Source organism: Micromonospora sp. NPDC047793 (genome assembly GCF_040642635.1).
In the GTDB taxonomy this organism is placed as follows: domain Bacteria; phylum Actinomycetota; class Actinomycetes; order Mycobacteriales; family Micromonosporaceae; genus Micromonospora.
In genome coordinates this window covers 113,927-342,679 of the sequence record NZ_JBEYSG010000007.1, presented here as the reverse complement: position 1 = coordinate 342,679, position 228,753 = coordinate 113,927, and the positions used below count along the sequence as shown (strand labels likewise).

Here is a 228,753-nt window from a genome sequence, read left to right as displayed (position 1 = left end):
CCGGGCCCTCCCGGCCCTCCCGGCCCTCCCGCCGCTCCCACGGCATCGCCTCGTCGATCATGGAGTGGTGGCTGCCGGATTGCACCGGTAGATGGCTTTCCTGCACGCCACGACTCCATGATCGACGGGACTGACGCCGAGCAACGGCGCGCGGACGGCGCGGCCTGGTCCGTGCCGGTGGCGTGGGAGCGGCGGGACGGCACGTACGGTGCGGGGATGCGAGTCGTACCGGGATGGGCGCTGGTCTCCGCCGTGGCGGCACCGATCCTCCTGATCGGTGGGTGGACGCTGGGCGCGGCCCGCCAACCGGGCGGGTTCGACCAGATCACCGGCACGATCAGCGCACTCGCCGCCGTCGGCGCCACCGACCGGTGGATCATGACGGTGGCGCTGGCCGGTCTCGGGCTCTGCCACTGTGTGACCGCCGCCGGGCTGCGTACCCTCGCACCCGCCGGGCGGGCCCTGCTCGCCCTCGGCGGGGTGGCGACGCTGGCGGTGGCGGTGTTCCCGCTACCGGCCGACGGTGGCGGGTCGGTGCCCCACACGCTCGCCGCCGCCGTGGCCTTCGGCGCGCTGGCACTCTGGCCGGCCGCAGCACGGGCCGCAGGACAACGGGCGGCGGGACAACGGGCGCCGTGGGTTGCGCTGGCGGTCGGGCTGCTGCTGGCCGTGGCCTGGTTCGTGGCCGAGATGGCGGCCGACGGCGGGCGCGTCGGTCTGGCCGAGCGGGTGGCGGCCGGCGCGGAGGCGTTCGCACCCCTGCTCGTGGTCACCGCCCTGCGCCGCACGGGCCGGTCAGGTCGGACGGGCCGCACCACGCCGGACGGGTGACGGCGGGGTCGACGTCACGGCTCGTCGGCCGTGACGTCGAACCGGTCCGCCTACTCGCTCAGGCAGGAGAGCAGGGCCGCGGCGAGCAGATTGGCCCGCTCGTCGACCACGCCACCCATCTGGTTGACCACGTAGCCGAAACCGACCCGGTGCTGGTCGTCGCCGAAGGCGAGGTGTCCGCCCGCACCGTCGTGGCCGAAGCTGCGCTCGCCGAGCATCGGGCGCGGCGTCGAGTGGACGAGGAAGCCGGTCCCCCAGCGGTGTCCGACGTCGGGGAGTCCGTACACCTGCTGGCCGGCGACGCGGACGGTGACGGCGTCGTCGACGGACGCGGTGGTGAGCAGCGGTCCGCCGCCGACCTCGGAGACGCAGGCGGCGTAGAGGCGGGCCAGCGACTCGGCGGTGCTGATCCCGCCCGCACCGGGGATCTGGGCGGCCTGGATCGCCGGGTCGTTGAAGCTGACCAGGCCGGCGGCGTCGGCGGGGAAGGCGAACGCGCCGCCCATGGTGATCCCACGGTCGGCGACCGGGTCGCCGGCCGGGAAGGGCTCGCCGAGCGGTGCCAGCATCCAGGCGACCGCGTCGCGCTCGGCGGGCGGCAGGCCGACCCAGGTACGCAGACCGAGCGGCTCGGCGAGGGTCCGGGCGAGGTAGGTGCCGGGCATCTCCCCGGTGATCCGGCGGATCACCTCGCCGATCAGCCAGCCGTAGGTGATCGGGTGATAGCTGTGGGCCGTACCCGGCTGCCACAGCGGCGTCTGCTCCTCGATCGCCTCGATCACCGGGTCCCAGGCGAGCACCTCCGCCCGGGTGAAGGCGCGGTCCAGCGTGGGCAGTCCGGACTGGTGGGTGAGCAGCCAGCGGACCGGGATCTCGGCCTTGCCGTGCCGACCGAACTCGGGCCAGTACCGGATGACCGGGGCGTCGAGGTCGAGCCGGCCCTGCTGGACCAGGAGGTAGGCGCAGATCGCCATGATCCCCTTGGTCACCGAGAAGACGACGGCCGGGGTGTCGGCGGTCCACGGCCGGCCGGAGCGCTGGTCGGCCAGCCCTCCGTACAGGTCCACGACCTTGGTGCCCCGCAGGTAGACGGCGACTGCGGCGCCGACCTCCCCACGGTGGACGAAGTTGTCCCGGAACACGTCGGCGACGGGCCCGAAGCCCTCGTCGGCGTGGCCGTGGATCGGGGTGTCGTTCAACCCGTCATCCCTTCACGGAGCCCTGCAGGAGCGCCTTGATGAACTGGCGCTGGAAGATCAGGAACACGATGAGCGTCGGAGTGAGGATGAGCAACGATCCGGCGCAGAGCAAGACCAGATCGGTTCCCCACTGTCCCTGGAACGCGCCGAGGGCACCGGCCATGGTCCGTTTGGTGGCGTCGTCGACCATGACGATGGCGAGCAGGAACTGGTTCCAGGTCCAGAGGAACAGCAGGATGGTCAGCGAGGCGATGGCCGGTCGGGCCAGCGGCACGTGCACCCGCCAGAACAGCTGCCAGGTGTTGCTGCCGTCGACGCGCGCGGCCTCGGACAGCTCACGCGGCACGTTGGTGAAGTGGGCGCGCATCCAGAAGACCGCGAACGGCATGTAGAGGCCGACCAGCGGCAGGATGATGGCCCACCGGGTGTTCAGCAGACCGAGGTCCCGCATCTGGTAGTACAGCGGGGTCACCACCGCCTCGAAGGGCAGCGTGAGACCGAGCAGCAGCAACCCGAAGGCGATGTGACCGCCGGCCACCCGCAGGTGCCCGAGGCCGAAGCCGGCCATGGTCGCGATGATCACGCCGAACGGCACCACCCCGGCCACGATCAGCATGCTGGACCCCAGCAGGGCGCCCATGTTCGCGGCGGTGAAGGCGTCGGCGAAGTTTCCCCACTGTGGATCGGAGGGCCAGGCCAGGCCGGTGGGTACGGTGCCACGTGGTTGCAGGGCCGCCGAGAGCATGCTCAGGAACGGCAGCAGGGTGACGACGACCAGGGCGATCAGGAAGATCCGCCCGGTCAGCCGCTCGCTGCGGGTGGTCATGTTCATGGCTTCTCCCCCCGGGTCAGCCGCTGGATGGGCAGCACGCAGATCAGCACCAGCAGCATCAGCACCACGCCCAGGGCCGAGGCGAGCCCGACCTGGCGCTGGGAGAAGGCCAGCCGGTAGATCTCCAGCCCCGGCACGGTGGTCTGGATGCCCGGGCCGCCGCTGGTCGAGATGTAGACGATGTCGAAGCTGGCCAGCGCCGCGATGATGGTCACGGTGAGGCAGACGCCGATCTCCTGGCGCAGGCTGGGCAGGGTCACCGCGAAGAACTCGCGGATCGGGCCGGCACCGTCCATCCGGGCCGCCTCGTACAGCGACGGGTCGATCTTGCTCATGCCGGTGACCAGCAGGATCGTGCAGAGTCCGAGCATGATCCAGGTGCCGATCACGCCCACCGACGGCAGCGCGGTGCTGAACTCGCCGAGCCAGGCCCGGGTGATGCCGTCCAGCCCGACGGCCCGCAGGGCCTGGTTGACCAGACCGTTGCTGGACAGCACCCAGCTCCACGCGATACCGGCCGCCACCAGCGGGATCACCTGCGGCAGGAAGAGCACGGTCCGGACCAGCGTGCCGCCGGGGCCGGTGGTGATGCGCCGGACCAGGCTGGCCACCACCAGGCCGAGGACGACCGGGATGAAACTGAAGAAGATGATCAGGACGAAGGCGTTACCGATGATCTTCAGCAGGTCGCGGTCGGTGAAGACGGTGACGTAGTTGTCCAGGCCGACCCAGGTGGCCGCCCCGATGCCGTTCCAGCGGTAGAGCGAGTACTGCACGGTCATCACGAGCGGACGCAGGACGAAGAAGCCGTACATGGCCAGGGCGGGCAGGACCCAGAGCCAGCCGCTCCACCGCACCACGCGGCCCCACCGCTTCCGGTGGGGCCGCGTGGCGGGACGGGGGTCCGCACCGCCGGGTCGGGCAGGGGTGCCCGACCCGGCGGGAACGCTGCCGAGGGCAGACGTCATCGGGAGAGTTCCTTCTCGTACTCGGCCTGGACCGCCTTGACGTAGCCCTCCGGGTTCTGCTGGCCGGCGATCAGCTTCTGCATCTCCGGGGTGATGGCGGCGGCGAAGATGCCACCGGTGGCGTTGGCGGTGAAGTCCACCGCGCCGTTGTCGGCGCCGAGCTGCTGGGACGCCTTCAGCGTCTCGGCCAGGACGGTGCCCTCGGTCACCGGCGGCAGCGCCAGCTCGGCCGGGCCACCCGGGTGCGAGCCGCCGACGTTCACCGAGATCTCACGGGCCTTGTCGTTGGTGTGCACCCAGTTCAGGAAGAAGGCCGCGGCGTCGGCGTTCTTGGCCCGGGCACCGACACCGAAGGTGTTCGGCGCGGACATCGCCACGTTCTTGGCCTCGGCGGTCTCACCGGGGAAGAGGAAGAACCCGACGTCGCCGGCCATGTTCTTGTCCAGGTTCGCCGACTCCCAGTCGCCGTTGAACATGAACAGGCCGTTGCCCTTCTGGAACTCGCCCATCATCGCGGTGTAGTCGATGGCGTTGGCGTCCTTCGGGAAGTAGCCGGCCTTGGCCCACTTCTCGATGGTCTGGGCGGCCTTCAGCGACGCGGGGGTGTCGAAGGTGGCACCCGGCTTCTGGAAGATCCAGTCCGCGATCGGGCCCGGGTCGCCGAACTGGTTCTGCAACGCCTGGTACGGGAAGTTGATGCCGGCGGTGTTCTTGTTGAACTGCATGATCGGCTGGAGGTCGGCGGACTTGGCCTTGGCCAACAGGTCCTCGAACTCGGCGATGGTGGCCGGCGGCTGGGTCATGCCCACCTGCTCGGCCTGCTTCTTGTTGTAGAACACGCCGGTCACGCTGTAGCCGAGCCCCATGCCGTACAGCGAGCCGGTGCCGCGCTCCGCGCCGCCGTCGGTGAGCCGGAGCTGGACGAGCTGGGAGGCGGGGAACTTGTCCCAGCCGTGCGCGTCGAAGTACGGGTCGAGGTTCTTCAGCAGGCCGTCCTTCACCAGGTCGACCATGGTGGGCAGCCGGATGATGTCGGGCGCGTTGTCCGAGGCGAGCACCCGGGGCGCGTTTTCCACGATGACCGTGAACTGGTCCTCGCGGATGTTGAACGTGACGTTGGGGTGCTGCTTGGTGAACTCGTCGGCGAGCGCCTTGGCCAGCGGGAAGCCGGTCTCCGCGTACATCTCCAGGGTGATCGGGTCGGTCCCGAGCTCGGTGCTGACCGGGGCGCCGGAGTCCTCCGGCGCGGTCTGTTCCGAACCGGGTGCGCTACAGGCGGTGGCCGTCAGACCGACGGCGAGTAGTGGCACCATCAGTGCCAGCCGGCGACGGGTGAATCTGGTGGACAACTCCCGCACGTCAATGGCTCCCTTGACTCATCCGCACGTCCCCACCGGTCGTCGACCGGGGGTACGCTCGCCACCACGGTCGGTGAACGCCACGCCTGCGCGTCGCGCACCCAACCTCGGCTCGCGGTATCCGATATGACCTCGGAGGTCGCTGCGACAGCGGCCCCCGCAGTGGCGAAACAACGTCGCTAAACTGATTTAGCAGAGCATGCGCGCGGCACCCCGGCCTGTCAAGGACGAGTTGGCAACGGTCCGGAAACAAGGGGTTCACCAGGGGGCTTCGCCGACACCCGGCCGGTCACCGGTGAGCCGGAACGCGACTCGACCCATCATGATGGGCAACGGCGGCGTCGTACGGACGACCGCGAACGGAGGACTGATGGGCCGCAACAGGGCAACACTGGCCGATGTCGCGCGACGGGCTGGGCTGTCCAAGACCGCAGCCTCGATGGTGCTCAACGGGCGCGAGGGCACCCGACTCTCCGCCGAGGCGCACCAGCGCGTCTTCGCGGCGGCGGAGGAACTCGGCTACCGGCCGAACGTGGCCGCCCGCAGTCTGCGTACCCGCAAGACGGCGACCATCGCCTTCGTCTCGGACATCGTCGCCACCACCCGCTTCGCCGGCGGCCTGATCCGGGGCGCGCTGGACGCCGCCCGCGAGCGCGACCACGTCCTGCTGATCACCGAGACCCAGGGTGACGCGTCGTTCGAGCAGTACGCCATCGAGGCGATCCTCGACCGCCAGGTCGACGGCGTGATCTACGCGGCGATGGCCACCCGCCGGCTGACCGTGCCGAAGGCCATCCTGAACGGCCCGGTGGTGCTGCTCAACGCCACCAGCTCGGAGGAGCTGCCGAGCGTGCTGCCCGACGACGAGTTGGCCGGCGCCACGATCGCCGAGGCCCTGCTCGCCCGGGGCCACCGGGACCGGATCGCCCTGATCGGCCGCAACCGACCCAAGGAACGCGACCCGGAGATCTCCCTCGCCGCCGAGGCGCGGCTGCGCGGCATCCGGAGCACGCTCGCCGCCGACGGTGTCGCGCTGTTCGCCGAGGGCTTCTGCACCGAGTGGCTGCCGGAGCACGGCTACACCGCGACGCAGGCCCTGCTCGCCCGCCCGGACCGGCCGAGCGCGATCATCTGCATGAACGACCGGCTGGCCTTCGGCGCGTACCAGGCGCTCGGGGAGGCCGGCCTGACCATCCCCGACGACATCTCGGTGATCTCCTTCGACGACGATCCGATCGCCTCCTGGCTGCGCCCGGGACTCTCCACGGCCGCCATCCCGCACGAGCAGATGGGCCGCCGGGCGGTGGAGCTGCTGCTCGACAAGGACGACTCCGGCCCCGCGGCCCTGGTGCCGATGCCACTGCGCCGTCGGCGTTCGGTCGCGACTCCGGCCGGGCGGACCCCGATGCCGCGAACGGAGAGCGACTCCGCCCCGAGGTCGCGGGCTAAACCGATTTAGTGATACCTTCCCCGCCATGCTTCGTCTGCCCGACCACTGGGTGTGGGACAGCTGGTACGCCCAGGACGACGACGGCCGGTGGCACGCGTTCTTCCTGCGCGCCTCCCGGGCCCTCCTCGACCCGGACCGTCGCCACCGCCGCGCCACGATCGGCCACGCCGTCTCCACCGACCTGCGCGACTGGCGGCTGCTCCCGGACGCGCTGGTCCCCGCCGACTCACCGGGCTGGGACGATCTGGCCACCTGGACCGGCAGCACCGTACGCGGGCCGGACGGGCGGTGGTATCTCTTCTACACCGGTGTCGGCCGCGCCGAGGACGGCCTGGTCCAACGCATCGGGCTGGCCGTCTCCGACGACCTGGTGACCTGGCACCGGCACGGCGACACCCCGCTGCTCGAGGCCGACCCGACCTGGTACGAACTGCTCGACCTGGACGCGTGGTACGAGCAGGCCTGGCGTGACCCGTGGGTCTTCGCCGACCCGGACGGCGACGGCTGGCACATGCTGATCACCGCCCGCGGCAACCAGGGCCCGGCCGCCGAACGCGGCGTCATCGGTCACGCCACCTCGCCCGACCTGCTGAACTGGACCGTCCGACCGCCGCTGTCGACACCGGCCGGATTCGGCCACCTCGAAGTGCCGCAGGTCGCCGTGGTGGAGGGGCAGCCGCTGCTGCTGTTCTGCACCAACCCGGCCACCGCACCCGGCGACTCCCGGGAACGGCTCTGGATGGCCACCGCCCCGACCGTACGCGGACCGTGGGACATCGCCGCCGCCCGACCGATCGCCCAGCCGCACCTGTACGCGCCCCGGCTGTTGTCGACCGACGACGGCTGGGTACTGCTGGGCTTCGTCGAGCACGGTGACGGGACGTTCGTCGGCGAGATCAGCGACCCGGTGCCGGTGCGCTACGAACCCGAGGCCGGCCTGGTGGCACGCGAACCACTGCCGGCCACCGGTGGTGCCTGAGGTGACGGCCCCGGGCGACCCGGAGCCGTCGTCCGCCGCCCCGGCGGTGACCGTGGTCGGTGAGGCTGTCGTCGATCTGGTGCAGGAGCCGGACGGCCGGTTCGTCGCCCATCCCGGTGGCAGCCCGCTCAACGTGGCCGTGGGCCTGGCCCGGCTAGGGGTACCCACCGCGTTGCTCGCCCGCTTCTCCACCAACCGCTTCGGTCGGCGGCTGCGCGCACACGCCGAGACCAACGGCGTCGACCTGCGGCACGCCGTCGACGCCGACGAGCCGGCCACCCTGGGGATCGCCACGCTGACCGGGACCGGTGTGGCCACGTACGACTTCTACGTCGACGGCACCGCCGACTGGCAGTGGCGCGCCGAGGAACTGGCCCCGGCGGTCGCCGGACGGGGCATCGTGCACACCGGCTCGCTGGCCGCGTTCCTGCACCCGGGCGCCGACCGGTTGGCCGCCGCCCTGCGGACGGCGCGCGAGCGCGGCGCGCTCGTCAGCGTCGACCCGAACATCCGGCCCGGCCTGATCGGCGGTGTCGACGCGGCCCGGAGCCGCGTCGACGCGCTGGCCCGGATCGCGCACGTGCTCAAGGCCAGCGAGGAGGACGTCGCCTGGCTCTATCCGGGCCGGACGAACGAGGACGTCCTGCGGCACTGGCGCGACCTCGGCGTGACGCTCGCCGTGATCACCCTCGGCGTCGGGGGCGCGGCTGCCGCCTCCGGCACGGGCGGATTCCGGCAGCCGGCGCCGGTCGTCGCGGTGGCCGACACCATCGGCGCCGGTGACGCCTTCACCGCCGGGCTGCTCGCCGCCCTCTCCACCGCCGGGCCCGGATGGTCCGACGACGACGTCCGGGCCGCGCTGCGGTACGGCGTCGAGGTGGCCGCCGTGACCTGCACCCGGGCCGGTGCCGATCCGCCGTACCGGCACGAGCTGGCGAGTCGCTTCCCGACGGGGTCCTGAGCCCGGCGGGCGGTGCCTCAGCGCGGCAGGTCGGTGTGCATCCGGCGCCACTGTCCCGGGGTGAGCCCGTACGCCGCGCGGAAGCGCCGGGCGAAGTGGGTGGGGTCGCCGAACCCCCAGCGGCGGGCCACCACCGCGATGGTCAGGTTCCGGCTCTGCGGCCGGAACAGCTCCTCGGCGGCGCCCTTCAACCGCTCCCCGATGATCCACTGTTCCAGGCTGAAGTCGGCCTGGGCGCAGACCTTGTACAGGTGGCGCAGGGAGACGTTGTGTGCCATCGCGATGGTGGACGGCCGCAGGTCGGGGTCGGCCAGGTGCTGCCGGACGTATGCCCGGACGAGGGTCAGCAGCGTCCCGGCCCGGTCCACGTGGGTGTGCCGCGCGGTGGCGTACGCCGCCGAGGTGAGCAGCGCCCGGGCCAGCTCGACACTGGCCGCGCCCAGCACCGGTGCCGCCGGGTCGGCGCCGAGTCGGTCCGCTCGCCCGACCACGTCGACGACGTGCCGGGTGACCAGCGGATAGAGCGGGCTGGCCGGCAGGTTGCCCAGGGCCCGCCGGATCACGTCCACCGGTAACGCGAGCCGGTCGATGGGGATCTGGAGACATCCGGCCGCACCGTCGCCGGACCAGGAGAAGTCGTACGGGGCGGAGAGGTCCATCCCCATCAGCCCGCCCGGTGCGACCAGCGCGTGACGTCCGCCCTGCTCCTGCCGACCGTCGGCGCGCCGCTGCACGGAGAGCGCCACCACCGGCGTCACGTCCTGCCGCGTCTGCCGGGGAGTGCGCAGCAGCCGGATGCCGGACGCCTCGGTGGTGAAGACCGAGACGTCACCGAGGTCCCAGACCGCCATCCGGGCGTACACGTCGCCGCTCGGATTCTCGTGGATCACGTGGCACGGCGCGGAGGCGTACGCCATCGTGGCGTGCACCGCCTCGACCCGGTCGCGGACCGGTAGCTGCGCGGTGTCCAGGACGACGGCCATCAGCTCACCTCGTCGGCTCGACCGGGCCGGCTGCCGCGACGTCGCGGGGTCGGGCGACGGTGCCCGTGCGGGCCCCGGCGCCGGCACACCGGGTGGTCCCAGGATCCCATGCCCGCGTTACGAAGGAGAGAATCCCCGACGCCCTCGGACGGCGCGGGCGCGGGGTCCGGCGCCGATGGTCAGGCCGCGACCGGCCCGGCCCAGCCGTCGTTGCCGGGCACCAGACCGGTGTAGCGGCCCCGGTGGTAGAGCAGCGGCGATCCGGCGGCCGGGCTGTGCACCAGTTCCGGTTCGGCCAGCACGATGGCGTGGCTGCCGACCGTCACCCGGTCGATCACCCGGCACAGCAGCCAGGCGAGGGTGTCGTCGAGGATCGGTACGCCCTCGGGGCCGGCCTGCCACCGGGTCGGCGCGGCGAACCGGTCGATGCCGCTGGTGGCGAACGTGCGGGCGAGGTCCTGCTGGTGGTGGGCGAGCAGGTGGACGCCGACGTGCCGGGCGGCGGCGACCGTGGGCCAACTGGACGAGCCGAGGTGGAGGCAGAACGACACGACCGGCGGCGACAACGACACCGACGTGAAGGAGGTGGCGGTGAACCCGACCGCCGGTGTCCCCGGGGCGGTCACCACCGTGACCGTGCTGGCCTGGTGCCGCAGCAGGGTCCGGATCTCATCGGTCTCGGCGTCGAGGGGCGGCTGGTCGTCGGTGGGGGGTGTCACGAGTTCCTCCCGGGGGTGCTGTGCTGCGGTGGGGGCACGCCGTCCGCCCGCCGCTCGTACGGGATCTGCTCGCCGGCCTCGACGGCGACCGGCAGCCGGTTCTCCGCCGGCGGCAGGGGGCAGGTGGCGAAGTCGGTGTACGCGCAGGGCAGGTTGGTGGCGCGGTTGAAGTCCACGGTGACCCGGCCCTGCTCGTCGGGCGGGTCGACGCTCAGGGCCCGGTTGGCGGCGTACGTGGTCACGCCGGAGGTCTCGTCGGTGAACAGCACCGACAGGCTTCCCGGCGACCAGCCGTTGAAGGCGGTCAGACGCAGCGGCACACCGTCCACGGTGAACTCGATCGTGCCGGGGGCGTCGTAGACGTGCTGGAGTCCTTCGACGGCGGCGCCGACGGTGGTCGGCCGGGGGCTGTCGAAGGGGACGAACCGTCCGGACAGGACCCAGCGGGTCGTCGGCGGGTACGTCGGGGTGCCCCGGAAGGCGGTCCGCAGTGGGTGGTCGGGGCGGCGTGGACGCAGGATGTCGTACCCACCCCGACGGGCGATCTCCAGCACGCCGCCGTCGAATCCGACGGTGACGCCGCCGCGCTCCGGGATCGGGCCGAACTCGTGGCGACCGGTCACCGGCTCTCCGTCGACGAGGAGTTCCTCACCGTCGGAGAGGTCGACCACCACGCCGTCCGCACCGGTGTGCCACCGTCCGGGCAGGTCCGCGACGCGCTCGGGGCGGTCGGTGAGCCAGTGCAGCCCGGTCACGGCGAGGAAGCCGTGCGGGGCGGCCAGGGTCTCCTCGTGGCGGCGGTGCCACTCGCGCCATTCGAGGGTGAAGGCGTCGACCTGCGCCTCGGCGGCCTCGGGCACGTCGGGGGTCGCCGCCGGAAGCGGGTGGGGACGGGTCATGTCGGGTTCCCTCCGTCGGGGATGGATTCGGCCGGCATCGGCCCGACCGCCTCGGGCGACCGGGTACGCGGGAGGTGCCGGGTCGCCGGGTGCGGCTGCCCGATCGGCGCCAGGACGGTAGCGCGGGGTGTCCACACCGTCACCCTGCCAGTGACCGCGTTCACAGGCCACTCCCCTCACGTCGATCCTCCGTCGGCAACCACCCGAGACCCGGCGGAGGCCCAGGTGGACGGCGTCCCACCCGGGCGCGACGCCTGCCTTCGGGAGCCACCCTCCCGGCCCGCCCGAGATATACCCTACTCATCCGGTTGGTTATATGGGTATTGTGAGCCGACCCACCGGACGAGGCAAGGAGGTGGCATGTCGACGAGCGCCGCGCGACTCGCGCCGGGGCTGCACACGGCACCCGCACCCGTCTCGATGCGCCAGGTGGGGCGCGCCTTCACCGGCCGTCGCGGCACGCACCGGGTGCTGGACGACGTCACCCTGCGGATCGAGGCCGGTGAGGTGGTCGCGCTGCTCGGCGCCTCCGGGTGCGGCAAGTCGACACTGCTGCGCCTCGTCGGCGGACTGGACCGGCCGAGTGCCGGGGAGATCACCGTGGACGGTCGAGCGGTGCGCGGGGTGGCGGCCCGCACCGCGATGGTCTTCCAGGATCCGCGCCTGCTGCCGTGGCGGACGCTGGCCGGCAACGTGGCCTTCGGTCTCGCACCCGGCCATGACCGGACGACCGCCCGCGCCGACGTCCGGGCCTGGCTGGAACTGGTGGGGCTGGGCGACTTCACCGAACACCGCCCCCGGCAGGTCTCCGGCGGGATGGCCCAGCGCACCGCGCTCGCCCGGGCACTCGCCCGGCGACCCGGCGTCCTGCTGCTCGACGAGCCGTTCGCCGCCCTCGACGCGCTCACCCGGATGCGCATGCAGGACCTGGTCGGCCAGGTGCAACGCGCCGCCGGCAGCACGGTGCTGCTGGTCACCCACGACGTCGACGAGGCGCTGCGGCTGGCCGACCGGATCGTCGTGCTCGGCCCCGCCGGTCCGGCCGGACGGGGATCGACCGTCCAGCACGTCACCGCCGTACCCGGGGTGCGGCCCCGCGACCTCGGCTCGCCGGCCTCGGCCGCCCTGCGCACCGACCTACTCGACCGTCTCGGCGTCGCCCCCGAAGGAAGCAGGAGTTCATGAGGAAGACAGTCGCCGTCGTGCTGGCCGCCGCCCTGCTGCTCACCGGCTGTGTCGCCGGGGAGGACAGCGGCGGCTCGGCGGCCGACGGCACGACCCGGTTGCGTCTGGACTACGCGTACTGGAACCCGGCGAGCCTGGTGCTGCGCGAGCAGCGCTGGTTGGAGGAGGAGTTGGCCGACGAGGGCGTGTCGGTGAGCTGGTTGCAGTCCGCCGGCAGCAACAAGGCCAACGAGAACCTGCGCGCCGGCGCGCTCGACGTCGGCTCGACCGCCGGTGTCGCCGCCCTGGTGGCCCGGGCCAACGGTTCGCCGATCAAGACCGTCGGCGTGTTCAGCCAGCCCGAATGGGCCGCGGTCGTGGTCGCCAAGGGTTCCCCGATCACCTCGGTCGCACAGCTCAAGGGACGCAGGGTCGCCGCGACGAAGGGCACCGACCCGTACTTCTTCCTGTTGCAGGCGCTCGACGAGGCCGGGCTGACGCCGGGCGACGTCACCGTGGTCAACCTCCAGCACGCCGACGGCAAGACCGCGCTGGAGCGCGGCGACGTGGACGCCTGGGCCGGCCTCGACCCGCACATGGCGCAGACCCAGGTCGACGCCGGTTCCACCCTGCTCTACCGCAACGTCGCCTTCAACACCTACGGCGTGCTCAACGCCCGCGAGGAGTTCGTCTCCACCCACCCCGAGCTGGTGCAGCGGGTGGTGAACGCCTACGAGCGGGCTCGCCAGTGGATCGTCGCGCACCCGGACCAGGCGGTGGAGCTGCTGGCCCGCGAGTCGCAGGTCTCCCCCGCCGTCGCCCGGGTGGTGCTCGCCGAACGGACCCGGTTCGACGTCGACCCGGTGCCGGGGGCGGCGCAACGGCAGGTCTTCGAACGGGTGCTGCCCATCCTGGTCGCCGACGGCAACGTCCGCACCGACGCCGAGGCCCGCGCGGCACTGGACAGCATCTTCGAGCCCCGCTTCGCCCAGGCGCGGGCGCAGCCGTGAGCGCGGGCAGTCCGGTGGCGGTGCAGCCGCCACCGGCCCGCCCGGCCGAGCCGCCGGCTCCGGCCACCGCCGGTCCCGGCCAGAGCTGGACCGCCCGGGTGGGGTACGCCGCCGCCGGCCTGCTGCTCCCGGTGGCGCTGCTCGTCGGCTGGCACCTGCTGGCCACCTCCGGCGGCTACTCGCGGGCGCAACTGCCGCCGCCGTACGACGTGCTGCTGGCACTGCGGGAACTCCTCGTCCGGGGTGAGCTGTGGCAGCACCTGGCGATCAGCGTGCAGCGGGTCCTCCTCGGGTTCACCGCCGGATCCGTCGCGGGACTGGTGCTGGGCGCCCTGGTGGGGCTCTCCCGGGCGGCCCGCTCGCTGGTCGGCCCGACCATCCAGGCGGTCCGCGCCATCCCGTCACTGGCCTGGGTGCCGCTGCTGCTGCTCTGGTTCGGCATCGGTGAGACCCCGAAGATCACCCTGGTCGCGATCGGGGCGTTCTTCCCGGTCTTCACCACCGTGGCCGCCGCGCTCCGGCACGTCGACCCGCACCTGGTCGAGGTGGGCCGGGCGTACGGCCGCTCCGGCGTACGGCTGCTCGGCACGGTGCTGCTGCCCGCCGCCACGCCGCCGGTGCTGGCCGGGCTGCGCCTGGCCATGGCGCAGTCCTGGCTCTTCCTGGTCGCGGCCGAGCTGATCGCTTCCTCGATGGGGCTGGGCTTCCTGCTCATCGACAGCCAGAACACGGGCCGCACCGACGTGATCCTGCTCGCCATCGTGTTGCTGGCGGTGCTGGGCAAGCTCGCCGACACCCTGCTCGGGCTCGTGGAACGACGCTTCCTCGCGGCCTGGACGTGACCGGGTGACCCACCGTCCCGCCGACGACGCGCCGCTCCGGTCAGAGCTGGCCGTGACGCGGCGGCGGGGTGCCGTCGAGCAGCCAGCGACCGACGTGCTGGACCTTCCACCGGGCCGGATCGTGCAGCGTGTGGGTGCGCGCGTCGCGCCAGTACCGGGACAGGTTCAGCGCATCGGCGGCGGAGCGGGTGCCACCGAGATCGAACATGGCCGAGGAGACCTCCACCGAGGCGCGGGCACCGGCCACCTTCGCCACGGCGGTCGCCACCGAGGCGCGCGCCGTACTGTCGTCGGTCAGGTCCGCCTCGGCCGCGTCGATCGCGGTCGCCGCCTCCCGCAGCAGCGCCTCCGCGCCGCGTACCAGGATCTCCAGCTCGCCGGCCTGCTGGATGAGCAGCGGCTCGTCGGCGGCCCGGTCGACACCGGACTCGAACCACGGCCGGGCCCGGGCCACCTGCGCCACCGCGGCGTCCAGCGCGCCCCGGGCGATCCCGGTGTCCAGCGCGGCGTGCAGCACCTGGGCGCGCGCGCCGTAGGTGGTCGCCGCACCGAAGATCGGCGTGTACGGCACCACCTGCGTCTCGTCCACCGCCACCTGCGCCAGCAGCACCGTCCCGCTGGCGGTGGTGCGCTGCCCCATACCGTCCCAGTCGTCGCGCACGGTCACCCCCGAAGTGTCCCGGGGCAGGTAGGCCAGCATCTTCAACGGTGGGCCGCCGGACGCACCCGGGCCGCCGGACGCAGCGGGACCGTCGGGAGCCGCGGGACCGCCGGGCTCGGCCGGGTCGGCCAGTACGGCGCGGACCACGATCCAGTCGGCGAACAGCGCACCGGTGCAGTAGAACTTCTCGCCGTCCAGCACGTACCCGCCGTCGGCCCGGCGGCGCAGCGTGGTGGCGTCGTCGGCGACGGTCCGCCCGCCGCGCTCGGACTGGGCGTTGGCGAAGCGCTGCCCGGCCAGCGCGGCGGCGAAGTAGCGCCGTTGCTGCTCCTCGGTGCCCTGCAGGCGCAGCGCCTGGAGGAAGACGACGTGGCTGTGCGGGATCTGGGCGAGGCTGGCATCGGCCGCCGCCAGCGTCCGGAACACCTCGGTCAGCGTGGCGACCGAGACCTCGGCACCACCGAACTCGGCAGGCACCGTGATGCCCAGCAGACCGGAGGCGGAGAGCTCGGCCACCTCGGCCTCGGGCAGTCGACGCTCCCGGTCTCGGACTCCGGCCTCGTCGGCGAGGACGGCCGCCAGTTTCCGGGCGACCTCGACGGCCTCCTCGTCCGTCCGGATCACACGCGTCATCCCGTCGACCACCTTCCCACCGAAGACCGCGAATCCTATCGGTTGAATAGGGTTAGTCTCGCCCTCACCGGCGCCCGACGTCAATCTCGCCGTCCGACCGGACCACGCCGCCGTTCCGGGACACCGCCGGCCCGGACAGCACTCGATCCCGGATCGAGTGGCCTCATGGTCGCGGGAAGGCCACTCGATCCGGGATCGAGCATGATCTTGCGCGCGCGTCGTGCGCGGTGCGCGTCGGTCGCGTCGGGCACGATCGTGCGCGGTGTGCGTCGGGGCCGACGAGGCGCTTGCTAGTGCGAGGGTGCGAGGGTCGGTTCCTCCGAGCGCTGGGTGGGCGCGGTGACCGTGGTGGTGGGGCTGCCCGGGGTGATGCGGATCCGCACCGGCGAGTCGACCTGGATCCCGAGCGCGTGGAACTCGTTGCGGGTGAGGGTCACGATCACCGGCTGGCCGCCGGAGGTCGTGACCTCGACCCGGATCTCGAAGCCGATCCGGGTGACCCGGGTGACCCGGCCGACCACGCCGGCGCTGTCCGCGCCGTCGGCGGAGAGCTGGAGGTCGTGCGGGCGCACCAGTTCGTCGCCGAGCTGGGTGACCGGGCCGAGGAAGCGCATCACGAACTCGTTGGCCGGGCGGTCGTACAGGTCGTCGGGCGAGCCGATCTGCTCCACCCGGCCCTCGTTGATCACCACGATCTCGTCGGCGACCTCCAGGGCCTCCTCCTGGTCGTGGGTGACGAAGACGGTGGTGACGTGCACCTCGTCGTGCAGGCGACGCAGCCAGTCACGCAGTTCCTTGCGGACCTTCGCGTCCAGTGCACCGAACGGCTCGTCGAGCAGCAGCACCGTGGGCTCGACGGCCAGCGCGCGGGCCAGCGCCATCCGCTGACGCTGGCCGCCGGAGAGCTGCGACGGCAGCCGTTCGGCGAACTGTCCGAGATGGACGAGTGCCAACAGCTCGTCGACCCGGCGGGTGATCTCGTCCTTGGCACGCTTGCGGATCTCCAGCCCGAAGGCCACGTTGCGTCGGACGGTCAGGTGCTTGAACGCCGCGTAGTGCTGGAACACGAACCCGACGTTGCGCTTCTGCGGCGGCAGGTGGGTGGCGTCCACACCGTCGATCTCGACCCGCCCGGTGTCGGCGCGTTCCAGTCCCGCGACGATCCGCAGCAGCGTGGACTTTCCGCCGCCGGAGGGACCGAGCAGCGCCGTGAGCCGACCGGCGGGGATGCTGACCGACACGTCGTCGAGCGCGACGAAGTCTCCGAAACGCTTACCGACCTGGGAAATCTCGATGCTCAACGGTCTTCCTTCGGCCTGAGGACGGATACGACGATGATGCAGGCCACGGCGACGAGGGCGAGGAGGAAGGCGGTGGCGTACGAGCCGCCCTTGTCGAAGTTCAGGTACTTCTCCTCGACCACGAGGGTGGCCGTCCGGGTCGCGCCGAGCACGTTGCCGGAGACGATCTTGACCGCGCCGAACTCACCGAGCGAGCGGGCCAGGCTGAGCACGACGCCGTAGATCACGCCCCACTTGATCGCCGGCAGCGTGATCCGGCGGAACGTCTGCACGGCGTTCGCGCCGAGACTGCGGGCGGCCTGTTCCTGCTCGTCGCCGACCTCCTGGAGGACCGGGACGACCTCCCGGATGACCAGCGGGAGCGCCACGAACACGGTGGCCATCACCATGCCCGGCACGGCGAAGATGATCTGGAATCCGGCTGCTTCGAGTGTCGGGCCGAACCAGCCCTCCCGGCCGCCGTAGACCAGGATCAACGCGAGGCCGACGACGATCGGCGACACCGACAACGGCATGTCGAGCAGGGCGTTCAGCGTCCGTTTGCCGGGGAAGTCGTAGCGGACCAGCAGGAGCGAGATGCCGACGCCGAAGACGGTGTTGATGACCACCGCGACGACCGCGACCAGCACGGTGAGTTGCAACGCGTGGGTCACGTCGGGGTCGGTCAGGATGTCGTTGAGGTTGACGAAGCCGTCGGCGAACGCGTTCCGTCCGACCAGGTACAACGGCCAGGCCACCAGGAAGAAGAGGTACGCCGTCACGACGAACCGCAGGACGTACCGGCCGGGACGGCGGCCGACGCGGTTCCGCGCGACGGTGCGGTGTTCAGCCACGGCGCATCACCCTCCGCTGAATGACGTCGAGTACGACGATGACGGCCAACGACACGGCCAGCAGCACCACGGCGACCGCTGCCGCGCTGTCGGGATTGTCGTTCTCGATGCTGCTGAGGATGCGGACCGAGGCCACCTCGGTCCGCATCGGCAGGTTGCCGGAGAGCAGGACCAGTGAGCCGTACTCGCCGACGGCCCGGGCGAACGACAGGGTGGCGCCCGCCGCGATGGCCGGCGTGAGACTGGGCAGGATGATCCGCCGGAAGGTGGTGAACCGGCTCGCGCCCAGCGACGCCGCCGCCTCCTCCGCGTCCGGGTCCAGTTCGGAGAGCACCGGTTGCACGGTGCGCACGATGAACGGCAGCGTGACGAAGAGGAAGGCGAGGAAGACCGCGATCCGGGTGTTGGCGATGTTGACGCCGAGCGGGCTGTCCGGCCCGTACAGCGACAGCAGCACCAGGCCCGCGACGATCGTCGGCAGGGCGAACGGGACGTCGATGAGGATCTCCAGCGCCCGCTTGCCGAAGAACCGGTCACGCACCAGCACCCAGGCGATCAGCGTGCCCATCACGACGTTGACCAGTGTGACGAGCAGCGCGGTGCCGATGGTCAACCGGAGGGTGGCGGCGGTCTGCTCGTTGGTCACCGTCCGCCAGAACCCGCCCCAGCCGCCCTCGCTGGCGGTCACCACGACGGCGGCGAGCGGGATGAGGACCAGCAGGCTGAACCAGACCATCGCCACGCCGAGCCCGAGGCCGGAGACCCAGGTGAGCGGGAGGCCGGCCCGGGCCGACCGGCGGTTGCCCGCCGGCCGGTCCGGAACCAGGGTCGCCGAGGTCACTTGGCCTTCCCGGAGGCCGCGATGATCTTGGTCACGATGCCGTCACTCTCGTCGAAGAACTTCTCCGACAGCGCCGACCAGCTCTCGAAGTCCTTCTCCACGGTCAGCAGCTTCTGCGGGGCCGGGAACGGGTTGTTCGGGTCGATCGCGCCCTCGACGCCGCTGGTGTCGACGCCGTCGATGATCGGCCGGAAGCCGGTCAGCGCGAACTGCCGCTGCCCCTGCGGACCGAGCACGAAGTCCAGCCACTCCTTCGCCTTGGGGTCGGCGTCCTTGAGGATCGCGCCCGGGTTCTCGATCAGCATGGTGGTCTCCGGCAGGACCCAGTCCAGCTTCTCGCCGTTCTGCCGGGCGAGGATCGTCTCGTTCTCGTACGCGAGCAGGACGTCACCGGTGCCACCGAGGAACGTGGTGGTGGCGTCCCGTCCGCTGTTCGGCAGCGACACGACGTTGCCGAAGAGCTTGGTCACGTACTCCTGCGCCTGGGCGTCCGTGCCGCCGTTCGCGGCGATGTGGCCCCAGGCGGCCAGGGCGTTCCACCGGGCGGCACCCGAGGACGCCGGGTTCGGGGTGACGATGCCGATGCCGGGCTTGATCAGGTCGTCCCAGCCCTGGATGTTCTTCGGGTTGCCCTCACGGACCGCGAGCACCACCACCGACGACGAGACGATGCCCTTGGTCGGGCCGTCGTCCCAGGTTTCCTCGACCAGTCCGGCGTCGACCAGACGGGTCACGTCACTGCTCACCGAGAAGTGCACGTAGTCGGTCTTCAGGCCGGCCACCACGGCGCGGCTCTGGTCGCCGGAGGCGCCGTACGAGGTCCGGAACCGGACCCCCTCGCCCGCCTCGGTCTTGTTCCACTCGGCGGCGATGGCCTTGTTGGCCGCCTCGGGTACCGCGAAGCCGACGATGCTCAACGTGGCGGAGCTGCCGCCGGCCGCGTCACCGCCGCCGCAGCCCGACAGCGCCACGCCGGTGACCATGGCGAGAGCGATGGCCGCTCTGATCCGGTGCCTCATCGGAACCCGTCCTCCTCCAGTGCGTGACCGCACTATATAAATCCGACCGATTAGATAGGGAATATGCCCGTTTTGAGCTGTCGTGTACCGAAACAGTGGTGGAGGCGGTCACGGACCGGGCGCCGATGCCCGGCCGGCACGGCGACGATCCCCCGTCGCGCCCGACTCCACATCGGACGCGGCAGGCCTGATCGCCTGCGCCGACCGCGCACCGAATATCCCACTAACTCGACAGGTTTTCAAGCCTTGCCCAGAGGGGCTGTCCGACCGGCTCGACGCACCGATCCGTCACGCCACCCGGGGCGGCCGATCAACGACGTCGCGCGCCAGCCCGACCGCCGGCGCGAGCAGGTCGGCCAGCGTGGTGTGGTCGACCACGTCCTCGATCGCCCGATGCACCGACAACCACACCTCCCCCAGCCCGGCGGCCACGCCGTGATAGGTGGCGACGTCGGCGGGCGCGCCACGGACCGTCGTCAACGCCCCGCCGGTGGCGCGCAGCACGTCACCCACGGTGATCCCCTCCGGCGCGCGGGTCAACGCGTACCCGCCGTCCGCGCCGCGCAGACTGTGCAGCAGGCCGGCCCGGCGCAGGTCCAGCAGGATGCCCTGGAGGAACGAGTACGGGATGTCCTGATTCGCGGCCAGCACCGCCGCCTTCACCACCGCCGGGTGGCGCTCGGCCACCGCCAGCATCGCCCGTACGGCGTAGTCCGATCGCGCTGAGACGTACACGTCACCCCACCAGCGCCCTACATAATCCATCAAACATATAGGAATGGTGGACAGTTAGGGGCGGCGCGTCAAGGTGTCGGGCCCGACGGGCTACTCGCCGCGCATCGCGCGTACCGCCTCCCCGGCGAAGAGACAGGCGGCCCGGTGCCCCGGGACGACCTCGACCGGCGGCGGATCGGTCCGGGCGCAGTCCGACCTGGCCTGCGGGCACCGGGTCCGGAAGCGGCAACCCGTCGGCGGGTCCACCGGGCTGGGGATGTCGCCGCTGAGGATGATCCGCCGACGGGCCCGCTCGACCTGCGGATCCGCCACCGGGATCGCCGACAGCAGCGCCGCAGTGTACGGATGGGCGGGCTGCTGCCAGATCCGGGCCGGCGTACCGGACTCCACGATCCGCCCCAGGTACATCACCGCCATCCGGTCGCTCATGTGCTCCACGGCGGCCAGGTCGTGCGCGATGAACAGATAGGTCAACCCCAGATCCCGTTGCAGCCCCCGCAGCAGGTTCATGATCTGCGCCTGCACGCTGAGGTCGAGCGAGGCGATCGGCTCGTCCAACACGATCAGGTCGGGCTCGCCGGCCAGGGCGCGGGCGATGCCGACCCGCTGCCGCTGGCCGCCGGAGAGCTCGTGCGGATGCCGGTCGGCGAGGTCCCGACGCAACCCGACCATGTCGAGCAGTTCCGCCACCCGCTGCCGCCGCGCGGCACCCCGATCGGTGAGCCGATGCACCACCAGCGGTTCGGCGATGCTCGCGCCCACCGTACGACGAGGATCGAGAGACGCCTGCGGATCCTGGAAGACCATGGCCACCCGGCGACGCAGCGCCCGCAACCGCCGCCGCGACCAGTGGGTCACGTCCTGCCCGGCCACCCGCACCGTGCCCGAGGTCGGGTCGACCAACCGCAGCAACGCCAACCCGGTGGTCGACTTGCCGCTGCCCGACTCGCCCACCAGCCCCAATGTCTCGCCTCGGCGTACCCGCAGCGACACCCCGTCCACCGCGCGGACCACACCCGCCGGGGTGGGGAACCACACCGTCAGGTCGTCGAGGGCGGCGACCACGTCGGCCGGCTCGCCGGGCTGGTCGCCGGTCAGGTGCGGCTCGGTCCGCTCGGCGGTCATCGGGCCTCCCCGTCGTGCCGGTGCGGATAGAACGTACGGACGTCGTGCCCCGCCGACACCGGCACCAACGGCGGCGGCTCGTGCTCGCAGCGGGCCTCACCCCGCACCGGACAGCGGGGCCAGAAGGCACACCCGGGCGGCAGGTCCAGCGGACTCGGCGGGGCACCCCGGATGGTGACCAGTTCGCCGCCGCCCGCCGCCGGGTCCGGCCGCGCCGCCAGCAGGGCGCTGGTGTACGGGTGCGCCGGCCGGCCGAAGACCGCCTCGACCGGCCCCTGCTCCACGATGCGACCGGCGTACATGACCGCCACCCTGTCCGCGATGCCGGCGACCACGCCCAGGTCATGGGTGATCCAGACGACCGCCGTACCGAGTCGTCGCCGCAGGTCCGCCACCAGCTCGACGATCTGCGCCTGCGTGGTGACGTCCAACGCGGTGGTCGGCTCGTCGGCGATCAGCAGGTCCGGCTCGCAGGACAACGCCATCGCGATCACCACCCGCTGCCGCATACCGCCGGAGAACTGGTGCGGGTACGCGTCCACCCGCCGCGCCGCCGACGGGATCCCGACCAGGTCGAGCAGCTCGACGGCGCGCGTGCGGGCGGCCCGCCGACTCAGGCCGAGATGCTCCTCGCTCGCCTCGGCGACCTGCCGACCCACCGTCAACACCGGGTTGAGCGACGTCATCGGATCCTGGAACACGAAGCCCACGTGCCGCCCACGCAACCGACGGCGCTCCGACTCCCGCAGCCCGGTGAGTTCCGTACCCAGCAGGTGCACGCGCCCGGTCACCCGGGCAGAGCGCGGCGCGAGCCCGGTCGCGGCCAACACGCTCATGCTCTTGCCGGAACCCGACTCACCCACCAGGGCCAGGGTCTCCCCCGCCCGAACCGACCAGTCCACCCCGACGACCGCCCGCGCGGGCCCCCGGCGGGTCCCGATCGTCACGGTGAGATCCTCGATCCGCAGCACCACCCGCTCGCTCATGTCACCTTCCTTCGGGCTTCGGCGACGGTGAGCTGGCGGGGGTCCAGCACGTCCCGCAGCGCGTCGCCGACCAGGTTGAACGCCAGGACGGTGAGGAAGATGGCGGCACCGGGGAAGACACCGAGCCACCACGCGTCGGTGACGAACTCCCGGCCGTCGTCGAGCATCCGCCCCCAGGCCGGTTCCGGCGGCTGCACGCCGAGACCGAGGAAGGAGAGCGCCGCCTCGGAGAGGATCGCGAACGCCAACGACAGCGAGGTCTGCACGATCAACGGCGCCGCGATGTTGGGCAGGACGTGCTGACCCATGATGCGCAGGTCCGACGCCCCGATGGAGACCGCCGCCCGGACGAAGACCTGCTCACGCACCGAGAGCACCCCGGCTCTGGTCACCCGGGCGAAGATCGGCGTGTAGACCACCCCGATCGCGATCATCGCGGTGAGCAGGCCGGGGCCGAGCACGGCCACGATCGCCACCGCGAGCAGCAGCACCGGGAACGCGAACACCACGTCCATGCACCGCATCAGGACGTTGTCCAGCCAGCCGCCGTAGTAGCCGGCGAGCAGCCCGAGGGTCACCCCGACCGCCAGGGCGATGCCGACGCTGACCAGCCCCACCTGGAGCGACACCCGGGCCGCGACCATCACCCGGCTGAGCACGTCCCGGCCCAACTCGTCGGTGCCGAACGGATGCGACCAACTCGGCGCCTGGAGCATCCGGTCGGTGTCCACGTCGTTGATGCCCGACGGTGCCAGCCAGGGACCGGCCACCCCCACCACGACCAGCACGACGAGCACCGCGCTGCCGCTCAGAGCCAGCGGATCACGCCACAGCGCGGACAGCGCGCGGCGTACCTGCCCGTCGCCGCCGGATCCCCGCGAACGGACGCCGGCCCAGGGCGGGACGAGGCGTCCGAGCCGCCCGCTCATCGGACCCTGATCCTCGGGTCGAGGCGGGCGTAGAGGACGTCCACCAGCAGGTTCACCAACAGGAACAGGGCCGCGACCAGCAGCACCGCGCCCTGCAACACCGGGTAGTCACGGGCCCGGACCGCGTCGAAGGTGAGCCGGCCGATGCCGGGCCAGGCGAACAGCACCTCGATCACGATCACCCCGCCGAGCAGACTGGCCAGTTGCACCGCCACCACGGTCACCACCGGGATGAGCGCGTTGCGCAGGACGTGCCGCAGCACCACCACCCGGGCCCGCAGCCCCTTCGCCTCGGCGGTGCGGACGTAGTCCTCGGAGAGCACCTCCAGCATCGACGAGCGGATGAAGCGGGTCAGGATCGAGGCGGTGACCAGGCCGATCGTGGCGGCCGGCAGGACCACGTGCGAGGCCCACCGCGCCGGGTCCTCGGTCAGCGCCACGTACCCCGACGGTGGGAACCATCCCAGCACCCCGGCGAAGAGCAGGATGCCCATGATGCCCATCCAGAAGTCCGGCACCGAGACACCGAACTGGCTGAACACGCGGACCGCGTGGTCGACCAGCGAGCCGCTGCGGATGGCCGAGACGATCCCGAGCGGGAACGCCACGAGCACCGCGAACAGCACCGCGGTGAGCGCCAGCGACAGTGTCGCCGGCAGCCGTTCCAGCAGGATCGCGGTGACCGGCCGGCCACTGCGGAAACTGACGCCGAGGTCGCCGGTCAGCGCCCGGAAGAGGTAGTCGAAGTACTGCGGGACCAGCGGCTGGTCCAGCCCGGAACGGGCCCGCAGCGCGTCGTACGTCTCCTGGTCGAAACGGGTGCCGAGCGCGACGCGTACCGGGTCACCCGGCACCAGTTGGATCAGCAGGAACACCACGAGGGTCACGCCGATCAGCACGACGCCGGACTGCACCAGCCGGCGGATCACGAAGCGGGCCACCTGCGGTCCCCGCCCCGGTCACTTCGCCAGCGCCGCGTCGCGGAACCGGATCGCCCGGTCGGTGCGTACCTCGTAGCCGGTCAGACCGCTGGACCAGCCCTGTGCCACGTCCGGGTTGTAGAGGTAGATGTAGCTGGCGTCGTCGACGATCTGCTTGGCCACCTGCTCGTACCGCTGCTTGCGGGCGCCCTGGTCGGTCTCGGTGCGGGCCTGGTCGAGAAGCCGGTCCACGGTGGGGTTGGCGTACTTGTGGAAGTTGAAGGTGCCGCCACTGTGGTGCTGGGCGTAGTAGAACTCGTCCGGGTCGATGTTGCCCAGCCAGCCGAGCATGAACGCGTCGAAGTTGCCGTTGCCCTGCTCGTCGAGCCACTGCGCGAAGTCCAGCGTACGGATCTTGACGGTGACGCCGACTCCCGCCAACTGGGAGGCGATCACCTGTGCGGCGGTGACGGTTTCCGGGTACTCGGTGGTGACCATCAGGTCCAGGGTCAACCCGCTGACACCGGCCTGGTCGAGCAGTTGCCGGGCCTGGTTCACATCGTGCGTGTACGGCGCGTACTCGTAGTGGTAGGCACTGTTCTGCGGGATGGCGGTCTGGTTGACCGTGGCCAGCCCGAACTTGGCGGCCTTGGTGATCGCCTCCCGGTCCAGGGCGAAGGCGATCGCCCGGCGCACGGCGACGTTGTCGAACGGCTTACGGGCCTGGTTGAGGGCGAGGTACCAGTAGTCGGTGGACGGCACCGAGCGCACCGTCAGGTCGTCGGCGTCGAGCAGCGCGGGCACCTGCTGCGGCGGCAGGTTGTCGGTCCAGTGGACCTCGCCGCCACGCAGGTTCTGCAGGGCCACGGTGGGGTCGCTGACGAAGGTGAAGTTCACCCCGTCCACCTTGGGCTTCTCGCCCCAGTAGTTGTCGTTGCGGACCAGCCGGATGCTGTCGCCACTGGTGTAGGAGCCGATCGCGAAGGGACCGCTGCCGACCGGCTTGGTGGTCACCTCACCGGACTCGATGTTGGCCTTCTGCACGATCGCCACACCCTTGAAGCCGCCCAGGTTGGCGAGCAGGTTCGGGGTGGGCGCGGTCAGCGCGATGACCACCGTGGTGGGATCGGGCGCGGTCACCGACGTCACGGTGGAGAATTTGTACGCGGTGTTCAGCTTCTCGTCGATGATCCGGGTGTACGAGTAGACGACGTCCTCGGCGGTCAGTGGCGACCCGTCGGAGAACGTGACTCCCTCGCGGAGCGTGAACGTCCAGGTGAGCTGGTCGTCGCTGGTGGTCCACTCAGTGGCCAGCGCGGGTTGCATCTCCAGGTTCGCGTCCGGCTCGACCAGGGTGTCGTAGACGTTCTCCAGGACCTGGAAGCTGTAGTAGGCGGAGGTCTTGTGCGGGTCGAGCTGGTCGGGTTCGCCACCGATGGCAGCGTTGAGGACACCGCCCGCGCTCGCCCCGTCGGCCCCGTCGACGTCGACCCCCTCGCCCGTGGTGCAGCCCGCGACTGCGACGAGCATCAGGGTGAAGGTGGCGCCGGCCAACCGGAATCTGGTGCTGGACATGGTCCTCCCCTGGATTCTTTCCCGGCTACTACTGAAAGATTTTGGCGAGTCTGGCCTGCTCTCCGGCGATTGTCAACATAAATCGGGGTATATCTGGCAGGACGTGGTTCCGCCGGCTCCCTCCTGGACCTCACGCTAACCGCAAACGGCCGTGACGGCAGGACGCGTACGGCGGCAGGGTCAGAGGCAGGACCAGCAGTAGAGGTGTTCGTCGGCGTCCCGGGCCCGTCGGGCGAGCGCGCTGACCTCCTCGATCACCGGCTGCATCTGGTCGTCGGGAAGCGGCCCGTCCCAGGCGAGTTCCTCGCTGCGTCCCCATCGCGCGGACAACTCGGGCGTCTGGTCGGCGGTGATCGACGCCAGCGTGTCCCGGGTCGCGTCGTCGAGCGCGGTCAACCAGGGGCCGTCCTCGGCCCCGCTCCACACCAGCCGGTCCTTCACCGGGTCGTCGACGTCCGCCTCATTGCGCACGAGAGCCACCAACTCGCCCAGCGTCACCGACGGGTCGATGCCCTTGCAGTCGATCGCGTCGACACCGGGCCGCCCGCCGGCGAGAGCCACCGGCCCGCCGGCGATCTCCGCCATCAGCCGCACCGCCGCGGCGTCGTCGGCCGCGCGAAAGTAGTCGTACAGAACACCCATGCCGGTATCCCAGCAGAGGGGTCCGACACTGTCGTCCTCGCCGCTGACTCAGGGCTGCCCGTCGGGGCAGTTGTTGCTGGTCAGCTTCATCGTGAACTCGGCGTCGTCGCTGGTGATGCCGGACGGCACACCGTCGAACCAGGTCTCCACCTTCTGCCAGCCCACCCGCTGCTCGTAGTGCAGGTGCGGAGCGCCCGAGTTGCCGGTGCTGCCGATCCGCCCGATCTGCTCACCCTGCGCGACCCGCTGCCCCTCCTCCACCAGCGGCGGTTCGAGCAGGTGCAGATACTGCGTCTCCCACCGACCGCCGTGGTCGATCTTCACCCAGTAGCCGCCGCCCCGGCCCCGGGGACCCTCCGGATTCTCCGGTGTACGCCCACCCAGCGACCCGTTGATGCCGGACACCGTGACGGTGCCCGCGTACGAGGCGAGCACCGGCTGCCCCCACTGCTCGCCCTGGAGCGGGAAGAAGTCGACGTCGTACTCGCCGTGGCCGGGGTAGGTGCCCACCTGCCACGTCTCGCCGCAGCCCACCGGCATCTGGAACAACGGGCGCGGTCCCGGCGGCAGCAGTTGCGGCACCACCACGTAGGCGGCCGCGCCCAGGGCCGCGACGGCACCGAGCGCGAGCAGGAGTCGCCAGGGACGGCGGGTACGACGATGGGTGCGGGGATGGCCGGTCGTCACCCTGCCAAGCATGGCAGAGGCCGGCGAGTCGCCCCGCCGCCGCCGAGGCCCGACCCCGACGGCCACGTTCACCAGGGCCGCGTTCGGGTAACGACCCGGCATGGCGCGGTACACGAAACCGGAACTCCGGGAGCAGATCAAGGCCGAGATCATGGCCTCCGACCGGGGCGGCCGGCCCGGTCAGTGGTCGGCCCGCAAGTCGCAACTGCTCACCAAGGAGTACGAGCGGCGCGGCGGCGGCTTCCTGGGGCCGAAGGACTCACGGCAACGGTCGTTGGAGCGCTGGGGTGCGGAGAAGTGGCAGACCAGCACCGGCTCCACCCGGGCCCGCAAGGGTGACGAAACGGCGCGATACCTGCCGAAGAAGGCGTGGGAAAAGCTCTCGGACGAGCAGAAGCGCGACACCGAGACCAAGAAGCGACAGGCGTCGCGAACCGGTCGCCAGTTCGTCGCCAACACCGGACCCGCCAAACGTGCCCGCAAGGAGGCGACCTCGCCCCGAGGCCGGTCCGCCACCTCGGCCGAGCGGCTCACCGAACTGACGGTTCCCGAAGCCAGTCGACTCGTACCTGGGCTGGACAAGAACCAGCTCCGGGCGGCGCTGCGACGCGAACGCGGCGGCAAGGCCCGCAAGACCCTCCTGCAACGCCTCCAGTCGGAACTAGACCGCCGCTGACTCGCGCTGGTACCTCCGGCGCGCATTCGTGCAAGGAAGGGTCCCCTGCTAACGCCTGGTGCATAGCAGGGGACCCTTCCTAACATCTCGCCGGCGCAGAGTGTGGGCGTGGGCGCGCGAGGCGGGGCGAGCCCGCGAAGGTGGGTAGATTTGTTGCTGCTGGAGCGACAAACAGATCTACCCACCCGCCACATCAGGCGCTTCATCCGACAGACCGGCAAGACGGATGGAAGCGTCAACGGCGATCGCGAAGCCAGCCATCTCAGGTGTGGGCTCTTTCGAGCTGAGCGGCGTGGACGGATCGTCAGCAGCCGCCGTCGGCCGACTGGCAGGAGTTCACCGGCAGGTGCGCTACGGCGCGACCCGATCAACGCTGAGGTACGTGACCGGCCCGCATCTCGGGACATTCTCGCCGACACGATCCGCCATCCCGACGCGCCCGCGACGGTCGTCTCGCTGGCCGTCACCCTCGGGGTGGCCCGAGCCGCGAACCTCAGGTCAGCTACGGCACAGCAGGGCGTCGGGTTCCTTGCCGGGTGACCAGATCCAGGCGCGGTAGGCGACGCCGACGAGGTGTTCACCGACGGCGCACTGTCCCTTGTGGTGGCCGTTGGCGAAGTCGCCGCCGGGATTGCCGGGTGGGCGGTTGTCGCCACGGTCGAACCAGACCGTCCGGCGGGTGCCACCGACGGCGGTGCCCGCGTCGCGGCAGAGCACGGACGACAGGTTGGCGCCACGGACGGCGTACCCGACGACGGTCTTGTGCGGCGGGCATTGCAGCTTGGTGAAGCCGGAGGCCCAGTCGACGTCGACGTGCGACTCGTCGCGGACCACCACGTGGCCGCCGGTGTCCGGGGCGTCGGTGCACAGGCCCCGGTTGCCGGTGCGGCTCAGGCCGATGAGCCGCTGGTCGTCGGGGCAGACCGCCTTGCGGGCGCCGGAGTCCCAGTCCGGGGCGGCACGCATCCGCACTGATTGGTTCAGGTCGGTGTGGTCGAGGGTCAGCATCGACCACTCCCGTACCGGGGTGACCGGACCGGTCCGGCCACCGGTGACCAGGCGACGCCACGCGTCGGCCCGCCAGTCGTCGCCGTCGTAGAGGCCCATCCGGTGACCGGCGGCGTCCCAGTGCAGCAGCGCCCAACCGTTGCCCCGCCGGTTGTCGTGCCAGCCGACCAGGGGCCAGTACGCGAAGTCGGCGTCGGTGGCGATCAGGTGGTCGACGAAGTGGTGGAACCAGTCCCGGGATCGCTGGTTGGTATTGTCCCGGCCGCCGACGCCGAACTCGCTGATCCAGACCGGTGCGGTGAAGTGCCGGTCGGCGTCGAGCGCCACGTACGTCGCCTGCCGCCGTACGGTCTCCACGAGCTGGTCGCGGGTGAGGTCCTGGTAGCGGGGGTCGCTGGTCTCGCCGATGCCGGTGGCACCGCTGTGGTTCGGGCCGGTGTAGCCGTAGAAGTGCGCCGAGTAGACCAGTTTGTGGGAGCGCACCAGGGTGTGCGAGAGCCGGCCGACCGGTTCGAGGGTGGGGCGCCCGTGCGGGAATCCGTCCACCGGCAGGCCGTACCAGTTGATGCCCTCGATGATGATCAGCAGGTGGGGGTTGGCCTCGGTGAGGATCCGGTCACCGACCCGCTGGGCGGCGGCGTGCCAGTCGTGCCGGTCGCCGAGTCCCCAGTTCGGGTCGTCGAGGACGGTGCGGCGTACCTCGTTGTAGAGGTCGGCGCCGACGACCCGGGGGTTGCCGGCGTACCGGCGGGCCATCAGGAGCCAGTCCTGCTCCCACTGGGCGGTGCTCTGGCTGGCGTTCCAGCGTTCGTTGCCGTCGACGCCACAGCACCAGCGCGAGGTGTTGGTGTGGTTGTTGAGGATGACCGCGAATCCCTCGGCGGTCAGCGTCCGGACCGTCTCGTCGTACACCTGGATCGGGGTCCGGCCGCGCAGGTGCGGGTTGGCGCGGACGGCGGCGTCCGGCACCGGGCGGGTGTCGCGGATCATCTCGTTGGAGAACGGCAGGCGGATGCTGTTGAGGCCGAGTTCGTGGAAGCCGGCGACGATCTCGGCCATCGGGGCGCGGTCCAGACCGATCGGGATCTGGTCGGCCATCTCCCCGGCGTGGTGGGTGGCCGGGTCGGCGCGGTCGCCGCTGCCGGTCCAGGTGCCGCTGGCGCCGTGCCAGTTGCCGGACCTGAGCTTGAAGCGGTTGCCGTGGGCGTCGACCACGTACCGGCCGCGGGTGCTCAACGGGCCGGTCCAGGAGGCCGCCAGATCGTCGGCGGCCGTCACGCTGCCGGCAGCCGTCGAAGGACGGGCGCTGTCCGGCACGACCGCCAGAGCCAGCCCGGCCAGCAGGCCGGAGACGGCGACGAGGCACGGCATCGACCTGCGCATGGCGACCTCCCGGCACCGGCTGATCACCGTCGATAGTAGACGGTCGATGGCAGTCGCGCACCGGCCGCGAGCCCCGTCCTCCAGACCGGGGTCGGAGGAGGGGCTCGCGGATGCCGGTCGGTCAGGCCGCGTCGAGGCGGGCCAGTTCCTCGGTCGAGAGTTCCAGGTCGGCCGCGCCGACCGAGTCCCGGATCGTCTCCGGGCGCGACGAACCGGGGATCGGGATCACCGTGGGCGCCTTCGCCAGCATCCAGGCCAGGCAGACCTGTTGCGGACTGACGCCGCGCTCCCCGGCGACCTCGGCGAAGACCGCGAACCGGGAACCCAGTTCGGCGGCGTTGGAGATGCCGCCGAGAGGACTCCAGGGCAGGAACGCGATGCCGAGCTCGGCGCAGAGCGCCAGCTCCGGTTCGCTGGACCGGAAGGCGGGCGAGAACTGGTTCTGCACGCTGACCAGTCGGCCGCCGAGGATCTCGTTGGCCTGCCTGATCTGGTCGGGGTCGGCGTTGGAGATGCCGGCCATCCGGATCTTGCCGGCGTCGAGCAGGTCCCGCAGGGCGCCAATGGAGTCCGCGTACGGGGTGTTCGGGTCGGGGCGGTGGAACTGGTAGAGGCCGATCGCCTCGACCCCGAGCCGCTTGAGCGACGACTCGACGGCGTCCCGGAGGTGCTCGGGCCTGCCGTTCAGCGTCCAGAGGCCGTCGCCGGGGCGTACGTGGCCGCCCTTCGTGGCGATCAGCACGTCGGACGTGTCGCCGCCGTAGCTCGCCACGGCGTTGGCGATCAACGACTCGTTGTGACCGGCGTCGGCGGGGCCCAGGTGATAGGCGTCCGCGGTGTCGATCAGCGTGACCCCGGCGTCCAGCGCGGCATGGATGGTGGCGATCGAACGCTGTTCGTCGGGGCGGCCCTCGATCGACATCGGCATGGCGCCGAGGCCGATCGCGCCGACGGCGACGTCACCGATACGGCGGGTCTGCATACAGGCTCCTCCTCGAAGCAGTGCGGTTGGCGGGCGGGCGGGTGGCCCGCAACGCCCGGATTCCACCTTCTACCCCGATAGCTAAGCTGTCCAACAGAAGAATCTGATTCCGGCAATCGGTGACGGTGATGAATCGTGGAGTTGCGCCAGCTCGAGTACTTCGTGGCGGTCGCCGAGGAACGGCACTTCACCCGCGCCGCCGAGCGTCTGCACGTGGCGCAGTCCGGCCTCTCCACGTCCATCCGCTCGCTGGAACGTGAGCTGGGTGCCAGCCTCTTCGTCCGCAACACCCGCAGCGTGGAGCTGACCGACGAGGGGCGGGCGCTGCTCACCCAGGCCCGGCACGCCCTGGCCAACGTGGCCGCCGCCAAGGACGCGGTCGCCGCCGTACGCGGACTGCTGCGCGGCACGCTCGCCATCGGCACCCTCCAGTGCCTCGGCGCGGTCGACCTCGCGGCGACGTTGGCCCGGTTCCACGCCGCCCACCCCGGTGTCGAGATCCGGTTGCGCCAGGGTGGCTCACCCGACCTGATCGAACGGGTCCGCACCGGCGACCTCGACCTGGCGTTCGTCTCCGCGCCCGCGAGCGCGGTGCCCGGCGTCGCGTTGGCTCCGTTCCGGGCCGAGCCGCTGGTGCTGACCTGCGGGCCGACCCATCCGCTGCGCGACCGCACCGCAGTCGACCTGCGGGAGTTGCCGGGCGAGACGTTCGTCGACTTCTCCCCAGGCTGGATCAGCCGCGATGCCGTCGACCAGGCGATGGCCGCCGCCGGGGTGGAGCGGCGCGTCGCGTTCGAGGTCAACGACGTGCACTGGTTGCTCGACCTGGTCGGTCACGGGCTCGGCGTCGCCGTCGTTCCCCAGGTCTTCCGGGGCAAGCGGACCGCCGCGCGCTTCGTGCCGCTCACCGACCCGCCGCACTGGCAGCTCGCCGTGGCGACCGCGGGTGGCCGGCATCCCAGCACCGCCGCCACCGCGCTGCTCGGCCTCGACGGCATCCGGGCCGCCGCGACGAGCCGGCCGGCCTGACCGACGCCGGGTCGGCGCTGCGGTACGTCCGTGCGCCGACCCGACGCACGGCACCGAAGCGGTCCGTACACACTGGATGGTCATGCCTGACGACACCAGGACGACCGGATGCCGCACGCCGCTTCGTTTGTACGCGGAATAAATAATCTCCGCCTTCTCGATGCGGCAACACGCGCTTCTTTGCACCCTCACATCGCCCCACGAATCGGACATCTGACCAGCTCAGAGCGGTGTCGTCGGAGGCCCGAGACCAACTCGTTACTTGACGCAATAGTTCGTTCGCCGTAGGAAGGAAGTGTGACTGACGTGGTGACGCCACCAACGAGCCCGGTGAGCCGGGAGCGGTCGAAGGAGATCAAGCGCCTCTCGGTGATCTCCACCGCCCGCCAGGTGCGGCTGCTCTCCCGCGCCGAGCTGACCGAGCTGACCGGGTTGAGCCCCGCCACGCTCACGCCCCTCGTCCGCGAGCTGATCGCCGAGGGCTACCTGCTCGAACGCGGCCCGGGCACCTCCCGGGCCGGTCGCCCCCGGGCCATGCTGGAATTCAACCCGCGCGCCGAACTGGTCGCCGCGGTGTCGTTGGAGCCCACCCGGATCAGCTGCGAGATCGCCGACAGCGACGGCACCGTCATCGCCCACCGGGCGGTCCGACTCGCCGGCGACATCGTCGAGAGCATCTGCCGCTCCGTACCCGAACTGGCCGGCGACGGGCTGCCCGCGCTGCGCGGGGTGGCGATCGCCGCGCCGGGCGTCTCCTCGGGCGGCACGGTCCGGCTCGCCCCCTCGGTGGGGCTGGTCGAGGGCCGCGAGATAGGCGAATCGGTGCAACGCCACCTCGGCGTGCCGGTCGTGGTGGACAACGACGTCAACCTGATGGCGGCCGGTGAGCACGCGGCCGGGGCCGGCATCGACGTGGCCGACCTGCTGCTGCTGCACGTCGCCGACGGCATCGGCGCCGGACTGGTCCTGGACGGGCAGGTCCGTCGGGGCGCCGGTGGCGCGGCCGGCGAGGTGGGCTTCCTGCCGCTGGACCCGAGCGACCGGGGACACGACGGGATCGGCCCGTTCGAGGCCCGGTGGTCGGAGAACGCCGTCGCCGAACGAGTCGTCGCACTGGCTCCCGGGCGGCGGCCGGACGCACCGGTGGCCGCCCTGGTCGAGCTCGCCCGCACCGACGCGCGGGCGGCGGCGTACCTGGACGAGGTCCTGGCCGCCTGGACCCGGTTGATCGTCTCCTGCGTCTGCGTGATCGACCCGGGCCGGGTCCTGCTCAGCGGCGCCGCCACCCAGCTCGACGACGACGCCGTGGCGCGGCTCCAGACGCTCGTCGACGCCTCCGCGCCCGCCACCACCGAGGTACGCCGGGCGGTCCTCGGCGACCGCGCGGTGCTGCACGGCGCGGTCAGTTACGCCCTCGCCGCCGCGGCGGCCGGCACACCCCAACTCCTACCCACCCCTTGATCCCTTCCCTCGGAGGTACCTCATGAAACGACGACTTCTCCTGGCCGGGGCGCTCGCCTCCGTGCTCGCCGTCGGCACCGCCTGCGGCGGTGGCGGCTCGGACGACGCGGCCGGTGACGTCCAGCAGCTCACCATCTACACCGCCCGGGACAAGAAGGTCACGGACTTCGTGGTGGAGAAGTTCACCGAGAAGTACCCCGAGTACCAGGGCAAGGTCGAGATCCTCAACATCGGCGCCCAGGAGATCCTGGAGCGGGTCCGGGCCGAGAAGGCCAACCCGCAGGCCGACGTCTGGTGGGGCGGCACCCAGCAGGGTCTGTCGGCGGGTGCGGCCGAGGACCTGCTGGCCCCCTGGCAGCCGTCGTTCGCCGGGGACATGGACGCGCAGTACAAGGACGCCGAGGGCCGCTGGTTCGGGGAGATCCTGCTGCCCGAGGTCATCATGTACAACAACGCGGCGCTCACCCCGGAGCAGGCCCCGAAGGACTGGGACGACCTGCTCGACCCGCAGTGGAAAGACAAGATCATCATTCGGGACGTGGCCGCGTCCGGCACCATGCGGTCGATCTACGCCTCGATGATCCAGCGTCTCTCCCCCGACGGCAGCAACCCGCAGCCCGGGTACGACTGGCTCAAGCGCCTCGACGCCAACACCGGCTCGTACGCGGCCAACCCGGCCGACCTGTACCTGAAGCTCTCCCGCCAGCAGGGCACACTGAGTGCCTGGAACCTGCAGGACGTGCTGTTGCAGGCCAACCAGTCGAACATGCCCTTCGGCTACGTGATGCCCACCTCCGGTGCGCCGGTGCTGGTCGACGGCCTCGCCGCGGTCAAGGGCGGCAACTCCGAGGGCGCGCAGAAGTTCATCGAGTTCCTCTTCGACGACGGGCTCCGCGCCGACCTGGCCAAGGACTTCTTCCAGATCCCCGCCATCGAGATCGCCGACCAGCCGGAGTGGCTGGCCCAGCTCGACCTGCGCCCGATGAACGTCGACTGGAACGTGATCGCCGAGCACGAGACCGAGTGGATCAACCACTGGAACAGCCAGATCAAGAACAAGGGCTGACCGCGTCGGCACCGGGTCGGCGTACGCGTACCCCGACCCGGCCGCCGTCCGGCCGACCGCTGTTAGGAAGGGACCCTTCCTATACCGCAGGCGTTAGGAAGGGTCCCTTCCTTTCATCGCGGCCGGCAGCACCCCTCTTACCTACGACCGGCAGCACGAGAAGGAGGACATCATGATCGATGTCACGCTGGAGTCGGTGAGCAAGCGATTCGCCCGCGCCGGTGACACCGCGGCCGTCGACGATGTCGACATCAGCATCGCCGCCGGTGAGTTCTTCACCCTGCTCGGCCCGAGCGGCTGCGGCAAGACCACCACCCTGCGCATGGTGGCCGGGTTCTACTTCCCCACCTCCGGCCGGATCCGCTTCGGCACCGAGGACGTCACCCGCCGCCCACCGAACAAGCGTGACACCGGCATGGTGTTCCAGAACTACGCGCTGTTCCCGCACATGTCGGTGGCGCAGAACGTCGCGTACGGGCTGAAGATCCGCAAGGTGGGGCGGGCCGAGTCCCGGCGACGCGTCGAGGAGGCGCTGGGCGAGGTGCACCTCGGCGGGTACGGCGAGCGGCGCATCGATCAGCTCTCCGGCGGTCAGCAGCAGCGTGTGGCGCTGGCCCGAGCCCTGGTCATCCGCCCGCGTACGCTGCTGCTCGACGAGCCGCTCTCCAACCTCGACGCGAAGCTGCGCGAGGAGACCCGGACCGAGATCCGCCGCATCCAGAAGGAGAGCGGCACCACCGCCATCTACGTCACCCACGACCAGGCCGAGGCGATGGCGATGTCGGACCGGATCGCGGTGATGGAGTCCGGCCGGGTGCAGCAGATCGGTGCTCCGCAGGAGATCTACCACCGGCCGACCAACGCCTTCGTGGCCCGCTTCATCGGCCGCAGCAACGTGTTGTCGCTGCCGGTCACGGCCGTCACCGACGAGACGGTCACCGTCGGCCGTCCGGACGGCACCGAGATCGTCGTGGCCGCGCCGGTCGGGCACGGCCTGCGTTCCGGCGAGACCGCGCTGGTGTCGGTACGCCCGGAGCACATCGGGCTCACCTCGGCCACCGAGGCGGGCGCGCTGCCCGGCCGGGTGACCGAGCTGGAGTTCACCGGCATGGCCACCAACCTGGTGGTCGAGGTGGCCGGCGAGTCGGTGCAGGTGGCCGCCATCGACGTGCCGTCCGGCGTCGCCGTCGGCGACCAGATCGGGCTGCGACTCAACCGGGAGCGCATGTGGGTGGTGCACCCGTGACGGCCGCACCCAGCGCCGCCACCGTCCCGCCGATCACCGAGGACCCGACCCCGCCCGGACGGGGTCGCCGTCCCCGGCTGGGCGGACGCTTCGCCGGTGGCGCCAGCTCCCGCTGGTTCCCGTACGCGCTGGTGTTCCCGCTGGCGCTGATCCTGTTCGGGTACGTGGTCCAGCCGATGTTCGCCACCTTCGCGGAGAGCGTCGGGGTGGACGGGGTGGCCAACTACACCGAGTTCCTGCGCGGCGGGGGCGTGGCGCGGTCCGCGCTGCTCACCTCGCTGGGCATCTCGGCCGCCAGCGTGCTGCTCTGCGGGATCGTCGGCGTGGCGATGGCGTTCCTGCTCAAGCGCTTCCAGTTCCCCGGCCGCCGGCTGATCGAGGCGATCATCCTGGTGCCGGCCGCGCTGCCGCCGCTGATCGGCGCCATCTCGTTCCAGTTGCTCTACAGCGAGACCGGCATCCTGCCGCGCGGGCTCCAGCAACTGTTCGGCACCGAGAGCCCGGTACTGCCGTTCACCGGCATCGCCGGGGTGCTGGTGGTGCACACCTTCACCATGTACCCGTTCTTCTACCTCGCCGCCTCGGCCGCCCTCGCCGGGATGGACCCGTCGGTGGAGGAGGCCGCGTACAACCTCGGCGCCGGTCGGGTCCGGGTGTGGCGGACCGTGCTGCTGCCGATGCTCACCCCGGCGCTGGTCTCGGCCTCGCTGCTGGTGTTCATGACCTCGCTGGCGTCGTACACCGCTCCGCTGCTGTTCGGGGTGGACCGCACGATGACCATGCAGATCTACATCAACCGCACCAACGGCGACCTGCCGATGGCCTCCACGTACGCCTCGGTGCTGGCGGTGGTGTCGATCCTGTTCCTGCTCGGCATGCGCTGGTACGAGGGGCGGCGCAGCTACCGCTCGCAGTCCAAGGGCGTCGCCGCGCACCGGCGGGAGATCACCAACCCGTTCGGCAAGTGGGCCGCGCTCGCCGCCTCGATCCTGGCCACGGTGGTGCTGCTGGCACCAGTGGTCACGATCGGCCTGGTGGCGTTCTCCGAGGACGGGTCGTGGACGACCGAGGTGATCCCGTCGGCGTACACCTGGCAGAACTTCGTCACCATCTTCTCCGACCCGAGGGCGTTCCAGCCGATCCTCAACTCGTTGCAGATGAGCCTGATCGCCACGGTCGCCTGTGTGGTGGTCGGCGTGCTCATCGCGTACGCGGTGCGGCGGTTGGACTTCCGGGGTCGGGCGCTGCTGGACGTGGCGGTCATGCTGGCGTGGGCGCTGCCCGGCACGGTGGTGGCGATCAACCTGATCTCGGCGTTCAGCACCGGCAACGCGTTCAGCTTCGGGCAGGTGCTGATCGGCACCTTCTGGATCATGCCGTTGGCGTACTTCGTGCGGTTCCTGCCGCTGGTGTTCCGGTCCAGTTCGGCCACGCTGGCGCAGATCGACCCCTCGCTGGAGGAGGCGGCCCGCAACCTGGGCGCCTCGTGGTGGCGGGCGTTCGGCACGGTCACCCTGCGGCTGATGATCCCCGGGGTGGCGGCCGGCGCGCTGCTGGCCTTCGTCAACGGCGTCGGTGAGTTCGTCGCCTCGGTGCTGATCTACACGTCGCAGACGGCACCGATCTCCGTCGAGATCAACAATCGGATGTACTCGTTCGAGGTCGGCACCGCCGCCGCCTACGGCATGCTCCAGGTGGCGCTGATCTTCGTGGTGATGGTGGTCTCCGGTCGGCTCCAGAGTGGCCGGTCGGCGTCCCGGGAGGCGGCGAAGTGGACGACGTGACGCGTACCGAGGTGACCGTGGGCTGGCCGGAGTCGGGCCTGCTGCCGATCGGCCGGGTGCCCGGTGGCGAACTGGCGGCGGTGGCCGCCGCCGCGGACTTCGCGGTGCTGCCGGTGGGCGCGGTGGAGTGGCACGGCCCGCACCTGCCGCTGGGCACCGACCTGATCCTGGCCGAGGGGTTCGCCGCCGAGAGCGGCGCGACCGGCGACGGCCCGCGCGGGGTGCTCTTTCCCGCCGTGCCGTATGCGGCCTGCCCGGGGCAGACCCGCCCGTGGCCGGGGACGGTGGCGATCCGTCCGGAGATCGCGGTCGGCTACCTGGCCGACGTGATCGAGGGGATCGTCGCCGCCGGTTTCCCCCGCCTGCTGATCGTCAACGGGCACGACGCCAACATGTCCACCGCGCGGGCCGCGATGGAGTGGGTCTCCGGCCGCCGGCAGGCCAGCCTGCTGTTGGTCAACTGGTTCCAGTTGGTCACCCCGGCGGAGACCACGCAGATCTACGGCGAGCTGCCCGCGCGGGGGCACGGCGGGGCCTACGAGACCTCCGGCGTGCTCGGCTTCGACCCCGACGCGGTACGCCTCGACGCGGTCGAGGACCTACCGCCGAAGCCGAAGCTGCCGGTGGCCCACCCGTACGTGCTGGTGGAGTCCCGGCCCGACCCGTGGCAGGGCTGGTCCGGACACATCTCGCTGGCCGACGTGGCCAGCGGCGAGCGGGTCCGGCACATCGCCGGTGCCCGGTTGCGGGAGATCGTGGCCGCCTGGGTCGCCGCCCCGGCACCCGCTGCGCCCACGGCCGATCCCCTGCCCACCGATCCACCGCTGTCCGCCGATCCGTCCGGTGATCCGCCGCTGTCCGGGGAGGAGGGGTGACCGTGCACCGGGGACTGGACGTCGTCGACTTCCACCTGCACTTCCGCATCGGCGCCGACGAGACGATCCACGCCTGCGAGGAGGCCGCCGGGATGCACCCCGGCGGGGCACCCGGGCGGGCCGCCCGCGCCGCCGCCTCCGCCCCGTACGCGCGGGCGTGGCGGCAGGCGTGGTCGTTCCCGGAACCGGAGCCGCCCGCCGCGCACTGGTCGGACGAGGCCGACCGGTGGGCCGACGAGTTGCGCCGGGTGGGCGTACGCCGGGCGGTGTTCGTCACCGGCGGCGGCAACGACGCGGTGGCCGACGTGGTCGACCGGCACCCGGACCTGCTGCTCGGCTTCGCCCACCACGACCCGTACGCACCGGACGCCGCGGCCGAGCTGGAACGGGCGGTCACCGAACGCGGCCTGCGCGGGTTGAAGCTGTTCGCGCCGTTGCTGCGCGGCCCGCTCGACGGGCCGGACCTCGATCCGCTCTGGGGCACCGCGCAGCGGCTCGGTGTGCCGGTGCTGATCCACATCGGGCACTACGGCAGCGCCGGCGGCCTCACCTTCGGCCGGCACGGTGGTCCGGAGGAGCTGGCCCGGATGGCCCGTCGGTTCCCGGAGCTGCCGGTGGTGGTGCCGCACTTCGGCGTGCAGTACGTACAGGAGCTGCTCTTCACCGCCTGGGGCTGCCCGAACGTGCACGTCGACACCTCCGGCTCCAACCAGTGGGTGCGGTGGATGCCGTACAAGCTGACGCTGGAGGACCTGTTCCGGCGCTGCTACGAGACCATCGGCCCGGAGCGGATCGTGTTCGGCAGCGACTCGTCGTGGTTCCCGCGCGGGTACGTCACCCGCTACCTCGACGACCAGCTCCGCATCTGCCGGGAACTGGGCCTGCCCGACGAGCACCTGCGCGCGATCTTCGCCGGTAACGCCGAGCGCCTGCTCGGGCTGGACGACTGACCGGCCGACCGTCCGGGACGGCCCCCGCGCCGACCCGGCCCGCAGAGGAAGTAAGGAACTCCGTCATGAGCACACCCGCGCTGACCACCTACCAGCGGCACCACCTGCGTCCCACCTACGACCACCACGTCGGGCACCTGTTCCCGGCGATGGTGCGGGCCAGCCAGGCGCACGTGGTGATGCTGACCGAGCAGGGGTTGATCCCCGCCGATCGGGGCGCCCGGTTGCTGCGCGGACTGGCCGAGCTGCGCGCCGACCAGGCCGACGCGCCGCCCTTCGACGGCACCTTCGAGGACACGTACTACCTGGTGGAGAAGCGCCTCGCGGCGGCCTGCGGGATACCCACCTCGGAGCTGGACGTGCAGATGGCGCGCAGCCGCAACGACCTCGACGCCGGGGTGTTCCGGATGCTGCTGCGCGACCAGCTGACCGGCGTGCTCGACCGGGTACTGGCCACCGGCGCGGTCGCGCTGGACGCCGCGGACCGGTACGCGGACGTGGTGATCACCGGCTACACCCACCGGCGTCCGGCCCAGCCGACCACCATCGGGCACGCCCTGGCCGGGTACGCCGAGGCGCTGGCCGGGGAGGCGCTCGCCTACGCCGACGTGATCGAGGCGCTCAACGTCTCGCCGCTGGGGTCCTGCGCCTTCGCCGGCACCGACCTGGACATCTCCCCCGCCCGGGTGGCCGAGTTGCTCGGCTTCGCGGGTCTGGTGACCAATTCGTACGAGGCGGTGGCCGGCGCCGACCATCTGGTGCGGGTCGGCACCCTCAACGCCCAGGCGCTGGCCACCGGGGCGCGGCTGGCGCGCACCCTGATGGACTGGCTGAGCTGGCAGTGGGTGACCACGCCCGGTGACTTCACCCAGGGCAGCAGCATCATGCCGCAGAAGCGCAACCCGGTGGTGCTGGAGCACCTGGTCTCGTACGCCGGGCAGGCCGCCGCCGACGCCGCCTCGGTGCTGAACAACGTGGGCGCGGCCTGGTGGGAGGACTCGAACAACGCCACCACCGACGTGCAGGTGCGGCTCTGGGAGAGCAACGACCGGGCGGACCGGTTCTTCGCCCTGCTCGGCGGCTTCCTCGCCGAGATCGCGCCGTTGACGCCGCCGTCGGCGGCCGAGATCGTCGCCTCCGGGGCCACCACGACCGCCGCCGCCGACGCCCTGACCCGGCACGGTGTGCCGTTCCGGGCCGCGCACTCGGTGGTGGGTCGGCTGGTGCGCGGCGGTGCCCCGCAGGGCTGGACCGCCGACGATGTGCGGGCCGCCGCCGAGGGGCTGGTTCCCGGCGGGCTCGACGACGCCGCCGTGGACGACCTGATCGCCGCCGCCGTCCGGCCGGAGCTGGTGCTCGGCCGCGCCCAGGCCGACGGGCCGGGCAGCGACGCGGTACGCGCCCAGGTGGCGACGCTGCGAGGCAGCTTCGACGCGGCGCGGGCACGGCTGGCGGCGGTACGCGACCGTCTCGACCGGGCCGACACCGCACTGGACGCGGTCGCCACCGAGATGGCGGCCCGATGAGCGTGCAGCTGGCGCGACCCGAGTCGGGCGCGTACACCGACGGGCTGCTGCTCGGCATCGACTTCGGCGGGACGAAGATGGCCGTCGGGGTCGCCGACCGGCAGGGCCGGCTGATGGCCCGTGAGCGGGTTCCGACGTACGCCGAGCGCGGTGCGCCGCAGGCGCTGGACCGGGCGCTGCGGCTCGCCGCCCGGCTGCTGGCCGAGGTGGGCGGCCCGCTGCTCGCCGCCGGGGTGGCCTCCCCCGGGGTGATCCGGGCCGACGGCATCGAGCTGGCGCCGAACGTTCCCGGCTGGGAGAGCCTGCGGCTGGCCGACGCGGTGCGGGAGACGCTCGACGTCACCGAGGTGGCGGTGGACAACGACCTCAACGCCGCCGCCCTGGCCGAACTTCGGCTCGGCGCGCTGCGCGACGCCGACCCGGGCCTCGTGCTGGGGCTGGGCACCGGAGTGGCCGCGGCGATCACCGTCGGCGGCACGGTGGTCTCCGGCCACCGGGGTGCCGCCGGTGAGATCGGGTACGCGGTCTCCGGCGGCCCGTGGCCGGGCACCATGCTGGAGTTGGACTTCTCCGGTCGGGCCCTGGACGTGGTCGCCGCCGAACTGGGTCTCTCCGGCGGCGCGGCGGCCCTCGCCGGTGCGGCCGAACGACCGGGGTCGGAGCGGCAGGCGTTGATCGCCCGGCTCGACGAGTTGGCCCGGCACCTGGTCACGTGTTGTCTGCTGCTGGACCCGCAGCGGGTGGTGCTGGTCGGTGGGGTGGCCGGCAGCGCCCTGATCCGGGAGCTGCTGGTCGACCGGCTCACCGAGGTGCTGCCGCATCGGCCGGAGGTGGTACTGTCCCGGTTCGCCGACGACGCCGCCCTGCTGGGCGCGGTCACGCTCGCCCGGGAGGCGGTCGTGGTCACCGGCTGACCGCCGGGACGATACCCGCTACCGGATGGCGCCGCGCCACGACCACAGGTTAGCCTCACCTAACTTGTGGAGAGTGAGGCGAGATGGCAGAGCCGACGGCGGGGGTCCGCCGCACCGACCGACGGCGGGTGAGGTGACCGTGCGAGTCAGCCCGACCGGCCGGTTGTTCGGCGAGATGTTCTGGCGGCAGCGCCGGGACACCGCGCTCTGCACCGCCTTCTGGTCGCTGCACCAGGTGTGCGAGGCACTGGTCCCGGTGGCCATCGGCCTTGTCATCGACCAGGCGGTGAGCACCGGGTCGACCTCGGCGATGCTCTGGTCCGTCCTGGGGATCTTCGCGTTGTTCACCGCGTTGACCATGGGGTGGCGGTCCGGCTTCTGGTTCCTGTCGAAGGCGGTGACCGAGGAGTCACACGTGCTGCGGATGCGCGTGGTCCGGCGGCTGCTGGGCGGGCAGGGCATCCGCACCGGCCGGCAGAGCGGAGAGCTGCTCTCCATCGCCACCACCGACACCCAGGCCGCCGCCGACTCACTGGAGCTGGGCAGCCGGGTGATCTCCGCGCTGCTCGGGCTGGTCGTCTCCACGATCGTCCTGCTGCGGATCGACTGGACCCTCGGCCTCGGGCTGGTGATCGGCATCCCGGTGCTGGTGCTCGCCCTGCATGCGCTCGGGCCGCTCGTGGAACGCCACACCTCGGCGCAGCAGCAGGCCATCGGCCGGGCCGCCGCGACCGCGTCGGACCTGCTGCGGGGGCTCCGCCCGCTGCGCGGGTTCGGCGGCGTCGACGAGGCGTCACGGCGTTACCGCACCGCCAGCCGCACCTCGCTGCGCGCCAACGTCGGCGCGGTCAAGGCCGGTGCCGCGTTCGTCGGGGTGTCGACGTTCACCACCGGCCTGCTGATCACCATCGTGGCCGCCCTGGCCGGCTGGTTCGCCCTGGAGGGGCGGATCACGGTCGGGCAGCTCATCACCATCGTGGGCCTGGCCGCGTTCATCACCGACCCGGTGCTCAACCTGGCCGACTGCGTCTTCCGGCTGGCCACCGCGCGGGCCAGCGCGGCCCGGGTGGCCGAGGTGCTGGCCGCGCCCGAGCGCGCCACCTCCGGCGTACGGGCGGCGCAGCCCGGTCCGCTGGTCCTCGCCGAGGTGCACACCTCGGGCCTGGACGGTGCCAGTCTCGAGGTGCGCCCCGGGGAGGTGCTCGGGGTCGTCACCGGGCAGACCACCACCGCCGACGACGTCACCGACCTGTTGGCCGGGGCACGGGCACCGGAGCGGGGCGAGGTGACCCTGGCCGGGTCACCGGTCGGCGACCTCGACGTCGCCTCGCTGCGGCAGGTCGTGCTCGTCGAGCCGCACGCGGTCGACCTGTTCGGCGGCACCCTGCGCGAGGTGCTGCAGAGCGGGGACGACCGGGACGACGCGGCGCTGCGGCAGAGCATGGCGGCGGCCTCCGTCGACGACCTGCTCGCCGAGGGCGGCACCGGGCTGGACCGCGAACTGCTCGACCACGGACTGAACCTCTCCGGCGGGCAACGGCAGCGGATCGCCCTGGCCCGGGCGCTGCTCGCCGACCGGCCGGTCACCGTGTTCCGCGACCCGACGACGGCAGTCGACGCGGTCACCGAGCACGCCATCGCCGAGGGCATTCGCTCCCGTCGGGCCGGGGACGACCGGGCCACCGTGCTGGTCACCACCAGCGCTCCCCTGCTCGACCGGTGCGACCGTGTCGTCTTCCTCGACGCCGGGCGGGTGGCCGCCGTCGGATCGCACCGGGACCTGCTCACCCAGTCCGCGTACGCCGAGGTGGTCCTGCGATGAGCGCGACGACGATGCTGCCGGTCGCCTCCGGCCGGGAGACCCTGGCCACGTTCTGGCGCAACCTGCGCCGCTATCCGCTGCTGGCCTGGACGTCGGTCCTGACGTCCGTGGCGGCCAGCGCCGCGGCCGTGGTGGTGCCGATCCTGCTCGGTCGGCTGGTCGACCTGGTCGTCGCGGGCGGCACCGGCGAGGCGCTGCTGGTGCTCTCGGCCTGGATCCTCGGCGTCGGTCTGCTGGCCGCCGTGCTGACCGGCGTGTCCCGGTGGCTGGTCACCGAGTGGGGCATGCGGGCCTGCGCCGACCTGCGGGAGGAGGTGCTCGACCGGGCCCTGCGGATGGACTCGGCCCGGTTGGAGAGCGCCGGCTCCGGCGACGTCGCCGCCCGGGTCACCGACGACGTGGAACAGGTCACCGACTCGGTCCGGCTGGCCGCCGGGATCTTCACCGCCCTGGTCACCGTCGTCATCACCTTCGCCGGTTTCGCCACCCTGGACTGGCGGATCGCGCTCGCGTTCCTGGTCGTCCTCCCGGTGCACGTGCTGAGCCTGCGCCGGTTCGTGCCCCAGGCGAAGCGGCTCTACGCCGCCGAGCGCGAGGCGGCGGCGGAACGGACGCAGAGCCTGCTGACCACCTTCACCGGCGCCCGGACGGTGCACGCCTACGGCATGGCGCAGCGGCAGGGCCAGCGGGTGGACGGGGCGTCGCGCAAGGCGGTCACCGCGCGCCTGCGGGCGGTACGCGGGTTCCTGTGGTTCGCGAACATGATGAACTACGCGGAGGCGATCGGCCTCACCGCCGTCCTGCTGACCGGCTTCCTGCTGGTCCGCGCAGGCGAGAGCAGCGTGGGTGACGTCACCGCCGCCGCGCTGCTGTTCCACCGGCTCTTCGGCCCGCTCGGCATGCTCCTGATCTCGTTCAACGACGTCCAGTCGGCCGGTGCCGCGCTCGCCCGGCTGGTCGGCATCACCGGACTCGACGTGCCGGAGTCGCGCCCGCGTGCCGGTGACCGGCCGGCGGGCGGGATCGGCGCCAAGTCGATCGGGCACCGCTACCCCGGCGGCCCCACCGTGGTGCACGACGTCTCGGTGGAGATCGCGGAGGGCGAGTCGCTGGCGGTGGTCGGCGAGAGCGGTGCCGGCAAGACGACGCTGGCGGCCATCCTCGGCGGGGTGTTCCCGGCCGCCGAGGGCGAGGTGCTGCTCGGCGGGCGACCGATCGCCGACCTGGATCCGGTGGAGCTGCGCCGCACCGTCGGCGTCGTCACCCAGGAGGTGCACGTCTTCGCCGGCACCCTCGCCGACGACCTGCGACTGGCGGTGCCGCACGCCGACGAGGAGCAGATGTGGGACGCGCTGCGGCTGGTCGGTGCCGACCAGTGGGTCGCCGCGCTGCCGGAGGGGCTGCACACCCGGGTCGGCGAGGGCGAGCACCCGGTCACCCCGGGGCAGGCGCAACAGGTGGCGCTGGCCCGGGTCGCCCTGCTCGACCCGCCTATCGTGGTGCTCGACGAGGCGAGTGCCGAGGCCGGCAGTGCCGGTGCCCGGCAACTGGAGCTGGCCAGTGCCGCGCTGGTGCGCGGACGCACCGCCGTGGTGGTCGCGCACCGCCTGACGCAGGCGCAGAGCTGCGACCGGATCGCGGTGATGGCGCACGGACGGATCGTCGAGCTGGGCACCCCGGCGGAACTCGTCGCCGCGGGCGGCCGGTACGCCGAACTCTGGGCCGCCTGGCAGCGCTGACCGTACGCCGGGCGGCGGGCAGGCAGCGCCGTCCGGACCGCCTGCCGCCGGTCAGGGCCGTCCGGCGGGGGTCAGTCGGCGGTCGGCTCCGCCCGGCCGGCCCAGCGGCCGCGTACGTGACCGATGTGCACGCGCATCAGCCGTTCCAGTCCGGCCCGGTCGCCCGCCTCGATCAGGTCGAGCATCTCGACGTGCTCGCGGGCGGAGGGCACCAGTTCCCCGGTCTCGGCGAGCCGGGTCAGCCCGAACAGCCGCGACCTCGCCCGCAGCTCACCGACGAGCGAGACCAGGTGACTGTTGCCGGCCAGCGCGAGCAGTTCCAGGTGGAAGCGGCGGTCGTGCTCGATGTACGCGATCAGGTCCCTGCGTTCGGCCACCTCGACGATCCGGTGGGCGATCGGCCGCAGGCGCGCGACGTCCTCGGCGGTGGCCACACCGATCACCCGGACGGTGGTCGGCACCTCGATCAGCTGGCGGATCTCGGTCAGGTTGTCGAGCTCCCGATCGGACAGTTCGGTGACCCGGAAGCCCTTGTTCCGCACGGTCTCGACCAGGCCCTCCTTGACCAGGTCGAGCATCGCCTCGCGGACCGGGGTGGCGGAGACGCCGAGTCGGGCGGCGAGCGTCGGCGCCGAGTAGACCTCGCCGGGGCGCATCTGGCCGGCCACCAGCGCGGCCCGCAGGGCGTGCGCGACCTGTCCCCGCAGGCTCGGTCGCGCCCCCAGGGACGGCAGTTCCAAGGCGTCAGTCACCACCACGTCTCCTTCCCGCCGCATGGTAGGCGACGCCACGGCGGCGGGTCCCGGGACACCCGGCGCGGCTCAGCCTCCGGCGGGTGCGACGGTCACCGTGTGCAGGGCGGTGTAGAAGTCCTGCGCCGCCTTGCCCTGTTCGCGGGGTCCGTAGCTGGAGGCGCGCTCGCCGCCGAAGGGCAGGTGGAAGTCCACTCCGGCGGTCGGCGCGTTGACCTTGATCTGTCCGGCCGCCAGCCCGCCGGCGAAGCGCAGCGCCGCGTCCAGGTCGGCGGTGAAGACCGAGGCGGCGAGCCCGTACCGGACGTCGTTGGCGGCGGCCAGCGCCGCGTCGACGTCGTCCACCCGGCTCAGTGTGCAGATCGGACCGAACACCTCCGCGCGCTGGAGCAGGTGGTCGGCGGGGACGTCGGCCAGCAGCGTGGGGGCGGCGAACCAGCCCGCTTCCCGGGGCGTACGGGCACCGGTGAGCAGCCGCGCACCGGCGGCGACGGCACTCTGTGCGGCCTCCCGCACCCGGGCCCGGGCGGCCTCGTCGATCACCGGCCCCACCACGGTCTCCGGTGCGGCGGGATCGCCGCAGGCCAACGCCGCCACGGCGGTCACCAGCGCGTCGGTGAACGCGGTCGGGTCACCCACCACGATGACGCGCTTGGTGGCGGTGCACTTCTGGCCGGCGTACCCGAACGCGGCGTAGGCGACCTGCCGGGCGGCGGACTCGACGTCGGCGTCCGGCAGGATCACCGCCGGGCTGAGCCCGCCCATTTCGCACTGCACCGGCACGCCCCGCGCCACGGCGGTCGCGCCGACGCCGGCGCCCACCTCGGCGGAGCCGGTGAACGACACGACGTCACCGGCGTCCACCACCGCCCGGCCCGTCTCGGCGTCACCCGGCAGCACCGTCAGCAGCCCGTCGGGCAGGTACGGCGTGACCAGCTCCGCCAGGCGCACCGCGCAGGCCGTCGCCTGCGGTGCCGGCTTGAGCAGGACGGCGTTACCGAAGGCCAGCGCCGGGGCCGCCTTCCACATCGGGATGGCCAGCGGGAAGTTCCACGGCGTGACCAGGCTGGCGACGCCACGCGGTCGGCGACGGGTGTACGCCAGGCCCCGACCGCCGCTGGGTTCGTGCACCGCACCGGTCGGGTCGTAGACCTGCTGGGCGTAGTACCGCAGCAGCGCGACCGTCCGGGCCGCCTCACCGCGCGCCTCCGTGATCGGCTTGCCCACCTCCCGCACGACCAGGTCGACCAGTTCGGCGGTGGCGTCGGCGACCGCGTCGGCGGCGGCGTGCAGCGCCCCGGACCGCTCGGCGGGTGGTGCCGCCGCCCACCCGGGCTGCGCGGCGCGGGCCGCCCCGGCGGCCGTGCCGACGTCCTCGATGGTCGCGGCGGGCACCGAGACGACGACATCCTCCGGACGCTGGGGGGAGGCGGACACGACGACGGACATGAGAACTCCAGTGCTGGTCAGAGCAGGAAACCGGCGGGGAACGGATCGGTGGGGTCGAGGAGGTACTGGGCGGTGCCGGTGATCCAGGCGCGGCCGGTGACCGTCGGGATCACGGCCGGTCGGCCCGCCACGGTGGCGCGGTCGAGCAGCCGGCCGACGAAGCGGCTGCCGATCAGCGACTCGTTGACGAAGTCGGCGCCGAGCGCCAACTCGCCCCGGGCGTGCAGTTGGGCCATCCGGGCCGAGGTGCCGGTGCCGCAGGGCGATCGGTCGAACCACCCGGGGTGGATGGCCATCGCGTGCCGCGAGTGCCGGGCGTCGGACCCGGGGGCAGCGAGGTAGACGTGGTGGCAGCCGGCGATCGTCGGGTCCTCGGGGTGCGCCGGCCGGAGTTGGTCGGTGACGGCGTCCATGATGGCCAGCCCGGCGTCGAGCATCCGCTGCCGGGTCTGTGGGTCGGTCGGCGTGAAGGCGATCCCGAGCCGGTCGAGGTCGACGACGGCGTAGAAGTTGCCGCCGAAGGCGAGGTCCAGGGTGACCGGGCCGTACCCGGGCACGTCGACCGTGGCGTCCAGGTCCGACACGAAGGCGGGCACGTTGCGCAGGGTCACCGACTCGGCGTGCCCGTCGCGGACCGCCACGTCGACCGTCACCAGCCCGGCCGGGGTGTCCAGCCGGATCACGGTGGTCGGCTCGGTGACGGTGACCATGCCGGTCTCCACCAGCACGGTGGCCACCCCGATGGTGCCGTGCCCGCACATCGGCAGGCAGCCGCTGACCTCGATGAAGAGGACGCCCCAGTCGGCGTCGGGCCGGGTGGGCGGTTGCAGGATCGCCCCGCTCATCGCGGCGTGCCCGCGTGGCTCGCACATGAGCAGGGTGCGGAGGTGGTCGAGATGGGCGACGAAGTGCCGGCGCCGTTGTGCCATCGAGTCGCCGGGGATCACACCGATGCCGCCGGTGACCACCCGGGTCGGCATGCCCTCGGTGTGCGAGTCGACCGCGTGGAACACCCGCGTGCTGCGCATCGTCCTACCGCCCTTCCCGTCACCGGCCGCCGGCCGCCACCGCCTTCTCGGTGGCCTCCCGGACAAGGCGCTCGTGGTCCGCCGTGAGGGGCACCCGGGGCGGGCGGCAGGGCCCACCGTAGCGTCCGACGACGTCCATCGAGAGCTTGATCGCCTGCACGAACTCGGTCCGCGAGTCCCAGCGCAGCAGCGGGTGCAGCGCGCGGTAGAGCGGCAGCGCGGTGGCCAGGTCGCCGTCGGCCGCCGCGTCGAAGAGCCGGACGCAGGCCCGGGGCAGCGCGTTGACGTACCCGGCGATCCAGCCGGGCGCGCCGGCCACCGCGAGCTCCAGGGTGACGTCGTCGGCCCCGGCGATGAGGTCGAGACCGGGTGCCGCCTCGGCGATCCGGTAGGCGCGGCGGACGTCGCCGGTGAACTCCTTGACGCCGACGATCAGGCCCTCGCCGTGCAGGCGGGCGAGCAACTCCGGGGTGAGGTCGACCTTGGTGTCGATGGGGTTGTTGTACGCCACCACCGGCACGCCGACCTTGGCGACCTCGCGGTAGTGCGCGACCACGGCCCGCTCGTCGGCCCGGTAGGCGTTCGGCGGCAGCAGCATCACCGCCGCGCAGCCGGCCTCGGCGGCGTCCTCGGCCCACCGCCGCGCCTCGATCGCGCCGTACGCGGAGATGCCGGGCATCACGGTGAAGCCGTCGGGTGCGGCGTCGACCGCGACCCGGACCAGCGTGCTGCGCTCCTCGGGGGTGAGGGTCTGGTACTCGCCGAGCGAGCCGTTCGGCACGACCCCGTCGCAGCCCTCGTCGGCGAGCCAACGGACATGCTCGGCGTACCGGTCGACGTCGACCGCGAGTCGGTCGTCGAGCGGCACCGTGGTGGCCACCAGTACGCCGTGCCATGGTCTCGACCGAGGGGGCATCGGGTGCTCCTTATTCCGTGGCGGCCAGTACAATGTCACACACTACAACGGCGTCCCGCCGCCCTCCAGCCCCCGACGTCGGAGGTGCCATGCCTGCGCCCCGCCACCCCGCCGCCCCGCCACCCCACTGCCCCGCCGGGCCCTGTGGCACCGCTGCGCCCGGCCGACCGGGCCGGTGCTCGCGTGCGTAGCGGGGCGGTGGACCTGGTCGTGGTGGGGGCGGGCATCGTCGGCGCGGCCTGCGCCCACGAGGCGAGCCGGGCGGGCCTGTCGGTGACCGTCGTCGACAGTGGACCGATCGTCGGCGGCACCACCGGGGCGGGCGAGGGGAACATCCTCGTCTCCGACAAGGAACCCGGCCCGGAACTCGACCTCGCGCTGCACTCGCACCGGCAGTGGCGCGCCCTGGCCGACCTGCCGGTGCGCGACACGACCTTCGGTGACCTGGTGGAGATGGAGGCCAAGGGCGGACTGGTGGTCGCCACCGACGGGGCGTCGCTGGACGGCCTGGCCCGGCTCGCCGCGCGGCAACGTGACCTCGGCGTCGAGGCGGTCGCGGTCGACCGGGACCGGCTGCACGCACACGAACCGCACCTGGGCGACGACCTCACCGGCGGCTACCGGTACCCGCAGGACATGCAGGTGCAGCCGATGCTCGCCGCCGCCCACCTGCTGCGACTGGCCCGCCGGGGCGGCGCCACCGTGCTGCCGCACGAGCCGGTCACCGACCTGCTCCGGGACGGACCACGGGTGGTCGGCGTACGGACTCCGCGACGCGACATCCCCGCCGCCGCCGTCCTCAACGCCGCCGGCACCTGGGCCGGTCAGGTCGCCGCACTGGCCGGTGTCGTGCTGCCGATCGCGCCCCGACGCGGCTACATCCTGGTGACCGAGCCGCTCCCGGCGCTCATCCGGCACAAGGTGTACCTCGCCGACTACGTCGCCGACGTGGCCAGCGACTCGGCCGCGCTGCGGACCTCCACGGTGGTGGAGGGCACCCGGGCGGGCACCGTGCTCATCGGCGCCAGCCGGGAACGCGTCGGCTTCGACCGGAGCCTCTCCGTCCCGGCCCTGCGGCAGCTCGCCGCCGGTGCGGTACGCCTCTTCCCGGTGCTGCGCGACGTGGCGGTGATCCGCGCGTACCGGGGATTCCGGCCGTACTGCCCCGACCACCTGCCGGTGATCGGCCCGGACCCCCGGGCCCCCGGGCTGCACCACGCGTGCGGCCACGAGGGCGCCGGCATCGGCCTGGCACCGGGCACCGCGCGTCTCGTCACGCAGAGCCTGCTCGGCACGCCGCCCGAGATGGACCTGACCCCGTTCCGCCCGGACCGGTTCGACCCGGAGGTGCCCCGGTGATCCACCCCGACGAGTTCGAGATCCTCCTCGACGGCACGCCGGTGCCCTGTCGCGACGGCTGGACCATCGGCGCCGCCCTCACCGCCGCCGGGGTGCTGTCCTGGCGGGACACCCGCGTCGGCGGGCGACCCCGGGGGCTGTTCTGCGGCATCGGAATCTGTTTCGACTGCCTGGTGACCGTCAACGGACAGCCGTCGCTGCGGGCCTGCCTGGTGCCCGCCACACCCGGCGACGACGTCCGCACCCAGCAGGGCACCGGGCGATGACCGGCGTACGCGTGGACGTGGCGGTCGTCGGTGCCGGGCCGGCGGGACTGGCCGCCGCGCTCGCCTCGGCGGAGGCCGGCGCCCGGGTCGCGATCGTCGACGCGGGCGTACGCCCCGGCGGGCAGTACTGGCGCTCCCCCGCTCCCGGCGCCGGCCGCTTCCGGCCGGCCACCCTGCACCACGGCTGGCGGCGGTTCACCTCCACGGTGGACCGTCTCGCCGCGCTGGCCGACGCCGGTCGGGTCGTCCGGCTGGCCGGGCACCACGTCTGGTCCGTCACGCCGGACGGCGACGGTTGGGCGCTCCGCTGCCTGGTCGGCGCCGAGCCTCGGCAGCACGGCACACCCGACCCGGTCACCGTCGCCGCCCGCCGGCTCGTCCTCGCCACCGGCGCGTACGACCGGCAGGTGCCCTTCCCTGGCTGGGACCTGCCCGGCGTGATCACCGCAGGCGGGGCGCAGGCCCTGCTCAAGGGTCATCTGGTCGTACCCGGACGGCGGGTGGTGGTGGCCGGCACCGGGCCCTTCCTGCTGCCGGTCGCCGACGGTCTGGCCCGGTACGGCGCACGGGTGGCGGCGGTGGTGGAGGCGAACGGTCCGCTCGCCCTGGCCCGGCACCCCCGCGCGCTGCTCGGCGCGGCCGGCAAGTTCGGTGAGGCGGCCGGGTACGCGGCCCGGCTGGCGCGGCACCGGGTGCCGGTCCGGCATCGGCACGTCGTGCTGCGGGCCACCGGCACGGACCGGCTGACCGGGGTGGTCGTCGCCCGGCGAGGTCGGGACGGCCGGGTACGCACCGGCACCGAGCGGCGGATCGACTGCGACGTGCTGGCCGTCGGGTGGGGGTTCACGCCGCAACTCGACCTGGCGCTCCAACTCGGGTGCGCGACCCGGGTCGACGCCGACCAGAGCCTGGTGGTGTCCGTCGACGAGCAGCAGGCGTCGAGCGTCGCCGGGGTGTGGGCGGCCGGTGAGGCCACCGGCGTCGGCGGCGCCGACCTGGCGACGGTGGAGGGTCGGATCGCCGGTGCCGCGGCGGCGGCTTCGCTCGGCGCCGGACCGCTGCCCGGGGATCGGGCGGCACGTCGTCGACGCCGTGCCCTGCGCCGGTTCGCCGCCGCCCTGCACCGGGCCTACCCGATCCCCGACGACATGCTCGCGCGGTGTGCCGACGAGACCGTGGTCTGCCGGTGCGAGGAGGTCGACGCGGGCGGGATCCGGCAGGCCGTGGAGTTGCTGGGCGCTACCGAGGCCCGCACCGTCAAGCTGCTGGCCCGGCCGGGGATGGGCTGGTGCCAGGGCCGGGTGTGCGGCTTCGCCACCGCCTGCCTGACCGCCCACCACGCCGGTCGGGCGGTCACCGGGGCGGACCTGCGGGCCTTCGCGGAACGACCGATCGCCGCCCCGCTGTCGCTGGGACGACTGGCCGCGTCCGAGAAGGACGGATCCGGGGTGGATCACCGCTAGGCGGACGCCTCCACGGGCGCCCGAGAACCCCAGGTAATCGCGTCTGTGAGCGTTAACATCGCGACGTTACCTACCGGTTTCGCATTCCGCACATCACCGGGTCACGGGATTGACGAGCGGAAAGTTAACGCTCACACTCGCTGACAATCCACCCCGCGCCGCCGCACCGGTCGAGCCGTACCCCACCTGGAAGGACGATCCTAAGTGGCTGAATCCGTTGAGATCCCCGTGAGTCGACGTCAGGTCCTGCAGGTGTCCGCCGCCGGAGTAGCCGCGGTCGCCACCGCGAGTGCCTTCCCGACCGCCGCACAGGCGGCACCGACCCCGGGTTCGGGCCCCGGTACGCCCGCGCCACGCCTCGCCGATCCCGGTCCGGGCGGCACCGCACCGGTCCGGCCGTTCCCGCTCCGTGACGTCCGGCTCGGCGACGGCCTGCTCCAGGAGAAGCGGGACCGGATGAAGAACTACCTGCGGCAACTCGACGAGCGGCGCTTCCTGGTGCTGTTCAACAACCAGGCGGGCCGACCCAACCCGCCCGGGGTCACCACACCCGGCGGCTGGGAGGACGGCGGCCTGCTCAGCGGCCACTGGGCCGGGCACGTCATGACCGCCCTCGCGCAGGGATACGCCGACCTCGGTGAACCGATCTTCAAGAACAAGCTCGACTGGATGGTCGGCGAACTCGCCGCCTGCCAGGCGGCCATCACGGCCCGGATGGGCACCGGCGATCCGGGCGGCGATCCGCAGGAGCCGGCGGAGCCGGAGATCGACCGGGTGCCCGGCCGGTTCGGCAGCGGCCTGCGACTGGGCGGTCCCAGCCGGGCCGAGCACGTGACGCTGCCGCAGGAGGCGATCAGCCAGCTCACCGACTTCACCATCGCGACCTGGGTCAACCTGGCGGCCACGCAGAACTGGAGCCGGTTGTTCGACTTCGGTCAGAACAGCACGGTGAACATGTTCCTCGCCCCGCGTGCCGGATCGACCGGTAACGCACCCCGGTTCGCGATCACCGTCGGCGGCAGCGCCGGCGAACAGCAGATCAACGGCACTACCGCGTTGCCCGTCAACCAGTGGGTGCACCTGGCCGTCACCCTCACCCAGAACACCGGCACGTTGTACGTCAACGGCGTCCAGGTCGGCCAGAACACGAGCATGACGTTGAGTCCGGCGAACCTGGGGAACCCCGGCAACCGGTGGATCGGACGGTCGCAGTACGGCGACCCGATGCTCAACGCCACCGTCGACGAGTTCCACATCTTCGACCGGGCGCTCAGCGCACAGGAGGTGGCGTCCCTGCAGAACTCCCCCGCCGGCAGCACCGGAGGCGGCTCGATCGCCTGGTACCGGTTCGAGGAGGAGGGCGGCTCGACGATCCTGGACTCGTCACCGAACGGCCGCGACGGCGGGATCGTCGCCACGCAGAGCGGCGGGACCGAGCTGTGGGTGCCGACCCACCCCGGCTACCTCGGTGCCATCCCCGAGGACGCGGTGCTGCGACTCGGGCCGCCCCGGTGGGCGGTGTACGGCAGCAACGCGGCCACGAACACCTGGGCCCCCTGGTACACCCAGCACAAGATCATGCGTGGTCTGCTCGACGCGTACTACCACACCGACAACGCCACGGCGCTCGACGTGGTGACCAGGATGGCCGACTGGGCGCACCTGGCGTTGACGGTCGGCGACAAGAACCACCCCGGCTATCCGGGACCGATCACCCGGGACAACCTGAACTACATGTGGGACCTCTACATCGCGGGCGAGACCGGCGGCGTGAACGAGGTGTTCCCGGAGATCTCCGCGCTCACCGGCGACAGTCGGCACCTGGAGACCGCCAGGCTTTTCGACAACCGCGAGTCGCTCTTCGACGCCTGCGTGGAGAACCGGGACATCCTCGTGACCACCCCGGCCACCAACCCGGGCCGACGCCGCCCCGACCGCTTGCACGCCAACTCGCACGTGCCGCAGTTCGTCGGCTACCTGCGCGTCTACGAACACAGCGGCGACACCGAGTACTTCCAGGCCGCGAAGAACTTCTTCGGCATGGTGGTCCCGCACCGCGCGTACGCCAACGGCGGCACCGGCGGCAACTACCCCGGCTCGAACAACAACATCGAGCTGTTCCAGAACCGGGACAACATCGCCAACTCGATCGCCCAGGGCGGTGCCGAGACGTGCACCACGTACAACCTGATCAAACTCGCCCGCAACCTGTTCCTGCACGAGCAGAACCCGGCGTACCTGGACTACTACGAGCGGGGCCTGATCAACCAGATCGCCGGGTCACGCGCCGACACCACCACCGTCAGCAACCCGCAGGTCACCTACTTCCAGCCGTTGACCCCGGGGGCCGCCCGTGGCTACGGCAACACCGGCACCTGCTGCGGCGGCACCGGGGTGGAGAACCACACCAAGTACCAGGAGACGATCTACTTCAAGTCCGCCGACGACTCCACCCTCTGGGTCAACCTGTACGTGCCGTCGACCCTGACCTGGTCGGAGAAGGACCTCACCGTCGTCCAGGAGACGGACTACCCCCGCCGGGACCACACCCGGCTGACCGTCAACGGCAGCGGTCCACTGGAGATCAAGCTTCGTGTACCGGCCTGGGTGCGCAAGGGCTTCCAGGTCAGCGTCAACGGTGTCGCACACCAGCACACCGCCACCCCGGGCAGCTACCTGACACTGAGCCGCACCTGGCGCTCCGGCGACACGGTCGACATCCGGATGCCGTTCAGCATCCGCATCGAACGCGCCATCGACCGCCCCGACACCCAGGCCCTGTTCTGGGGACCGGTGCTGCTGCAGATCCTCGGCAACCCCGGTGGGGGCGCCTTCCGGGAGCTGTCGTTGTACCGCCACCTCCGGCGCGACGGCGACTACAGCCGGGCCGCCATCACCCCGAGCAGCACCACGGCCGCCGGTGACCAGCTCTTCGCCACGCACGGGTTCACCCTGCGGCCGTACTACGTCGCCGACACCCAGGCCGTCTCGTCGTACTTCCGGCGGGTCGAACCGACGGTCGTGTTCGGCGGCATCGACACCGGCGTACCCAACCACAAGCGCAACGACGGCCTGCCCGCGTACGACATCCCGGTCACCGGAGTGCCGTCACCCGGCACCGACGGTCCGACCTTCCTCGACCTGCTCTGGGACGAGGCGCCGTTCGCCGGCCACGGCCAGTTCGTCACGGCCGTCACCCGCATCGCCGACGCCTTCGTCGACGCGGACGTCTTCACCGCCGCGCAACGCGACCGGATCGTCGCCGACGCCACCCGGGCCAGGGCCGAACTCGACCCCGGGTCCTCGTTCGATGTCGAGGTGACCGCGAAGACGCACCGCATCGGCGGCACGGCGTACGTCTCCGTCTCCGCCCGCAACGACGACCAGGTGCCGCTCACCATCGAGCTGGTCACCGCGTTCGGCTCGCGGACGGTGACCGGCGTCGCCCCGGGCAGGAGCGCCTTCCAGCAGTTCACCACGCGCGCCGCGGCGGTACCGGCCGGCACCGCCACCGTCCGGATCACCGGCACCGTCGACGGCGAGGAGATCGTCACCGAGGTCGAGGCCCCGTACCCGGCGCTCGGCTAGTGCTCTGCCGGGTGGCGGCGCCCGCCGGGGCGTCGTCACCCGGTCTGCCGCCCACCCGCTCGCCGCGAAGTTGCCGAACTGCCCGACACGACGGCCGTTCCCGGTGGAGTCTGCCAGGGAGGAGACGGCGGGGAGGCAGGATGCGGCAGCGCAGACGGGCGGGACTGCTGCTGCTCACCGCCGTGCCGCCGACCGTCGAGGCCACCGTCCTGGTCGCCCTGGGCTTCGTCGCCGCCACCGGGCTCGCACCGCAGACCTCGGCCGTCTGGCCGTACGACACCTACCACGACCTGCGGTGGCTGTACGTCTACCACGAGTCCTGGCCGAAGTTCCTGTTCTGGTTCGGCGTGCTGGTGGTGGCGCGGGGGGTGTTCCACACCGTGCTGGTGGTGCTCGCCTGGCCGGACGGGATGCCCCGACCACCGGTGCGGTGGCTGCTGCGGCGCAGCCTGGGGCTGGCCCTGCTGGTGGCGGTGATCGTGGCACCGTGGGCGTTGATCTCGGTGGCCGCGTCGGTGGTGGCGCTCTCCTGGGTGCTGCTGGCCTCCCTGCTACCGATGTTCCTGCTGGCACCGTTCCTGCAACGGGCCGCCGTGGTCGGTCCCTGGTGGCGCGGACTGCCGTCGCTGTCCCTGGTCGGCTGGTCGCTGCTGAACTTCGTGGTGCTGACCATGGCCGGTGCGCTCTGCTGGAGCGTGCCGGGCTGGTGGACCGTGCCGGTGGCCGCCACGGCAGGCATCGTGAACGGGCTGCTCTGGGACCGGACGGTGCACGCCGCCCTGAGCGCGCACCGCATCCGGTTGGCGTGGCTGCCGGCGACCCCGGTCGCGGCCGTACTCGCCCTGGCGGTGCCGCTGCTCATCCCGCCGCTGATGCACGCGGTGCCGGGCAAGAACCTCCAGGCCGAGACGATGGTGCTGGACCATCCGCTGCCGCCGGAGGTCCCGCAGGCGATCATCGTCCTCGCCGGCTACGGCTCCGCGTATGGCGGCGAGGCGCCGGTCGACGACCGCGTCGAGCGGTTCTCCTACCGGGGGCTGGACCCGGACGGCACACCCCTGCCGTACGCGCCACGCGACACCACGATCTCGGTGGCGCAGAGCGCACGGCTGCTCGGCGAGCAGGTGCAGCGGCTGCACAGGCGTACCGGTCGGCCGATCGCGCTGCTCGGTGAGAGTGAGGGGGCCATGGTCGCCCGCACCTACCTCCAGGAGGGCGCCCATCCGGCGGTCGACGCGCTGGCGATGTTCAGCCCACTGATCAACGCGGGGCGCGCCTACTATCCGCCACCGCACCAGGACCGGGGCTGGGGCGTGGTCACCGGGTGGCAGTTGCGTCTCATGTTCGGCGTACTGCACAAGGGCGGTGGTGCCGGCACCGGTCCGGACGAGCCGTTCATCCGGTCCCTGGTCGACAACGCGCCGTTCTACCGCAACCAGCTCATGTGCCCGGTGCCCGGCGTACGGATCGTCGCCTTCGTCCCCACCAGCACCGCCGCCGAGGCGCCACCCGGCGACTACGCCGACATCCCGGTATTCCAGATGCCCGGCGTCCACGGCGGCCTGCTCGACCGCGCGCTGGTCGAGGAACGGCTGGTTGCCTTCCTCTCCGGCGAGTCGATCGAGCAGGAGCGCGACGAGTATCCGCTGCTCCAGCGGCTCGGCGCCGCGTGGCAGGCACCGCCGTTGGCCATCGCGGCCAACCCGGCCTGGGCGGCGTTCCAGCAGCCGGACCCCGCGTTCACCGGCAAGGTCTGCCTGCCGACCCGCTGACCCGGTCGGCGCCGGCACCGCCTTTCACCGGGTCGCGCGCGGTTCAGGGGGCCGGCGAGGCGCGGTGCAGGAGGATCAGCCTGGCGGCGGCCAACGCCGGTCCGAGCACCAGCACCGTCTGCACCGGGTGGTAGGTGAAGAGGAAGAGGTGCAGCACGACGAAGACCGCGACGGCGGCCAGCGCGAGCAGCCCCGACCAACGACGGCCCAGGGGTACGAGCGCCCCGGCCAGGGCGACACCCACCCCGGCGGCCAGCCGCAGCCAGACCCACCCGGTGATGTCGTGCCGGTGGACGACGCCGTCGCCGAACGAGACGTACCGGTCGCCGGTCAGGTCGGCGCCGGCCGCCACCGCGTCGAAGATCCCGGCCGCGCCGAGCAGCACCCCCGCCAGCAGCAACGCCCGTGCGCGTACCTCGCCCCTCGTCACCACTCCCCCGTCGTCCGTCGACCCGACGGCGGCCCGTGGTGCCGCCGACCGGTCGGCGCGTTCCGCTCCGGCGACCGCCGAGTGTCCGGCGCGTTCAGCGGGTGATCTCCAGATAGCGGTCGATCATCGCGTTCACCTGTTCCGGAACCTCCAGTTGCACGAAGTGCCCGGAGCCGGCGGTCTGCCCGATGTGCGACTCGGGGACGAGTCGGGTGAGGTGGGCGTAGTCGGAGAAGGGCTGGTCGGTGCCGACCATCAGCAGTGGCCGGGCCCAGGTGGTCAGCGCCGCCACGTCGCCGCCCTGCCGCACGTACGCGGCCAGTCCGGCGATCGGCTCGTAGGCGATCTCGGTGGAGGGTCGGCCCATCGCCCGGACCACCCGCTCCACCAGGCGCGGCTCGGAGTAGGGCCGGAAGTACGAACGGACGATCCCCTCCCGGGCCGCGCCCGACGTGTCGTCGCGCAGTGATTCGGCCACCTCGCCGATCGCGTCGGCGGCCCCGGGCGGCCCGGCGACCGCGGAGTCCAGCATCACCAGGCCGGTGAACCGACTCCGGTCGGCGGCTGCGGCGGCCAACGACCAGACCCCGCCGAGGCTGTGCCCGATCACCGTGACCCGGCGCAGGTCCAGCGCGTCGGCCAGGGCGCGCAGGTGACCGCCCATCTGGTCGACGCCGTACCCGTCGGGCGAGGGCTGACTGTCGCCGTGGCCGGGCATGTCGACGGCGATCACCCGGGCCGGCCGGGCGGCCAGGTGACGGGCCACCGGTTCCAGGTACGTGTGGTCGCCGCACCAGCCGTGGACGAGCAGGAACGTGCCGCCCCGTCCCGGCCCGTACGTGTGGTAGCGCATCCCTGCCGCGACCCGTCCGTCCACCGTCGCACCTCCCCAGACTGATGTGCCCCGTACTTCCACTGAAGCACGACCCCACACCAGAAGACAATTATATGTTGTATGTCCGATTTACCGCGTTGCCGACACGGCAGTGGACGGGGAGGGGCAGGTGGACGGAGTGCTCGACAGCTTCTTCGCGAGCCTGGCCGAGACTCCGCCCGGCCGCCTGCCCACCACACCCACCGGGGTGCTCCGCTTCGACTTCGACGGGCACGACACCTGGTTCGTCGCGCTCGCCGACGGCCGCGCCCGGGCGTACCGGGACGGCACCGACGCCGACTGCCGGGTGGAGATGAGCCGGGCCTCGTTCGAGCGTCTCCTCGCCGGCCGCGACCACTTCGTCTCCATGCTGTTCCGGGGAGTGCTATCGGTCGGGGGCGACCTCGCCCTGATGCACCTCTTCCGCCGACTGCTGCCGGTGGCCGCCAACAGCGTCGCCGTCGAGCCGGCCACACCGGGTACGACCTTCGCCGAACCCGGTCTGGTCGGACTCCAGCAGGCCACCCGCATCTTCGCCGGCAGCCTGTTCATGATCAGCGAAGCCAACGGGAACGTCGGAACCACGCCGACCACCCCGATGGGCCTCTACTTCTTCGACACCCGGTTCCTGTCCACCTGGGACCTGACCCTCGACGGGGAGCAACTCTCGGTGCTCTCCCACGACGCGGTGAACACCTGGGAGTCCCGGTTCGGGCTGGTGCCCGGCGAGCCCACCCACTACGTCAGCGCGACCACCTCGGTCATGCGGCGACGCCAGGTGGACAAGGAGTTCCAGGAGGAGATCACCCTGCTCAACCACGCGCCCGCACCGGTGCAGTACACCATGCGGCTGGCGGTCGCCGCGGACTTCGCCGAAGTCCCCGAGGTCCGCAGCGGGCTGCGCCGGGACCGACCGGTGGTCGCCCTGGTGGAGCAGGACACGCTGCGGCTGCACTACAAGCGGGAGAGCCTGCACCGGGAGACGGTGGTCACGGCGAGCGAACCGGCCCGGATCGACGAGGACGGGCTGACCTTCACCGTCACGGTCGACGCGAAGAGCGCCTGGAGCACCCGGCTGCGGGTACTCACCCTCGTCCGCGACCTGCACAGCCGCGACCTGCGGGAACGGCTGAACAGTTCCACCGGGCGCTCCGACAGGCGGGTCCCGACCGACATCGCCCGGTTGACCGCGTCGGCACCCCGACTGCGTGCCGAATACGAGCCGTTGCAGCACGCGTACGAGCGGTCCGTGCGCGACCTCGCCGCACTGCACTATCCCGGCCTCAACTACCTCGACGGCCTGCCCGCCACCGGCCTGCCCTGGTCGATGACCCTGCTGGTCCGGGAGAGCCTGATCAGCAGCTTCCAGGCGCTGCCCTTCCTGCCGGAACGAGCGGCCCGGACCCTGCGCATCCTGGCGCTGACCCAGGGCGCACGGGACGACCCGTTCCGGGGCGAGCAGCCGGGCAAGATCGTCCAGGAGTGCCGGTACGGCGACTCGGCAGCCTTCAACGACACCCCCGAGTCGGCCAACTTCACCGCCGTCGACACCACCGCCCTCTTCGTCATCCTGCTCGACGAGTACGAGCGGTGGACCGGCGACGCCGACCTGGTCCGTGGGTACGAGTACGAGGTGCGGGCGGCCATCGCCTGGCTCGACGGCCCCGCTGACCCGCAGCGGACCGGTTACGTCTGGGCCGGTTGCCAGACCAGCCGCACCGAGGAGGTGGGCGGCACCTGGCGCAGTTCGGCGCACGCGATCTGCTTCGCCGACGGCCGTCCGGCCGGGTTCCCGCAGGCGACCTGCGAGGTCCAGGGCTACACCTACGACGCCAAACGGCGGGCCGCCCGGATGGCGCGCCTGTTCTGGCAGGACCTGGAGTGGGCCGACCGGCTGGAACGCGAGGCCGCCGAGTTGCAGGACCGCTTCGACCGGGATTTCTGGCTGCCCGACCGGGGGCACTACGCGGTGGCGCTCTCCGCCGACGGTCGACCCGTGGACGGGCTGGCCTCGAACATGGGCCACCTGCTCTGGAGCGACATGGTCCCGATGTCGCGGCGCGACGACGTGGTGCGGCACCTGTTCGGTCCCGGCCTCTGGTCGGGCTGGGGCATCCGCACCGTCGCCGAGGACGAACCCGGCTACAACCCGCTCGGTCGCCACACCGGTGCGGTCTGGCCCTGGGACAACTCGATGATCGCCTGGGGACTGTGTCGGGCCGGGTTCCGGGCCGAGGCGGCGCGCATCGCCGAGGGCATGCTGGAGGCGAGCCGCTACTTCGACGGCCGGCTGCCCGCGTACCTCACCGGCTACGACCGGGCCGCCACCAAGGTCCCGGTGCCGTACGGGCTCGCCGACAGCCCGTACGCCCCGTCCAGCGGTACGCCCCTGATGGTGCTGCGTACGCTGCTCGGCCTGGAGCCGTACGCGAACCACCTGGCGGTGGAGGCCGGGGTGCCGGAGGAGATGGGCCAGATCGAGCTGCTCGACATCCCGGGTCGGTGGGGGTACACCGACGCGCTGGGGCGGGGCCGTCCGTTCCGTGCCCGCCGTACGCCCTGAGGTGTAAGGAGGGGACCCTTCCTATACACGAGGCGTTAGTAGGGGGCCCTTCCTTACACGCGGTCGGCGGGGGTTGGGGGGTGCCGGTCGGCCCAGCGGCGGGCGATGGCGGCACAGACGACCAGTTGGATCTGGTGATAGATCATCAGGGGCAGCACCAGCAGGCCGAGCGCCTCGGGCTGCACCAGCACGGCCGCCATCGGCAGACCGGTGGCCAGGCTCTTCTTGGCCCCGCAGAACAGGATCGTGACCCGGTCGGGACGGTCGAAGCGGAGCGCCCGGCCACCGGCGTACAGCAGCCCGAGCACCAGCGCGAGCAGCCCGGTGACGACGGCGATCAGGACGGCCAGCCGCCCGGGTGAGACCTCGTCCCAGACCCCGGCCACCACGCCGGCACTGAAGGCCGAGTAGACCACCAGCAGGATCGCGCCCCGGTCGACCCGGCCGGTCAGGGCTCGGTGCCGCTCGATCCAGCCGGCGGTCCACCGGCGGGAGAGTTGCCCCGCCACGAACGGCACCAGCAGTTGCAGCACCACCGTGCCGATCGAGCCGGCGCTGACCCGTACCTCGCCGGAGCCCTGGAGCAGCAGGGTGACCAGCAGCGGGGTGAGCGCGATGCCGGCGATGTTGGAGAAGGAGGCGGTGAAGACCGCCGCCGGCACGTTGCCCCGGGCGATGGCGGTGAACGCGATCGAGGTCTGCACCGTGGACGGCACGGCGCAGAGGAAGAGCAGACCCTGGTACAGCTCGGGGGTCAGCACCGCCGGTCGCAGCGGCGCGGCGGCGAGCCCGAGCAGCGGGAAGAGCACGAACGTGGCGAGCAGCACCACCACGTGCAGCCGCCAGTGCCGGGCACCGTCGAGCGCCGCCCTCGGGGCGATCTTGGCGCCGTGCAGGAAGAAGAGCAACGCCACCGCGAGCGCAGCCGCCACCCGCCCCACCTCGGCGGCCGTGCCGCGCAACGGGAGGAGGGCGGCCAGCGCCACGGTGCCGAACAGTGCCGCGATGAACGGGTCGATCGGCAGCCGACGCGGCCAGCGCATCGCCTCTCCTCTCCGGTCGCTCCTGCTCTGCGCCGCCTCGGGGCGGCCGCCCGACCATTGTCGGCCCGGATGGATCAGTGGGAAAGGCGATCATCGCGCTGACTGCCATCACGGACCGTGATAGCTTCTCCCGGGTGTACGACCCTGTTCAGCTACGCAGCTTCCTGGCGGTGGCCCAGGCGCTGAGCTTCACCCGGGCGGCGGCCCGGTTGGGCCTGCGCCAGTCCACGGTCAGTCAGCACGTGCGGCGGCTGGAGGACGAGACCGGGCGACCGCTGTTCGTGCGGGACACCCACAGCGTCGGCCTCACCGTCGACGGCGAGGCGATGGTGACCTTCGCCCGCGACATCCTGGACGCGGGCGACCGGGCCCGGCGACACTTCGCCACCGGGCCGGTACGCGGCCGGCTTCGGCTCGGCGTCTCCGACGACCTGATCTCCACCCACCTGCCCCGGGTCCTGCGCGACTTCCGGCACCGGCATCCGCTGGTGCACCTGGAGCTGACCGTCGACCTGAGCGGCACCCTGCACCACCGGCTCGACGCGCAACAGTTGGACGTGGTCTTCGCCAAGCGCCTCGCCGGGCAGGAGCGGGGTCGGCTGGTCTGGCGGGACCGGCTGATCTGGCTGGCCGCACCCGACCATCGGCTCGCCCCGGACGAAGCGGTGCCCCTGGTCGCGTACCCGCCGCCCAGCATCTCCCGGGCGCAGGCCCTGGACGCGCTCGGCGCGGCGGGTCGGGCCTGGCAGCTCGCCTGCACCAGCACCAGCCTCGGCGGGCTGGTGGCGGCGACCCGGGCCGGTCTCGGGGTGATGGCCCACTCGGCCGAACTGGTCCCGCCCGGGTTGGTGCCGGCCCCGGCCGGGCACCGGCTGCCGCCGCTGGGCGAGGTGGAGTTCGTCCTGCTGCACCGCGAGAGCGCGCCCGCCGACACGGTGGCCGCCCTGGCCGAGGCGATCCTGACCGCCGGGGCCCGGACCACTCCCACGTCCTGAGCGTCGCCACAGCGGACGGCCCCGCCGGCCGGATGCGGACGGGGCCCATCGGCCATGATCATGACGGGCGTCGCCGTACTAGGCTCGCGCCGTGGACGACACCCCGACGGCGTACCGCGAGGCGGTGCGGCGACTCACCACCACGGCGCCCGGCGCGCGCTACGCGGCGGCGCAGGCCCTGATCGCCCTCGGCGCGACCGACTCCGAGCGGCGGCAGCCGATCACCGACACGATCTGCGCGTGGCTGCGTGACACACCCGCGCCGGACGGCGTCGACACCGAGGAACGTCGCGCGGCGCTGCGCCTGCTCACCGACCGGTTGCGCGGCGCCGGTCCGGCCCCGCGCACCCCGCCCTGGGACGGGATCAGCGTGGACCTGTCCGGCGCGACGCTGCACGACGCCGACTTCCGCGCCTGCCGGCTGCGGGCGGTCCGGTTCGCCGACACCCGGTTCCACGGGGCCACCGCCTTCGAGGGCGCCACCGTCGACCGCGACGCGTCGTTCCCGCGCGCGGTCTTCGCCGACGACGCCACCTTCACCGGCATGCGGGTCACCGGCGACGCCGGTTTCGGCCGGACCCGGTTCCGGGGACGGACGGACTTCACCGGCGCGGTGTTCGCCGGCATGGCCTGGTTCGGCCGGGGCGCCGAGACCTGGTGGGAGGAGGACGAGGCGTGGGACACGGTGGACGAGATCGCCCCGGCGCCGTGGGACGAGCCGAACGAGGACGACCCACACTGGCCGGTCGCGGTCCTGGTGGAGGACTACCAGGACTGGGCGGAGGGTGGCGACGGCGCGCGGTTCGTCGGGGACGTGTCGTTCCGGAACGTACGCTTCGACGGCCCCGCCTGGTTCCACCACGCCCGGTTCGGGGCCCGGGCCACCTTCGCCGGTGCCCGGTTCGCCGGGCGGAGCCACCTCACCCACCCCGGCGGTGACCTGACCGGCGCCCACTGGGCCGGCGGCACCGACGACGGCGAGTCGGAGTGGCCGTTCGGCTGGACGGTCGACGCCGCAGGCGGTCCCCTGACGCCGGACGCCTCGGTCGGGCCGTACACGCGGCAGTTGGCCGATGCCGACCCGGTGGTCCGCGCGGCCGGGCTGCGGATCCTGGCCCGCCTCGGCGACGACCGGCCCGAGCTGCGGCAACGCGTCGCCACGGCGCTCTGCGCCTTCCTCCGGGTGCCCGTCCCGTTCCCGCTGGACGCCTCGCACCGTACCGCCGGCCAAGACGCCCTGCTGCGGGAACGGCGGCTGGCGCAGCGGTTGCTCGCCGACCGGCTGCGGCCCGGTCCGGGACAGTGGCGCGGTGTGCACCTGTGGCTCTGCGGCGCCACCCTGGTCGACCTCGACCTGCGCGGCGGCGAGGCCGGACACGTCGACTTCACCGGCGCCCAGTTCCACGGCACCACCCGACTCGACGGCAGCCGCTTCGACCGCGTGTCGTTCAGCCTGGACGGGCCGTCGGGCCGCGCCGTCTTCCACGGTGACGTGGTGTTCGGCACCACGCCGCCGAAGCACGTGGTCCTGCACGGCGCAGTGGCCTGACACCCGCCGGCGGGCCCGACGGTGTCACCGTCCGGCCCGCCGGGTCACGGGTCAGCGGGCCGGGAAGCGCAGCACCCGGTCGTCGCCGTCGCGGACGTCGCCCCGCCCGTCGGTGTTGGAGGTGGTGACCCAGAGCGCCCCGTCCGGGGCCACCTGCACGGTGCGCAGCCGCCCGTACCCGTCGAGACGCGCGGACGGCTCACCGAGCCGGTCACCGTCGAGTGGTACGACCCAGAGCCGCTCGCCGCGCAGCGCCGCGACGTAGGCGTTCCCGCCGGTGATCGCCATGCCGGACGGCGACGCCTCCCGGGTGGACCAGGTGATCAGCGGGTTGGTGTAGCGTCCGCCCGCCGTGTCGCCCTCGCCCTCGACCTCGGGCCAGCCGTAGTTGCGTCCGGCCTCGATCAGGTTGACCTCGTCGACGTCGTTCTGGCCGAACTCGGTGGCGAAGAGCCGTCCCTCCGGGTCCCAGGCCAGGCCCTGCACGTTGCGGTGCCCCAGGCTGTAGACCGGGGAGCCTGCGGTCGGGTTGCCGGGTGCCGGTTCGCCCTCCGGCGTGAGCCGCAGGATCTTGCCGGCCGGGCTGGCCGGGTCCTGGGAGCTGCCGGTGTCCCCGGCGTCGCCGGTGCCGACGTAGAGCATGCCGTCGGGGCCGAAGGCGATGCGTCCGCCGTTGTGGAAGCTGGCCTTGGGGATGCCGGAGAACACCACCTCCGGCTGACCGCCGTCGAGCCGGAACCGCACGATGCGGTTGTCGTCGGCGGCGGTGAAGTAGGCGTAGACCAGGTCGTCGTCGGCGAAGTCCGGCGACACGGCGAGCCCGAGGAGTCCGCCCTCGCCACCGGCGGTCACGCCGGGCACCGTGGTGACCTCGCCGGGTGTGCCGCCGCCCGGGGAGATCCGCAGGACCCGCCCGGTGTTGCGCTCGGCGACCAGCGCGTCTCCGCCGGGCAGGAACGCCAGCCCCCACGGCACGTCGATGCCCCGGGCCAACTCCTCCCCCGCGTCGAGGTCGGGCGCCGCCGACGGGGAACTGCTCGCCGTGCTGGTGGCCACCGGGCCCGGATCCGGGCCGGGGCCGGTGGCGTCGGTGTCGCCGTTGCCGCACGCGGCGGTCCCGGCCACCAGCAGTACGGCCAGGGCCGATCCGGCCCACATTCGGTATCGCATTCGTCTCCTTCGGCAGTCTCCTGCGTGTCCCGGTCCTGCAAGCAGCGAACCAGGTGGCGGCGAAAATTAGGGAAAAGGCGGGCCGAGGGGCGTCGGCCTCCCCGGCTCAGGCCGCCAGGGTGGAGATGTCGATGACGAACCGGTAGCGCACGTCGGCGGCGAGGACCCGCTCCCAGGCATCGTTGACCTGCGCGGCGTCGATGACCTCGACCTCGGGTGCGATCCCCCGCTCGGCGCAGAGGTCGAGCATCTCCTGGGTCTCGCGGATGCCGCCGATGGTGGACCCGGCCAGCGACCGCCGGTTGTCGAAGAGCGTGAACATCCGGACCGGCATCGGCTCCGGCGGCGCGCCGACCGTGACCAGCGTGCCGTCCAGGGCGAGCAGGTTCAGGTAGTCCTCCAGGTCGATCTGCGCGCTCACCGTGTTGACGATCAGGTCGAAGCCGTACCGCAGCCGGGTGAAGGTCTCCGGGTCGTTCGTGGCGTGGTAGTGGGCGGCGCCGAGGCGAAGCCCGTCGGCGCGCTTGTTCAGCGTCTGGGACAGCGCGGTCACCTCCGCGCCCATCGCGGCGGCGAGCTGGACCGCCATGTGACCGAGACCGCCGAGGCCGACCACCGCGACCCGGCTGCCGGGCCCGGCCTTCCAGTGCCGCAGCGGCGAGTACGTGGTGATGCCGGCGCAGAGCAGCGGCGCTGCCTTCTCGAACGGGATCGCCTCGGGGATCCGCAGCACGAAGTGCTCGTCCACCACGATGTGCGTCGAGTAACCACCCTGGGTGACCGTGCCGTCCCGGTCGGTGGCGTTGTAGGTGTCGGTGAACCCGCGCAGGCAGTACTGCTCCTGACCGGCCTGGCAGTTGGCGCACTCCCGGCACGAGTCGACCATGCAGCCGACCCCGACCCGGTCACCCACGGCGTGCCGGGTCACCTCGGCACCGACCTCGGTGACGACGCCGACGATCTCGTGCCCGACGGTCAGCGGATACGGCACGGTGCCCCAGTCGCCGCGCACGGTGTGGATGTCGGAGTGGCAGATCCCCGACCAGGCGATCTGGATCAGCACGTCGCGCGGCCCCACCTCCCGCCGACGGATCTGGCCCGGTGCGAGGGGCGCGGACGCGGACGTGGCGGTGTAGGCGCTGACGAGGGTCACAGCTCTCCCAGGTGGGGGTGGTCGACGGTGCCGCGTACGGGGTGGCCGAGGGCGGCTCGATCGAGCCTAGCCGCGCCTGCTGACCGGAGCCGGACACGACGACGCGCCGCGACACCCCGCGACGAGGCGGGTACGCGGCGTGTGGTGCTGCGACGGACGGTCGAGGGGGTGCGACGGTCGGCCGAGGATGCTGCGGCGGTCAGCCCAGGGTGCGCAGGCGCTCGGCCAGGACGTCACGGAAGAAGTCGAGGAACCCGTCCGGATCCGGTCCGGCGTTCTGCAGCACGATGTGGTCGAAGCCGGCATCGACGTAGGTGCGGACCGCCTGGACGTACGTCTCCGGGTCGGGGCCGACGGCGAACTGCGCGCGGATGTCGTCGTGGGTGACGGTCCGCGCGGCGGCCTCGAAGTTGACCGGGTTCGGCAGTTCGCTCATCACCTTCCAGCCGGTGACCGCCCAGCGGCTGGTCTCCCAGGCCGCCCGCACCGCCTGCTCCTCGTCAGTGGCCCAGGCCATCGGGACCTCCGCGTAGCGCGGCCCCTGACCACCCATCCGCTGGTAGTTCCGCACCAGGTCGGCCACCGGCTCGGTGGCGAACAGACCGTCACCCAACTCGGCGGCGATGGCCACCGACACGGCCCCGCTGGCGGCGACGGCGATGACCGGCGGACGGTCCGGCAGGTCGAACACCCGCGCGTCCTCCAGGTGCAGGTGCTTGCCCTCGTACGAGTGGTAGCCGCCGGACCAGAGCAGCCGGATGATGTCCAGCGCCTCCCGCAGCCGTTCGTGCCGCCCGCGTGCGCTGGGGAACCCCTGGCCGACGACGTGCTCGTTGAGTCGCTCACCGGCACCGACGCCGAGCGTGAACCGGTTGTCCGAGATGATCGCGAGGGTGGCGGCGGCCTGCGCGATGATCGCCGGGTGGTAGCGCACCGTCGGGCAGGTCACGCCGGTGGCAAGACCGATCCGGTCGGTGCGCGCGGCGACGGCACCGAGCACTGTCCAGGTGAACGAGGAGTGGCCCTGGCCGTCCAGCCACGGGTGGAAGTGGTCGCTCATCTCGACGAAGTCGAACCCGACCTCCTCGGCCCGGACCGCCTGCCGGATGATCTCCTTCGGCCCGAAGCCCTCACTGGCCAGCTTGTACCCGATCCTCATCGACTCCCCCGACCTCCGACCGTGCGCCTGGTGACCACTGTCGCACTGTCCGACCGACCGGACGGCGGAATCGGGACACACCTCGGACGCCGACGGCCGGCTCCCGTCGGCCGGCGCGGTGGCTGCGACACCTGTCGAGGCACCGTGAACGATTACGGGGAAATGGTCCTACGATTGTCGGGCCTTCGTCCGACAATTGTCGAAACGCCTCCCCAGCGTCCGCATCCGGGCGCGCGAAAATAGTCGGTCGCGCGTTCCCGGAACGACCGAACGGTCTCCTTCTGAGGATTTACTGAGATTCCCCGACCACGCTCGGAGAACCCTCCCGAGAATCGACCGGAACGCTGTCGGGAAATCGCTTCCGACATTCGGCTGCAAACGGTGGCTGATCCCTCTTCGATGCATTGCTAGCGGCTCTGGCCTGTGCTTAGGTGACGGACTAGATCCACCCGATCACTGTGGAGGACATTCATGAGCCCAACCATGCCGGCATCACCGACGCGTCGGGTAAAGCGTTCTGTCGCGATCGCCGCCGCACTCCTCATCGGCGCTCCCGGCGCCGTGGTGGCACTCACCGGTCCGGCGGTCGCCCAACCCCTCGAATCGCACTGCGGAAACGAGACCGGCAGCAAGTCGGTCCAGGGCTTCATCAGCCACGAGGAACTCCGTCGGAGCCTTCGGCAGATCGAGCACACCAGCAACGGCAAGGTCCGTGTCGACGTGGCCGGGCACTCGAATCACGGTCGCGAGATCTGGACCGCGCGGGTCGGTGAGGGCGACCGGGTCGTCCTGATCCAGAGCCAGATCCACGGCAACGAGATGCACGGTACGGCCGCCGTGCTCGACGCCCTGCGGACGCTCGGCAACAACTCGAAGCGGTCCCAGGAGATCCGCAAGGCGGTCACCGTGGTGGCCATCCCCAAGCTCAACCCGGACGGCAGTGAGCTGGACACCCGGCAGAACGCCCGCACGTGGGCCGATGTCGTCGCCGACTTCCCGCAGTTGTCCGACGCCCGGACCGCCTGGAACTACAACACCCGGGTCGGCGGGTTCGACGTGAACCGCGACTTCAACCCCGACCTCGACTACGTGCCCCGGCCCGCCGACTTCCCGGGCAACAGCGCCTCCGTCGGCTGGTTCATCACCCCGGAGGCCCAGGCCGCCCGGGACGTCTACCGCGCGCTGGAGCGGGAGTTCGGCACCGTCGACGTCTTCGCCGACCTGCACAACCAGGCCGCCTGCTACACCGGCGTGGGGATGGACGACTACACCACCCTCTCCATCTCCGGACGCTTCATCACCGACCCGGCCCAGCACGGCACCTGGCCCAAGTTCGACTACGACGCGTCGCGCCGGGTGAACGTCGCGGTCTACGACGCGCTCCAGTCCGGCAACTCCCCGCAGAGCAAGGTCACGCTCTACCCGCAGAACACGAACCTGCCCGGCACCGCGCTGGGTTCGTTCGCGCTGCGCGGCAGCGCCACCATCCTGTTCGAGACGCGCGGCCAGACCCAGTCCTGGGGCCAGAAGCAGCACGGCATGCTGACCAAGCAGGTCGAGGACGGACTCTTCGGCATCGTCGACTCGATCACCGACGGCACCCTGGACGACATCGACCCCGCGCGGTACGACCTGATCCCCGCCCGGATGAACGTCCCGCGGAGCTGACCCCGCGACCACCATCGTCGCCCCGGCCCCGCTACGGCCGGGGCGACGCCGTTTCCCGGCGGGGTTCCGCCGTCCCGCGTCCACGCCGCGGCGGCCTCGCCGACCACGAGCGCCGGCACGTGAAGAGACCGCACATCCCGCCTTCTGATCGGGACTGCGCACCGGCCCGGCCCGGACACTGTCCGTTGCCGGTACAGGCCGGTGCGGTGCAGGCCCGTCGTGGGGAGTGGCGCGGTCATGGTGACGAGATGGCGCAACAGATGGCGGCGCGGCCGGTTCGGCCCGGACAGCGCCGACGCGCTGCGGACGGCGACGAGTGCCGCACCGCCGCCCACGGGGGCCACTCCGCCGGGCCGAGCGGCCGGACGTAACCCGTTCACCCGACTGTTCCTGTGGTGCGCGGGGGTCGACCGCACCCTCGTCGAGACCCGGTCGGAACGGTACCGCTACGTCGGCATCGGCGTGTTCATCGTGCTGATCGCGACCCTGTCGGCGGTGATGTTCGCCCTGTTCGGGTCCGTGATCCGGGGCGGGTTCACCGTCGCGTTGATCCCGTTCGCCGTCGGCTGGGGTGTGCTGATCTTCTGGGCCGACCGCTCGATCATGGCCGAGCCGAACTACGGCGACCTCCGTCACGTCGACGCCGGATCCGGCACGCGGCGCGCCGGCTGGTGGTCGCACGGTCGGCAGGTGTCGCAGTACGGCTTCCGGGTGGTCATCGCCATCGGTGCCGCCTTCCTGGTCACCGAGGCCGTCCTGCTGCTGCTCTTTCAGTCCGAGATCCGCCGCGAGCTGGACCGCAGCCACACCGACCAGGTAGCGGTGGCGCAGCGGGTCGACTCCCGGGGCGAGACCGCCGAGATCGCCGCGCTGCGGTCCGAGAAGCGGGCGAACGACGACCGGGTCACGGCAGCCGAGCAGGCGGTCACCGAGGCGGCGGATGCCCTGGCCGGCGAGGCGGACGGGTCCAGCGGCAGCGGACGGCCCGGCTTCGGCCAGGTAGCCGCGCAACGTGAGACGGAGCTACGGCGACTGCGCAAGGTCGCCCGGCAGACCCGCGATGAGGTCGCCACCGCCAACGCCGTCCTCGACGAGCGCATCGAAAAGCTGCAGAGCGACCGGCAGAGCAGGATCGACGCGAGCGTCGCGGCGATCACCGGCGACCGCGGGTGGATCACCCAGGAGCGGGCGTTGCACCGGTTCCTCCAGGCCAACCGCGACAACCTGCTGGTATTGGCGATCCCCTGGGTCCTGCGGGTGACGCTGCTCGCCATCGACCTGCTGCCGGTCTCGCTCAAGCTGCTCGCCCCGCCGACCCTCTACGACCGCCGTGTCCGGGCACAGGCCGAACTGTCGGCGTATCGCACCAGGCGCTGGCTGGAGGCGGGGCGCGACTCCGTCGACCAGCTCGCCGATCTCGACCAGGTCCGCGCCAACACCCTCTACGACCTCGCCCGCGAGGAGGAGAACTACCGCAAGTCCACCCGCCTGGGTCACCTCAGGAACGGCGGCTGACCAGCCCGACCCATCCCCGAAGCGGAGATGCCGATGTCACACTCCACACAGGACCTGATCGACGGGTACAGACGCTGGGCCGAGCGGGTACGCGCGCAGACGCAGGCCGCCAGCCCGCCCGCCGAACTCGTGGACCTGCGCAAGGACCTGGTCGCCCAGACCTACGAGCTGGAGAACGCCTGCCTGGCACCGGTGACCATCGGCGTGGTGGGCGAGTACAGCGCCGGGAAGTCCCTTCTGCTGGGCACCCTGCTCGGCCGTCCGGAGCTGCTGCCGGTCTCGACGGAGGCGACGACCGGCAACGTCACGGCCGTACGACTCGGCGCCGGGCCACCCGGCTCACCGGTGGAGGTGACGTCCGCCTCGGTGAGCCTGCTGTCGGCGGCACAGGTGTCGGCCGGCGCCGTCTTCGTCCTCAACAAGATCTGCAACACGGTCGCCGAGACCAACCTGCCCGTCGACGTGTCGACGCTGCGCGAGTACCACCCGGTGCGGGACGGCTGGACGACCTTCGAGAAGTGGTGCCGCAGGTACGTCTGGCCGGAGCGTCCCGACGGCGGGCTCCCCGAGTCCAGCCTCCTGGCCATCCGGGACTCGGCATGGGAGCTGCTGCGTATCCGTGACGCCCTGGACCGGGCCGGGGATCTGGTGCACCCGACGAACGCGGGGGCGTCGCGGCCGCTGCACCTGGACGCGTACGCCGAGGGGCTGACCATCGGCGGCTCGCGCAGACCACCGACGTCCTATCCGGTCCGTCCACCGGCGATCCCCCTCTCGGCGCACACCGAGCTGACCGCCACGGTGCTCCGGGAGATCTTTCCCCTGCTGGGGCGGATCACCCTCCAGGTCTCGGTGCCGGCGGACCGCTGGCCCGTCGACCGGCTGGCCGGCGTGCAGGAGGTCGAGTTTCTCGACTTCCCCGGCCTCAACGCGCGCGGCGCCGCCCGCGACGACTTCCTCTCGGCCGCCCTGCTTCGCGACACCCACACCATCCTCATCACCGTGCGGGCGGAACGGCCCGGCACCGAGGTCGCCACGAAGTTCCTGGCGCTGCTGGCCGGGCACGGACGCAGCAAGGCCGAGCTGGCCGATTCGGTGCTCGTGGTGGCCACCATGTTCGACCTGCTCACCCCGCCGGCCGTGCCCGCCGGGACACTCACGATCGACCGGCTCGCCCACGCCGACGCCGGCTTCCGGGACCTGGCCCGCACCGGGTACGAGCTGACCGGCCAGCGCCCGGACCGGATCGCCCTGGCCAGCCTGCTGCACGCGATCGACGTGCATCGGATGCCGTACCAGCCGGACCGGGAGCTGGCCGGGGTGCTCGCCGCCCACCGGACGGTCGTGCAGCAGCGGATGGCGGCCTGGCACGGGATCGGGGATGCGCTCTCCGCCGGGGACAGCGGCGCGCCACTGGCCCGGGCGGTCTGCGCCGCCGCCGAGGACGGCGGCGTCGAGGCGTTGCGGGCACTCGTCGCCCGGCACGTGACGGAGCACGGCGTACGGCTCAAGCTCGACGCCCTGCGTCGGCACACCGCGACGATGCACCAACTCGTCACGACCCTCCAGTGGCACGACGCCAGCACCTCCCGTCAGGCCGGTGACGACGTGGTGGGCGACCTGTTCCGGCTGCGCGACGAACTGCTCGCGGCGGAACAGGTCCTCGTCGGTGGTGCCGCGAAGCTGCGCCCCGGCACCGCCGACCCGGTGTGGCGACAGCATCTGGACGACTCCCTCGACCTGCTGCGGGTCTCCGTGGCCCGCACCGTGTTCGGCTGGCAGGGCTGGGACGAGACGCTCGACGCCACGCTGGACACCGGACGGGTGGTGGTCCCCAGCCACGCCGCCCGTGGACACGTCGTCGACGAGGACGACGACGAGGAGGACCGGCGTACCCACACCCCGCAGAGCGGGGGCGGCGGTGCCGAGCTGCTGACGAACACCGCCCAGTTGCGGCTATGCTTCGCCGGCTTCGTGGGCGATGCCACCCGGGAGGCGGGTCATCAGTTCCACCGGCTCACCGCCCTGTGGGTCGACGAGACGAGCAAGGCCCTGACCTCGGTCTGGAACGGGCCTGGCGACCCGTTCGACGAACCGGACCGGGCGGCGGCGCTCGCCGCGCTGGACCCGGACGGCGGGGCCAACCGGCGCACCTGGCTGCGCAGCTACACCCAGCTGCAATGGGTGGTCAAACGGATCCGTCGACGCTCCGAGGCGCTGGCGCAACCGGCGCCACTCGACGGCCCGGACGTGCCCGACCTGTTCCCGTTGCTGCCCGCCCAGCAACTGCCGTGGGCGACGGCACCCGGGCAGGCAACGGTGACCAGCCAGGACGAGGGGCAGGAACAGCACGTCGTCCGGCTGCTGCGGATGCGCCAGGAGGTTGCCGACGGCGTGCTGCGCATCGCCCAGCAACGCCTGTTCGACGCGCTCGTGGACCTGGCGAACCGGGTCCGGCGGGAGGTCACCGAGGTCCACCAGGAGATCCCCAAGGCGGTGTCGATAGAGCGGCTCGTCGCCGACGCCTCCGCCGACTGGCTCGGCGGGAACGCGCCGCCGGGCGGCACCACGACCGGCTCGGTGTGGCAGCGACTGCTCCGGGACTGGCCGACCGATCTGGATCCCACCCAGGAGGGGGAGGCATGACCGTCGAGATGGTCTTCGAGCCGGCGGCGGGCAGCCGTACCGCCGTGGTGGCACCCGACCGGTTCCGGCTGTACCTGCACCACGGGCGCTACCACCTGCCCCGGGTGGCGATCCGCGCCACGGACGGACCGGTGGAGGTGTGGGACGTCTTTCTCGCCGACGCCACACCGGCCACCGGGGCCCTCGGCCGCTACCTGGCCCGCAACTACCCGACGACGTCGTGGCGGGCCGTCACGGTGGGCGAGCCCCATGAGGTGTCCGCCCCGGTTCCGGTCTTCGAGTACCTGAACCTGCCCGGCGCGGCCGGTCGGCTGGAGTCCGTCCGGCTCACCTGGCGGGTGACCTTCGGCGGCGAGTCGGTGACCACCCGGGACTTCACCCTGCTGCTGGAGTTCGCGGCACCCGACGCCGAGCCCGGGACCGACACCCTCGCCGGGTCCGGCGGTCTGGGCAGCGGGGTGGCGGAGCAACCGCTGCGGCAGCCGGTGACCGGGCACCAGGTGGCCAAGATGTTCGCCATCGACTTCGGCACCTCCAGCTCCACCATCACGATGGTGGACGACCACAAGATCCAGGGCAGCGACCTCGACCCCGCGCAGGACGAGATGCTCCGCGCCGCCCTGGCGGAGCTGCTCCAGTCCGCGGGGCCGGACGACGGCGCGGCCCGACCGGCCTGGCTCGACCTGCGCGACAAGTGCCTGCGGCTGGTACGGGAACGGACCGCCGGCCTGCCGGGCTCCCAGGACCATCCGTTCACCGACGTCGACGAGCTGGTCCGGTTGCTCGACGACACCAGGGAGGGCGTCACCGAGTTCCGGGCCCGCGTGCGTGACCTGGTGATGACCGCGCTGAGGCCGGGTGCCACCAGCGATCTGCTGCTGAGCGCCTGGCTCGCGGGCCGCCTGCACCGGATCCTCGACGACGCCTTCTACACCCCGGCGCTGGCCACCTCGAAACTGATGAAGGTCGAGTTCGACCAGGTCGACAACCCGGACACCGTCTCCAGCACCGTGCACGTCATCGGCACCGACCCGGCGCCGGCCCGGGTCAGCCTGGTCCGGCCGACCGAGGACGAGAGGGGGTACGTCCGCTCGCTCCCCGGTCTCAAGCGCGCGTTGGGCCGGAGCCGGCCGCTGGCGCCCGACCTGGCACGCCTGCACTGGAAGCCCGCGCCCAGGACGCCGGCCAGCAGCGACTTCCTGGTGCTGCACGCCTACAACTGGCTCATCGACAGCGCCCTGCGCTTCGCGGCACGCACAGGTTCGGGGCAGCCGCTGGGGGTGGGCCACGTCGTCGTCACCTACCCGACGACCATGCCGCCGGCCCGCCGGGAACGGCTGCGCAGCCTGTTCCAGGACGACCTGCTGGTGCCGCTGCCGACCTTCACCTACGACGAGGGGGTCGCGGCGGGCATGTACTTCCTCATGCGTGAGCTGCGCGGCAGTCTGTCGGAGGGGATGGAACGGTTCCGCAGTCGCAGCCGTCCCGTCGACGTGGCCGGGCAGCGGATCTGGCGCCGGAACCTGCTGGTGGTCGACATCGGTGGCGGGACCACCGACATCGCCCTGCTCGCCCTCGACCTGGAGGACCGGACCCCGCCGGCCGCGAACGACCCGAGGGCGGGCTGCTCCTACCTGATCACCCCACGGGTACTCGGCTCCACCGGTCATCCGCAACTCGGCGGCGACCTGCTCACCCTGCGGGTCTTCTACTGGATCAAGGCGAGGTTGGCGGACGCGCTGGTGGAGAACCTGCCGGAGCAGGAGCGTCGGCGGATACAGGACACCTACCAGTGGCCCGGGGTCAGCCGGGCGGCCGACGGCAGCTACCAGCCGCTGGCCCCGATGGTGCTGGCGAACCAGACGCTCGACCCGGCCCCGTCGTCGGTTTGCCAGGCGTTGAGCGACCTGCTTCCGACCGACGCCGAGTCCGGCATCTCGACGTACGCCTTCACCGTGCTGTGGACGGAGGCGGAGACTGTCAAGATCGAGTTGGGTCGGCTGGCCGGGCCGGGCTCCGTCACCATCCTCGACACCCAGCTCGACCAGGTCCTCGCCGAGGTCCGCAGGAGCGGTGTCCCGTTGGTGAAGGCCGACGTGCGGGCGCCGTCGTTGGAACTGTCCAGTGCGGACTTCGTCCGCCTCGTCCGGCCGGTCGTGGTCAAGGCGGCCGACCTGGCGGCGGACATCGTCAACGTGCGCCTCCGCGGCGCCGACGCGGAACCGCTCGACCAGGTCTTCTTCTCCGGCCGGAGCGCCCAGATGCCGGTGGTACGCCAGATCGTCGGCGAGACGCTCGCCCGGCGGCTCAGCCAGCACGGCGCCACCGGGACCTGGGACCCGTCGGCGATGGCGGTGGAGACCACGAACGCCAAGCAGGCCGCCTCGCTCGGCGCCTGCTGGGCGGAGGAGCAACAGAACCTGCGCGGCACCGCCGAGGACGGCGCCGGGATCGTCGCCCAGCTCAACCGGGGCGGCAGCGCCGTGATGATCGACGTGAACAACATGTTCCTCTCCCTGCCGTGCCACTTCTTCCTGCGCGAACCCGACGGCGGCAGCGGTCTGCTGCTGCTGGAGGCGGGCACACCCTGCCGCTACAGCGACCGCAACGGCAACCTGGCCGCGCGCAGCCGCTGGTATCCGGTCCCCCGCAACCTGCGGGTACACCGCGACCTCGGTGCCCGCGAGTCCATCGAGTGGGGCGAGTTCCAGTTCCACCTGGCGACCCACGCACTGCGCCAGACCGGGCTGACGCTACCCGGCGAGCCCCCCGCCGACCTGTACTTCCAACTGCAGATCGACCAGGACCTCACCCCGACGGTCTTCCTGTGTGTGGGCGGCGCTCCCGACCACCTGCTGCACGAACCGGGGGTGAACATCCTGCCCCGACTCCGCGCGGGGGCCACCGGCCCGGACGGGACCATCGACCGGCTGCCGGTCGCGATCCACGTCGGGGCTCCGTCGACCCGTCACACCGAGCACCGGCCGGACGGCCCGGCCCTGGTCTTCCCCGCCGACCCGGACCAGTCGGCGTGGCAGCACCGGATGCACACCCTGCACCCGGACGAGCCGCCGGTACCCGGGATGGTCGGTGAACATCCGCTGCCGGCACCCGTGGACGTCGGCGACGGGCAGCGGCTGTGGCAGTTCGAGGGTGTCGACGCGGCGGGCGACACCGTCGCCCTGGCGCAGCTCGCGCCGCCCGACGGGCCGTACGACCCGGCGGTGCGCTACGTCGCCTCGCTGGACCGGCGAGGTTGGCTGCGGGTGCACCGCGGCTATCCGAGATACCTGACCACCACCCGGCTGACCGACATGCTCGGCCATCCCGGGGCCGTCTTCCACACGGCGATGAGCGAGGGAGAACCGATGTGGAACGAGAACTGGGACCCGTTCACCGGGAGGCACTGATGGATGCGGTCCACCTGGACGGCCGGTCGCTGGAGTCGGCGTTGTACACCCTCGCCCGGCGCGGCGGGCCCCGCGCCGAGCAGGCCCGGCGGGCCTTCGACGGTCTCGGCCGGGCGTTGGCTGCCGCCGCCCACTGGCCGCCGCCCGGTGACGACGACGACCGGGAGACCGGTCGGCTCATCGACGTCGTGCTCCACCACCTGTCGGCCGCCGTCGATCCGGCGTCGACCGTGGCTCGGCCGACCGTCGAGGCGACGCCCACCACGTCGATACCCACCGGCGCCGCCACGTCCACCGCCGACTCCGTGTCCGGCCGTGGACCGGCGCCGGGTCGGCCGGATCCGACGCTGCCCACGGCCGAGGTGGTCCCGCTCACGGAGATGTTCCTCGCCGACCGCGAGGTGGCCGCCTGGCGGGACGCCGCGCCGCCGTCCGACCCGGCCCACTGCTGGGAGTGGATGTGGTTGACCTGCCTCGCATTTCCCGAGCCGCACGCCACCGAGTGGCGGCGTCGCCTGGCACAACTGGGAGGTGCCGTCGTCGGGCCGCCGAGCGCGTTCGCGCCGGACCTGTCGACCGTGGGCGGCGAGGGACTGGACCTGTCCGGCACGGAACCGGACGCCGAGGTCTCCATGGTGCTGCACGGACGCGAGGACGACCTGGCGCGGCTGGTGACCGACGTGCTCAGCCTGGCGGGCAGTCACGCGTCGCTGGACCACAGTCTGCAACCGGACCGAGCGGGCAGGCACCGGTTGGACGACGAGGGGCAGCTGCGGCACTACCGGGAGCATCTGTGGCGCCGGCTGCGGGAGTACGCGGACGAACCCGACCAGTACGGCCGACTGCGCCGTCTGGTGCTGGTCGACGAGGCGGTGCGTTCCCTGTTCCCGCGCCCGCTGCCCGCGCCGGGCAGTTGGTGGCGGCAGTTCGCCGCGCGGTCCGACGCGCTGCTACGCCACCGTTTCGCGGACCACGACGCCGACATCGTCGTGCCCGCCGGCCCCTATCCGCCCACCTGGCCGCGGCATGGAGGTAAGTCGACCAGTCCGAATCAGGACATGAAGGTGGTGAGCGCGCCGACCAAACGTCGTCCCTCCGTGGAATGGGTGCTCCGGGTCGCCTACCGAGACGCCGACCACACACTGGCCGGTCGAGTGATCTACACAGAGTGAACGGGTTGCCGGCGTACCGTGAAAGATGATGCCGGGTGGCCACCGAGGAACGCTAGCTTCCTCGCATCCGCTTCGCCGGCCCACCCGGGAGCTTCCGTGATCCCCGAACAACGATCCGCCCGCAGCAGCGCGTGGCCGGCCGGCAGCTTCCTCGCCGGGCTGGCCGAGAACGACCGCGCGGTGATGCTGGCGGCCGGCAGTCCCCGGTCGTGGCGGCCCCGCGACCTGATCATCCGCGAGGGCGACACCGGCACCGCGGCCATCCTGCTGCTGCGCGGGCATGTCCGGGTGCTCGGCTCGAAGGCGGACGGCAACCCCACCCTGCTCGCCGTCCGGGTCGCCGGTGACCTCATCGGTGAACTGGCCGTCCTCGACGGTGGTCCACGGTCCGCGTCGGTCGTGGCGGCGGCGCCCGCCTCGGGACGGGTCACCCCCGCCGCGGACTTCCGCCGGCTGCTCGACGAGCATCCCCGCCTCGCCGAGGCGGTACGCCGGGTCGTCACCGCCAAGCTGCGGATGGCCAACCGGCACCGGGTGGACGTCGGGGGCGACCCGGTGCGGGTCCGCATCGCCCGACTGCTCGTGCACATGGGCGAGGTCTACGGCCGCCCGGTCAGCGACGGCATCCTCGTCGACGTGCCGTTGAGCCACTCGGACCTGGCCGAGCTGGTGGCCGCGGCGGAGCCGAGCGTGCAGCGGGCGCTCGCCGGGCTCAAGCGCGACGGCGCGGTGACCGTCGGTTACCGGCGGGTGGTGATCACGGACGCGGGGCGGCTGCGGATCGTGGCGACGACCATCGCGCCCTAACCGGCGAGGGTCACCAGGGTCATCGCCGCCAGCGCCGCCAGCACCATCAGCGCCATCCAGTTCAGCGCCCTGACCACGTGCCGGTTCTTCACCATCGCGATCTCCGCCAGCCGCCGGGCCGATTCCCACGCCTCCACACGCAACCGGCCGGAGGCCACGCCGGCTGCGGGCGCCTCCGGCCCGCCGAGGGCGCCCGTGGCGACCGCCGGGAACGCGAACCGGTTGTCCGGCGCCGGCGGGGTCAGCCGTGGACGCAGTCCCTGCATGAGGTGGTATCCGGAGATCAGGAACCCGACCATCACGGCTGCCAGCAGCGGTACGGCCGTCAGCCCGGCCGCCCCACCGGAGGCGACCAGCGCGACCGCCTCCCGCAGATGGGTGGAGACCACCACCGCGATGCCGGAGTGCACCACGAGCAACATGCTGACCTTGCTGTCCGCCTGCTGTGTGGCGACCTGGAACGAGGCGTTGATGGTGCCGGCGACGGCGATCTCCTCGGCGGGTGTCAGGGGCGGGTCGGGTGGTGGCGTCGGTGGTAGGCCGGTCATGTCGACAGCACACCACCGACACGCCGACCGATCGACATCAGGTGATGGCATCGACACGAAACGTCACCGCCCGTCCGGCCGTGGCCGCCGGTCACGGGTGCGGATGGTCGTCCTGGTGCAGGTCGTCCTGGTGCAGGTCGTCGTGGTGCACCACATCGTGGCGCGGTTCGTCGACGTCGTCCGGGTGGCTCGGATGGTCGGGGTCCAGCCGGTCGGAACCGTCGTGGTCACCGCGACGCGTGTGGTGACCGTCGGCGACCACCGCACGCCCACCGGCGGTCAAGGCCGCCCGGTAGCGGTGGGCCAACTCGGCGGCGACGGTCGCCAGCCCGGAGACCGTGAGCACGGTGGCGACCCCGTCCCAGCGGATCTCCGGACCGTACGGGTCCGGTGCCGGCCCGGCGGGCGGAAGGCAGACCCAGGCGACCACCGGTTCCTCGCGCAGGGTCAGCGCGACGCGCGAGAAGTGCTCCCGGGTCAGTCCGGGATAGTTCTGGCTGACCAGATCCGCGTAGAGGGCGTGCGGCACGATGACCGCGAGATCGCTGTCCGGTCGGGCGTCGGCCAGCTTCCGCTTCAGCACCGGGACGCCGACCAGGTCGTTGACGAGAATCGAGGCCGGACCGGCGAAGCCGTTGGGGCTGCGGGCGGTGGCACCCTCCACGATCGCCATCCGGGCCCGGATCGGCCCGAACTCACCCGGGTCACGGTTGTTCTCGGACAACCCGTGCCGGAAGCCCCGGATCAGCGCCGGGACCACGCGGGCCTCGTTGAGCCCCGGCGGGAACACCAGCATCAGGCCGTCGCCGCTCTCCTGGGGCTCGACCTGGCGGATCCGCGCGTAGCGGCAGGCGCACTGCACGATCCTCAGCAGCCGCACCTGGGCGTCGTAGTGGGTCGCCGCGGTACGCCGGCTGTACTTCTCGATGTCGACCGCCATCAGCAGTCTGCGGACGAAGTTCCCCTGCAGGACCATGTCTCCGTCTCCTCTCGGGCGCCGGGCGGGACCCACCACACCGGACCGGCGCCGCGGCACGGCCATTGTCGGACCGGGTGACCACGCCAGATGCCGTCGTATGACCGGAACAGCCGTCGCCGACGGACCTAGCCTCGACGCGACCGGCATCGTGACCCGGAAGGCCAGGTCCATGTCCACCACTGTCGTGCCCCCGTACCCCCCGCCGCGCTCCGTGCTGACGGAGCTGGCGCGCTGCGCCGCCCTCGCCCGGACCGGCGGACCGGCACTCGACCCGTTGGCCGACCTGTTGCGGCAGGCCGGTGACCGGCTGTCCCAACCGATGCGGGTCGCCGTCGTCGGCCAGATCAAGCGCGGCAAGTCGACGCTCGTCAACGCGCTCCTCGGCACGCCGGTCGCGGCCACCGGCCAACTGGAGTTGACCTTCACCGTCAACGAGCTGCGGTACGCCCCGGTGCCCACCGTCCGGGTCCACTACCGCGACGATCCGACGCCGACCGAGCTACCGCCGGAGCGGCTGCGCGAACTGACCGTGCGCGATCCCGCGCAGCTGGCACACCTGCGGCGCATCCGGAAGGTGGAGTTCGGGCTGCCGCACGACCTGCTGCGCCGGTTCCGGCTGGTCGACACCCCCGGGCTGGGCAGCGTCCACGGCGTCGACTCGGCGAACACCAGCGAGTTCCTCGGGCTCGTGCCGACCGACGGCGGCACCGTGGGCTCCACACTCGACGCCCTGCGCCGCACCGCCCGGGAGGTGCACCACGACAGCGCGGCCGAGCTGGACCGGGCCGACGCCGTGCTCTATCTGTTCAGCCGCGCCCTGCACCAGACCGACAAGGCGACACTGGAGGACTTCCTGGGCGATGTCGGGGGCGCGGTCACGCCGTTGCGGGCGTTCGGCGTGCTCACCCGGTGCGACCAGTTCTGGCCGCCGATGGCCGACCTGCCCGGCAGCCCCGACCCGATGACGTTCGACCCGATGGTCGCGGCGCGGGCCCTGGCAGACGACCATCTTCGCCGGCCCCGGATGCGGCGGATGTTCTACACCATCCTGCCCGTCTCGGGGCTGCTCGGCATCGGCGGGCAGACCCTGACCGACGCGCACCTGAACTGGTTGGCCGAACTCGCGACCGGCGACCCGCGACGGGTCGCCCGCCACGCCTCCGACGCCGGACGCTTCGCCCACGCGCCGCACCTCAACGGCATCACCCTGCCGGTCGCCGAACGTCGGGTGCTCGCCGAACACCTCGGCGTCTGGGGCGTCACCCGTGCCTGCGGGTACGTCCGGGACGGTCTCACCCCTGCCGAGATCCGGGACCGGCTGCGTGCCGACAGTGGGGTCAGCGCCCTGGAGGACCTGATCGTCAGTCATTTCGGCAACCGGTCCACGCTGCTCAAGCTCGACCACGGGTTACGCGACACCGACCGGGAGGTGGCGCGCATCCGGTTGACCGCTCAGCGGGGCGGCCCGCCGGTGCCCACCCCGGTGGGCGAGGTCGCCGCCGCGGTCGAGCGGCTCCGCGCCTGGATGCCGGCCTTCGCCGAGCTGCGGACCCTGTCGGCCTTCTACAACGGCGAGGTGACGCTCACCGCGCCGGAGTCGGCCGAACTGCTGCGCGTCACCGGGGAGCACGGCACCAGCTGCGCTGCCCGGTTGGGCCTGCCCGAGGAGAGCGCGCCTCGGCTCGTCCTCGACCGCGCCCGGGAGCGGGCTCGTGCCTGGGCGGCCCGGGAGCAGGATCCGACGCTCGACCGGCCCACCGCGCGAGCCGTCCGCACCATGCGACGGTGCCACGAACACATCGCCCACCGGGCCCGCCAGGCGCTGCGCCTGCTCTCCGACGTGGACGACCTGGACCAGCCGCCTCGGCTGAACCCGGCGTGGTCCACCGCGGCCAGCACATGATCGTCCACCACCCGGCCCTCTGAGAGGTGATCGCAGTGCACACGCTCGACCGACTCCGGCAGGACACCCTCTCCCTCCTCGACCACGTCCAGGTCGTCCTCGCCGACGACCTGTCACAGTCCGCCGCGCGGATGCTCACGGCCGAACGCGAGCGGGTGGCGGCCGGCCGCTACCACGTGGTCGTGTGCGGCGAGTTCCGGCAGGGCAAGTCCAGCCTGCTCAACGCACTTGTGGAACGGGTCGGACTCTTCCCCGTCGACCTGGACGTCACCACGGCGACCGTCACCGCCCTGCACTGGGCCGAGGCGGAACAGGCGGTGGTCTACTTCGCCGAGGACCCGGACGACCCGTCGGCCGCCCCCACGTCGCGACCGGTCCGGCTGGAGGAGATCACGGAGTTCGTGACCGAGCAGGCGAACCCGGACAACACCCGCCGGGTGAGCCTGGTGGAGATCGGGCTGCCGCTGGAGCCGCTGCGCTCCGGCCTGGTGCTCGTCGACACCCCCGGGATCGGCAGCCTCAACCCGGCGCACACGGCCGCGACGCGGGCGTTCCTCCCCCAGGCCGACGCGTTGGTCTTCGTCTCGTCGGCGGTCGAGCCACTGGGCACACCCGAGTTGGAGTTCCTCACCCATGCCCTGACCCAGTGTCCGACCGTCCTGGTCGCGATCACCTGCACCGACAAGGTCGTCGAACCCCAGCCCGTGGTGGCGGCGGCCCGCGCCCGCATCGCCGCGGTGGCCGGCGTACCCGAGGAGGAGCTGCGGGTGGCCGCCGTCTCCGCCTACCGCAAGAACGCCGCGCTGGCCGACGACGACCCCGACTTGCTCGCCGAATCCGGGTTCCCCGCCCTCGAACGCGAGCTGTGGGGCGCCCTCGCGGCCACCTGCGGTGCCCGGCAGGTCGTCCGGGCCGCGGACGCCGTGACCACCCTGCTCGACGACGCCATCGCTCCACTCGCGACCGAGTTGACCGCGCTGGTCGACGACACCCTCGACGAGTTGGGCACGCAGATCGAGAAGGCCCGGGCCGAAGCCGACAGACTCCGCGCCGAGACCCAGGGGTGGCGACGGGGCCTGCGTGGTGACATGGAGATGGCCGCCCGCGACGTACGCGACCAGCTCGGCGTGGACTTCGACCAGATCGCCGAACAGTTCCGCCGCAGCCTCGGCACCGACGAGGCCGTCTCCGACCCGAACGCCCTGGCCCGCCGGATCTCGCACCAGATCGTCGACGCGGGCCAACGCGCCCAACGGGAACTCCGGATGGCCGCCGAACACCTGGCGAGCCGGTACGCGCAACGCCTGTCCGTCGTCGTCGACCTCCCGCAGGGCGCCGACCTCGTCACCGCCCCCAGAGTGGGCGACGTGCATCCGACGCGCAGCAGCCAGCCCACCCGCTTCGCCACGTTCCGCACGGGGTGGAGCGGCAGCATGGCGTACGGCGGGGCGGGCGCCGCCATCGGCGCGGTGGCGGGCAGCGTCATCCCGATCGTGGGCACCCTGCTCGGCGGCATCGTCGGTGGCATGGTCGGCCAGATCACCGGCTGGTTCGCCGGGCGGCAGGAGGCCCAGCTCCAGGCCGAGCACCGCCGCCGGCACGAGCAGGTGGCGGCGCTACGCGACCGCGTCATCCCGATGATCGAATCCTCTCGTCGACGGGCCGAACGGCAGTTCACGTACCAGGTCAACGACTACGTCGACGCGTTGGCCCAGGCGTTGGAGGACCACGTGGCGGCGCAGAGCGAGTCGTACGCCGCCACCGAACGGCGGTTGGCTGCCGCCCGGGCCCGTGACGAGCTCCAGCGGGCGGAACGGATCGCGGAACTCAACGCGCGGGTGGCCGTCTTCGCCGGCCTGCAGGAGCAGTTCGACCGGCTCCGGGACCGGGCCGACGACCTGACCCGCCCGACGGACGAGCCCGAACGGCGACCGTGATGCCGAGCGGCCTCGTCTACGGCGTCGACTTCGGCATGTCCACCTCGGCGCTGGTGATCGGCCGCCCCGGTCGGGAGCCGGTCCTGGCCCGCGACCCGGCCGGGCGGCCCGACGTACCCACCGTGCCGTCGGCGGTGTGCCTGTTGCCCGACGGCACGCTCGCGGTCGGCGCCGTGGCCGAGAACGCCGGGCGGCTCCGCCCGCAGCACTACCGATGCCGCTTCAAACGGGACTTCGCCGATCCGATCCCGTGGGCACTCGGTGAGGACTGCGAGCTCACCACGCACGAACTGACCGCCGAGGTGTTGCGCTTCCTGCGCGAGCAGGCCACCGAGACGGTCGCGGGCACACCGGAGCGGGTCGTCGTGACGGTGCCGGCAAGCTGGGAGGACCACAACCGGCACCTGATGCGCACCGCTGCCGGCCTCGCCGGCTTCGACCCGGCCACGGTACGGCTGGAGCCGGACCCGGTGGCCGCCGCCGCGTACGCCTTCGCCGACACCACGTTGCCGGCGCAGGTCACCGCGCTCGTCTACGACCTGGGCGGCGGCACGTTCGACTGCGCGGTGGCGCAGACCGGCCCGGACGGCGCATTCGAGGTGCTGGGCCGACCGGGTGCCATCCCCGACCTCGGCGGCACCGATATCGACCGGATGCTGCTGGCCCACATCCGCCAGCGGTTCCCGGACCGGTGCGCCCACCTGTTCGCCGACACCACCGACCTCGACCTGCTGCCCCGCCGGCTTCAGTTGCGCGACACCTGCGAGCAGATCAAGATCCGGCTCTCCACGGTCACCACCCACTCGGCGGATCTCACCGACCTGGACCCGCCGACGACGTTCACGTTCACCCGCGACGAGCTGGACGAGCTGGTCCGGCCGGCCTTGCGGGAGACCATCACCGAGTGCGAACGGCTTCTCGACGACCTGGGCCTGCGATGGTCCGACATCGACCGGATCGTCCCGGTGGGCGGACCGACCCGGATGCCCTCGGTCGGGCGGACCCTGTCCGGGCACACCGGACGGCCGGTCCTGCGTACCGCCGAACCGGAACTGGCCGTCGCGTACGGTGCGGCGCTGCTGGCCGCCCGACCCACGCCCGACACCCGACGGTCGGCGCGCCGCGCCTTCTCCGCCAGGCCCGGCCCCGGCCAGGCCACGACGCCCGCCGCCGCGCCGACGACCGCCACACCCGACGGTGGACGCAGGCCCGACGGCGGTGGGACGCCGTCCGGCGTCGACCAGCACGGCCGGACCGACCCACGGACGATCGCGGTGGGACGCCGGGTCTATGCGGTGGCGGTCGACGGCGCGGGGGCCACCCTGGCGACCGGCTCGCCCGGCGAGGTGCAGCTCTGGGATCTGCGCCACGACCGGCTGCGCTGGCGTCGTCGCCTCGGCCCCGGTGACGATGCGGCCAGCGGCGTCTGCTGCACCCCCGACGGTGCCCGGATCGCGGCGGCGGGGCGGGACGGCACCGCCCGCGTCTGGGACGCCGTCACCGGTGACCAACTGCTGCGGGTACGCCACGACGACTGGGTCGACGCGGTGACCTTCAGCCCCGACGGCACACTGCTCGCCACCGCCAGCCACGACCAGACCGCCGTGCTCTGGGACAGCCGGTCGGGACGCCGGTTGGCCACGTTCGCCGGCTCGCACCGCCTGCACGGAGTCGCCTTCCATCCCGACGGCTCGCTGCTGGCCACGGCTGCCGGACGCCGGGGCGCCGAGGTGTGGAGCGTCGCAGAACGCAGACCGCTGCGGCTGCTGCCACACGACGACTGGGTCAACGCGGTGACCTTCAGCCCCGACGGCACACTGCTCGCCACCGCCGGTTACGACGGCACCGCCGTGGTCTGGGACACCGCATCCGGTGACCGCGTCGTCTCCGTCCGTCACGACGGCGGGGTCCTGGCGGTGGCGTTCGGATCGCGGGGTCGCCTGCTCGGCACCGCCGGGGACGACCGCACCGGACGGGTGTGGACGGTGCCGGAGGGCCGGGAGGTGAGCCGGATCCACCACGCCGGAGTGGTGCACGGCGTGGCCTTCGCCGGCCCGCGCACCCTCGTCACGGGTGGACACGACCTGGTCGTCCGGATCAGCACCTGGTCCGACGCTGGGCAGGAGGGCCGGTAGCGTCCGGCCCGGCCTCGGCGGCGAAGATGCGTACGGTTCTCCGGGTGTACGCGCCGCCCGTCACGGAAGACGCGGTGTCGAACGGGTTCGGACGCGTCCGGCGGCCACACGTGCAGGTGCGAACGGGCGCCACGGTCTACATGGATCGCCGTCGACGGGTTGACCCGACTGTAAGACATCTTTACAGTCCTGTTTCGACGCGTGTCGGCAGCTACCCCACGACGACAGAGGGAGTGGAATGTCCAGACTGCGTACTGCGGTGTCCGGAGTCCTCGCCGCCACACTCGCCATGGCCGGCGTCCTGGTCGCCGCCCCCGGCGCACAGGCCGCGACCGCCGACTTCGCCAAGGTCCAGGAGTGGGGTGGCGGCTACGAGGCCCGCTTCACCGTCCGCAACGACACCGCCACCACCATCTCCAGTTGGCGGGTCGACTTCGACCTGCCGGCCGGATCCACGCTCGGCAGCTACTGGGACGCCCTGCTGACCAGCAGCGGCAACCGGCACAGCTTCACCAACCGCACCTGGAACGGCACCCTGGCCGCCGGTGCGTCGACCACCTTCGGCTTCATCGTCTCCGGCAGCGGCACGCCGACCAACTGCACCGTCAACGGCGGCTCGTGCCGCGGCGGCAACGCCGACACCCAGGCGCCCAGCGTGCCCGGCAACCTCCGGGTCACCGGCACCAGCACGTCGAGCGTGGCGCTGGCCTGGAACGCCGCGACCGACAACGTCGGGGTCGCCGGCTACGACGTCTACCGTGGCAGCATGCTCGCCACCAGCGTCGTCGGCACCACCACCGCCACCGTCGGCGGCCTGAGCCCCGCCACCGCGTACACCTTCTCGGTCCGGGCCCGCGACGCCGCCGGCAACGTCTCGGCGGCGAGCACGACGGTCACCGCGACCACGGCACCCGGCACGGTGACCGGCACCCCCGCCTCGATCAACGGTCAGCTGCGGGTCTGCGGCGTGCAGCTCTGCAACAAGTACGGCCGACCGATCCAGTTGCGCGGCATGAGCACCCACGGCATCCAGTGGTACTCGCAGTGCGTCAACAACGCCTCGCTGGACGCGCTCGCCTACGACTGGAACGCCGACGTGCTGCGCATCTCCATGTACATCCAGGAGGGCGGCTACGAGACCGACCCGCGCGGCTTCACCGACCGGGTGCACGACTACATCGAACGGGCCACCGCACGCGGCATGTACGCCATCGTCGACTGGCACATGCTCACCCCGGGCGACCCGAACCACAACCTGGCCCGGGCGCGCACCTTCTTCACCGAGATCGCGCAGCGCCACAAGGACAAGACCAACATCCTGTACGAGGTGGCCAACGAGCCCAACGGGGTGAGCTGGGCGTCGATCAAGAGCTACGCCGAGCAGATCATCCCGGTCATCCGGGCGCAGGACCCCGACGGCGTGGTGCTGGTCGGCACCCGCGCCTGGTCGTCGCTGGGCCTCTCCGAGGGCTCCTCGGAGACCGAGATCGTCAACAGCCCGGTCAACGCCTCGAACATCATGTACACCTTCCACTTCTACGCCGCCTCGCACGGCACGACGTACCTGAACGCGCTGTCCCGGACCGCCGACCGGCTGCCGGTCTTCGTCACCGAGTTCGGCACCCAGACCGCCTCCGGCGACGGGGCGAACGACTTCACCCGTGCCCAGCAGTACCTGGACCTGATGGCCACCAAGAAGATCAGTTGGGTGAACTGGAACTTCTCCGACGACTTCCGCAGCGGTGCCGTCTTCCTCACCGGCACCTGCGGCGGCAGCTCGTACACCGGGACCGGCGTCCTCAAGCCCGCCGGGGTCTGGGTACGCGACCGGATCCGTACCCCGGACAACTTCCCGACCAGCTGAGCACCGACGTGCGGCGGGGCGGCCCGGAGGTCCGCCCCGCCCTCGCGGACGGTGACCGTCGGTGGAGAGCGGACGCCTGAGACGGAACGTCGACCCCGTCAGGGGTTGAGGTACGCCAGTACGGCGAGGACCCGCCGGTTGTGGTCGTCCGAGGGCGGCATGTCGAGCTTGGTGAAGATGTTGTTGATGTGCTTGCTGACGGCCTTCTCGGTGATGTGCAGCTTGCCGGCGATCGCGGCGTTGGAGCGGCCCTCGGCCATCTCGCCGAGCACCTCCCGCTCCCGGACGGTGAGGACCGCGAGAGGCTCCCGGCGGGCCAGCAGTCGAGAGATCACCTCAGGGTCCATCGCGGTCCCGCCCTGGGCGACCCGGCGGACCGCGTCGACGAACTCGCCGACGTGGGACACCCGATCCTTGAGCAGGTAACCCACGCCGCCGTGCGGTGTGCTGAGCAACTCCCGGGCGTACAACGGCTCGACGTGTTGGGACAGCACGAGGATCGGCAGACCGGGGATCCGGGTACGGGCGGCGATCGCGGCGTGCAGGCCCTCGTCGGTGAACGTCGGCGGTAGCCGCACGTCCACGACCGCCACCTGGGGCCGGAGGCTGACCAGCGCCGGCAGCAGGGCGGGGCCGTTGTCGACGGCCGCGACGACGTCGAAGTCGAAGGCCCGCAGGATCCGGGTCAACCCGTCCCGGAGGAGTGCGTGGTCCTCGGCGATGACAACGCGCACGGCAGCTCCATGGTGACGACGGTGGGCCCTCCGGCCGGGCTCGACACGGTGATCGTGCCATCGAAGGCGGCCAGACGGCGTTCGATACCCCGGAGGCCGGAACCGGCGCCCGGGTCGGCACCACCGGTCCCGTCGTCGGCGACCACCATGGTCAGCGTGCCGTCGGAGTGCCGCAGGGACACCGCCCCGGTCCGCGCCCGACTGTGCCGGACCAGGTTGGTCAACGTCTCGGCCACGGCGAAGTAGGCGGCCGACTCGACCGGGGTGTCGAGTCGGCCGGGCAGGTCGACATCGACCGTGATCGGCACGGGCAGGCCCAGCGCCAACGCCCGCACCGCGCCGTCGAGCCCGCGCTCGGCCAGCACCGGCGGATGGATGCCCCGGACGAGATGGCGCAACTCGACCAGGGCGGTGCCGCTGGACTCCCGCGCTTCCGCGAGCATCTCACGAGCCGCGTTCGGGTCACGGTCGATCAGCTCGTCGGCCAGGCCGATCATCATGCCCAGGGAGACGAGGCGAGCCTGGATGCCGTCGTGCAGGTCACGCTCGATGCGACGCAGCTCGGCGGCCTGGGCGTCGACGGTGTCGGCCCGGGTGACGGTCAGTTCGGTGACGCGCAGTCGCAGCTCCGCGGCCTTGGTCGGGGCGAGCAGCAGCCGGGCGAAGTACCCGTCGACGCGGCGCAGCCACGGGGCCAACCAGAGCCCACCGGCGAGGATGGCGACGCCCTGCGGCACACAGACCAGCCCTTCCACGACATTGTCGACCGACCAGACGAGGCCGTAGCCGTACCAGTCGGTGCCGAGCCAGATCCAGACCGGCACCAACGTCAGGCCCATGACGCCGTAGAGCGGCACGGCCAGCGAGATCAGACCGAGGGCGGTGGACACCACCGCGCCGGGCAGGAGCCAGGCGAGATCGCGCCAGGTGGCCGGGTCGGTGACGATCCAGCGGAACCGCCGCCACCCGCCGGGGACGCCGCGTGCCGGGGGCGGACGGTAGGGCCGGGACACCGGGACACCGGCGCGGGTGGCCCGCCGGCGTTCGAGATCCGCGCGGTGGCGGACCAGCGTCATCGTCCACGGCAGCAACGCCATGCCGAGGAACGGCACCGGGACCAGGGCCAGTGCCACCAGCGAGACGCCGAGCAGCACGAGGTTGGTCACGGCCAGACCGACGGCGGCCAGACCGGCGAGTACGGCGCGCAGGCCCCGCCACGCCCACGCGTACGCCCGCTCGTCGCCGTCGACCCGGTCCATCGTCACATTGTGCCTGCGTGTCAGCCGCTTCTCGGTGGTGCTAGCACCCCGTCGTAGGGTGGGGGCAGAACTCCTGACGGGGGCGTCCCCTATACGGTCTGCTGGGACCATGACGACCGCCACGACGCCGCCGCGCCCGACGAGCGGCAGCGATTTCGCCGTCCTGTCCCGCCGGATCACCGATGCCGGGTTGATGCGACGCCGGCCCCTCTACTACGCCCTGAGGTTGGGTGTCGTCGGGCTCATGTTCGTCGGTGGCTGGACGGCCTTCGTCGCCCTCGGTTCGTCGTGGTGGCAGATGATCACCGCGGTCTTCCTCGCCGTCACGTTCGCCCAGGTCGCGCTCGTGGCACACGATTTGGCACACCGCCAGGTGTTCCGGACCAGGCGTCCGAGTGCGGTCGCCGGGCTGGTCGCCGGCAACCTCGGCGTCGGGATGAGCTACGGCTGGTGGATGGAGAAGCACACCCGCCACCACAACAACCCCAATCACGACGATCTCGACCCGGACGTGGCCCCGGAGGTGCTCGTCTGGACCGCGGAGTCGGCCGTCGGCCGTCGTGGGCTGCGCGGATTCGTCGTCCGGCACCAGGGCGTCCTGTTCTTCCCGCTGCTCACCCTGCTCGCCGTCAGCCTGAAGGTATCCAGCGTCAAGGCGTTGCGGGACGGCACGGTGAAGCGACCCGGTGTGGAGACCGCCCTGCTTCTCCTGCACGCCGGTGGCTACCTCACGGCCCTCCTGCTCGTGCTGACCCCGCCGCAGGCCGTCGCCTTCCTGCTGCTGCACCAGGCGCTCTTCGGCGTCTATCTCGGGATGACCTTCGCGCCCAACCACAAGGGGATGCCGCATCCGACCGGCACCGAGGACTATCTGCGCAAGCAGGTGCTGACCTCGCGCAACGTTTACGGCAGCCGGTTGGTGGACGCGGCACTCGGCGGCCTGAACTACCAGATCGAACACCACCTCTTCCCCGCCATGCCGACGCCCAACCTGCGCCGGGCCCAGCCGATCGTGCAGGCGTACTGCGCCGAGATCGGGGTTCACTACGAGCAGACCGGCCTGGTCGACTCGTACCGGCAGGCGCTGCGACACCTGCACGAGGTGGGTGCCCCCGCCCGGGCCGCGTACGCCTCCCGGTGACTGTGTGGCGTAGGCGGAGGCAGGCCGGGTAGGCAGCGGGTTCGGAGATTCCCCGACCACCGGGCACTGCCCGCCGGGAGGAGAAGTCGTGTCTCAGGACTACCGCAAGAACCCCGAAAAGGTCTCGAACCTGACGCCCGAGCAGTACCGGGTCACACAGGAGGCCGCGACCGAGACGCCCTTCGCCAACGAGTACTGGGACAAGAAGGATCCCGGTCTCTATGTCGACGTGGTGTCCGGTGAACCCCTGTTCGCCTCCGTCGACAAGTACGACAGCGGCACCGGCTGGCCGACGTTCAGCAGGCCGGTCGAGTCCACGAACCTCGTCGAGATCCCGGACAGCAGCCTCGGCGTCACCCGCACCGAGGTCCGGTCCGCGCACGGCGACAGCCACCTCGGCCACGTCTTCGACGACGGTCCGATCGAGACCGGCGGGCTGCGCTACTGCATGAACTCCGCCGCGATGCGCTTCGTGCCCCGCGACGACCTGGAGCGCGAGGGCTACGGGGCGTACCTCGACCGATTCGCCGCACGGCGCTGACCCCGTCCGACGACTCCCGTACACCCGCGAGAGCGGGAGAAGGAGGCAGAGATGGCCGTCAAGACCGAAGCCCGACCGCGTACCACGCAGATCCGGCCGTTCACGGTCGAGATCCCGCAGGCGGAGCTGGACGACCTGCGCCGCCGGATCGCCGCCACCCGGTGGCCGGAGCAGGAGACCGTCGACGACCAGTCGCAGGGCGTGCCGCTCGCCACGATCCAGGCGGTCGCGCGCTACTGGGAGCAGGAGTACGACTGGCGTGGCGTCGAGGCGCGGCTGAACAGCGTTCCGCAGTTCATGACCGAGATCGACGGACTGGACATCCACTTCATCCACGTCCGCTCGAAGCACGAGGACGCGCTGCCGCTGATCATCACGCACGGCTGGCCCGGCTCGGTGATCGAACAGCTCAAGGTCATCGGCCCGCTGACCGATCCCACCGCCCACGGCGGCAGCGCCTCGGACGCCTTCCACGTGGTGATCCCGTCCATGCCCGGGCACGGCTTCTCCGGTAAGCCGACCATGCCGGGCTGGGGTCCGGAGCACATCGCGAGCGCGTGGACCGAGCTGATGCGGCGCCTCGGGTACGACCGCTTCGTCGCCCAGGGCGGCGACTGGGGCGCGATCATCTCGGACCTGATGGGGGTCCAGGCACCGCCGGAGCTGGCCGGGATCCACACCAACATGCCGGGAGCCGTACCAGCGGATCTCGACAAGCTGTTCCAGTCCGACATGAGCGGGGCGAACGATGCCCTCGGCTCGCTGCCGTCGAACCTCTCCGACGAGGAACGGCGCGCCTGCGAGCAACTGAACTTCGTGTGGAAGCACGTCGCGTACGCCCTCATGATGGGCACCCGGCCGCAGACCCTGACCGCGCTGGCGGACTCGCCGGTCGGCCTGGCCGCGTTCCTGCTCGACCACGACGCGCGCAGTCTGGACCTCATCTCGCGGGTCTTCGCGGGCGGGCCCGGCGGCCTCAGCCGGGACGACGTGCTGGACAACATCACGTTGTACTGGTTGACGAACACCGGCGTCTCGTCGTCCCGGCTCTACGCGGAGAACGCACTCTCGTTCTTCGCCACCAAGGGCGTACGCGTGCCGGTGGCGGTGAGCGTCTTCCCGGACGAGCTGTACGAGGCACCGCGTAGCTGGGTGGAGCAGGCGTACCCGAACCTCGTCTACTACCACCGGCTCGACCGGGGCGGGCACTTCGCCGCCTGGGAACGGCCGATGGCCTTCGCCGAGGAACTGCGCGCCGGCTTCCGGCCGCTGCGCTAGACGGCAGTCGCACCACCGTCGTGCCCGGTGTCCTCGGACACCGGGCACGCGCGTACTCCCGTTCGCCGGATCACCGGTCATGCGCAGACCCCGCCTCGGATCGTCGGTCGTCGCGTCAGCGGTCAGGCATGGCGGTGCAGGGATCGGCCTCGGCGTCCGCGCGCAGCCGCGCCACCGCGCGGGCGAGGAGTTCCTGCCGACGGTGGTCCCGGCGGACGTGCACGACGATGCGACGCCGGACGACGGGACGGACCACCGGCCTCGCCACCGCGCCCCCGGGCAGCTCCACGACGGCCAGGCGCGGCAGCAGTGTGACGCCGACACCGGCCGCCACCAGGCGCAATGCTGCCCGGTGGTCGTCCAGACGGGCGGCGAATCGGGGGGTGAACCCGGCGGTCCGGCAGGCGCTGGAGATGATCTGCCCGATCGGGCTGTCGTAGATGTCGTGGTCCACCCACGGCTCGGCACCGAGGTCCCGCAACGCGATCTCGGGGGCGTCCACGAGCGGGTGCCCGGCGGGCAGGACGGCGACGAGTTCCTCGACGGCGAGGTCGTGCCGCTGGTAGCCGTCGAGCCGTACCTCGACGCCGCCGGCCGGCTCGGTGCGGATGTCCAGGTCCGGCTGCCGGCGCCCCCGCCCGTCGACCGGCTCGTTGAGGCTGATCTCGACGGTGAGGTTCGGTCGGTGCTGCCGAACGGTCCGCACCAGCTCCGGGATCCACCGTTCGGCCGCCGAGGCGAAACAGGCGATCGCCAGGTGCTCGCCCTGGCCGCCACGCAGGTCCGCGACGACCCGTTCCAGCCGCTCGAAGTCGGCGACCAGTGTCTGCGCCTGGTCGGCGAGATGTCGGGCGGCGTCGGTGGCGACGATGCCCCGTCCCTGCCTCACGAAGAGGACCAGGCCGGTCTCCCTGGCCAGTTCGGTCATGTGCTGACTGATCGTGGCCGGGGCGTAGTTCAGGTTCCGGGCGGCCCGGTTGATCGATCCGGCCAACAGGACCGCCCGCAGCACCACCAGGCGTCGAGGGTTCAGCATGCGTCGACCGTACGGCGACGACGAACGATCAGCGATCTTTGTCTGCTTGTCGCCCCGCCGGGGCCGTCGCAGGATGACCGGCAGGGACCGGCTCCGCCGCCCGACGGACGAGAGGACCGCTGATGGACACGACCTTCTGGGACCAGGCGGACCGCCTGCTGATCCGGTACGGGGCCAGCTTCACTCCCCGGATCATCGAACGCGCCCGGGGGGCGTACGTCTTCGACCGCGAGGGCAGGTCGATCCTCGACTTCACCTCGGGGCAGATGAGCGCCATCCTCGGCCACGGGCACCCGGACATCGTCTCCACCGTCTCGTCCGCGGTCGCCTCACTGGACCACCTCTACAGCGGCATGCTCAGCCCGCCGCTGCTCGCGCTGGCCGAACGGCTCGCCGCCACACTGCCCGACCCGCTCGGCAAGACGCTGCTGCTCACCACCGGCGCCGAAGCGAACGAGGCGGCGATCAAGATGGCCAAGCTCTACACCGGCCGGTACGAGATCGTCTCCTTCGACCGGTCCTGGCACGGCATGACGCAGGGGGCGGCCTCGGCGACGTTCTCCGCCGGGCGGCGCGGCTACGGTCCGCCGATCCCGGGTAACCTCGCCCTGCCCACACCGAACGCCTACCGGTCGCCGTTCCGTAGCGCAGACGGCGCACACGACTGGGAGGCCGAACTCGCGTACGGCTTCGCCCTGGTCGACCAGCAGTCCGCCGGAAGCCTCGCCGCCTGCCTGGTCGAACCGATCCTCTCCTCGGGCGGCATCATCGACCTGCCGCCCGGATACCTGGCCCGCCTCCGGCAGATGTGCGACGAGCGCGGGATGCTCCTCATCCTCGACGAGGCGCAGACCGGCCTCGGCCGCACCGGCACGATGTACGCCTTCGAGCGCGACGACGTCGCCCCCGACATCCTGACCCTGTCGAAGACCCTCGGGGCGGGACTGCCGGTGGCCGCCGTGGTGACCAGCGCCGAGATCGAGCAGGTCTGCCACGACCGGGGGTTCCTCTTCTACACCACCCACGTCTCCGACCCGCTGGCGGCGGCGGTCGCGCTGACCGTGCTCGACGTCATCGCCCGAGAGGATCTGGTGCGGCGTGCCGCGCGACTCGGCGAGCAGCTCACCGATCGGCTCCAGGCGCTGCGGGACGAACACGAGGTGGTGGGCGACGTCCGGGGCCGGGGCCTGCTCCAGGGCATCGAGCTGGTGACCGACAAGGTGAGCCGCACACCGGCCGACGCGTTGGGTGCCCGGGTCACCTCGGCCTGCCTCGACCGGGGACTGCACATGAACATCGTCCAACTGCCGGGCATGGGCGGGATCTTCCGCATCGCCCCACCGCTCACCATCAGCGACGAAGACCTGCACGCCGGCCTGGACATCCTCGACGCCGCACTCACCGCCGTCCTACGCGAAGGGTGACACCGCGCGGTGGCCGACGCGCCGCATGTGGTGACCGAGAGACCGCGCATGGCGGCGGAAGTCCTCCACACTAGGCTTGCCGCCATGTCAGAGCCAACGCCCGAGCCGCGCAGGGTCGGCCAGCTGGTATGGGCCCCCGACGAGGTGACCGCCGGCATCGGAAGCCAGGTGCAACCACAGGTCAGTCGAGGTCGCAGGGCGTTGCAGACCGGGCTGGCCGCCTTCCTCCTGACGTGGGTACCAACCCTTGCCATTCTCCTGGTGGCCAACTTCGCCGTACCGTCGCTGACCGACGACGCCGGTGCCGGACGAGTCGCCCTCTGGGCGTTGCTGATCGCCGTGCTGTTCGCGGTCACGGCGGCGGTGAGCACGCTGTGGTCGAGGCCCGACCGGGACGGAGAGGAGCCCTCGGGCCTGGTCGTCGCGCTGCGCGTCGTGCGTGGTGCGCTGCTGACCGGTGTGGGTGCGGGCGCGGTGCTGGTGTGGCAGGGGCTGTCGGTGGAGCAGGCTGCCACGTTGGCGGTGATTCTGGCGCTACTCCTGCGCGTCCTGCCGGTGGTGGCGGCGCGGACGTTCGCGCGACGCCGGAGCGGCCCGGCGGAAAGCCCCACCGCCCCGTAGCCGTACCCACTCAGGCCAGCTTGCCAGGAGGTGGGGAGATTTGTTGTCGCTCTAGCGACAACAAATCTCCCCACCTACCCAGGCACCGCCCCACCCGGATGCAAGGAAGGGTCCCCGGTTAACACCTGGTGTTAACCGGGGACCCTTCCTTGCATCCGTATCGACGGCCGTGCGTCCGGCGACTCAGCCGCGCACCGCGCTCGTGTCCGCACCGCGAGGCGCCACACCCCGCGCCGCGACACGCGGGGATGAATCCTGCGAAGGTCTGGCGACGTACAACTGATTGGTTGTATGTTGGGGTGGTGACGGAGACGAGTGACGACCGGGCGGACGCCCTGTTCCACGCGCTCGCCGACCGCACCCGGCGCGACATCCTGCGCCGCGTGCTCGCCGGGGAGCACTCCGTCTCCGCGCTCGCCGCCAACTACGACATGAGCTTCGCCGCCGTGCAGAAACACGTCGCCGTGCTGGAGAGGGCCGGCCTGCTGACCAAGCGACGCAGCGGCCGCGAGCAACTGGCCAGCGGCGACGTGCAGGCGGTGCGGTCGGTGGCGTCCATGCTCACCGAGCTCGAACAGGTCTGGCGCGGCCGCATCGCCCGCATCGACATGCTCATCGCATCCGAAACCGACCAGGAGGACTGAACAGTGCCCGTCACCGACGTCAAGCAGGACCTCGACAACCTGAGCCTGACCATCACCGCCGACTTCGCCGCACCGGTGGAGCGGATCTGGCAGGTGTACGCCGACCCACGCCAACTGGAGAAGGTCTGGGGACCGCCGACCTATCCGGCCACCGTGGTCGACCACGATCTCACGCCCGGGGGCCGGGTCACCTACTACATGACCAGCCCGGAGGGCGAGCGGTACGCCGGGTACTGGCTGGTCACGGCCGTGGACGAGGCTCGCAGCTTCGCCTTCGACGACGGCTTCGCCCACGACGACCTCTCCCCCAACCCGGAGATGCCGGTCTCCAAGTGCGTCTACACCTTCAGCGCGCACGACGGCGGGACCCGGGTGACGTACGTGAGCACCTACCCGTCCGCCGAGGCGCTCCAGCAGGTGCTGGACATGGGCATGGTGGAGGGCGCCACCGGAGCGATCAACCAGATCGACGGGTTCGTCGCCGCCTGACCGCTGCGCAAGCCGGCGCCGGCACCCACGCGGAGGGCCCGTACCGGCGCCCACCGCCGAGCCGGCGCCGGCTCCGGAACAAGGTGCCCGCACGGGAGAGCCGGCGCCGGCGCCGATGTTAGGAGGGGACCCCTGCTATACCGCAGGCGTTAGCAGGGGGCCCTTCCTTACACGAAGGCGCGTGGTTGACTGGTCGATCGGGGAACGAGCAGCAGGGGGTGGCGGGTGCGGGTACTCATCCTCGGGGGCACCGCCGAGGCACGTGATCTCGCCGCCCGACTCGTCGACCGGCCGGGGCTGTCGGTGATCTCGTCGCTGGCCGGGCGAGTCGCCGATCCCCGCCTGCCGGTCGGTGAGGTACGCATCGGGGGGTTCGGTGGTGCCGACGGCCTGGCCCGGTGGCTCGACACGCACCCCGTCGACGTACTGGTCGACGCCACCCACCCGTACGCGGCCCGGATCCGGACCGCCGCCGTCACCGCCGCTGCCCAGGTCGGCGTACCTCATCTGCGGCTGGAACGACCGGGCTGGACGGCGCGGCCGGGTGACCGCTGGCACCGTGTGCCGGACGTGGCCGCCGCCGTCCGGGAACTTCCGGCGCTCGGGCGGCGGGTCCTGCTCACCACCGGACGGCAGAGCCTCGCGGCGTTCCGTCCGTCGACCGGGCTGTGGATCCTGGCCCGGGTCGTGGACGCGCCGGAGGAGCCGCTGCCGGAACACATCCGGTTGCTGCGCAGCCGGGGTCCCTACACGCTCGCCGGTGAACTGGAGCTGATCCGCACCCATCGCCTCGACGTGGTGGTGACCAAGGACAGCGGCGGCCGGCTCACCGAGGCGAAACTCGACGCGGCCCGACAGCTCGGCCTACCGGTGCTGATGATCGACCGGCCGGTGCCCGCCGTCCATCCGACGACGGTGTCCAGGGTGGACGAGGCGGTGGACTGGGTGTCGGCGCTGCCGGTTCAGCCGGGATAGGTGCGCGGCGTCCAGACCGCCACCGAGTCGTCGCCCCGCGTGCTGACCTGGGTGGTCGACGAGCCGATGATGAGCAGGCAGCGCATGTCCACGGTGTCCGGGTCGAGATCACCGAGCGTGATCACGGTGACGGACTCGGTGGCCCGGCCCACGTCCCGGGCCAGCACCACAGGCGTCTTGGGGTCACGGTGGCGCAGCAGCGTCTCCCGGGCCGCGCCCACCTGCCAGCGACGGCTGGCCGAGGCCGGGTTGTAGAGCGCCAGGACCAGGTCGGCCGCGGCGGCGGCGGCCAGGCGGGACTCGATGACCGGCCACGGTTTGAGCCGGTCCGACAGGGACAGCACCGCGAAGTCGTGCCCGAGCGGGGCACCCACCCGGCTCGCCGCCGCCTGCGCCGCCGTCAGGCCCGGCAGCACCCGTACCGGCACCCCGGCGAATCTCGCCTGGCCGGTCGCCACCTCGTAGACCGCGCTGGCCATGGCGAACACGCCGGGGTCGCCGGAGGACACCACCACCACCCGGGCCCCGCCGAGTGCCAGCTCCAGGGCGTGGGCGGCCCGTTCGGTCTCCACCTGGTTGCCCGAGGTGTGCCGCTGCTGGCCGGGACGCACCGGCACCCGGTCCACGTACGGGCCGTAGCCGACCAGGTGCTCGGCCTCGCGCAGCGCCCGCGCCACCTCGGGGGTGAGCCAGCGGGGTCCGGCCGGGCCGAGCCCGACCACGACCACCTCCCCCGCCGACGCCGGTCCGGGTGCCGGCAGGTCGTCGCGGCTGGCGGCGCTGGTCGGGCTGGGCAGCAACGCCAGCGAGAAGTACGGCACCTCGTCGGTGGACACGTCGGCCAGCGGGGCGTGTCGTCCGCGTGGTGAGGTGGCCCGCTCCACGTACCAGGTCTCGGGCAGTCGGCCCGCGTCGTCCAGGGCGGCGCGGACGTTGTCGAAGGTCCGGCCCAGCTTGAGTACGGCGGCGGCGTCGGTGTCGGCGAGCCGCCGGGCGAGTTCCTCGGCGGGCAGCGTGCCGGGCAGGACGGTCAGCACCTCGTCGCGTTCGACGAGCGGCCGACCCAGCACGGCGGAGGCGGCGCTGATCGAGGTCACCCCCGGCACCACCTCGGCCGGGAACCGGTGCGCGAGCCGCTCGTGCAGGTACATGTAGGAGCCGTAGAACATCGGGTCGCCCGCGCAGAGCACCACCACGTCGCGTCCGGCGGCCAGGTGGACGGCCAGCCGTTCGGCGCTGTCGTCGTAGAACCGGCGGATCACGCCCTCGTAGCCGGCCGGGTCGTCGGTGCCCTCGGTGGTGACCGGGTAGACCAGGGCCTCGTGTACGTGGTCCTCCCGCAGCAGACCGGCCACGATGGAGCGGGCGATGCTGCGGCCGTGCCGGGCCGAGTAGTACGCGACCACGTCGGTCTCGGCGATCAGCCGGGCCGCCTTGACCGTCAACAGTTCCGGGTCGCCGGGTCCGACCCCGACGCCGTAGAGCGTGCCGGGCTCCACCATGGTCACTCCACCTCGCTCGCGATGCCGTTCACGGCCGCCGCGGTGACGGCGCTGCCGCCCCGACGACCCTGCACGACCAGGTACGGGATCCGGGCCGGATGCGTGGCCAGCGCCTGCTTGGACTCGGCCGCGCCGATGAACCCGACCGGTACGCCCACCACCGCCGCCGGCCGACCCGCGCCCTCGTCGACGAGTTCCAGCAGCCGGAACAGGGAGGTCGGGGCGTTGCCGATGGCGACCACGGCGCCGTCGAGCCGGTCCCGCCACAACTCCATGGCGGCGGCGCTGCGGGTGGTGCCGAACTGCCGGGCCAAATCGGGCACCGCCGGATCACGCAGCGTGCACACCACCTCGTTGTCGGCGGGCAGCCGGGTGCGGGTGATCCCGGCGGCGACCATCGCCGCGTCGCAGAGCACCGGCGCACCGGCGGCCAGTGCGGCGTACCCGGCGGCGACCACCTCGGGGTGCGCCTCCACGTCGTCGACCAGGTCGACCATGCCGCAGGCGTGGATCATGCGCACCACCACCCGGGCGACGTCGGCGGGGAAGCGGGACAGGTCGGTCTCGGCGCGGATGGTGGCGAACGAGCGGCGGTAGATCTCGGCGCCTTCGCGGACGTAGTCGTAACTCATCGTGGTCTCCGTGCCTGTGCCACCCGCTCGGACAGCGGGCCGTGGTGATCCCCTCGGGGACCGGCGACACGGTAACCGGCGCCGGTGGCCACCGCCAGGGCAGCCGGACCGGACGGTCGGCCGCAGCACCGGTCACAGCCCGCCCAGTGCAGGGGAAGCGCGTCGTCGGCGGGCGGTGCGGCGGCGGTCAGGGCGGCCGTGGCGTCGGCGCGGACGTCGGCCAACGCGCTGCCGCAACCGGGTCGGCCCGCGCAGGCGGTCACCCCGACCCAGGGCGAGGCGGGATCGACGACCAGCCCGGCCCCGGTCAGCACCGGCACCGCCGACTCGGGTGCGGCGACCACGACGACGGTCCGCCACGGGGTCACCACCACCGGCCCGTCGGTCAGCGCCGCGACCGCCTCGGCCTGCGCGGCGGTGAGCCGGCCCAGGGGTGCGGCGGCGACCACGAACCCGGCCGGGTCCGGACCGACCGGCGGCGGGCCGCCACGCGGCACGTCGACCGGCGCGGCGTGCGGCCCGCCCAGTGCCGCGACGATGGCGGCGGGTGCCTCGGGCAGGTCGGCCACCCGCCACACGTCCCGCCGGCCGGCCCGGTGGCGCAGGAAGGCCCGGGCTGCGGCGACGATCGTTTCGGCCGCCTCGTCGGCGTCGGCCCGCAGCCCGACGTCGTGTCCCGCCACCAGCAGCGCGCCCGGGTCGGCCAGCCAGCACAGGTCCGCGCCGAGGGTGGCGACGTCACCCCGGCCGTCGTCGACGGCGATGAGGAAACGGCCGCTGAGGTCGGCGAGATCGGGACAGGCGCAGAGCGCCTCGTCGACCCGGGCCACCACCGGCCGTACGTCGGGCCGCCCGTCGTGCTCCAGGCCGCTCAGCGGTGAGGCGACGATGTTGCGGACCGTCTCGTGGGTGGCGCTGGGCAGCAGCCCCGACTCGACCAGGACGGCGGCGATGCGGTCCACCGCCACCTGGTCGGGGATGCCGCGGAGCTGCACGTTCGCCCGCGAGGTCAGCTCCAGCGTGCCGTCGGCGTCGCGTCGGGCGGTGGCCGCCAGCCGGCGTAGCTGTGACGTGCTCAACCCGCCGCCGGGAAGCCGGACGCGGACCAGCAGACCGTCGGCGGCCTGGTGGGCCCGAAGCGCCCCGGGACACCGGTCGGCGCCGGAACGGCCGGACGGGGAGGAGACAGCGGGCACGTGCTCATCGTAGAGTCAGACTCTCGGCACGGAATGCGCCGAGATCAGCATCACGCGGTCGGTGCGGAGGAACCCGGTGCGAGTCCGGGGCGGTCCCGCCACTGTCACCGGTCCGGCCCCGTGCCGGGCCGCGAGCCAGACACTCCGGTCGACCGCGACCGACGGCCACGGGCGCGGACCCGGGGAGGAGTCAACCATGCCCGGTGACGGCGTGATCCTACTGCTGTCCACCTCGGACACCGACCTGCTCAGCGCCCGGTCCAGCGGTGCGACGTACCGGCTGGCGAACCCGGCCCGCGTCGGCGAGGAACCGGAGGCACTGGCCGACCTGACGGCCGGCGTGGACCTGGTGGTGGTCCGCATCCTCGGCGGTTACCGGATGTGGCAGCGTGGCCTGGACACGTTGCTCGGCGGCGACGTGCCGGTGGTCGCCCTCGGCGGTGAGCAGCTTCCCGACGCCGACCTGATGGCCCGCTCCACGGTGACCCGGGGCATCGCCGCCCAGGCGCACGCCTACCTGGCGCAGGGCGGTCCGGACAATCTCCGCGAGCTGCACGCGTTCCTCAGTGACACGGTGCTGCTGACCGGTCACGGCTTCGCGCCGCCGGTCGCACACCCCACCTGGGGGGTGATGTCACGTCCGGCCCCGACGGGGACCGGGCCGACCGTGGGCATCCTCTATTACCGGGCCCACCAGCTCAGCGGCAACACCGCCTTCGTGGAGGGGCTCTGCGCGGCCGTCGAGCAGGCCGGTGGCGTGCCACTGCCGGTGTTCTGCGCGAGCCTGCGCGCCCCCGAGCCGGACCTGCTGGCCACGCTCGGCCGGGCCGACGCGCTGCTGGTCACGGTGCTGGCGGCCGGGGGTACCCGGCCGGCGGAGGTCTCCGCCGGGGGCGCCGACGAGGCGTGGGACGTCGGTGCGCTCGCCGAGCTGGACGTGCCGATCCTCCAGGCGCTGGCGCTGACCCAGGACCGGGCGTCCTGGGCGGAGAGCGACGACGGACTCAGCCCGCTGGACGCGGCCACCCAGGTGGCGGTGCCGGAGTTCGACGGTCGGCTGATCACCGTGCCGTTCTCGTTCAAGGAGACCGACGCCGACGGGCTGCCGCACTACGTCGCCGACCCGGAGCGTGCCCGCCGGGTCGCCGGCATCGCGGTCCGGCACGCACGGCTGCGCCACGTGCCGCCGGCCGAACGACGGATCGCGGTGGTGCTGTCGGCGTACCCGACGAAGCACTCCCGGGTCGGCAACGCGGTCGGTCTGGACACCCCGGCCAGCGCCGTACACCTGCTGCGGACGCTGCGCGGGCAGGGTTACGACGTCGGTCCGGTCGACGGCCCGGACGCGCTGCCCGGCCTGCTGCCCAGCGGCGACGGCCAGGACGCCGACGGGGACCGCCTGATCCACGCGCTGATCGCGGCCGGCGGCCAGGACCCGGAGTGGCTCACCGAGGAGAAGCTGGCCGGCAACCCGGTACGCGTCCCGGCCACCACCTACCGCCGCTGGTTCGACGCGCTCCCCGACGACCTGCGGGAGGCGATGACCGAGCACTGGGGTCCCGCCCCGGGTGACCTGTTCGTCGACCGGTCCGCCGACCCGGACGGCGAGATCGTCCTGGCCGGGTTGCGGGCCGGGAACGTGCTGCTGATGATCCAGCCGCCTCGCGGGTTCGGCGAGAACCCGGTGGCCATCTATCACGATCCGGACCTGCCGCCGACGCACCACTACCTGGCCGCCTACCGGTGGCTGGACGAGGAGTTCGGCGCGCACGCCGTGGTGCACCTGGGCAAGCACGGCTCGCTGGAGTGGTTGCCCGGCAAGAACCTCGGCCTCTCCGCGAGCTGCGGCCCGGACGCGGTCCTCGGCGAGCTGCCGCTCATCTATCCGTTCCTGGTCAACGACCCGGGTGAGGGCGCGCAGGCCAAGCGGCGGGCGCACGCCACCATCGTGGACCATCTGGTGCCGCCGATGGCACGCGCGGAGAGCTACGGCGACATCGCCCGGCTGGAGCAGTTGCTCGACGAGCACGCCAACATCGCCACCATGGACCCGGCCAAGCTGCCGGCCGTACGGGCGCAGATCTGGACGCTGATCCAGGCCGCCCGCCTCGACCACGACCTCGGCATGGAGCAGCGTCCGCACGACGCCGAGTTCGACGACTTCCTGCTGCACGTCGACGGGTGGCTCTGCGAGGTCAAGGACGCGCAGATCCGCGACGGCCTGCACGTCCTCGGGCACGCCCCGACCGGCGAGGCGCGGGTCAACCTGATGCTGGCCATCCTGCGCGCCCGCCAGGTCTTCGGCGGTCAGGCCGACGCGGTGCCCGGTCTGCGGGCCGCGCTCGGCCTCGACGAGGGCGGCGCCGAGCAGACCGCCGAGGTGGACCGGATCGAGGCGGTGGCCCGACGGCTGGCCGAGGAGATGGAGCGGCACGACTGGTCCGCCGAGGCGGTCGACCGGGTACGCGTCGAGGTGCTCGGCGACGACCACCCGCACGGCGCGGAGGTCGGCCGGGTGTTGACGTTCGCCGCGACCGAGGTCGCGCCACGGCTGGCCGGCACCACCGGGGAACTCGACGCCGTGCTGCACGCCCTCGACGGGGGTTACGTGCCGGCCGGACCGAGTGGGTCGCCGCTGCGCGGCCTGGTCAACGTGCTGCCGACCGGCCGCAACTTCTACACCGTCGACCCGAAGGCGATCCCCAGCCGACTGGCCTGGGAGACCGGGCAGGCGATGGCCACCTCATTGCTGGAGCGTTACCGCCGGGACACCGGCGAGTGGCCACGCTCGGTCGGTCTGTCGGCGTGGGGCACCTCGGCGATGCGGACCTCCGGCGACGACATCGCCGAGGTGTTGGCGCTGATCGGGGCGCAACCGGTCTGGGATCCGGCGTCCCGGCGGGTCACCAGCGTCGAGATCGTCCCGCTGGCCGATCTGGGCCGCCCCCGCATCGACGTCACGTTGCGCATCAGCGGCTTCTTCCGGGACGCCTTCCCGCACGTGGTGCTCCTGCTGGACGACGCGATCCGGGAGGTGGCGGCGCTGGACGAGCCGGACGAGGAGAACTACCTCGCCGCGCACGCCCGTGCCGACAGCGCCCGGCACGGCGACGACCGGCGTGCCACCACCCGCATCTTCGGCTCCAAGCCCGGTGCGTACGGTGCCGGGCTGTTGCCGCTGATCGAGAGCGGGAACTGGCGCGACGACGCCGACCTGGCCGAGGTCTACACCGTGTGGGGTGGGTTCGCGTACGGCCGTGACCTGGACGGGCGGCCCGCCCGGGAGGACATGGAGTCGGCGTACCGGCGGATCGCGGTGGCGGCGAAGAACACCGACACGCGTGAGCACGACATCGCCGACTCCGACGACTACTTCCAGTACCACGGCGGGATGATCGCCACGGTGCGGGCGTTGACCGGGCAGGCGCCCCGGGCGTACATCGGGGACAGCACCACCCCGGACGCCACCCGGACCCGGTCGTTGACCGAGGAGACCGCACGGGTGTTCCGCGCCCGGGTGGTCAATCCACGGTGGATCGCTGCGATGCGCCGGCACGGCTACAAGGGCGCGTTCGAGATGACCGCCACGGTCGACTACCTGTTCGGGTACGACGCGACGGCCGGCGTGGTCACCGACTGGATGTACGAGCAGCTCGCGGAGAGCTACGTCCTGGACCCGGAGAACCAGCAGTTCCTGCGCCGGTCGAACCCGTGGGCGCTGCGCGGGATCGTCGAGCGGCTCACCGAGGCCGCCGACCGTGGGCTCTGGGCCAAGCCCGATCCCGCCCTGATGGACGCGCTACGGCAGGCGTACCTGGAGGTGGAGGGCGACCTGGAGGAGTCCGGCTGAGCGGTGCCCGTCCCGGGGAGCCGTCGGTTCCCCGGGACGGGCTCAGGCGACGTGCCCGGGACGGGGCTCAGACGTCGGCGAGCTGGGTGACGTCAGCGAACGCGGCGACCGCGCCGATCACGGTGACGGCGGGTGCGCACAGGTGCCCGGCGGCGGCGACGTCGGCGATGTCGGCGAGGCTTCCGCGCAGGACGCGTTGCCGGTCGGTGCCGCCGTTCTCCACGCTGACCGCCGCCGTGGCCGGGTCCATGCCGTGCCGCAGCAGCGCGTCGGTCACCTCGGGCAGCGTCTGCACCGCCATCAGCAGCACGATCGTGGTGCCGGAGCGGGCCACCCCGGCCCAGTCGACGGTGCTGCCCGGGTCGTCGGGCGGCAGGTGGGCGGCGAGCACGGTGAAGCCCTGTGTCAGACCGCGATGGGTCACCGGCACACCGGCAAGCTCGGGCACGGCCACCGCGCTGGACACCCCGGGTACCACCTCCACCGGCACCCCGGCGGCCCGGCAGGCCAGCACCTCCTCCATGCCCCGGCCGAAGACGAACGGGTCGCCGCCCTTGAGCCGCACCACCCGGTGTCCGGCCTGGGCCTCGGTGACCAGGATCTGGTTGATCTGCTCCTGGGGGACGAACGCGCCGCGTGGCACCTTCGACACGTCGACGACCCGGACGCCGGGCCGCAGGTCGCGCAGCACCGCGTGCGGCACGAGCCGGTCGGCCACCACCACGTCGGCCTCGGCGAGACGGTCCAGCGCCCGGCGGGTGAGCAGACCCGGGTCGCCGGGGCCGCCTCCGACCAGCGTGACCCGGCCGACGGCGGGCGCATCGGCCGGGGTGGGACCGGTCGACCCGGACACGCGCGGGGCCGGGATCACCCCGGCCGCCGGGCTTGCGACAGCCGGGACGGCGCCGGAACCACCGGGTTCCGGGTCCGCGACGGCAGCGGGGGTACGGGGTGCCGCTCCGGTGGTGTGCCGGTGGACGGCGGTGGCGAAGCGGGCCGCCAGGCTCGGGTATCCGGCCCAGTGCACGTGCAGGTAGGAGGCGTGCACGGTGCCGGCCACGACACCGTCGGGCACCGGCGCGGCGGTGCCGTGCGCGGCGGACGGGCGGGGCCGGAACCGCCAGGCGGGCGTGCTGTCGGGATCGGCGTCGACACGGGTCCGGTGGAACTCGTGGCCGGTGACCGCCTGGTCGGCGTCGGCGAGCACGCTCTCCGTGGTGGCCCGCGCGTCCCGGTAGCCCAGCGTCAGCCGGTCGGTCATCCGGGCGCGTACCGGCAGGACCCCGGTCATCGGCGCGCCGTCGAGGTCGCGGGCCAGGTAGAGCAGGCCGGCGCACTCGGCGACCGTCGGGACGCCGCGCGCCGCGGCGTCGGCCACCTCCCGACGCAGGGGTGCGTTCTCGGTCAGTCCGGCGGCGTACACCTCGGGGAAGCCGCCGCCGAGGTACAACCCGGTGGTCTGCTCGGGCAGCGTCGGGTCGTGCAGCGGGTCGACCGGGGCCAGCCGGAGGCCGGCGGCGGTGAGCAGTTCGTCGGTCTCGGCGTACCGGAAGGTGAACGCCGGCCCGGACGCGACCGCGACGGTCCCCTCCACGGTGAGACCGGACAGTTCGGCCACCGGGTCCCAGGCCGGGCCGGGCAGCGCGGGTGCCCGGCGGGCCACCGCGACGACCTGGTCGAGGTCGACACCGGCGGCGACGTGGGCGGCGAGCGCGTCGACGGTACGCGCGGCGGCGGCGGCCCGCTCGGCGACCGGCACCAGGCCGAGGTGCCGGCTCGGGGTGTCCAGGGTCGCGTCCCGGCCCAGCGCCCCCAGCACCGGCACGCCGGTGACGGCCAGCGCGTCGCGGATCTCCGCCTCGTGGGTCACCGAGCCGACCTTGTTGAGGACCACCCCGGCGACGGTGAGCTGCGGGTCGAACGTGGCGAAGCCGTGCACCAGCGCGGCGATGCTGCGCGAGGCACCGGAGACGTCCACCACGAGCAGCACCGGGGTACGGGTCAGCCGCGCCACGTGGGCGGTGGAGGCGTACCCGGCCCGACCGACCGCGCCGTCGAGCAGGCCCATCACGCCCTCGACGATCGCGATGTCGGCGGGGGCCCCGACGGTGGCGCCGTGCCGCAGCAGCGGCAGGATCCGCTGCTCGCCCTGGAGGAACGGGTCGAGGTTGCGGCCCCGGCGGCCGGTGGCCAGCTCGTGGTAGCCGGGGTCGATGTAGTCCGGGCCGACCTTGTGGCCGCTGACGGTCAGGCCGCGCCGCCGCAGGGCCGCCATCAGGCCGGTGGCCACCGTCGTCTTGCCCTGCCCCGAGGCCGGAGCGGCGACGATCAGCCGGGGCGGGAGGGTCACCATTCGATGCCCCGCTGCCCCTTCTGACCGGAGTCCATCGGATGCTTGATCTTGGTCATCTCGGTGACCAGGTCCGCCGCGTCCACCAGCCGGGGATCGGCGTCCCGCCCGGTCACCACCACGTGCTGGTGACCGGGGCGCTGCCGCAGCGTCTCCACCACCTCGTCGACGTCCACCCACCCCCACTTCATCGGGTAGGTGAACTCGTCGAGCACGTACAGGTCGTGGGCGGACGTGGCGAGCCGGCGCTTGATCTCCGCCCAGCCCTCCGCGGCCTGCGCCGCATGGTCGCTCTCGGTGCCCTGGGTCCGGCTCCAGCTCCAGCCGGCGCCCATCTTGTACCAGGAGACCGGGCCACCCTGGCCGGTCTGCTCGTGCAGCGTGCCGAGGGCGCGTAGTGCGTGTTCCTCGCCGACGGTCCACTTGGCGCTCTTGACGAACTGGAACACCGCGATCGACCAGCCCTGGTTCCAGCCCCGCAGGGCGAGCCCGAAGGCGGCGGTGGACTTGCCCTTCGACGGTCCGGTGTGGACCATCAGCAGCGGCCGGTTGCGGCGTTGCCGGGTGGTCAGCCCGTCGTCCGGCACGGTGACCGGTTGGCCCTGTGGCATCAGGCGGCACCCCTCTCGGTGCGGACGGCGGTGTGGGCGCGTACCGCGTCGGTGAGCGCGTCGGCGGCGACCCCCTCCAGCGGCAGGTACTGACCGCCGAGCGTGGTGGCCAGGTCGGCGGCGAGTCGCATACGTACCCGGCCCTGCTCGCAGTCGACGACCACGGTGCTGGTGCCGGCGGCGGCGAGCAGGCGGGCCGCCTGCCGGGCCCGACCCACCGCGTCCGGGCCGGTGGTGGCGCGCCCGTCGGTGACCAGCACCAGCAGCGGACGCCGTCGCGGATCGCGGATCCGTTCCACCCGTAGCACCTCGCGGGCGCGCAGCAGCCCCTCGGCCAACGGGGTGCGGCCTCCGGTCGGCAGCGTGGCCAGCCGGGCGGCGGCCACCTCCACGCTGGCGGTCGGCGGCAACGCCACCTCGGCGTCGGTGGCGCGGAACGTCACCAGGCCGACCTTGTCCCGGCGCTGGTAGGCGTCGAGCAGCAGGGAGAGCACCGCCGCCTTGACCGCGCCGACCCGTTGGCGGGCGCCCATCGAGCCGGAGGCATCCAGGCAGAACAGGATCAGGTTGCCCTCGCGGCCCTGCCGCACCGGCAACCGCACGTCGCCGGGACGGACCAGGATGCCGGGACCCTGTCGGCCCCGGGCCCGTTGGTGCGGGGCGGCGGCGTGCAGGGTGGCCACCAGGTGGGGCCGTCCGGTCGTCGCCCCGTCGGGACGTCGGGCGCCGACGGTGCGGCCGGTGGTGGTGCGGGCCGGCGAGCGGCGGCCGGCGACGCCGAGGCCGCTGCCGGGGACCTGTAACAACCGGGCCCGGTAGGGCGCGCCGGCCGGCACCGGTGCGGGGACCGTCCGCTCCCCCTCGGCGCCCGGGGCGGGCGGGGTGTCCGGGCGGGAGCGGTACGGGCGGTCGTCGGCGGAATCGCCCTCGAGGTCGCCCGGGCCGCCGCCGTCGGGCGGGCCGTCCGGGTCGTCCGGGCCCGGGGGGCCGTCCGTGGGCGGATCCGGCTCCTCCTCGGGCGGCCCGGGCTCGTCCAGCCCGGCGTCGTGCAGCGCCCGGTCGAGGTCGGCGGCGTCCTGCTGCGGCGGGTCGAAGGGGTTGCGGCGGCGGCGGTGCGGCAGGGCCAGCCGGGCGGCGACCCGGACGTCACCGACGCTCACCTCGGTGCGCCCGCACCACGCCGCGTGGGCGATGGCGGTCCGCGCGATGACCAGGTCGGCGCGCATCCCGTCGACCTCGGCGGCGGCGCAGAGGGCGGCGATGCGGGTCACCGTCGCGTCGTCGAGACGGACCGTCGGCAGCAGGGTCCGGGCGCGGGCGACCTGTGCGCCCAGCGCCGCGTCGGCGTCGGCGTAGCGGGCGGCGAAACCGTCCGGGTCGGCCTCGTACGCGAGCCGTCGGCGCATCACCTCGGCCCGCACCTGCGGGTCCCGGCTGGCGGCGACCTCGACGGTCAGACCGAAGCGGTCCAGCAGCTGCGGGCGCAGCTCCCCCTCCTCGGGATTCATGGTGCCCACCAGCACGAACCGGGCCGCGTGGGTGACCGAGACGCCGTCGCGCTCCACGGTGGCGCGCCCCATCGCCGCCGCGTCGAGCAGCACGTCCACCAGGTGGTCGTGCAGCAGGTTGACCTCGTCGACATAGAGCAGGCCACGGTGGGCGGCGGCCAGCAGGCCCGGGTCGTACGCGGTGACGCCCTCGCGCAGTGCCCGTTCCAGGTGCAGCGCGCCGAGGAGGCGGTCCTCACCGGCACCGACCGGCAGTTCCACCAACCGGGCCGGACGCGTACGGGCCGGTGGGTCGGCCGGGTGCGGCCCGTCCGGGCAGTCCGGGTCGGGTGCCGCCGGGTCGCAGGAGAAGCGGCAGTCGGTCACCACGTCGACCGGGGGCAGGAACGCGGTCAGGGCCCGCACGGCGGTCGACTTCGCGGTGCCCTTCTCGCCTCGGACCAGCACACCGCCGATCGCCGGGGAGACCGCGCACAGGTTCAGCGCCAACGCCATGTCGTCCATGCCGACGACGGCGGAGAAGGGGTACGACCGCACGGCCACACCTTTCACCTCGCGTGGGTCCTCGCCCACGGCCGGTCACCGACCACGCCGACGCAGCGGCCGACGTGGCACGACGCAGCGAGTGTCTGGCTTCCGGTGGCCGGCGCGGGGCCGGACCGGTCACAGTGGCGGGACCGCCCCGGATTCGCCGACCCCGTTCGGGCCGGCTCACCGGTGTTCCCCACCGCGCCGTCGTCGCCGATGATGTCACACCGACCCCCCGGGGCGGCAGGGTCGCGGATTGCTGGACTACCGTTGCGCCGCGTGAGGTCCATGACATCCCCGGTCGCCGTGGTCGGCGTCGGCGCGGACGGCTGGGCGGGGCTCGGCGAGCGCGGACGCGACGCGGTGCGGCAGGCAGAGGTCGTGCTGGGCGGCCGGCGGCACCTGGACCTGCTGCCGGAGAGCGTACCGGCGCAGCGGGTCGCCTGGCCGACGCCGTTGCTGCCGGCCCTGCCCGACCTGCTCGCGACGCACGCCGACCGGCGGATCTGCGTACTGGCCAGCGGCGACCCGATGTGGTTCGGTATCGGCACGCACCTGGTCCGGCTCCTCGGCGCCGACCGGGTGCGCGTGGTCGGCCATCCCTCCTCGATCACGCTGGCGTGCGCGCGGATGGGCTGGCCGGTGGAGCGGGTCACCGTCCGCAGCGCGGTCGGCCGTGACCTGGACGAGGTCCGCCGCGACCTCGCCCCGGGCCGACTGCTGCTGGTGCTCAGCACCGATGCCGCCACCCCCGCCGCGCTGGCCCGGCTGCTGACCGACGCCGGGTACGGCGACAGCGAACTGACGGTCCTGGGCGCGCTCGACGCCGACACGGAGCAACGGGTCGACGGCCGGGCCGAGGGTTGGGCCGCCCCACCCGGCGATCCGCTGAACGTGGTCGCGGTGCGGGTCGTCGCCGTAGCCGGCACGCGGGTGCTCTCCACCGTGCCCGGTCTGCCGGACGACGCCTTCGCGCACGACGGCGCCCTGACCAAGCGGGAGGCCCGCGCGTTGGCCCTGTCCCGGCTCGCACCCACCGGCGACGACCTGCTCTGGGACGTCGGGGCCGGCAGCGGCAGTGTGGCGGTCGAGTGGCTGCGCAGCGATCCCTCCACGTCGGCGGTGGCGGTGGAGGGCCGTGACGACCGCGCCGACCGGATCGTCGCCAACGCCCGGAATCTCGGCGTACCCCGGTTGCGGGTGGTCCGGGGCCGGGCGCCGCAGGCCCTCGCGGACCTGCCCGCACCCGACGCGGTCTTCGTCGGCGGCGGGCTGACCGCACCGGGGGTGTTCGACGCGGCCTGGGACGCGCTGCGTCCCGGCGGGCGGCTCGTCGCCCACGCGGTCACCCTCGAAGGCGAGCGCGAACTCACCGACCAACTGGCCCGGCACGGTGGGGACCTGACCCGGTTGTCGATCGAACGCGCCACGCCGCTGGGCGGTTTCACCGGGTGGAAACCGGCCCGCGCGCTGGTGCAGTGGGCGGTGAGCAAGCCATGACAGTGCACTTCATCGGCGCCGGACCGGGCGCCGCCGACCTGATCACCGTACGCGGGCAACGCGTCCTGGCCCGCGCCCAGGTCTGCCTGTACGCGGGCAGCCTGGTCCCCGCCGACCTGCTCGCCACCTGCCCGCCGGACGCCCGGCTGGTGGACACCGCCGAGCTGACGTTGGACGAGATCGTGGCGGCGATGGTCGAGGCGCACCGCGACGGTCACGACGTCGCCCGCCTCTGCTCCGGCGACCCGGCCGTGTTCAGCGCCGTCGCCGAGCAGACCCGGAGGCTGGACGCGGCCGGGGTGCCGTACGAGATCGTGCCGGGCGTGCCGTCGTACGCGGCGGCGGCGGCCACGTTGCGCCGGGAGCTGACCGTGCCGACCGTCGGGCAGACGGTGATCCTCACCCGTACCCAGGCCCGGTCGACGCCGATGCCGCCCGGGGAGACCCTGGCCGAGCTGGGCCGCAGCCGCGCCACGCTGGTCCTGCACCTGGCGGTGGCGCGGACCCGGCAGATCGCCGGAGAGCTGGTCGGGCACTACGGGTCGGACTGTCCGGTGGCCGTGGTCGCCAACGCCAGCCGTCCCGACGAGATCGTGCTGCGCGGCACCCTGGCCGACATCGCCGATCAGGTGGAGGCGCACGGCATCCGCCGGACCGCGGTGATCATCGTCGGGGCCGCGTTGGCCGCCGACTCCTTTCCGGACAGTTACCTCTACTCCCCCGGCCGGGACCGTAGCGCCAAGCGTCCGCACGGGCCGACGGCATGAGCGCCGCGCGGACGATCCTGGTGATCGGCATCGGGGCCGGCGACCCGGGTCAGCTCACCCTCGCCGGAGCCGAGGCGATGCGCCGGGCCGACGTGTTCTTCCTGCTGGACAAGGGTGCCGAGAAGCACGACCTGATCGCGTTGCGGCAGGAGCTGCTGGCTCGTTTCGCCCGGCCGGAGCATCGGGTGGTCGAGGTACGCGACCCGGACCGGGACCGGACCGCCGCCGGGTACGTCTCGGCGGTGGACCAGTGGCGACGGGACCGCGCCGACCTGCTGGAGGAGGCCATCGCCGCGCACCTGCCCGACGGGGGCTGCGGCGCGTTCCTGGTCTGGGGCGATCCGGCGCTCTACGACAGCACCCTGGCGGTGGTGGAGGAGATCCGGGCGCGCGGCCGGATCGCGGTGGAGCACACCGTGATCCCGGGCGTCAGCAGCGTGGCGACGCTCGCCGCGCGGCACCGCATCGGGCTCAACCGGGTGGGCCGGGCGTTCCTGGTGACCACCGGCCGCCGGTTGGCCGAGCATCTGCCCTCGGACGTCGACGACATCGTGGTGATGCTGGACGCGAACTGTTCCTTCACCCACTACCTGGACGAGGACTTCGACATCTTCTGGGGCGCCTACCTGGGCACCGTCGACGAGATCCTGGTCGCCGGACGGCTGTCGGAGGTGGCGGAGCGGATCGTGGAGACCCGCCGGGAGGCCCGCCGCCGCAAGGGCTGGATCATGGACACGTACCTGCTGCGGCGCCGGGATCCGGCCGGCGAGGCGTGACCGGGCCGACGGGCGACGTGGCCCGGACGCGGGCGCGAGGGTGCCTCTCGCCGACCCGCGTCCGGGCGGTCACGTCGTCACCACCGGGTCAGTAGCTGACCGTCGTGGCGGTGGCGGTGTCGGTGACGATCGCGATGCCGGCGCTGGTGCCGAGCAGTTCGGCCCCGGCCCGCAGCAGCCCGACGGCCTGCGGGTAGGACTTGATGCTGCCGGACGCCTTGACCCGGCTCCGGCCGGCGGCCCGGGACACCAGGTAGCCGATGCTCTCCGGGTTGGCGACCTCGACGGCGCCGCTGCTGGCGTTCTTCAGGTACGCCGCACCCGCCTCGATGGAGAGTTCGATGGCGGTCTCCCGCTCGGCCGCGGTCAGCAGCGGCAGTTCCAGCATCACCTTGACCGGCACTCCGGAGGCGCGGACGACACCGGCGATGTCCTCGCGGAACTCGTCGTACATGCCGCTCTTGAGCCAGCCGATCTGCACCCCGATGTCGATCTGTGCGGCACCGGCGCGCACCAGGCTCTCCGCCTCGAACGCCTTGCCGGCGCTGGTGGTCACGCCGACGGTCGGGAAGTCCAGGGCGGAGGCCACCTGCACGTCGGTGCCGCGCAGCACCTCGGCGACGACAGGCACCCAGGAACCCGGCACCATCGCCGCGTTGAAGCCGTGGGTGAGCGCCTCCTCGGCGTGCGTGATCATGCGTTCCCGGGTGGTGCCCACCTCGATCAGGGTGTGCTGGATGTACGGCGCGAGGGCGGCCGGGGTCAGGTCGGCCGGCAGGGCCGTCGTGGCGGACGTCATGGCGGGGATCTCCTTTGTGCGGACGTGCGGCACCCGGCGGCCGGCGTCGCGCGCCTCGGCCGCCGTAGTGGCGGATCTGGGGATGGTCAAGGACCGGGTGAACGGGAGCGGCACACCGCTCGGTCGGGTCACGACCAGTCGATCAACACCTTCCCGACGTGGCCGGCGTCGGCCGCGGCCAGCGCCTCGGCCGCCTGGTCGGCGGGGAAGGGCGGGGCGAGCAGGTGCGCCAGCGCGGGCAGGCCACGGGCGGCCCGGAGCACGGCCGGGAACTCCGGCTGGGTGAAGACCCAGCTACCGAGCACCCGCAGTTCCTTGCGGATGACGTCCACGCCGGGGTCGATCTCCATGCTGTTGTTCGCGCCCAGCAGCACCACCGTGCCGTGCGGCCGGGCCAGCTTCATCACCTGCGCCTGCGCGGTCGGGTTCGCGGAGCACTCGAAGACGATCTCCGGTCCACGGCCCTCGGTGACCGCCGCGACGGTCGCGACGGGGTCCTGTCCGAGCGGGTCGACGACCACCGCCCCCAGCGTCTTGGCCAGGTCCCGCCGCCCCTCGATGGGGTCGACCGCGTAGACCTCGGCACCGGCGGCCACCGCGAGGGCCACCACGCTGCAACCGACCGGCCCGAGGCCGAAGACGGCGACCCGGTCGCCGACGCCGACCCCGGACTTGCGGACCGCCGAGTACGCGGTGCCGAAGTTGCAGGCGATCAGCGTCGCCAGTCCGTCGCTGACGTCGTCGGGTACCGGCAGGACGCCGGTCGTCGGAGCGGTGACGTACTCCGCGTCGGCGCCGCCCCGGTGGTTGCCGAGCGTCCGCCGGTCGGCGCAGAACATCGGCTCGCCGCTGCGACAGAAGACGCACTCGTCGCAGCCCGAGTGCTGGTAGACGATGACCCGGGTGCCCTCGGCCGGTCCGGCGCCGGAGGCGGCGGCTGCGGCGATCACGCCCACCGCCTCGTGGCCGGGCACGGTGTGCAGGCGGTTGTCGAGTTCGGCCGCCGGCTTGCGGTAGTGCGGCAGGTCGCTGCCGCAGACCGCCGACGACGTCACGCGTACCAGTACCTCGTCGGGGGCCGGCACCGGGCGCGGCACCCGGCGTACGACCGAGGTGCGGTCACCGGTCAGCATCAGCGCCCGCATCGACGGTTCTTCCGTGGGGTGGGCTTCCATCTCGCGTTCTCCTCGAATGGTGCGTGTCACGCCGCAGCCAGGTCCGTCACGTCGAGGTACCGGCTGTACAGGGCGTCGTAGACAGGGACGGTGGTGGGATCGGGCAGGTGGCGGCGGGCGGCGGCGGGGGAACCGGCGGCGTGCGCCAGATCCGGGTACCGGCCGAGGCCCACCCAGGCGGAGAGGGCGGCGCCGCGCAGCGGTGCGGCCTGCGGATCGCCGGCCGGGACCTCGATGGCGCGGCCGGTGACGTCGGCCAGGATCTGGCCGAAGACCTCCGAGCGGGCACCGCCGCCGATCGCGGTCAACGTCGGTCCGGCCAGGTCCGTCGGCAGGTGCCGCAGCACGTCGCGGACCTGGAGGGCGATTCCCTCCATGGTGGCCCGGACCAGGGCGCCCGGTCCGTGGGTGAAGTCGAGGCCGTCGATCCGGCCGCCGGCCGCCGTCCAGTGCGGGGTGCCGACGCCGGCCATGGTGGGCGCGAAGAGCAGACCGCGTGCGCCGGGTTCGACCTGCCGGGCGTCGGCCGACATCCGCTCGTACGCCGTGTCGTCGTCGCCGTAGCGCAGCAGAGTCCGCAGCCAGCGCAGTGCCGACCCGCAGGCCGGGATGGTGCCCTCGACCGAGACGCAGTTCTCGACGACGTGGGCGGCGCGGACGAACCCGGCGGGGTCGACGACGTCACCGACGGCGGCCGGGAAGACCATCGTCGCCGAGGTGCCGAGGTTGACGGTGGCGGCGCCGGGACGGACCCCGCCGCCACCGGCCGCCGAGCACTGCTGGTCGCCGCCGCCCACGTACACGGGCAGCCCGCGCGGCAGGCCGGTGGCGTCGGCCACCTCGTCGCGCAGGGCACCGGCGACGTCGGTGGCCGCGCGCAGCTCGGGCAGGCGGGCACCGTCGAGGTCGAACGCCGTGAGCAGGTCGTCGCTCCACTGCCCGGCGTGCAGGTCCAGCAGGCCGTACCAGGAGGCGCAACTGCGGTCGACCTGCGGTCGGCCGCCGGTCAGTCGCGCCAGCAGCCATTCCTGGACACCGACGAAGGAGGACGACGCGGCGTACGCCTCGGGGGCGTGGGTCCGCAGCCAGACGAGGGTGGCCAGGGCCGGCATGGTGCTCAGCGGCATCCCCGACACCCGGCTGTAGGTGTCCGGGTCGACGGCCGCCCGCAGGGCGTCCAGCTCGCTCGCGCCCCGCTGGTCCATCCAGAGCACCAGCGGGGTGACCGGGCGCAGGTCGGCGTCGAGTCCGGCGACGGAGGCCCGCTGGGTGGACAGGGTCAGCGCGACCACCCGGTGCCCGGCCTGTGCGGCCACGGCCCGCATGGCACGCAGCTCCCCGACGGTCACCTCCCACATCGCCGACAGGGACTGTTCCGCCCGGCCCGGCTGCGGGTGGTCGACGGCCAACTCCCGGCTGTGTTGGCCGTGCACCTCGCCCCGCTCGTCGACCAGGGCGCAACGGATCCCGGTCGTGCCGGCGTCGACCACACACACGACGTCGGTCATCCCTTGACCGCCCCGAAGCTCATGCCGGTGACGAGCTGCTTCTGCGACAGGAAGAGCACGATGGCGACGGGCAGCACAGCCAGCGTGCCGGCGGCCATCATCGGGCCGATCGCCACCGACTGGAACTGCATGAACCCGAGCATCGCCACCGAGACGGTCTTCGCCTCGCCGCTGGCCAGGGTCAACGCGAAGACGAACTCGTTCCAGGAGAAGATGAAGTTCAACACCGCCGCCGCGGCGACGCCGTTGCGCACCATCGGCCACGCCACGCTGACGAACTTGCGGGTCTCCGAGCAGCCGTCCAGGTCGGCGGCCTCGAAGACCGCGGCCGGCAGGTCGGCGAAGAAGCTGCGCAGCAGGAAGAACGTCACCGCGAGGTTGACCACCGTGTGCATCACGGTCAGCGCCCAGACCGTGTCGATGCCGCCGAGCTGGCGGAACAGCACGAAGTACGGGATGACCACGACGACGGCGGGGAGCATCCGGGTGGACAGCACCCAGAACTCGAAGTCGGCGCGGCCCCGGAACTTCATCCGGGCGCAGGCGTACGCGGCCGGGGTGGCGGCGGCGATGGCGATCGCCGAGGACACCACGGCGACCAGGACCGAGCGGCCGATCGCCGACATGAAGTCCGCGTCGCCGAACAGGTCGACGAAGTTGAACATGTAGAGCGGGGCCAGCCAGTCCGGCGACCCACCACGGATGTCGCTGGGGGCGGCGAAGCCGACGCGGAGCATGAACGCGAACGGCAGGACCGACCAGAGGATGAGGCCCCAGATCGCCACGGTCCGCAGGACCCGGCCTTTGCGCGTCTCGTGCACTAGTGCTCCAACCGTTGCAGCGCGGGCGCGGCGAACCGCTTGCCGAGGATGAAGAGGACGACGAGCAGCAGCAGGCCGAGCGCGGACGCCTCGCCGATGTGCAGGTCGTTGAAGGCGGTCCGGTAGATGCGGACGACGAGCGTCTCGGTCGCCGCGCCCGGTCCTCCCCCGGTGATGATCCAGATCGAGTCGAAGGTGCGGATCGCGTCGATCGCGCGGATCGTCACGACGAAGGCCACCAGCGGCTTGAGCATCGGCAACGCGATGCGGACCAGCCGCTGCACGGCGTTCGCGCCGTCCAGGGCGCCCGCCTCGAAGGTCTCGTCCGGCAGCGACTTGAGCCCGGCGAGCATGACCAGCGTGATGAACGGCGCCCACTGCCAGATGTCGACCACCACGAGGGCCACCACGGCCAGCATCGGCTCGGACGTCCAGCCCGGTGTCGGCAGGCCGAGCGCGCCCAGGGTGGCGTTGATCTGCCCGCCGTCCGGGTTGAGCATCAACCGCCAGGAGAGGTACGCCGCCACCGGCGTGGCGCCGAAGGGCAGCACCAGCAGGGCCAGGTAGAGCCGGCTGCCGCGCAGTGGCCGCCAGAGCAGCGAGGCCGCGAGCGTACCCAGGGCGAACTCGGCGACCACGGCGACCACCACCATGCCGACGGTGAGCAGCACCGCGCGCAGCAGACCGGGCTCGGAGAGCGCGTCGGCGAAGTTGGCCAGGCCGGCGAACCCCTGCTCGTCCGGGCGGGTCAGGTCGTTGCGTCGCAACGACCCGACCAGCACCGACACGAACGGGTAGAGCGTGAACGCGAGCAGCAGCACGGTCATCGGCGCGAGCATGCCGACGAGGAAGAGTCGCCGGCCCCGGTCCTCGCGGGGGCGGCGCGGCGGGCCGCCGGTGCGACCCGGACGCGTCGGCGGCGTCGGGTCGGCGGCCTGCCGCGCGAGCACGGCTGTTCGATCTGCGGACATCACAACCTCGTTCGGCCTGGACTGCTCCGGCAGTCGTCCACGGTGGTGGGGCGAGACGTCATCGGCCGGCCCGGGCCATCGCGGCCGCCGCGTCCGACATGGCCCGCTTCGGGTCCTTCCCGTCCACCAGCACCTTGATCAGTTCGAGGGAGAGCGCGTCGGCCTCGCTCGGGAAGGTCGGCCGCGCGTACGGCACCCGCTCCGGCTGGACGGCCTGGAGGTTGGCGACGATCTCCTGCGACATGTCGCCCGGGTAGAAGGAGAGGAAGTCCTTGTTAGACCAGACCGACTCGCGGGCCGACGGGCTGCCCGACTCGGCGCTGACCGCGGTGGCGGTCTCCTTGCTCATCGCCCAGGCGTAGAAGAGCGCCGCCTGCTCCTTCTTGCGCGACGCCTTCGGGATGCCGGCCATCCAGTACCAGTAGTTCGGGGCGGCCGGGGCGGCGGCGCTGCCGGGCCAGCGGGACACCGCGATCTGGTCGGTGTGCTGGCTGCTGCTCTTGTCCAGTACGACCGACAGCAGCCCGCTGGCGTCGGTGTAGAGACCCGCCCGGCCCTCGTTGACCGAGCCGGTGGCCTCCAGCCAGCTCATGTTGGACGCGCCCTTCGGGCCGTACCGGCTGAGCAGCTGCTGCACGTACAGTTCGGTCGCCGCGACCGCCTCGGGGCTGTCCACCGCCGGGGTGTTGCCGGCGTAGAACTCGCCGCCCTGGGTGAGGAAGTAGTTCGTCCAGGTCCAGACGATGTCGAGACCGCGTCGACCGCGCCCGGCGAACGGCCGCTCCATGGTCGCGGAGAGCTTCTGACTGGCGTCGACCAGGCTCTCCTGAGTGGGGAAGCCGGTGATCCCGGCCTGCGACGCCAGGTCCTTGCGATAGATCACCACGCCCGCCTCGGCGGAGAGCGGCAACGCCATCAGCTCACCGTTGAGGCTGCTGGCCCGGCGGGCCGGCTCGAAGAAGTCGTTCGGGTCGAACCAGCCGGTGTTGACCAGGTCGCCGCCGCCGAAGTACGCGTCCAGCGGTTCCAGCCAGCCCGCGTTCATGTACTGCCCGGCCTGCAGGTTGCCGACCATCAGGGCGTCGTAGGTGGTGGCGCCGGAGGAGAGTGCCACCAGGGCCTGCTGGTAGTAGCTGTCCTCGGAGAGCGTGTTGGCCTTGAGCGTCATACCGGTCAGCGCCTCGAACTCGGCGAACCGCTTGCTGACCGCGGAGGTCCACCAGTGCTCGCAGAGCAGGAGGTTGAGCGTCTCGCCCTTGAAGCGGTCCCAGGTCATGCCGGAGCCGTCGAACGTGTCGGCCGCCGCCGCGACGTCCGCGGTGCCGGTGTCGCCCTCGCGGCCGGCGCAGGCGCTGAGCGCCACGGCGCCGCCGATCCCGAGCACGCCGGTCAGCAGGCCGCGCCTGGACAGCCGGAAGGGAGCCTCGTTGCGCATGATGTCTCCTCAGGGCAGCGTGCGACGACGGCGGTGGCGAACCACCGTCGGCACGGGTGGGGGTGGGGTGTGGTGTTGGGGGAAGGACGAGGGTGGGGCGGCCGTCCTACCGTTTGATCCAGGAGGAGATCCGTACGCGGTCGCCGCGTACCCAGACGTCGGAGTACTCGACGGAGTCTCCGTTGGCCTGGTAGGAGATCTGCTCGAGGTAGAGGACGGGCACCCCGGGACGCAGCGCCATCGCGGTGCTGACGTCGTCGTCGGGAAGTATCGCGGAGAAGGTACGCCGGACCGAGTCGACGGTCACGCCGTAGTCGTGTTCGAGCACTCCGAACAGCGACCGTTCCTGGAGGACCTGCGGTGACAGGTCCGGGCACAGGGCGGTGGGCAGGTAGTTGTCGAGCAGGTAGACCACCTCGCCGCCGACCGATCGGGTCCGGCGGATGGCCAACACGCTGAGGTCGTCGGCACGCAGGCCGAGGTGGGCGGCGATGTGCGAGGGGGCCTGCACGACACGGGCGGAGAGCACCTGCGTGTGGTACTCGACGCCCTCCCGGTCCAGGCTCTGCGCGGTGGAGATCAGCTCCTGGGCGAACTCCTGCTCCAGCATCTGGCCCCGGACGAAGGTGCCCTTGCCCCGGGTCTGTTTGAGCAGGCCGGCCTCGATCAGCGTACGGATGGCCCGGCGGACCGTGCCCCGCGAGACGTTCAACGCGGCGGCCAGCTCGGGCTCGGCGGGGAGCTTCAGGTGTTCCGGCCACTCCCCCGACTCGATGCGCTGCCGCATCAGTTGCGAGATCTGCTCGTGCAGCGCCTCGGCCTCGGCGGGCGAGACCTGTCGGGTGAGTGCCCTGATCGCGGCGGGGTTCAGTTCCTGCGTCGTCGCCACGCCCGCTCCTCGTCGCTTGTTCAGTGATGTCCGCATTAGTCTGTGGACATCACTGAACATAGGGCCGGTCGATCACGCCGTCAAGCCCCTGACCTGAGGAAACTTGGCGCGGGTCAACTCACCCCACAACCGGGCAGCGAGGCACGACGACGGACGGGGTGCCGGCCAATGGCCGACACCCCGTCACGGTCGATCACGTCAACTCGCGGAGCAACTCGCGGTCGGCGTGGTGTTGTTGCCGTTCTTGTAGAGCGTGACGCCGAAGTTGTTGCCGTTGCCGTTCGGCCGGGCGGTGAGGGTGCCGCTGGAGCCGCTGATCGACGCGTTCCAGCTGTTTTGCACGCTCTGGCCGCCGTTGGTCCGGATGGAGACGGTCCAGTTGTTGCTGCCGCTGACCGAGAAGTTCACGTTGAACCGGTCGCTCCAGTCCTCGGCCCGACTCACGCTGACCGAGCAGCCGCCGCTGCCGGGCGGCGGGGTGGTGGGGTTGGTGGTGCCCCCACTGTTCACCGTGATGTTGGAGCTACCGCTGCTCTGGTACCCCTCGGTGGCCATGATCTGGTAGTAGTGGTTGCCCAGGTTCATGCCCCGCGCGGCCCACGCGTCGAAGTGGTTGCCGGTGGTGATGGTGCCGCCCACCCGCTTCGACGTCCGGACGCTCCAGTACTGGTAGAAGGTCTGCGTACCGTCGATCGACGGCTGGTTGACCCGCTGGGTGCGGTAGATGTCGTACGTACCGCCGTCGGTGTTGATCGTGCCCATGGAGTTGGCGCCCGGCGGACGCCAGCTGCCCCAACTGTCCACGATGTAGTACTCGACCAGCGGGCTACGGGTCCAGCCGTACAGGGTCAGGTACGAGTTGCCGTTCGGGCTGAAGGTGCCCGAGTAGGTGACGTTGCGCCGCGTACCCGGGTTCCAGCCCTTGCCGGCGACGAAGTTGTTGACGTTGCTCCACTGGGTGCTGTACTGACCGCCGTTCCCCATCGTCATGGAGACGTTGCCGCTGTCCTTCCAGAAGGAGAAGAAGTAACCGTTGTGGTTCCCCTCCTGGTTGGACGTCACGGTCTGGGCGTGGGCGGGACCCGTCGCGATCGCCACGGTGCCGGTCGTGACCAGCGCCACGGCGCAGGCCGCGCCGATGAGCGACCGGAGGCGACCGCTTCTGCGGCGTCTCGGTGGGACGAGGCCGTCGGGCATGCTTCCTCCTCGGGACGGCTGGCCGGAGGCCAGCGGTGCGTACGCGCCGACCGCCTCTCGGCGGCCCGGGCGACCGCCGTCGACGGTCGGCGCGTATCGCGTTCGGTGGTGGTGGGGTACCGGTCGTGCCGCAGGGTGACCGGCGGAACTGGTGGCGACCTCGACGACGATTGAGCCGCGTCGATGGGCAACAGTATTGGCCGACTTCCCTGGACACGTCAACAACTTCCGGAAACACTCCCGACATCAGCGACCGACCGGAACAACCGAGCACCGCGATGTTGATCCTGTTCAGCGGCGCCGCGAGCGCGTCACCTCGGACGATAGCCACCGCAACTATCGGTGTCGCCGCGGACACGCCGGGCCCCTGCCGTCGTAACTTCCAGGAGGTTTCCGGACGACGGCCGGCACCGGCGGGCGCTACCGACCCTGACCGCCTCCGAGCGCCAGCGCGGTCAGCGCGGCGTTGACGATGCTCCCCGGCATCAGGTCGTGCAGTTCGTAGAGGTCGGCCACCGTGCCGGACTCGCCGAACCGGTCGACCCCCAACGGCACCGCCGGCACCCCGAGCGCCGAACCGATCCAGGACATCGCGTGCGACGCCGCGTCGTGGACGGTGACCACCGGCGCCCGGGTGCCGAACGCGCAGTGCAACGCACCCGGCAACTCCGGCAGGGTGGCGGTCCGCACCGACCGGCGCAACGACCGCTGCCAACTCCGGTACAGCCGGTCCAGGCTCGTCACGTCGACCACGTGTGCGGCGATCCCCTCCTCGGCGAGTTCCGCGGCGGCCGCGAGCACCTCGGGCAGCACCGCCCCGGAACCGACCAGGTGCACCAGCGGTGCCGGCGCGAGCCCGTCGCCGCGCAGGTGCGGATACTCCAGGTACGCGTCGACCAGGCGGTACGCGCCGTCGAGCACCTGCCGACGCAGCGCCACGTCGCCGATGCGCTGCCGGGCGGCCTCGTACGGCTGCTGGTCGATCGGTCGGGTGGTAAGCCGGAAGTAGTAGCTGCCCTCCCCGTCGCCGGACGCGTCGGTCCCGCCGTCACCGGTCGGCTGCGCCGCCGCGCCGACGCGGTGCAGCGCGTCGCAGAGCAGCCAGTCGAGCGCGCCCGCGTAGGCGGGCTCGACGAAGGTGACGTTCGGCAGTTCCAGGCCGACCGAGGGGGTGATGGTGGACTGGTGCGCCCCGCCCTCGGCGGCGAGCGAGACCCCGGACGGGGTGCCGGCCACCACGAACCGCGATCCGGAGTAGGCGCCGTAGACGAAGGCGTCCAGTCCACGCAGGACGAACGGGTCGTAGACCGTGCCCACCGGCAGCAGGCGCTGGCCGGACAAGTGCTCGGCGAGACCGAGTTGGCCCAGCAGCAGGAAGAGGTTCATCTCGGAGATGCCGAGTTCGACGTGCTGCCCGGTGGGCCCCTCGCTCCAGCGCAGGATGCCGTCCTCGGTCCAGCTCCGCCGCGCGGTCGGGGCGAACACGCCGGTGCGGTTGATGAACCCGGCCAGGTTGGTCGAGGTGGCCACGTCCGGCGCGGTGGTGACCAGGTACGGGGCCACGGTGTCGATCCGGGCGAGGTCGGTCAGGATGCGACCGAACGCCTCCTGGGTGGCGATCGGCCGGCGGGTGCCGACTCCGGTCTGCGCCGGCAGGGCGATCGGCGGTGCGGGGGCGGCGGCGGGTCGGCGCAACAGCTCGGCGCGTCCGGCGGCCAGGGCCCCGGCAGCGGTTCCCGGGTCGAGGCGGTCCCACTCGGTCTGGGCGGTGAGGCCGAGCTGTGCCCGCAACTCGTCGATCTGCGCGCCGGTCAGCAGGCTGGAGTGGTTGCGCGGATCACCGGCGGTGGGCAGACCCCAGCCCTTGACCGTGTACGCGAACACCACGCTGGGCCGGTCGGTGACCGCGTCGCACTGCGCGTACGCGGACAGCAGCGCCTCGACGTCGTGGCCGCCGAGGTCGCGCACCAACGTCGCGAGGTCCTCGTCGGCCACGTCGGCGAGGACGTCACCGAGTTCGGCCGGTGCCCCCTCGGTCAGCCGGTCGCGCAGGGTCCGGCCGGTGAGGCCGAACATCGACTGGTACTGCTCGTTGGGCATCCGGTCCAGCCAGGCGCGCAGGTGGTGACCGCCGGGGCGGGCGAACGCCGCCTGGAGCCGCCGGCCGTACTTCACCTCCAGCACGTGCCAGCCCGCCGCCTCGAACTGGCCACGCCACTGGTCGATCCGGACCCCGGGGACCACCCGGTCCAGGGACTGCCGGTTGAAGTCGACGAGCCACATCACGTCGCCGAGCCCCTGGGTGGCCGGGTCCGCCACGGCCTCCCAGATATTGCCCTCGTCGAGTTCGGCGTCGCCCAGGATGGCCACGAAGCGGGACCGGGGGCGGGGCCCGAAGTGCGCGTCGACGTACCGGCGGGTGGCGGCGGCGAACAACGGTGCGGCGGCGCCGAGCCCGACCGAGCCGGTGGAGAAGTCGACCCGGTCCGGGTCCTTGGTCCGGGACGGGTACGACTGGAGGCCGCCCCGGCTACGCAGCCGGGTGAGGTACGCGCGGTCCAGGTCGCCGAGCAGATACTGGATCGCGTGGAAGACCGGCGCGGCGTGCGGCTTGACCGCCACCCGGTCGTCCGGCCCGAGGTGGGCGAACCAGAGCGCGGTCATCGCCGAGACCAGCGAGGCGCTGGACGCCTGGTGGCCGCCGACCTTCACCCCGTCGAGGTTGGGTCGTTCCCGGTTCGCGGCGTCGACCATCCGGACGGCGAGCCACAGCACCCGGCGCTGAATCTCGTCGAGGTCGGCGTACCCGGGCTCGGCCGGCTCACGGGGTGCGACGGCGGTCGGGGTGGACGGAGGCATGGCAACTCCCAGCGTGGCCGGTGGTCGGTGGTGAGGGGACGGACCGGGCGGCGGTCAGCGGATCAGCGGCCAGCGGGCGAAGCGGTCCGGGCCGATGGCGCGTTCGTGTCGGCGGGCCTGGTCGGCGACGGCGGCGAGTACCTCGTCGGTGTCGATCCGGGTGAACCGTCCACGGTCGTAGAGGATCTCGCCGTCGACCAGGACGGTGTCGACGGTGCGGGCCCCGGCATAGAAGACCAGCCAGTCGACGGGGTCGTCGAAGGCCGGCAGGGACTGGGGCCGGTCGGTGGCGTGGACCACCAGGTCCGCGCGTTTGCCCACCTCGATCGAGCCGACCTCGTCGGACATGCCGAGTGCGCGGGCACCGTGCAGGGTGGACATCTCCAGCACCTGCTCGGCGGTGAGCGTGGGCAGTTCGTCGCGCAGTTCCCGGAAGACCGTCGCCGCGAGGTATGCCTGACGGAACAGGTCACGCGGGCCGGACAGGCCGTCCGAGCCGAGCGCGACCGTGACGCCGTCGGCGACCATCTCCGGGAACCGCCCGTCGCGCAGCGCCCCCTTGGCCCGCCGCAGCGACGCCGACGGGCAGTGCACGACCCGGGTGCCGGTCTCCCGGACCAGGTCCCGCTCGGCGTCGTCGGTCTGGATCATGTGCACGAGGGTGGTGCGCGCGCCGAGCAGACCGAGGTCGCGCAGCCGGGTCACGGGCCGGACGCCGCACCCGGCGAGGCTGGCGTCCACCTCGGCCCGGTCCCACGACTGGTGCATGATCAGCGGTACGTCGTACTCCTCGGCCAGACCGGCGGCGGCGGTCAACAGCGCGTCGCTGTCCAGGCCCATGCCGACCAGGGTCACCGCGGCGCGGACCCGCGCGTCGGGCCGCCACGGGTACCGGTCGAGCTGGTCCCGGAGCCGGGCCAGGCAGGTGTCGGTGTCGGTCGCCACCTCGACCAGCACACCGTCCTGCGGCACGTCGCAGAGGATGTGGCCGGGGATGCCGCGCATCCCCACCGCCGCGATCCCCCGCGCGGTGGCGTCCAGGTGCACCGAGCCGCCGGTGTCGGCGAACAGCGTGGTGCCGCTGGACACCATGTCCATCGCGCTCAGGGTGGCGGCCAACTCCTCGTCGTACGGGGTCTTGCCGAGGTAGGCCACCTCCTCCACGGTCTCCCAGCTCTCGGCGCCCTTGGGCGCGAGGCCCCGGACCGTCTCGGTGCCGGTGTGCACGTGCGCGTCGACCAGGCCCGGGTGGACCACGGCGCCGGCCAGGTCCCGTTCCGGCCCGGTGGTCGCCGGACGGAGCCGGTCGGGGCCGACCCAGCGGATCCGGCCGGCGTGCACGACGATCGTGCCGTCGGTGAGGATGCGGCGGCGCGGGTCGAGGGTGACCACGCGCCCGTGGCGCAGCACGAGGTCGGCCGGCACGGGCGTGTCGGTGCCGTCCGGCTGCGGCCCGGTCGTCGACGGGTCAGCCACGGCCCGCTCTCCCCAGGTGCAGGATGGTGCTGCGCACGGTGGAGAACTCCAGCAGCGCGTACGGCGCACCGACCCGGCCGATGCCGCTGCCGCGTCCGGGGTGGCCGCCGAACGGCAGGTGCGTCTCCCAGACGTTGGAGTGGTCGTTGACCACGACGCTGCCGCACGGCAGTGACTGCGCCACCCGGAACGCCCGGTCCAGGTCGGCGGTGAAGACCGCGCCGTTGAGCCCGTACCCGCCGGCGGCGACCAGATCGGCGAGCGCCTCCTCGTCGCGGAACGGGGTGAGCGGGACGACCGGGCCGAAGGTCTCCTCGGTGAACACCAGTGACGCCGGGTCCACCCGGTCGAGCACGCTCAACGGCCAGTACCGGTCGGTGGGGGCGTCGGTCAGCGGCTCGCCGCCGACCACCAGCCGGGCTCCCCGGTCGGTGGCGTCGGCGAGGTGCTCGCGCATGGTGGCACCGGTCTGCGCCAGGTGCAGTGGGCCGAAGGCCGCGTCGGTGTCCTCCGGTGCGCCGACCCGACGCTCGGCGGCCACCGCCGCGACGGCGTCGAGTACCTGCCGGTAGCGGCCCTGTTGGACCAGGACCCGCTCGGTGGCCGCGCAGCTCTGCCCGGAACAGAACGTGGCGGCGGTGACGACGGCCTCGGCCACCTGGTACGGGTCGGCGTCGTCGAAGACCACGGTGGGGCCGTTGCCGCCGAGTTCGAGCAGCAGCCGACGCATCCCACCGGTCGCGGCGATACGGTGCCCGACCGTGCTGCTGCCGGTGAACCCGACGGCCGCCAGGCCCTGGTGGGCGGCGAGTGCCGCACCGGTCTGCGGTCCGCCCTCGACCAGGGTGACCGCGCCGTCGGGCCAGCCCGCCTCGACGATCGCGGCGAGCACGTGGGCGCTGCTGCGCAGGGTGCTCTCGGCCCCCTTCCAGACCACCGTGTTGCCCATCGCCAGCGCGGGCCCGAGGTACTCCAGCGGGATGTTGACCGGGAAGTTCCAGGGAGTGATCACGCCGATCACCCCGAGCGGGATCCGGTCGACGAAGACGCGTTTGGCCGGGTCGGACATGGTCGGCGTGCCGTCGTCGAGGCGGCGGGCGTACTCGGCGGTGCTCTCCAGCGCGTGGATGGCGGTGTCCACCTCCGCCTCCGCCTCGGCCCGGACCTTGCCGTGCTCCACCAGGAGATCGGCGACGACCCGGTCCCGGCGGGCCCTCAGCGCACGGGCGGTCGCGATCAGCAGGTCACACCGCTGCCAGCGGGACAGCGCGGCCATCCGGGGCAGTGCCGCCGAGGCGGTGCGTACGGCGGCGTCGACGCCGGCCGGGCCGACCTCCGACCATTCGCCGAGGTGTTCCCCGGTCACCGGACTGGACAGCGGGTTGACGGTCATCGTGGCCTCCTGCCGTCGGCGGCGCGGCGCAGCACCCGCCCCGCCGGTCGTGGTGTGGTGGGAAGGAGTTCGCCGTACCCGGCGATCCCGTTGACGAGGACCTGCCGCACGCCGTCGGGCCGTACGGTCGGGTCGTCGCCGCCGTCGTGCAGCGCGGCGAGGTCCACCACGACCAGGTCGGCCCAGTGCCCGGGGACGACCCGGCCCCGCCCGACCAGCCCGAACCGGTCGGCGACGGCGGCGCTCTGTCGGCGGACCGCGTCGGCCAGTCGCTCGGGTCGGTCGGCGGCGGCGCGCAGCGTCCGCACGAAGGTGGCGAAGTTGCGCGGATGCGCGCCCGGCGTGGGGTCGATGACCCATCCGTCGGAGCCGACCATCGCGGCGGGGTGGGTGAGGACCCGGTCGACGTCGTCGGCGGTCATCGCGTCGACCAGCATGGTGGCCCCGGCGGCGTCGTCGGCCAGGATGTCGAGCAGCAGTTCGCCGGGGGTGACGGCGAGCGCGGCGGCGGCCTGCGGCAGCGGGCGTCCGATCACCGGCCGCCACCGGGGCGAGGCGTGCGAGACGACGACCTCGTCGAGGCCGACGTAGCCGCCTCCGGCGGCGAGTTCGGTCAGCAACCGGGCCCGGCCGGCGGGGTCGCGGACCAGCCGACGGATCGCCTCGGCGCCGCCGGTGTCGGCCCAGTCGGGCAGCGCGGCGGTCAGCGTCGTCGCGCCGACCGTGTACGGGTACATGTCGACGGTGACGTCGACGCCTGCGGCGCGGGCCCGGTCGATGTGCGCCAGGGTGGTGCGGGTGGATCCCCAGTTCGCCCGTCCCATCGCCTTGAGGTGCGAGATCTGGGTGGCCACGCCGCTGCGCGCGGCCAGGTCGAGGATCTCGTCGACGGCGGCGACGCAGCCGGACCGTTCGTCGCGCAGGTGCACCGCGAGCACCGCGCCGGTCGTGGCGGCCAGCGTCGCCACGTCGGTGAGTTCGGTCCGGTCCGCCGCACGGCCGTCGGGGTACGCCAGCCCGAGGCTGACCCCGACCGCGCCCTGGGCCAGTGCCCGGGTGATCGCGTGGCGGACACGTGCCCGGTGCGCCCCGGTGTCCCCGTCGGCCCGGGCGGTGGCCGCCCGTACCGAGCCGTGGCCGATCATCGGCGCGACGTTGACCCGGATTCCGGCGGCGGTGAGCGCGGTGCGGTAGGCGGCCAGGTCCGGCCAGCCGTGCGGCAGGATGGGGTTGAGGAACCCGCCGCTGGCCGGTGGGGCGTCGGGGTGGCGCACCGGGAAGGGCGAGAAGCCGCAGTTGCCGGTGACGACGGTGGTGACTCCCTGACGCAGCAGCCCGGCGGCGTGCGGCGTGGTCGGCAGGGTGAAGTCGGCGTGCGAGTGCGCGTCGACGGCACCGGGCAGCACGTGCAGGCCACGGCAGTCGACCTCGACGGCGTCGCGGACCCGGCCGGTGGGGCCGAGCCCGTCGATCCGGCCGGCACTGATCCGGACGTCGGTGACCGTGGGCGGACCGCCGGTCCCGTCGACGACGGTGCCGCCGCGCAGCAGCAGGTCCGGGCCGCCGGTCATCGGCCACCGCCGGAGGCGGCCACGGCGACGGTCTCCAGCACCGTGTCACCGTCGACGAAATACAGGTGGCGGGTGAGGTTGGCGGCGACGCAGGCGTGGTTGGGCACGAAGCGCAGGCGGTCGCCGACGCGGAACCGCCCGGACGGGTCGTCGACGACACCGTGTTCCTCGGAGAGCCAGGACAGCACCGCGCCCCGGTCCGGGTCCTCGCCGTAGCCGTCGAGCACGCTGACGCCGTGCGCGCCGCGATCGAGGCCGAAGACCTTGGAGCCGGCGTCGACCACGGCGCGTCCCGGGCCGGTGCTGACCACGGTGCAGAGGACGGAGAGCGCGCACTGGTCGAGGGTGGCCACGCCGAGGGCGACCTGGGTGCGGTCGAGCAGCGCGTAGTTGCCGGGTCGGGTCTCGGTGACGCCACGGCGGTCTGCGGCGGTGAGGAACGTCGGGGTCGAGCCGACGCTGACCACCTCGCAGGTGGTGCCCGCGGCGCGGAGCGCGGCGGCGGCCCGCCGGACGGCGTCGGCCTCGGACTGGGCGGTCCGGGCCAGGTGGGCGGCGTCGCGGGCGGCGTAGGCGTGGCCGGCGTGGGTGAACACCCCGGCGATCCGCAGGCCGGGCCGACCGGTGACCAGGTCCGCCAGGTCGGCGGCGTCGTCCGGCGCCACGCCGCAGCGCCCGAGGCCGCTGTCGACCTCGATCAGCACCTCGATCTCGACGCCGGCGCGGATGGCGGCACCGCTGAGCACCTCGGCGCCGGCCGGGCTGTCCAGCCCGACGAGCATCCGCGCCGGGGTGGTCGTCGAGAGCGCCACCAGGCGGTCCGCCTTCACGGCGGTGACCACCGGGTAGGCGAGCAGGTAGTCGGCCGCGCCGGCCGGACGCAGCGCGTCGAGTTCGTCCAGCTTGGACACGGTGAGTCCGGTGGCCCCGGTGGCGAGCTGCCGGCGGGCTATCTCCACGGTCTTGTGGGTCTTGGCGTGCGGACGCAGCGCCAGCCCGTCCCGGTCGGCGATCTCGGCGCCCCGACGCAGGTTGGCGTCGAGCCGGGGGACCTCCACCAGTGGCGCGGGGGTGTCGAGATCGGCCAGTCGGCGGGGTACGCGGGTCGAGGTACTCGCTGCGGCGCTCACGCTGGTCGGGCTCCCCTCGTCGGGTGGTTCCGGGCCCTTGTCCGACGGTCCTTGAGGCCCTACTGTGACGTCAGACGCTGTGACTACGAATGCACAGTAGGGTTGAGGCGGGAGGCTGTCAACGGATGGGCGCCGGGACTCGGATCGCAGACTGGATCACCACCGAAAGGTCCACATTTGAAGAGCGTACGCCCGCATCGGCGGCTCTCTTCCACCGCGCTCGCCAGGTCCTTCCCGGCGGCGACACACGCTATTCGCTGGCGATGAATCCGTATCCCGTTTACGTGGAACGCGCCGCCGGGACACGTCTGGAGGACGCCGACGGTCACCGGCTGCTCGACCTGATCTACAACGCGACGTCGCTGATCCACGGCCACGTCCACCCGCAGGTCACCGAGGCCATCCGGGACCAGGCCGGTCGGGCCACCGCCGTGCTCGCCCCCAACACGGTGCAGATCGACCTCGCCGAGGAGCTGTGCGCCCGGGTGCCCTCGCTGGACCGGCTGCGGTTCACCAACTCCGGCACCGAGGCCACCATGATGATGATCAAGACGGCCCGGGCGTACACCGGTCGTGACCTCGTGCTGAAGATGGACGGCTCGTACCACGGCACCTTCGACGGCATGGAGATCAACGCGGCGACCCCCGGCTCCGAACGCGGCGCGCCGTACACCGCCGGGGTGCCGGCGAACCTCGCCGACAACGTGGTCATCGGGTCGTTCAACGACACCGACGGCGTGGTCTCGCTGATCGAGCGGTACGCCGACCGGCTGGCCGCCGTCATCGTCACCCCGATGGCCTCCATCGCCACCTGGATCCCGCCGGCACCCGGCTTCCTCGAGGCCGTCCGGGCAGCCGCCACGGCCCACGGTGTACTCCTGCTCTTCGACGAGGTCATCGCGTTCCGGGTCGCACCCGGGGGCGCGCAGCAGCGCTACGGCGTCACCCCGGACCTCACCGCCTACGGCAAGGTGATCGGCGGCGGCATGCCGGTCGGCGCGTACGGCGGACGGGTCGACGTGATGGCGGTGACCGACGCGGCCGGTGGGCCCCGGCTGGCACACGCCGGCACGTTCAACGGCAATCCGGTGACCGCCGCCGCCGGGCTGGCCACGCTGCGGCTGCTCGACGCCGACGCGTACCCGCGCCTGGAACGGCTCGGTGAGCGGTTCGCCACCCGGCTCCGGGGCGCCTTCGCCGACCTGGACCTGGCACTGGAGGTACGCCAGGTCGGTTCGCTGGTCAGTGTCGCCACCACCGAGCGCACCCCGGCGGCCTGGGGTGAGGTCAACGCCGCGATGCGGCTCGCCCTGCTCAACCGGGGGGTGTGCGGCTGGGGGGTGTTCGCGTTGCCGACCGTCTTCGACGACGCCGAGATCGACGAGGCGGTCGAGATCATCCACGACGCGCTGCGGGTTCCGGCGGCGGCGCTGCACGAGGTGCCGGTCGGATGAGCGCGGGACGGATCGTCACCGTGCTGGGCGAGATCGACCCGGCCACGCTCGGCACCACGCTGATGCACGAGCACCTCTACATCCGGCTCTGGGAGATCCCCGGCCGTTTCGACGTCGCCGGCCTGCCCGACGACGACGACCTGCTCGTCGAGGAGCTGACCGCCTTCACCGCACAGGGCGGCAACGCCCTGGTGGAGCTGACCGTGCCCGGCATCGGGCGGGAACCGGCACGGATGGCGGCGCTGGCCCGCCGCACCGGCCTGCACATCGTGATGGGCTGTGGGTGGTACCGGCAGCCCTACTACCCCGCCGCCGAGGACGTCGACCGGCGCAGCGTCGACCAGCTCGCCGACCGGCTGGTCGAGGAGATCCGGCACGGTGCCGACGGGACCGGCGTACGCCCCGGCATCATCGGCGAGATCGGCGCGGACAAGTCGTGGATCTCCGCCCAGGAGGAGCGCTGCCACCGGGCGGCGGCCCGGGCCAGTCGACGGACCGGGCTGGCGATCGCCACCCACTCCGTCGGCAGCGACGTCGGCCTGCACGCCCTCGACCTGTTCGAGGAGGAGGGCGTCGCGCCGGACCGGGTGGTGATCGGCCACGCCGACAGTCATCCGTCGCTCGCCTTCTATCGCACCGCGCTGGACCGGGGCGCCTGGCTGTCCTTCGACAACCTGGGCGCCTTCCCTCCGGCGTACACGGAACGGATCCTGGACGCCGTCGCGACCCTGCTCGGCGAGGGACACCACCGGATCGTGCTCTCCCAGGACGTGTGCAAGCGGGACATGTTCGCGCTGTTCGGCGGCAACGGGTACGGCTACGTGCTGGGCAGTGTCCTGCCGGGCCTGCGCGCCCGGGGTGTCGCCGAGGAGCAGTTGCACCGGCTGACCGTGGAGAACCCCCGCGAGGTGCTCACCGTGGCGGCGGTCGACTAAGAGCGGCACCCGTCCCGGGCGCGGGGCGGGTCACCCGCCCTGTTGCGCCCGACGCCACCGGGCACCGCCGTCGAGCACCACCACGGTGCCGTTGCCGGCGGTGCCGGTGACCAGCTCGACGGCGGCCCGCGCCACCTCGTCCACGTCCACCTCCGCCGCGCCACCGGCGGCCGACCCGCCGGAGTGCCGGGACGCCCACGGGGTGTCCATCCAGCCCGGCGCGATCGCGCTGACCGCGACTCCGGGCGGGGCGACGGCGGCGAGCCCCTGGGTGAAGGCGACCAGCGCCGACTTCGACACGGCGTACGGCAGGCTGCTGCCGGCCGGGTCGAAGGCCGACGTCGACGCCACGTTGAGCACCCGGCCCCAGCCGGTGCGACCCATCGCCGCGAACGTCGCCCGGCAGAGCGCCACCGGGGCGAGCAGGTTGACCCGCAGCAGCGACTCCCACACCTCGTCGTCGGCGGCGTCCAGGTCGTCGAAGGGGATGAAGCGGGTGGTGGCCGCGTTGTTGACCAGGATCTCGACCGGACCGAGGGCGGCCGTCACCGCGTCGACCAGGCGGGGCGCGGCGGCCCGGTCGGACAGGTCGGCGCCGACGGCGACCGCCTCGGCACCGGCCGCCCGGACCGCCGCCACCGTCTGCTCCGCGCCCCGCGCCGAGCTGGCGTAGTGCACCGCCACCCGGGCGCCGGCCAGCCCGAGCCGCACCGCGACGGCCCGGCCGAGTCCGCTGCCGGCGCCGGTGACCAGGGCCACCCGGCCGGTCAGCGTCGCGTCTGCCATGCGTCGATCCCCTCCACCAGTCGGTCGATGTCGTCGTCGTCGTTGAACCCGTGCGGGTCGACCCGCACCCGGCCGGACGGGTATCCCCACACGTCCACGCCGTGCTCACGCAGGTGACCGGCGAGCGCGGGGGCGTCGTCGACGGCGAACGCGACCACGCCGGCCCGCCACCGCGGCTGCGCCGGGGTGAGGACCGTCAGGCCCCGTCGGGCCAGCCCGTCGACGACCCGCCCCACCAGGTGTGTCACCCGGTCGGCGATGGTGTCGACGCCGGCGGCGCGGACCAGCCGGATCCCAGCGGTGGCCGCCGCGAGCAGCGGCAGCGCGGCCAACCCCACCTCGGTGCCGGCCGCGCCGGACGGTACCGGTGGGAGTTCGGTGAGCTGGTACGAATCCGCGATCCGGGCGCTGACGTAGCCGACGTCCAGCGGCGTGCCGGCGGCGGCGGCCTCCCGGACCGCGAGGAAACCGATCCCGGGCGGGCCGAGCAGCCACTTCATCGCGGTGCTGACCAGCGCGTCGATCCCGTCGCGGGCCATGTCGACCGGCACCGCGCCGGTGGACTGCGCGGCGTCGACGAACAAGCGCATCCCCCGGTCGGCGCAGAGACCGGCCAGGTCCGCCAGGTCGTGCCGGTAGCCGTCGAGCGCGGCCACGTGGGAGACGGCGAGACAGCTCGTACCCGGATCGGTGAGTGCGGCGAAGGCGTCCACCGCCGCCTCGTCCGGTGCCCGGCGGACCAGCCGGACCCGCAGGCCGTGGCGGAGCGCGGCCCAGGCCATCGTCGGGTACGTGGTGTCGTCGACCAGCACCGTCGAGCCGGCCGGCAGGCCCAGCAGCCGCAGTGCCAGGTTCGTCGCGCGGGAGGTGTTCTCGGTGATCGCGACCTCCGCCGGTGCCGCACCGACCAGACCGGCGAACTCGGTGCGCAACCGGCCCCAGTCACCGAAGTAGTCGGCGCGGTGCGTCAGCGGGTCGCCCGCCCACCGGTCGACCCAGGTCGCCATCTCGGCGCGTACCGGCTCGGCCAGCGGCGCGATCCCACCACTGAACAGGTACGCCCTGGTCGCCAGCAGCGGGACGGCGGCGCGCAGGGCGGCGAGCCGCTCCCGCTCGGGGTCAGTCATCGGTCCCACCCTTCCCGGATCGTGCGGTCGCCACGTCGGCTTCGCCGAGGTGCACCACGACGTGTTTGAGTCGGGTGAACTCCTCGAAGCCGTACCGGGACAGGTCGCTGCCGTGGCCGGACTGTTTCACCCCGCCGTGCGGCATCTCCTCCGCGCCGACACCGAAGGAGTTGACGCAGACCTGACCCACCTCCAGGTCGCGGGCGAACCGCATCGCCCGGCCGACGTCACGCGTGTAGACGGCGGCGGCCAGCCCGTACGGCGAGTCGTTGGCGCGGTGCAGCGCCTCGTCCTCGTCGTCGAAGGGCTGCACGGTCACCACCGGTCCGAAGACCTCCTCGGCGACGATCGGCGCGTCGTCCGGGACACCGGCGAAGACGGTCGGCGCGTAGAACGCCCCGTCGGGCAGCCCGTCCGGGTGCACGATCCGCCCGCCGGTCAGCGGGGTGTGGCCCGCCGCCACGGCGTCCGCCACCAGCGCCGCGACCCGGTCCCGGTTGGCCCGGTCGATCAGCGACCCCTGGTCCACCTCGTGCAGCGGGTCGCCGACGGTCAACCGGGCGGTCCGCCGGGCCAGCGTCTCGGCGAACTGTTCGTAGCGCGAGCGCTGCACCAGGAACCGGGCGGCGGCGGTGCAGTCCTGCCCGGCGTTGAAGAACCCGAGCGAGAGAGCGGCGTCCAGGGCCCGGTCCAGGTCGGCGTCGGCGAACACCACGAGCGGGCTGTTGCCGCCCAGTTCCAGATGGGTACGCGCGACGTGCTGGGCCGCCGCCGCCTGCACCCGTCGGCCGGTGGCCGTACCGCCGGTGACCGAGACCAGGTCCACGTCCGGGTGGGCGGCGAGCCGGTGGCCCTCCTCGGCCCCACCGGTCACCACGTTGAGCACCCCGTCGGGCAGGCCGGCGCGGGCGGCGAGCGGCCCCAGCGCCAGCGCGGTCAGCGGGGTCTGCGCGGCGGGCTTGAGCACGATGGAGTTGCCGGCGGCCAGGGCGGGCCCGACCTTCCACGCCGCCATCAGCAGCGGATGGTTCCAGGGCGCGAGTCCGGCCACCACGCCGAGCGGTTCGCGGCGCAGCATGCTGGTGTGCCCGGGGACGTACTCGGCGGCGGCGACACCGTCGAGATGGCGGGCGGCGGTGGCGAACCAGCGCAGCGCGGCGGCGGTGCCCTCGACGTCGACCGCGTGCCGCAGCCGCAGCGGCGACCCGGTCTCGGCGGTCTCGGTCCGGGCCAGTTCCGCGCCGTGTTCCTCGACCAGGTCGGCGAGGCGCAGGAGCACGGCGGCGCGGGCAGCCGGCGAGGTCCGCCGCCAGACCCCGCCGACGTAGCGCTGCCGGGCGACGTCGACGGCCAGGTCCACACCGGCCGTTCCCGGCCCGGCCAGTCGGCGTACCAGTCGGCCGCGCGCCGGGTCGGTGACCGGTTGTTCGGTGTCGCCGCCGTGCCAGGCGCCGTCGATCCAGGCGCCGGTGGCGTCGGCGAGGAGGCCGGTCACGGGACCACCACCAGGGTCGGGCCGTCGGCGTCGAGGCCACGGGCCACCGCGGCGGCGAGGTCGGCCGGGTCGTGCGGTTCGGCGTACCGGCACCCGAGCGCGGCGGCCAGCGCCGGGTAGTCGGGGGCGCGCTGCTGGCAGCCGACCGGCCCGGCGCCCTGCTCGTCGAGCAACCGGGCGATCTCGCCGAATCCGCCGTTGCGCCACACGACGGTCACGAGCGGGATCTCCCGTTCGGCGGCGACCAGCAGTTCGGGCATGGTGAACATGAGGCCGCCGTCGCCGACGAGCGCCACGGTGGGCCGTCCCGGGGTGGCCACCGCCGCGCCGATGGCGGCCGGTACGGCGTACCCGAGGGTGCCCAGGCCGGAGGGGTTGAGCCAGCCACGCGGGCCGTGCACCGGGAACAACGGGGTGGCACCGTAGTAGTTGGCACCCGTCGAGTCGACGGCGAGACAGGCGTCGTCGGGCATGGCGTGGCGCAGCGCGGCGATCCACGACGCGTACGGCGCACCGAGGGCGGCGGCCTCGGCGTCGAGCCGTCGACGGCAGGTGGCCGCCGACGCGGCGCCGGAGCGGTCCGCCACCGGCAGCCGGTCGGCCAGTTCGGCGAGGACGGTCGCGACGTCGGCGGTGAGGGCGATGTCGGCGGGCAGGTGGCGGCCGATGGCGACCGGGTCGACGTCGATGTGCACGAGTCGGCCGGTCAGCCTCGGCCGGGTGGCCCAGAAGTCGGTCGGGCCGAGTTCGGTGCCGACGGCCAGCACCACGTCCGCGCCGGTGAGCAGGTCCTCGGCGGCACCCTGCGGTACGCCGTACTGCTGGGTGACGATCCCGGCGTGCAGTCGGTGCCGGGCGTCTATGGTGCCCTTGCCGTTGAGCGTGGTCAGCACCGGGGCGTCCAGCCGTTCGGCGAGGCGACGCAGGTCGTCGGCGGCACCGGCCGCTCCCCCACCGGCGACGACCACCGGTCGACGGGCGTCGGTGAGCAGTGCCACGGTCTCGTCCACGATGCCGGCGTCCGCCGGTGCCGGTCGGCGTTCCGATGCGGTCGGCCCGGTGCGGTCGGGGTCCACCGGGGCGTCCCAGAGGTCCTGCGGCACCTGGACCACCGCCGGTGCGGGGCGTCCCCAGCGGCGGGGTGCCAGGGCGTCACGGACCGCGTGCAGGACGTCCTCGGGTTCGCAGGCGCGGGTGACCCGGTCGGTGACGGCGCGCAGCAACGCGTCCTGGTCGCGCAGTTCGTGGGCGTGGCCGCCCCGGCCGCCGCGCTCGGCGCGGGACAGGTCACCGGCGAGCACCAGGATCGGCACCGCGTCGGAGTACGCCTGGCCGACGGCGGTGGCCACGTTGGCGATGCCGGGGCCGCAGATGACCGAGCAGGCGGCCACCTGCCCGGTCGAGCGGGTGGCGCCGTCGGCCATGAACCCGGCGCCCTGCTCGTGCCGGGCGGTGACGTGGTCGACCCGGGCGGCGTCGAGGGCCCGGTAGAGACCGAGGGTGTGTGTGCCGGGGATGCCGAAGACGCGGGTCACCCCACCGGCGGCCAGAGCCCGCACCACGGCGGTGCCGAGGGTCGTTCCGGGAATCATCGTCACTCCTGCCGAAGGGTTAGACGGTCATGGTTGAGTCGGCCGGCCCAGGCGGCTTGGAATACGTATGCATGGTGCTATGATGCGTTGGCCGCCGTCAAGGCCACCGCACCGCCGAGGTCGCGGGCCCGACCGGCCGATACGGACGCGCGGCCCACTGATGCGATGGATGGCGAGATGACTGGTGGACCCGGTGTCGAGGCACAGCCTCCCGGGCAACGTCGGAAGGTGAGCAGTCACGACATCGCCAAGCTGGCGGGCGTGTCTCAGTCGACGGTCTCCCGGGTGCTCAACAACAACCCCCGGATCACCGCGGTCACCCGCAACCGGGTGATCGCGGCCATGGAACAACTGCGCTACACCCCGAACGCGGCGGCCCGGACGCTCATCACCGGCCGCAGCCAGTTGATCGGCCTGGTGGTCTCGAACATCACCAACCCGTTCTATCCGCAGCTCATCGAGGCGATCGTGGCCACCGCCGCCGAGCACGACTACAACGTCGTCCTCGGCAACACCCAGGAGAGCCCGCGCCGGCAGATGGACTACCTGAAGCTGCTGGTGGAGCACCAGGTCGACGGCGCGATCCTCACCTCGGCGTTGCAGAGCGGCGGCGACGACCTGCAACGCGTCATCCGCGCGGGCACCCCGGTCGTGCTGGTCAACCGCACGCTGTCGGGCAGCGCGGTGGACAGCGTGCACATCGACAACCGGCGCGGCGGGGCGATCGCCACGGAGCATCTGATCCGGCTCGGCCACCGCCGGATCGCGTTCGCCGGCGGGCGGGCCGACACCTCGACCAACCAGCTCCGGTTGGAGGGATACCAGCGGGCGATGGCCGAGGTCGGTCTGCACGTCGACCCGGAGCTGGTCGTGCACGGCGACTTCACCCACCTCAGCGGTGGCATCACCGCACACCGGCTGCTGACCGCCGGGCAGCCGCCCACGGCGATCGTCTGCGCCGACGACGTCATCGCGCTCGGCTGCATCGACGCCCTGCACGACCGCCGGATCCGGGTGCCGCAGGACGTCGCGGTGGTCGGTTTCGACGACGTGCCGGTGGCGGCGTTGAAGGGGATCGGCCTGACCACGGTCCGCCAACCGGCCCCCGAGATGGGGCGACGCGCCTTCGACCTGCTGATGCACCGCATCGGCGGCGCGGACCGCCAGCGCCCGCCGGTCGAGGAGGTGCTGCCGGCCGAGCTGGTGATCCGGGACACCTGCGGGGCCCGGGCCGGCGGACGCGCCTGACATCACCGCCGGGCCGTCCGCCGCCCCGTCGGGCCACCACGGCTCGGCGGCGGCCCGACGGGGCCGAGCGGTACGACCCGGTGCGCTCAACCGGTCCGGGCCGGTTGCGCCGCTGTGGTGATCGCCGCACCGAGCCGCTCGACGATCTGGTCGAGTTGGTCGTCGGTGAGCACGAAGGCCGGTGAGAGCTGGAGGCTGTCGCCGTTGATGACCCGCGTCAGCACGCCCGAGGCCCGGGCCTGCCGCACCACCCGGTCGGGCAGCCCGGGGTCCCGGTCGACGTCCAACGCGACCGCGCCGAGCAGTCCGGCGTGCCGGACCTCGCGGACACCGGGCAACCCGGCCAGCGCCGGCAGCCGGTCGGCGAGCCGCCCGGCCAGCACGGTCACCCGGGGCAGGAGGTCGTCCTCGGTGAGCAGGCGCAGGTTGGCGATCGCGGCGGCGCAGGCCACCGCGTGCCCGGAGTAGGTGTAGCCGTGGCGGAACACGCCCGCCGTGTCGTCGGTGAACGCCTCCCAGACCCGGCGGGCCGCGATCACCCCGCCCAACGGCACGTACCCGGAGGTGACGCCCTTGGCGAACAGCAGCAGGTCCGGCTCGATGCCGTAGCTGGCCGAGGCGAACCAGTCGCCGGTGCGCCCGAAGCCGGTGACGACCTCGTCGGCGACGAGCAGCACACCGCTGCGCCGGCAGATCTCGGCCACCTCGGCCAGGTAGCCGGGTGGCGGCGGGTGTACTCCCCCGGCCCCGATGACGGGTTCCACGAAGAAGGCCGCTACCTGCGCGGCGCCGATCTCGTCGATGGTGCGGCGCAGCGCCTCGGCGTCGTCGTGCGGCACCCGGTGGAAGCCCGGTGCCGCCACCCGGCCGTAGCCGGCACTGTTGGCCGCGATCCCGGCCAGGGCGGTGCCGTGCCCGTGCATGCCGTGGTAGGACAGGTCCCGGGAGATGACGACGCCGCGTTCGGGCTGGCCGCGCAGTGTCCAGAAGCGGCGGACCATCTTCACGGCCGTGTCGACCGCGTCGGAGCCGCCGGAGGTGAGGAAGACCATCGGGTCCGGCATCGGGGCGAGCTCGGCGATCCGGTCGGCCAACGCCAGCGCGGCCGGGTTGGCCATGTCGCCGAAGGTGGAGTAGGCGGCGAGACGACCGGCCTGCTCACCGACGGCGGTGGCGATCCGGGACTGGCCGTGGCCGACGTTGGCGTACCAGAGTCCGGCGGTGGCGTCGAGGTACCAGTTCCCGTCGCTGTCGCGTACCCGCGCGCCGTGTCCCTCGACGATGGTCAGTTCGCTGGCGAGCGTGTCGCGAAGGTGGGAGAACGGGTGCCACAGCCGGGAGGTGGTCGGCGGCCGGTCGGCCGCCGAGGGTGAGCGACGACGGGACGGCGTGGTGGTCACGGGCAGGCTCCTTACTGGGCCCGGCGTCACACCGGTCTCGTGCCGGGCGACCGCCCGGGTGCCGGGGCGGACCGTGGACGCGCGGCAGCGCGCCGGGTCCTCGGGCGGCGTGCAGGGCACGAGTGGCGCGAGGCGGCGTGGGGACGGTGGGGGTGGTCGGCCGGGGCGGCCGGCGGTACCGGTCGCCCCGGCGACGGTCAGCCGGCGATGAAGCTCTGGAACCGTTCGTTGACCACGTCGTAGTTGCTGCGGTCGGTGCCGTTGTACGGCTTGTACCAGTAGAAGGAGTCGATCCGGAAGGTGATGTCGTTGGGGACGCCACCGAGTTCGGGCACGTTGTTGGTGGACGTCGTCCAGTGGTCGGCGAGGGACTTGTCGGCGGCCTCGTAGATGGCCGTCGAGGGGATCGGCTGCCGCCACGCCTCACCGATGCGGGCGCCGATGCTCGGCTCAAACCGGAAGGCGATGCTGGCCATCGAGGCCTTCACGTTCGGCGCGCCCTTCGGTACGGCGAGGAAGTCCACGTGCGCGAGAGCCTGGTTGAGCGTGTACGCGACGGGTGCGCCCTGGTCGATCAGGTCCTCGATGCGCGCGTTGGACATCGCGACCATGGTCGCCTCGCCGGTGGCGAGCAACTGCTGGGCCTCGGTGCCGGAACCCCACCACTTCACCACGTGCGGCTTGATCTGCTCCAGCTTGCGGAAGGCGCGGTCGAAGTCGAGCGGGTACATCTGCTCCGGCGTGACGCCGTCGGCCAGCAACGCGGCCTCGATCACCTTCACCGGCTCGAAGTTCTGCAGAGACCGCTTGCCGGGGAAGCGCTCGACGTCCCAGAAGTCGGCCCAGGACGTCGGGCGCGAGTCCGCGTTCGGGTACGAGTCGAGGTTGTAGGCGAGCACGATGGACGCCTCGGCGTACCCGATCGCCTTGGGCAGTTTGTACTGGTCGTCCATGGTGTCCAGCACGTTCTGCGGGAACAGCGAGTAGTCGATGTCCTCCAGGCAGCAGTCGGCGAACTGCTCGTAGTTGCCGGCGGTGACGCTGAACTGGTCGATGTCGACGCGTCCGGCACCGACCTGGCTCTCGATCCGGTTGTAGATGTCGGTCGACCACGGCACCTCGACGACCTCGACGCCGGTGATCGCGGTGAAGGGTCGCCACACGTGCTCGAACTCGGTGTCGGAGAAGGTACCGCCGAAACCGACGTTGGTGATCTTGCCGCTCAGGTCACCCGTGTTCCACGGGCGTCCCTCGAAGTCGCCGGCGGCCGGCGCGTCCGATCCGGTGTCGCTGCCGCAGGCGGCGAGGAGGGTGACCGCGGCCAGTGCGGCGGCGGCGTGGCGCAGGGCCCGGCCGGTACGGCGGGCGTGGGCATATCGTCCGGTAGGTGGGGTCATGTCGATCGGCTCCATTTCATCGCTGGGCGCTCCGGCCCCGTTGACTGGCGCACTCGGTCATTCGGCACGGTGGGGGCGGTGGTCGTCGCGCGCTACTCGGAGGTGGACGGCCCGGCCGGTGGCGGGCCGTACCAGTGGGTCTGGACGTTGGCGAACTCGCCGAACCCGTCGGCGGCGAGTTCGCGGCCGATGCCGGAGCGCCGGATACCGCCGAAGGGCAGCCGCCAGTCGCTCTGCACGATCTCGTTGACGAAGACCATGCCGGCCGGCAGGGCGTCGGCGAAGTGGTCGGCGCGTTCCGGCGAGGTGGTCCAGACGCTCGCGCCCAGGCCGTACTCGTCGCTGTCGGCGAGCCGCAGCAGGTCCTGCGTGCTGTCGGCGACGAGGACCGGTGCCACCGGCCCGAAGGTCTCGTCCCGCCACACGGGTGCGTCCACCGGCACGTCGGTGAGGATGGTCGGTGGGTAGTAGAAACCGGCGCCGGCGACCGGTTCGCCGCCGAGGACCACCCTCGCCCCGGCGGCGACCGACTCGCGGACCTGCGTGTGCAGCAGGTCGCGCAGGTCGGCGCGGGCCAGCGGGCCGACGTCGGTCCGTGGGTCGGCCGGATCGCCGACCCGGTGGGCGGCGAACCGGTCGGTCAGCGCGGCGAGGAACTCCTCGGCCACCGGCCGTTCGACGAGGAACCGTTTGGCGGCCACGCAGCTCTGCCCGGCGTTGCCCAGCCGGGACCGGGCGGCGGCGGACGCGGCGGCCTCGACGTCGGCGTCGGCCAGCACGATGAACGGGTCGGAGCCGCCGAGTTCCAGCACGACCTTCTTGACAGCGGCTCCGGCGGCGGCGGCGATCGCCGCGCCGGCGGTGACGCTGCCGGTGACCGAGACCCCGGTGACCGCCGGGTGGGCGATCACGTCGGCCACGGCCGACTCCGACACCAGCAGTGGGGTGAACACGCCGGGCGGCAGACCGGCCCGCGCGACGACGTCGGCCAGGGCGAGGGTGGAGAGCGCGGCGTTCGGCGCGGGCTTGACCAGGCAGGTGTTGCCGAGTAGCAGGTTCGGTACGGCCAGCCGTAGGGCCTGCCAGTACGGGAAGTTCCAGGGCATCACGCCGAGGATCACTCCGGTGGGACGCAACCGGATCCGGGCCGGCAGGTCCCCGGCCAGGGGCCGCCGGTCGGCGAGCAGGGTGTCGGCGTGGTCGGCGAACCCGTCGCACAGCGCCCGGCACTTGTCGACCTCGGCCACCGACTGCGCCACCGGTTTGCCGATCTCGCGGACCAGCAGGTGGGCCAGGTCGTCCCGGGCCGCGCCGAGGGCGGCGGAGAGGGCCCGCAACGCGTCGGCGCGCTCCGCCGGCGGGCGCTCCCGCCAGTGCCGTTGGGCACCGGCCGACTCGCCCACGAGTTGCCGGGTCGCGTCGGGGGTCAGCGTGGCGGAGCGGCCGATCCGTTCGCCGGTGCGGGGGTCGACGCTGAGGTAGTCACGGCTCACAGGATCGATCCCTTCATGCCGGTACGGCGCTGGCGGAGACGGAGCATCAGGGCGACCACCCCGAGCACGGTGATCACCACGAGCATCTCGGCGACCGAGACGACCGCGAGGATCGGCGAGAAGCGCACGTGCAGGTCCTCCCAGAGCCGCAGCGGGAGGGTGCGCAATCCGGTGCCGGCGAGGCTGATGGTGAAGACGAGCTCGTCGAAGCTGGTCAGGAACCCGAAGAAGGCGGCGACGAGGAAGCCGGGCCGCAGCACCGGGAAGGTGACCGTGAGGAAGGCGCGCACCGGTGACGCGCCCAGACCGCGCGCGGCCTGCTCCAGCCGGTAGTCGAACGCGCGCAGGTTGGCCACCAGGATCAGGGTGACCAGCGGTACGGCCGGAATGGCGTGTCCGATGACCAGCCCGGTGAAGGACCCGTCCAGTCGCAGGTTGAACAGCACGAGGTAGAGCCCGAAGGCGAGCGCCACGCTGGGGATGATCAACGGGGTCGCGATCAGCCCCATGATCAGGTCCTTGCCGGGGAAGGTGCCCCGGACCAGCGCCAGCGCCGCGAGCGTGCTCAGGACGGTGACCAGGACCGCCACCACCACGCCGAGCCGGATGCTGGTCAGGAACGCGTCCACCCACCGCGAGTCGGCCAGGAACTCCTGGTACCAGTTCGTGGTCAGGTCGGTGGAGGGGAACGCGGCGAAGGTCGACCGCTGGAAGGACATCAGCACCGCCGCCAGCATCGGCACCAGGCACAGCGCCAGCCCGAGCCCGGCCAGCAGGTGACCGGGCAGGCGGTAGACGGCCGACGGCAGCCGCCCGACCCGGGCCAGCACCGTCGCGCTGCGCCAGCCGGCGTCCAGGGCGCCACCGCCCCGCCGGGACACGGCGGCGTTCTCCGGACGCCAGATGGAGCCGATCGGCACCACCCGGGACACCGCCAGCAGCACCACGAACGCGGCCACCAGCAGCACCATCGACATGGCGGAGGCGAACGCGGGTTCGCCGACGGCGGTGGTGAGGGTGCGGTTGAGCAGCACCGGGTAGACCTGTTCGCCGGAGCCGCCGAGCAGGTCGGGCGTGATGAAGAAGCCGAGGCCGAGCATGAAGACCAGCACACAGCCGGCGAGCACGCCGGGCATGCTCAGCGGCAGGAACACGAAGGCGAAGGCGGCCGGGCCACCGGCGCCGAGCCCGTTCGCCGCCTGCGTCAGGCGGGGGTCGATGCGGCGCATCACGGTGTAGAGCGGCAGCACCATGTACGGCAACAGCACGGCGATCATGCCGATCAGCACCGCCTGCTGGGTGTACATCAGCTGGAGCGGTTCGTCGACCACGCCGAGCTTCAGCAGGACCGTGTTGACGGGTCCGTTGCGGGCGAAGATGGTCATCCAGCCGAACGTGCGCACCAGCAGCGCCACGAAGAACGGGATGACCACGAGCGTGGTGACGGTGGCGCGGACCAGCCGGGGTCCGTGCGACATCAGGTAGGCCAGCGGGTAGCCGATGACGAGCGCGCCGAGCATCGCCACGGCGGCGTAGACGAAGGTACGCCCGAGCGCCTCCAGGTAGAGCGACTCGGTGAGCAGGGTGCGGTAGTGCCGGAACGGGTCGCCGGCGGGAAGGCTCTGGGTGGCCAGCCGGACGACCGGATAGGCCAGTGTCAGGGCGTAGAAGGCCAGCACCGGGAGGAGCAGCAGGGCGGTCCGGTCGAACCGCGACCGTCGGGTGGGTGCCGGTGCCCCGGCGCCGGTCGGGGGGTCCTGCTGCGGCGAGTCGGCGGTGGGCCGGGGGTCCGGGACGCGGACGGGGACTCCGGTCACCGCAACACCACCGCTTCGTCGGCGGCCCAGCGCAGGAGAAGTTCGTCACCGGCGGTGTAGCCGGCCATGCCGACGGTGTTCTCCCGGATCAGGTGCAGCACGGTGTCGCCGCCGACGAGGACCGTGTAGCGGCTGCGCTGACCCATGTACAGCACCTCGGTGATCCGCCCGGACATCCCGGCGTCCGGGCCGTCGGCGGCCGGTCCGGACCCGGCCGACAGGGCGATCCGCTCGGGTCGCACCACCACCACGGCCTCGTCCCCGGTGGCCAGGCCGGGGCTGGTCCGGCCGTACGCCAGGGCGCCGTCGGCGGTCCGCAGGGCGCAGGTGCCGTCGGTGATCCGCTCGACGCGGCCCCGGAACTCGACGGACTCGCCCATGAAGGTGGCGACGAAGGCGTTCGCCGGGCTCGCGTAGATCTCGCGCGGGGTGCCGACCTGCTCGATGCGGCCCTCGTTCATGATCACGATGCGGTCGCTCATGGTGAGCGCCTCGTCCTGGTCGTGCGTGACGTAGATGATCGTGGACGCGATCTGGCGGTGCAGGTTGACCAACTCGAACTGCACCGCCTCGCGCAACCTGCGGTCCAGCGCGCCGAGCGGCTCGTCCATCAGCAGCACCGGCGGCTCGAACACGATCGCCCGGGCCAGCGCCGCCCGCTGCTGCTGCCCGCCGCTGAGCTGACTCGGGTACTTGTGCGCGTGCGCGCCGAGCTGCACCAGGTCGACGGCGTGCGAGACCCGGCGCTTCAGCTCCGCCCCACGGATGCCGCGCATGCGCAGCGGGAAGGCCACGTTGCGCTCCACGGTCATGTGCGGGAACAGCGCGTAGCTCTGGAAGACCATGCCGATGTCGCGGCGCTCCGGGGGCAGCCGGTCGAGGCGTTGCCCGCCCAGGTGGATCGTTCCCGCCGTCGGCGTCTGGAAGCCGGCGACCATCGACAGGACCGTCGTCTTCCCGCTGCCGGAGGGGCCGAGCAGGGTGAGGAACTCACCGCCGCGCACCTCGAGGTCGAACTCCCGGACGGCCTGGAAGTCGTGGTAGCGCTTGGCGACCGCGGTGAAGCGCAGTTGCCGGTCGTCCGCGTCGGCGGCCTCCGACGCCGTGCGCGGCACGGCCGGTGAACCGTCCGTCTCGTGTGCGGTGGACACCCCACCGTGCTGGGCCCGGCTCGACACTGCTACCGCTCCTTGCTGTCTGGGACGGTTGTGCATACGTATTCGTAGCATGCGACCCACCAACAGGGGAAGATCCGATCCGCAGGTGGAATCCGATTCGATACCTTGCGTTCGCCGTGCTGCCGCGCCGCTCGCGGTCCCTCCGTGACGATCCGCGAAGGCATCGACGGGGCAGATCCGGCCCGGCACCGGCGTGCATAGCTAGTACGGCGGGACCTCTGCCGGACCCGGCCGCGTCACTGTTGGCCGGGCAGCGATCGGGGTACGTCTCGTGCATGTTCGACGGATTCACCGATGAACGGATCGACGTCGGCGAGGTGGAGCTACGGGTCCGGCACGGCGGGCACGGCCCCCCGGTGCTGCTGGTGCACGGACACCCCCGGACCGGGGCGACGTGGCACCGGGTCGCCCCACGCCTGGTGGACCTCGGGTACACCGTCGTCTGCCCGGACATGCGCGGCTACGGGCAGTCCGGCACGGTGCCGATCCGGCCCGACCACTCGCAGCAGTCCAAGCGTGCGGTCGCCGGGGACATGGTCCGGCTGATGCGGGCGCTGGGTCATCCGACGTTCACCGCCGTGGGCCACGACCGGGGCTGCTACGTGGCACTCCGGCTGGCCCTGGACCATCCCGACGCGGTCGACCGGCTGGTGGTCGTCGACGGCGTACCGATCAGTGAGGCCCTCGCCCGCTGCGACGCGACCTTCGCCCGGCGGTGGTACCACTGGTTCTTCTTCGCCCAGCCGGACACGCCGGAACGCGTCATCGGTGCCGACCCGGACGCCTGGTACGGCGACAAGGCCCGGCCGGAGACCATGGGCGTCGAGAACCACCGGGAGTTCCGCCAGGCCGTCCACGACCCGGCCACGGTCCGCGCGATGCTGGAGGACTACCGGGCCGGCCTCGGCGTCGACCGCGAGCACGAGGAGGCCGACCGGCGGGTCGGGCGTACCGTCCGCTGTCCCACGCTGCTGCTCTGGACGACCCGCGACGACCTGGCCGACCTGTACGGCGACCCGCTCGCCGTGTGGCGCCCGTGGGCCGACGACCTGCGCGGGCACCCGATCGAGTCCGGTCACCACGTGGCCGAGGAGAACCCGGCCGGGCTGACCGAGGCCCTGCACCGCTTCCTCGGCTGACCGGCGCCGCGCCGCCTAGCCGGAGCGCGGCACCTCGGCAAGCCGACGCCGGGCGCCCTCGGCGGCCGGGTCGCCCAGGTCGTCGAAGATGGAGGCGGCCAGCCGCCAGGCCGCCGTCGCCCCGTCGAGGTCGTCCATGGCGGCGCGGGTGTCGCCGAGACGGGTCAGGGTCTCCGCCTGGTGGTAGCGGTCGGCCGAGTTCCGGAACAACTCGATGGACTGCTCGTAGCAGTCCACCGCCGACTGGTACTCCCCCATGCCGTGATAGGCGAAGCCCAGGCTGTCCAGCGTCGCCGCCTGCCCGTTGCGGTCGTCGATCAGCCGTTGCTGGGCGAGCGCCTCGGTGCAGTCCGCGATCGCCTGCCGGTGGTTGCCCAGCACGGCGTGGAGGTAACCGATCGCGTTCAGCGCCCGCCCCTCGCCCGCCCGGTTGCCGACGAGCCGGTAGAGGCGCAACGCCTCGTGGGCGTGCGTCAACGCCTCGTCCCGTCGGCCGAGCACGAAGCAGTGCTCGGTGTAGTTGTGCAGCGTCTGCGCCAGTCCGTCCTGGTCGCCGAGCTTCTCGTACAACGTGATCGCGCGCTGGAGGCGGTCACCGGCGGTGTCGTACTCGCCCAACCGGTAGGCGGCCCGGCCGAGCAGGCGGTTGGCGGTGGCCTGCGCCTCCAGGTCACCGAGACGTTCCGCCGACTCCAACGCGGCCTGCTGGGCGGTCAACTGGTCCTGCCAGAGCCCGCCCGGCGCGAGGAACGTGGTCAGCGCCCAGGCCAGCCGCCAGGCGTACGCGTCGAAACCGGTGGCGGTGGCCTGCCGGACCACCCGGAGCAGCACGTGCCGTTCGGCGGTGAACCAGGCCAGCGCGGCGTCCTGGTCGACCATCGGCACGCGGACGTTGCCGGGTAACGCCGGCAGCGCGGTGACCGGCGGCCACTGCGGCTGCACCAGGCGACCGGCCGGTTCGGCGCTGTGCAGGTAGTGGTCGTACAACCGGCGATGGGCCGCCCACCGCTGGTCGGCCGGCTCGTCGGCGTGGGACAACTCGGCCGCGTACGACCGCAGCAGGTCGTGGAAGGCGTACCGGTCCGGACGGTGCTCGGTCAGCAGGTGCAGCCGGGTCAGTTCGATGAGCACCGGGGCGACCGCGACACGCGGCCAGCCAAGCAGCGCGGCGGCGGCGAAGCCGCTCAGCTCCGGTCCCGGGTGCAGGCCCAGCAGGCGGAACAGGCGTGCCGCGTCCGGGCTCAGCGCCTCGTACGACCAGGAGAACACCCGCCGTACGTCGCCGTCGGCGAGCACCGCGAGCCGGGTCTCCGGGGCCCGCAGCTCGGCGACGACCGCCTCCAGCGGGAACGTGGGCCGGGTGGCCACCCGGGCCGCGACGATGGAGAGCGCGAGCGGCAGCCGGCCGGCAGCCTCGATCATCTCGGCGACGGCGGCCGGTTCGGCGTCCAGACGGCTGCCGTCGACCCGGCTGCGCAGCAGGTGCGTCGACTCGGTGTCGGTCAGCACGTCGAGGGTCAGCAGTCGGGCGCCCTCGACGGCGACCAGCGTGCTGAGCTGGTCCCGGCTGGTCACCACGACGACGCAGCGACCCGCGCCCGGCAGGAGCGGGCGCACCTGGTCGGCGTCGCGGGCGTTGTCCAGCACGATGAGCATCTCGCGGTCGGCCAGCAGACTGCGGTACAGGCCGGTGCGGGCGTGCTGGCTGCTGGGTATGCGGGCCAGTGGTACGTCCAGCGCCTCCAGGAAGCCGAGCAGGGCGTCGGCCGGGGAGACCGTCTCGCCCTCGTCGTAGCCACGCAGGTTGACGTAGAGCTGCCCGTCGGGGAAGCGGTCGGCGGCCCGGTGCGCCCAGTGCAGCGCCAGGGTGGTCTTGCCGACCCCGGCCATCCCGCACACCACGGTGACGACCACGGAGGTCGGTCCGCCGGCCGGGTGTCCGACGACCGCGTCGAGGCGGGCGAGCTGCTCCCGACGGCCGACGAAGTCGGGCGTGGTGAGCGGCAGCTGCGCCGGGCGGGTCCGGGCGGTGGCGGGCGCGGGTTCGGCACGCGGTGGCGGGCCGGGCGGCGGGCAGCGGTGGTGCAGGATGTCGTCGTGCAGGCGGGTCAGCTCGGGCCCCGGGTCCATTCCGGTCTCCTCGGCCAGCACCTGCCGGGCCTGCCGGAAGGCCGCCGTCGCTCCGGCCACGTCCCCGCTGTGGTACAGGCCGGTCATCAGGTGCGCCCAGGCACGCTGCCGTAGCGGATGCCGTTCGAGCAGGGCCCGCAGTCGGGGGATCACCTGCGCCGCCGCACCGAGCGCGAGCTGGGTGCCGGCGTGGTCCTCCTCGGCCAGCAGACGCCGCTCGGTCACCTGCCCCACCCAGCGCGACAGCGCCCGGGGCAACGGCAGCCCGGCCAGGACGGGGCCTCGCCACAGCGCCAGCGCCTGCGCCAACTCGGCCTCGGCACGAACCGGATCGCCGCAGGTCACGGCGGTGCGCCCGCGCGCCACGGCGGCGTCGAAGCGGTCCAGGTCGCGTTCCTCCGCCTCCACCCGCAGCAGGTAGCCACCGGCGGTGGTGACGATCCGGCCGTCGCAGTCGATCGCCTGCCGCAGCCCGCGCACGTAGGTGCGGATGTTGGCTGCGGCGGAGGCCGGCGGCTGGTCGCCCCAGAGCACGTTCACCAGTTCGTCGGCGGGTACGGCCTCACCGGGTCGGGTCAACATCAGGGCCAGCAGCAGTCGTTGTTTGACCGAGCCGAGGTCGACCGGGTGCCCGTCCCGGGACACCGACAACGGGCCGAGAAGGTGGAAGCGGAGAAGCATCAGTCACCTCAGCCGACGGCCTGAGTCATGGGACCGGACACCATCCGAACCGCGTCGTCGCGCGGCCGGACCGGCCGACCGCCAAGAGTCGAGGACAATTCATTTGTACGCCAATTGTGCGCGACGGATACGCCGGAGACCGTACCATCGGCCGCCAATCGATGATCTTTCCCAAACGGGGGCTGTCGAGGTGTACATGCGGGAACGGATCCAGGGCGTCCAGAGCCGGGAGGTGACTCTCGTCGACACCACCTCGGTGGTCGTCGGCTGTTCACCTCGGTCGTCGGTGGCCGGTACCGGCCGGATCCAGCAGTTGGCCGAGTCGGTCGAGGTGCTTCCGCCGATCCTGGTGCAGCGGTCGACGATGCGGGTCGTCGACGGTGCGCAGCGGCTGGCGGCGGCACGGTTGCGCGGCGACCGGCAGATCCCGGTGACCTTCTTCGACGGCTGCGACGACGACGCGTTCGTCGCCGCCGTCCACCTCAACGTGCGGCACGGGATGCCGCTGACCGGCCCCGAGCGGGCCGCCGCCGCCCGTCGGATCCTCTCCTCGCACCCGGAGCGTTCGGACCGGTGGATCGCCTCGGTCTGCGGCGTGTCCCCGCGTACGGTGGCGACGCTGCGCCGGTCTTCGACCGACGACGGTGCACATCCGAACATCCGGCTGGGCCGGGACGGACGCCAGCGGCCACTGTCCGCTGCGGACGGTCGGCGGCGGGCCGCGGAGCTGATGCGTCGTCGACCGGAGGCCAGCCTGCGCGAGGTGGCGCGGGAGACCGGCATCTCGGTGGGCACCGCCTTCGACGTCCGTCGGCAACTGACGACCATGGCGACCGACGCGCGAGAGGGCACGGTGGTGACCTCGCCGTGCGCCCCGCCCGGGACCGGTGCCGCCGATCCGCTCGGACCGGTGTTGCGGGCCGGGCTGGAGCGGCTGGCCAACGACCCGTCGCTGCGCTACACCGAGCGCGGGCGGACGCTGCTGCGGTTGGTCTCCGCCACGTTGGCGCTCGCCGAGCAGTCCGATGCGGTCGCCGACGCCACCCCGGGCCACTGCCGCGACGTGCTGCGCGACGTCGGGGAGGCCTGCGCCCGCGCCTGGCACGAGTTCACCGACCGGCTCGCCGACACCGACCTGGCCGAGCGGGCGGCTTGACGACCGACGGCGACCGACCCCACCTGGGGCCACTCCGGTGGGCGTGGCGGTCCGGACCGTCGGCATCGGGACCGCCGACGGTCCGGACCGCCACGCCCACCACGGTCTGGGCGGGCCGGCCCACCGGCGGCCGGGCCGGTCGGGACGAAACGGCCACCGGCGTTCTGATCTCCTCCGGAGGTGTCGATGAGTGAGAACCCGCCGCCCCGGCACAACTCGTCGGGCGACCGGGCCACGGGCCTGGTTCACCCGGCCCGGCGACGAACGCCGCTGGCCGGTCGCCCCCTGCCACGGCTACCGATCCCGGTGTCCCGGCTCTCCGGTGAGAACGTGGACCCTCTCCTGCGGACTCGGCGGCCGGTGCGGCGGTACCTCGCCGACCCGCTGCCCCGCGCCGACGTGCTGCGGGTCTGTCAGGCCGCCGTCGACGCCGCGCAGCCGGTCGCACCGGAGGACACCGACGCGGCCCGCTGGTTGGTGTTCGTCCGCGCGGTCACCGGCACCACCCCGGGCGTCCACGAGTACCGCGACGGCGAGCTGATCGACGCGGCCGGGCTACCGGCGGCCGAGGCGATGGCCGGGCTGGCCTCGGGCCCGTTCGCCACGGCGCCGTGCGTGCTGGCGCCGGTGTGGGATCTGGGCACCGCGCCGACCGGGCAGGGCGTCGACGTCCACCTCACCCTGTTGCTGCGTTCCGGCGCCAGCCTGCACGCCGCCCACCTGCTGGCGGTGCGGCGGGGTTTCGGCGGATGCCTGTTCCGGAATCCGCATCCGGCCGCGCCGTCCGGCGTCGCCGGTGGGTACGACCTGACCGCCCGGCCGTTCCTGGCGCTGGCCGTCGGCCGGCCGGACCCGCGGGAGCACGCCGGATGAGTCGATCGGGAGATCCACCGCACGGTCAGCCGGTGGTCGACGCTCTTCACGACCTCGCGATGGCCCACGGGACGGAATAGCCACCTCGGCGACGGTCGATGTTGCCGGACCTGGTCCGCGCATGCTGGAATGGCTCATATCGCCGCAGCGCGGGGGCAAACGCGCTGGGAACGGCCAGCACGGGAGCAGTGCTATGCCGGCAGCGCGCCGCATCGGCAGACGGTCGCGCGCCGCATCGCCAGGCCATCACCACGACGACGGGCACATTTCCGGGCAGGTGTCCCCGCCGTACGTGTGTCCTCCGGTTCTCGTCAGCGACGCGGCTGCGGCGCGGACGTGCCGGGGGTGTCCGACGTGATCTGCCGACGCAGCAGAACCGGCGACGAGGTGAGAAGCAGTCATGATTTCCCGACAGAGTGTGGCGGGGTGGTACCGGAACCGCTTCGTGTGGGTGGCGGTGATCGTGCTGACGGTCTCGGTGACCGCAGTGGCGCTGGTCAGCGCGGCCGAGACGGACACGAAGCCGACGGACCTGCGCGGGCAGCTCATGACCTGGATGCGCGCCACGCTCGAACAGGCGGACCCGGGGCAGCACAACCACGCCGGCCATACGCCCCAGCAGGCGGCCGACGGGCAGGAGACGCCGCCGGAGGTGGTCTGCGGGGTCCACGTCTACGGCTTCGAGCCGGCCGAGGTGACCTCGATCGCCGACGTCCGGACGGTCTACGGCTTCCACCTCTGCGGGGTGGCCGAGCAGAAGCGCACCTGGGACTGGGCGGTCAAGCTGGCCGGTCCGGTCATCATGGACCGCTCCACCAACCCGCCGGGCATCCAGGTGGTCGAGGCGACCGAGGACGTCTTCTTCATCGACCGGCTGCGGCAGATGTTCCCGGCGAAGTACGCCGACCTGGCGCAGAAGGAGTCGCTGGAGCCCGGGGAGATGGCCGACCTGCGGCGCCGGTACGACGCGGCGGCCGGGCTGTGACCCGTACCGCCTGACGCGGCGACCGTTCCCGTCAGTTCCGAGGTAAGGAAGGGTCCCCTGCTATCGCCTGGTGCATAGCAGGGGACCCTTCCTTACACATCGCTGTCAACCTCCGTCAGGCCGATCGTTACCGATCCATTTTCCGAAACTTTCCGGAAGTTCTGGTCACGACATTCGGTCCGACATAACATGCACGCGCTTGGATGCGTCCGGTACGCCTCCGGTGAATCACCCCGCCACCAGCCCCGATCGCGTAAAGGGAACACCGATGCGCTTCTGGAAATCCGCTCGCCGATCGCGACAGCGATCGCGACTTCTCGCCGTCCTCTGCACCACCACACTCGTCGCGGCGGTCGCCGTCGCACCCGGTCCGGCCGCCGCCGCGCAGACCGTCCTCTCCTCCGACTTCGAGTCCGGCTCGTACGCGCCGTGGGGGGCTCGGGGCGATGTGACCCTCGCTATCGCGCCGGAGGGCCACGACAGCGACAACAGCCTCTCGATCACCGGCCGGACGGCGAACTGGCAGGGCCCGGCGACCAGCGCGACGGCCCTGTTCACCCCCGGTACCCGCTACTCGGTCAGCGCCTGGGTGAAGCTCCCGGCCGGCACCGAGGGCACCGCCGGTGTGCACTTCACCGTCGAGTCGACGCCGGCCGACGGCGGCGACAACACGTACACCTGGATCGGCGACAGCGTGTCCGCGGGTGCGGACGAGTGGGTGCGGATCGGCGGCGACTACACGCTGCCCACCGGGCTCAGCGCGGCCACCCTCTACGTCGAGGCGGAGGGAACCACCCCGTTCCTGCTCGACGACGTACTGGTCACCGCGCCGGACGGCGGCACCGGACCGGCGCCGGGCACGGTGGTCGTCGACACCGACTTCGAGGACGGGTTGGACGGTTGGGGCCCACGCGACGGCGGGCCGGGGGCGCCGAGCGTCACGCTGACCGACGTCGCACACGGCGGGGAGGCCGCGGCGCTGGTCAGCGACCGGGTCAACCAGGGCGCCGGGCTCGGCCGGGACGTGACCGGGCTCGTCGAGCCGGGTGTGACGTACGAGTTCAGCGCCTGGCTGCGCTTCGCCGAGGGCCAGCCGACCGACGAGGTCTGGCTCAGCCTGGCCAGCACCAGCGGCGGCAGCCAGTCGTTCGCCACCCTGGCCCAGTTCACCACCGTCACCAACACCGGGTGGACGCAGGTGACGGCCCGCTTCACGGTGCCGGCGGCGGAGAGCGCGTACCTCTACGTCGAGACCCGCTGGCAGGGCGCGGACGTGCCCGGCAACACCAGTGACTTCCTCGCCGACGACATCGTCGTCCGGGTGCCCGAGCCGCCGGTGGTGGAGGACCTCACCGGCATCCACGAGACCACCGACTTCCCGGTCGGGGTGGCGATCGACGGCCGGGAGACCGAGGGTGCCGCCGCGCAACTGCTGATCCGGCACTTCAACCAGATCACGGCGGAGAACCACATGAAGCCGGAGGCCTGGTACGACGACGAGGGCGCCTTCCGCCCGCACGACCAGGCGCTGACCCTGATGGACTTCGCCCGCGACAACGACCTGAAGGTCTACGGTCACGTGCTGGTCTGGCACAGCCAGACGCCGGCCTGGTTCTTCCAGGACGCGGCCGGGCAGCCGCTGGGCACGTCCGCCGCCGACCAGCAGGTGCTGCGCGAGCGGCTGCGCACGCACATCTTCGCCGTCGCCCGGTCACTGAGTGAGCGGTACGGCGCCTTCGGCTCCGCCACCAACCCGCTGAACGCCTTCGACGCGGTCAACGAGGTGGTCAGCGACAGCGGCGAGTACGCCGACGGCCTGCGCCGCAGCGAGTGGTACCGGATCCTCGGCGAGTCCTTCATCGACCTGACGTTCGAGTACGCCGACGAGGCGTTCAACGACGTGTACGCGGTCGACGGCACCGACCCGGTGACCCTGTTCATCAACGACTACAACACCGAGCAGAGCGGCAAGCAGGCCCGCTACCGGGCACTGGTGGAGCGGCTGATCGCCCGGGGTGTGCCGGTCGACGGCGTGGGCCACCAGTTCCACGTCTCGCTGGCCACGCCGGTGAGCAGCCTGGAGGCGGCGCTGGACGCGTTCACCGACCTGCCGGTGACGCAGGCCGTCACGGAACTCGACGTCACCACCGGCACGCCGGTCACCCAGGCGAACCTGATCGAGCAGGGCTACTACTACCGGGACGCGTTCCGGATCTTCCGGGAGCACACCGACGATCTGCTGGCCGTCACCGTGTGGGGGTTGACCGACGGTCGCTCGTGGCGGTCCGGCAACGGCGCGCCGCTGCTCTTCGACGACAGCCTGCGCGCCAAGCCCGCCTACTACGGCGCGGTCGACGGTGAGCTGCCCGCCCGGCTGCGCACCGCCACCGTCTTCGCCGGGGACGTACCCCTGACGGCCGCCGCACCGACGGATCTGACCTGGCGCAAGCTGCCGCTGCACCCGGTGGAGGAGGCGGCCCGGTTCCAGTTGCGCTGGGCACCGGACCACCTCACCGCCTACGTCACGGTCACCGATGCCACGGTCTCCGCCGACGACCGGGTCGAGTTCGTCCTGAACGGGGAGACCTACCGGGTCCGGCGGGACGGCACGGGTGACGTACCGGCGGTGGCGGCGGCCCGGGACGGCGGCTACCACCTGGTCGCCCACCTGCCGCTGACCGAGGCGACCCGGGGCGACACGCTCTCCCTCGACGTCCGGGTCACCGACGACGGCACCACCTCCGGCTGGAACACGCCGGGTGCGGTGGGCACCCTGACCCTGGTGGAGGAGTTGTCGTACCTGGAGGTGCGCCGGGCACCGAGCGCGCCGGTGGTCGACGGCACGGTGGACACCGTCTGGGCGCAGGCGAGCACGGTGACCACGGCGAAGCAGGTCTCCGGCACCGACGGGGCGGTGGCGCAGGTCCGTACGCTGTGGCGGGACCAGACGCTCTACGTGCTGGCCGAGGTGACCGATCCGGAGGTGGACGTCTCCGGGTCGGACCCGTGGACCCAGGACTCGGTCGAGATCTACGTCGACGCGGGCAACGCCAAGAACGGCTCCTTCCGCTACGACGACACCCAGATCCGGATCAACGCCGACAACGTGGTGTCGTTCGGCACCGGTGACGAGGGGTTCCAGGCGGGACGGTTGACCAGCGCGGCCGTGCGGACCGCGACGGGCTACACCGTCGAGGCCGCGATCAGCCTGCTCGAGTACGGCGGCATCGACACGTTCCACGGCCTGGACTTCCAGGTCAACGACGCCTCCGGTGGTACGCGCACGTCGATCCGCAACTGGGCCGAGCAGGAGGGTGTCGGCTACCAGAGCACCGCCCGTTGGGGCGTCGGCCGGCTGGTCGAGGGCTCCACCGTGGAGGTCACGCTCACCCGGGTGGCCCGGTGGAACTCCGACAGCGGCGGGGGCTACTGCGCCACCGTCACCGCCACCAACACCGGCGACAAGCCGGTGGCCTGGACCGCGATCGTCGACCTGGAGGGCGACATCTACACCGCGTGGAACTTCACCCGGGAACGCCAGGACGACGGCAGCTACCGGATCAGCGGTGTGGACTGGAACCGCACCCTGAAACCCGGCGCCAGCACCCACAGCGTCGGATACTGCGCCAACCTGTAGGAGTCGACTCCGGCCCCGGTCGACGCCGGGGCCGGAGTCGGCGGATGGCGGCCATCGCGCAGAGCGATGGCCGCCATCGGCGTACCCGGCGACGGGTGGCGGAGCGGGCCGCGTAGGACATTCGACGGAGCCGCGAGCACCCGATCCTGAACAGACGACGGAACTTCTCCACCGCCCTTGACCTGCGAAAACGCCCCCTTGTTGAATGAGCGCACCGCGGAGCCTTCCGACCGGGAAGGTCGCAGCCAGCCAGCACAGCGGCGCTCACCGGCGCGCGGAGTCGCACACGGTCGTCTTGCTGGGCGCTACCCGCGGTCACCCGAGAAGGGACGTCACCAGTGTCCAGACCACGTCGCCGGCATCTCATCCTCCTCGCCGCGCTCCTGCTCGCCCCCGCCGTCGTACCCGGAACCGCCCAGGCGAACGGGCCGTTCGTGCCGCCGAACCAGGAGACCGTCAACCGCTCCTCGATGCTCAGCGCCGCCGAGGTCTCGGCCGAGCTGCGTGCGTTGCAGGCCCGCAGCAAGGGCGCCCTGCGGGTGCAGGAGGTCGGCCGCAGTGGCCAGGGCCGCCCGCTGGAGGTGGCCTTCATCGGCACCGGCAGCACCCGGATCTGGATCCAGGGCCGCATCCACGGCAACGAGCCGTACGGCGCCGAGGCCTCGTTGGGCTTCCTGAAGACGCTCGTCTCCGGCGGTAAGCACGCGCGGGAGGTGTTGCAGCAGGTCAGCTTCGCGGTCGTCCCGATCTACAACCCGGACGGTTCCGAGGCGTACCGGCGGCAGGACAGCGTCCACAACGTCGACCTCAACCGCGACTGGGGAGTGGACCGGCCGATCTTCGACCGGCTCAACGCGGTCCGGGCCGGTCTCGGTCAGGCGCCGCTGTCCGAGCAGACCTTCGCCAACTACACCCGGCACCGTGCCGTCGAGTCGCAGGCGTTCTGGTACGTCTGGGCCGACTTCAAACCACACCACATCATCGACCTGCACCACCAGGGCACGTACGTCGTCGGCGACACCGACGAGATGACCACGTTCTCGGTCGGCATCTCCCTCGACCCCGGCATGCTCACCCCGCAGCAGTGGGACACCGTACGCCGGATGGGCGTGGTGGCCGCGGACGCGGCGGGTCGCAGCGGAGTGGTCAACGTGACCCGCTACCCGTACATCAACATCCCGGAGGGCGTCACCTCGGCCGCGATGCTCGACGGCCCCGGGCCGCGCGGCGAGTACGCCAACTGGCGCAGCAACGCGATGTTCTTCGAGTCGCGCGGCGGCATCGGCCACAAGAGCAGCGGCTACCTGATCAAGCAGAACGTCGACGGGCTCTGGGCCATCGTCGACTCGATCAGTGACGGCTCGCTGGCCGATGTCGACGCCGACCGGTGGAGCGACATCCCGGCGCGGGGTGCCTCGATCTCCACCTGCGCCAAGTTCCCGCAGCAATGTGAGTTCTGATCTTCGACGCGATCGCTGACCCGACGGTGGTCCACGTTCCGGTCCCGGAGCGTGGACCACCGTCGTCGCGTCGACCTGACCGTCTCGGGACGAGGGCGGCTCAGGCGGTCCGGCGGCCGGCGCACCAGGTGCCGGTGACGGCGATGTCGCCGAGATGGTCGGGGTCGGCGTGCACCGGGTCCTGGTCCAGTTCGACCAGGTCGGCGGCGGCCCCGGGGCGCAGCACACCGGCCCGGCCGGCCAGCCCCAGCGCCACGGCGGCGTCCCGGGTGTAGGCCGCCAGGGCTTCGGTGACGGTGAGACCCTCGTCCGGGTGGACGATGTCGCCGCCCGCCACGCGTCGGGTGACCGCGGCCTGGATGCCGACCAGAGGCGAGAGCGTGCCGGCCGGATAGTCGGTGCTGGCCGCCACCGACGCTCCGGCGTCGCGCAACGTGCGCAGCGGGACGAGCCGCAACGGTGCGGGCAACGGGAGCACCGTCAGCTCCGCGCCGAGGTCGTGCAGGAAGGACGGCTGCGTGACCACGTGCACGCCCGCGTCGGCGAGCCGACGCGCGGTGGCCGGATCGCAGACCATCGCGTGCTCGATCCGGATCGGGGTGTCGAGCCCGTCGACGGCGGCGAGGGCGTCGGCGAGGGCACCGTTTCCGACCGCGTGCAGGGCCGGCGGCAGGCCACGGTCGACCGCCGCCCGGACAGCGGTGGTCAGCCGGTCACGATCCAGCACGCGAAGGCCGTTGTGCCAGCGGCCGTCCGGGCGGCGGGTCGGGGTGCCACCACGCCGGGACAGGGCCAGGGCCCGGCGCCCGTGCCGCAGCAGCGCCCGGGGCATGCCGGCGACCGAACGGAGCATCTGTCCACCCGTGAGGCACAGGTCGCACCGCTCGCCGCCGTCGACGAGGAGCTTGAAGCCACCGAGCGGGGTACGGGGATGTCCGTGATCCCGATCCGGGTCGAGGTCGGGCAGGGTGGGGTCACCGATCTCGGCCGCGCCGACATGCCAGCGGTGCACGGTCACCGCCAACTCGGGCGCGGCGCGGGCGTACCGGGCGGCGCCCTCCGGCGGCACCGCGAGGTCGCCGATGCGGGTGATGCCGTGCCGGGCCAGGATCCGGCTGTGCGCGACGGCGCGATCCACCCAGGCGTCGTCGTCGCCGGTGGCGCGGCGGGTCAGCGACTCGGCGACGAAGCTGGCCTGTTCGACGAGGACGCCGGTGGGGCGTCCACGGCGGTCCCGTTCCAGGTGGCCGCCGCCCGGGTCGGGGGTGGCGCTGCCGTACCCGAGGGCGGCCAGGCCGGCGGAGTTGACCGTGGACTCGTGATAGGTGACCGAGAACAGGTGCAACGGCCGGTCCGGGCAGGCGGTGTCCAGTTCGGAGGCGGTCGGCAGGCGACCCTCGGCCAGGTGCAGCGGGCGTACCCCGTGCAGGCGCAGCCAGCCGGTGCCGTGGTCGGCACGGACGACGGCGGCGATCCGGTCGAGCAGCTCGCGCAGTGTCGCGGGATGCGCGTCGAAGGCCCGGGTGTGCTCGTCAGCGGCCACCAGATAGAGGTGGTGGTGCGGGTCGACGAAGCCGGGTAGCAGGGTCCGGCCGGCGAGGTCGTGCACGGGCGCGCCGGGACCGGCGGCGGCGCGTACGGTCACCGCGTCCCCGGCCGAGAGAATCACCTCGCCGTCGATCGCCACCGCCTCGACGACCGGGTGGGCGGGGTCCATGGTGCGGATCGTGCCGCCGCTGAAGACGGTCCTCATGTCACGCTCCGAGTTGGGCGAGCAGCCCCTCGGCCCACGCCGCGAGGAAGCGGTCCCGCGCGACGTGTCCCGGCGGGCAGCCGTAGGTGAACTCGCTGATCGCGAAATAGAACAGCGACGACAGACTCACGGCGGCGACGGCTTCCGCGTCGAACCGGGGACGGTCTCCGGCGAGCTGCGCCAGCCAGGCGGCGACCTCGTCGAAGCCCGGTTGGAACAGCCGCTGGTAGACGTCGGTGAGGTCGACCGGCAGGTCGCCGCCGCCGCGTAGGACGAGTCGGTAGAGGTCCCGGTCCGCCTCGACGGTGGCGAGCACCGCCCGGCCGGCGACCGCGATCGCGGTGCGCGGGGCGGTGAGGTCGGCGATCCCGGGTTGGGCCTGTGCGGCACGGCGACTGTGCAGGACCCGGTCGAAGGCGGCCACGAGCAGTTCGCGTTTCGACCCGACGTGGCGGTAGAGCCCGCCCGCGCCGGGAGACAGCCCGGCGGCGGCCTCGATCTGCGTGATCGTGGTCGCCCGGTAGCCCTGCTCGGCGAAGAGACGCAGCGCCACGTCGATGATCTCGTCCCGACGACCCATCGCATAAGTAAACACTTACTTACCGGGTTCCCGCAACCGCTGCGCCACCCCGCCACCACCGCCGACGGTGGGCTCGGCGCGCATGCCCCGCCCCGTTCGTGTCCGGCGGGGCCGGTTTGACCGTCGGGTGAACGGGCAGGACCACCGGTATGCCGACTGACCTGCTGCATCGGGTGGACGACACCCTGACACTCGCGATCCAGGGCTACGGGTGGCTGCCGAACCGCCTGCGTGCGGATCAGACGGACGTGGTGCGTACCCGTCTGCTGGGCCAGACCGCCGTGGCGCTACACGGCCCCGACGCGGCCCGTTTCTTCTACGACGAGCGCCACATCCGGCGGCACGGGGCGATCCCGGAACCGATCCGCGGCACGCTGTTCGGCAAGGGGGCGGTGCACACCCTCGACGGTGAGCCGCACCGGGTGCGTAAGGCGATGTTCACCTCGCTGCTGATGAGCGGCGGCTTCGACGGGCTGGTGACCCGGACCGAGGTGGCCTGGGACGAGGCCGCGCGGTCCTGGGCGGGTCGGCGGGTGGTGCTGTTCACGGAGACCGCCGAGGTGTTGACCCGCGCGGTCTGCGACTGGACCGGGGCCCCGGTGGACGACCGGGACGTGCCGGAACTCGCCGCGAACCTGGTCGCCGAGGTGGACGGCTTCGCCACCGCCGGGCCACGGCACTGGCGGGCCCGTCGCTCCCGGGGACGCCTCGAACGCCGGTTCGGCGATCTCGTCGACCGGGTACGCCGGGGCGAGGCCGCCGCGCCGGAGGGCTCGGCGCTGGCGGCGGTGGCCGCGCACGAGGACAGCGACGGGCGGCTGCTCGATCCGAAGACCGCCGCGGTGGAGTTGCTCAACATCATCCGGCCGACGGTGGCGATCACCTGGTTCGTGGCCTTCGCCGGGCACGCCCTGCACCGGTGGCCCGCGCACCGGGACCGGCTGCGCGCGGCGGAGCCCGCCTTCGTCGAGGCGTTCGCCCACGAGGTCCGCCGCTTCTACCCGTTCGCGCCCTTCGTCGGCGGGCGCGCGGCGACCGACCTGAGCTGGCGGGGCACCGACATCCCGAGCGGCGCCATCGTGCTGCTCGACCTGTACGGCCAGAACCACGACGCCCGACTGTGGCCGGAGCCGTACCGGTTCGACCCGGACCGCTTCGTCCACCGGGAGATCGGCCCGTTCGACCTGGTCCCACAGGGCGGCGGCGACCCCCGCACCGGCCACCGATGCCCCGGTGAACAGATCACCGTCGCGCTGCTGGGTGCGCTCGCCGTCCGGCTGGCCCGCCTCGACTACCGGGTCCCGGATCAGGACCTGGACATCCCGCTGCACCGCATCCCGACCCGGCCGGTGAGCGGTGTGGTGCTCGCCGTGGCGGGGTCGTCCGACTGAGCGACGGCGTCCCGCACGCCCGCCCGGCGCCCGCCGCGCCGGATCGGGGTTCTTCACCGGCCGGTCACCGTCCGTTCGGCTCCCGTGCGTACCGTGGCCGTAGCGTCCGACGCCGACTCACGTATCGGGAGAAGGACGGGTTTCGGGTGTGGCTCGGGGCTGACAAGAAGGAGTTCGAGGCGTTCCTCGACTCCGCCGCTGTCTACTGGCGCAAGAACGTGGGCGCCGCGTCGTCGGAGCGGTACCTCGTCGTCGAGGTGTTCCACCAGGACATCCGAGTGGCGATGCGCAACCTGGCGGTCGCCAACGCGATCCGCCGGATCGTGCCCGCCCACCTCGTCGTCGTCACCGGCGTCGAGCAGATGTGGCACGAGGCGCTGTGGACCGAGTTCGACGTCAAGCTCGTCGAGCGTCTCGCCCGGGCGTACGGCGCGACCGAGGTGGTGGACCTCTATCAGCTTGTCGAGGGCCCGGCCCGGTCGGGTACGCCCGAGCATGTGCCGGTGGAGCTGTTCGGCAGGCGGTTGACCCCCGGCCCGTCGATCGACGCGGCGACGCTGGCCGAGTTCGTCAGCGCCACCTACTGCCGGGTGACCAAGCGGCCCCGCCCGCCCGAGGAGCCCGGCGCCGACCCGCGCTACCGGCGGCGGGAGGCGTTGGCCCGAGCCATCTCGTCCGGCTACGACGCCCTGCTCGGTGGCGGATCCGTGGTGGCGCTGGTGACCAGTCACGTCGACTACGACCACTGGGGGCTCGCGGTGGACTCGGCGCGGCGGGCCGGCGTACCGGTGGTGCACACCCAGCAGACCGGGTGCCTGAAGGCGTACGCGCTGTTCCCCGAGGCGGACACCGGCCGGCACACGTTACGGGGTGAACTCACCCACCAGATCGGCGCCTTCTTCGCCGAACGCGTCTGGTCGCGGCGCGACGAGGTGCGGCGCAACGCGGAGCTGGTGGCCTGGCGGTCGAAGGTCAACCTGGGTCGGCCGAGCTGGTGGCGCGGCGGTGCGAGCGCCTCCGTGGACATCAGCAACAGCGCGGAACGGGCCCGGCTGCGGACCCACTTCGCGGCGCGGCTGGGCTTCGACCCGACCCGGCCGGTGGTGGCGGTCTTCAACCACGCGGTGTCCGACGCCCCCGGCACCAACCACCAGTCCTTCCCCACCCTGGCCGACTGGTTCGAGGAGACCGCGCGGTATGCCGGCACCTGCACGGAGGTGCAGTGGCTGTTCCAGGACCACCCGAGCCAGTTCCGCTACGACAGCACCGGCTTCTTCGACTCGGTCGCCGCCCGCCACGGGCGGCACCGGCACATGGTGTTCCAGCCCAGCAGCGAGCTGAGCAAGAACGGCCTGTGGAGCCTGGTCGACCTGGGCGTCACCGTCCGGGGCAGCGTGAGCAACGAGCTGCCCGCGTACGGCATCCCGGTGATCCAGGCGGGGTGGTCCGAGTGGAGCGAGTGTGGTCTGTCCACCGTGGTGGAGGATCCGGAGGCGTACCGGAAGGCGCTCGACGCGGCGATCAGCGGTCTCTGCGGTGGACAGGAGCTGATCTCGGTCGAGCAGGTCGAGCGGGCGCGACTCTGGCTGTGGTTCTATCGCAGCGCCACCGACCTGGTCACCCCGCAGGTGCCGCACTGGGAGGTGTGGCCCGCCGGGTATCTGCTCAAGGCGGTGCAGACCGCCTTCCGGCACATCGAGAGCGACGCCGATCCGCTGTTCGACGCCGTCGCCCGGATGTGGACCCGGCGGGAGCCGGTGCTGACCCGGACGGACCTGCGGGCGCCGGAAGGAGTCCGGTAGTGGCCGTCGGCACGTGGTTCGCCACCGAGTTCGACGAGCCGGCCGCGCCACGCGGTCTGCCCGCGCTCTTCGCCTCCGGCGCGGACTCCGAGGTGCTGGTGGCCGACCGGATGGCCCGGGGCGTCGCGATCCTGGGACGGGTCCAGGGCGTCTCCGGCGCGGTCGTCCTCAAGGTCCGCACCGGCGGGCGGGCGGTCCGCGTCCGCGTCGACCTGCACGTCGACGGCGCCTCGCAGACCGCCTGGTCCCGGGTGGCCGCACCGACCCGGGGCGTCCGCGAGCTGCCCCGGCTGGTGATGGTCCGGGCACAGGGCACCGACCGGGTCGCCGCCCTGATCCGCCGTCAGCACGGCCGGCTACGGATGGTCGAGGCGCACGCCTGGGTCGAGTTCGACCTGGGCGCGGAGGAGATCGGCGCGGACGAGCTGCTGATCGTCGAGGTAGCGGAGGCGACGCTGCCGGCGTGGGCGTCCCCGTCGTTGAGCGCGCTGGCCGCGGTCGGTGTACGGATCAACCAGGTGGAGGTCACCGCACTCGACGACGTCGATCCGCCGGGCACCTCGGGCCGGGTGACCGGGCAGGCCGCCCAGCACACCGGCCTGGCCAGCGCCGGTGGTCTGGTGGGGGCACGCGGGCGCGGTGAGGGTCCCGCCCGCACCGGATTCGTCGTGGTCAACGCCGACGCCACGTCGGTGCGGTGCCGCCTCCGGGTGACCACCGCCTCGGTGGCTCCCTCCGCCATCCGCGACCCCCGTCGGGCGTGGATGCGTCGCGGCAAGGCACAGACCGTATTGAAGGCGGTCCGGGTGGCGCAGCGCGGGGCCGGGTACGCGTTGTTCGAGGCGTCGCCGTTCACCGGGCCACCGCGCCCGGAGCAGCTCCGCGTACGCGCCGCGAACCTGGTCGACGGCGGTGACTGCCGGGTGGCGGTGACCACCGACGACGCGGAGACGCTCGACGTGGTGGTCACCCGGACGACGCCGGGTCCGGTGCTGATCGGAGTGGACGAACCCGACGCCACCGCGATGCGCCGACGGGTCTGCGAGGTCGTCTGCCGGGTCGTCGAGCTGGAGTGGTCGTGACCGGCTCCCCCGGCCACGACCCGGTACTCACCGACGACCCGACTGCCAACCGGGCCGCCGTGGCGCGGATCCTGGGGTCCGGGTCAGGCGGCACGCTGCGGCTGCCGGCCGGCACCTACCCGCTCGACCGGGGACTGGTCGTCGGCGACGGCTGGACCCTGGCCGGCGCCCCACCGGCGGACGGGACGGTCCGGACCTGGCTGACCTCGTCCGCGTCGGACGGCGAGCCGCTGATCCACGTGCTCGGCTCGCGGGTCACCGTGCGGGACATCGGTCTGCGCCCGCCGCCGTGTGCCCCCGGCTCGCACGGCGGCGACCGGGGCACCGCCGTCACCGTCGGCAGGTACCTCTACCCGACCGAGACGGAGTGGATCTCCGACGTACGGATCCACGGTGTCCGGGTGGAGCGTCCCGGCACCCGGACGGCCAACTGCGTCACCCTGGTCGGTGCGGTCCGGGACGTCGTAATCTCCGACGTGACGATCGTCGGCGGCTGCACCGGGGTCGCCGTGCACTGGGGAGCGGTCGGCGACGGGGTCGACGCGATCCGTGGCCCCTCCTACCACCCGCATCACGTCACCATCTCCGACCTGCGGGTCTCCGACGCCTTCGAGGGCTTCTACCTCAGCTCGGTGCACGACGTCGAGGTGGACCGGGCCTGCCTGTCGGAGGTGGAGATCGGCTTCCGGCTGCTGCCCGGCGACAACACCGACCGTTTCCACCGGGCGCACGGCACCTCGATCGGCGAACGCATCCGGGTGTCGCGGATCCACGTCGCCTGGAACGGCCCGTTGTACGCGGTGCGGATCGCGGGCTGGGGACGCAGCGAGGTCGACCACTCGGTGCGGGTGCTGGAATACCGAGACGTGGTGGTCACCGACTGCACCCTCGTCCCGCTGCCGCCGGCCCCGTCCGGCCCGGCCGATCCACTGCGGGCTCGCGCGCCCGTCGTGGTCGAGCAGGCGTCCGGAGTTCTCCTGGAGGCGATCCGCGTCGACCTGCGGACGCCGTCACCCGGGGGCAGGTGCTGCCCGGCCGGCTCCTGACCGACCCCCGGCCCGACTACCCGACCTCGCCCTGCACCCGCGCGGGTGCAGGGCGGCGTGGGACGCGGGGTGCGGCGCGGGACGCGAGGTGCGGGCCGGCGAGTCGGGTGCGGGCCCTGTCGAGCTGACAGCAGGGACGGATCGCGGGGGGCCGATAGCGCAAACGACTCAGCTCGAAAGGGGCCGATGACATGACCCAGCCGGACACCGACCGGAGCACGGACCGGCGCCGGACGCAGACCGGAGCACGAGCCGGGAGCGCTGCTGTCCCGGGCGGCGTCCTGCCACCCGGGACAGCGGTACACCTCAGCGGCTCAGAAGTCGTCGTCGAAGCTGACCGAGCCGGTCACCCCGACCTGGTAGGCGGAGACCCGCCGCTCGAAGAAGTTCGACAGCTCCTGGACGTCCTGCAACTCCATGAACGCGAACGGGTTGCCGCTGCCGTACATCGGTGCGATGCCGAGGACGGCCAGCCGCCGGTCGGCCACGTGCTGGAGGTACTCCCGCATGTCGGCCGGCGACATGCCGGAGACGCCCTGCTCCAGCAGGTCGACGGCGAACTGCACCTCGCACTCGACCGCCTCGGCCAGCATGTCCTTGACCTGCTGCTCCAGCTCGGCGTCGAACAGGTCCGGCTCCTCGGCGCGGACGGTGTCGACCACGTCGAAGGCGAAGGCCATGTGCATGGACTCGTCGCGGAACACCCAGTTGGTGCCCGAGGCGAGGCCGTGCAGCAGCCCCCGGGAGCGCAGGAAGTAGACGTAGGCGAAAGCGCCGTAGAAGAACAGGCCCTCGATGCAGGCGGCGAAGCAGATCAGGTTCAGCAGGAAGGCCCGCCGGTCCTCGCGGGTCCGCAGCTCGCGCAGGTCGAAGATGGAGTCGATCCACTTGAAGCAGAACTCGGCCTTGCGGGCGATCGACGGGATGTTCTCCACCGCCGCGAACGCCTCGAACCGTTCCTTTTCGTCCGGAACGTAGGTGTCCAGCAGGTTTAGGTAGAACTGGACGTGCACCGCTTCCTCGAACAGCTGCCGGGAGAGGTACAGCCGGCCTTCCGGCGAGTTGACGTGCTGATAGAGGTTGAGCACGAGGTTGTTGGCGACGATGGTGTCGCCGGTGGCGAAGAACGCCACGAGCCGGGACACCAGGTGCTGCTCGGCCGGGGAGAGTTTGGCCAGGTCGGCGAGGTCGGAGTGCAGATCGACCTCCTCCACCGTCCAGGTGTTCTTGATGGCGTCCTTGAAGCGGTCGAAGAACTGCGGGTAGCGCATCGGCCGCAGGGTCAGGTCCATGCCGGGGTCGAGCAGCAGGTGCCGCTCCCCCACGCCGGTGCTGGTGCTGGTCTCGGAGACGGTGGTCACTGGCATGCCTCGCAGCTCTCGGGGTTCTCCAGGGAGCAGGCCAACGCCTCGTCGTCGCTGACCGCCACGACCGGCGTGACGCTCGGGGTGACGGCGACAGTGGCCTGCTGGATTCGGGTCGCCGGACGCGACCGCAGGTAGTAGGTGGTCTTCAGCCCGGACTTCCAGGCGTACAGGTACATCGAGGAGAGCTTGCCGATGGTCGGCGCGCTCAGGAACAGGTTCAGCGACTGCGACTGGTCGATGAAGGGGGCGCGGGCCGCCGCCAGGTCGATCAGCGCCCGCTGCGGCAGCTCCCACGCGGTCCGGAACAGCTCGCGTACGTCGGCGGGCAGCTCGACCACGCCCTGCACGGAACCCTCGGCGCGCTTGATCTGCTCCCGGATCGGGGCCGTCCACAGCCCGCGCGCCTTCAGTTCGCGGACCAGATAGGTGTTGATCTGGAGGAACTCGCCGGACATCGTCTCGCGCTTGAACAGGTTGGACACCTGCGGCTCGATGCACTCGTAGCAGCCGGCGATCGAGGCGATGGTGGCGGTCGGGGCGATCGCCACCAGCAGCGAGTTCCGCAGGCCGTGCCGACCGATCGTCTCGCGCAGCGCGGCCCACCGCTCGGTCTGGCCGACCTCGGCGCCCCACAGGTCCGGGTGCAGCTCACCCCGGGCGGCGCGGGTCTCGGCGTACGCGGGATGCGGGCCGAACCGCTCGGCGAGCCCGGCGGAGGTCTCCAACGCGGTCAGGAAGATCTCCTCCTGCACGCGGGTCGACAGCTCCCGGGCGGCCGGGGAGTCGAACGGCAGGCGCAGCGTGAAGAGCGCGTCCTGGAGGCCCATCAGCCCGAGCCCGACGGGGCGCCAGCGCGGGTTCGACGCCGCCGCCTGCTCGGCCGGGTAGTAGTTGATGTCGATCACCCGGTCCAGGAACACCACGGCGGTCCGCACCGTCGCGCGCAGCCGCTCCCAGTCGACCCCGTCCGCGGTGACGTGCGCGCCCAGGTTGACCGACCCGAGGTTGCAGACCGCCGTCTCGGCGTCATCGTTGACCTCCAGGATCTCGGTGCAGAGGTTCGACAGGTGGATGGTGTTGCCCGGGGCACCGGTCTGGTTGGAGAGCCGGTTCGAGGCGTCCTTGAAGGTCATCCACCCGTTGCCGGTCTGCGCGAGCGTCCGCATCATCCGGCCGTACAGGTCTCGGGCCTTGACGGTCTTGACCGCCTTCTTCTCCGCCGCGCGGTACGCCTCGTCGAACGCCTCACCGAACAGGTCGGGCAGCTCGGGGGCGTCCGACGGGTCGACCAGCGACCAGTCGCCGTCCGCCTCGACCCGGCGCATGAACTCGTCCGGAATCCAGTTGGCGAGGTTCAGGTTGTGCGTACGCCGGGACTCCTCGCCGGTGTTGTCCCGCAGTTCGAGGAACTCCTCCACGTCCGGGTGCCACGGTTCGAGGTAGACGCAGGCCGCGCCCTTGCGACGGCCGCCCTGGTTGACCGCGGCAACCCCGGCGTCCAGCGTCTTGAGGAACGGCACGATGCCGTTCGACCTGCCGTTGGTGCCCCGGATCAGGGCGCCCCGACCGCGTACCCGGGACCAGGAGATGCCGATGCCGCCGGAGAACTTGGACAGCTTCGCGACCTGGTGGTAGCGCTCGTAGATGGAGTCGAGCTCGTCGCGCGGCGAGTCGACCAGGAAGCACGAGGACATCTGCGTGTGCCGGGTGCCGGAGTTGAACAGCGTCGGTGAGCTGGGCAGGTAGGCCAGGCTGGACATCAGCCGGTAGAAGCCGATCGCCTCGCCGGGCGTCTGCGACAGGCCGCAGGCGACGCGCAACAGCCAGTACTGCGGCGTCTCCACCACGAGCCGGGTCTGCGGGTGCCGCAGCAGGTAGCGGTCGGCGACCGTGCGCAGGCCGAAGTACTCGAAGCGCAGGTCCCCCGCCGGGTCGACGGCGTCGTCCAGCTTGCGGGCGTTGCGGGCCACGAACGCGGCGGTGTCGTCGCCGATCAGGCCCAGGCCGTGTGCGTACCGGATGGACTGGCTGAAGCTGGCCACCTGCTGTCCGCGGACCTCCTTGTCCACGTACGCGGCCAGCAGTCGGGCCGCCAGCTTCGAGTACTGCGGCTCCTCACCGATCAGTTCGGCCGCGGTCTGGATGGAGAGCTTGTCCATCTCGGCCGTGGTCGCGCCGTCGTACAGCCCGCTGATGGTCTTCGTCGCCACCCGCAGCGGGTCGATCTCGTCCAGGTCGGCGACCCACCGCTCGACCGCCTTGACGATCTTGTTGACGTCCACTGGCTCGGTGTCGCCGTTCCGCTTGCGGACCTGCATGACGTGCCGGCGTTGCTCCGGCCCCGCCTGCTCCTGGGTCACCGTCATGTTCCCCTCCTCACGCCTGTCCCCGAGATCGTCGGGTCCGCGCGGGAGGACGCCGCCGGTCTGCCGACGGCACTGCTGCCGTCACGACCAGCTCCTGGCGTCGGCCGTCCCACGCGGCCTTCGACCGCCGCACACGTCGCGTGCGGCGCGCTGGCAGGTCTTCGGACTCGTGGGCCTGATGCTCGCGCCTACTGGCCGTCGCTTCCCAGACCTGGCGGGTCCAGTGCGTGATGACGGCGGTCGTTCCCACTCACCGCTGCGGGGCAGTCCCGGATTCACACCGGGTTCCCTCTTGCCTCGACCGCCGTGGAGCGGCGGTCGAACCAGCTACGGGGCACACCATATATGGGTGCGGTGCGGAGATGGCAACACCAGATGCTGTGCCGGGCGTGTCGCGTGTCAGATGACGGGCATCCCGGCGACCGTCGGCCGGGTACTCGATCATGCCCACTAGCATCGTCGCGTGCAGACTGCGGCCGGACCCGGCGACCGACGGACACTGCTCGACGTCCTCGTCCAGGCCGCAGATCGCGCACCCGACCAGGTGGTCGTGCACGTTCGCGAGGACGGCACCGAGCGCACCGTCACCGTGCGGCAGTTGCGGGACGAGTCGCTGCGGGTGGCGGGCGGCTACCGGGCGGCCGGCGTGATCCCCGGCACCCCGGTGATCCTGGTCGCCGACGCCGGCGACGACTTCCAGCCGCTGTTCTGGGGGGCGCTCGCCGCCGGGCTGGTCCCGGTGCCGCTGCCGCCCGAACCGGCCCGGGTACGGGCGGTGCGCGAGCTGCTCGCCGACGCGGTGACCGTGGTGGACGACGCCACCGGGGCGGTCGCCGACGGGCTGGCGGGCCTGGTGCTGCGGCTGGCCGACCTGCGTACCAGCCCCCCGCTGGAGGAGTCGTTCGCCGCCGACCCCGACGACGTGGCGTTCCTCCAGTTCTCCTCCGGCAGCACCGGCACGCCGCGCGGGGTGGAGCTGACCCACGCCAACGTGCTGGCCAATGTGGAGCAGTCCCGGCTGGCCAGCGGCGCCGGACCGGACGACGTGCTGGTCACCTGGATGCCGTACTTCCACGACATGGGGTTGATCGGCACCCACCTGACCCCGCTGGCCATCGGGTGCACGCAGGTCCGCGTACCTCCGATGGCGTTCGCCAAGCGCCCGGCACTGTGGTTCACCGCCGCCCACCGGCATCGCGCGACCCTGCTCTCGGCGGCGAACTTCGCGCTGGCGCTGGCGGTCCGCCGGGTCCCGGCGGATCTTCTCGCCACGCTCGACCTGAGCCGCGTCCGGTGCGTGGTGGTGGGCGCGGAGCCCATCTCCCCCACGGTGTGGCGGGCCTTCCTGACGCACGTCCGCCCGACCGGGCTCGCCCCGGCCGCCCTGCGACCGGTGTACGGCCTGGCGGAGGCGACCCTCGCGGTGACCTTCCCGCCGCCCGGGGAGGTCGCCGCGCCGCTGCTGCTGGACCGTGCCGCGCTGAGCCGGGGCCGGGCGGTGAGCACCGCGCCGGGTACGCACGCGGTGGAGCTGATGGACCTGGGACACCCGGTGCCCGGCTGCGAGGTACGCGTCGTCGACGAGCGGCACCGTCCGCTGCCCGAGGATCGGGTGGGCCTGGTCGAGGTACGCGGCCCGAACGTGGCGCGCGGCTACCACCGGGATCCGCAGGCCAGCCGGGAGACCTTCGTGGACGGCTGGCTGCGCACCGGTGACCTGGGCTTCCAGCGCGCCGGCCGGCTCTGTGTGACCGGCCGCGCGAAGGACGTGATCTTCGTCAACGGCCGGACGTTCCACGCGTCCGACCTGGAGGCGGTGGCCGCCGCGACCGCCGGGCTGCCGGCCACGATGACCGCGGTGGTCGGCTGCACCGACCCGGACAGCGGCGGCGAGCGGATCGTGGTCTTCGTGGCCTGGGCCCGTCCGCCCGCCGGGGCAGCCGTGGTGCTCGACGCCACGCGGGCCCGGGTCGCCGAGGCGGCCGGGCACCACGACGTGCGGGTGCTGCCGCTTCCGCCCGGCGCGTTCGCCCGCACCACCAGCGGCAAGCTGCGGCGGCGACGGATGCGCGAACGCTACCTGGCCGGTGACTTCGCCGACCGGGAACGCCGCTGGCACCTGGCGGCGACCAGCCGCCCACGCCCGTCGACGTCCGACCCCGCGCCACCGGCGACCTCGACGGACCCACACCCGGTATCCGCGCCGCCGTCCTCGGGGCCGCTGTCCCGGCGACGGGTCGAGCAGGTCGTCCGGGCGGTCTGGGCCCGGGTGCTGGACCGGCCCGCCGACACCATCGCGGCGGACGACCGCTTCCTGGCCATCGGCGGGTCGTCGCTCACGGCGATGGAGGTGCTGGCCGGGCTGGAGGACGCCCTCGGCACCACGTTCGATCCGGCGGACCTGCGGGACTGTCCCACCGTCGCCGCGCTCACCGACCGCATCCTGGCCGGGCCGTCGGCGACCCGGACGGCACCGCTCGGGAGTCCCGTCCCACCGGCACCGGACGACCGCTCCGGCGCGACGCCGCTCGCGGTCATCGGGATGGCCTGCCGGTTCCCCGGCGCGGACGACCCGGACGAGTTCTGGCGCGGGCTCGTCGACGGCGTCGACGCGGTGCGGGCGGTGCCGGAGCACCGGTGGACGCCGCAGGACGGCCGACCTCGCTGGGGGTCCTTCCTGGACGACCCGATGCAGCTCGACGCGGACTTCTTCGGGCTCTCCGACGAGGAGGCCCGGCTCACCGACCCGCACGCCCGACTGTTCCTGGAGATCGGGTACGAGGCGCTGGAACGGGCCGGGTACGCCGGCCCGCGCCGGCAGGGTCGACGTGTCGGCGTCTTCGCCGCCGTCGGCGAGAGCGCCTACCCCGAGCTGCTGGCCGCCACCGGTGCGGTGACCGGACCATCGGCGCTGGTCGGCAACCTGCGCAATCTCGTCGCGGCCCGGCTGTCGCAGACGCTGGACCTCGTCGGCCCGGCGATCGCGGTGGACACCGCCTGCTCGTCGGCGCTGGTCGCGCTGCACCTGGCCGCGCGCAGCCTGGCCACCGGCGAGTGCGACATCGCGGTGGTCGGCGGCGTGAACCTCAACCTCACCGAGACCGCCTACCGGCTGCTGGACGCCGCCGAGGCGTTGTCGCCGACCGGGCGGTGTCGCGCCTTCGACGCCGACGCCGACGGTTTCGTGCCCGGCGAGGGCGGTGCGGCGCTCGTCCTGTGCCGCCCCGACGACGCGTACGCCGCCGGGGACCGGGTGCTCGCGCTGGTCGCCGGCACCGCCGTCGGCAACGACGGCCGGTCGTTGAGCCTGCTCGCCCCGAATCCGCAGCGGCAGTGGGAGGTCATCGCCCGCGCGTACGCGGACGCCGGGCTCGACCCGGCCGTCGTCTCGTACGTCGAGGCGCACGGCACCGGCACCGGCCTCGGTGACCCGGTGGAGGCGCGGTCACTGGCCGCCGCGTTCCCGCCCCGCCCCGACGGCACGCCCCGCTGGCTCGGGTCGGTCAAGACCAACCTGGGGCACCTGCTCAACACCGCCGGCATGCCGTCGCTGCTGAAGGTGGTGCTGGCCCTGCGGCACCGACAGTTGCCACCGTCGCTGCACCACGTCCGGCCGTCCACCCGGTACGACCTCGACGCCGCGGGTTTCACGGTGCTCACCGAGACACGCCCGTGGACCGCACCCGGACCGCTGGTCGCCGGCGTGAACGCGTTCGGTTTCGGCGGCACCAACGCGCACGCCGTCCTGCGCGAGGCGCCGCCCCGGGAGCCCGTACCGCCGCCGGACGGCACCGGCGCGCACCTCGTGACGCTCGCCGCGCGATCGGCGGCCGGGTTGCGGCGCAGTGCCCTCGACCTCGCCGGGCACCTGCGCGCCCGGGGTGACCTCGACGTGGCCGACGTGGTCGCCAGCGCCGGCACCGCCCGTGACGACGCGCCGTACCGGTTGGCGCTCGTCGCCGACGACTCCGGGCTGGCGGACCGGTTGGCGGCGGCCGCGACCGCGTACCGGGACGAACCGGTCGGCCGGCGGCCACGCATCGTCTTCGCCTTCCCGGGCGACGGATCGCCGCCGGACGCACCAGCGGTCCGTGACCTGCACGACCGGCTCCCGGTCTTCCGGGCCCTGCTGACCGGGGCCTGCGCCGCCGCCGGCCCGGTGGCGGGACGACCGCTGCTCGCCTGGTGCCTGCACGACGGGGCGGAACGGACGGACCAGCGGGTCAGCGCCCCGGCGGGCGTGGTGGTGGCCCTGGCCCTGGCCGGGCAACTCGCCGCCTGGGGGGTGCGGCCCGATGCGCTGCTCGGACACGGTGTGGGTGAGCTGGCGGCAGCCGCCGCCGGGGGCGCGCTGGGCGTCGCCGAGGCGGTCCGGCGGTCGGTCGCGCTCGCCGATCCGGCCGCCGCCGGGGACGGCCACGCCGACCGGGACGACGACGGGTACGCCCTCGCGGCGCTGCGGGGCGTGCCGGTGTTCAGCCCGGCGGCCGGGCGGTGGGATCCGCCGGACCCGCTGCGGTGGGCCACCGGGGCGACGAGCGGAGCGCAGTGGCGTGCGGCGTGGCGACGGCTCCACGACGACGGGTACGACACCGTGGTCGAGCTGGGCGTCGCCGACTCCACCCGGGACACTGCCGCCCTGGCGCCGGACTCCGGCACCGGTGGCGTCGGCGCGACGGAGCATCGTGGCGGGCAGGTCGACGGAGCGGCCCATCCCATGGTCCGGATGGTCGCCGTGCCCGGCGGGCCCACCGCTACGGCGTCGTTGCTGGCCACGGCCGGACTGCTCTGGGTCCGGGGTGGCCCGCTCGACCGTCCCGCCCTGTACGCCGGGCGGCAGCGGGTGCCGGTGCCGACCTACCCGTTCGCGCGTCGCGCCTTCCCGCCACCGGGATCACCGCAGGCCGCACCGTTGCACGTCGTCGCCTGGCGGGAGGTGCCGGTGGTCGCGGGCGTACCCGCCGGGTGGGTGCGGCCGCGCGGCCCGGGGGTGGGCGGTCCGTTCGCCGACGCCCTGGTCACCGCACTCACCGCCGACGGGATCGAGGTCCGCACGGCCGACACCCCCACGGTCGTCGCTGACGACACCCCCGGCGTCACCGTGCTGCTCGCCGGGGCGGCGGTGGACACGCCGGACGCGGCCGCGCTCGACGCCGCCGTCACCGCGCAGGTACACGCCGTCCGCGCCCTGATCGACGAGGACGCCGACCGGCCGGGCCGGTTGCTGGTGGTCACCGAGGACGTGCACGTCACCGGCGCGGCGGCGGAGCGTGCCCGCCCGGTGCAGGCGGTGCTGGCCGGGTTGACCGCCGCGCTCGCCGACGAGCGTCCGGGCCTGCTCGTGCAGACCGTGGACCTCTGCTCCTCGGACGGTACGGCGACGCGGGTCGACGCCGTCCGCCGCGAGTTGTCCGCCCTCGCGGCGGGCCCGGCAGCTGTCTCACCCGGCCCGCGCGCGGCGACCGGGGTGGCCTGGCGGGACGGACGCCGGATGGCACGTTTCCTCGACCCGGTGTCGCCGGGCGCAGGAGGAGTCCCCGACCCGGTGGTGACGTCCGTCGACCGGGCCGTCGGCGCTGCCGGTGGCGGGTCTGCCGGGGCGGGTGCCGTACACCTGATCGTCGGCGGTGCCGGTGGTGTGGGCGCGGCGCTCGCCCGGTCCCTGGCTCGCCGGGAGCAGCCGACCCTGCTGCTGGCCGGTCGGACGGACCACGCACCGGCGGCGTTACTGGCCGAGCTGACCGCGCTGGGGGCGACGGCGACGTACCACCGCTGTGACGTAACCGTGGCCGCCGACGTGGACGCCCTGCTCGCCGCCGTGCCCCGGGTGGACACCGTGTTCCACGCCGCCGGCACCGTCCGGGTCGGCACCCTGCGCGCCAAGTCCGTCGCGGACGTCCTCGGCGTGCTGGGTCCGAAGGTACGCGGCAGCTACCTGCTCACCGAGGCGCTGCGGCGACACGGCCACGACCGGACGGCCCTGGTCGGGTTCTCGTCGGTCAGCGCGGTGCTGCCCGGCCTGGCCGGCGCGATCGGTGACTACGCCGCCGCCAACCGGTTCCTCGACGCGTTCGCGACCGCACACCGGGCCACGGGCCGCCCCGTCCAGGCGGTCGGCTTCGCCGCGATCAGCGACACCGGCATGGCCGCCCGGACCGGCGGTGGCGGCCCCGGTGCCATGCCGGTCGACGACGCGCTGCGCGCCCTGGCGCTCGCCCGACGTGTCGACGCCGCACACGTCGTCGTCGCGGCCGGGCCGGAGAGTCCGGCCACCGCGCCGACGGTCGGCGTCCCGGTCGGGGCCGCCGTCGCGACTGCCGCCGTCGCGACCGCCACTGCCGACACCGGCGCTGTCGACGTGCCGCGTGGAATCGCCGGTGGGGACGGCGGACCGGGCCGGGACGAGGTGGCCGGGCTGCTGCGGCGGTTGCTCGCCGAACCACTGCACCGGCGGCCCGACGAGATCGCCGACGACACCTCGTTCCTCGCCCTCGGCCTGGACTCGCTGGCCGCCGTGGACCTGGTCAAGCGGCTGGAGGAGGAACTCGGCCGGGAGCTGCCGGTCACCCTGTTCTTCGAGTACACCACCGTCGCCGACCTGGCCGCCCACCTCACCGGGATGCGCGACGCCGAACCCGTGACGCGTACGCCGTCGGTCGGGTCGCGGACGTCGGTCGAGGGCGAGCCGTTCCCGCTGACCGCCGTGCAGCGGGCGTTCCACGTCAACGACCGGCTGCACCCCGCCGTGGCCAGCTTCGCCTTCGTCCAGCAGACCGTCACCGGTCCCCTGGACGCCTCGCTCCTCGGGCAGGTGCTGGCGCGTCTGGAGACGCGTCACCCGATGCTGCGGGTCCGGTTCGCGCCCGGTCCGGGTACGCCTCGCCAGGTGGTCATGCCCGTACCGGCCCGACCGGCTCCGACGCCGGACTGGTACACGGTGCGGACGCTCACCGAGCCGTTGACCGAGGTGCGGGAGCGGCTGTGCAACACCCCGGTCGACCTGTCCCGGCAGCCGCCGTTGCGAGCGGTCCTCGTCCGGGAGGCACCCGATCGGGCCCACCTGATGCTGGTGCTGCACCATGCCGCCGGGGACGGGTTCAGCCTGAACCTGCTCAGCGAGGAACTGTGGGCCGACTACACCACCCTGGCCCACGGCCGTACGCCGGTGCACCGCCCGCCCGCGCCCGGGTTCGACACGTACGCGCGCGAGGTGGCCGTGCCCACGCCGGCCGACCTGGCGTACTGGCGGGATCTGCTGGCCGACGGCACGACGCTGCGGCTGCCCTTCGACGGTGACCCGGACGGACCTCCCGGCCCGCCCCTGCTGACCCTGCCGAGTGAGGTGGCGCCGGAGCTGGTGTCGGCGTTGCGGGACCGGGCCGCCGAGGCCGGCGTGACGCTGTTCCATCTGCTGCTGGCCGGGTACGTGCGCTGCCTGGCCCGGTGGGGTGGGCAGCGACGCGTGCCGGTGACGGTGGCGCGGGCCGGTCGCGACGCCCGGCTGGCCGGGATCGACCGCATCGTTGGACCGTTCGCCGACACCCTGCCCCTGGTCCTCGACGTGGACCCCGACGAGCCGGCCGGACGGCTCGCCGACCGACTCCGGGTCGCCTGGTCGGCGGCGCAGCGACACGGCTCGGTCACCAGCCTCGACCTGGCCCGTCTGCTCGACCGGCCCGGTGCCGGGCCGCGTACCGCCAGCCCGGCCGGGTTCAGCTTCGCCCGGTTCCCGGTCACCCTCGACCCGGACTGTCCGGTCGCCGTGACGCCCACGGCGGCCGGTTCCGGCTCCGCCGCCACCCGGTTGAGTCTGCTCTGCTGGGAGTCCGGTGACGGTCTCGGCCTGTCCTGGAACTTCCCGCGCCGACTGTTCACCCCGGCGACGGTGGCCCGGCTCGCCGCCGAACACCGGGACGACCTCGTCGCGATCGCCACCGGCCGACCGCCGCTGTCCACTGGTGACTCCACGCGTCCCGCGACGGTCCTGGCGGTCGCCGACGCCGGGCGGCAGCCGGTCGGCGGGGGTGACGTCACCGCCCGGATCCGCGCGGTCTGCCGACGCACCCCGGACGCGGTGGCGGTGACGACCGGCGCCCGGACCGTGACCTACCGGACGCTGGACCGCGACGCCGACCGGGTGGCCGCGCTGCTCGCCCGGCACGGGGTACGCCCCGGCGACCGGGTCGGCCTGCTCACCGCCCCCGGACCGCAGACCGTGGTCGGGGTGGTCGGCATCCTGCGGGCCGGGGCCGCCTGGGTGCCGCTGGACGCGGCCCACCCACCGGCCCGCCTCGCCGACCACCTGGTCCGGGCCGGAGTCAACGTACTGCTGCACGACGACGACTCGACCGCCGTGGCGGCCCGCCTCGACGCTGCCGCACGACCGGTCCCCTTCGACGGGATCGCGACCGTCGCGGACCACGACGTGCCCTCGGTGCCCGAGGCGGCACCGGACCGGACCGCCTACGTGATCTTCACGTCGGGGTCGACCGGGCGCCCCAAGGGCGTACCGGTCAGCCACGCGTCGATGCGCACGTACCTCGACTGGGCCGTCACCACCTTCGGCTACCGACCCGGGGACCGGCTCGCCCAGACGGCGTCGAGCTGCTTCGACGCCTCGGTCCGGCAGATCCTGGCCCCGCTGCTGGTCGGGGCCACCGTGGTCACGTTCACCCGCACCCAGCTCCGCGATCCGCAGGCGTTGCTGTCCCGGATCGCCCGGGACCGGATCACGGTGTGGAGTTCGGTCCCCACGCTGTGGGAGCGGATCCTGCGCGCCGCCGAGGAGCACGGACGCCGGCACGGCGAGGTGCCCGACCTGACCGCGCTGCGCTGGGTGCACGTGGGCGGCGAGGAACTGTCGCCGGTGGCGGTCCGGCGCTGGTTCGACCTGTTCGGCGACGCCCGGATCACCAACCTGTACGGCCCGACCGAGACCACCGTCAACGCCACCTGGCACCTGATCGACGCGCGGCCGGACGACGCGGTACGCCGACTGCCGATCGGCCGTCCGGTCGGCGGGGCGGTGGTCCGCGTCGTCGACCCGGACGGTCGGGAATGCCCGTCCGGGGTGGCCGGCGAGCTGTATCTCGGCGGTGCCGGTCTCACCAGCGGCTATCTCGGCGAGCCGGAGCTGACCGAGGCGGCGTTCGTGGTCCACGACGGCGAGCGGTTCTATCGCAGCGGCGACCGGGGCCGACTCGCGCCGGACGGGACCCTGGAGTTCCTCGGCCGCCTCGACGACCAGATCAAGATCCACGGTCACCGGGTGGAACCCGGCGAGATCGAGGCGGTGCTGCGGACCCATCCGGAGGTCGCCTCGGCGACCGTCCTGCACCGGGCCGATCCGCACCCTCGCCTGCACGCCTTCGTGCTGCCCGCGCCGCAGACCACCCCCACCACGGCCGCGCTGCGCGCCCATCTGGCCGCTCACCTGCCGGCGCACATGGTGCCCGCGCGTCTGCACCTGCTGGCCAGCCTGCCGTTGACCGCCACCGGCAAGATCGACCGCGAATCGCTGGCGGCGCTGGCGGACCGCCGCGCACCGGCAACCGGCCTCACCGGTCCGGCCGGCACCGAAGCGGAGCTGGCCCGCATCTGGGCCGGTCTGCTGGACCTGCCGGTGGTCGGCCCGGACGACGACTTCTTCGCCCTCGGCGGCGACTCGATCCTGGCCCTGGAGGTCTTCGCCCACCTTCAGGAGCGCCACGCGGTCACGGCGAGCCCGACGCTCCTTTACGAGCACCGGACTCCGGCCGCCCTGGCCGCCGCACTCGACGCCGGTGCCGCGGACGACGATGCCACGACGGGCCCGACGACCGTCGACAGTGGACCGGTTGTCGACGCCGTGCCGCAGACGGACTCCGCCACGCCGTTTCCGGTCACCGCCGCCCAGCGTGGGTTCCTGCTCGCCGACGCCGTCCTGCCCGGTGCCGGGACTGCCTGGCTGGCCCGGTTACGGCTGCACGGGCCGTTGCGCCGGGACGCCTTCCAGCGTGCGGTGGACCTGCTGGTCGCCCGGCACCCGATGCTGCGGACCGTCTTCCCGGCCGGTGCCCGGCCACCGGTGCAACAGGAACTGCCCGTCGCGATGCGGCTGCCGGTGGCGTACGAGAGCGTGACCGGCCCGGCCGAGGTGGCCGACCGGGTGGCGGAGGAACGTCGCCGACGGTTCGAGCCGTGGGCCTGGCCCCTGCTGCGGTTGCGCCTGCTGCGGGTCGCACCGGACGACCACGTCCTGCTGGTGCACGCCCACCACCTGATCGGTGACGGCTACAGTGCCGCGCTGCTGGGCCACGAGCTGCTGGCCGCGTACCACGCCGACGGGACCGCCGATCCGCTGCCGCCGCTGCGGGCCGGTTTCCGGGACTACGTACGGCTGCTGGCACAACGGGCCGCCGCCGCACCGGACCCGGCCGCGTACGCGTGGTGGTCGCAGCGGTTCGGGTCCGCGTACCGGCCACCGGTGCTGCGGGCGGAGACCGATCGGCGGCACGCCGACGGCACCACGGATCCGGGGACCCCGGTCCGCGCGTTCACGCTCGACGCCACGGTGGTGGCGGGACTACGCCGGCTGGCCACCGACGCGTCGAGCACCCTGTACGCGCCGGTGCTGACCGCGTACCACCGGGTGGTGGCCCGGTTCACCGGTCAGGACGACCTGGTCCTCGGGTTGGCCGTGACCGGACGCGACCACCCGCTGCCGGACCTGCACCGGATCTTCGGGCCGTGTGCGGCGATGCTGCCGCTGCGCCTGACCGGCACCGAGCCCTTCCCGGTCCATCTGGCCCGGGTCGCGGCCGAGGTCAGCGCCGCCCGGCAGTACGCCGACCCGCCGTCGATCGCGGCGGCCGTGCCGGCCGGACGACCCGACGGCGCGCCGACCGGCGCCCAGTTCTTCTTCAGCTTCCTGGACTTCGACGCGCTCCGGCCCGCGGCGACGGGGACGGTCGGGCCGGACCGGCTCGACCTCTCCTGGGACGAGGACAGCGAACTCGCCCCGCCGCCGCTGGGCACCGACCTGTTCCTCACCGCCCGGCCGGTGGCCGACGGGCTGCGGGTCACCCTGCGCGGCTCCCCCACGGCGCTGAGCGCCGCCGACCTGGACCACCTCGCCGACCGGCTCCGCGCCGACCTGAACGAGGCGGCGACCGGGCCGGAGCCGGCGGCAGCCGGCCCGAACGCCGCCCCGTCCCCGACGAGCCCGGTGGCGACCGCACCGAGCCAGGGGCCGGCCTCGCCGCACACGAGCACGGCGGCGACCGTCCGACCGGGTCCGACGCCGACACTGACCGCCGCCATCGTCGGGTACCTGCCGTCGCCCGCGCAGCTCGCCGTGATCGCCGGGCTGCCCGCCGGGAGCCTGCCCCGCGAGCAGCTTCGCGAGCTGCTCTTCCCCGGCGGGCGACCCCGGCTGTTGGAGGAGCTGTCCACTCCGCTGGGCACCTCCGGCTTCGTCTGTCTCCCCCGTTTCGCCGACGAGCTGACCACCGCCGGGGACGGGCTCGCCACCGAGGCCGCCGCCGCCGTCGACCTCGCCGCCGGTCTCGGCGCGACCTGCGTCTCCCTCGCCGGCCTGATCCCCGCCCACACCGGGTACGGGGTGGGGGTGCTGCGGCGCACGCGGACCGCCACGGCGGTCACCACCGGTCACGCGGCCACGGTCGTCTCGGTGGTCCTGACCGTCGAGGCGGCGCTGGCGGCGACCGGGCGCAGCCTGGCCGGACGGACCGTCGCCGTGGTCGGTCTCGGCTCGATCGGGTTCTCCTCGCTGCGGCTGCTGCTGGCCCGCGCGCCCCGGCCACCGGCGCGGCTGCTGCTCTGCGACCTGCCGGCGGCCGCGCCCCGGTTGGCCGACCAGGTGGACCGGCTCCGCGCCGACGGGCTCACCGCCGCCGTGGAGATCTGTCCCACCACCCCGGCGGTGCCCGACCCCGCGTACGCCGCCGACCTGATCATCGGTGCCACCAGCGCGGCCACCGAACCGCTCGACGTCGACCGGCTGCGCCCCGGCACGATCGTGGTGGACGACTCGTTCCCGCACGCGCTGGATCCCGCGCGGGCGCTGGCCCGGATGCGGCGTGACCGTGACGTGCTGGTGGTCGGCGGTGGGCTGCTGCACGTGGGGCGGACCAGCCGTAGCGTGCCGGTGGACCTGCCGTCGGCGGCGGTCGCCGGACACGCGGCGGCACTCGGGCTGCCCGGCACGATCGCCTCCTGCCAGGTGGAGTCGCTGTTGCGGGCCGCTACACCCGCCCTGCCGCTGGTGCACGGCCTGGTGGACGACTCGGCGGCGGCGGCGTACGCGGTGGCACTGACCGAGGCGGGGATCACCGCCGGGCCGCTGCACCTGCTGCGTCACCGCGTCGAGTCGGACCTCCCGGCGGCGTTGCCGGAGGTGCCGACGACCTGAGGCACGCGCTGCTCCGGCTGCCGCACCGCCGGCCGGGAGCTGCGGTTCTCGTGCAGCGCGAGCAGGACCACCGAGGCCAGCACCAGCGCCAGGCCGACCCACTGGCTGGTGCCGAGTCGACCGTCGAGCAGGGTGAGCCCGACCAGGGCTGCGGTCAGCGGGAAGGCCAGTTCGGCGAGGGTCGCGTTGGACGCGGGCGTCCGACGCAGGGCGTGGTAGTACAGCGTCAGGGCGAGCAGGCCGGGGATGGCGGCGAGCAGCACCAGCCGGGGCACCAGCTCGATCGGCACGCCGACCGGGGTGCCGGTGGCCGCCGCGAAGGTGGTCAGCGTGACCAGGCCGACGCTGAACCGCAGCGTGGTGACGTGCAGGAAGGACAGTTCGGCGCTGACCATCCGGCCGAGGACCGTCCCGGCCGCCCAGAGCGCCGCCGCGCCGAGGGCGAGTGCCGCCGCGGCCAGGCCGCGCGGCTGCGCCGCCAGCGGGTCGGGGAAGGCCAGCAGCCAGGCGCCGACGAGCGCGGGCACCGCGAAGAGCGGGAACCGGGGACCGACCCGCTCCCCCAGCAGCAGCGCGGCCAGGACCAGGGCGAGCACCGGTTGGAGCTTCTGCAACACCTGCGGGGTGATCGGGTCGCCCAGCCGGAACGCGGCGGTGAAGAGCGTGGTGGCCAGGGCCGAGGAGCCGGCGCCGATCACCAGCACGGCCAGCTTCGTCCGCGCCGAGGAGCGGGCCAGCGCGCGGACGGCCGGGATCACCCAGGGTGACACCAGCAGCACCAGCACGACGTGTTCGGCCAGCACCACGCTCAACGCGGGGAGTTCCCGGGCCAGCGGCTCCCGCAGCAGGCTGGAGAAACCCCAGAGGCTGGCGGCCACGGCGACCAGCCAGGTGCGATCGCCGGTGGCCCGGCTGGTGAGCGGGCGCATCGTGTTCCTCCGGTGGGGTGCCGACCTCGTGATCAGTGAATCATTCTCGACGTCCGGGCCGAGGTCACCTCAGGCCGGGTGCCGGATGCCGTGCGGATGGGCCCGCCGAACGGGCCGGGTGCCGACGGGCGGGCCGACGGACGGTGGTGTCGCGGCCCACGCCCGGGTGCCGGCCCCGAGGTCACCGACCCGCAGGTCCAGCAGGTGGGCCACAGTGTCCACGTCCCGGCGCAGCCCCGGGGCGAGCACCGGCAGGTCGTGGTAGCCGTCGGCGAGGAAGCGGCGGCGCGAGCCGGGCCCGAGGTAGGGACGGAAGTCGGCGGCCTCGGTCAGTGCCAGCAGGGTGGTGCCGGTACCGTCGGCGTCCGACACGACCGCCCGTGGGTACGCTCCGGCCGCCGCCAGCGCCGCGTCGAACTCCGCCGGCCGGGCCGCGGCGAGGTCGGCCATCACCACGGCCAGGCGCGCGTCGCCGTACGCCTCGCCGGCGAGCCGGAGCGCCGCCTGGACCTCCGCGTTCAGGTCCGGCGGGCCGACGCGGCCGGCGACCACGGCACCGCAGGCCAACGCCGTGGCGGTGACCTGCGGGTCGGTGGTGGCGACGACCACGGCGCGGACCCGCCGGGCCCGGGTCAGCCCACCGAGCACGTCGGTCAGCATCGCCCGGGCCAACGCGGCACGGTCGGTGGCGGCCAGGCCCACACACCTGGTCTTGGCCGCCGCGAAGGACTTGGCGGGTACGACCACCACCCACGGACCCGGGGTCACGTCTCCGGCTCCATCCGGGTCAGCCGACCGTACAGCTCGGGCCGGCGGTCGCGCAGGAACGGGCGGCGACGGCGGGACAGGTCCACCAGGTCCAGGTCGACCTCGGCCACCGCGATGTCGTCCCGGTCGTCGGCGGCCTGGGCGAGCACGTCGCCGTTGGGGCCGTAGACCGCGCTGAGGCCGAAGTACTCCTTGGTCCCCTCGGTGCCGACCCGGTTCGCGCAGATGACGAAGAGCCCGTTGAACACGGCGTGGGCGCGCAGCTCCAACTGGAACACCTCGCGCATCGGCGCGCTCGCCGAGGCGACCGGTACGCAGAGCACCGAGCCGCCGCGCAGGGCCACCACGCGGCTGAGTTCGGGGAAGTGCCGCTCGTAGCAGATGATGGTGCCGACCCCGGTCTCCCCGGTCTGCACCACGTCGGGCTCGGTGCCGCCCGGCTGGAAGTAGAACTTCTCCGGGAAGCCGTTGGAGAACGGCAGGTGCGACTTGCGGTACACCGACTTCAGCTCACCGTCGACGTAGGTGCAGGCCGTGTTGTGGTAGACGCCGGGGACCTGCCCCGCCTCGAAGATCGAGGAGACGACCGTCATCCGGTGCCGCTTCGACCGCTCGGCCGCCATCCGGTTCGAGGGACCGTCGAGTCCCTCGGCGTACCGGAAGTAGTCCAGGTCGGGTTCGGGCTGAACGAAGGGCACCGCGAACAGTTCCGGCAGCAGCAGGATCCGGGTGCCCTGGTCGGCGGCGGCGTCGATCAGGTCGGCGGCGCGGCCGATCGTCTCGGTCCGGTCGTCGGTGGCGCGGAGTTGCAGGGCGGCGAGTTTCACGAGGGGACCTTTCCGACCACCGGGGCGACGCCGGTCAGAGCCGGCCCCGAACGGTCTGCTACCGCTGATGAGCGCTGATCAGGACTGCGGTCAGGGGTTCCGGCCCCGGTCATGCCTTTGCGGCCTGGGCCAGCCGGGTGAGGGTCTGCTCCTTGTCACCGAGCGTGGAGATGATCGGGCAGCGGACCCCGGCCTCCTGGTACGCCTGGAGCTTCTGGAAGGCGTCGTCGGTGGTGCCGCAGGCGGTGACGTTCTGCACCAGGCTGTTCGGGACCAGGTGCATCGCCCGCTTGATGTCCTCGGGCGTGGCGGGCCAGCCGGCGATCTCCTGCAGGCGGTCGACGAGTTCCCGTTCCACCCCGCAGTGCTCGGCGATGTGCGGCTGCTGGCACAGATAGAGGGTGAGGAACGCCTTGCAGGCGTCGATGGCCTCCTGCGGGTCGTCGTCGTTGACGCTGCACGAGACGATCTGGGTCAGGTCGATGGCGTCGCGGCCGTCGGTCCGCTTGGCCAGGCCACGGCCGATCGCCTCCCGGGCACCCACCATGTACGACGGTGGCAGCAGGAAGTCCATGTGCACGCCGTCGCTGATCTCACCGGCGAGTTCGAGCATCCGGGGACCGACCGCGCCGATGTAGATCGGGATGTCGACCGGCTTGTTCTCCCGGTACATGCTGTCGAAGCGCACGTCCTGCATCTGGACGAACTCACCGTCGAAGTTGACGACCTCGTTGCGGAAGAACGTCTGGAGGACGGTGATGTACTCGCGCATCGACTTGAGCGGCTTGGACAGCGGCTGGCCGACCTTGGTCGCCAGCGGCTCCCACCAGGCGCCGATGCCCAGGATGGCCCGGCCCGGCGCGATCTCGTCCAGCGTCTTGAAGGTGACCGCCATCAGGGCCGCGTTGCGGCTCTTGTTGTTGACCACACCGGTGCCGATCTTCACGTTCCGCGTCTTGCTCGCGATGATCGCCGCCGGGACGATGCCGTCGCGGGCGAGTCGTCCCTCGGCGACCCAGACGGACTCGAACCCGTTCTGGTCGGCGAACTCGGCCTGCCAGTAGGTCTGTTCCAGGCTGAGTCGCTCACCGACGTGGATACCCAGGGGAAGTGTCATCTGTCCAGCTCCGCTCGTACGTGGTGCAGGGGATTCGGTGGGTCAGAGGAGACGCGGCGCGTCGCGGGTCAGGAAGGCGCCCCGGCCGGGGGTGTCGGTCCGCAGGCCGTCGGGGTCGACCAGGTGCTCGCCCCGGGAGAAGACGTGCACCGGTCGGCCGGTCACGCGCATGCCCTCGTAGATGTTGTAGTCGGTGCGCGTGTGCGAGCCCGCCGCCGTGATCACGTGGTCGGCGGCCGGGTCCCAGACCACCAGGTCGGCGTCCGCCCCGACCGCGACGACGCCCTTGCGGGGGAAGAGGCCGAACAGCTTGGCCGGGCGGGCGGCGACCAGGTCCACGAAGCGGCACGGGTCGATCACCCCGCTCACCACGCCGGACTGCCAGAGGACCATCAGCCGGTCCTCGACGCCGGGGACACCGTTGGGCACCTTGGGGAAGTAGCCGGGGCTGCGCAGCTTCTGCGGCGGCAGGTCGTCGGGTTGGTGCAGGCAGAAACCGGCGTGGTCGGTGGCGACGGTGGAGAGGGCACCGGTGGCGAGCATCCGCCACAGGCCGTCCTGGTTGCTGCGTTCCCGGATCGGCGGGGAGCAGACGTACGCGGCGGCCCGCTCCCCCAGGTCGGCGTAGTCCTCGTAGGCCACCACGAGGTACTGCGGGCAGGTCTCGCCGTAGACCCGTGACCCGGCGGCCCGGGCCCGGCTGATCTCGTCGGCCGCCTCCGCGCTGGACACGTGCACCACGTACAGCGGTGTGCCGATGGTGTCGGCGAGCACGACCGCGCGGTGCACCGCCTCGGCCTCGGAGTCGTGCCCGTGCGCCCGCATGTGGAAGCTCTCGGCGGTCCGGCCGCTGTCCACCAGGCGCCGCACCTCGCGGGCCACCATGTGTCCGTTCTCGGCGTGCACCATCGGCAGCACGTCGAGGTCGCGGGCCAGCTCGAACCCGTCGAGCAGCTCGTCGTCGTCGACCATCTGGCCCGGGTAGGCCATGAAGAACTTCCAGCTCGTCGCGCCCTCGCCGACCAGCCGGCGCAGGTCGTCGAGGACGTCCGGCTGGGCGGCGCGGGGCGGGACGATGGCGTGCAGGCCGACGTCCACCACGGCCTTGGCCGCCGCCGTGTCCCGCCGCCGCAGGTACGTGTCGTACAGCGTCCGGTCGGGTTCCTTCTTGACGAAGTCGATGACCGTGGTGGTGCCGCCGCACGCCGCCGCGACCGTGCCGCTGTGGAAGTCGTCGGCGGTGTGGGTGCTGAAGCCGTCGACCGGGTACTCCAGGTGGGTGTGCGCGTCGATGCCACCGGGCATGACCAGCTTGCCCGTCGCGTCCACCACGTGGTCGGCGGTCCAGTCCGTCCCGGTGCCGAGGGCGACGATCCGGCCGTCGCGTACCAGCACGTCGGCGCGGATCGCGGCGTCGGCGTTGACGACCGTGCCGTTGGTGATCAGCGTCGTCGGCATCGTGCCTCTCCTCTCCCCGGCGGGTCCGTCACCCGCCGGGCCGTGGCTCAGTTCTGGTAGTGCTCGTCGGCGAGGTCGAGCACCTCGTCGAGGACGCCGAGCGCCAGATCGATCTCGTCGGCGGTGATGACCAGGGGCGGGGTCAGCCGCAGGACGTTGAAGTTGGCGGTCAGGTAGACGCCCCGCTGCATCGCGGCCTTGAGCAGCCGGCCGACCGGTGCGGCGGCCGGTCCCTTGGCGTTGAAGGGCACGAGCGGTTCGCGGGTGTCGCGGTCGCGGACCAGTTCCACGCCGTAGAACAGCCCCCGGCCCCGGATCTCGCCGATGCTCGGGTGGCGTTCCGCCAGCGTGGCCAGACCGGCACCGAGCCGCTCCCCCATCGCCCGCGCGTTACCCACCACGTCCTCGTCCTGCATGATCCGCAGGGAGGCCACGCCGGAGGCGCAGGCGAGCGGGTGCCCGGCGTACGTCAGGCCGCCCCAGAACATGTTGTCGCGCAGCCACTCGGAGATCCGGGTGGAGACCGTCATCGCGCCGAGCGGCACGTACCCGGAGTTCAGCCCCTTGGCGGTGGTGAGGATGTCCGGCACGACGTCCCAGTGGTCGCAGGCGAACCACTCGCCGGTACGCCCGAATCCCGCCATCACCTCGTCGAAGATGAGCAGGATGCCGTACCGGTCGCAGACCTCGCGCAGCGAGCGCAGGTAGCCGTCCGGCGGGTAGAGCAGCCCGTTCGTGCCGGTGACCGGCTCGACGATCACGGCGGCGACGGTCTCCGGGTTCTCGTACCGGAGGATCTCCTCCAGGTGCGGCCCGCCGGAGCAGACCGGGCACGGGTCGGGGTGCCCGGCCGGGCAGCGGTAGGTGTACGGGTCGAGCATCCGCACCACACCGCTCATCCCCGGCTCGGCCGCCCAGCGGCGCGGGTCGCCGGTCAGCGACATCGCGCCCGCCGTGGCGCCGTGGTACGAGCGGTACCGCGCGATGACCTTCTGCCGGCCGGTGACGTGCCGGGCCAGCCGGACGGCGTTCTCGTTGGCCGCCGCGCCGCCGGTGGTGAAGAAGCTCATCTTGAGGTCACCGGGGGTGATGCCGGCCATCATCTCGGCCAGTTCCGCCCGGGACCGTTCGGCGAAGCCGGGTCCGATGTAGCAGAGCTGTTCGGCCTGGGCGCGGATCGCCTCGACCAGTCGGGGGTGCTGGTGGCCCAGGTTCAGGTTGACCAGTTGGGACTGGAAGTCGAGGTAGCGGCGGCCGTCGTAGTCCCAGAACCACGAACCGGATCCGCCGGCCACGGGGATGGGGTCGAGCTTGCCCTGCACCGACCAGGAGTGGATGACGTACTCCTTGTCGGTCTCCTTGAGCCGCTCGCTGGTCCAGGTGGTGGTGTCGGTGTCGGTGATGGTCATCGGCTGGCTCCGTCCCGTCGAGCGCTGGCGTCAGTTGCTCTTGAGCTCGGCGCCGAAGGCGGCGAGGCGGGCCAGCGGGCGTCCGGTGTTCGACGCGGCGCAGACCACGAGGATCTCCCGGGGCCGGGGCACGTCGGCCACCTGGAGGGTCACCGTCTGGTGGTGGGACCGGGTCTTCGAGTCCAGCTTGTGCTTGAGCGGGATGTCGATCGGGCTGCCGGGTACGCCGACCTTCTCGGCGGCGGGCAGCAGCTCGGTGCCACCGGCGGCCGTCCGGAAGACGTTGCCGAAGCGCAGGTTGTGGATCAGCGCCGAGCCGTGCTCGACCTCGCCGTCGATGCCGACGAGCGCGGCCTTGCCGAACGCCTCGACCTCGGCCCCGAGCAGTTCCACGCAGGCGGGGCCGACCAGCTCGCCGATCTCCTGGCCGATCTCGTCGGCCAGGGTGACCAGGTCCTGCACGTACTCGCTGGGGTAGGGATTCTCGATGACCACGCCGGCGAAGGCGACCCGGTGCACCGGCTGCACCGCTCTGCCGTTCTCCAGCCGCGTCTCTTCGAGGTGACGGATCAGCTTGCGAACCCGGATGCTCACGATCACTCCTTAGTGGTTCATTGGATGAACCATTGGTTCATATCCTGGCGTTGCCGAGGGTGCGAGTCAATAGCCCCCAGGGACGTATCCGGCTATCCGGCGAGGTTCATCTCTCGCCGTCCACGCAGGTCAGCGCGGTGACGGCAGCACTGCGGGCAGAGCCGGTCCGTCGGTCACATAGAGATCGGTCCGCCGGTCGGCGAGCGGTTGGTTGAACGGGTTGTGCAGCCGTTGCGCCCGCGTACCGATCAGGTCCACCTCGGCCAGCACGAGTTCCTCACGGTCCCCGCTGGCCGGGCCGGCGATCGGCCAGCCGTCCGGTCCGACCAGGACCGACCGGCCGATGAAGGGTTGACCGCGTTCCGCCCCGATCCGGCTGATCCCGGCGACGTAGCACTGGTTGGAGTGCGCGCCGGTCATGCACATCAGGTTCGCCATCGCCGGTGCCGCCCTCGGCTGTCCCGGCACCGGCACCCAGTTCGACGGCAGCACCACCAGGTCGGCCCCCTGCACCGCGGCGCTGCGGAACGTCTCGGGGAACCAGGCGTCGTAACAGATCCCGATGCCGATCCGGCCCAGTGGCGTGTCGAAGACCGGGAAGCCGTCGACGTTGCGGTCGTAGATGTCCTTCTCGTCGTTCCACAGGTGGGCCTTGCGGAACGTGCCGAGGTGCCCGGTCGGACCGATCAGCACCGCCGAGTTGAAGACCGCGTCGCCGTCGCGCTCGGTCACCCCACCCACGATCCACACGTCCAGTTCGGCGGCGAGCCGCGCCCACGCGGTGACCGTCGGCCCGTCCGGCACCGGCTGGGCGTACCGGGTGGCCTCCGCCCGGTCGGCGAAGACGTACCCCGCCGAGGCCGCCTCGGGCAACACCACGAGTCGGGCTCCCCGCTCGGCCGCCGCCCGGATCCAGGCGGACGTGCCGGCGACGTTCGCCGCGACGTCACCGAAGACCGGGGCCATCTGCACCCCGGCGAGCAGGAAGCGGGTCACCATGGTGCCCGCACCGCCGCGTACTTGACGGTGAGGTACTCGTCGATGCCGACCGTCCCGCCCTCGCGCCCCAGACCGGACTGCTTGACGCCGCCGAACGGGGCCGCCGGGTTGGAGATGACGCCCTGGTTGAGGCCCACCATCCCGCTCTCCAGCCGCTCGGTCACCCGCAGACCACGGCCCAGGTTCTCGGTGAAGACGTACGCGGCCAGACCGTACTCGGAGGCGTTGGCCAGGCCGACCGCCTCGTCCTCGTCGTCGAAGGCCACCACCGGGGCGACCGGGCCGAAGATCTCCTCGCGGATGCACCGGGCGTCGTCCGGCACACCGGAGAGCACGGTCGGCGCGAAGAAGTGCCCCGCTCCCTCGACCGGCCCGCCACCGGTGACGACCGCCGCACCGGCCTGCGTGGCGTCGGCGACCAGCTCGGCGACCGAGGTCACCGCGACGCCGTCGATGAGCGGCCCGACGTCGGTCGACGGGTCCAGCCCGTGCCCGACCCGCAGCCCGCCGAGCCGCTCGGCGAGCGCCTCGACGAAGCGCGACGCCACCGAGCGGTGCACATAGAACCGGTTCGCGGCGGTGCACGCCTCACCGACGTTGCGCATCTTGGCCTGGACCGCCCCCTCGACGGCCAGGTCGAGGTCGGCGTCGGCGAAGACCAGGAACGGCGCGTTCCCGCCCAGTTCCATCGAGGTCCGCAGCACCCGGTCGGCGGACTGGGCCAGCAGGGTCCGGCCGACCGGGGTCGAACCGGTGAACGACAGCTTGCGCAGCCGCTCGTCGGTGAGCAGGGCCGAGGTGACCCGGCCGGACTGCGAGGTGGTGATCACGTTGACCACGCCCCGGGGCAGGCCGGCCTCCTCCAGGATCCGCACCAGCGCCAGCATGGACAGCGGGGTCTGCTTGGCCGGCTTGACCACGACGGTGCACCCGGCCGCCAGGGCGGGACCGATCTTGCGGGTGCCCATCGCCATCGGGAAGTTCCACGGGGTCACCAGCAGGCAGGGGCCGACCGGTTGGCGCATCACCACGACCCGCGAGTTGCCGCCCGGCGCCGGCAGGTAGCCGCCGTCGATGCGGACCGCCTCCTCGGCGAACCAGCGCAGGAACTCGGCGGCGTAGCTCACCTCGGCCTGGGACTCGGCGAACGCCTTGCCCATCTCCAGGGTCATCATCCGGGCCAGGTCGTCACGGCGCTCGATGATCAGGTCGAACGCCCGGCGCAACACCTCGCCCCGTTCCCGGGGCGGGGTCGCGGCCCACCCGGCCTGGGCCCGGGCTGCGGCGGCCAACGCGTCCCGCCCGTCCTCGACCGAGGCGTCCGCCACCTCGGCGACGGTCGTGCCGGTCGCCGGGTCCTCCACGGGCAGGACGGCACCGTCCCGACCCGCGCGCCACTCGCCGTCGACGTACAGCCCCTTGGGGGTCTTGTCGACCACCGTCAGTGCCGCCGCCAACACCTCGGCTGGTACGGCCATTGTCTCCTCCTTCACCGCACACCTCGCCGTGGACGAGCCGGTGCGGTCGGCGGGTGCCCTAGCGTCTGGCGAAGGCACTCGGAATGTCGATGTCTGCGTTACTGAGCAGGTCGGTGAGCTGCCGGGCGGCCTTGATCACCGACTCCGCCATGGTGTCGATGCGCTCGCGGGTGATCCGGTACGTCGGCCCGCCGATCCAGACCGCGTACGGCGTGTTGCCGCGCAGCCGCACCGGTGCCGCGACCGACGCCGCCCCGACCTCAAGTTCGTCGTACGCGAAGGCGAATCCGCGCTCCCGGACCGCGTCCAACGAGGCCACGAAGGACTCCAGGTCGCCCACCTCCGGCGGGGCGTGCTCGGCGAACTCCTCGGTGAAGTCCTCCCACACCGACTCCGCGCTCAGCGCCGCCAGCAGCACCTTGCCGGTGGAGGTGGCCCAGACCGGCTGGGTACGGGGTACCGGCTTGAGCGTCTGCCCGATCAGCGACGGACCCGGCACCTGCGCCACGACCATCACCTGTGGTGGCAGCAGCACGTCGAAGCCGGCGGTCTCCCGGGTCTCCTCGGCGAGGTTGCGCAGCACCTCGCGCATGTGGCCGTAGGCGCCACCGCCGTCGAGCAGTCCGCCCACGATGGAGAGCAGACCGAGGGACACCCGGTAGCGACGGGTGATCGGATCCAGGGTGAGCCAGCTCTCCCGCTCCAGCACGGTGAGCACCCGATAGCAGGTGGCCTTCGGGATACCCGCCTCGCGGGCGACCTCGCTGAGCCCGACACCTTCCGGGTGCGCCGCCACCGCCCGCAGGAGCCAGATCGTGCGTCGCACCAGGCCCGCCTCACTGGGCGCCATCGCTACCTCCATCAATTGCCGTCAGCCGTGAGATACGGCCCACATCTTGGCAGAAGCCATCGGCTGCGGCCGGGTGCCGAACGGCGGGAGCCGCGCGGCACCCGGCCGCTCGCCTACCTGCCGCCTTCGGTGATCGTCACGGTCTCCGGCGTGTAGGAGTTCCCGTTGGCGTCGAAGCCGTCGGCGTTCAGTTCGTCGTTGGCGCGCTTCGACAGGTCGGTGCGGAACGCGTCGGAGTCCGGCACGCCCTTGAGCACCCCGCCGCCCATCGCGATCTTGATCGTCTGGTCCCAGGCCGCCTGGTCCATCATCCCGACGCCGTTGGCGGCCGGCCAGATCAGCTTGTTGATCTCGTTGAGCATCCAGGTCTGGTGTCCCTTGCCCAGCGCGCTACCGGCGTTGAGCACGATGTCCACACAGTCGTCCAGCTCGTCGCGGCAGAAGCCCCAGCCCCGGTAGGACGCCTTGAGGAACTTCACCGCCGTGTCCTGGTTGACCTGCTCCTTGAGCCAGTCACCCCGGGCGTAGACGCCGTCCTCGAGGCTGGTGTAGCCGGCGTCCTGGAGGTTGATCACGGAGAAGTCCGACGGCTGGTACAGCTCGCCGGTGTCCGGGTTCTTGGTCTCCAGCAACTGGGCGTACTCGTTGTAGGTCTTGGCCTGGGCGGCGTCGACCTCCTTGCGCAGCAGCAGCGACATGTCGAAGGGCTGCTGGATGATCTCGGCGTCCTTGGTCGGGTCGACACCGGCGTCCTTCATCGCGGCGAAGAGCACCAGCTCGTTGCCGTAACCCCAGCTCCCGACCTTCTTACCCTTGAGGTCGGTCAGCTCCTTGATGCCGGAGTCGGCCCAGGCGACCTGGAGGTACGCGCCGCGCTGGAACACCTGGCCGATGTTGACCAGGTCCGCGCCCTGTTCCCGGGTGACCATCGTCTTGGTGACGTGGCTGACCGCGAACTCGGCGTTGCCGGCGGAGAGCACCTGCTGGGGGACGATGTTGACGCCGCCCTCCTGGATGGTGACGTCGAGGCACTCCTCGGCGTAGTACCCCTTCTCCTTCGCCGCGTAGTAGCCGGCGAACTGGGCCTGGGCGACCCACTGGAGCACCACCCGGACCTTGGTGGTCGACTCGCAGTTCTTGGCGGCCTCGGCCGCGGACTCGCTCGGGCCGTCGGACATGCCGCCGCAGGCCGAGGCGGCGAGCAGGACGGCGGCGAGGCTGGCGGCGATCGTGATCGGGCGGTTCCTCCGCGAGGTCCGCCGTAGGTGCAGGGCCATATCTGACTCCAACATTTCGTGGGGGATCCGGGCTCTTAGGAGTCGCTGTCGTGCAGGGACTCGTGCCAGGGCATCAGGAGGCGTTCCAGCAGGGACGTGGCACCGAACAGCAGCAGACCGAGGGCACTGGCCACGGCGATCCCGGCCCAGGCGTACTCGAAGCGGGGCAGGGCCGCCTGGTAGGCGATGTACACCCCGAGCGCGTTGCTCGGTCCACCGAAGTACTCGGTCACGATCACGCCGATCACGGCGAGCGTGCTGCCGAGTTTGAGCGCGTTGAACAGGTACGGCAACGCGTTGGGCAGCCGCAGCATGAGCGCCACCTGTCGTGGCTGTGCCGCGAGCGACTGCATGATCTCCAGGTGCAGGGGTGAGACCTGGAGGAGTCCCCTGGTGGTGTTGACCAGGACCGGGAAGAAGACCATCACCGCGGCCACGCCCGCCTTGGACATCGGGTTGGTGACCCCGAACCAGTTGTTGAAGATCGGTGCGAGGGCCACGATCGGGGCGCAGTTGATGATGACGGCGGCGGTCAGCACCGGGCCGGACACGCCCGGGAAGCGGCTGAGCGCCAGCGACACCGTGACCCCGGCGACCGCGCCGAGGAAGAGACCGAGGAGTACCGCCCGCACGGTGACCACCGAGGCCGACATGATCGTGCCGAACTCGGAGCGGAACGCGGACGAGATCTCCACCGGCGCCGGCACGATGAACGACGGGACGTCGAAGACCGTGACGACCAACTGCCATGAGCCGAGGATCACCACCGCCGTGAGCACGACCGGCAGGAAGCGGCCGAGGGCCGTCCGCACCGCGGCGGCGGGCGGGGTGGTCCGCGCGAGAGGCGTGGCGCTCATCGGGCCGCCTGCTCGGCCGGGGCGCCGTGCAGCGCCGCGCGCACCTCGGTCACCTTGGCGAAGAACGCGTCGGTGGTCCGGGTCGCCGCGGTCCGTGGGTACGGCAGGTCGACGTCGATGCTGGCGGCGATGCGGCCGGGCCGGGCGGACATCACGACGATCCGCGAGGAGAGGAAGACCGCCTCGGAGATGCTGTGCGTCACGAAGACGACCGTGGTTTGGGTGTCCGACCAGATCCGGAGCAGTTCGCCCTGCAGGCGTTCGCGGTTCATCTCGTCGAGCGCGCCCAGCGGCTCGTCCATGAACAGGATCTCCGGGTCCGCCGAGAGCGCGCGGGCGATCGCCACCCGCTGCTGCATGCCGCCGGAGAGCTGCCAGGGGAAGTGGCGGGAGAAGTCGGTGAGCCGGACCAGTTCCAGCATCTCGTGGGCCTTGGCCCGCCGGGTCGACTTGTCCACTCCGGCCACCTGCAACGGCAGTTCGACGTTGCGCTGCACGGTCCGCCACTCGAAGAGTCCGGCCTGCTGGAAGACCATGCCGTAGTCCCGGTCCAACCGGGACGCGGCCGGCGTCTTGCCGTTGAGCGACACCGTGCCGCTGGTCGGCTCGGTGAGGTCGGCCAGGATCCGCAGCAGCGTGCTCTTGCCGCAACCGCTGGGACCCAGCAGGGACACGAACTCGCCCCGCTCGATCGACAGGTCGATGTCCTCAAGCGCCGTCACCGTGCGGTCTCCGCCGGTGAACTGCTTGGTGACTCCTCGCACGGAAATGATCGCGGCCTCGGACATCAGCTTCTCTCCAGGAGTTGTGGAGGCGGACGGGGTGGTCACCGGGTCTGCCGGTTCCGGAGCGCCACGCGCTCGATGAGTGCCAGGGACTGCACGAAGACGATGCCGGCCGCCGCCGCGACCAGGACGGCCGCGTACAACTTCTCGGGGCCGTTGGAGTAGTAGTAGGCGAAGGTGAGGATGGCCCGGCCGATGCCCCGGCCGGTGCCTGCGGAGAGCTCGCCGACGATCGCGCCGACCACGCTCGCGGTCGCCGCGAGGCGCAGGCCGGCGAAGACGAAGGGCAGCGCCGCGGGCATCCGCAGCCACCCGAGTACCTGCCAACGGCCGGCACCGACGCTGCGCATGAACTCCAGTTGGACCTTCGGCGGCGACTTGAGGCCGCGCAGGGTGTTGATGGTGACCGGGAAGAACGCGAGGTAGGCGGCGATGCCGGTGACCGCCACCCAGGGGGGTGCGCCGGCCTTGCCGCCCCAGATCACGATCATCGGTGCGATGGCCACCAGGGGGACCGTCTGCGACGCCACCAGCCAAGGCATCAGCCCCTTGCTCAGCGGCACCACGTTCAGGAAGAGGACGGCGAGCAGCAGTCCGAGCGACGCGCCGGCCACCAGGCCGTAGAACGCCTCGCGCAACGTCACGCTGGTCTCGCCGAGCAGATAGACGCCGAGTGTGGTCGCGTCGCCGCGCCGGGCCGGTTCGACGAGTGCGCCGAGGATCGTCCACACGTGCGGCATCGACAGGTCGTCGGTGGCGACGGGGAAGGCGATCCGGGTGCCGGGCACGACGTCGCCGACGGCCCGGCCCACCGCCTTGTACCCCTCCCACAGGCCGGCGAGCGCCGCCACCACGAGGACGGCACCGACGGCATCGCGACCGCGTCTGCTCGCGGCGGCCAGTCGGGCGGATCGGCGGCGTGGTGTCGGCGGGTCCACCTGACCGGCGGGTCCGCCCTGGGCGGCCACCGCGGCGGTGGTCGTTCTTGTCACGGTCATGCAGGCACTCTCCGAATCCCTCGGAAGCGTCGTCTGGCGTGGGATCCGCCGGGCTTCCCCCGGCCCGGATCGGATCACTGAGTGAACTGGTGGTTCACCATAGGAGCGTGAGCGAGGCCACGTCAACGGTTCGGAGCCGACCTCAGATCACGATTTACGACCTCGTAACCCACGCTCACCTGCGGATACCGCAATCCGGGCACCCGTCCACCACTCGCCGCCACACTCCGCGACGCATCAGGTACTCATCGTGTCGACGACCGTCCCCGACGCCGTCCGCCGGGCACGGCGACGGGAGTCAGGACGGCGCGGAGAGCGTGACGGGGGACCTCGACCACGTCCGGGCACACCCGTCCGCCGACCGGGCACCCCGGCTCATCGTTCGGGTGGCGTACCGTCCCCGGTTCGTCCCGGCGGAGCCGTCGGCACCGCGTCGGGCCCGGCACCGTGCCCGACGGCGGGCGCACCCGACCGGCCGCCGACCGACGGCGTGACCGGCCCGGCGCCGACCGACGGCGTGACCGACCGGCCGCCGACCGGCGGCGTACCCGACGCCGGGCCGGCCGTCGGCGTGGCCGGCGCGGCGAAGGTCACCGGGGCGTCGAACGCGGCCCGGCGGGCGGCCCGACGCAGCGCGGCCAGGACCGCCGGTCCGACCAGGACGACCGCCACGGCGGTGGTGACCGCCCGACCGGTGTCCCAGCCGAAGGTGGAGGTGACGGCCGTGAACACCGCGAAGCGGTGCAGGTTCTCCAGCACCGGCGCACCGGCGACGTACGAGAGCTGGGTGTCCGCGCCGACGCTGAACGGCCAGAACCAGAGGTTCATCAGCAGCCCGTACGCGTAGGCGGCGACCGCACCGTACCCGGCCAGCACGGCGATCTCGGCCCGGCCCCGCAGCCGGGACGGCAGCAGCCCCGCGCCGAGCCCCAGCCAGGCGGCGGCCAGCATCTGGAACGGGAGCCAGGGTCCGACCCCGGCGGTGAGCAGCGCGGAGGCGAACAGCGAGATGGCGCCCAGCAGGAAGCCGAAGCCGGGCCCGAACACCCGACCGGCCAGCACCAGCAGGAAGAACACCGTCTCGATCCCGGCGGTGCCGGCGCCGAGCGGGCGTAACGCGGCGTTGACGGCCGCGAGCACACCGAGCATCGCCAGCGCCTTGCTGTCGATGCCGCCGGAGCTGAGTTCGGCCAGGACGAGCGCGAGCAGGACCGGCAGGACGACGATGAAGACCAGCGGCGCCTCGGTGGTCCGCGCCATCGACTCCGGCTGGGCGGGCACGAAGAACGGCCAGGTGAAGGTGGCGAGTGCGGCGACCGAGGCCAGGGTCAGGATGACGGCCGTACGCGGGGCGACCCGCAGCACGCTCACCGCGCCGACCCGGATCGGGCCAGTGCCGTGGTGACCTGGTCCACCGTCAGCCAGGGCTGCGGGGCCAGGACCTTGGCGACCTGGGGCGCGAACGCCGGTGAGGCGAGCATGACCTCGGCGGCGGTGCCGTCGGCGACGATCTCGCCCTGGGCCATCACCACCACCCGGTCGGCGAGGCTGGCGACGAGTTCCACGTCGTGGGTGGCGACGACGACCGCCCGCCCCTGCGCGGCCAGCCGCCGGACCACGGTGGCGAACTGCCGTTTGGCCCGGTAGTCCAGTCCCCGGGTGGGCTCGTCGAGCAGGACCACCGGCGGGGCGGCGGTGAGCTGGACCGCGAGCGCGAGGGCCAGCCGCTGTCCCTCCGACAGGTCCCGTGGGTGCCGGTCGGCGGGCAGTCCGGGGGTGAGGTGGTCCAGCAACGCCCGGCACGTGCCGGCGGGCATCTCGGACTCCCGATCGGCCTGGGCGCACTCGGCGTCCACCGTCTCCAGATAGAGCAGGTCGCCGGGGGTCTGCGGGACCAGACCGACCCGGCGGCGGGCCCGCGCGGCGGGCAGCGTCTTCGGGTCCGTGTCGCCGTCCGGGCCGGACACGGTCACCGTGCCGCCCTGTCGGGGGCCGCTACCCTGCACCGCCCAGAGCAGGCTCGACTTCCCGGAGCCGTTACGTCCCATCAGGGCGACGACCTGACCCGGGTGCAGGTCGAGGTCGACACCGCGCACCGCCACCGTGCCCGGGTAGCGCACCACCACACCCCGCGCGGCCAGCGCCGGTACGCCCTCCGGTGCCGGTGCCGCCGGTGGGGGCGACGCGTCGGCGAGCCGTTGTCGGAGGTCGCCCGCGCGCCGTCGGGCGTCGCGGACGGAGAGCGGCAGGGGTGTCCAGCCGGCGGCACGACCCAACTCGATCAGCGGTGGGGCCAGGTCGATGTCGGCGAGGACGGCGTCCGGTGGCCCGTCGAGGACAGTGCCGTCACCGGGGAGGTAGAGCAGCCGGTCGGCGTACTGCACGACGCGTTCGAGTCGGTGCTCGGCCACCACCACGGTCACGCCGAGGTCGTGGACCAGGCGGGTGACTGCGGCCAGGACGTCCTCGGCGGCCGTCGGGTCCAGCGCCGAGGTCGGTTCGTCGAGCACCAGCACCTGCGGGTGACTGGTGAGGACCGCACCGATGGCGACCCGCTGCTGCTGCCCGCCGGAGAGTGTCCGCAGCGGACGGTCCCGCAGCTCGGCGATGCCGAGCAGGTCGAGGGTCTCCTCGACGCGCTTGCGCATGACCGGCGCGGGCAACGCGAGTTGTTCCATGCCATAGGCGAGTTCCTCCTCGACGGTGTCGGTGACGAAACCGGCGAGCGGGTCCTGACCGACCACGCCGACGACGTCGGCGAGGTCACGCGGCGGGTACGTGCGGGTGTCCCGGCCGTGCACCGTCACCGTGCCGTACAGGGTGCCGCCGGTGAAGTGCGGCACGAGGCCGTTGATCGCCCGCAGCAGCGTCGACTTGCCCGCCCCGGTACGCCCGGCGACCAGGCACAACTCGCCCTCCGGGATGTGTAGGCAGGCGTCCCGCAGCATCGGTTCACGGCTCTCGGCGTACCGCACCGTGACCCGGTCGAAGTCGATCATCGGTGCGCCTCCGGCTGGGCGGTGTCGCGGCGCGACGTGGGGTCGGTGAAGTCGGTCGTCGTCACCGGCGGGACGGGCAGCGGTCGCGGGGCGGGATTCGCCGTCGGTGCCGGTGGGGCCAGCCAGGCCGGTGCCACCGCCACCAGCACCGCGAGCACCACCAGGGGCGTCAACTCCGGCCAGGTGAGCGGGCTGACCGGCGGATAGAGCCGCTCCGGGTCCACCGTGCCGGCGATCGTCATCACCGCAGCGGTGGCCAGGCCGCATCCGGCGACGGCCAGCTCGGCCAGCCGCCACCGGTCGGGGCGGTAGCGACTGCGCCGCACCTGACGCCCGGCCAGCAGCATCCCGATCACCGCCGTGGCCAGGCCGGCAAGCAGCATCGGCAGACCGAGGTAGCCGGGCACGGTCGCGTCGAGCAGGCCGTACGTGCCGACGCAGACACCGACCAGCCCGGCGAGCACCAGGGCACCGGTGAAGGCACGCTGACCGGCCGGTACGGCGGCGGTGCGCCCGTATCCCCGCGAGTCCATCGCCGCCGCCAGGGCGAGGGACCGGTCCAGGGCGTCGGCCAGCACCGGCAGGGCGATGCCGCGCAGGGCGCGCAGGCCACGCCCGGGAGCGCCGCGCAGTCGGCGGGCACGGCGTACCCGCAGCACGCTCTCGACCAGTTGCGGGGCGACCGACAGGGCGACCACCACCGCCGTGCTGACCGCGTACAGGGCGCCGGGTACGGCCTTGAGCAGCCGCTTCGGGTTGGCCAGGGCGTTGGCGGCACCGAGACAGACCAGCATCGTGGCCAGCCGCAGCCCGTCGTAGAAGCCGCCGAGGAGCTGTTCGGCGGCGACCGGCCCGAACAGCCGGATACCGGCCGCCCAGGCGGGCAGCGGGATCTCCGGCAGGTGGAGCAGGACATGGTCGCCCTGGCCACCACCGAAGACGAGCCGGAACAGCACCCGCATCGCCACGATCACCGCACCGAGCACCAGGTACATCCGGAACGCCAGCGCCCAGGGGGCGTCGCCGCGACGGCGGACCACCACCAGCGCGGCCGCGGCGACGATCATCGCCAGCGGCAGCGGATTCGTGGTGTGGCTGGCTGCCGTCGCCAGTCCGAGCGCCCAGCACCACCACGCGCCCGGGTGCAGGCTGCGCGGCAACCGGCCGGTCCCGGCGGACCGGGCCCTGGACGGCACCGGCACCCGGGCGTGTGGGCCGCTGTCGACGACGGCCCGATCAGTCATCCGGTTCGGCGGTACGCCGACGACGGGCCGCGAGGACACCTCCGCCGACCAACGCGACCAGCAGGAACACGCCGGCCAGGGTGCCCAGCGGCAGGCCGTCGCCGTCCCGGGCCCCGGTGACCTCGACCGGCGGGAGCGATCCCGTGGGGTCGGTCGGTGGCGCGGGCGCGGCACCCAGCGGCGGGACGCCGCCTGTCGTCGGCGGCACCTCCGGCGGCGGGCCGGAGGCATCGCCGGTCGGCGCGACCGGGGCCGGGGCGGCGGGCGTACCGCCCACACCGGTCGGGGCGCCGACGCCCGGCGCCCCGGGTGCGCCTGCCGCCGGCGGCGGGACCACGGGCGGCGGGGCGCCCGGCGGTGGCGGGGCTGGTGCGGGTGGTGGCGAGGCCGGTGCCGAGGTGCGGGGCGGCGGCGGTGCCGCAGGTGTGGTGCGCGGGGGTGGTGCCGGCCGGTTCGGTGCCACCGCAGGCCGGGGCGCGTTGTCGGCGCTACGGTTGAAGGAGAACGACCAGCCTTCGAAGCTGCCCGCCGGTGGCTTGCGGTTGAGGACCCCCCGGTCGCTGTACGCCCACGAACCCCCGTCCGGCGCGTGCCAGTACGACCAGTAGGCGCTGGCCGGCGGGGTATCGACGCACTTCTCCGTGGCGGTCGAGGGTTTGCCCTCGATGCGGCAGATGAAACCCTCGCCCCAGCGCAGGGTGCCGGCGATCTGGAACCCGGCGTTCTTCAACGCCGCCAGACCGGTGGCCTGGTCGCCCGGGGCGCAGCGGACCACCACCCCACCGCCGAGTTCCTTGAAGTCGACGACCACGGTCACCCCGTTGGCGTCGGGACAGTGGCCGGCACGGCCGGCGGCCTGTGCCGGAACCGCCCCGACGGCCGTGCTCGCGCCGGCCAGCGCGAGCACCAGTGCCGCGCGCATAGCACGGCGGCTCATGTGGCCCGCCGGCGGCCCAGCACCAGCAGCACCGCTCCCCCGCCGACGAGCAGCAGCGCGGTGAGCACGTACGCGCCGATGGCCGCGCCGGTGGTCGGCAGGCGTCCCGGGCCGCCCGCGACCGGGCTGGTGCTCACGGTCGGTGTGGCGACCGGCGTGGACGGCGTGTCACTCGGGGACAGACTCGGCGTCGCGCTGGCGGTGGGCGGGGCGGTCGGTGTCGGTGGCGAACTCGGCGTCGGTGACGCGGTCGGCGTCGGTGAGCCGGTGGGCGTGGGCGACGCGCTGGCCGACGGGGTGGGGCCGCCGGTGGGCGGCGGGTCGAGACCGATCCGCCCGAGCGGCACCTGGGCCAGGCCGAGCAGCGCCTGGGCGGTGGCCCGACGCCACTGGTCCCGGAGGTTGTCGGTGATGCCCGCGCCGACCGCCTCGGTCAACGCGTCGGTGTTGTAGGCGATGGCACCGGCCTCGGCCGCGGCGACACCGCCGTTGCCCGTGGTGAGCTGGAGTGCCGCCAACGCCTCGGCGGCCCGCTTCGCTTCGCTGTCCCGCCCCGCAGCGGCCAGGGCCTGCCCGGCGAGGCCGGTGCTGTTGGAGTTCGCGCCGCTGGTCGGCCCCGACCCGCCGAACGACCCGTCGGCGCGTTGCTGTGCCGCCAGCCACTGGGCACCGCGCTGGGCGGCGTCGTCCGCGCCGTCGGCCCCGCTGGCCAGCAGCGCCTGGACGGCCATCGCGGTGGAGTCGACGTCGAGCGTGGCGTTGCCCTGTGCGTCGCAACTCGGCGACGGTGCGCCGTCCGCGTCGGGATAGAGCCGGAAGCCGCCGGCCACGCACTGCTGCCGGACCAGGAAGTCGGCCGTCTCCTGCGGTGCGCCACCGCTGCGGGCCAGCCCGAGGAGGGCGAAGCTCTGGTCGAAGGTGTTGGACGGGTCCTGGCCGGACGCCTCGGTGGTGCGGCTGGTGATCCGGCCGTGCTGGTGGCCGGTGTCCGCGCCGGAGACTAGTGACAGGGTCTCCGCCCGCAGGTCCCAGCCGCCGAAGTCGGTCGGGTCACCACCGGCGGCGGAGGCGGCGTAGAGCAGCTTGGCGGTGGCCCCGCCGTCGGTGAAGCCCTCGATGCCCCAGTCGTCGTAGCTGTTGTAGGAGCGCACGTTCGCGGCGATCTGTGCGGTCGCCGCCTGCCGGGTCGACGCGTCGACGCCGGTGGCCGCGAGGGCGAGCACGCCGTCGATGGTGAGGCCCCAGTCGGCACCGCCGAACGGGCCGGGCAGGACTCCGTCGGCGTACTCGCCGGCGAGCCAGCGCGCGGCGTCGCCGGCGGCGGCGGTGTGGGTCGCGGTCGGTGCGGCCACCCCGCCCAGCGGTGTGGCGACGACGACGGCGAGCGCGGTGGCGGTCGCGGCGCCGAGTCCGGCGCCGACGCGCCGGAGCGAGCAGGAAAGCATGAGGGGTGCCTTTCGCAGAGCGGTCGGTGAAAGCTCCGGAAGGCACCGGCGGCATCCCGTACACGTGGTCGCGACGAGATGCCGAAAGTCGGCTACCCGGACCCCACCCTGTAGACCTCGACAGTGGAAGCCGCTCGTCCTGTTCGGGGCATTCCGGCTCGCGAGACAGAGCTCGCACACGGTTGCGGGTCAGCGCCGGCTTCGACCGGCTTCCCCCCGAACGGGACGCATTCAGTTGTGGCCCGGCAGGCCGGGTGTCGACACCGTACCGCCCGGTCGCCCTACGGCGCCAGACGGCGTCGACACCCGGCGGGCGCGCGGCCCGTCAGGCAACCCGCAGGTCAGGGGGCGGTAATGCTGGGTGCGGTGCCGGTGCCGAAGGACCATCCCTCGACCGTTCCCGGCGCCGGGTTGTAGCTGGTCGCCCCCAGCGTGCTGTAGGTCCAGGCGGCGCCGCTGCCGGAGGCGTGCCAGTAGGACCAGTACGCGCTGGCCGGCGGGGTGTTGACGCAGGGCTCGGTGGCGGAGGTCGGCTGGCCGTTGATCCGGCAGATGAACGCCAGACCCCATCGTTGCGTCCCGGTCACCGTGTAGCCGGCTCCCTGGAGCGCGGCCAGCCCGGTGGCCGGGTCGCCGAGCGCGCACGCCACCTGGACGCCACCGCCGAGCGGGCCGTAGTCGACCACGACGGTGACCCCGGTCGTGCCGGTGCAGGCGGCGGCGTGGGCGGCGCGCGGCGACGGTTCGACGGCGATCAGGCCGAGTGCGACGACGGCCGCGGCCAGCAGGCCGGCGAACCACCGGCGGGCGGGACTCTGGACATGGGACATGGGCACTCCTTCGCCTCAGGGAACGGGAATCGGTGGGTGATCAGAGGCAGGGCAGGGTGGGTGCGCCGGTGGCGGCGCCGACGGACGAGAGCCGTGCGTACCCGGTGCCGGTGACACCGAGGACGGCCTGGGCGGTGGCGCGGGTGGCGGTGCCCGGGTCGAAGGCCCCGCCGTCGAAGTCGACGGCGCCCCGGTCGGCCGTCGGCGCGGCGCAGCCGACCTGCAACCCGGTCAGGAAGATCCGGGCCCGCAGCCAGGCCAGCGGTCGGCCGCCGTCGCGCAGGGCCTGCGCCGCCAGTCCGGTGCTGTTGGCGTTGGCGATCCCGTCGGCGTTGACGAACCCGCCGTCGACCCGCTGCACCGACACCAGCCAGCGCAGTGCCGCGGCGGCGTCGGAGTGTCGTCCGGCGGCCCGCAGCGCCTGCGCCGTCAGGGCGGTGGCGTCCACGTCGGAGTCGCAGACCGGCTGCGCCGGCAGCACCGGGTAGCCGCCGTCCGGGCACCGGGTGCCGACCAGCCACGCGGCGGCCGACGGGGGCACGCCCGCCACGGTCCGGCGCAACGCGAGGATCGCGAAGGACTGGCTGAACGCGTTGCTGTAGTCACCCCACGCCGACCGGTCGGTGAAGCGGCCGTCGGGCGCCTGCAACCCGCGCAGCCGGGTGACGAGGTCCACCCCGCCGACGTCGGTCGGGTCGCCGCCGCGTACCGCGACGGCGAGGGCGAGCTTGGCGGTCGCGCCCGCGTACGCCTCGGTGGTGCCGTCGCCGACATAGCCGTCGCGGACGTCCGGCTGGGTGACCCAGGCCAGCGCCGACGCGCCGAAGTCGTCGGCGACACCGGCGGCGGCGAAGGCGAAGACCGCGTCGAGGGTCAACCCCTGGTCCGGGTACGCGACGCCGTCGAAGACGGTCTCGAATCGTTCCCCGTCGACCAGTTGCCGAGCCAGCCAACCGGCGGCTGCGTCCGAGCGGACGCCGCCCACCTGGACGGGGGCGGCGATCGCCGGACCGGTGAGAGTCAGGGTCAGGGTGAGGGCGGCGAGCACGCCGCAGAGCAGGGTGAGCGGGCGGTGCCGGCTCAGGCGGACGACCATCGGGCGCGCCTTTCCGGCCCGGCGGTCGTCAGAAACCCGGCCCGCCCGTCAGGACGTGGCTGGCCGGCCTCCGACCCGTGGGCCACGACGGGTGAGGTGCAGGAGCGCGGGTACGGCAGGTATTCGGGCTCGCCACCGGGGTTACCCCCGGCGGCCCACCGTTGCGGGCCAGCGCCGGACTTCGACCGGACTTCCCCCACACGTGACCGCGGCTGTGGAATTGTCGGGCCAGTCTGATCGGCCCTCGCCGTCGCTGTCAATGTGCGACCGGTCGCACGCCGTGCGTCACGCCGACTCCCGATGTCGGTGCTCGCCGCTATCGTCCGGCCATGACGAACAGTGATCTTGCCGTCCCCCCGACGCTGCCGACGGCCGAGGAGGAGGACCGCTTCTGGGCGCTGGTGGAGCAGGCGTGGGCCGGGTTGGGGCCGGAGCCGGCGGCCCTGCGTCGCGCCCTGATCGACCGCGATCCGGCGCACGACGACGGGTACGCCATGGACCCGTGGCTCGACCCCTTCCTCGACGAGCTGCGCCGGCTCTCCGCCGACCTGTCCCGCGCGGAGTTGGTCGCCCTCGACCGGGTGATCGAGCGCAAGCTGTACGACATCGACCGCGCCGACATCCACGAGATCACCGACGGTTCCGACGACGGCTTCCTGTACGCGCGCGGCCACATCGTGGCGTTGGGCCGGGAGTTCTACGAGGCCGTCCGGGCGAATCCGGCGACGGCGGTGCCCGACGCCGGCTGCGAGGGCTTCTGCTACCTCTTCTCCCACCTGCATCACGAGCGGTTCGGTGACTGGCCGGAGACCGGCTCGGGGATCAGCCGGGAGTCGTGCAGCAATCCGGCCGGCTGGGCCGACGCGTAGCTCCCGTGGGCACGACCAGGACACCCCCGGACCGGCGTCGCTTGTGATGTATGTTCGGTTCGATTCGCTCAATGCCACACACACGCTATCGGCGTATGCACATAAGTGAGCAGACGATCTCTCCCGCGACCGGCACCGTAGTGGTTCCCGAGTCGCGAGGGAGGTGATTTTCATGAAGAAGCTCACGGTTCGCCGGCTGGAGTCGGTGAAGACCAGCGCTGTCGCCGCTGCGTGTGTCGTCTCCTGACGGTGACACGCCACCTGAAGGCCGGCACCCGGACGGCAACTCCGGGTGCCGGCCTTCATCGATCCGCATGAGATGAGCGAAAAGGACGACTGACCATGGCCGGCTACCCACCAGACACACTTGTCCGAGTGCGCCCGTTCGACCACCGCACGGAGGGCGACACCGTCATCATCGGCGATGTCGAGCGGCAGGTATTCCTGTCGATCCCCGCCGAAGGGCTGGATCTGCTCCACTCGCTGGCCGCCGGCAACTCGGTGGGCGAGGCGGTCCGCCAGTACGAGCAGAAGTACTCCGAGACGCCCGACATCACCGACTTCCTGGACGCGCTGGGCGACGAGGGCTTCGTCGAGGTCGACGGCGAGGCCGCCGCACCCGGCCCCACCCCGGCCCCCGCCCCGGCCGCGACGTCCCGCCCCCGGCGCAGCTGGAGCCTGAACTGGCTCAGCCCGACGGTGGCCCGCCGCATGGTCAGCCTCCCCGTGCTGCTGCTCTGCGTCCTGGTCATCGCGGGCGGCGTGTATCTCGCCGCCGACGATCCCGACCTGCTGCCCACGCCCGGCGAGACGCTGCTGTTCCCCATCCACTTCGCGGCGCTGACCTGGGCGACGTTCATCCTCACCCTGGTCGGGGTCGCGATCCACGAGGCCGCGCACATGGTCGCGGCGCGGGCGGCGGGCGTACCGTCGCGGCTCGTCATCGGCAACCAGATGTACATCCTGGTGGTCCAGACCGACATGAGCACGATCTGGATGGCGCCGAAGCGGCAGCGCTTCGTCGCGTTCATCGCCGGGACCCTGGTGGACGGTGTGCTCGCCTCGTCCTTCGTCTTCGCCCTCTGGGCGGGCCGGCAGGGCTACCTGCAACTGCCGGAGTGGGGCGCGCTGCTGCTCACGGCACTGCTCTTCACGTACCTGGTCCGGATCATCTGGCAGACCTTCCTGTTCCTGCGGACCGACGGCTACTACATCGTCGCCACCGCGCTCGGTTGCCGGAACCTGATGTCCGACACCGAGGACTACCTGCGCAACCTGGTCGCGCGGATGGTGCGGCGCGCACCCCGGGTGGACCAGTCCGGCCTGCCCCGGCGGGAGATGCGCGTCGTGCGCTGGTACGCCCTGGCGTGGATCGGCGGGCGCCTGATGGCCCTGCTCACCCTGATCTTCGTCGGGATCCCGCTGCTGTGGGGCTTCATCTACCAGTTCCTGCTCTTCGTCTCCGGCCAGGACTCCATGATGGGGTCGTTTGACTTCGTCACCATCGCGGTGATCAGCTTCCTGCTCGACGGCGGCGGGCTGCTGCTCTGGGGACGCAGCCTCTATCGGGGTGCCCGGGAGCGACGTCGCCGGCACGACGTCCGGTCGGCCCGGGAGCAGGCCCGCGCAGCCACCCCGAGCACCACGACGCAGAAGGTCGTGGAACCGAGCGGCCAACAGTGACCCCTCGGTCGTCTCCCCCGACTCCCGCCTGCGGCCGACGTGGTCGCAGGTGGGAGTCGGCGGCGTTGCGGGTGGCGCAGGGCACGCAGCGGTCACGCCACGGCGTCGGGACGAGCCAGCCGGCCCGGCCCCAGGCCCATCCGTTCCATCAGGTAGTCGACGATCAGGCGCGGATCGGCGTGGAGGGAACCGCACGGTGCTCTCCGGATCATCCCGCGATCGGTGAAGCGTTGCAGGAACAGTCCGACCCGGGAGCGGGTCGTGCCGATCATCGCGGCGTAGTCCTCGTGGCGCAGCTTGAGACCGATCCGGATGGTGCGTCCGGAGGCGGTCCCGAACCCCTGTGCCAGGTCGAGCAGTCGCATCGCCAGGCGCGCCTCGCAGTCGGATGTGGTGTGTTGCAGCAGCAGCGAGCGGTGCCGACGCGCTTTCAACATCTGGCTGTGCAACCACACGTCGCAGATGCTCGCGTCGTCGAGAAGGTCCCGCAGGACGGCGGTGTCGAGCACGATCAGATTCGTGTCGACAACGGCAGCGGGAATGTACTGGTTCGGCATTCCGGGAAGTGAGTCCTCGCCGAAGTAGTCGTTCCTCGACAACACGTCGATAATGGTCCGGCGACCGGTCGGAGAATAGTGCTCCAGGTATATCGCGCCACCGTCGATGAAATAGACACGACCGTCCGCGCCCTCCGTCTGGTGCAACAGATCACCGGCCGCGAGCGTCACCCGTCGGGCCGCCACCGTGTGTGAGTAGAGAGCGGACCGTACGCCCCTCATGAGGCGGTGTGTCAGCTCGGAGCCGCGCGGCACGAGCATGTCGTCCAGGACGTTCGTGGCGGTCCGCGTACTGGCCAGGGTCATCTCCGTTCACCGTCCCGATGTCTCGTCAGCGCGGTGGGTGCCCAGGGATCGCGCCGGGCCATCAATGATCTTGACGTCCGTTCCTGATACGCTAGCGAGTCACCCGGCCGCCCGTCAGTCGCGCGTTTTACCGGCTCCGGCGGACCGAACGGTTCCTCAGATGTGACCACCCGGCCAGAATGGGTCCGATTCGACCGTGGCGTCAACCCGTGAAATGGCCGCTCGCACCGCTTGTCGCCCACCGCGCGAGGGCGTCCCGCTCCGCACGGCACACCACCGCGGCTGGTGTAGCATGTCGTGTTCCGCCGCCCGGGGCCGGACACGACACATCGTGGCCGAGGTGCCCGACCGCTCGGGTCACGCGTAGGCGAGCAGGAAGTCGACGGTGCCGGTGCCGCCGGGCTGGCCCGGCGGGACGGTCAACCCCGGCTCGCTGTTCAGGACGTAGAAGCCCCCGTTGCCGATCAGGCGTGGGGTCACCGCCATCGCCTGGGCCGCCATGGTCGATCCGGTCGGTCGTACCACGCTGTCGAGCAGGAGGCGGAAGAGATTGTCGTTGAGGTTGGCGACGTGCAGGACCCGGTAGGAGCGCGGCGCGGGGGCGCCGGTGCTGGTCAGCCCCCAGATCGGCACGATCTGGTCGCGCCACCGGGCCGGGTTGTTGGTGATCGCGGCGTCGTGGTTCTGTAGTTGGGTCTGGATGCCCGAGTGGATCCCGGCCAGGTGGATGTGGAGTTGGTCCTGCTGCCGGATCATCGGGTCGGCCGAGTTGATGCCGAGCCCGACGTGTGGATAGACCACGTGTCCGGGCTGGCCGGGTTGGGCGTTCAGCCACGCGTCGAGCCAGTAGTTCGGGGCGGCGGCGGTGGTGATGAACGGGCACTCGATGCCGCTGACACGGCAGGTCGGGACGAGCAGGTAGTCGTGGTTGGACCCGGACCCGCCGTTGAGGACCACGTACGTCGCGGTGGTGCGCAGGCACTGTGGGAACGGCGGTCCGGGCTTCGCTCCGGTGCAGACCTGCACCCGGTCCCACAGGTCGTACCGACCTCCGGTGTCGCTCGGGTAACCGCAGAGGGCGGAGGGCGTGGGACAGGCGGCGGCGCCCGGAGCACCGGGGACGTCCGGGTTCGCCGGGGGGCCTCCCCCGTCGGCGGGGCCGCCGTCGGCGCGCGCCCGACCGGCCGCGACCAGGCCCAGGAGGCCCGTGGCGCCGACCGTTCCCGAGAGCCTGACGAACTGGCGTCGGCCCAGTTCCGTACCGGTCCTGTCGTCGCCCACCGTCAGCCTCCAGGGTTCCCGATCCGCGCGGACGCGCCGGTGTCCGCCTCCGGCCGGGACGCCGGGCGGACGAATCGGACGCGATGTCGACATTAGGGCGGAGAAGCCGAAAGCTCCTCGACGTCGAGGGCCGGTCCCCTGATCGTGTCCGCCGACCGGTGATCATCGTCTCCCGGCCGCCGCGTTGACCTGACGTGCGGTTGAGGTTTTAGCGTTCGAGGGAAGGAAACCGAGAAGGGCAAGCCATGCGACTGTCACGTCTGTTCACGCCACGCACGGTGGCGAGCGCCCACTGCGACCTGCCGTGCGGGGTCTACGACCCGGCCCAGGCCCGCATCGAGGCAGAGTCGATCAAGGCGATCTGCGAGAAGTACCAGGCGAGCGACGACCCGGAGTTCCGGACCCGCTCGCTGATCATCAAGGAGCAGCGGGCCGAGCTGGTCAAGCACCACCTGTGGGTGCTGTGGACCGACTACTTCAAGGCTCCGCACTTCGAGGCGTACCCGCATCTGCACCGGCTCTTCAACGAGGCGACCAAGCTGGCCGGGGCCGGCGGCGCGAAGGGGTCCGCGGACCCGGCCGTGGCCGAGCAGCTCCTGGCCCGGATCGAGGAGATCTCGACCATCTTCTGGGAGACCAAGAAGCAGTGACCGTGATCCGGGCGGCACGTGCCGCCCGGCCTCGGCCGGGGTCGGGTGGGACGGGGCCGGACCCGTCCCACCCGACGTCTTCAGCTACGCAGGTTCCACTGCTGGTTCGTGCCGCCGTGGCAGGCCCAGAGGTGCACCTTCGTGCCGTTCGCGGTGCCGTTCCCGCTGGCGTCGAGACAGAGCCCGGACTGGGCGCCGGTGATCGTGCCGTTCGGGTTGACCGTCCACTGCTGGTTGACCTGCCCGTTGCAGTCCCAGATGATCGCCAGGGTGCCGTTCGCGGTGCCCTGACCGGACGCGTCGAGGCACTTGGTGCCGTACACCACGAGTTGCCGGGCGGCGGTGTACGTGAAGCGCTGGTTGGTGCCGCCGTGACAGTCCCAGAGCTGGGCCTGCGTGCCGTTGGTGGTGCTCGATCCGCCGATCTCCAGGCAGCGACCGGACTGCCCGCCGACGAGTAGGACGTTCTGCTGGCCGCCGCCGCTCTGCGGACCGGCCGCCGCCATCACCGCCTGCGCCCCGGCGGGCCAGTTGTTGTTGCTCACCGTCACGTTGCCGTTGACCACGTTGCCGCGATCGCCGTTGGTGACGTTGCTGCTGCCGTTGGTCGACCAGTTGTTGGTGACGGTGAAGTTGCCCATGTTCTCGGCGTACCAGTAGTTGGCGGTGGCCCAGGTGCCGGTCGACGAGAAGACGTTGTTGCGGGCGGTGAAGTAGCGGGAGCCCTCGTCGAAATAGAGCCCGAAGTGGCCGTTGGTCCGCAGGCAGTAGTTGTCGGCGATCAGTCCGCCCGGATTCGCCGACAGGGTGTAGATGCAGCCGCCGTCGTTCATCTGCTGCATGACGTCGTGCACGTAGTTGCCGATGACCCGGTTGTTGGACGCGGTGGTGGCGGTGCTGTAGCGCGGCTGGTAGTTGTACAGCCCCCGGTCGGCGTAGTGGTTGCTGCCCCCGGCGTCGTTGGAGCCCCAGCCGTACCCGACGGACATGCCGGTGTACGGCATGTTGTAGACCTCGTTGTACGAGACGGTGGAGTTGGTGACGTAGGTGGTCAGCACCGAGACAATGCCCCGGTACTCGATGCCCAGGTCGTGCAGCCGGTTGTTGCTGATGGTGATGTCCCGGTTGACCATGCGCTGGTCGCTGGGGTGGTGGGCGTCGGCGCGTACGCCACCGACGACGATGCCACCGGCGACGTTACGGGCGATCTCGGACCGGGTGATGGTGATGGTGCTGGCCCCGAGGCCGACGCCGCTGCCGTGGGCGTTGGCGTCGTTGCCGATCCCGATGGCGGTCTGACCGAGGTTGACGAACGAGGAGTCGGTGAAGGTGACGTTGTTGGCGGCCGAGATCTGCACGGCGGCCGGCATCTGCTGCCAGTTCGGGCGGGTGGCCTCGAACTGCGGGCAGCCGTTGTGGCAGGAGGTGAAGGCGGGCCAGCTCCAGTTGCCGGCGATGTACGCGCCGGTCTGCTGGTCGACGTAGCCCTGGGCGCTGCTGGCGCCGAGCCAGCTCGTGCCGGTCACGGTGACCCCGCTGAACGTGATGTGGTGGGCCGGGGCCGCGTACGTGCCGCCGATCTGGATCAGGGACTGCACCGTCGGCAGCTCCACCCGGGCGGTGCTCATGTTCTGCCCGGCCAACGGGATGTAGGACAGCGCACCGCTCCCCGGGTCCAGATACCACTCCCCCGGCGCGTCCAGGAACTCGTAGGCGTTGCTCAGGTACAACGGTCCGGCCCGGTGCGGGCTGGTGAAGGTGTCGTACCCGAAGTTGTTGTTGCTCCAGCCGGGTTGCTGCATCCGGATCTGGTTGCCGCTGATGCTCTGCACCGACACGTACCGGTCGGTGAACGAGTTGACGCTCTCCATCTGGACGCGGCTCTGATTGGCCAGGTTGTTGAGGTAGCCCAGCGCGCTGCTGGTGAACCGCATCCCGGTGCTGTCGGCGGTGAAGTCGGCCCGGTTGACCTGGGTACGCGCCCGGGTGGCGACGGCACCGTCGACGTAGAGCTGCCGGCTGTCCAGTCCGGCGCCGACGTTGGCCCGCCAGATGTTGCGTCCGGCGTCCACGAGGGACCAGCCGGTGACCGCGCGGGCGCCGCTGATCACCGGGCGGGCCGACGGGGCGGCCTGCCACAGCACGCGGTATCCGTTGGTGCCGGAGTCGGCGGCGGTGAAGCGCAGCGGCGCGGTGAGCCGGTAGGTCCCGTCGGCCAGTTGCACCACGATGTCGCCGGACATCGCGCTGTTCAGGGCACGGACGGCGGTCTGCGCGCCGGTCAACGAACACGGCGCGGCGGCGCTGCACGTGCTGCCGCTGCCCGTCGGCGAGGCGTAGAGGGTGGTGGTGGCGGCGAGGGCCGGGGCGGCGGAGGTGGCCACGACGGTGGCGGTGAGTACGCTGGTCAGCGCCACCGTGGTCACCGCGGCCAGCACCCGGCGGGGTGTGGAGGGACGAGGCGGTCCGGACACGGGAGGTCTCCTTCGGCTGGGACGGGTGGTGGTGATCGTGCGGGTGGTGGCCGTGCGGGGGTGGTGGCCGGCTCAGCCCAGGAGCCCGCGCAGGTAGGCCAGGCCGTCGAGGGCGAGCCGGTCCGGCGACGGGGCGAGGGGCCGCCAGATGGACGCAGCGGTGGCGATCGTCTCGTTCTCGGCGGTGAACGACTCGATGCAGACCGCACCCCGGTAGCCGGTGCCGGCCAGCACCGCGAACAGGCGCGGCCAGTCCAGGTGGTCGCTGCCGGGAGCGCCCCGGTTGGTGCCACTGACCTGGACGTGCTTGATGTACGGGCCGGCGACGGCGAGCGCGGCGTACGGGTCGGCCTCCTCGATGTTCATGTGGTACGTGTCGATCATCAGGCCGACGTTCGACGGCAGGCCGTCGATCAGGTCCACCGCCTGGTCGATCGTGTTGACCACGCTCGTCTCGTACCGGTTGAGCGCCTCCACTCCGATGGAGACGCCCCGCGTACCGGCGTACTCGGCGACCGGGGCCAGGGCCCGGCGGAAGTCCGCGTAGCAGGCGACGCGTTCGGCCGCCGTCATCCGCCAGGTCCGGCCCACCGAGGCGTAGACCGGACCGCCGACGCTCGGCGCGCCGACGGCCGCCGCGCTGTCCACACAGCCCTTCAGGTACGCGACGGTGGCCGCCACCACCGCCGGTGTGGCGTCGACGAGGTCCCGGCCGGGCGGGGTGACCGCGCAGACGCCGGCGGCGCTCAGCCCGTGTGCCGCGAGCAGGTCCCGGGTCCGGAGCGGGTCCCAGTCCCCGGGCTGCTCGATCGGCAGCTCGACCGCGTCGAAGCCGAAGCCGGCGATCCGGGGCACCAGCTCGGCCAGGGCCGCGTCGTCGACCGGTGAGGTCCACACCCAGGGGTTGACGCCGATCTCGTACACCGGGGCCTACTTCCAGCGCTGGGGGTACCCGGGCAGGTCGGTGCAGCCGCACATCGCGTAGTGCAGCGGCGGCATGTCCGGGTCGAGGTAGCTGTCCAGGTTCTCCTGTGTGATGGTCGGCTGCGGCAGCTTCCACGGCTTGGAGACCTGCTCACCGTCGAGAATCCGCAGGGCGGCGATGATCGGCGTACGCCACTGGTAGGTCGGGTAGGTCGGCGCGATGGCGGTGAGCCCGGCCTCCTTCCACACCTTGAGGAAGTCGAGCTGGTCCTCGCCGTTGATCGGCGGCACCGGCTTGCCGGCGTCCTGGAACGCCTCCACCGCCGCGACGGCGACCGCTCCGGCGTCCATCCAGACGCCGTCGACGGTGCCGTACCGCTGGAGGTAGTCGTCGACGATCTTCTTGGTCTTGGCCGGGTCGCCGTCGGTGAACTCGACGCCGACGACGTCGACGCCCGCCTTGTCGAACGCGACCTTCGCCGCCGCCCAGCGCGTCTCCAGCACGTCGACGCCGGGCAGGATGCGCAGCGCGAGCAGCTTGCCGCCGGGCTTCATCCGCTGGCTGACGAACTCGGCGCCCACGTGACCGAAGCCGTACCCGCCGATGGGGTTGATGAACGTCACCGGGCAGTCCGTGTCGACACCACGGTCGAAGACGATCACCGGCAGCCCGGTGCGGCAGGCGGCCTCCACCGCCGGGGTGAGGGTGGCGGTGGTGTTCGGCGAGACGATCAGGGCGTCGCAGTCGCGGCCGAGCAGGTCGTTGATGTCGGCGATCTGCTTCTGGTCCTTACCTTCGGCCTCCACGTGCACGAACTCGGCGATCCGGTCCCCCTGTGCGGCCACCTCGGCCTGCATGGTCTTGTAGCCGACCTGACGCCAGGGGTTGTTCAGCGCCGCGTTGGAGAAGCAGATGCGGTGCGGTCCGGCCTTCTTGTAGGAGGCGGTGTCCACCATCACCGGGTCGAGCGCCTGCTCCCACGGTTTGTCCGCCGGGCCGGTCGGCGTGGCCTGCAACAGGGCCAGCTCGGCGTCGTACGCGGCCTGCTCGAAGAAGGAGGACTGTTCGCCGGTGCCGGCCCCGGCGGGCGCGGACGAGGCACCGGACGGGTTCGCGACCGGCTGGTCGGTGGCGCAGCCGGCGAGGGCGAGCAGTGTCACCGCGCCGAGCGCGGCCAGAGAGCGTTTCATCGGGATCCCCTTTATCTGGACGTGGAACGTCGGGCCGCGACCGCCACGGCGACCAGGATGATGGCGCCCTGGACCGCCGGTCGGAGCGCGCCCGAGATGCCGTAGAAGTTCATGAGCGCGAAGAGCAGTTCGAGGGTGGTGGCGCCGAGCATCGCGCCGACGACCGAGCCCCGGCCGCCGCCCAGCGCCACACCGCCGAGGACGACGGCGGTGATGGCACCGAACTCCAGGCCGGCACCGGCCTGGAAGGAGACCCCGCTGTAACCGCCGATCAGGATCGCCGCGACCGCCGCCGCGAGGCCGCTGAGGACGAAGGCGGCGGTGCGGGTACGCCACACGCGTACCCCGCTGAGCCCGGCGGTGCGCGGGTTGTCGCCGACGGCGACCAGGATCCGCCCGAAGTCGGCGCGGGTCAGCAGCACCGCCACCGTGGCGACGACCACCAGGATCACCAGCGCGTACGGGACTCGGCCGAGCAGCGGCACGTCCTCGAAGGCGCGCCGGCCGTACTGCCGGAACTCCTCGGTGAGCCCGCCCTTCGGCGCCCCGTCGGACCAGAGGTAGACCGCGCCGACGAGGATCAGGAACATGCCGAGGGTGGTGACGAACGAGGGCACCCCGAGCCGGGTGGTGACCAGGCCGTTGACCAGTCCGACGAGTGCGCCGCCGGCGAGCAGCACCAGCACCACCGGCCAGGTCCGCGTCGGGTCGCTGTCGATCAGCCGGGCGGCCACCACCACCTGCGCGGTGACCAGGGCGCCGACGGAGAGGTCGAACTCGCCGCAGACGATCACGAAGTACTGACCGGCGGCGAGCAGGATGATCGGCGCCGAGCGGCCGAGGAACGACAACAGCGACGGCGGGCTGAGGAAGTCGGGCTGGCGGACGGTGATCAGGACCAGCAGCACCACCAGGATCGCGAGGATCGGTGCCAGGCCACCGGGCCGGGTCCACTGCGCCGGCGCGAGCCGACGCCGGAGGGTCTGCGTGCTCACCCGGCCGCCTTCCGCATGCTCCGGCGGGCGTAGACGGCCACCGCCGCGATGATGATCACGCCCCGGACCACCTGCTTGGCGAACGCGTCGACGGCGAGCTGGTTGAAGACGGCGTCGATGGTGGCGAGCAGCAGCACGCCGCCGACCGTGCCGATCACGCCGCCCCGGCCGCCGGCCAGCGCGGTGCCGCCGATCACCACGGCGGCGATCGACTCCAGGTCGTAGAGGCCCTCCGAGCCGACCCGGGGCGCACCCGAGCCGAGCCGGCTGGCGAGATAGATGCCGGCGATTCCGGCGCAGAGCGAGCAGAGCACGTGCGCGGTGACCCGCACCCGGTCGGTGCGTACCCCGGAGAGCCGGGCGACCTCCTCGTCACCGCCGACGGCGAGCAGATGGTGGCCGAACCTGGTCCGGGCGAGCGCGAACCAGGCCGCCCCGGCCACCAGGAGCAGCAGCAGGAAGGCCACCGGCACCGGCCCGACGCGCTGGTAGCCGAGGGTCTGCACGAGGGTCGGTGAGGTGCTGCCGGCCGGTCCGGCGTACCCGTTGTCGAGGTATCCCTTGAGCAGCAGCCCGACGCCGAGCGTCGCGATGAACGCGTTGATCCGCCCGGCGGTGACGAGCAGGCCGTTGAGCAGCCCGATCCCGGCGCAGACCAGCAGCGTCAGGCCGATCGCGGGCAGCATCGCGCTGTCCCGACCGGCCATCGTCTCGGCGGCGACCAGCGTGCTCAGGCTGACCACGTACGCGACGGAGAGGTCCAGCGAGCCGCCGAGGATGACCAGGGTCTGCCCGACGGCGACGAAGCCCAGTCCGGCGGCGACGTGCAGCAGGCTCACCGTCGTCGACTGGTTGACGAGTTGACCGCCGTCGAGCAGGACGACGAGCCAGCCGATGGTGAGGGTGAGGGCGAGGGCCACGAACACCCCGGGCACCGGGCGTCGGGCGGGCAGCAGCGCGCGGGTGGTCACGCGGCGGTCTCCCGTACCGTGCCGAGGGCGAGCCCGACCACGTCCTCCTCGCGGCTGCCGGCGGGCAGTTCGCCCACGATCCGGCCGTCGCGCATGACCACGATCCGGTCGCTCATGCCGAGCAGTTCGGGCAGGTCGGACGAGATCATCAGCACGGCGGCGCCCTCTGCGGCGAGGCGGCGGACCAGGTCGTGGATCGCCGACTTCGCGCCCACGTCGATGCCTCGGGTGGGTTCGTCGAAGAGCAGGACCCGGGGGTGCAGGGCGAGCCACCGTGCCAGTACGACCTTCTGCTGGTTGCCGCCGGAGAGGAAGCGGATCTCCTGGTGGTCACCGGCGGCGCGGACCTCGACGGCGGCGAGCAGTTCCCGGATCCGGGCGGTGCGCGCGGCCCGGCCGGAGCGGATCGGGAAGGCGGCGCGGCCGGCCAGCAACGCGTTGTCGAGCACCGACTGGCGGCCGATCGTGCCCTCGCCCTTGCGGTCCTCGGTGACGTAGGCGATCCCGGCCCGCATCGCCGCACGCGGGGAGCGCAACCGGACCGGTCGGCCGTCGAGGCCGACCTCGCCGGTGGTGAACGGGGCGGCCCCGAACAGGGCTCGGGCCAGGGCGGAGCGGCCGGAGCCCTGGAGCCCGCCGACGCCGAGCACCTCGCCCGCGCGCAGGTCGAGGTCGATGTCGCGCAGTCTGCGGTTCCCGCCGCGCCGCACGGTGAGCCGGACCGCGCCGACGTCGGCCGGGGCGGCGCGCGGCGGGTAGTAGTGCGACAGCTCGCGGCCGACCATGTGCCGGACGAGGTCGTCGGCGCCGGTGTCGGCGGTGTCCGTGGTGGTCACCCGGCGGCCGTCCTTGAGGACGGTGATCCGGTCGGAGAGGTCGAAGACCTCGGCGAGCCGGTGCGAGACATAGAGGATGCCGATGCCCTGTTCCTGGAGCCGGCGCACCAGGGCGTAGAGCAGGGTCACCTCGTGGTCGGCCAGCGCGGCGGTGGGCTCGTCCATGATGATCAGCCGGGCGTCCAGGGCGAGCGCCTTGGCGATCTCCACGACCTGCTGCTGCGCGACGCTGAGCCGCCCCACCGGCGCGTCGGCCGGTAGGGCCGTCTCCCCGACCGAGGCCAGGAGTTGCCGGGTGCGTTCGCGCATCCGGCGGCGGTCGACCAGGCCACGGCGCGTCGGCTCGTGGCCCAGGAACACGTTCTCCGCGACGGTGCGTTCCGGCAGCAGGTTGAACTCCTGGTGGATGATGCCGATGCCGGCCCGCTGGGCGTCGCGGGGGCCGCCGAAGGCGCGCGGCTCGCCGTCGAGTTCGACGGTGCCCTCGTCGGGGGCGTACCCGCCGGAGACGATCTTCATGAGGGTGGACTTGCCGGCACCGTTCTCGCCGACGACGGCGTGCACCTCACCCGCGGCGACGTCGAGACCCACCCCGTCGAGGACGCGGACGCCGAGGAAGGACTTGCTGATTCCCCGCAGCGCGAGCAGGGGCACCGGACGCCGGTCTGACATCGTCGAAGATCCTCACGGATAGTAGCCAAGATCGGGTGCCGTCCGACGCCGGAGATCCTCCAGCGTGGACGGTCATACTGTTTTGTCATCCAAGTGCGGCACTTCGTGTTGTCGTGCGCAAACTTTCGCTTGACACAACCGAAACATCACACGTATGAAGATAGATGTTCGGGTATGAGTTCGCAATCCCCCGTCCGCCAGGGACTTTCGGGCACCGTCCCACCGGCGCGGACCGGGAAAAACACACCTGCGCGAGAGCCAGCACCGGCACGGAGACACCATCCATGGCGTCGTTAACATCCGACGACATCGATGCATGGTGCGCTCCGGCTTCCCACCCCCACCCGACGGCACCTCAGTCCGACATGACGGTGAGTCACCACCGGAAGCGTTGGCGCGCCACCCGTATCCCCCCGCCCGTCCCACGAGGAGACGCCATGCGTCGCACGACATCCATCATCGGAGTGATCGCGGGTCTGTTACTGACCTTCGCGGTCGTGAACCCGGCGGCGGCGGCTCCCGCCTTCCGGGCCCTGGTGTTCACCAAGACCGCCGGTTACCGGCACGACTCCATCCCGGCCGGCGTCACGATGTTCCAGCAGCAGGCGGCGGCCAACAACTTCGAGGTGGTGCACAGCGAGGACTCGGCCGTCTTCACCCCGGCCAACCTCGCCACCTTCGACGTCCTCGTGATGTTCCAGACCTCCGGCATGGTCTGGACCTCGGCCGCCCAGCGTCAGGCGGTGGAGGGTTTCCTCGCCTCCGGCAAGGGGATCGTCGCGGTCCACAACGCCACGGACATGGGCATCGAGGGTGAGTACCCGTGGTGGGACCAGACCGTCAACGGCGGCGCGCACATGCCGGAACACTCCCCCGGCGTGCTGCCCGGCACCGCCATCGTGGCCGACAAGAAGCACCCCTCCACGGCCACCCTGCCGGACCGCTGGAACCGCAGCGAGGAGTGGTACAACTTCGACAAGAACCCGCGCGGTGACGTGCACGTGCTGGTCACGGCCGACGAACGGACGTACAACCCCGGTTCCCGGGCGATGGGTCCGGACCACCCGATCTCCTGGTGCCGTGCCGTCGGCGGCGGTCGGGTCTGGGCCACCGCGATGGGCCACGCCATCGAGTCCTACAGCGAGACCCACTTCCGCAACCATGTGCTCGGCGGGGTGAAGTGGGCCGCCGGCAACGAGCCCGGCGACTGCGGCGGCACGGTCTGGGGCAACTTCGAGAAGCGCTCGCTGGACACCAACACCGTCGACCCGATGGCCCTGGCCGTGACCCCCGACGGTCGGGTGATCTACGTCCAACGCGGCGGCCAGATCAAGATCTTCAAGCCGAGTACGAGCAGCACCGTCACCGCCGGCACGCTCAGCGTCTACACCGGCGGTGAGGACGGCCTCACCGGGCTGGCCCTGGACCCGAACTTCGCCACCAACGGGTACGTCTACCTGTACCACTCGCCCGCCAGCAGCTCCACGGACATCAACCGGGTCTCCCGCTACACGCTGAGCGGTGACACGTTGAACATGTCCAGCGGGGTCACCGTCATCGACATCCCGGCGTACCGCGACCGGACGTACCCGGAGCCCGGCCACACCGGCGGGTACATGGACTTCGGGCCGGACGGCAACCTCTACATCGGCACCGGTGACGACGTCGCGCCCAACCTCGACCCTAACTGGCAGGGCTACGCGCCGCTGGACTGGCGCTCGGGCAAGCACATGCTCGACGCGGCCCGCACCGCCGGCAACACCAACGACCTGCGGGGCAAGCTGCTGCGCATCCGGCCCTCGGCGAGCGGCGGCTACACCATCCCGTCGGGCAACCTGTATCCGCAGGGCACCGCGCAGACCCGGCCCGAGGTCTACGCGATGGGCTTCCGCAACCCGTTCCGCTTCTCCATCGACCCGGCCAACGGCTGGGTCTACCTGGCCGACTACGGACCCGACCGGAACCCGCCGACCACCAACCGTGGCCCCGAGGGTCTCGTCGAGCTGAACGTGATCAAGGCACCGGGCAACTACGGCTGGCCCTTCTGCCACGGCGACAACCAGCCGTACGCGCCGTACAACCCGGACACCGGTGCGGTCGGAGCCAAGTTCAACTGCTCCTCCCCGGTCAACAACTCCCCCAACAACACCGGTTTGACCAGCCTGCGCCCGGTGGTCGCGCCGAACATGTGGTACGGCTACGGCACCTCGACCACCTTCCCGGAGCTGGGCTCCGGCGGCTCGGGGCCGATGGGCGGCCCGGTCTACCGCTACAACGCGGCGAACCCGTCGCAGACGAAGTTCCCGCCGTACTACGACGGGGTCCACTTCTTCTACGAGTGGTCGCGCAGCTACCTCAAGGAGGTGCACTTCGACTCGGCGACGGCGGTCACCCGGACCAACGCGTTCCTGCCCACCACCCGGTTCAACAAGCCGATGGACATGGAGTTCGGCCCGGACGGATCGCTCTACCTGCTGGAGTGGGGCACCAACTTCGGCGGCGGCAACAGCGACTCGGGTCTCTACCGGATCGACTACGTCCAGGGTGGACGGTCCCCGATCGCCAAGGCCACCGGTACGCCCACCAGCGGCAACGCCCCGCTGACCGTGCAGTTCTCCAGCGCCGGGTCGGCGGACCCGGACCCCGGTGACACGATCAGCTACCAGTGGACCTTCGGTGACGGCACCACGTCGACGGCGGCCAACCCGTCGCACGTCTACACCGCCAACGGCAACTACACCGCCCAGCTCAAGGTCACCGACAGCACCGGCAAGACCGGCTTCGCCAACGTGGCGATCACCGTCGGCAACACCGCTCCGGTGGTCACCATCACCACCCCGGCGCACGGCGGCATGCTCACCTTCGGTGACCGGGTCTCCTACCAGATCAGCGTCTCCGACCCGGGTGGGGCGGCGATCGACTGCTCCAAGGTGATCCTCAACCCGGCGCTCGGGCACGACGACCACGCGCACGAGACCACCGACCTGCCCGGCTGCTCCGGCACCATCCCCACCGACCTGCTCGGCGGGCATCCGGACGGCGCGAACCTGTTCTATGTGCTCAACGCGCGCTACACCGACAACGGCGGGGCGGGCGGGGCCGCACCGCTGACCGGGCACGCCCAGGTGATCCTCCAGCCCAAGCACAAGCAGGCCGAGTACTACAGCAGCCAGTCCGGCACCCGGGTGGTCGACCAGGCCGGTGCGGAGAGCGGCAAGCGGATCGGCGACATCTCCAACAACGACTGGGTGGCCTTCACCCCGATGAGCCTCTCCGGCATCAGCACGGTCAGCTACCGGCTGTCGTCACCGTCCGGCGGCGGCACGATCGAGCTGCGGGCCGGCTCCCCCACCGGCACGCTGCTGGCCACCACGCCGGTGCCGGCCACCGGCGGCTGGGACAACTACCAGTCGACGCCACCGGTGAACGTCACCGCCCTGGCCGGTACGCACACCCTGTACCTGGTCTTCAAGGGCAGCGGTAACAACTGGTTCGACCTCGACTCGCACACCTTCGGCGGTGCGGGGGTCGGTGTCGGTGGCACCGGTGGGGTGGCCGGGCGGACCTGGACCCTCACCGCGCAGCACAGCGGCAAGGTGATGGACGTCAACGGGGTCTCCACCGCCGACGGCGCCCAGATCCACCAGTGGGCCGCCAGCGGTGGGAACAACCAGAAGTGGCAGGCGGTCGACGCCGGCAGCGGTGCCGTCACCCTCAAGGCGGTGCACAGCGGCAAGTGCGCGGAGATCGTCGGCTCGTCCACCAGCGCGGGTGCCTTCCTCCAGCAGGCCACCTGCGGCACCGGCAACCAGCAGAAGTTCACCGTCACGGCGACCGGCACCAGTGGTGTCTACACGGTCCGGAGCGTGCTGAGCGGCCTCTGCCTGGACGTCAACGGCGCGGCCACCACCGACGGCGCCCGGCTGGTGCAGTGGACCTGCCACGGCGGCACCAACCAGCAGTGGCGGTTCGGCGCGGCCTGACGACCGCGACGCTGACCCGCCGATGACAGCGGTCGGGACCGGCCTCCGCACCACGGAAGCCGGTCCCGATCGCCGTGCGCGGACCCGGTCGGTTCAGTGGCCGTCGGACTCGGCCAGCGGCGCGCCGGCCCGCCCGCCGTGGCCGTTCACGCCGCCGACCGTCGCGCCGGTCGGCAGGTACGCCGTCCGGGCCGGTGCCGGAGCGCCGTACTCCGGCAGCAGCCGCCGTCCCGCCGACACGGGCCGGACGTCGGGCCCCTCGGTGCCGCGGGCCGCCGGACGGAGGACGGAGGCGCTGATCGCCCCCTCGTCGACGCGGACGCCGAGGCCCGGTGCGTCGCCGAGGACGAAGGCACCGTCCTCGACGTGCAGGTCGAGCGTGACGCCGGCCGGTGGACGCAGGTTCTGCAACTCGCTGGTCAGGTGGTTGGGCACCGACGTCGCCGCGTGCAGCAGCCCGACCGGACTGTTGCCGATCGGGCTGACCGGCAGGTCGTGGGCGTGCGCCAGGGCCGACGTGCGCAGGAAGTGGGTGACTCCCCAGACGGCGGCGGTCTGGACGATGTCGACCGCCCCGGCGGCGATCAGCGGGCGGTACTGCTCCAGCCCGGTCAGGTTCTCGCCGGTGGCGACGGAGGCGCGCACGCCCCGGCCGACCGTGGCCAGGCCCTCGGCGTCCCAACGGCGGACGGGCTCCTCGATCCAGATGAGATCGAGGGTGCGTTCGAGTTCGCCGACGTGGCGGACGGCCTGCTTGCGGGTCCACGCCTCGTTGACGTCGAGCATCAGACCGGGGCGGCGTCCGTGCCCGGCCTCGGTCAGCACCTCCTCGACCAGGCCGAGGCGATGCCGGTCGCGGGCGATGTCCAGACCGCCCTTGAGCTTGGCGGCGCGCAGGCCGTGCGCGGCGTACGCGCGATAGGTGTCGACCAGCTCGTCGTCGGTCAGGCCGATGTCCAGGCCGGAGGCGTACGCGGGCACCCGCCGGTCGCGTCCGCCCAGCAGTCGCCAGAGCGGCTGGCCGGCGGCCTGCGCCTTGATGTCCCAGAGGGCGGTGTCGAGCGCGCCGATGGTGCCGAAGACGGAGCCCCCGTGTCCGGCCTTGAAGCTGTGGCGCAGCATCCGGTCGTAGAGCGTCGTGACGGCGCGCGGGTCCTCGCCGTCGAGGGCCGCGAAGATCCGATCGATCTCCACGTGCGGGCCGAGGCCGACTCCGGAGATACCCTCGTCGGTGTCGACGACGACGATCGACACCGGCACCACCCCGTCGGCGAAGACGCCGTTGGCGTCACCGACGGGGCGTCCCCATTCCTGCACCGTGCTGAGCGTCCGATATCCGGTGATCCGCATGTCAGCCCTTCGTGGAGCCGGCGGCGACGCCGTCGGCGATCTGGCGCTGGAGGAAGAGGTAGACCAGCAGGACGGGGAGCGCGGCGATCAGCACGCCGGAGGCGAAGGTCGGGATGTCGTCGGAGTACTGCCCACGCAGCGAGGTGACGCCCACCATCAGGGTGCGCTGGTCGGCCGAGGGCATCATGACCAGCGACATCAGGACGTCGTTCCAGCAGAACAGGGCGTTGAGGATGCCGACGGAGAGCAGCGCCGGGGTGCCCAGCGGCAGCATGATCCGGCGGTACACGCCGTAGAGACTGTTGCCGTCGATCCGGGCCGCGTCGATGATCTCCGGCGGGATCGACCGGTAGTAGCTGGTCATCAGGAAGACGGTGAAGGGCAGGAACTGGGCGACGTAGACGAGGATCAACCCGGGGTACGTGTCGATGAGCGCCGTGTCGGCCATGATCCGGGCCAGCGGCACCATGATCACCTGGAACGGTACGAAGAGGCCCGCGAGGCAGCCGAGGAAGAGCGCCCGCGACCCGCGGAAGCGCACCTGGCTGAGGGCGAAGCCGGCCATCGAGCCGAGCAGCAACAGCAGGAGCACCGACGACGACACCACGATCACCGAGTTGACGAAGTATCGGCTCATGCCGACGCTGCTCCACGCCGTCTCGATGTTGTCCCAGCGCAGCTTGTCGGTCAGGGCGAAGCGGTCGAGGATGTAGTCACGCCGGGTCTTCATCGCGACGTTCGCGGTGAAGAGCAGGGGGTAGATCGTCGCCAGGGCGAGCACCAGCATCGGGACGGCGATCAGCCACCGCCCCGGCCGCAGGCGTGACATCAGTTCTCCCTTCCGGCCCGGCTGAGCAGTTTGATCTGCACCAGCCCCACCACGAGCATGATCACGAAGAGGACCGTCGAGGCGGCCGAGGCGAGGGCGGGACGGTTCATCTGGCCCTGCTGGATCCAGATGTAGTACTCCGGAAGGTAGGTGGACCCCTCCGGGCCGCCGCTGGTCATCACGAACAGCAGGCCGAACATCGAGGTCAACATGCCGATCATCGTGGTGACGAAGACGAACTGGATGGTCCGGGACAGCCCAGGGACGATCACGTGCCGGATGACCTGGGGCAGTGAGGCCCCGTCCACCCGGGCGGCGTCCAGCAGGGCGGCGTCGAGGGTCGCGAAGCCGGCGAGGAAGACCACCAGGGACATCCCGAAGGTGGCCCAGACGTGCACGCCGACCACCACGAACATCGCGATGTCCGGGTCGCCGAGCCAGTCGATCGGGCCGACACCGGCCGGGCCGAGCAGGGAGTTGAGGGGGCCGTCCACCGCGAGCAGCAGGTTGAAGATCGCGCCGACGATGACCGGGGAGAGCACGGCGGGGAAGAAGTAGACGCTGCGGTAGAGCCGGTGCCCGGGGACCCGGAGGTAGATGAAGGTCGCCAGCAGGCCGGGGATCGCCACCGCCACCGGCAGCAGCAGCACCAGCCACCCGACGTTGCCCAGCGCGGTCCGGAACAGCGGGTCGGCCAGCAGTTCCCGGTAGTTGTCGACGCCCACCGCCGTGCCGTCGCGGGCCCCGTCCCCGGTGAACGAGAAGTTGACGCCGAGCAGCAGCGGATACAGCCGCAGCACCACGATGATCAGCACGGCGGGGGCGACCAGGACGTACGGTGCGAGGCGCTCGGAGCGCAGGCGGCCGGCGGCCCGCGTCGCACCGGTCCGGCGACGGTCGGTCGCCGCGTCGGTCCGTCCGGCCGGAGCCGGACGGACCGACGACTGTGCGTTCCCGATCGGCACGAACTCAGCCCGCCTGGTCGGAGGCGGCCAGTTGCCGCACCACCTCGTCGACGCCGGCCGAGCCGCTGAGCAGTTGCTGGGACAGTCGGCCCATCAGGTCCAGGGTCTTGGAGGAGAGCGCCACGTGCAGGGCCGGCTTGCCGTCCGCGGTCTCGGCCACGATGCCGGCCACCGCCGGACCGCCCTGCGACACGTCGATCGTGGTGTCGGCGGCGATCGCGCCCGCGTCCGCGTAGAAGGCGTTGAGCGCCTCGGTCGAGGTGAGCGAGCGGACCAGGTCGGCGGCGACCTTCGGGTCCTTGGTCCACTTGGCCACGCCGTAGCCGATCCCACCGTCGAAGGGCAGGCTCGGGGTGGTGCCCTCGGTGACCACCGGGGCGTTCATCACGCCGAGCTTCTCCGGCGTCAGGAACTCGTTGAAGTCCTTCCAGTGCCCGACGTCCGACATCAGCCCGATGACGTGGGCGGCCTTGCCGGACTGGAAGAGGGCGAACCCGTCGTTGAACATCGCGGTCGAGTTGGCGCCGTCGGTGTTCAGCCCGGCGTCGCCGGCCTCCTGCCAGAGCTGGAAGACCCGCTTGACGTGGGGTGAGTTCCAGTCGCGCTTGCCGGCGACCCAGTCGTCGTACTCCTGCGCGGTGAGCGTGGCGGAGCCCAGTGCGGAGAGCCAGAACTGGATGCCCGCGCCCTCCTTGTTGCCCAGCGCGAAGCACTTGGCGCCGGCCTTGGCGATGGCGGCGCAGTCGCTGAGGAACTCGGTCCAGGTCGTCGCCGGGGCGGCGGGGTCGAGCCCGGCCTTCTCGTACACCGCCTTGTTGTAGTAGATAGGGTGGCCCTGCAACGTCACCGGGCCGGCGTAGGTGCGGCCGTCCTTGGTGAAGGCGTCCCAGCCGGCCAGGCGCTCCCGGTCCTCGGCGAGGTACTCGTCCAGCGGCACCAGCGCGTCGACCCGGTCCCGGATCTGACCGCCGCCGTTGAAGAGCATGACGTCCGGGCCCTTGCCGGTCTGGATCGCCGCGCCCAGCAGCGTGTAGTACTGGTCGAACGGCTGCGCGACGAACTCGACCGTCACGTCCGGGTGTTTCTTGGCGAAGTCCGCCTTGGCCTTGTCGAGGTACGGCGCGGCGGACGCCTCACCGGACTTCCAGTCCCACACCACCAGCTTGCCCTCCGCGCCACCGCCGGACCCGCCCGATCCGGTGGCGCTTCCACAGCCGGCCATCGCTACCAGTCCCACAACGAGGACGGCGGACCATATTGCGCGCTGTTTCATCGTTGTTCACCTCTGAACGGCAA

General features: G+C 72.5%; 169 protein-coding genes, 2 pseudogenes and 4 riboswitches. Of the genes and pseudogenes, 67 read left to right on the top strand and 104 right to left on the bottom strand.

Annotated elements, in window-relative coordinates:
• Positions 1-117 precede the first annotated feature (117 nt).
• Positions 118-831: a DUF998 domain-containing protein gene (locus ABZ738_RS17410; protein WP_357214333.1), complete on the top strand. Its 714-nt coding sequence runs from the start codon at positions 118-120 to the stop codon at positions 829-831.
• A 50-nt stretch (positions 832-881) separates the two neighbouring features.
• On the opposite strand, the gene ABZ738_RS17405 is transcribed toward ABZ738_RS17410, so the two are convergent.
• From ABZ738_RS17405 to ABZ738_RS17390, 4 genes are all read right to left on the bottom strand, one after another.
• Positions 882-2,030: a serine hydrolase domain-containing protein gene (locus tag ABZ738_RS17405; RefSeq protein ID WP_357214330.1), complete on the bottom strand. Its 1,149-nt coding sequence runs from the start codon at positions 2,028-2,030 to the stop codon at positions 882-884.
• A 4-nt stretch (positions 2,031-2,034) separates the two neighbouring features.
• A complete protein-coding gene (locus ABZ738_RS17400) occupies positions 2,035-2,862 on the bottom strand; it encodes a carbohydrate ABC transporter permease (protein ID WP_176093830.1) in 828 nt (275 codons plus the stop codon).
• Entirely contained in the window at positions 2,859-3,722 is an 864-nt protein-coding gene (locus ABZ738_RS17395; protein ID WP_357214327.1) for a sugar ABC transporter permease, read from the bottom strand. The genes ABZ738_RS17400 and ABZ738_RS17395 overlap by 4 nt, the downstream gene beginning before the upstream one ends.
• 104 nt (positions 3,723-3,826) lie before the next feature.
• Positions 3,827-5,188, bottom strand: coding sequence for an extracellular solute-binding protein (locus ABZ738_RS17390; RefSeq protein WP_357214324.1), 1,362 nt, complete (start codon positions 5,186-5,188; stop codon positions 3,827-3,829).
• A 370-nt stretch (positions 5,189-5,558) separates the two neighbouring features.
• Between ABZ738_RS17390 and ABZ738_RS17385 the strand changes: the two genes are divergently transcribed.
• From ABZ738_RS17385 to ABZ738_RS17375, 3 genes and pseudogenes are all read left to right on the top strand, one after another.
• Positions 5,559-6,647, top strand: a complete 1,089-nt coding sequence (locus tag ABZ738_RS17385; RefSeq protein ID WP_357214321.1) for a LacI family DNA-binding transcriptional regulator — start codon at positions 5,559-5,561, stop codon at positions 6,645-6,647.
• A gap of 10 nt (positions 6,648-6,657) precedes the next feature.
• Positions 6,658-7,617: pseudogene (locus ABZ738_RS17380) on the top strand (glycosyl hydrolase family 32); the annotation flags it as partial.
• Position 7,618: 1 nt separating this feature from the next.
• Positions 7,619-8,578 (top strand): carbohydrate kinase, encoded by a 960-nt coding sequence (locus ABZ738_RS17375; RefSeq protein WP_236145779.1) that lies wholly within the window; start codon positions 7,619-7,621, stop codon positions 8,576-8,578.
• Between the two features lie 17 nt (positions 8,579-8,595).
• On the opposite strand, the gene ABZ738_RS17370 is transcribed toward ABZ738_RS17375, so the two are convergent.
• The 3 genes from ABZ738_RS17370 to ABZ738_RS17360 form a co-directional block, all read right to left on the bottom strand.
• Positions 8,596-9,561: a helix-turn-helix domain-containing protein gene (locus tag ABZ738_RS17370; RefSeq protein ID WP_357214318.1), complete on the bottom strand. Its 966-nt coding sequence runs from the start codon at positions 9,559-9,561 to the stop codon at positions 8,596-8,598.
• A gap of 179 nt (positions 9,562-9,740) precedes the next feature.
• Positions 9,741-10,280 (bottom strand): flavin reductase family protein, encoded by a 540-nt coding sequence (locus tag ABZ738_RS17365; protein WP_176093824.1) that lies wholly within the window; start codon positions 10,278-10,280, stop codon positions 9,741-9,743.
• Complete coding sequence (locus ABZ738_RS17360; protein WP_131053707.1) at positions 10,277-11,179, bottom strand: DUF1684 domain-containing protein; 903 nt, start codon at positions 11,177-11,179, stop codon at positions 10,277-10,279. Before ABZ738_RS17360 ends, ABZ738_RS17365 begins: the two co-directional genes overlap by 4 nt.
• Positions 11,180-11,539: 360 nt before the next feature.
• Here ABZ738_RS17360 and ABZ738_RS17355 point away from each other — a divergent pair, with 360 nt between their 5' ends.
• The 3 genes from ABZ738_RS17355 to ABZ738_RS17345 are packed head-to-tail and all read left to right on the top strand — an operon-like array spanning position 11,540 to position 14,195.
• Positions 11,540-12,364 carry an ABC transporter ATP-binding protein gene (locus tag ABZ738_RS17355; RefSeq protein WP_357214314.1) on the top strand — a complete coding sequence of 275 codons (825 nt, stop codon included), beginning with the start codon at positions 11,540-11,542 and terminating at the stop codon, positions 12,362-12,364.
• The gene (locus tag ABZ738_RS17350) at positions 12,361-13,353 is read left to right on the top strand and encodes an aliphatic sulfonate ABC transporter substrate-binding protein (protein WP_131053709.1); all 993 of its coding nucleotides are present in this window, start codon (positions 12,361-12,363) and stop codon (positions 13,351-13,353) included. The genes ABZ738_RS17355 and ABZ738_RS17350 overlap by 4 nt, the downstream gene beginning before the upstream one ends.
• Positions 13,350-14,195 (top strand): ABC transporter permease, encoded by an 846-nt coding sequence (locus tag ABZ738_RS17345; RefSeq protein ID WP_357214310.1) that lies wholly within the window; start codon positions 13,350-13,352, stop codon positions 14,193-14,195. The genes ABZ738_RS17350 and ABZ738_RS17345 overlap by 4 nt, the downstream gene beginning before the upstream one ends.
• A gap of 40 nt (positions 14,196-14,235) precedes the next feature.
• On the opposite strand, the gene ABZ738_RS17340 is transcribed toward ABZ738_RS17345, so the two are convergent.
• The 13 genes from ABZ738_RS17340 to ABZ738_RS17280 form a co-directional block, all read right to left on the bottom strand.
• The gene (locus ABZ738_RS17340; RefSeq protein ID WP_357214307.1) at positions 14,236-15,489 is read right to left on the bottom strand and encodes an acyl-CoA dehydrogenase family protein; all 1,254 of its coding nucleotides are present in this window, start codon (positions 15,487-15,489) and stop codon (positions 14,236-14,238) included.
• Between the two features lie 290 nt (positions 15,490-15,779).
• The gene (locus ABZ738_RS17335; protein ID WP_131052164.1) at positions 15,780-16,790 is read right to left on the bottom strand and encodes a TOBE-like domain-containing protein; all 1,011 of its coding nucleotides are present in this window, start codon (positions 16,788-16,790) and stop codon (positions 15,780-15,782) included.
• Positions 16,787-17,623 carry a sulfate ABC transporter permease subunit gene (locus ABZ738_RS17330; protein ID WP_131052163.1) on the bottom strand — a complete coding sequence of 279 codons (837 nt, stop codon included), beginning with the start codon at positions 17,621-17,623 and terminating at the stop codon, positions 16,787-16,789. The genes ABZ738_RS17335 and ABZ738_RS17330 overlap by 4 nt, the downstream gene beginning before the upstream one ends.
• Positions 17,616-18,464: a sulfate ABC transporter permease subunit CysT gene (gene cysT, locus ABZ738_RS17325; protein WP_131052162.1), complete on the bottom strand. Its 849-nt coding sequence runs from the start codon at positions 18,462-18,464 to the stop codon at positions 17,616-17,618. The genes ABZ738_RS17330 and cysT overlap by 8 nt, the downstream gene beginning before the upstream one ends.
• Positions 18,461-19,483: a sulfate ABC transporter substrate-binding protein gene (locus ABZ738_RS17320; protein ID WP_131052161.1), complete on the bottom strand. Its 1,023-nt coding sequence runs from the start codon at positions 19,481-19,483 to the stop codon at positions 18,461-18,463. The genes cysT and ABZ738_RS17320 overlap by 4 nt, the downstream gene beginning before the upstream one ends.
• Positions 19,484-19,771: 288 nt before the next feature.
• The gene (locus ABZ738_RS17315) at positions 19,772-20,218 is read right to left on the bottom strand and encodes an Rrf2 family transcriptional regulator (RefSeq protein ID WP_131052169.1); all 447 of its coding nucleotides are present in this window, start codon (positions 20,216-20,218) and stop codon (positions 19,772-19,774) included.
• Positions 20,219-20,308: 90 nt separating this feature from the next.
• Positions 20,309-21,343: an ABC transporter ATP-binding protein gene (locus ABZ738_RS17310; protein WP_357214301.1), complete on the bottom strand. Its 1,035-nt coding sequence runs from the start codon at positions 21,341-21,343 to the stop codon at positions 20,309-20,311.
• The gene (locus tag ABZ738_RS17305; RefSeq protein ID WP_357214298.1) at positions 21,340-22,329 is read right to left on the bottom strand and encodes an ABC transporter ATP-binding protein; all 990 of its coding nucleotides are present in this window, start codon (positions 22,327-22,329) and stop codon (positions 21,340-21,342) included. Before ABZ738_RS17305 ends, ABZ738_RS17310 begins: the two co-directional genes overlap by 4 nt.
• Positions 22,326-23,258 (bottom strand): ABC transporter permease, encoded by a 933-nt coding sequence (locus ABZ738_RS17300; RefSeq protein ID WP_357214295.1) that lies wholly within the window; start codon positions 23,256-23,258, stop codon positions 22,326-22,328. Before ABZ738_RS17300 ends, ABZ738_RS17305 begins: the two co-directional genes overlap by 4 nt.
• Positions 23,255-24,199 (bottom strand): ABC transporter permease, encoded by a 945-nt coding sequence (locus tag ABZ738_RS17295; protein WP_131052158.1) that lies wholly within the window; start codon positions 24,197-24,199, stop codon positions 23,255-23,257. The genes ABZ738_RS17300 and ABZ738_RS17295 overlap by 4 nt, the downstream gene beginning before the upstream one ends.
• 18 nt (positions 24,200-24,217) lie before the next feature.
• Positions 24,218-25,753, bottom strand: coding sequence for an ABC transporter substrate-binding protein (locus ABZ738_RS17290; RefSeq protein ID WP_357214292.1), 1,536 nt, complete (start codon positions 25,751-25,753; stop codon positions 24,218-24,220).
• Between the two features lie 180 nt (positions 25,754-25,933).
• Positions 25,934-26,395 carry a hypothetical protein gene (locus ABZ738_RS17285; protein ID WP_357214289.1) on the bottom strand — a complete coding sequence of 154 codons (462 nt, stop codon included), beginning with the start codon at positions 26,393-26,395 and terminating at the stop codon, positions 25,934-25,936.
• A 48-nt stretch (positions 26,396-26,443) separates the two neighbouring features.
• On the bottom strand, positions 26,444-27,082 hold the full coding sequence (locus tag ABZ738_RS17280; RefSeq protein WP_236145633.1) for a M23 family metallopeptidase: 639 nt from the start codon (positions 27,080-27,082) through the stop codon (positions 26,444-26,446).
• A 100-nt stretch (positions 27,083-27,182) separates the two neighbouring features.
• Here ABZ738_RS17280 and ABZ738_RS17275 point away from each other — a divergent pair, with 100 nt between their 5' ends.
• Positions 27,183-27,758 (top strand): DUF5872 domain-containing protein, encoded by a 576-nt coding sequence (locus tag ABZ738_RS17275; RefSeq protein WP_176093817.1) that lies wholly within the window; start codon positions 27,183-27,185, stop codon positions 27,756-27,758.
• 498 nt (positions 27,759-28,256) lie between these two features.
• Here ABZ738_RS17275 and ABZ738_RS17270 read toward each other — a convergent pair whose 3' ends face one another.
• Together ABZ738_RS17270 and ABZ738_RS17265 are read right to left on the bottom strand one after the other, a co-directional pair.
• On the bottom strand, positions 28,257-30,149 hold the full coding sequence (locus ABZ738_RS17270) for a cellulase family glycosylhydrolase (RefSeq protein WP_357214286.1): 1,893 nt from the start codon (positions 30,147-30,149) through the stop codon (positions 28,257-28,259).
• A 121-nt stretch (positions 30,150-30,270) separates the two neighbouring features.
• Positions 30,271-31,131, bottom strand: a complete 861-nt coding sequence (locus ABZ738_RS17265) for an aldo/keto reductase (RefSeq protein ID WP_131052151.1) — start codon at positions 31,129-31,131, stop codon at positions 30,271-30,273.
• 135 nt (positions 31,132-31,266) lie between these two features.
• Here ABZ738_RS17265 and ABZ738_RS17260 point away from each other — a divergent pair, with 135 nt between their 5' ends.
• The 11 genes from ABZ738_RS17260 to ABZ738_RS17210 all read left to right on the top strand — a co-directional run bounded on the left by ABZ738_RS17260 (position 31,267) and on the right by ABZ738_RS17210 (position 45,543).
• Positions 31,267-32,160, top strand: coding sequence for a LysR family transcriptional regulator (locus tag ABZ738_RS17260; protein WP_131052150.1), 894 nt, complete (start codon positions 31,267-31,269; stop codon positions 32,158-32,160).
• Positions 32,161-32,457: 297 nt separating this feature from the next.
• Complete coding sequence (locus tag ABZ738_RS17255; protein ID WP_131052149.1) at positions 32,458-33,621, top strand: ROK family protein; 1,164 nt, start codon at positions 32,458-32,460, stop codon at positions 33,619-33,621.
• A 22-nt stretch (positions 33,622-33,643) separates the two neighbouring features.
• The gene (locus ABZ738_RS17250) at positions 33,644-34,687 is read left to right on the top strand and encodes an extracellular solute-binding protein (protein WP_131052148.1); all 1,044 of its coding nucleotides are present in this window, start codon (positions 33,644-33,646) and stop codon (positions 34,685-34,687) included.
• Positions 34,688-34,859: 172 nt separating this feature from the next.
• Positions 34,860-35,933 (top strand): ABC transporter ATP-binding protein, encoded by a 1,074-nt coding sequence (locus tag ABZ738_RS17245; protein ID WP_131052147.1) that lies wholly within the window; start codon positions 34,860-34,862, stop codon positions 35,931-35,933.
• Entirely contained in the window at positions 35,930-37,717 is a 1,788-nt protein-coding gene (locus ABZ738_RS17240; protein WP_236145632.1) for an iron ABC transporter permease, read from the top strand. Before ABZ738_RS17245 ends, ABZ738_RS17240 begins: the two co-directional genes overlap by 4 nt.
• Entirely contained in the window at positions 37,714-38,592 is an 879-nt protein-coding gene (locus ABZ738_RS17235) for a creatininase family protein (RefSeq protein ID WP_357214279.1), read from the top strand. Before ABZ738_RS17240 ends, ABZ738_RS17235 begins: the two co-directional genes overlap by 4 nt.
• Positions 38,589-39,542, top strand: a complete 954-nt coding sequence (locus tag ABZ738_RS17230; protein ID WP_357214276.1) for an amidohydrolase family protein — start codon at positions 38,589-38,591, stop codon at positions 39,540-39,542. The genes ABZ738_RS17235 and ABZ738_RS17230 overlap by 4 nt, the downstream gene beginning before the upstream one ends.
• Before the next feature lie 65 nt (positions 39,543-39,607).
• The gene (locus tag ABZ738_RS17225; protein WP_357214273.1) at positions 39,608-41,068 is read left to right on the top strand and encodes a lyase family protein; all 1,461 of its coding nucleotides are present in this window, start codon (positions 39,608-39,610) and stop codon (positions 41,066-41,068) included.
• Entirely contained in the window at positions 41,065-41,982 is a 918-nt protein-coding gene (locus ABZ738_RS17220) for an ROK family protein (RefSeq protein ID WP_176093812.1), read from the top strand. Before ABZ738_RS17225 ends, ABZ738_RS17220 begins: the two co-directional genes overlap by 4 nt.
• A 133-nt stretch (positions 41,983-42,115) precedes the next feature.
• Positions 42,116-43,804 (top strand): ABC transporter ATP-binding protein, encoded by a 1,689-nt coding sequence (locus ABZ738_RS17215; protein ID WP_357214269.1) that lies wholly within the window; start codon positions 42,116-42,118, stop codon positions 43,802-43,804.
• A complete protein-coding gene (locus ABZ738_RS17210) occupies positions 43,801-45,543 on the top strand; it encodes an ABC transporter ATP-binding protein (RefSeq protein WP_357214266.1) in 1,743 nt (580 codons plus the stop codon). Before ABZ738_RS17215 ends, ABZ738_RS17210 begins: the two co-directional genes overlap by 4 nt.
• A 71-nt stretch (positions 45,544-45,614) precedes the next feature.
• Here the strand turns inward: ABZ738_RS17210 and ABZ738_RS17205 are convergent, their stop codons facing one another.
• The 4 genes from ABZ738_RS17205 to ABZ738_RS17190 form a co-directional block, all read right to left on the bottom strand.
• Positions 45,615-46,295, bottom strand: coding sequence for a GntR family transcriptional regulator (locus ABZ738_RS17205; protein WP_236145927.1), 681 nt, complete (start codon positions 46,293-46,295; stop codon positions 45,615-45,617).
• A 69-nt stretch (positions 46,296-46,364) separates the two neighbouring features.
• Positions 46,365-47,744: an aldehyde dehydrogenase family protein gene (locus tag ABZ738_RS17200; protein ID WP_357214263.1), complete on the bottom strand. Its 1,380-nt coding sequence runs from the start codon at positions 47,742-47,744 to the stop codon at positions 46,365-46,367.
• Between the two features lie 17 nt (positions 47,745-47,761).
• Positions 47,762-48,772, bottom strand: coding sequence for a proline racemase family protein (locus ABZ738_RS17195; RefSeq protein WP_131053283.1), 1,011 nt, complete (start codon positions 48,770-48,772; stop codon positions 47,762-47,764).
• A gap of 19 nt (positions 48,773-48,791) precedes the next feature.
• Positions 48,792-49,688 (bottom strand): dihydrodipicolinate synthase family protein, encoded by an 897-nt coding sequence (locus ABZ738_RS17190; RefSeq protein ID WP_357214260.1) that lies wholly within the window; start codon positions 49,686-49,688, stop codon positions 48,792-48,794.
• Positions 49,689-49,871: 183 nt separating this feature from the next.
• Here ABZ738_RS17190 and ABZ738_RS17185 point away from each other — a divergent pair, with 183 nt between their 5' ends.
• The 5 genes from ABZ738_RS17185 to ABZ738_RS17165 all read left to right on the top strand — a co-directional run bounded on the left by ABZ738_RS17185 (position 49,872) and on the right by ABZ738_RS17165 (position 58,136).
• On the top strand, positions 49,872-51,047 hold the full coding sequence (locus tag ABZ738_RS17185; RefSeq protein WP_357214258.1) for an FAD-binding oxidoreductase: 1,176 nt from the start codon (positions 49,872-49,874) through the stop codon (positions 51,045-51,047).
• On the top strand, positions 51,044-51,313 hold the full coding sequence (locus ABZ738_RS17180) for a (2Fe-2S)-binding protein (RefSeq protein WP_357214256.1): 270 nt from the start codon (positions 51,044-51,046) through the stop codon (positions 51,311-51,313). Before ABZ738_RS17185 ends, ABZ738_RS17180 begins: the two co-directional genes overlap by 4 nt.
• Positions 51,310-52,776, top strand: coding sequence for an NAD(P)/FAD-dependent oxidoreductase (locus ABZ738_RS17175; protein WP_357214254.1), 1,467 nt, complete (start codon positions 51,310-51,312; stop codon positions 52,774-52,776). Before ABZ738_RS17180 ends, ABZ738_RS17175 begins: the two co-directional genes overlap by 4 nt.
• A 204-nt stretch (positions 52,777-52,980) precedes the next feature.
• Positions 52,981-56,364: a beta-L-arabinofuranosidase domain-containing protein gene (locus ABZ738_RS17170; RefSeq protein WP_357214252.1), complete on the top strand. Its 3,384-nt coding sequence runs from the start codon at positions 52,981-52,983 to the stop codon at positions 56,362-56,364.
• Positions 56,365-56,504: 140 nt separating this feature from the next.
• Positions 56,505-58,136, top strand: coding sequence for a hypothetical protein (locus ABZ738_RS17165; RefSeq protein ID WP_357214249.1), 1,632 nt, complete (start codon positions 56,505-56,507; stop codon positions 58,134-58,136).
• 43 nt (positions 58,137-58,179) lie between these two features.
• Here the strand turns inward: ABZ738_RS17165 and ABZ738_RS17160 are convergent, their stop codons facing one another.
• Entirely contained in the window at positions 58,180-58,566 is a 387-nt protein-coding gene (locus tag ABZ738_RS17160; protein ID WP_131052442.1) for a hypothetical protein, read from the bottom strand.
• A 94-nt stretch (positions 58,567-58,660) separates the two neighbouring features.
• On the bottom strand, positions 58,661-59,443 hold the full coding sequence (locus ABZ738_RS17155) for an alpha/beta hydrolase (protein WP_357214245.1): 783 nt from the start codon (positions 59,441-59,443) through the stop codon (positions 58,661-58,663).
• Between the two features lie 127 nt (positions 59,444-59,570).
• Here ABZ738_RS17155 and ABZ738_RS17150 point away from each other — a divergent pair, with 127 nt between their 5' ends.
• Entirely contained in the window at positions 59,571-62,003 is a 2,433-nt protein-coding gene (locus ABZ738_RS17150) for a glycogen debranching N-terminal domain-containing protein (RefSeq protein WP_357214242.1), read from the top strand.
• A gap of 53 nt (positions 62,004-62,056) precedes the next feature.
• On the opposite strand, the gene ABZ738_RS17145 is transcribed toward ABZ738_RS17150, so the two are convergent.
• Positions 62,057-63,046 carry a bile acid:sodium symporter family protein gene (locus tag ABZ738_RS17145; RefSeq protein ID WP_357214239.1) on the bottom strand — a complete coding sequence of 330 codons (990 nt, stop codon included), beginning with the start codon at positions 63,044-63,046 and terminating at the stop codon, positions 62,057-62,059.
• Between the two features lie 134 nt (positions 63,047-63,180).
• On the opposite strand from ABZ738_RS17145, the gene ABZ738_RS17140 reads away from it, so the two are divergent.
• Both ABZ738_RS17140 and ABZ738_RS17135 read left to right on the top strand, forming a co-directional pair.
• A complete protein-coding gene (locus ABZ738_RS17140; protein WP_357214236.1) occupies positions 63,181-64,041 on the top strand; it encodes a LysR substrate-binding domain-containing protein in 861 nt (286 codons plus the stop codon).
• Positions 64,042-64,132: 91 nt separating this feature from the next.
• On the top strand, positions 64,133-65,590 hold the full coding sequence (locus tag ABZ738_RS17135) for a pentapeptide repeat-containing protein (RefSeq protein ID WP_131052447.1): 1,458 nt from the start codon (positions 64,133-64,135) through the stop codon (positions 65,588-65,590).
• Between the two features lie 51 nt (positions 65,591-65,641).
• On the opposite strand, the gene ABZ738_RS17130 is transcribed toward ABZ738_RS17135, so the two are convergent.
• From ABZ738_RS17130 to ABZ738_RS17120, 3 genes are all read right to left on the bottom strand, one after another.
• Positions 65,642-66,760 carry a PQQ-dependent sugar dehydrogenase gene (locus tag ABZ738_RS17130; protein WP_162854340.1) on the bottom strand — a complete coding sequence of 373 codons (1,119 nt, stop codon included), beginning with the start codon at positions 66,758-66,760 and terminating at the stop codon, positions 65,642-65,644.
• A 106-nt stretch (positions 66,761-66,866) separates the two neighbouring features.
• Positions 66,867-67,913 carry an NAD(P)-dependent alcohol dehydrogenase gene (locus ABZ738_RS17125; protein ID WP_357214231.1) on the bottom strand — a complete coding sequence of 349 codons (1,047 nt, stop codon included), beginning with the start codon at positions 67,911-67,913 and terminating at the stop codon, positions 66,867-66,869.
• A 199-nt stretch (positions 67,914-68,112) separates the two neighbouring features.
• Positions 68,113-69,072 (bottom strand): TIGR03557 family F420-dependent LLM class oxidoreductase, encoded by a 960-nt coding sequence (locus ABZ738_RS17120; protein ID WP_176093802.1) that lies wholly within the window; start codon positions 69,070-69,072, stop codon positions 68,113-68,115.
• A gap of 471 nt (positions 69,073-69,543) precedes the next feature.
• Here ABZ738_RS17120 and ABZ738_RS17115 point away from each other — a divergent pair, with 471 nt between their 5' ends.
• From ABZ738_RS17115 to ABZ738_RS17090, 6 genes are all read left to right on the top strand, one after another.
• Positions 69,544-70,740 carry a M14 family zinc carboxypeptidase gene (locus ABZ738_RS17115; protein ID WP_357214227.1) on the top strand — a complete coding sequence of 399 codons (1,197 nt, stop codon included), beginning with the start codon at positions 69,544-69,546 and terminating at the stop codon, positions 70,738-70,740.
• 237 nt (positions 70,741-70,977) lie between these two features.
• Positions 70,978-72,255 carry a DUF4407 domain-containing protein gene (locus ABZ738_RS17110; RefSeq protein ID WP_131052450.1) on the top strand — a complete coding sequence of 426 codons (1,278 nt, stop codon included), beginning with the start codon at positions 70,978-70,980 and terminating at the stop codon, positions 72,253-72,255.
• Between the two features lie 33 nt (positions 72,256-72,288).
• Complete coding sequence (locus tag ABZ738_RS17105) at positions 72,289-74,901, top strand: hypothetical protein (RefSeq protein WP_357214224.1); 2,613 nt, start codon at positions 72,289-72,291, stop codon at positions 74,899-74,901.
• A complete protein-coding gene (locus ABZ738_RS17100; RefSeq protein WP_357214221.1) occupies positions 74,898-78,311 on the top strand; it encodes a hypothetical protein in 3,414 nt (1,137 codons plus the stop codon). Before ABZ738_RS17105 ends, ABZ738_RS17100 begins: the two co-directional genes overlap by 4 nt.
• The gene (locus tag ABZ738_RS17095; RefSeq protein WP_131053624.1) at positions 78,311-79,483 is read left to right on the top strand and encodes a hypothetical protein; all 1,173 of its coding nucleotides are present in this window, start codon (positions 78,311-78,313) and stop codon (positions 79,481-79,483) included. Before ABZ738_RS17100 ends, ABZ738_RS17095 begins: the two co-directional genes overlap by 1 nt.
• A gap of 96 nt (positions 79,484-79,579) precedes the next feature.
• A complete protein-coding gene (locus ABZ738_RS17090) occupies positions 79,580-80,290 on the top strand; it encodes a Crp/Fnr family transcriptional regulator (protein ID WP_131053622.1) in 711 nt (236 codons plus the stop codon).
• Here ABZ738_RS17090 and ABZ738_RS17085 read toward each other — a convergent pair.
• Both ABZ738_RS17085 and ABZ738_RS17080 read right to left on the bottom strand, forming a co-directional pair.
• Complete coding sequence (locus ABZ738_RS17085) at positions 80,287-80,838, bottom strand: hypothetical protein (RefSeq protein ID WP_176093798.1); 552 nt, start codon at positions 80,836-80,838, stop codon at positions 80,287-80,289. The two genes, ABZ738_RS17090 and ABZ738_RS17085, sit on opposite strands and share 4 nt — an antisense overlap.
• 91 nt (positions 80,839-80,929) lie before the next feature.
• Entirely contained in the window at positions 80,930-81,814 is an 885-nt protein-coding gene (locus ABZ738_RS17080) for a hypothetical protein (protein WP_357214216.1), read from the bottom strand.
• 172 nt (positions 81,815-81,986) lie between these two features.
• On the opposite strand from ABZ738_RS17080, the gene ABZ738_RS17075 reads away from it, so the two are divergent.
• From ABZ738_RS17075 to ABZ738_RS17060, 4 genes are all read left to right on the top strand, one after another.
• Positions 81,987-83,720 (top strand): dynamin family protein, encoded by a 1,734-nt coding sequence (locus tag ABZ738_RS17075; protein ID WP_176093797.1) that lies wholly within the window; start codon positions 81,987-81,989, stop codon positions 83,718-83,720.
• 35 nt (positions 83,721-83,755) lie between these two features.
• Positions 83,756-85,657, top strand: coding sequence for a dynamin family protein (locus ABZ738_RS17070; RefSeq protein WP_131053616.1), 1,902 nt, complete (start codon positions 83,756-83,758; stop codon positions 85,655-85,657).
• Positions 85,657-87,792 (top strand): Hsp70 family protein, encoded by a 2,136-nt coding sequence (locus tag ABZ738_RS17065; protein WP_176093796.1) that lies wholly within the window; start codon positions 85,657-85,659, stop codon positions 87,790-87,792. Before ABZ738_RS17070 ends, ABZ738_RS17065 begins: the two co-directional genes overlap by 1 nt.
• 238 nt (positions 87,793-88,030) lie before the next feature.
• On the top strand, positions 88,031-89,656 hold the full coding sequence (locus ABZ738_RS17060; RefSeq protein WP_236145731.1) for a cellulase family glycosylhydrolase: 1,626 nt from the start codon (positions 88,031-88,033) through the stop codon (positions 89,654-89,656).
• 98 nt (positions 89,657-89,754) lie between these two features.
• Here ABZ738_RS17060 and ABZ738_RS17055 read toward each other — a convergent pair whose 3' ends face one another.
• Complete coding sequence (locus ABZ738_RS17055; RefSeq protein ID WP_131053219.1) at positions 89,755-90,390, bottom strand: response regulator transcription factor; 636 nt, start codon at positions 90,388-90,390, stop codon at positions 89,755-89,757.
• Positions 90,342-91,649 carry a sensor histidine kinase gene (locus tag ABZ738_RS17050; protein WP_357214209.1) on the bottom strand — a complete coding sequence of 436 codons (1,308 nt, stop codon included), beginning with the start codon at positions 91,647-91,649 and terminating at the stop codon, positions 90,342-90,344. The genes ABZ738_RS17055 and ABZ738_RS17050 overlap by 49 nt, the downstream gene beginning before the upstream one ends.
• Before the next feature lie 109 nt (positions 91,650-91,758).
• Here ABZ738_RS17050 and ABZ738_RS17045 point away from each other — a divergent pair, with 109 nt between their 5' ends.
• The 3 genes from ABZ738_RS17045 to ABZ738_RS17035 all read left to right on the top strand — a co-directional run bounded on the left by ABZ738_RS17045 (position 91,759) and on the right by ABZ738_RS17035 (position 94,609).
• Positions 91,759-92,790: an acyl-CoA desaturase gene (locus ABZ738_RS17045; protein WP_131053220.1), complete on the top strand. Its 1,032-nt coding sequence runs from the start codon at positions 91,759-91,761 to the stop codon at positions 92,788-92,790.
• Positions 92,791-92,878: 88 nt separating this feature from the next.
• Complete coding sequence (gene msrB / locus ABZ738_RS17040; RefSeq protein WP_131053221.1) at positions 92,879-93,331, top strand: peptide-methionine (R)-S-oxide reductase MsrB; 453 nt, start codon at positions 92,879-92,881, stop codon at positions 93,329-93,331.
• Positions 93,332-93,382: 51 nt separating this feature from the next.
• Complete coding sequence (locus ABZ738_RS17035; protein WP_357214205.1) at positions 93,383-94,609, top strand: epoxide hydrolase; 1,227 nt, start codon at positions 93,383-93,385, stop codon at positions 94,607-94,609.
• Between the two features lie 115 nt (positions 94,610-94,724).
• Here the strand turns inward: ABZ738_RS17035 and ABZ738_RS17030 are convergent, their stop codons facing one another.
• Positions 94,725-95,645, bottom strand: coding sequence for a LysR family transcriptional regulator (locus ABZ738_RS17030; protein WP_131053223.1), 921 nt, complete (start codon positions 95,643-95,645; stop codon positions 94,725-94,727).
• A 122-nt stretch (positions 95,646-95,767) separates the two neighbouring features.
• Here ABZ738_RS17030 and ABZ738_RS17025 point away from each other — a divergent pair, with 122 nt between their 5' ends.
• The 5 genes from ABZ738_RS17025 to ABZ738_RS17005 all read left to right on the top strand — a co-directional run bounded on the left by ABZ738_RS17025 (position 95,768) and on the right by ABZ738_RS17005 (position 99,798).
• Positions 95,768-97,069, top strand: coding sequence for an aspartate aminotransferase family protein (locus ABZ738_RS17025; protein ID WP_357214202.1), 1,302 nt, complete (start codon positions 95,768-95,770; stop codon positions 97,067-97,069).
• 84 nt (positions 97,070-97,153) lie between these two features.
• Entirely contained in the window at positions 97,154-97,690 is a 537-nt protein-coding gene (locus ABZ738_RS17020; protein WP_131053225.1) for a hypothetical protein, read from the top strand.
• 302 nt (positions 97,691-97,992) lie between these two features.
• Positions 97,993-98,334 carry a metalloregulator ArsR/SmtB family transcription factor gene (locus ABZ738_RS17015; protein WP_176093792.1) on the top strand — a complete coding sequence of 114 codons (342 nt, stop codon included), beginning with the start codon at positions 97,993-97,995 and terminating at the stop codon, positions 98,332-98,334.
• 3 nt (positions 98,335-98,337) lie between these two features.
• Entirely contained in the window at positions 98,338-98,823 is a 486-nt protein-coding gene (locus ABZ738_RS17010) for an SRPBCC domain-containing protein (protein ID WP_131053227.1), read from the top strand.
• 225 nt (positions 98,824-99,048) lie between these two features.
• The gene (locus ABZ738_RS17005; protein ID WP_131053228.1) at positions 99,049-99,798 is read left to right on the top strand and encodes a cobalt-precorrin-6A reductase; all 750 of its coding nucleotides are present in this window, start codon (positions 99,049-99,051) and stop codon (positions 99,796-99,798) included.
• Here the strand turns inward: ABZ738_RS17005 and ABZ738_RS17000 are convergent.
• From ABZ738_RS17000 to ABZ738_RS16990, 3 genes are read right to left on the bottom strand one after another with little or no spacing between them, the layout of a single operon-like run.
• Complete coding sequence (locus ABZ738_RS17000; RefSeq protein ID WP_357214196.1) at positions 99,786-101,300, bottom strand: precorrin-2 C(20)-methyltransferase; 1,515 nt, start codon at positions 101,298-101,300, stop codon at positions 99,786-99,788. The genes ABZ738_RS17005 and ABZ738_RS17000 overlap by 13 nt on opposite strands.
• Before the next feature lie 2 nt (positions 101,301-101,302).
• Positions 101,303-101,932, bottom strand: coding sequence for a precorrin-8X methylmutase (locus ABZ738_RS16995; RefSeq protein ID WP_131053230.1), 630 nt, complete (start codon positions 101,930-101,932; stop codon positions 101,303-101,305).
• Positions 101,929-103,128 (bottom strand): precorrin-3B synthase, encoded by a 1,200-nt coding sequence (locus ABZ738_RS16990; RefSeq protein WP_357214193.1) that lies wholly within the window; start codon positions 103,126-103,128, stop codon positions 101,929-101,931. Before ABZ738_RS16990 ends, ABZ738_RS16995 begins: the two co-directional genes overlap by 4 nt.
• 66 nt (positions 103,129-103,194) lie before the next feature.
• A riboswitch (cobalamin riboswitch) is annotated at positions 103,195-103,273 on the top strand.
• Positions 103,274-103,324: 51 nt separating this feature from the next.
• Here ABZ738_RS16990 and cobN point away from each other — a divergent pair.
• A complete protein-coding gene (cobN, locus tag ABZ738_RS16985; protein ID WP_357214191.1) occupies positions 103,325-106,978 on the top strand; it encodes a cobaltochelatase subunit CobN in 3,654 nt (1,217 codons plus the stop codon).
• 67 nt (positions 106,979-107,045) lie between these two features.
• Here cobN and cobA read toward each other — a convergent pair whose 3' ends face one another.
• The 4 genes and pseudogenes from cobA to ABZ738_RS16965 form a co-directional block, all read right to left on the bottom strand.
• Positions 107,046-107,831, bottom strand: a complete 786-nt coding sequence (cobA, locus tag ABZ738_RS16980; RefSeq protein WP_254877057.1) for a uroporphyrinogen-III C-methyltransferase — start codon at positions 107,829-107,831, stop codon at positions 107,046-107,048.
• Positions 107,832-107,969: 138 nt separating this feature from the next.
• Positions 107,970-109,331 (bottom strand): annotated as a pseudogene (locus tag ABZ738_RS16975) (cobyrinate a,c-diamide synthase); the annotation flags it as partial.
• Complete coding sequence (cobO, locus tag ABZ738_RS16970; RefSeq protein ID WP_357214188.1) at positions 109,325-109,939, bottom strand: cob(I)yrinic acid a,c-diamide adenosyltransferase; 615 nt, start codon at positions 109,937-109,939, stop codon at positions 109,325-109,327. The pseudogene ABZ738_RS16975 and the gene cobO, both read right to left, overlap by 7 nt.
• Positions 109,939-111,951: a magnesium chelatase subunit D family protein gene (locus ABZ738_RS16965; RefSeq protein ID WP_357214339.1), complete on the bottom strand. Its 2,013-nt coding sequence runs from the start codon at positions 111,949-111,951 to the stop codon at positions 109,939-109,941. Before ABZ738_RS16965 ends, cobO begins: the two co-directional genes overlap by 1 nt.
• Positions 111,952-112,263: 312 nt before the next feature.
• On the opposite strand from ABZ738_RS16965, the gene cbiE reads away from it, so the two are divergent.
• From cbiE to cobF, 3 genes are read left to right on the top strand one after another with little or no spacing between them, the layout of a single operon-like run.
• On the top strand, positions 112,264-113,475 hold the full coding sequence (cbiE, locus tag ABZ738_RS16960) for a precorrin-6y C5,15-methyltransferase (decarboxylating) subunit CbiE (RefSeq protein ID WP_131054544.1): 1,212 nt from the start codon (positions 112,264-112,266) through the stop codon (positions 113,473-113,475).
• On the top strand, positions 113,472-114,242 hold the full coding sequence (gene cobM, locus ABZ738_RS16955) for a precorrin-4 C(11)-methyltransferase (protein ID WP_131054543.1): 771 nt from the start codon (positions 113,472-113,474) through the stop codon (positions 114,240-114,242). The genes cbiE and cobM overlap by 4 nt, the downstream gene beginning before the upstream one ends.
• Entirely contained in the window at positions 114,239-115,018 is a 780-nt protein-coding gene (gene cobF, locus ABZ738_RS16950; protein WP_357214185.1) for a precorrin-6A synthase (deacetylating), read from the top strand. The genes cobM and cobF overlap by 4 nt, the downstream gene beginning before the upstream one ends.
• Before the next feature lie 88 nt (positions 115,019-115,106).
• Here cobF and deoC read toward each other — a convergent pair whose 3' ends face one another.
• From deoC to ABZ738_RS16885, 13 genes are all read right to left on the bottom strand, one after another.
• Positions 115,107-115,817, bottom strand: a complete 711-nt coding sequence (deoC, locus tag ABZ738_RS16945) for a deoxyribose-phosphate aldolase (protein ID WP_357214182.1) — start codon at positions 115,815-115,817, stop codon at positions 115,107-115,109.
• 128 nt (positions 115,818-115,945) lie between these two features.
• On the bottom strand, positions 115,946-116,992 hold the full coding sequence (locus tag ABZ738_RS16940) for a zinc-binding dehydrogenase (RefSeq protein WP_357214179.1): 1,047 nt from the start codon (positions 116,990-116,992) through the stop codon (positions 115,946-115,948).
• Positions 116,993-117,018: 26 nt separating this feature from the next.
• Positions 117,019-118,500 (bottom strand): FGGY family carbohydrate kinase, encoded by a 1,482-nt coding sequence (locus ABZ738_RS16935; protein ID WP_357214176.1) that lies wholly within the window; start codon positions 118,498-118,500, stop codon positions 117,019-117,021.
• Positions 118,497-119,321, bottom strand: coding sequence for a carbohydrate ABC transporter permease (locus tag ABZ738_RS16930; protein WP_357214173.1), 825 nt, complete (start codon positions 119,319-119,321; stop codon positions 118,497-118,499). The genes ABZ738_RS16935 and ABZ738_RS16930 overlap by 4 nt, the downstream gene beginning before the upstream one ends.
• The gene (locus ABZ738_RS16925; protein WP_176093783.1) at positions 119,321-120,292 is read right to left on the bottom strand and encodes a sugar ABC transporter permease; all 972 of its coding nucleotides are present in this window, start codon (positions 120,290-120,292) and stop codon (positions 119,321-119,323) included. The genes ABZ738_RS16930 and ABZ738_RS16925 overlap by 1 nt, the downstream gene beginning before the upstream one ends.
• Before the next feature lie 58 nt (positions 120,293-120,350).
• On the bottom strand, positions 120,351-121,727 hold the full coding sequence (locus ABZ738_RS16920; RefSeq protein ID WP_357214168.1) for an extracellular solute-binding protein: 1,377 nt from the start codon (positions 121,725-121,727) through the stop codon (positions 120,351-120,353).
• Positions 121,728-121,833: 106 nt separating this feature from the next.
• On the bottom strand, positions 121,834-122,616 hold the full coding sequence (locus tag ABZ738_RS16915) for a GntR family transcriptional regulator (RefSeq protein WP_161594984.1): 783 nt from the start codon (positions 122,614-122,616) through the stop codon (positions 121,834-121,836).
• A gap of 198 nt (positions 122,617-122,814) precedes the next feature.
• Positions 122,815-123,813 (bottom strand): glycoside hydrolase family 11 protein, encoded by a 999-nt coding sequence (locus tag ABZ738_RS16910; RefSeq protein ID WP_131054036.1) that lies wholly within the window; start codon positions 123,811-123,813, stop codon positions 122,815-122,817.
• Positions 123,814-124,233: 420 nt separating this feature from the next.
• On the bottom strand, positions 124,234-126,567 hold the full coding sequence (locus tag ABZ738_RS16905) for a transketolase C-terminal domain-containing protein (protein WP_236145810.1): 2,334 nt from the start codon (positions 126,565-126,567) through the stop codon (positions 124,234-124,236).
• A 159-nt stretch (positions 126,568-126,726) separates the two neighbouring features.
• Entirely contained in the window at positions 126,727-128,148 is a 1,422-nt protein-coding gene (locus ABZ738_RS16900) for an amidohydrolase family protein (protein WP_161594985.1), read from the bottom strand.
• On the bottom strand, positions 128,141-129,541 hold the full coding sequence (locus ABZ738_RS16895) for an aldehyde dehydrogenase family protein (RefSeq protein WP_176093780.1): 1,401 nt from the start codon (positions 129,539-129,541) through the stop codon (positions 128,141-128,143). The genes ABZ738_RS16900 and ABZ738_RS16895 overlap by 8 nt, the downstream gene beginning before the upstream one ends.
• Positions 129,538-131,112 carry an amidohydrolase family protein gene (locus ABZ738_RS16890; protein WP_176093779.1) on the bottom strand — a complete coding sequence of 525 codons (1,575 nt, stop codon included), beginning with the start codon at positions 131,110-131,112 and terminating at the stop codon, positions 129,538-129,540. The genes ABZ738_RS16895 and ABZ738_RS16890 overlap by 4 nt, the downstream gene beginning before the upstream one ends.
• Positions 131,109-132,242: an alanine racemase gene (locus ABZ738_RS16885; protein ID WP_176093778.1), complete on the bottom strand. Its 1,134-nt coding sequence runs from the start codon at positions 132,240-132,242 to the stop codon at positions 131,109-131,111. The genes ABZ738_RS16890 and ABZ738_RS16885 overlap by 4 nt, the downstream gene beginning before the upstream one ends.
• A gap of 263 nt (positions 132,243-132,505) precedes the next feature.
• Between ABZ738_RS16885 and ABZ738_RS16880 the strand changes: the two genes are divergently transcribed.
• Complete coding sequence (locus tag ABZ738_RS16880) at positions 132,506-133,696, top strand: aminotransferase class III-fold pyridoxal phosphate-dependent enzyme (RefSeq protein WP_303393488.1); 1,191 nt, start codon at positions 132,506-132,508, stop codon at positions 133,694-133,696.
• A complete protein-coding gene (locus tag ABZ738_RS16875) occupies positions 133,693-134,631 on the top strand; it encodes a phosphotriesterase (RefSeq protein WP_131057089.1) in 939 nt (312 codons plus the stop codon). The genes ABZ738_RS16880 and ABZ738_RS16875 overlap by 4 nt, the downstream gene beginning before the upstream one ends.
• A 30-nt stretch (positions 134,632-134,661) precedes the next feature.
• On the opposite strand, the gene ABZ738_RS16870 is transcribed toward ABZ738_RS16875, so the two are convergent.
• Genes ABZ738_RS16870 through ABZ738_RS16855 form a run of 4 tightly spaced genes read right to left on the bottom strand, consistent with a single transcriptional unit; the run spans position 134,662 to position 139,631 of the window.
• Positions 134,662-135,417 (bottom strand): SDR family oxidoreductase, encoded by a 756-nt coding sequence (locus ABZ738_RS16870; protein ID WP_176093776.1) that lies wholly within the window; start codon positions 135,415-135,417, stop codon positions 134,662-134,664.
• Complete coding sequence (locus tag ABZ738_RS16865; RefSeq protein WP_176093775.1) at positions 135,399-136,544, bottom strand: aminotransferase class V-fold PLP-dependent enzyme; 1,146 nt, start codon at positions 136,542-136,544, stop codon at positions 135,399-135,401. Before ABZ738_RS16865 ends, ABZ738_RS16870 begins: the two co-directional genes overlap by 19 nt.
• Positions 136,537-138,039, bottom strand: coding sequence for an aldehyde dehydrogenase family protein (locus tag ABZ738_RS16860; protein ID WP_357214157.1), 1,503 nt, complete (start codon positions 138,037-138,039; stop codon positions 136,537-136,539). The genes ABZ738_RS16865 and ABZ738_RS16860 overlap by 8 nt, the downstream gene beginning before the upstream one ends.
• A complete protein-coding gene (locus ABZ738_RS16855; protein ID WP_357214154.1) occupies positions 138,036-139,631 on the bottom strand; it encodes a thiamine pyrophosphate-binding protein in 1,596 nt (531 codons plus the stop codon). Before ABZ738_RS16855 ends, ABZ738_RS16860 begins: the two co-directional genes overlap by 4 nt.
• 228 nt (positions 139,632-139,859) lie before the next feature.
• On the opposite strand from ABZ738_RS16855, the gene ABZ738_RS16850 reads away from it, so the two are divergent.
• A complete protein-coding gene (locus tag ABZ738_RS16850) occupies positions 139,860-140,879 on the top strand; it encodes a LacI family DNA-binding transcriptional regulator (RefSeq protein ID WP_161595029.1) in 1,020 nt (339 codons plus the stop codon).
• An 86-nt stretch (positions 140,880-140,965) separates the two neighbouring features.
• Here the strand turns inward: ABZ738_RS16850 and ABZ738_RS16845 are convergent, their stop codons facing one another.
• The 5 genes from ABZ738_RS16845 to ABZ738_RS16825 form a co-directional block, all read right to left on the bottom strand.
• On the bottom strand, positions 140,966-142,279 hold the full coding sequence (locus tag ABZ738_RS16845) for an aminotransferase class III-fold pyridoxal phosphate-dependent enzyme (protein WP_357214150.1): 1,314 nt from the start codon (positions 142,277-142,279) through the stop codon (positions 140,966-140,968).
• Between the two features lie 197 nt (positions 142,280-142,476).
• A complete protein-coding gene (locus ABZ738_RS16840; RefSeq protein WP_161595069.1) occupies positions 142,477-143,676 on the bottom strand; it encodes an ABC transporter substrate-binding protein in 1,200 nt (399 codons plus the stop codon).
• 92 nt (positions 143,677-143,768) lie between these two features.
• Positions 143,769-145,169: an aldehyde dehydrogenase family protein gene (locus tag ABZ738_RS16835; protein WP_357214146.1), complete on the bottom strand. Its 1,401-nt coding sequence runs from the start codon at positions 145,167-145,169 to the stop codon at positions 143,769-143,771.
• Complete coding sequence (locus ABZ738_RS16830; RefSeq protein ID WP_176093771.1) at positions 145,166-146,986, bottom strand: ABC transporter permease subunit; 1,821 nt, start codon at positions 146,984-146,986, stop codon at positions 145,166-145,168. The genes ABZ738_RS16835 and ABZ738_RS16830 overlap by 4 nt, the downstream gene beginning before the upstream one ends.
• A complete protein-coding gene (locus ABZ738_RS16825; RefSeq protein WP_161595038.1) occupies positions 146,983-148,164 on the bottom strand; it encodes an ABC transporter ATP-binding protein in 1,182 nt (393 codons plus the stop codon). Before ABZ738_RS16825 ends, ABZ738_RS16830 begins: the two co-directional genes overlap by 4 nt.
• Positions 148,165-148,439: 275 nt before the next feature.
• On the opposite strand from ABZ738_RS16825, the gene ABZ738_RS16820 reads away from it, so the two are divergent.
• A complete protein-coding gene (locus ABZ738_RS16820; RefSeq protein WP_131056065.1) occupies positions 148,440-149,303 on the top strand; it encodes an alpha/beta hydrolase in 864 nt (287 codons plus the stop codon).
• A 15-nt stretch (positions 149,304-149,318) separates the two neighbouring features.
• Here ABZ738_RS16820 and ABZ738_RS16815 read toward each other — a convergent pair whose 3' ends face one another.
• Positions 149,319-152,114, bottom strand: a complete 2,796-nt coding sequence (locus ABZ738_RS16815; protein WP_357214142.1) for a BTAD domain-containing putative transcriptional regulator — start codon at positions 152,112-152,114, stop codon at positions 149,319-149,321.
• Between the two features lie 196 nt (positions 152,115-152,310).
• Here ABZ738_RS16815 and ABZ738_RS16810 point away from each other — a divergent pair, with 196 nt between their 5' ends.
• The 5 genes from ABZ738_RS16810 to ABZ738_RS16790 all read left to right on the top strand — a co-directional run bounded on the left by ABZ738_RS16810 (position 152,311) and on the right by ABZ738_RS16790 (position 160,225).
• Positions 152,311-153,270 (top strand): ParB N-terminal domain-containing protein, encoded by a 960-nt coding sequence (locus tag ABZ738_RS16810; RefSeq protein WP_131057766.1) that lies wholly within the window; start codon positions 152,311-152,313, stop codon positions 153,268-153,270.
• Between the two features lie 186 nt (positions 153,271-153,456).
• Positions 153,457-154,143, top strand: coding sequence for a hypothetical protein (locus ABZ738_RS16805; protein ID WP_131053358.1), 687 nt, complete (start codon positions 153,457-153,459; stop codon positions 154,141-154,143).
• A 400-nt stretch (positions 154,144-154,543) separates the two neighbouring features.
• Entirely contained in the window at positions 154,544-155,128 is a 585-nt protein-coding gene (locus ABZ738_RS16800) for a hypothetical protein (RefSeq protein WP_131053357.1), read from the top strand.
• Between the two features lie 268 nt (positions 155,129-155,396).
• Entirely contained in the window at positions 155,397-158,765 is a 3,369-nt protein-coding gene (locus ABZ738_RS16795) for an endo-1,4-beta-xylanase (RefSeq protein ID WP_357214136.1), read from the top strand.
• A 338-nt stretch (positions 158,766-159,103) separates the two neighbouring features.
• Positions 159,104-160,225 carry a M14 family zinc carboxypeptidase gene (locus ABZ738_RS16790; protein ID WP_357214133.1) on the top strand — a complete coding sequence of 374 codons (1,122 nt, stop codon included), beginning with the start codon at positions 159,104-159,106 and terminating at the stop codon, positions 160,223-160,225.
• Positions 160,226-160,325: 100 nt separating this feature from the next.
• Here the strand turns inward: ABZ738_RS16790 and ABZ738_RS16785 are convergent, their stop codons facing one another.
• Together ABZ738_RS16785 and ABZ738_RS16780 are read right to left on the bottom strand one after the other, a co-directional pair.
• The gene (locus ABZ738_RS16785; protein ID WP_176093767.1) at positions 160,326-161,978 is read right to left on the bottom strand and encodes an amidohydrolase family protein; all 1,653 of its coding nucleotides are present in this window, start codon (positions 161,976-161,978) and stop codon (positions 160,326-160,328) included.
• Position 161,979: 1 nt separating this feature from the next.
• Complete coding sequence (locus ABZ738_RS16780) at positions 161,980-162,558, bottom strand: TetR/AcrR family transcriptional regulator (protein WP_131053353.1); 579 nt, start codon at positions 162,556-162,558, stop codon at positions 161,980-161,982.
• Positions 162,559-162,707: 149 nt separating this feature from the next.
• Here ABZ738_RS16780 and ABZ738_RS16775 point away from each other — a divergent pair, with 149 nt between their 5' ends.
• The 4 genes from ABZ738_RS16775 (at position 162,708) to ABZ738_RS16760 (ending at position 167,879) form a co-directional block, all read left to right on the top strand.
• Positions 162,708-163,949, top strand: coding sequence for a cytochrome P450 (locus ABZ738_RS16775; RefSeq protein ID WP_131053352.1), 1,242 nt, complete (start codon positions 162,708-162,710; stop codon positions 163,947-163,949).
• A gap of 146 nt (positions 163,950-164,095) precedes the next feature.
• Positions 164,096-165,751: a hypothetical protein gene (locus ABZ738_RS16770; protein WP_131053351.1), complete on the top strand. Its 1,656-nt coding sequence runs from the start codon at positions 164,096-164,098 to the stop codon at positions 165,749-165,751.
• Positions 165,751-166,833 carry a hypothetical protein gene (locus ABZ738_RS16765; RefSeq protein ID WP_357214126.1) on the top strand — a complete coding sequence of 361 codons (1,083 nt, stop codon included), beginning with the start codon at positions 165,751-165,753 and terminating at the stop codon, positions 166,831-166,833. Before ABZ738_RS16770 ends, ABZ738_RS16765 begins: the two co-directional genes overlap by 1 nt.
• Positions 166,830-167,879 carry a hypothetical protein gene (locus tag ABZ738_RS16760; protein WP_131053349.1) on the top strand — a complete coding sequence of 350 codons (1,050 nt, stop codon included), beginning with the start codon at positions 166,830-166,832 and terminating at the stop codon, positions 167,877-167,879. The genes ABZ738_RS16765 and ABZ738_RS16760 overlap by 4 nt, the downstream gene beginning before the upstream one ends.
• 314 nt (positions 167,880-168,193) lie before the next feature.
• Here ABZ738_RS16760 and ABZ738_RS16755 read toward each other — a convergent pair whose 3' ends face one another.
• Positions 168,194-169,246, bottom strand: a complete 1,053-nt coding sequence (locus ABZ738_RS16755; RefSeq protein WP_131055835.1) for a ribonucleotide-diphosphate reductase subunit beta — start codon at positions 169,244-169,246, stop codon at positions 168,194-168,196.
• Entirely contained in the window at positions 169,237-171,612 is a 2,376-nt protein-coding gene (locus ABZ738_RS16750) for a ribonucleoside-diphosphate reductase subunit alpha (RefSeq protein WP_131055833.1), read from the bottom strand. Before ABZ738_RS16750 ends, ABZ738_RS16755 begins: the two co-directional genes overlap by 10 nt.
• A gap of 134 nt (positions 171,613-171,746) precedes the next feature.
• A riboswitch (cobalamin riboswitch) is annotated at positions 171,747-171,955 on the bottom strand.
• Positions 171,956-172,075: 120 nt separating this feature from the next.
• On the opposite strand from ABZ738_RS16750, the gene ABZ738_RS16745 reads away from it, so the two are divergent.
• On the top strand, positions 172,076-184,024 hold the full coding sequence (locus ABZ738_RS16745; protein ID WP_357214120.1) for an amino acid adenylation domain-containing protein: 11,949 nt from the start codon (positions 172,076-172,078) through the stop codon (positions 184,022-184,024).
• Here ABZ738_RS16745 and ABZ738_RS16740 read toward each other — a convergent pair.
• The 21 genes from ABZ738_RS16740 to ABZ738_RS16640 all read right to left on the bottom strand — a co-directional run bounded on the left by ABZ738_RS16740 (position 183,970) and on the right by ABZ738_RS16640 (position 206,921).
• Positions 183,970-184,953 (bottom strand): DMT family transporter, encoded by a 984-nt coding sequence (locus ABZ738_RS16740; RefSeq protein WP_357214117.1) that lies wholly within the window; start codon positions 184,951-184,953, stop codon positions 183,970-183,972. The two genes, ABZ738_RS16745 and ABZ738_RS16740, sit on opposite strands and share 55 nt — an antisense overlap.
• A gap of 69 nt (positions 184,954-185,022) precedes the next feature.
• Positions 185,023-185,721 (bottom strand): 2-phospho-L-lactate guanylyltransferase, encoded by a 699-nt coding sequence (gene cofC, locus ABZ738_RS16735; RefSeq protein ID WP_131053163.1) that lies wholly within the window; start codon positions 185,719-185,721, stop codon positions 185,023-185,025.
• Entirely contained in the window at positions 185,718-186,548 is an 831-nt protein-coding gene (locus ABZ738_RS16730) for a nitrilase-related carbon-nitrogen hydrolase (RefSeq protein WP_131053162.1), read from the bottom strand. The genes cofC and ABZ738_RS16730 overlap by 4 nt, the downstream gene beginning before the upstream one ends.
• Positions 186,549-186,657: 109 nt before the next feature.
• The gene (locus ABZ738_RS16725) at positions 186,658-187,665 is read right to left on the bottom strand and encodes an LLM class flavin-dependent oxidoreductase (RefSeq protein ID WP_357214112.1); all 1,008 of its coding nucleotides are present in this window, start codon (positions 187,663-187,665) and stop codon (positions 186,658-186,660) included.
• Between the two features lie 42 nt (positions 187,666-187,707).
• Positions 187,708-189,123, bottom strand: a complete 1,416-nt coding sequence (gene hydA / locus ABZ738_RS16720; RefSeq protein ID WP_131053160.1) for a dihydropyrimidinase — start codon at positions 189,121-189,123, stop codon at positions 187,708-187,710.
• Positions 189,124-189,170: 47 nt separating this feature from the next.
• Entirely contained in the window at positions 189,171-190,532 is a 1,362-nt protein-coding gene (locus tag ABZ738_RS16715; protein ID WP_131053159.1) for an aminotransferase class III-fold pyridoxal phosphate-dependent enzyme, read from the bottom strand.
• A gap of 30 nt (positions 190,533-190,562) precedes the next feature.
• Positions 190,563-191,126: an amino acid synthesis family protein gene (locus ABZ738_RS16710; protein WP_199489138.1), complete on the bottom strand. Its 564-nt coding sequence runs from the start codon at positions 191,124-191,126 to the stop codon at positions 190,563-190,565.
• A 129-nt stretch (positions 191,127-191,255) separates the two neighbouring features.
• On the bottom strand, positions 191,256-192,125 hold the full coding sequence (locus tag ABZ738_RS16705) for a nitrilase family protein (protein ID WP_357214107.1): 870 nt from the start codon (positions 192,123-192,125) through the stop codon (positions 191,256-191,258).
• The gene (locus tag ABZ738_RS16700) at positions 192,119-193,603 is read right to left on the bottom strand and encodes an NAD-dependent succinate-semialdehyde dehydrogenase (protein ID WP_131053157.1); all 1,485 of its coding nucleotides are present in this window, start codon (positions 193,601-193,603) and stop codon (positions 192,119-192,121) included. The genes ABZ738_RS16705 and ABZ738_RS16700 overlap by 7 nt, the downstream gene beginning before the upstream one ends.
• Before the next feature lie 58 nt (positions 193,604-193,661).
• Positions 193,662-194,453 (bottom strand): IclR family transcriptional regulator, encoded by a 792-nt coding sequence (locus ABZ738_RS16695; RefSeq protein WP_161594958.1) that lies wholly within the window; start codon positions 194,451-194,453, stop codon positions 193,662-193,664.
• A gap of 113 nt (positions 194,454-194,566) precedes the next feature.
• Entirely contained in the window at positions 194,567-195,745 is a 1,179-nt protein-coding gene (locus tag ABZ738_RS16690) for an ABC transporter substrate-binding protein (protein WP_201272375.1), read from the bottom strand.
• A 20-nt stretch (positions 195,746-195,765) separates the two neighbouring features.
• Positions 195,766-196,587, bottom strand: coding sequence for an ABC transporter permease (locus ABZ738_RS16685; protein ID WP_131053155.1), 822 nt, complete (start codon positions 196,585-196,587; stop codon positions 195,766-195,768).
• A complete protein-coding gene (locus ABZ738_RS16680) occupies positions 196,584-197,375 on the bottom strand; it encodes an ABC transporter ATP-binding protein (RefSeq protein WP_131053154.1) in 792 nt (263 codons plus the stop codon). The genes ABZ738_RS16685 and ABZ738_RS16680 overlap by 4 nt, the downstream gene beginning before the upstream one ends.
• Before the next feature lie 38 nt (positions 197,376-197,413).
• A complete protein-coding gene (locus ABZ738_RS16675) occupies positions 197,414-198,370 on the bottom strand; it encodes an ABC transporter permease subunit (RefSeq protein ID WP_131053153.1) in 957 nt (318 codons plus the stop codon).
• 375 nt (positions 198,371-198,745) lie between these two features.
• Positions 198,746-199,741, bottom strand: a complete 996-nt coding sequence (locus ABZ738_RS16670; protein ID WP_357214099.1) for an ECF transporter S component — start codon at positions 199,739-199,741, stop codon at positions 198,746-198,748.
• The gene (locus ABZ738_RS16665) at positions 199,738-201,369 is read right to left on the bottom strand and encodes an ATP-binding cassette domain-containing protein (protein WP_357214096.1); all 1,632 of its coding nucleotides are present in this window, start codon (positions 201,367-201,369) and stop codon (positions 199,738-199,740) included. Before ABZ738_RS16665 ends, ABZ738_RS16670 begins: the two co-directional genes overlap by 4 nt.
• Complete coding sequence (locus tag ABZ738_RS16660; protein WP_357214093.1) at positions 201,366-202,613, bottom strand: CbiQ family ECF transporter T component; 1,248 nt, start codon at positions 202,611-202,613, stop codon at positions 201,366-201,368. The genes ABZ738_RS16665 and ABZ738_RS16660 overlap by 4 nt, the downstream gene beginning before the upstream one ends.
• A complete protein-coding gene (locus tag ABZ738_RS16655) occupies positions 202,606-203,550 on the bottom strand; it encodes a hypothetical protein (RefSeq protein WP_357214090.1) in 945 nt (314 codons plus the stop codon). The genes ABZ738_RS16660 and ABZ738_RS16655 overlap by 8 nt, the downstream gene beginning before the upstream one ends.
• Entirely contained in the window at positions 203,547-204,995 is a 1,449-nt protein-coding gene (locus ABZ738_RS16650) for a prenyltransferase/squalene oxidase repeat-containing protein (RefSeq protein WP_357214087.1), read from the bottom strand. The genes ABZ738_RS16655 and ABZ738_RS16650 overlap by 4 nt, the downstream gene beginning before the upstream one ends.
• Before the next feature lie 146 nt (positions 204,996-205,141).
• A riboswitch (cobalamin riboswitch) is annotated at positions 205,142-205,211 on the bottom strand.
• A 125-nt stretch (positions 205,212-205,336) separates the two neighbouring features.
• Positions 205,337-205,825, bottom strand: coding sequence for a hypothetical protein (locus ABZ738_RS16645; RefSeq protein ID WP_357214083.1), 489 nt, complete (start codon positions 205,823-205,825; stop codon positions 205,337-205,339).
• Positions 205,826-205,865: 40 nt separating this feature from the next.
• The gene (locus ABZ738_RS16640; RefSeq protein WP_357214080.1) at positions 205,866-206,921 is read right to left on the bottom strand and encodes a peptidase; all 1,056 of its coding nucleotides are present in this window, start codon (positions 206,919-206,921) and stop codon (positions 205,866-205,868) included.
• 96 nt (positions 206,922-207,017) lie between these two features.
• A riboswitch (cobalamin riboswitch) is annotated at positions 207,018-207,147 on the bottom strand.
• A gap of 103 nt (positions 207,148-207,250) precedes the next feature.
• Here ABZ738_RS16640 and ABZ738_RS16635 point away from each other — a divergent pair.
• A complete protein-coding gene (locus ABZ738_RS16635) occupies positions 207,251-207,790 on the top strand; it encodes a DUF4240 domain-containing protein (RefSeq protein WP_176093747.1) in 540 nt (179 codons plus the stop codon).
• Positions 207,791-208,165: 375 nt separating this feature from the next.
• The gene (locus ABZ738_RS16630; protein WP_357214077.1) at positions 208,166-209,473 is read left to right on the top strand and encodes a hypothetical protein; all 1,308 of its coding nucleotides are present in this window, start codon (positions 208,166-208,168) and stop codon (positions 209,471-209,473) included.
• Positions 209,474-209,565: 92 nt separating this feature from the next.
• Here ABZ738_RS16630 and ABZ738_RS16625 read toward each other — a convergent pair whose 3' ends face one another.
• The gene (locus tag ABZ738_RS16625) at positions 209,566-210,336 is read right to left on the bottom strand and encodes a Crp/Fnr family transcriptional regulator (protein WP_176093745.1); all 771 of its coding nucleotides are present in this window, start codon (positions 210,334-210,336) and stop codon (positions 209,566-209,568) included.
• Between the two features lie 357 nt (positions 210,337-210,693).
• A complete protein-coding gene (locus tag ABZ738_RS16620; RefSeq protein ID WP_176093744.1) occupies positions 210,694-211,617 on the bottom strand; it encodes a CDP-diacylglycerol diphosphatase in 924 nt (307 codons plus the stop codon).
• Positions 211,618-211,862: 245 nt separating this feature from the next.
• On the opposite strand from ABZ738_RS16620, the gene sodN reads away from it, so the two are divergent.
• Positions 211,863-212,267 carry a superoxide dismutase, Ni gene (gene sodN / locus ABZ738_RS16615; RefSeq protein ID WP_131054169.1) on the top strand — a complete coding sequence of 135 codons (405 nt, stop codon included), beginning with the start codon at positions 211,863-211,865 and terminating at the stop codon, positions 212,265-212,267.
• An 80-nt stretch (positions 212,268-212,347) separates the two neighbouring features.
• Here sodN and ABZ738_RS16610 read toward each other — a convergent pair whose 3' ends face one another.
• The 6 genes from ABZ738_RS16610 to ABZ738_RS16585 form a co-directional block, all read right to left on the bottom strand.
• A complete protein-coding gene (locus ABZ738_RS16610) occupies positions 212,348-214,741 on the bottom strand; it encodes an RICIN domain-containing protein (RefSeq protein ID WP_357214072.1) in 2,394 nt (797 codons plus the stop codon).
• A 72-nt stretch (positions 214,742-214,813) separates the two neighbouring features.
• Positions 214,814-215,665 carry a sugar phosphate isomerase/epimerase family protein gene (locus tag ABZ738_RS16605; RefSeq protein ID WP_357214069.1) on the bottom strand — a complete coding sequence of 284 codons (852 nt, stop codon included), beginning with the start codon at positions 215,663-215,665 and terminating at the stop codon, positions 214,814-214,816.
• 6 nt (positions 215,666-215,671) lie between these two features.
• The gene (locus ABZ738_RS16600; RefSeq protein ID WP_357214066.1) at positions 215,672-216,856 is read right to left on the bottom strand and encodes a substrate-binding domain-containing protein; all 1,185 of its coding nucleotides are present in this window, start codon (positions 216,854-216,856) and stop codon (positions 215,672-215,674) included.
• 11 nt (positions 216,857-216,867) lie between these two features.
• Positions 216,868-217,851, bottom strand: a complete 984-nt coding sequence (locus ABZ738_RS16595) for an ABC transporter permease (RefSeq protein ID WP_176093741.1) — start codon at positions 217,849-217,851, stop codon at positions 216,868-216,870.
• Positions 217,848-218,822, bottom strand: coding sequence for an ABC transporter permease (locus ABZ738_RS16590; protein WP_176093740.1), 975 nt, complete (start codon positions 218,820-218,822; stop codon positions 217,848-217,850). The genes ABZ738_RS16595 and ABZ738_RS16590 overlap by 4 nt, the downstream gene beginning before the upstream one ends.
• Positions 218,819-220,330, bottom strand: coding sequence for a sugar ABC transporter ATP-binding protein (locus tag ABZ738_RS16585; RefSeq protein ID WP_176093739.1), 1,512 nt, complete (start codon positions 220,328-220,330; stop codon positions 218,819-218,821). Before ABZ738_RS16585 ends, ABZ738_RS16590 begins: the two co-directional genes overlap by 4 nt.
• 437 nt (positions 220,331-220,767) lie before the next feature.
• Here ABZ738_RS16585 and ABZ738_RS16580 point away from each other — a divergent pair, with 437 nt between their 5' ends.
• Positions 220,768-224,313, top strand: a complete 3,546-nt coding sequence (locus ABZ738_RS16580; protein ID WP_131054888.1) for a ThuA domain-containing protein — start codon at positions 220,768-220,770, stop codon at positions 224,311-224,313.
• A 93-nt stretch (positions 224,314-224,406) separates the two neighbouring features.
• On the opposite strand, the gene ABZ738_RS16575 is transcribed toward ABZ738_RS16580, so the two are convergent.
• The 4 genes from ABZ738_RS16575 to ABZ738_RS16560 are packed head-to-tail and all read right to left on the bottom strand — an operon-like array spanning position 224,407 to position 228,730.
• The gene (locus ABZ738_RS16575) at positions 224,407-225,663 is read right to left on the bottom strand and encodes a mandelate racemase/muconate lactonizing enzyme family protein (RefSeq protein WP_176093738.1); all 1,257 of its coding nucleotides are present in this window, start codon (positions 225,661-225,663) and stop codon (positions 224,407-224,409) included.
• Position 225,664: 1 nt separating this feature from the next.
• Entirely contained in the window at positions 225,665-226,492 is an 828-nt protein-coding gene (locus ABZ738_RS16570) for a carbohydrate ABC transporter permease (RefSeq protein WP_131054886.1), read from the bottom strand.
• On the bottom strand, positions 226,492-227,457 hold the full coding sequence (locus tag ABZ738_RS16565) for a sugar ABC transporter permease (protein ID WP_357214059.1): 966 nt from the start codon (positions 227,455-227,457) through the stop codon (positions 226,492-226,494). Before ABZ738_RS16565 ends, ABZ738_RS16570 begins: the two co-directional genes overlap by 1 nt.
• 4 nt (positions 227,458-227,461) lie before the next feature.
• On the bottom strand, positions 227,462-228,730 hold the full coding sequence (locus ABZ738_RS16560; protein ID WP_357214056.1) for an extracellular solute-binding protein: 1,269 nt from the start codon (positions 228,728-228,730) through the stop codon (positions 227,462-227,464).
• Positions 228,731-228,753: the final 23 nt, after the last annotated feature.

Excerpts from the sequence above, each read along its gene's own strand:
- ABZ738_RS16575 (WP_176093738.1), bottom strand. The coding sequence starts at position 225,663 with ATGCGGATCACCGGATATCGGACGCTCAGCACGGTGCAGGAATGGGGA.
- sodN (WP_131054169.1), top strand. The coding sequence starts at position 211,863 with ATGCGACTGTCACGTCTGTTCACGCCACGCACGGTGGCGAGCGCCCAC.
- ABZ738_RS17100 (WP_357214221.1), top strand. The coding sequence starts at position 74,898 with ATGACCGTCGAGATGGTCTTCGAGCCGGCGGCGGGCAGCCGTACCGCC.
- ABZ738_RS17145 (WP_357214239.1), bottom strand. The coding sequence starts at position 63,046 with ATGCGCTGGCCGCGTCGGCTGCCGATCGACCCGTTCATCGCGGCACTG.
- ABZ738_RS16995 (WP_131053230.1), bottom strand. The coding sequence starts at position 101,932 with ATGAGTTACGACTACGTCCGCGAAGGCGCCGAGATCTACCGCCGCTCG.
- ABZ738_RS17030 (WP_131053223.1), bottom strand. The coding sequence starts at position 95,645 with ATGCTGAACCCTCGACGCCTGGTGGTGCTGCGGGCGGTCCTGTTGGCC.
- ABZ738_RS17120 (WP_176093802.1), bottom strand. The coding sequence starts at position 69,072 with ATGAGGATCGGGTACAAGCTGGCCAGTGAGGGCTTCGGGCCGAAGGAG.
- ABZ738_RS16690 (WP_201272375.1), bottom strand. The coding sequence starts at position 195,745 with ATGTTGGAGTCAGATATGGCCCTGCACCTACGGCGGACCTCGCGGAGG.
- ABZ738_RS17305 (WP_357214298.1), bottom strand. The coding sequence starts at position 22,329 with ATGAGCGAGCGGGTGGTGCTGCGGATCGAGGATCTCACCGTGACGATC.
- ABZ738_RS17210 (WP_357214266.1), top strand. The coding sequence starts at position 43,801 with ATGAGCGCGACGACGATGCTGCCGGTCGCCTCCGGCCGGGAGACCCTG.
- ABZ738_RS17225 (WP_357214273.1), top strand. The coding sequence starts at position 39,608 with ATGAGCACACCCGCGCTGACCACCTACCAGCGGCACCACCTGCGTCCC.
- ABZ738_RS16965 (WP_357214339.1), bottom strand. The coding sequence starts at position 111,951 with ATGGACGACATGGCGTTGGCGCTGAACCTGTGCGCGGTCTCCCCGGCG.
- ABZ738_RS16780 (WP_131053353.1), bottom strand. The coding sequence starts at position 162,558 with ATGGGTCGTCGGGACGAGATCATCGACGTGGCGCTGCGTCTCTTCGCC.
- ABZ738_RS16890 (WP_176093779.1), bottom strand. The coding sequence starts at position 131,112 with ATGACCGGCGGCCCGGACCTGCTGCTGCGCGGCGGCACCGTCGTCGAC.
- cobO (WP_357214188.1), bottom strand. The coding sequence starts at position 109,939 with ATGCCACAGGGCCAACCGGTCACCGTGCCGGACGACGGGCTGACCACC.
- ABZ738_RS17095 (WP_131053624.1), top strand. The coding sequence starts at position 78,311 with ATGGATGCGGTCCACCTGGACGGCCGGTCGCTGGAGTCGGCGTTGTAC.
- ABZ738_RS17130 (WP_162854340.1), bottom strand. The coding sequence starts at position 66,760 with ATGCGATACCGAATGTGGGCCGGATCGGCCCTGGCCGTACTGCTGGTG.
- ABZ738_RS17265 (WP_131052151.1), bottom strand. The coding sequence starts at position 31,131 with ATGCAGACCCGCCGTATCGGTGACGTCGCCGTCGGCGCGATCGGCCTC.
- ABZ738_RS17025 (WP_357214202.1), top strand. The coding sequence starts at position 95,768 with ATGGACACGACCTTCTGGGACCAGGCGGACCGCCTGCTGATCCGGTAC.
- ABZ738_RS16585 (WP_176093739.1), bottom strand. The coding sequence starts at position 220,330 with ATGTCAGACCGGCGTCCGGTGCCCCTGCTCGCGCTGCGGGGAATCAGC.
- ABZ738_RS16705 (WP_357214107.1), bottom strand. The coding sequence starts at position 192,125 with ATGGTGACCCGCTTCCTGCTCGCCGGGGTGCAGATGGCCCCGGTCTTC.
- cobF (WP_357214185.1), top strand. The coding sequence starts at position 114,239 with ATGAGCGCCGCGCGGACGATCCTGGTGATCGGCATCGGGGCCGGCGAC.
- ABZ738_RS17045 (WP_131053220.1), top strand. The coding sequence starts at position 91,759 with ATGACGACCGCCACGACGCCGCCGCGCCCGACGAGCGGCAGCGATTTC.
- ABZ738_RS16870 (WP_176093776.1), bottom strand. The coding sequence starts at position 135,417 with ATGGCAGACGCGACGCTGACCGGCCGGGTGGCCCTGGTCACCGGCGCC.
- ABZ738_RS16665 (WP_357214096.1), bottom strand. The coding sequence starts at position 201,369 with ATGATCGACTTCGACCGGGTCACGGTGCGGTACGCCGAGAGCCGTGAA.
- ABZ738_RS17200 (WP_357214263.1), bottom strand. The coding sequence starts at position 47,744 with ATGTCCGTCGTCGTGTCCGCCTCCCCCCAGCGTCCGGAGGATGTCGTC.
- ABZ738_RS16855 (WP_357214154.1), bottom strand. The coding sequence starts at position 139,631 with ATGATTCCCGGAACGACCCTCGGCACCGCCGTGGTGCGGGCTCTGGCC.
- ABZ738_RS16785 (WP_176093767.1), bottom strand. The coding sequence starts at position 161,978 with ATGAGGACCGTCTTCAGCGGCGGCACGATCCGCACCATGGACCCCGCC.
- ABZ738_RS17075 (WP_176093797.1), top strand. The coding sequence starts at position 81,987 with ATGTCCACCACTGTCGTGCCCCCGTACCCCCCGCCGCGCTCCGTGCTG.
- ABZ738_RS17290 (WP_357214292.1), bottom strand. The coding sequence starts at position 25,753 with ATGTCCAGCACCAGATTCCGGTTGGCCGGCGCCACCTTCACCCTGATG.
- ABZ738_RS16920 (WP_357214168.1), bottom strand. The coding sequence starts at position 121,727 with ATGCGCAACGAGGCTCCCTTCCGGCTGTCCAGGCGCGGCCTGCTGACC.
- ABZ738_RS17080 (WP_357214216.1), bottom strand. The coding sequence starts at position 81,814 with ATGGTCCTGCAGGGGAACTTCGTCCGCAGACTGCTGATGGCGGTCGAC.
- ABZ738_RS16675 (WP_131053153.1), bottom strand. The coding sequence starts at position 198,370 with ATGACCGTGACAAGAACGACCACCGCCGCGGTGGCCGCCCAGGGCGGA.
- ABZ738_RS17270 (WP_357214286.1), bottom strand. The coding sequence starts at position 30,149 with ATGCGCAGGTCGATGCCGTGCCTCGTCGCCGTCTCCGGCCTGCTGGCC.
- ABZ738_RS16875 (WP_131057089.1), top strand. The coding sequence starts at position 133,693 with ATGAGCGCGGGACGGATCGTCACCGTGCTGGGCGAGATCGACCCGGCC.
- ABZ738_RS17110 (WP_131052450.1), top strand. The coding sequence starts at position 70,978 with ATGGTGACGAGATGGCGCAACAGATGGCGGCGCGGCCGGTTCGGCCCG.
- ABZ738_RS17245 (WP_131052147.1), top strand. The coding sequence starts at position 34,860 with ATGATCGATGTCACGCTGGAGTCGGTGAGCAAGCGATTCGCCCGCGCC.
- ABZ738_RS16660 (WP_357214093.1), bottom strand. The coding sequence starts at position 202,613 with ATGACTGATCGGGCCGTCGTCGACAGCGGCCCACACGCCCGGGTGCCG.
- ABZ738_RS16925 (WP_176093783.1), bottom strand. The coding sequence starts at position 120,292 with ATGTCCGCAGATCGAACAGCCGTGCTCGCGCGGCAGGCCGCCGACCCG.
- ABZ738_RS16680 (WP_131053154.1), bottom strand. The coding sequence starts at position 197,375 with ATGTCCGAGGCCGCGATCATTTCCGTGCGAGGAGTCACCAAGCAGTTC.
- ABZ738_RS16775 (WP_131053352.1), top strand. The coding sequence starts at position 162,708 with ATGCCGACTGACCTGCTGCATCGGGTGGACGACACCCTGACACTCGCG.
- ABZ738_RS16880 (WP_303393488.1), top strand. The coding sequence starts at position 132,506 with ATGAATCCGTATCCCGTTTACGTGGAACGCGCCGCCGGGACACGTCTG.
- ABZ738_RS16655 (WP_357214090.1), bottom strand. The coding sequence starts at position 203,550 with ATGAGCCGCCGTGCTATGCGCGCGGCACTGGTGCTCGCGCTGGCCGGC.
- ABZ738_RS16940 (WP_357214179.1), bottom strand. The coding sequence starts at position 116,992 with ATGGAAGCCCACCCCACGGAAGAACCGTCGATGCGGGCGCTGATGCTG.
- ABZ738_RS17410 (WP_357214333.1), top strand. The coding sequence starts at position 118 with ATGATCGACGGGACTGACGCCGAGCAACGGCGCGCGGACGGCGCGGCC.
- ABZ738_RS17000 (WP_357214196.1), bottom strand. The coding sequence starts at position 101,300 with ATGGTGGAGCCCGGCACGCTCTACGGCGTCGGGGTCGGACCCGGCGAC.
- ABZ738_RS16905 (WP_236145810.1), bottom strand. The coding sequence starts at position 126,567 with ATGGTCGACGCCGCGAACCGGGAACGACCCAACCTCGACGGGGTGAAG.
- ABZ738_RS17370 (WP_357214318.1), bottom strand. The coding sequence starts at position 9,561 with ATGGCCGTCGTCCTGGACACCGCGCAGCTACCGGTCCGCGACCGGGTC.
- deoC (WP_357214182.1), bottom strand. The coding sequence starts at position 115,817 with ATGACGTCCGCCACGACGGCCCTGCCGGCCGACCTGACCCCGGCCGCC.
- ABZ738_RS17340 (WP_357214307.1), bottom strand. The coding sequence starts at position 15,489 with ATGACGCGTGTGATCCGGACGGACGAGGAGGCCGTCGAGGTCGCCCGG.
- ABZ738_RS16935 (WP_357214176.1), bottom strand. The coding sequence starts at position 118,500 with ATGACCGACGTCGTGTGTGTGGTCGACGCCGGCACGACCGGGATCCGT.
- ABZ738_RS16815 (WP_357214142.1), bottom strand. The coding sequence starts at position 152,114 with ATGCTTCTCCGCTTCCACCTTCTCGGCCCGTTGTCGGTGTCCCGGGAC.
- ABZ738_RS16895 (WP_176093780.1), bottom strand. The coding sequence starts at position 129,541 with ATGACCGTCAACCCGCTGTCCAGTCCGGTGACCGGGGAACACCTCGGC.
- cbiE (WP_131054544.1), top strand. The coding sequence starts at position 112,264 with ATGACATCCCCGGTCGCCGTGGTCGGCGTCGGCGCGGACGGCTGGGCG.
- ABZ738_RS16600 (WP_357214066.1), bottom strand. The coding sequence starts at position 216,856 with ATGAAACGCTCTCTGGCCGCGCTCGGCGCGGTGACACTGCTCGCCCTC.
- ABZ738_RS16650 (WP_357214087.1), bottom strand. The coding sequence starts at position 204,995 with ATGCTTTCCTGCTCGCTCCGGCGCGTCGGCGCCGGACTCGGCGCCGCG.
- ABZ738_RS17300 (WP_357214295.1), bottom strand. The coding sequence starts at position 23,258 with ATGAGCGGGCGGCTCGGACGCCTCGTCCCGCCCTGGGCCGGCGTCCGT.
- ABZ738_RS17220 (WP_176093812.1), top strand. The coding sequence starts at position 41,065 with ATGAGCGTGCAGCTGGCGCGACCCGAGTCGGGCGCGTACACCGACGGG.
- ABZ738_RS17020 (WP_131053225.1), top strand. The coding sequence starts at position 97,154 with ATGTCAGAGCCAACGCCCGAGCCGCGCAGGGTCGGCCAGCTGGTATGG.
- ABZ738_RS17105 (WP_357214224.1), top strand. The coding sequence starts at position 72,289 with ATGTCACACTCCACACAGGACCTGATCGACGGGTACAGACGCTGGGCC.
- ABZ738_RS16685 (WP_131053155.1), bottom strand. The coding sequence starts at position 196,587 with ATGAGCGCCACGCCTCTCGCGCGGACCACCCCGCCCGCCGCCGCGGTG.
- ABZ738_RS16700 (WP_131053157.1), bottom strand. The coding sequence starts at position 193,603 with ATGGCCGTACCAGCCGAGGTGTTGGCGGCGGCACTGACGGTGGTCGAC.
- ABZ738_RS17360 (WP_131053707.1), bottom strand. The coding sequence starts at position 11,179 with ATGACCCGTCCCCACCCGCTTCCGGCGGCGACCCCCGACGTGCCCGAG.
- ABZ738_RS17085 (WP_176093798.1), bottom strand. The coding sequence starts at position 80,838 with ATGACCGGCCTACCACCGACGCCACCACCCGACCCGCCCCTGACACCC.
- cobN (WP_357214191.1), top strand. The coding sequence starts at position 103,325 with ATGCCCGGTGACGGCGTGATCCTACTGCTGTCCACCTCGGACACCGAC.
- ABZ738_RS16725 (WP_357214112.1), bottom strand. The coding sequence starts at position 187,665 with ATGACACTTCCCCTGGGTATCCACGTCGGTGAGCGACTCAGCCTGGAA.
- ABZ738_RS16625 (WP_176093745.1), bottom strand. The coding sequence starts at position 210,336 with ATGACCCTGGCCAGTACGCGGACCGCCACGAACGTCCTGGACGACATG.
- ABZ738_RS16840 (WP_161595069.1), bottom strand. The coding sequence starts at position 143,676 with ATGACCCCACCTACCGGACGATATGCCCACGCCCGCCGTACCGGCCGG.
- ABZ738_RS17285 (WP_357214289.1), bottom strand. The coding sequence starts at position 26,395 with ATGGGTGTTCTGTACGACTACTTTCGCGCGGCCGACGACGCCGCGGCG.
- ABZ738_RS16570 (WP_131054886.1), bottom strand. The coding sequence starts at position 226,492 with ATGTCACGCCTGCGGCCGGGGCGGTGGCTGATCGCCGTCCCGATGCTG.
- ABZ738_RS16805 (WP_131053358.1), top strand. The coding sequence starts at position 153,457 with ATGAGTGAGAACCCGCCGCCCCGGCACAACTCGTCGGGCGACCGGGCC.
- ABZ738_RS16820 (WP_131056065.1), top strand. The coding sequence starts at position 148,440 with ATGTTCGACGGATTCACCGATGAACGGATCGACGTCGGCGAGGTGGAG.
- ABZ738_RS16740 (WP_357214117.1), bottom strand. The coding sequence starts at position 184,953 with ATGCGCCCGCTCACCAGCCGGGCCACCGGCGATCGCACCTGGCTGGTC.
- ABZ738_RS16795 (WP_357214136.1), top strand. The coding sequence starts at position 155,397 with ATGCGCTTCTGGAAATCCGCTCGCCGATCGCGACAGCGATCGCGACTT.
- ABZ738_RS17060 (WP_236145731.1), top strand. The coding sequence starts at position 88,031 with ATGTCCAGACTGCGTACTGCGGTGTCCGGAGTCCTCGCCGCCACACTC.
- ABZ738_RS17050 (WP_357214209.1), bottom strand. The coding sequence starts at position 91,649 with ATGGACCGGGTCGACGGCGACGAGCGGGCGTACGCGTGGGCGTGGCGG.
- ABZ738_RS17310 (WP_357214301.1), bottom strand. The coding sequence starts at position 21,343 with ATGACCGCCGAGCGGACCGAGCCGCACCTGACCGGCGACCAGCCCGGC.
- ABZ738_RS17175 (WP_357214254.1), top strand. The coding sequence starts at position 51,310 with ATGACCGGCGTACGCGTGGACGTGGCGGTCGTCGGTGCCGGGCCGGCG.
- ABZ738_RS16640 (WP_357214080.1), bottom strand. The coding sequence starts at position 206,921 with ATGGTCGTCCGCCTGAGCCGGCACCGCCCGCTCACCCTGCTCTGCGGC.
- ABZ738_RS16635 (WP_176093747.1), top strand. The coding sequence starts at position 207,251 with ATGACGAACAGTGATCTTGCCGTCCCCCCGACGCTGCCGACGGCCGAG.
- ABZ738_RS16800 (WP_131053357.1), top strand. The coding sequence starts at position 154,544 with ATGATTTCCCGACAGAGTGTGGCGGGGTGGTACCGGAACCGCTTCGTG.
- ABZ738_RS17165 (WP_357214249.1), top strand. The coding sequence starts at position 56,505 with ATGCGGCAGCGCAGACGGGCGGGACTGCTGCTGCTCACCGCCGTGCCG.
- ABZ738_RS16645 (WP_357214083.1), bottom strand. The coding sequence starts at position 205,825 with ATGTCCCATGTCCAGAGTCCCGCCCGCCGGTGGTTCGCCGGCCTGCTG.
- ABZ738_RS17320 (WP_131052161.1), bottom strand. The coding sequence starts at position 19,483 with ATGAGGCACCGGATCAGAGCGGCCATCGCTCTCGCCATGGTCACCGGC.
- hydA (WP_131053160.1), bottom strand. The coding sequence starts at position 189,123 with ATGCCGACGACGCTGATCACCAACGGCACGGTCGTCAACGCCGACGCC.
- ABZ738_RS16580 (WP_131054888.1), top strand. The coding sequence starts at position 220,768 with ATGCGTCGCACGACATCCATCATCGGAGTGATCGCGGGTCTGTTACTG.
- ABZ738_RS17275 (WP_176093817.1), top strand. The coding sequence starts at position 27,183 with ATGGCGCGGTACACGAAACCGGAACTCCGGGAGCAGATCAAGGCCGAG.
- ABZ738_RS16865 (WP_176093775.1), bottom strand. The coding sequence starts at position 136,544 with ATGACTGACCCCGAGCGGGAGCGGCTCGCCGCCCTGCGCGCCGCCGTC.
- ABZ738_RS17065 (WP_176093796.1), top strand. The coding sequence starts at position 85,657 with ATGCCGAGCGGCCTCGTCTACGGCGTCGACTTCGGCATGTCCACCTCG.
- ABZ738_RS17190 (WP_357214260.1), bottom strand. The coding sequence starts at position 49,688 with ATGCCCCCTCGGTCGAGACCATGGCACGGCGTACTGGTGGCCACCACG.
- ABZ738_RS16715 (WP_131053159.1), bottom strand. The coding sequence starts at position 190,532 with ATGACCATCACCGACACCGACACCACCACCTGGACCAGCGAGCGGCTC.
- ABZ738_RS17035 (WP_357214205.1), top strand. The coding sequence starts at position 93,383 with ATGGCCGTCAAGACCGAAGCCCGACCGCGTACCACGCAGATCCGGCCG.
- ABZ738_RS17400 (WP_176093830.1), bottom strand. The coding sequence starts at position 2,862 with ATGAACATGACCACCCGCAGCGAGCGGCTGACCGGGCGGATCTTCCTG.
- ABZ738_RS16910 (WP_131054036.1), bottom strand. The coding sequence starts at position 123,813 with ATGCCCGACGGCCTCGTCCCACCGAGACGCCGCAGAAGCGGTCGCCTC.
- ABZ738_RS17385 (WP_357214321.1), top strand. The coding sequence starts at position 5,559 with ATGGGCCGCAACAGGGCAACACTGGCCGATGTCGCGCGACGGGCTGGG.
- ABZ738_RS16755 (WP_131055835.1), bottom strand. The coding sequence starts at position 169,246 with ATGCCAGTGACCACCGTCTCCGAGACCAGCACCAGCACCGGCGTGGGG.
- ABZ738_RS16560 (WP_357214056.1), bottom strand. The coding sequence starts at position 228,730 with ATGAAACAGCGCGCAATATGGTCCGCCGTCCTCGTTGTGGGACTGGTA.
- ABZ738_RS17355 (WP_357214314.1), top strand. The coding sequence starts at position 11,540 with ATGTCGACGAGCGCCGCGCGACTCGCGCCGGGGCTGCACACGGCACCC.
- ABZ738_RS16695 (WP_161594958.1), bottom strand. The coding sequence starts at position 194,453 with ATGGCGCCCAGTGAGGCGGGCCTGGTGCGACGCACGATCTGGCTCCTG.
- ABZ738_RS16750 (WP_131055833.1), bottom strand. The coding sequence starts at position 171,612 with ATGACGGTGACCCAGGAGCAGGCGGGGCCGGAGCAACGCCGGCACGTC.
- ABZ738_RS17195 (WP_131053283.1), bottom strand. The coding sequence starts at position 48,772 with ATGCGCAGCACGCGGGTGTTCCACGCGGTCGACTCGCACACCGAGGGC.
- ABZ738_RS17250 (WP_131052148.1), top strand. The coding sequence starts at position 33,644 with ATGAAACGACGACTTCTCCTGGCCGGGGCGCTCGCCTCCGTGCTCGCC.
- ABZ738_RS16810 (WP_131057766.1), top strand. The coding sequence starts at position 152,311 with ATGCGGGAACGGATCCAGGGCGTCCAGAGCCGGGAGGTGACTCTCGTC.
- cobM (WP_131054543.1), top strand. The coding sequence starts at position 113,472 with ATGACAGTGCACTTCATCGGCGCCGGACCGGGCGCCGCCGACCTGATC.
- ABZ738_RS17350 (WP_131053709.1), top strand. The coding sequence starts at position 12,361 with ATGAGGAAGACAGTCGCCGTCGTGCTGGCCGCCGCCCTGCTGCTCACC.
- ABZ738_RS17115 (WP_357214227.1), top strand. The coding sequence starts at position 69,544 with ATGAGCCCAACCATGCCGGCATCACCGACGCGTCGGGTAAAGCGTTCT.